Annotated in this window: 219 protein-coding genes, 16 tRNA genes, 5 pseudogenes and 1 riboswitch (1 of these 241 running past the window's edge); of the genes and pseudogenes, 183 read left to right on the top strand and 57 right to left on the bottom strand. The window is 41.8% G+C overall.

What is annotated here, in order from left to right:
• The first annotated feature begins 7 nt into the window (after window positions 1-7).
• The 25 genes from AC6CIB_RS17725 to AC6CIB_RS17605 all read left to right on the top strand — a co-directional run bounded on the left by AC6CIB_RS17725 (window position 8) and on the right by AC6CIB_RS17605 (window position 12,868).
• A tRNA-Asn gene (locus tag AC6CIB_RS17725) sits at window positions 8-82 on the top strand.
• Window positions 83-88: 6 nt separating this feature from the next.
• Window positions 89-180: transfer RNA gene (locus AC6CIB_RS17720), tRNA-Ser, on the top strand.
• 19 nt (window positions 181-199) lie between these two features.
• Window positions 200-274: transfer RNA gene (locus AC6CIB_RS17715), tRNA-Glu, on the top strand.
• A 42-nt stretch (window positions 275-316) separates the two neighbouring features.
• Window positions 317-392: transfer RNA gene (locus AC6CIB_RS17710), tRNA-Val, on the top strand.
• A gap of 68 nt (window positions 393-460) precedes the next feature.
• Window positions 461-534, top strand: a tRNA-Met gene (locus AC6CIB_RS17705).
• A gap of 134 nt (window positions 535-668) precedes the next feature.
• A tRNA-Asp gene (locus tag AC6CIB_RS17700) sits at window positions 669-745 on the top strand.
• 17 nt (window positions 746-762) lie between these two features.
• Window positions 763-838: transfer RNA gene (locus AC6CIB_RS17695), tRNA-Phe, on the top strand.
• A 19-nt stretch (window positions 839-857) separates the two neighbouring features.
• Window positions 858-933 (top strand) — tRNA-Thr (locus AC6CIB_RS17690).
• 16 nt (window positions 934-949) lie between these two features.
• Window positions 950-1,033: transfer RNA gene (locus AC6CIB_RS17685), tRNA-Tyr, on the top strand.
• Between the two features lie 62 nt (window positions 1,034-1,095).
• A tRNA-Trp gene (locus AC6CIB_RS17680) sits at window positions 1,096-1,169 on the top strand.
• Window positions 1,170-1,180: 11 nt separating this feature from the next.
• Window positions 1,181-1,256, top strand: a tRNA-His gene (locus AC6CIB_RS17675).
• A 39-nt stretch (window positions 1,257-1,295) separates the two neighbouring features.
• Window positions 1,296-1,367 (top strand) — tRNA-Gln (locus AC6CIB_RS17670).
• A gap of 4 nt (window positions 1,368-1,371) precedes the next feature.
• A tRNA-Gly gene (locus AC6CIB_RS17665) sits at window positions 1,372-1,446 on the top strand.
• Window positions 1,447-1,453: 7 nt separating this feature from the next.
• Window positions 1,454-1,527, top strand: a tRNA-Cys gene (locus AC6CIB_RS17660).
• Between the two features lie 8 nt (window positions 1,528-1,535).
• Window positions 1,536-1,619: transfer RNA gene (locus AC6CIB_RS17655), tRNA-Leu, on the top strand.
• Window positions 1,620-1,622: 3 nt separating this feature from the next.
• Window positions 1,623-1,696, top strand: a tRNA-Gly gene (locus AC6CIB_RS17650).
• Window positions 1,697-2,401: 705 nt separating this feature from the next.
• On the top strand, window positions 2,402-3,343 hold the full coding sequence (locus AC6CIB_RS17645; protein ID WP_498282861.1) for a carbohydrate ABC transporter permease: 942 nt from the start codon (window positions 2,402-2,404) through the stop codon (window positions 3,341-3,343).
• Window positions 3,343-4,170: a carbohydrate ABC transporter permease gene (locus AC6CIB_RS17640; protein ID WP_148968227.1), complete on the top strand. Its 828-nt coding sequence runs from the start codon at window positions 3,343-3,345 to the stop codon at window positions 4,168-4,170. The genes AC6CIB_RS17645 and AC6CIB_RS17640 overlap by 1 nt, the downstream gene beginning before the upstream one ends.
• Before the next feature lie 82 nt (window positions 4,171-4,252).
• Window positions 4,253-5,530 (top strand): ABC transporter substrate-binding protein, encoded by a 1,278-nt coding sequence (locus tag AC6CIB_RS17635; protein WP_498282859.1) that lies wholly within the window; start codon window positions 4,253-4,255, stop codon window positions 5,528-5,530.
• 142 nt (window positions 5,531-5,672) lie between these two features.
• Window positions 5,673-7,484 (top strand): sensor histidine kinase, encoded by a 1,812-nt coding sequence (locus AC6CIB_RS17630; protein WP_498282857.1) that lies wholly within the window; start codon window positions 5,673-5,675, stop codon window positions 7,482-7,484.
• Window positions 7,465-9,039 carry a response regulator transcription factor gene (locus tag AC6CIB_RS17625; RefSeq protein WP_498282855.1) on the top strand — a complete coding sequence of 525 codons (1,575 nt, stop codon included), beginning with the start codon at window positions 7,465-7,467 and terminating at the stop codon, window positions 9,037-9,039. Before AC6CIB_RS17630 ends, AC6CIB_RS17625 begins: the two co-directional genes overlap by 20 nt.
• A 15-nt stretch (window positions 9,040-9,054) precedes the next feature.
• Window positions 9,055-9,780, top strand: coding sequence for a ThuA domain-containing protein (locus AC6CIB_RS17620; protein ID WP_498282853.1), 726 nt, complete (start codon window positions 9,055-9,057; stop codon window positions 9,778-9,780).
• 22 nt (window positions 9,781-9,802) lie between these two features.
• The gene (locus AC6CIB_RS17615; RefSeq protein WP_498282851.1) at window positions 9,803-10,828 is read left to right on the top strand and encodes a Gfo/Idh/MocA family protein; all 1,026 of its coding nucleotides are present in this window, start codon (window positions 9,803-9,805) and stop codon (window positions 10,826-10,828) included.
• An 18-nt stretch (window positions 10,829-10,846) separates the two neighbouring features.
• Window positions 10,847-11,887, top strand: coding sequence for a Gfo/Idh/MocA family protein (locus tag AC6CIB_RS17610; protein ID WP_498282849.1), 1,041 nt, complete (start codon window positions 10,847-10,849; stop codon window positions 11,885-11,887).
• Window positions 11,888-11,899: 12 nt separating this feature from the next.
• Window positions 11,900-12,868: a sugar phosphate isomerase/epimerase family protein gene (locus AC6CIB_RS17605; protein ID WP_498282847.1), complete on the top strand. Its 969-nt coding sequence runs from the start codon at window positions 11,900-11,902 to the stop codon at window positions 12,866-12,868.
• Window positions 12,869-12,967: 99 nt separating this feature from the next.
• Here the strand turns inward: AC6CIB_RS17605 and AC6CIB_RS17600 are convergent, their stop codons facing one another.
• Window positions 12,968-13,639, bottom strand: a complete 672-nt coding sequence (locus AC6CIB_RS17600; RefSeq protein WP_498282845.1) for a B3/B4 domain-containing protein — start codon at window positions 13,637-13,639, stop codon at window positions 12,968-12,970.
• A gap of 112 nt (window positions 13,640-13,751) precedes the next feature.
• Here AC6CIB_RS17600 and queG point away from each other — a divergent pair, with 112 nt between their 5' ends.
• The 4 genes from queG (at window position 13,752) to nfsA (ending at window position 17,235) form a co-directional block, all read left to right on the top strand.
• Window positions 13,752-14,885 carry a tRNA epoxyqueuosine(34) reductase QueG gene (gene queG, locus AC6CIB_RS17595; protein ID WP_498282843.1) on the top strand — a complete coding sequence of 378 codons (1,134 nt, stop codon included), beginning with the start codon at window positions 13,752-13,754 and terminating at the stop codon, window positions 14,883-14,885.
• A gap of 94 nt (window positions 14,886-14,979) precedes the next feature.
• The gene (locus AC6CIB_RS17590) at window positions 14,980-15,858 is read left to right on the top strand and encodes an amidase domain-containing protein (protein ID WP_498282841.1); all 879 of its coding nucleotides are present in this window, start codon (window positions 14,980-14,982) and stop codon (window positions 15,856-15,858) included.
• A 66-nt stretch (window positions 15,859-15,924) separates the two neighbouring features.
• Window positions 15,925-16,398, top strand: coding sequence for a tRNA (uridine(34)/cytosine(34)/5-carboxymethylaminomethyluridine(34)-2'-O)-methyltransferase TrmL (gene trmL / locus AC6CIB_RS17585; RefSeq protein WP_113971500.1), 474 nt, complete (start codon window positions 15,925-15,927; stop codon window positions 16,396-16,398).
• Between the two features lie 87 nt (window positions 16,399-16,485).
• A complete protein-coding gene (gene nfsA / locus AC6CIB_RS17580) occupies window positions 16,486-17,235 on the top strand; it encodes an oxygen-insensitive NADPH nitroreductase (RefSeq protein ID WP_498282839.1) in 750 nt (249 codons plus the stop codon).
• A gap of 67 nt (window positions 17,236-17,302) precedes the next feature.
• Here nfsA and AC6CIB_RS17575 read toward each other — a convergent pair whose 3' ends face one another.
• On the bottom strand, window positions 17,303-18,199 hold the full coding sequence (locus AC6CIB_RS17575) for a LysR family transcriptional regulator (RefSeq protein ID WP_498282837.1): 897 nt from the start codon (window positions 18,197-18,199) through the stop codon (window positions 17,303-17,305).
• Between the two features lie 105 nt (window positions 18,200-18,304).
• On the opposite strand from AC6CIB_RS17575, the gene AC6CIB_RS17570 reads away from it, so the two are divergent.
• The 13 genes from AC6CIB_RS17570 (at window position 18,305) to proC (ending at window position 28,946) form a co-directional block, all read left to right on the top strand.
• A complete protein-coding gene (locus AC6CIB_RS17570) occupies window positions 18,305-18,976 on the top strand; it encodes an ankyrin repeat domain-containing protein (RefSeq protein ID WP_498282835.1) in 672 nt (223 codons plus the stop codon).
• Entirely contained in the window at window positions 18,973-20,262 is a 1,290-nt protein-coding gene (locus AC6CIB_RS17565) for a purine/pyrimidine permease (protein WP_498282833.1), read from the top strand. Before AC6CIB_RS17570 ends, AC6CIB_RS17565 begins: the two co-directional genes overlap by 4 nt.
• A 400-nt stretch (window positions 20,263-20,662) precedes the next feature.
• Window positions 20,663-22,558 carry a PrkA family serine protein kinase gene (locus AC6CIB_RS17560; RefSeq protein ID WP_044337899.1) on the top strand — a complete coding sequence of 632 codons (1,896 nt, stop codon included), beginning with the start codon at window positions 20,663-20,665 and terminating at the stop codon, window positions 22,556-22,558.
• A gap of 99 nt (window positions 22,559-22,657) precedes the next feature.
• Window positions 22,658-22,840, top strand: coding sequence for a hypothetical protein (locus tag AC6CIB_RS17555; protein WP_498282831.1), 183 nt, complete (start codon window positions 22,658-22,660; stop codon window positions 22,838-22,840).
• A gap of 78 nt (window positions 22,841-22,918) precedes the next feature.
• Complete coding sequence (locus AC6CIB_RS17550) at window positions 22,919-23,092, top strand: hypothetical protein (protein WP_149154994.1); 174 nt, start codon at window positions 22,919-22,921, stop codon at window positions 23,090-23,092.
• A gap of 495 nt (window positions 23,093-23,587) precedes the next feature.
• Window positions 23,588-24,748 carry a sporulation protein YhbH gene (gene yhbH, locus AC6CIB_RS17545; protein WP_498282901.1) on the top strand — a complete coding sequence of 387 codons (1,161 nt, stop codon included), beginning with the start codon at window positions 23,588-23,590 and terminating at the stop codon, window positions 24,746-24,748.
• Window positions 24,749-24,888: 140 nt separating this feature from the next.
• Window positions 24,889-25,104 (top strand): hypothetical protein, encoded by a 216-nt coding sequence (locus tag AC6CIB_RS17540; protein WP_498282829.1) that lies wholly within the window; start codon window positions 24,889-24,891, stop codon window positions 25,102-25,104.
• Window positions 25,061-25,381, top strand: a complete 321-nt coding sequence (locus tag AC6CIB_RS17535) for an STAS domain-containing protein (RefSeq protein ID WP_498282827.1) — start codon at window positions 25,061-25,063, stop codon at window positions 25,379-25,381. Before AC6CIB_RS17540 ends, AC6CIB_RS17535 begins: the two co-directional genes overlap by 44 nt.
• Window positions 25,382-25,493: 112 nt before the next feature.
• Window positions 25,494-26,210, top strand: a complete 717-nt coding sequence (locus AC6CIB_RS17530) for a DUF421 domain-containing protein (protein ID WP_498282825.1) — start codon at window positions 25,494-25,496, stop codon at window positions 26,208-26,210.
• Between the two features lie 331 nt (window positions 26,211-26,541).
• On the top strand, window positions 26,542-26,769 hold the full coding sequence (locus AC6CIB_RS17525; protein WP_498282823.1) for a YciI family protein: 228 nt from the start codon (window positions 26,542-26,544) through the stop codon (window positions 26,767-26,769).
• A gap of 35 nt (window positions 26,770-26,804) precedes the next feature.
• The gene (locus tag AC6CIB_RS17520; protein ID WP_498282821.1) at window positions 26,805-27,821 is read left to right on the top strand and encodes a phosphotransferase enzyme family protein; all 1,017 of its coding nucleotides are present in this window, start codon (window positions 26,805-26,807) and stop codon (window positions 27,819-27,821) included.
• On the top strand, window positions 27,818-28,021 hold the full coding sequence (locus AC6CIB_RS17515) for a hypothetical protein (RefSeq protein WP_498282819.1): 204 nt from the start codon (window positions 27,818-27,820) through the stop codon (window positions 28,019-28,021). The genes AC6CIB_RS17520 and AC6CIB_RS17515 overlap by 4 nt, the downstream gene beginning before the upstream one ends.
• Window positions 28,022-28,139: 118 nt before the next feature.
• A complete protein-coding gene (gene proC, locus AC6CIB_RS17510) occupies window positions 28,140-28,946 on the top strand; it encodes a pyrroline-5-carboxylate reductase (protein ID WP_498282817.1) in 807 nt (268 codons plus the stop codon).
• Window positions 28,947-29,424: 478 nt separating this feature from the next.
• Here the strand turns inward: proC and AC6CIB_RS17505 are convergent, their stop codons facing one another.
• The 3 genes from AC6CIB_RS17505 to AC6CIB_RS17495 all read right to left on the bottom strand — a co-directional run bounded on the left by AC6CIB_RS17505 (window position 29,425) and on the right by AC6CIB_RS17495 (window position 31,572).
• Window positions 29,425-30,078 (bottom strand): SIMPL domain-containing protein, encoded by a 654-nt coding sequence (locus tag AC6CIB_RS17505; protein ID WP_498282815.1) that lies wholly within the window; start codon window positions 30,076-30,078, stop codon window positions 29,425-29,427.
• 8 nt (window positions 30,079-30,086) lie between these two features.
• Complete coding sequence (locus AC6CIB_RS17500; RefSeq protein WP_498282813.1) at window positions 30,087-30,533, bottom strand: hypothetical protein; 447 nt, start codon at window positions 30,531-30,533, stop codon at window positions 30,087-30,089.
• Window positions 30,534-30,621: 88 nt separating this feature from the next.
• Complete coding sequence (locus tag AC6CIB_RS17495) at window positions 30,622-31,572, bottom strand: L-lactate dehydrogenase (RefSeq protein ID WP_498282811.1); 951 nt, start codon at window positions 31,570-31,572, stop codon at window positions 30,622-30,624.
• Window positions 31,573-31,884: 312 nt separating this feature from the next.
• On the opposite strand from AC6CIB_RS17495, the gene AC6CIB_RS17490 reads away from it, so the two are divergent.
• The 3 genes from AC6CIB_RS17490 (at window position 31,885) to AC6CIB_RS17480 (ending at window position 33,581) form a co-directional block, all read left to right on the top strand.
• Window positions 31,885-32,421, top strand: coding sequence for a GNAT family N-acetyltransferase (locus AC6CIB_RS17490; protein ID WP_498282809.1), 537 nt, complete (start codon window positions 31,885-31,887; stop codon window positions 32,419-32,421).
• 15 nt (window positions 32,422-32,436) lie between these two features.
• Window positions 32,437-32,922: a tetratricopeptide repeat protein gene (locus tag AC6CIB_RS17485; protein WP_498282807.1), complete on the top strand. Its 486-nt coding sequence runs from the start codon at window positions 32,437-32,439 to the stop codon at window positions 32,920-32,922.
• A gap of 68 nt (window positions 32,923-32,990) precedes the next feature.
• A complete protein-coding gene (locus AC6CIB_RS17480; RefSeq protein ID WP_498282899.1) occupies window positions 32,991-33,581 on the top strand; it encodes a histidine phosphatase family protein in 591 nt (196 codons plus the stop codon).
• 26 nt (window positions 33,582-33,607) lie between these two features.
• Here the strand turns inward: AC6CIB_RS17480 and AC6CIB_RS17475 are convergent, their stop codons facing one another.
• Window positions 33,608-34,909: an NCS2 family permease gene (locus AC6CIB_RS17475; protein WP_498282805.1), complete on the bottom strand. Its 1,302-nt coding sequence runs from the start codon at window positions 34,907-34,909 to the stop codon at window positions 33,608-33,610.
• A gap of 243 nt (window positions 34,910-35,152) precedes the next feature.
• Here AC6CIB_RS17475 and AC6CIB_RS17470 point away from each other — a divergent pair, with 243 nt between their 5' ends.
• The 3 genes from AC6CIB_RS17470 to cydC all read left to right on the top strand — a co-directional run bounded on the left by AC6CIB_RS17470 (window position 35,153) and on the right by cydC (window position 40,458).
• Window positions 35,153-36,796 carry a M20/M25/M40 family metallo-hydrolase gene (locus AC6CIB_RS17470; protein ID WP_498282803.1) on the top strand — a complete coding sequence of 548 codons (1,644 nt, stop codon included), beginning with the start codon at window positions 35,153-35,155 and terminating at the stop codon, window positions 36,794-36,796.
• 213 nt (window positions 36,797-37,009) lie between these two features.
• Window positions 37,010-38,740 carry a thiol reductant ABC exporter subunit CydD gene (cydD, locus tag AC6CIB_RS17465; protein WP_498282801.1) on the top strand — a complete coding sequence of 577 codons (1,731 nt, stop codon included), beginning with the start codon at window positions 37,010-37,012 and terminating at the stop codon, window positions 38,738-38,740.
• The gene (gene cydC, locus AC6CIB_RS17460) at window positions 38,740-40,458 is read left to right on the top strand and encodes a thiol reductant ABC exporter subunit CydC (protein WP_498282897.1); all 1,719 of its coding nucleotides are present in this window, start codon (window positions 38,740-38,742) and stop codon (window positions 40,456-40,458) included. The genes cydD and cydC overlap by 1 nt, the downstream gene beginning before the upstream one ends.
• Before the next feature lie 47 nt (window positions 40,459-40,505).
• Here the strand turns inward: cydC and AC6CIB_RS17455 are convergent, their stop codons facing one another.
• Window positions 40,506-41,117: a nitroreductase family protein gene (locus AC6CIB_RS17455; protein ID WP_498282799.1), complete on the bottom strand. Its 612-nt coding sequence runs from the start codon at window positions 41,115-41,117 to the stop codon at window positions 40,506-40,508.
• A gap of 149 nt (window positions 41,118-41,266) precedes the next feature.
• Here AC6CIB_RS17455 and AC6CIB_RS17450 point away from each other — a divergent pair, with 149 nt between their 5' ends.
• Window positions 41,267-41,575 carry a winged helix-turn-helix transcriptional regulator gene (locus tag AC6CIB_RS17450; protein ID WP_498282797.1) on the top strand — a complete coding sequence of 103 codons (309 nt, stop codon included), beginning with the start codon at window positions 41,267-41,269 and terminating at the stop codon, window positions 41,573-41,575.
• A gap of 31 nt (window positions 41,576-41,606) precedes the next feature.
• Here AC6CIB_RS17450 and AC6CIB_RS17445 read toward each other — a convergent pair whose 3' ends face one another.
• Window positions 41,607-41,747: a hypothetical protein gene (locus AC6CIB_RS17445; protein ID WP_498282795.1), complete on the bottom strand. Its 141-nt coding sequence runs from the start codon at window positions 41,745-41,747 to the stop codon at window positions 41,607-41,609.
• A 162-nt stretch (window positions 41,748-41,909) separates the two neighbouring features.
• Here AC6CIB_RS17445 and AC6CIB_RS17440 point away from each other — a divergent pair, with 162 nt between their 5' ends.
• The 8 genes and pseudogenes from AC6CIB_RS17440 (at window position 41,910) to wrbA (ending at window position 51,127) form a co-directional block, all read left to right on the top strand.
• On the top strand, window positions 41,910-42,872 hold the full coding sequence (locus AC6CIB_RS17440; RefSeq protein ID WP_498282793.1) for a LacI family DNA-binding transcriptional regulator: 963 nt from the start codon (window positions 41,910-41,912) through the stop codon (window positions 42,870-42,872).
• 223 nt (window positions 42,873-43,095) lie between these two features.
• Window positions 43,096-43,536 (top strand): annotated as a pseudogene (mscL, locus tag AC6CIB_RS17435) (large conductance mechanosensitive channel protein MscL); the annotation flags it as partial.
• A gap of 98 nt (window positions 43,537-43,634) precedes the next feature.
• Entirely contained in the window at window positions 43,635-44,567 is a 933-nt protein-coding gene (locus AC6CIB_RS17430; RefSeq protein ID WP_498282791.1) for an ATP-grasp domain-containing protein, read from the top strand.
• Window positions 44,568-44,707: 140 nt separating this feature from the next.
• Window positions 44,708-45,976 carry an ATP-binding protein gene (locus tag AC6CIB_RS17425; protein ID WP_498282895.1) on the top strand — a complete coding sequence of 423 codons (1,269 nt, stop codon included), beginning with the start codon at window positions 44,708-44,710 and terminating at the stop codon, window positions 45,974-45,976.
• A 494-nt stretch (window positions 45,977-46,470) separates the two neighbouring features.
• Window positions 46,471-48,738, top strand: coding sequence for an RNA polymerase recycling motor HelD (helD, locus tag AC6CIB_RS17420; RefSeq protein WP_498282789.1), 2,268 nt, complete (start codon window positions 46,471-46,473; stop codon window positions 48,736-48,738).
• A gap of 130 nt (window positions 48,739-48,868) precedes the next feature.
• The gene (locus tag AC6CIB_RS17415; protein WP_498282787.1) at window positions 48,869-49,699 is read left to right on the top strand and encodes an aldo/keto reductase; all 831 of its coding nucleotides are present in this window, start codon (window positions 48,869-48,871) and stop codon (window positions 49,697-49,699) included.
• A 281-nt stretch (window positions 49,700-49,980) separates the two neighbouring features.
• On the top strand, window positions 49,981-50,388 hold the full coding sequence (locus AC6CIB_RS17410; protein ID WP_498282785.1) for a DoxX family protein: 408 nt from the start codon (window positions 49,981-49,983) through the stop codon (window positions 50,386-50,388).
• Between the two features lie 124 nt (window positions 50,389-50,512).
• Window positions 50,513-51,127, top strand: coding sequence for an NAD(P)H:quinone oxidoreductase (gene wrbA, locus AC6CIB_RS17405; protein ID WP_498282783.1), 615 nt, complete (start codon window positions 50,513-50,515; stop codon window positions 51,125-51,127).
• 58 nt (window positions 51,128-51,185) lie between these two features.
• Here wrbA and AC6CIB_RS17400 read toward each other — a convergent pair whose 3' ends face one another.
• Window positions 51,186-52,070, bottom strand: a complete 885-nt coding sequence (locus tag AC6CIB_RS17400) for an RluA family pseudouridine synthase (protein ID WP_498282781.1) — start codon at window positions 52,068-52,070, stop codon at window positions 51,186-51,188.
• Between the two features lie 177 nt (window positions 52,071-52,247).
• On the opposite strand from AC6CIB_RS17400, the gene AC6CIB_RS17395 reads away from it, so the two are divergent.
• The gene (locus tag AC6CIB_RS17395) at window positions 52,248-52,643 is read left to right on the top strand and encodes a YhcU family protein (RefSeq protein ID WP_498282779.1); all 396 of its coding nucleotides are present in this window, start codon (window positions 52,248-52,250) and stop codon (window positions 52,641-52,643) included.
• Window positions 52,644-52,829: 186 nt separating this feature from the next.
• Here AC6CIB_RS17395 and AC6CIB_RS17390 read toward each other — a convergent pair whose 3' ends face one another.
• Window positions 52,830-53,303, bottom strand: a complete 474-nt coding sequence (locus AC6CIB_RS17390; RefSeq protein ID WP_498282777.1) for a thioredoxin family protein — start codon at window positions 53,301-53,303, stop codon at window positions 52,830-52,832.
• 1 nt (window position 53,304) lies between these two features.
• Complete coding sequence (locus AC6CIB_RS17385; protein WP_498282775.1) at window positions 53,305-53,730, bottom strand: disulfide oxidoreductase; 426 nt, start codon at window positions 53,728-53,730, stop codon at window positions 53,305-53,307.
• Between the two features lie 166 nt (window positions 53,731-53,896).
• Between AC6CIB_RS17385 and AC6CIB_RS17380 the strand changes: the two genes are divergently transcribed.
• From AC6CIB_RS17380 to AC6CIB_RS17350, 7 genes are all read left to right on the top strand, one after another.
• Window positions 53,897-55,570 carry a glycoside hydrolase family 13 protein gene (locus AC6CIB_RS17380; RefSeq protein WP_498282773.1) on the top strand — a complete coding sequence of 558 codons (1,674 nt, stop codon included), beginning with the start codon at window positions 53,897-53,899 and terminating at the stop codon, window positions 55,568-55,570.
• Window positions 55,571-55,931: 361 nt separating this feature from the next.
• Window positions 55,932-57,473: a GNAT family N-acetyltransferase gene (locus tag AC6CIB_RS17375; protein ID WP_498282771.1), complete on the top strand. Its 1,542-nt coding sequence runs from the start codon at window positions 55,932-55,934 to the stop codon at window positions 57,471-57,473.
• A 186-nt stretch (window positions 57,474-57,659) separates the two neighbouring features.
• On the top strand, window positions 57,660-59,411 hold the full coding sequence (locus tag AC6CIB_RS17370; RefSeq protein ID WP_498282769.1) for a phospho-sugar mutase: 1,752 nt from the start codon (window positions 57,660-57,662) through the stop codon (window positions 59,409-59,411).
• 68 nt (window positions 59,412-59,479) lie between these two features.
• Complete coding sequence (locus tag AC6CIB_RS17365; RefSeq protein WP_498282767.1) at window positions 59,480-60,202, top strand: SDR family oxidoreductase; 723 nt, start codon at window positions 59,480-59,482, stop codon at window positions 60,200-60,202.
• 163 nt (window positions 60,203-60,365) lie between these two features.
• A complete protein-coding gene (locus tag AC6CIB_RS17360) occupies window positions 60,366-61,481 on the top strand; it encodes a GAF domain-containing sensor histidine kinase (RefSeq protein ID WP_498282893.1) in 1,116 nt (371 codons plus the stop codon).
• A gap of 12 nt (window positions 61,482-61,493) precedes the next feature.
• Complete coding sequence (locus AC6CIB_RS17355; protein ID WP_498282765.1) at window positions 61,494-62,129, top strand: response regulator; 636 nt, start codon at window positions 61,494-61,496, stop codon at window positions 62,127-62,129.
• A gap of 21 nt (window positions 62,130-62,150) precedes the next feature.
• On the top strand, window positions 62,151-62,690 hold the full coding sequence (locus AC6CIB_RS17350; protein WP_498282763.1) for an NADPH-dependent FMN reductase: 540 nt from the start codon (window positions 62,151-62,153) through the stop codon (window positions 62,688-62,690).
• A gap of 232 nt (window positions 62,691-62,922) precedes the next feature.
• On the opposite strand, the gene AC6CIB_RS17345 is transcribed toward AC6CIB_RS17350, so the two are convergent.
• Entirely contained in the window at window positions 62,923-63,177 is a 255-nt protein-coding gene (locus AC6CIB_RS17345) for a YhdB family protein (protein ID WP_044337863.1), read from the bottom strand.
• 160 nt (window positions 63,178-63,337) lie between these two features.
• Between AC6CIB_RS17345 and AC6CIB_RS17340 the strand changes: the two genes are divergently transcribed.
• The 4 genes from AC6CIB_RS17340 to AC6CIB_RS17325 all read left to right on the top strand — a co-directional run bounded on the left by AC6CIB_RS17340 (window position 63,338) and on the right by AC6CIB_RS17325 (window position 67,440).
• Window positions 63,338-63,646, top strand: coding sequence for a DUF3889 domain-containing protein (locus AC6CIB_RS17340; RefSeq protein WP_498282761.1), 309 nt, complete (start codon window positions 63,338-63,340; stop codon window positions 63,644-63,646).
• Between the two features lie 429 nt (window positions 63,647-64,075).
• Window positions 64,076-65,266 carry an MFS transporter gene (locus tag AC6CIB_RS17335; RefSeq protein ID WP_498282759.1) on the top strand — a complete coding sequence of 397 codons (1,191 nt, stop codon included), beginning with the start codon at window positions 64,076-64,078 and terminating at the stop codon, window positions 65,264-65,266.
• Window positions 65,267-65,553: 287 nt separating this feature from the next.
• On the top strand, window positions 65,554-66,966 hold the full coding sequence (locus AC6CIB_RS17330; RefSeq protein WP_498282757.1) for a SpoVR family protein: 1,413 nt from the start codon (window positions 65,554-65,556) through the stop codon (window positions 66,964-66,966).
• Between the two features lie 129 nt (window positions 66,967-67,095).
• A complete protein-coding gene (locus AC6CIB_RS17325) occupies window positions 67,096-67,440 on the top strand; it encodes a hypothetical protein (protein WP_498282755.1) in 345 nt (114 codons plus the stop codon).
• A 40-nt stretch (window positions 67,441-67,480) separates the two neighbouring features.
• Here the strand turns inward: AC6CIB_RS17325 and AC6CIB_RS17320 are convergent, their stop codons facing one another.
• The 3 genes from AC6CIB_RS17320 to AC6CIB_RS17310 form a co-directional block, all read right to left on the bottom strand.
• On the bottom strand, window positions 67,481-68,110 hold the full coding sequence (locus AC6CIB_RS17320; RefSeq protein WP_498282753.1) for a YczE/YyaS/YitT family protein: 630 nt from the start codon (window positions 68,108-68,110) through the stop codon (window positions 67,481-67,483).
• A 172-nt stretch (window positions 68,111-68,282) separates the two neighbouring features.
• Window positions 68,283-68,534, bottom strand: a complete 252-nt coding sequence (locus AC6CIB_RS17315) for a hypothetical protein (protein ID WP_498282751.1) — start codon at window positions 68,532-68,534, stop codon at window positions 68,283-68,285.
• Window positions 68,535-68,668: 134 nt separating this feature from the next.
• The gene (locus AC6CIB_RS17310) at window positions 68,669-69,994 is read right to left on the bottom strand and encodes a hemolysin family protein (RefSeq protein ID WP_498282749.1); all 1,326 of its coding nucleotides are present in this window, start codon (window positions 69,992-69,994) and stop codon (window positions 68,669-68,671) included.
• A 306-nt stretch (window positions 69,995-70,300) separates the two neighbouring features.
• On the opposite strand from AC6CIB_RS17310, the gene AC6CIB_RS17305 reads away from it, so the two are divergent.
• The 5 genes from AC6CIB_RS17305 to AC6CIB_RS17285 all read left to right on the top strand — a co-directional run bounded on the left by AC6CIB_RS17305 (window position 70,301) and on the right by AC6CIB_RS17285 (window position 74,504).
• Window positions 70,301-70,630: a hypothetical protein gene (locus AC6CIB_RS17305; protein WP_498282747.1), complete on the top strand. Its 330-nt coding sequence runs from the start codon at window positions 70,301-70,303 to the stop codon at window positions 70,628-70,630.
• Window positions 70,631-70,804: 174 nt separating this feature from the next.
• Entirely contained in the window at window positions 70,805-71,176 is a 372-nt protein-coding gene (locus tag AC6CIB_RS17300) for an ArsR/SmtB family transcription factor (RefSeq protein WP_498282745.1), read from the top strand.
• Window positions 71,166-73,277 (top strand): heavy metal translocating P-type ATPase, encoded by a 2,112-nt coding sequence (locus tag AC6CIB_RS17295; RefSeq protein WP_498282743.1) that lies wholly within the window; start codon window positions 71,166-71,168, stop codon window positions 73,275-73,277. The genes AC6CIB_RS17300 and AC6CIB_RS17295 overlap by 11 nt, the downstream gene beginning before the upstream one ends.
• A gap of 10 nt (window positions 73,278-73,287) precedes the next feature.
• Window positions 73,288-74,181 (top strand): cation diffusion facilitator family transporter, encoded by an 894-nt coding sequence (locus AC6CIB_RS17290; protein WP_498282741.1) that lies wholly within the window; start codon window positions 73,288-73,290, stop codon window positions 74,179-74,181.
• Between the two features lie 137 nt (window positions 74,182-74,318).
• Window positions 74,319-74,504 carry a Fur-regulated basic protein FbpA gene (locus AC6CIB_RS17285; protein WP_181778105.1) on the top strand — a complete coding sequence of 62 codons (186 nt, stop codon included), beginning with the start codon at window positions 74,319-74,321 and terminating at the stop codon, window positions 74,502-74,504.
• Window positions 74,505-74,560: 56 nt separating this feature from the next.
• Here the strand turns inward: AC6CIB_RS17285 and AC6CIB_RS17280 are convergent, their stop codons facing one another.
• The gene (locus AC6CIB_RS17280) at window positions 74,561-75,463 is read right to left on the bottom strand and encodes an aldo/keto reductase (RefSeq protein ID WP_498282739.1); all 903 of its coding nucleotides are present in this window, start codon (window positions 75,461-75,463) and stop codon (window positions 74,561-74,563) included.
• A gap of 86 nt (window positions 75,464-75,549) precedes the next feature.
• Here AC6CIB_RS17280 and AC6CIB_RS17275 point away from each other — a divergent pair, with 86 nt between their 5' ends.
• The 8 genes from AC6CIB_RS17275 to splB all read left to right on the top strand — a co-directional run bounded on the left by AC6CIB_RS17275 (window position 75,550) and on the right by splB (window position 81,772).
• Complete coding sequence (locus AC6CIB_RS17275) at window positions 75,550-76,455, top strand: phosphotransferase enzyme family protein (RefSeq protein ID WP_498282737.1); 906 nt, start codon at window positions 75,550-75,552, stop codon at window positions 76,453-76,455.
• 77 nt (window positions 76,456-76,532) lie between these two features.
• Window positions 76,533-76,643: riboswitch (TPP riboswitch) on the top strand.
• A gap of 160 nt (window positions 76,644-76,803) precedes the next feature.
• Entirely contained in the window at window positions 76,804-77,787 is a 984-nt protein-coding gene (locus tag AC6CIB_RS17270; protein WP_498282735.1) for an ABC transporter substrate-binding protein, read from the top strand.
• Between the two features lie 12 nt (window positions 77,788-77,799).
• Window positions 77,800-78,093, top strand: a complete 294-nt coding sequence (locus tag AC6CIB_RS17265; RefSeq protein WP_498282733.1) for an MTH1187 family thiamine-binding protein — start codon at window positions 77,800-77,802, stop codon at window positions 78,091-78,093.
• A complete protein-coding gene (locus tag AC6CIB_RS17260; protein ID WP_498282731.1) occupies window positions 78,090-78,851 on the top strand; it encodes an ABC transporter permease in 762 nt (253 codons plus the stop codon). The genes AC6CIB_RS17265 and AC6CIB_RS17260 overlap by 4 nt, the downstream gene beginning before the upstream one ends.
• A 1-nt stretch (window position 78,852) precedes the next feature.
• Window positions 78,853-79,590, top strand: coding sequence for an ABC transporter ATP-binding protein (locus tag AC6CIB_RS17255; RefSeq protein ID WP_498282729.1), 738 nt, complete (start codon window positions 78,853-78,855; stop codon window positions 79,588-79,590).
• Window positions 79,583-80,365, top strand: a complete 783-nt coding sequence (locus AC6CIB_RS17250) for a TatD family hydrolase (RefSeq protein ID WP_498282727.1) — start codon at window positions 79,583-79,585, stop codon at window positions 80,363-80,365. The genes AC6CIB_RS17255 and AC6CIB_RS17250 overlap by 8 nt, the downstream gene beginning before the upstream one ends.
• Before the next feature lie 121 nt (window positions 80,366-80,486).
• Complete coding sequence (locus AC6CIB_RS17245; protein ID WP_498282891.1) at window positions 80,487-80,732, top strand: transcriptional regulator SplA domain-containing protein; 246 nt, start codon at window positions 80,487-80,489, stop codon at window positions 80,730-80,732.
• Window positions 80,733-80,743: 11 nt separating this feature from the next.
• Window positions 80,744-81,772, top strand: a complete 1,029-nt coding sequence (splB, locus tag AC6CIB_RS17240) for a spore photoproduct lyase (RefSeq protein ID WP_498282725.1) — start codon at window positions 80,744-80,746, stop codon at window positions 81,770-81,772.
• Window positions 81,773-81,818: 46 nt separating this feature from the next.
• Here the strand turns inward: splB and AC6CIB_RS17235 are convergent, their stop codons facing one another.
• Window positions 81,819-82,247: a low molecular weight phosphatase family protein gene (locus AC6CIB_RS17235; protein ID WP_498282723.1), complete on the bottom strand. Its 429-nt coding sequence runs from the start codon at window positions 82,245-82,247 to the stop codon at window positions 81,819-81,821.
• A 381-nt stretch (window positions 82,248-82,628) separates the two neighbouring features.
• Here AC6CIB_RS17235 and AC6CIB_RS17230 point away from each other — a divergent pair, with 381 nt between their 5' ends.
• Complete coding sequence (locus AC6CIB_RS17230) at window positions 82,629-83,873, top strand: dicarboxylate/amino acid:cation symporter (RefSeq protein WP_498282721.1); 1,245 nt, start codon at window positions 82,629-82,631, stop codon at window positions 83,871-83,873.
• 83 nt (window positions 83,874-83,956) lie between these two features.
• Here the strand turns inward: AC6CIB_RS17230 and AC6CIB_RS17225 are convergent.
• Window positions 83,957-84,223, bottom strand: a pseudogene (locus AC6CIB_RS17225) (FAD-binding domain-containing protein); the annotation flags it as partial.
• A 206-nt stretch (window positions 84,224-84,429) separates the two neighbouring features.
• Here AC6CIB_RS17225 and AC6CIB_RS17220 point away from each other — a divergent pair.
• Window positions 84,430-84,882: a helix-turn-helix transcriptional regulator gene (locus tag AC6CIB_RS17220; protein ID WP_498282719.1), complete on the top strand. Its 453-nt coding sequence runs from the start codon at window positions 84,430-84,432 to the stop codon at window positions 84,880-84,882.
• Window positions 84,883-84,939: 57 nt separating this feature from the next.
• On the opposite strand, the gene AC6CIB_RS17215 is transcribed toward AC6CIB_RS17220, so the two are convergent.
• Window positions 84,940-85,464, bottom strand: coding sequence for a universal stress protein (locus tag AC6CIB_RS17215; RefSeq protein WP_498282717.1), 525 nt, complete (start codon window positions 85,462-85,464; stop codon window positions 84,940-84,942).
• A 1,163-nt stretch (window positions 85,465-86,627) separates the two neighbouring features.
• Here AC6CIB_RS17215 and AC6CIB_RS17210 point away from each other — a divergent pair.
• From AC6CIB_RS17210 to AC6CIB_RS17160, 11 genes are all read left to right on the top strand, one after another.
• Window positions 86,628-87,899, top strand: coding sequence for an MFS transporter (locus tag AC6CIB_RS17210; protein ID WP_498282715.1), 1,272 nt, complete (start codon window positions 86,628-86,630; stop codon window positions 87,897-87,899).
• A 149-nt stretch (window positions 87,900-88,048) separates the two neighbouring features.
• Window positions 88,049-88,588: an RNA polymerase sigma factor SigY gene (gene sigY, locus AC6CIB_RS17205; RefSeq protein ID WP_498282713.1), complete on the top strand. Its 540-nt coding sequence runs from the start codon at window positions 88,049-88,051 to the stop codon at window positions 88,586-88,588.
• Window positions 88,566-88,886: a YxlC family protein gene (locus tag AC6CIB_RS17200; protein WP_498282711.1), complete on the top strand. Its 321-nt coding sequence runs from the start codon at window positions 88,566-88,568 to the stop codon at window positions 88,884-88,886. Before sigY ends, AC6CIB_RS17200 begins: the two co-directional genes overlap by 23 nt.
• On the top strand, window positions 88,883-89,095 hold the full coding sequence (locus AC6CIB_RS17195; protein ID WP_498282709.1) for a sigmaY antisigma factor component: 213 nt from the start codon (window positions 88,883-88,885) through the stop codon (window positions 89,093-89,095). The genes AC6CIB_RS17200 and AC6CIB_RS17195 overlap by 4 nt, the downstream gene beginning before the upstream one ends.
• On the top strand, window positions 89,092-89,406 hold the full coding sequence (locus AC6CIB_RS17190; RefSeq protein ID WP_498282707.1) for a YbjQ family protein: 315 nt from the start codon (window positions 89,092-89,094) through the stop codon (window positions 89,404-89,406). The genes AC6CIB_RS17195 and AC6CIB_RS17190 overlap by 4 nt, the downstream gene beginning before the upstream one ends.
• Window positions 89,407-89,953: 547 nt before the next feature.
• Window positions 89,954-91,711 carry an ABC transporter ATP-binding protein gene (locus AC6CIB_RS17185; protein ID WP_498282705.1) on the top strand — a complete coding sequence of 586 codons (1,758 nt, stop codon included), beginning with the start codon at window positions 89,954-89,956 and terminating at the stop codon, window positions 91,709-91,711.
• Window positions 91,708-93,726 (top strand): ABC transporter ATP-binding protein, encoded by a 2,019-nt coding sequence (locus AC6CIB_RS17180; protein ID WP_498282703.1) that lies wholly within the window; start codon window positions 91,708-91,710, stop codon window positions 93,724-93,726. Before AC6CIB_RS17185 ends, AC6CIB_RS17180 begins: the two co-directional genes overlap by 4 nt.
• A 127-nt stretch (window positions 93,727-93,853) precedes the next feature.
• The gene (locus AC6CIB_RS17175) at window positions 93,854-94,756 is read left to right on the top strand and encodes an ABC transporter permease family protein (protein ID WP_498282701.1); all 903 of its coding nucleotides are present in this window, start codon (window positions 93,854-93,856) and stop codon (window positions 94,754-94,756) included.
• On the top strand, window positions 94,749-95,768 hold the full coding sequence (locus AC6CIB_RS17170; RefSeq protein WP_498282699.1) for an ABC transporter permease subunit: 1,020 nt from the start codon (window positions 94,749-94,751) through the stop codon (window positions 95,766-95,768). Before AC6CIB_RS17175 ends, AC6CIB_RS17170 begins: the two co-directional genes overlap by 8 nt.
• Before the next feature lie 159 nt (window positions 95,769-95,927).
• Window positions 95,928-96,305 carry a hypothetical protein gene (locus AC6CIB_RS17165; protein ID WP_498282697.1) on the top strand — a complete coding sequence of 126 codons (378 nt, stop codon included), beginning with the start codon at window positions 95,928-95,930 and terminating at the stop codon, window positions 96,303-96,305.
• Window positions 96,302-96,796, top strand: a complete 495-nt coding sequence (locus AC6CIB_RS17160) for a hypothetical protein (protein ID WP_498282695.1) — start codon at window positions 96,302-96,304, stop codon at window positions 96,794-96,796. The genes AC6CIB_RS17165 and AC6CIB_RS17160 overlap by 4 nt, the downstream gene beginning before the upstream one ends.
• Before the next feature lie 157 nt (window positions 96,797-96,953).
• On the opposite strand, the gene AC6CIB_RS17155 is transcribed toward AC6CIB_RS17160, so the two are convergent.
• The 3 genes from AC6CIB_RS17155 to AC6CIB_RS17145 form a co-directional block, all read right to left on the bottom strand.
• Window positions 96,954-97,334, bottom strand: a complete 381-nt coding sequence (locus AC6CIB_RS17155) for a hypothetical protein (protein WP_498282693.1) — start codon at window positions 97,332-97,334, stop codon at window positions 96,954-96,956.
• 108 nt (window positions 97,335-97,442) lie between these two features.
• Window positions 97,443-97,574 (bottom strand): hypothetical protein, encoded by a 132-nt coding sequence (locus tag AC6CIB_RS17150; protein WP_498282691.1) that lies wholly within the window; start codon window positions 97,572-97,574, stop codon window positions 97,443-97,445.
• Between the two features lie 499 nt (window positions 97,575-98,073).
• Window positions 98,074-98,682, bottom strand: coding sequence for an NAD(P)-dependent oxidoreductase (locus tag AC6CIB_RS17145; RefSeq protein ID WP_498282689.1), 609 nt, complete (start codon window positions 98,680-98,682; stop codon window positions 98,074-98,076).
• A 207-nt stretch (window positions 98,683-98,889) separates the two neighbouring features.
• On the opposite strand from AC6CIB_RS17145, the gene AC6CIB_RS17140 reads away from it, so the two are divergent.
• The 4 genes from AC6CIB_RS17140 to fumC all read left to right on the top strand — a co-directional run bounded on the left by AC6CIB_RS17140 (window position 98,890) and on the right by fumC (window position 102,688).
• On the top strand, window positions 98,890-99,714 hold the full coding sequence (locus AC6CIB_RS17140; protein ID WP_498282687.1) for an amino acid ABC transporter substrate-binding protein: 825 nt from the start codon (window positions 98,890-98,892) through the stop codon (window positions 99,712-99,714).
• Window positions 99,698-100,393 carry an amino acid ABC transporter permease gene (locus tag AC6CIB_RS17135; RefSeq protein ID WP_113971234.1) on the top strand — a complete coding sequence of 232 codons (696 nt, stop codon included), beginning with the start codon at window positions 99,698-99,700 and terminating at the stop codon, window positions 100,391-100,393. The genes AC6CIB_RS17140 and AC6CIB_RS17135 overlap by 17 nt, the downstream gene beginning before the upstream one ends.
• A gap of 18 nt (window positions 100,394-100,411) precedes the next feature.
• Complete coding sequence (locus AC6CIB_RS17130; protein ID WP_498282685.1) at window positions 100,412-101,146, top strand: amino acid ABC transporter ATP-binding protein; 735 nt, start codon at window positions 100,412-100,414, stop codon at window positions 101,144-101,146.
• 156 nt (window positions 101,147-101,302) lie between these two features.
• Window positions 101,303-102,688, top strand: a complete 1,386-nt coding sequence (fumC, locus tag AC6CIB_RS17125; RefSeq protein ID WP_498282683.1) for a class II fumarate hydratase — start codon at window positions 101,303-101,305, stop codon at window positions 102,686-102,688.
• Between the two features lie 112 nt (window positions 102,689-102,800).
• Here fumC and AC6CIB_RS17120 read toward each other — a convergent pair whose 3' ends face one another.
• Window positions 102,801-103,019, bottom strand: coding sequence for an alpha/beta-type small acid-soluble spore protein (locus AC6CIB_RS17120; RefSeq protein ID WP_498282681.1), 219 nt, complete (start codon window positions 103,017-103,019; stop codon window positions 102,801-102,803).
• 294 nt (window positions 103,020-103,313) lie between these two features.
• On the opposite strand from AC6CIB_RS17120, the gene AC6CIB_RS17115 reads away from it, so the two are divergent.
• On the top strand, window positions 103,314-103,565 hold the full coding sequence (locus AC6CIB_RS17115; RefSeq protein WP_498282679.1) for a hypothetical protein: 252 nt from the start codon (window positions 103,314-103,316) through the stop codon (window positions 103,563-103,565).
• Between the two features lie 673 nt (window positions 103,566-104,238).
• Here AC6CIB_RS17115 and AC6CIB_RS17110 read toward each other — a convergent pair.
• Window positions 104,239-105,336 carry an ABC transporter ATP-binding protein gene (locus AC6CIB_RS17110; protein ID WP_498282677.1) on the bottom strand — a complete coding sequence of 366 codons (1,098 nt, stop codon included), beginning with the start codon at window positions 105,334-105,336 and terminating at the stop codon, window positions 104,239-104,241.
• A 97-nt stretch (window positions 105,337-105,433) separates the two neighbouring features.
• Window positions 105,434-106,351 (bottom strand): PucR family transcriptional regulator, encoded by a 918-nt coding sequence (locus AC6CIB_RS17105; RefSeq protein ID WP_498282675.1) that lies wholly within the window; start codon window positions 106,349-106,351, stop codon window positions 105,434-105,436.
• A 149-nt stretch (window positions 106,352-106,500) separates the two neighbouring features.
• Here AC6CIB_RS17105 and AC6CIB_RS17100 point away from each other — a divergent pair, with 149 nt between their 5' ends.
• The gene (locus AC6CIB_RS17100; RefSeq protein WP_498282673.1) at window positions 106,501-106,761 is read left to right on the top strand and encodes a metal-sensitive transcriptional regulator; all 261 of its coding nucleotides are present in this window, start codon (window positions 106,501-106,503) and stop codon (window positions 106,759-106,761) included.
• 424 nt (window positions 106,762-107,185) lie between these two features.
• Here the strand turns inward: AC6CIB_RS17100 and AC6CIB_RS17095 are convergent, their stop codons facing one another.
• Together AC6CIB_RS17095 and AC6CIB_RS17090 are read right to left on the bottom strand one after the other, a co-directional pair.
• Complete coding sequence (locus AC6CIB_RS17095) at window positions 107,186-107,365, bottom strand: hypothetical protein (RefSeq protein WP_498282671.1); 180 nt, start codon at window positions 107,363-107,365, stop codon at window positions 107,186-107,188.
• A 97-nt stretch (window positions 107,366-107,462) separates the two neighbouring features.
• The gene (locus AC6CIB_RS17090; protein WP_427600093.1) at window positions 107,463-107,672 is read right to left on the bottom strand and encodes a YheE family protein; all 210 of its coding nucleotides are present in this window, start codon (window positions 107,670-107,672) and stop codon (window positions 107,463-107,465) included.
• 125 nt (window positions 107,673-107,797) lie between these two features.
• Here AC6CIB_RS17090 and AC6CIB_RS17085 point away from each other — a divergent pair, with 125 nt between their 5' ends.
• Complete coding sequence (locus AC6CIB_RS17085) at window positions 107,798-108,199, top strand: ferritin-like domain-containing protein (protein ID WP_498282669.1); 402 nt, start codon at window positions 107,798-107,800, stop codon at window positions 108,197-108,199.
• Window positions 108,200-108,224: 25 nt separating this feature from the next.
• Here the strand turns inward: AC6CIB_RS17085 and AC6CIB_RS17080 are convergent, their stop codons facing one another.
• Genes AC6CIB_RS17080 through AC6CIB_RS17065 form a run of 4 tightly spaced genes read right to left on the bottom strand, consistent with a single transcriptional unit; the run spans window position 108,225 to window position 113,218 of the window.
• Window positions 108,225-109,418: a YheC/YheD family endospore coat-associated protein gene (locus AC6CIB_RS17080; RefSeq protein ID WP_498282667.1), complete on the bottom strand. Its 1,194-nt coding sequence runs from the start codon at window positions 109,416-109,418 to the stop codon at window positions 108,225-108,227.
• On the bottom strand, window positions 109,415-110,788 hold the full coding sequence (locus tag AC6CIB_RS17075) for a YheC/YheD family endospore coat-associated protein (protein ID WP_498282665.1): 1,374 nt from the start codon (window positions 110,786-110,788) through the stop codon (window positions 109,415-109,417). Before AC6CIB_RS17075 ends, AC6CIB_RS17080 begins: the two co-directional genes overlap by 4 nt.
• A complete protein-coding gene (locus AC6CIB_RS17070; RefSeq protein WP_498282663.1) occupies window positions 110,788-111,876 on the bottom strand; it encodes a YheC/YheD family endospore coat-associated protein in 1,089 nt (362 codons plus the stop codon). The genes AC6CIB_RS17075 and AC6CIB_RS17070 overlap by 1 nt, the downstream gene beginning before the upstream one ends.
• A gap of 4 nt (window positions 111,877-111,880) precedes the next feature.
• Window positions 111,881-113,218: a YheC/YheD family endospore coat-associated protein gene (locus tag AC6CIB_RS17065; protein ID WP_498282661.1), complete on the bottom strand. Its 1,338-nt coding sequence runs from the start codon at window positions 113,216-113,218 to the stop codon at window positions 111,881-111,883.
• 131 nt (window positions 113,219-113,349) lie between these two features.
• Between AC6CIB_RS17065 and AC6CIB_RS17060 the strand changes: the two genes are divergently transcribed.
• From AC6CIB_RS17060 to AC6CIB_RS17035, 6 genes are all read left to right on the top strand, one after another.
• Window positions 113,350-114,489: a DUF445 domain-containing protein gene (locus AC6CIB_RS17060; protein ID WP_498282659.1), complete on the top strand. Its 1,140-nt coding sequence runs from the start codon at window positions 113,350-113,352 to the stop codon at window positions 114,487-114,489.
• A 95-nt stretch (window positions 114,490-114,584) separates the two neighbouring features.
• Window positions 114,585-114,938 carry a YlbF/YmcA family competence regulator gene (locus AC6CIB_RS17055; protein ID WP_034763247.1) on the top strand — a complete coding sequence of 118 codons (354 nt, stop codon included), beginning with the start codon at window positions 114,585-114,587 and terminating at the stop codon, window positions 114,936-114,938.
• A 475-nt stretch (window positions 114,939-115,413) separates the two neighbouring features.
• Window positions 115,414-116,286 (top strand): HAD-IIB family hydrolase, encoded by an 873-nt coding sequence (locus AC6CIB_RS17050; RefSeq protein WP_498282657.1) that lies wholly within the window; start codon window positions 115,414-115,416, stop codon window positions 116,284-116,286.
• A gap of 137 nt (window positions 116,287-116,423) precedes the next feature.
• Window positions 116,424-117,920: a coproporphyrinogen III oxidase gene (locus AC6CIB_RS17045; RefSeq protein WP_498282655.1), complete on the top strand. Its 1,497-nt coding sequence runs from the start codon at window positions 116,424-116,426 to the stop codon at window positions 117,918-117,920.
• Window positions 117,921-118,115: 195 nt separating this feature from the next.
• Window positions 118,116-119,729 (top strand): long-chain fatty acid--CoA ligase, encoded by a 1,614-nt coding sequence (locus AC6CIB_RS17040; RefSeq protein ID WP_498282653.1) that lies wholly within the window; start codon window positions 118,116-118,118, stop codon window positions 119,727-119,729.
• Between the two features lie 116 nt (window positions 119,730-119,845).
• Window positions 119,846-120,640: an enoyl-CoA hydratase gene (locus AC6CIB_RS17035; RefSeq protein WP_498282651.1), complete on the top strand. Its 795-nt coding sequence runs from the start codon at window positions 119,846-119,848 to the stop codon at window positions 120,638-120,640.
• Between the two features lie 114 nt (window positions 120,641-120,754).
• Here the strand turns inward: AC6CIB_RS17035 and AC6CIB_RS17030 are convergent, their stop codons facing one another.
• On the bottom strand, window positions 120,755-120,940 hold the full coding sequence (locus tag AC6CIB_RS17030) for a YhzD family protein (protein ID WP_498282649.1): 186 nt from the start codon (window positions 120,938-120,940) through the stop codon (window positions 120,755-120,757).
• Between the two features lie 185 nt (window positions 120,941-121,125).
• On the opposite strand from AC6CIB_RS17030, the gene AC6CIB_RS17025 reads away from it, so the two are divergent.
• The 7 genes and pseudogenes from AC6CIB_RS17025 to AC6CIB_RS16995 all read left to right on the top strand — a co-directional run bounded on the left by AC6CIB_RS17025 (window position 121,126) and on the right by AC6CIB_RS16995 (window position 130,382).
• Window positions 121,126-122,025 carry an ABC transporter ATP-binding protein gene (locus AC6CIB_RS17025; protein WP_498282647.1) on the top strand — a complete coding sequence of 300 codons (900 nt, stop codon included), beginning with the start codon at window positions 121,126-121,128 and terminating at the stop codon, window positions 122,023-122,025.
• Entirely contained in the window at window positions 122,018-123,268 is a 1,251-nt protein-coding gene (locus AC6CIB_RS17020; protein WP_498282645.1) for an ABC transporter permease, read from the top strand. Before AC6CIB_RS17025 ends, AC6CIB_RS17020 begins: the two co-directional genes overlap by 8 nt.
• A gap of 147 nt (window positions 123,269-123,415) precedes the next feature.
• Window positions 123,416-124,624, top strand: a complete 1,209-nt coding sequence (locus AC6CIB_RS17015; RefSeq protein WP_498282643.1) for a metallophosphoesterase family protein — start codon at window positions 123,416-123,418, stop codon at window positions 124,622-124,624.
• A 17-nt stretch (window positions 124,625-124,641) separates the two neighbouring features.
• Entirely contained in the window at window positions 124,642-127,617 is a 2,976-nt protein-coding gene (locus AC6CIB_RS17010; RefSeq protein ID WP_498282641.1) for an AAA family ATPase, read from the top strand.
• 120 nt (window positions 127,618-127,737) lie between these two features.
• Window positions 127,738-128,946, top strand: a pseudogene (locus AC6CIB_RS17005) (MFS transporter); the annotation flags it as partial.
• A gap of 183 nt (window positions 128,947-129,129) precedes the next feature.
• Complete coding sequence (yhaM, locus tag AC6CIB_RS17000; RefSeq protein ID WP_498282639.1) at window positions 129,130-130,071, top strand: 3'-5' exoribonuclease YhaM; 942 nt, start codon at window positions 129,130-129,132, stop codon at window positions 130,069-130,071.
• A 131-nt stretch (window positions 130,072-130,202) separates the two neighbouring features.
• Window positions 130,203-130,382: a sporulation YhaL family protein gene (locus tag AC6CIB_RS16995; RefSeq protein ID WP_498282637.1), complete on the top strand. Its 180-nt coding sequence runs from the start codon at window positions 130,203-130,205 to the stop codon at window positions 130,380-130,382.
• Between the two features lie 51 nt (window positions 130,383-130,433).
• Here the strand turns inward: AC6CIB_RS16995 and AC6CIB_RS16990 are convergent, their stop codons facing one another.
• The gene (locus AC6CIB_RS16990; protein WP_498282635.1) at window positions 130,434-131,390 is read right to left on the bottom strand and encodes a peptidylprolyl isomerase; all 957 of its coding nucleotides are present in this window, start codon (window positions 131,388-131,390) and stop codon (window positions 130,434-130,436) included.
• 187 nt (window positions 131,391-131,577) lie between these two features.
• On the opposite strand from AC6CIB_RS16990, the gene AC6CIB_RS16985 reads away from it, so the two are divergent.
• The 3 genes from AC6CIB_RS16985 (at window position 131,578) to AC6CIB_RS16975 (ending at window position 132,046) form a co-directional block, all read left to right on the top strand.
• Window positions 131,578-131,664, top strand: a complete 87-nt coding sequence (locus AC6CIB_RS16985) for a YjcZ family sporulation protein (protein WP_498282889.1) — start codon at window positions 131,578-131,580, stop codon at window positions 131,662-131,664.
• A gap of 86 nt (window positions 131,665-131,750) precedes the next feature.
• Window positions 131,751-131,834: a YjcZ family sporulation protein gene (locus AC6CIB_RS16980; protein ID WP_498282887.1), complete on the top strand. Its 84-nt coding sequence runs from the start codon at window positions 131,751-131,753 to the stop codon at window positions 131,832-131,834.
• A gap of 125 nt (window positions 131,835-131,959) precedes the next feature.
• Window positions 131,960-132,046, top strand: a complete 87-nt coding sequence (locus AC6CIB_RS16975; RefSeq protein ID WP_113971259.1) for a YjcZ family sporulation protein — start codon at window positions 131,960-131,962, stop codon at window positions 132,044-132,046.
• A 448-nt stretch (window positions 132,047-132,494) separates the two neighbouring features.
• Here AC6CIB_RS16975 and AC6CIB_RS16970 read toward each other — a convergent pair whose 3' ends face one another.
• Both AC6CIB_RS16970 and AC6CIB_RS16965 read right to left on the bottom strand, forming a co-directional pair.
• The gene (locus tag AC6CIB_RS16970; protein ID WP_498282633.1) at window positions 132,495-132,674 is read right to left on the bottom strand and encodes a hypothetical protein; all 180 of its coding nucleotides are present in this window, start codon (window positions 132,672-132,674) and stop codon (window positions 132,495-132,497) included.
• A gap of 241 nt (window positions 132,675-132,915) precedes the next feature.
• Window positions 132,916-133,452, bottom strand: coding sequence for a DUF3267 domain-containing protein (locus AC6CIB_RS16965; RefSeq protein ID WP_397553277.1), 537 nt, complete (start codon window positions 133,450-133,452; stop codon window positions 132,916-132,918).
• A gap of 194 nt (window positions 133,453-133,646) precedes the next feature.
• Between AC6CIB_RS16965 and AC6CIB_RS16960 the strand changes: the two genes are divergently transcribed.
• Window positions 133,647-133,976 carry a DUF1878 family protein gene (locus AC6CIB_RS16960; protein ID WP_498282631.1) on the top strand — a complete coding sequence of 110 codons (330 nt, stop codon included), beginning with the start codon at window positions 133,647-133,649 and terminating at the stop codon, window positions 133,974-133,976.
• A gap of 1 nt (window position 133,977) precedes the next feature.
• On the opposite strand, the gene AC6CIB_RS16955 is transcribed toward AC6CIB_RS16960, so the two are convergent.
• A complete protein-coding gene (locus tag AC6CIB_RS16955) occupies window positions 133,978-134,553 on the bottom strand; it encodes an HTH-type transcriptional regulator Hpr (RefSeq protein ID WP_113971262.1) in 576 nt (191 codons plus the stop codon).
• Window positions 134,554-134,932: 379 nt separating this feature from the next.
• Window positions 134,933-135,304, bottom strand: a complete 372-nt coding sequence (locus AC6CIB_RS16950) for a YtxH domain-containing protein (protein WP_498282629.1) — start codon at window positions 135,302-135,304, stop codon at window positions 134,933-134,935.
• 163 nt (window positions 135,305-135,467) lie between these two features.
• On the opposite strand from AC6CIB_RS16950, the gene yhzF reads away from it, so the two are divergent.
• Window positions 135,468-135,662 (top strand): membrane protein YhzF, encoded by a 195-nt coding sequence (yhzF, locus tag AC6CIB_RS16945; RefSeq protein ID WP_498282627.1) that lies wholly within the window; start codon window positions 135,468-135,470, stop codon window positions 135,660-135,662.
• A gap of 67 nt (window positions 135,663-135,729) precedes the next feature.
• Here the strand turns inward: yhzF and AC6CIB_RS16940 are convergent, their stop codons facing one another.
• Together AC6CIB_RS16940 and AC6CIB_RS16935 are read right to left on the bottom strand one after the other, a co-directional pair.
• Window positions 135,730-136,266: a tryptophan transporter gene (locus AC6CIB_RS16940; protein ID WP_498282625.1), complete on the bottom strand. Its 537-nt coding sequence runs from the start codon at window positions 136,264-136,266 to the stop codon at window positions 135,730-135,732.
• A gap of 164 nt (window positions 136,267-136,430) precedes the next feature.
• Window positions 136,431-136,853: an HIT family protein gene (locus AC6CIB_RS16935; RefSeq protein WP_498282623.1), complete on the bottom strand. Its 423-nt coding sequence runs from the start codon at window positions 136,851-136,853 to the stop codon at window positions 136,431-136,433.
• 709 nt (window positions 136,854-137,562) lie between these two features.
• On the opposite strand from AC6CIB_RS16935, the gene AC6CIB_RS16930 reads away from it, so the two are divergent.
• The 4 genes from AC6CIB_RS16930 to AC6CIB_RS16915 all read left to right on the top strand — a co-directional run bounded on the left by AC6CIB_RS16930 (window position 137,563) and on the right by AC6CIB_RS16915 (window position 140,862).
• On the top strand, window positions 137,563-138,306 hold the full coding sequence (locus AC6CIB_RS16930) for an ABC transporter ATP-binding protein (protein ID WP_113971550.1): 744 nt from the start codon (window positions 137,563-137,565) through the stop codon (window positions 138,304-138,306).
• Window positions 138,296-139,525 (top strand): ABC transporter permease, encoded by a 1,230-nt coding sequence (locus AC6CIB_RS16925; protein WP_498282621.1) that lies wholly within the window; start codon window positions 138,296-138,298, stop codon window positions 139,523-139,525. The genes AC6CIB_RS16930 and AC6CIB_RS16925 overlap by 11 nt, the downstream gene beginning before the upstream one ends.
• 65 nt (window positions 139,526-139,590) lie before the next feature.
• Window positions 139,591-140,295, top strand: a complete 705-nt coding sequence (locus AC6CIB_RS16920; protein WP_498282619.1) for an EcsC family protein — start codon at window positions 139,591-139,593, stop codon at window positions 140,293-140,295.
• Between the two features lie 159 nt (window positions 140,296-140,454).
• The gene (locus AC6CIB_RS16915) at window positions 140,455-140,862 is read left to right on the top strand and encodes a DoxX family protein (RefSeq protein WP_498282617.1); all 408 of its coding nucleotides are present in this window, start codon (window positions 140,455-140,457) and stop codon (window positions 140,860-140,862) included.
• Between the two features lie 45 nt (window positions 140,863-140,907).
• Here AC6CIB_RS16915 and AC6CIB_RS16910 read toward each other — a convergent pair whose 3' ends face one another.
• Window positions 140,908-142,110: a M20 family metallopeptidase gene (locus AC6CIB_RS16910; RefSeq protein ID WP_498282615.1), complete on the bottom strand. Its 1,203-nt coding sequence runs from the start codon at window positions 142,108-142,110 to the stop codon at window positions 140,908-140,910.
• A gap of 99 nt (window positions 142,111-142,209) precedes the next feature.
• On the opposite strand from AC6CIB_RS16910, the gene AC6CIB_RS16905 reads away from it, so the two are divergent.
• Window positions 142,210-142,809 carry a phosphatase PAP2 family protein gene (locus tag AC6CIB_RS16905; RefSeq protein ID WP_498282613.1) on the top strand — a complete coding sequence of 200 codons (600 nt, stop codon included), beginning with the start codon at window positions 142,210-142,212 and terminating at the stop codon, window positions 142,807-142,809.
• Between the two features lie 38 nt (window positions 142,810-142,847).
• Here the strand turns inward: AC6CIB_RS16905 and AC6CIB_RS16900 are convergent, their stop codons facing one another.
• Complete coding sequence (locus AC6CIB_RS16900; protein WP_498282611.1) at window positions 142,848-144,245, bottom strand: hypothetical protein; 1,398 nt, start codon at window positions 144,243-144,245, stop codon at window positions 142,848-142,850.
• Between the two features lie 243 nt (window positions 144,246-144,488).
• Here AC6CIB_RS16900 and liaF point away from each other — a divergent pair, with 243 nt between their 5' ends.
• Genes liaF through AC6CIB_RS16885 form a run of 3 tightly spaced genes read left to right on the top strand, consistent with a single transcriptional unit; the run spans window position 144,489 to window position 147,019 of the window.
• Window positions 144,489-145,295, top strand: a complete 807-nt coding sequence (gene liaF / locus AC6CIB_RS16895; RefSeq protein ID WP_498282609.1) for a cell wall-active antibiotics response protein LiaF — start codon at window positions 144,489-144,491, stop codon at window positions 145,293-145,295.
• A gap of 23 nt (window positions 145,296-145,318) precedes the next feature.
• Window positions 145,319-146,347: a sensor histidine kinase gene (locus AC6CIB_RS16890; RefSeq protein WP_498282607.1), complete on the top strand. Its 1,029-nt coding sequence runs from the start codon at window positions 145,319-145,321 to the stop codon at window positions 146,345-146,347.
• An 18-nt stretch (window positions 146,348-146,365) separates the two neighbouring features.
• Window positions 146,366-147,019, top strand: a complete 654-nt coding sequence (locus tag AC6CIB_RS16885; RefSeq protein ID WP_498282605.1) for a response regulator transcription factor — start codon at window positions 146,366-146,368, stop codon at window positions 147,017-147,019.
• Between the two features lie 113 nt (window positions 147,020-147,132).
• Here the strand turns inward: AC6CIB_RS16885 and AC6CIB_RS16880 are convergent, their stop codons facing one another.
• Both AC6CIB_RS16880 and AC6CIB_RS16875 read right to left on the bottom strand, forming a co-directional pair.
• On the bottom strand, window positions 147,133-147,708 hold the full coding sequence (locus tag AC6CIB_RS16880; protein WP_498282603.1) for a cysteine hydrolase family protein: 576 nt from the start codon (window positions 147,706-147,708) through the stop codon (window positions 147,133-147,135).
• Between the two features lie 196 nt (window positions 147,709-147,904).
• Window positions 147,905-148,411 (bottom strand): antibiotic biosynthesis monooxygenase family protein, encoded by a 507-nt coding sequence (locus tag AC6CIB_RS16875; protein ID WP_498282601.1) that lies wholly within the window; start codon window positions 148,409-148,411, stop codon window positions 147,905-147,907.
• Between the two features lie 913 nt (window positions 148,412-149,324).
• Between AC6CIB_RS16875 and hemE the strand changes: the two genes are divergently transcribed.
• From hemE to hemY, 3 genes are all read left to right on the top strand, one after another.
• Window positions 149,325-150,356: a uroporphyrinogen decarboxylase gene (hemE, locus tag AC6CIB_RS16870; RefSeq protein WP_498282599.1), complete on the top strand. Its 1,032-nt coding sequence runs from the start codon at window positions 149,325-149,327 to the stop codon at window positions 150,354-150,356.
• 91 nt (window positions 150,357-150,447) lie between these two features.
• Complete coding sequence (gene hemH, locus AC6CIB_RS16865; RefSeq protein WP_498282597.1) at window positions 150,448-151,377, top strand: ferrochelatase; 930 nt, start codon at window positions 150,448-150,450, stop codon at window positions 151,375-151,377.
• A 115-nt stretch (window positions 151,378-151,492) separates the two neighbouring features.
• Window positions 151,493-152,890: a protoporphyrinogen oxidase gene (gene hemY, locus AC6CIB_RS16860; protein ID WP_498282885.1), complete on the top strand. Its 1,398-nt coding sequence runs from the start codon at window positions 151,493-151,495 to the stop codon at window positions 152,888-152,890.
• Window positions 152,891-153,012: 122 nt separating this feature from the next.
• Here hemY and AC6CIB_RS16855 read toward each other — a convergent pair whose 3' ends face one another.
• On the bottom strand, window positions 153,013-154,419 hold the full coding sequence (locus tag AC6CIB_RS16855; protein ID WP_498282595.1) for a LysM peptidoglycan-binding domain-containing protein: 1,407 nt from the start codon (window positions 154,417-154,419) through the stop codon (window positions 153,013-153,015).
• Window positions 154,420-154,606: 187 nt separating this feature from the next.
• Here AC6CIB_RS16855 and AC6CIB_RS16850 point away from each other — a divergent pair, with 187 nt between their 5' ends.
• The 3 genes from AC6CIB_RS16850 (at window position 154,607) to AC6CIB_RS16840 (ending at window position 158,401) form a co-directional block, all read left to right on the top strand.
• The gene (locus tag AC6CIB_RS16850; RefSeq protein ID WP_498282593.1) at window positions 154,607-155,182 is read left to right on the top strand and encodes a TetR/AcrR family transcriptional regulator; all 576 of its coding nucleotides are present in this window, start codon (window positions 154,607-154,609) and stop codon (window positions 155,180-155,182) included.
• Between the two features lie 120 nt (window positions 155,183-155,302).
• On the top strand, window positions 155,303-157,501 hold the full coding sequence (locus tag AC6CIB_RS16845; RefSeq protein WP_498282591.1) for a YhgE/Pip family protein: 2,199 nt from the start codon (window positions 155,303-155,305) through the stop codon (window positions 157,499-157,501).
• 150 nt (window positions 157,502-157,651) lie between these two features.
• Complete coding sequence (locus AC6CIB_RS16840; RefSeq protein WP_498282589.1) at window positions 157,652-158,401, top strand: FixH family protein; 750 nt, start codon at window positions 157,652-157,654, stop codon at window positions 158,399-158,401.
• A 61-nt stretch (window positions 158,402-158,462) separates the two neighbouring features.
• Here the strand turns inward: AC6CIB_RS16840 and yhfH are convergent, their stop codons facing one another.
• Entirely contained in the window at window positions 158,463-158,597 is a 135-nt protein-coding gene (gene yhfH, locus AC6CIB_RS16835; protein ID WP_079533738.1) for a protein YhfH, read from the bottom strand.
• A gap of 197 nt (window positions 158,598-158,794) precedes the next feature.
• Here yhfH and AC6CIB_RS16830 point away from each other — a divergent pair, with 197 nt between their 5' ends.
• From AC6CIB_RS16830 to AC6CIB_RS16690, 29 genes are all read left to right on the top strand, one after another.
• A complete protein-coding gene (locus tag AC6CIB_RS16830; protein WP_498282587.1) occupies window positions 158,795-159,529 on the top strand; it encodes an MBL fold metallo-hydrolase in 735 nt (244 codons plus the stop codon).
• An 11-nt stretch (window positions 159,530-159,540) separates the two neighbouring features.
• The gene (lplA, locus tag AC6CIB_RS16825; RefSeq protein WP_498282585.1) at window positions 159,541-160,527 is read left to right on the top strand and encodes a lipoate--protein ligase; all 987 of its coding nucleotides are present in this window, start codon (window positions 159,541-159,543) and stop codon (window positions 160,525-160,527) included.
• Window positions 160,528-160,703: 176 nt separating this feature from the next.
• Window positions 160,704-161,186 (top strand): flavin reductase family protein, encoded by a 483-nt coding sequence (locus AC6CIB_RS16820; RefSeq protein WP_498282583.1) that lies wholly within the window; start codon window positions 160,704-160,706, stop codon window positions 161,184-161,186.
• 20 nt (window positions 161,187-161,206) lie between these two features.
• Entirely contained in the window at window positions 161,207-162,685 is a 1,479-nt protein-coding gene (locus AC6CIB_RS16815; RefSeq protein ID WP_498282581.1) for a 4-hydroxyphenylacetate 3-hydroxylase family protein, read from the top strand.
• A gap of 106 nt (window positions 162,686-162,791) precedes the next feature.
• A complete protein-coding gene (locus tag AC6CIB_RS16810; protein WP_498282579.1) occupies window positions 162,792-163,544 on the top strand; it encodes an IclR family transcriptional regulator in 753 nt (250 codons plus the stop codon).
• Window positions 163,545-163,572: 28 nt separating this feature from the next.
• Window positions 163,573-164,124, top strand: a complete 552-nt coding sequence (nbaC, locus tag AC6CIB_RS16805) for a 3-hydroxyanthranilate 3,4-dioxygenase (protein ID WP_498282577.1) — start codon at window positions 163,573-163,575, stop codon at window positions 164,122-164,124.
• Window positions 164,115-165,173, top strand: coding sequence for an amidohydrolase family protein (locus AC6CIB_RS16800; protein WP_498282575.1), 1,059 nt, complete (start codon window positions 164,115-164,117; stop codon window positions 165,171-165,173). Before nbaC ends, AC6CIB_RS16800 begins: the two co-directional genes overlap by 10 nt.
• Window positions 165,121-165,591 (top strand): RidA family protein, encoded by a 471-nt coding sequence (locus tag AC6CIB_RS16795; protein WP_498282573.1) that lies wholly within the window; start codon window positions 165,121-165,123, stop codon window positions 165,589-165,591. Before AC6CIB_RS16800 ends, AC6CIB_RS16795 begins: the two co-directional genes overlap by 53 nt.
• 166 nt (window positions 165,592-165,757) lie before the next feature.
• The gene (locus AC6CIB_RS16790; RefSeq protein ID WP_498282883.1) at window positions 165,758-167,146 is read left to right on the top strand and encodes an aldehyde dehydrogenase; all 1,389 of its coding nucleotides are present in this window, start codon (window positions 165,758-165,760) and stop codon (window positions 167,144-167,146) included.
• A gap of 17 nt (window positions 167,147-167,163) precedes the next feature.
• Entirely contained in the window at window positions 167,164-167,961 is a 798-nt protein-coding gene (locus AC6CIB_RS16785) for a 2-keto-4-pentenoate hydratase (protein WP_498282571.1), read from the top strand.
• 12 nt (window positions 167,962-167,973) lie between these two features.
• On the top strand, window positions 167,974-168,849 hold the full coding sequence (locus AC6CIB_RS16780; protein WP_498282569.1) for an acetaldehyde dehydrogenase (acetylating): 876 nt from the start codon (window positions 167,974-167,976) through the stop codon (window positions 168,847-168,849).
• A gap of 38 nt (window positions 168,850-168,887) precedes the next feature.
• A complete protein-coding gene (gene dmpG / locus AC6CIB_RS16775) occupies window positions 168,888-169,901 on the top strand; it encodes a 4-hydroxy-2-oxovalerate aldolase (RefSeq protein WP_498282881.1) in 1,014 nt (337 codons plus the stop codon).
• 13 nt (window positions 169,902-169,914) lie between these two features.
• Entirely contained in the window at window positions 169,915-170,715 is an 801-nt protein-coding gene (locus AC6CIB_RS16770) for a 2-keto-4-pentenoate hydratase (RefSeq protein ID WP_498282567.1), read from the top strand.
• Between the two features lie 2 nt (window positions 170,716-170,717).
• The gene (locus AC6CIB_RS16765) at window positions 170,718-170,897 is read left to right on the top strand and encodes a tautomerase family protein (RefSeq protein WP_498282565.1); all 180 of its coding nucleotides are present in this window, start codon (window positions 170,718-170,720) and stop codon (window positions 170,895-170,897) included.
• A gap of 46 nt (window positions 170,898-170,943) precedes the next feature.
• Entirely contained in the window at window positions 170,944-171,480 is a 537-nt protein-coding gene (locus tag AC6CIB_RS16760) for an FAD synthetase (protein ID WP_498282563.1), read from the top strand.
• Between the two features lie 65 nt (window positions 171,481-171,545).
• A complete protein-coding gene (locus tag AC6CIB_RS16755) occupies window positions 171,546-172,571 on the top strand; it encodes a TRAP transporter substrate-binding protein (protein WP_498282561.1) in 1,026 nt (341 codons plus the stop codon).
• Between the two features lie 26 nt (window positions 172,572-172,597).
• The gene (locus AC6CIB_RS16750; RefSeq protein ID WP_498282559.1) at window positions 172,598-173,071 is read left to right on the top strand and encodes a TRAP transporter small permease; all 474 of its coding nucleotides are present in this window, start codon (window positions 172,598-172,600) and stop codon (window positions 173,069-173,071) included.
• Window positions 173,072-174,352, top strand: a complete 1,281-nt coding sequence (locus AC6CIB_RS16745; protein WP_498282557.1) for a TRAP transporter large permease — start codon at window positions 173,072-173,074, stop codon at window positions 174,350-174,352. It abuts the gene before it with no gap.
• 170 nt (window positions 174,353-174,522) lie between these two features.
• A complete protein-coding gene (locus AC6CIB_RS16740) occupies window positions 174,523-176,925 on the top strand; it encodes a M14 family zinc carboxypeptidase (protein ID WP_498282555.1) in 2,403 nt (800 codons plus the stop codon).
• Between the two features lie 150 nt (window positions 176,926-177,075).
• Window positions 177,076-178,632, top strand: coding sequence for a fatty acid--CoA ligase family protein (locus AC6CIB_RS16735; RefSeq protein ID WP_498282553.1), 1,557 nt, complete (start codon window positions 177,076-177,078; stop codon window positions 178,630-178,632).
• 213 nt (window positions 178,633-178,845) lie between these two features.
• On the top strand, window positions 178,846-179,622 hold the full coding sequence (locus tag AC6CIB_RS16730; RefSeq protein WP_498282551.1) for an enoyl-CoA hydratase-related protein: 777 nt from the start codon (window positions 178,846-178,848) through the stop codon (window positions 179,620-179,622).
• 378 nt (window positions 179,623-180,000) lie between these two features.
• The gene (locus AC6CIB_RS16725) at window positions 180,001-181,431 is read left to right on the top strand and encodes a serine hydrolase domain-containing protein (RefSeq protein WP_498282549.1); all 1,431 of its coding nucleotides are present in this window, start codon (window positions 180,001-180,003) and stop codon (window positions 181,429-181,431) included.
• 452 nt (window positions 181,432-181,883) lie between these two features.
• On the top strand, window positions 181,884-182,588 hold the full coding sequence (locus tag AC6CIB_RS16720; RefSeq protein ID WP_498282547.1) for a hypothetical protein: 705 nt from the start codon (window positions 181,884-181,886) through the stop codon (window positions 182,586-182,588).
• Between the two features lie 185 nt (window positions 182,589-182,773).
• A complete protein-coding gene (gene dcuS, locus AC6CIB_RS16715; RefSeq protein WP_498282545.1) occupies window positions 182,774-184,375 on the top strand; it encodes a DcuS/MalK family sensor histidine kinase in 1,602 nt (533 codons plus the stop codon).
• Complete coding sequence (locus tag AC6CIB_RS16710) at window positions 184,368-185,078, top strand: response regulator (protein WP_498282543.1); 711 nt, start codon at window positions 184,368-184,370, stop codon at window positions 185,076-185,078. The genes dcuS and AC6CIB_RS16710 overlap by 8 nt, the downstream gene beginning before the upstream one ends.
• Before the next feature lie 123 nt (window positions 185,079-185,201).
• Window positions 185,202-186,392 carry an NAD(P)-dependent malic enzyme gene (locus AC6CIB_RS16705; RefSeq protein WP_498282541.1) on the top strand — a complete coding sequence of 397 codons (1,191 nt, stop codon included), beginning with the start codon at window positions 185,202-185,204 and terminating at the stop codon, window positions 186,390-186,392.
• A gap of 29 nt (window positions 186,393-186,421) precedes the next feature.
• The gene (locus AC6CIB_RS16700) at window positions 186,422-187,744 is read left to right on the top strand and encodes a 2-hydroxycarboxylate transporter family protein (RefSeq protein ID WP_498282538.1); all 1,323 of its coding nucleotides are present in this window, start codon (window positions 186,422-186,424) and stop codon (window positions 187,742-187,744) included.
• Between the two features lie 70 nt (window positions 187,745-187,814).
• On the top strand, window positions 187,815-188,720 hold the full coding sequence (locus AC6CIB_RS16695; protein WP_498282536.1) for an AEC family transporter: 906 nt from the start codon (window positions 187,815-187,817) through the stop codon (window positions 188,718-188,720).
• 143 nt (window positions 188,721-188,863) lie between these two features.
• Complete coding sequence (locus AC6CIB_RS16690) at window positions 188,864-190,114, top strand: YeeE/YedE family protein (RefSeq protein ID WP_498282534.1); 1,251 nt, start codon at window positions 188,864-188,866, stop codon at window positions 190,112-190,114.
• A gap of 52 nt (window positions 190,115-190,166) precedes the next feature.
• Here AC6CIB_RS16690 and AC6CIB_RS16685 read toward each other — a convergent pair whose 3' ends face one another.
• Window positions 190,167-190,724, bottom strand: a complete 558-nt coding sequence (locus tag AC6CIB_RS16685) for a helix-turn-helix domain-containing protein (RefSeq protein ID WP_498282532.1) — start codon at window positions 190,722-190,724, stop codon at window positions 190,167-190,169.
• 102 nt (window positions 190,725-190,826) lie between these two features.
• Here AC6CIB_RS16685 and AC6CIB_RS16680 point away from each other — a divergent pair, with 102 nt between their 5' ends.
• From AC6CIB_RS16680 to AC6CIB_RS16670, 3 genes are all read left to right on the top strand, one after another.
• Window positions 190,827-191,549, top strand: a complete 723-nt coding sequence (locus AC6CIB_RS16680; protein ID WP_498282530.1) for an AzlC family ABC transporter permease — start codon at window positions 190,827-190,829, stop codon at window positions 191,547-191,549.
• Window positions 191,542-191,853, top strand: coding sequence for an AzlD domain-containing protein (locus AC6CIB_RS16675; RefSeq protein ID WP_299740078.1), 312 nt, complete (start codon window positions 191,542-191,544; stop codon window positions 191,851-191,853). The genes AC6CIB_RS16680 and AC6CIB_RS16675 overlap by 8 nt, the downstream gene beginning before the upstream one ends.
• A 295-nt stretch (window positions 191,854-192,148) precedes the next feature.
• Window positions 192,149-193,420 carry a M48 family metallopeptidase gene (locus AC6CIB_RS16670; protein ID WP_498282528.1) on the top strand — a complete coding sequence of 424 codons (1,272 nt, stop codon included), beginning with the start codon at window positions 192,149-192,151 and terminating at the stop codon, window positions 193,418-193,420.
• Between the two features lie 24 nt (window positions 193,421-193,444).
• Here AC6CIB_RS16670 and AC6CIB_RS16665 read toward each other — a convergent pair whose 3' ends face one another.
• Both AC6CIB_RS16665 and AC6CIB_RS16660 read right to left on the bottom strand, forming a co-directional pair.
• Window positions 193,445-194,110: a DUF421 domain-containing protein gene (locus AC6CIB_RS16665; RefSeq protein WP_498282526.1), complete on the bottom strand. Its 666-nt coding sequence runs from the start codon at window positions 194,108-194,110 to the stop codon at window positions 193,445-193,447.
• Between the two features lie 136 nt (window positions 194,111-194,246).
• Window positions 194,247-194,483: an IDEAL domain-containing protein gene (locus AC6CIB_RS16660; RefSeq protein WP_498282524.1), complete on the bottom strand. Its 237-nt coding sequence runs from the start codon at window positions 194,481-194,483 to the stop codon at window positions 194,247-194,249.
• A 197-nt stretch (window positions 194,484-194,680) separates the two neighbouring features.
• On the opposite strand from AC6CIB_RS16660, the gene AC6CIB_RS16655 reads away from it, so the two are divergent.
• Entirely contained in the window at window positions 194,681-195,250 is a 570-nt protein-coding gene (locus AC6CIB_RS16655; protein ID WP_475141756.1) for a competence protein ComK, read from the top strand.
• A gap of 6 nt (window positions 195,251-195,256) precedes the next feature.
• On the opposite strand, the gene AC6CIB_RS16650 is transcribed toward AC6CIB_RS16655, so the two are convergent.
• Complete coding sequence (locus tag AC6CIB_RS16650) at window positions 195,257-195,646, bottom strand: YhjD family protein (protein ID WP_148968399.1); 390 nt, start codon at window positions 195,644-195,646, stop codon at window positions 195,257-195,259.
• 205 nt (window positions 195,647-195,851) lie between these two features.
• On the opposite strand from AC6CIB_RS16650, the gene AC6CIB_RS16645 reads away from it, so the two are divergent.
• The 11 genes and pseudogenes from AC6CIB_RS16645 to AC6CIB_RS16595 all read left to right on the top strand — a co-directional run bounded on the left by AC6CIB_RS16645 (window position 195,852) and on the right by AC6CIB_RS16595 (window position 204,446).
• Window positions 195,852-197,822 carry a S9 family peptidase gene (locus tag AC6CIB_RS16645; protein WP_498282522.1) on the top strand — a complete coding sequence of 657 codons (1,971 nt, stop codon included), beginning with the start codon at window positions 195,852-195,854 and terminating at the stop codon, window positions 197,820-197,822.
• 450 nt (window positions 197,823-198,272) lie between these two features.
• Window positions 198,273-198,914 (top strand): TVP38/TMEM64 family protein, encoded by a 642-nt coding sequence (locus tag AC6CIB_RS16640; RefSeq protein WP_498282520.1) that lies wholly within the window; start codon window positions 198,273-198,275, stop codon window positions 198,912-198,914.
• Entirely contained in the window at window positions 198,911-199,471 is a 561-nt protein-coding gene (gene lepB, locus AC6CIB_RS16635) for a signal peptidase I (RefSeq protein WP_148968402.1), read from the top strand. Before AC6CIB_RS16640 ends, lepB begins: the two co-directional genes overlap by 4 nt.
• Window positions 199,472-199,743: 272 nt before the next feature.
• A pseudogene (locus AC6CIB_RS16630) lies at window positions 199,744-200,211 on the top strand (thiolase family protein); the annotation flags it as partial.
• 285 nt (window positions 200,212-200,496) lie between these two features.
• Window positions 200,497-201,582 (top strand): endonuclease, encoded by a 1,086-nt coding sequence (locus AC6CIB_RS16625; RefSeq protein WP_498282879.1) that lies wholly within the window; start codon window positions 200,497-200,499, stop codon window positions 201,580-201,582.
• Between the two features lie 123 nt (window positions 201,583-201,705).
• Window positions 201,706-202,239, top strand: coding sequence for an AMP-binding protein (locus tag AC6CIB_RS16620; RefSeq protein WP_498282518.1), 534 nt, complete (start codon window positions 201,706-201,708; stop codon window positions 202,237-202,239).
• The gene (locus AC6CIB_RS16615) at window positions 202,166-202,375 is read left to right on the top strand and encodes an AMP-binding protein (protein WP_498282516.1); all 210 of its coding nucleotides are present in this window, start codon (window positions 202,166-202,168) and stop codon (window positions 202,373-202,375) included. Before AC6CIB_RS16620 ends, AC6CIB_RS16615 begins: the two co-directional genes overlap by 74 nt.
• Window positions 202,365-202,526, top strand: coding sequence for a hypothetical protein (locus tag AC6CIB_RS16610; RefSeq protein ID WP_498282514.1), 162 nt, complete (start codon window positions 202,365-202,367; stop codon window positions 202,524-202,526). The genes AC6CIB_RS16615 and AC6CIB_RS16610 overlap by 11 nt, the downstream gene beginning before the upstream one ends.
• Before the next feature lie 45 nt (window positions 202,527-202,571).
• Window positions 202,572-203,192 carry a class I adenylate-forming enzyme family protein gene (locus tag AC6CIB_RS16605; RefSeq protein WP_498282877.1) on the top strand — a complete coding sequence of 207 codons (621 nt, stop codon included), beginning with the start codon at window positions 202,572-202,574 and terminating at the stop codon, window positions 203,190-203,192.
• Window positions 203,193-203,242: 50 nt separating this feature from the next.
• Window positions 203,243-203,791, top strand: a complete 549-nt coding sequence (locus AC6CIB_RS16600) for a GNAT family N-acetyltransferase (protein ID WP_498282512.1) — start codon at window positions 203,243-203,245, stop codon at window positions 203,789-203,791.
• 268 nt (window positions 203,792-204,059) lie between these two features.
• The gene (locus tag AC6CIB_RS16595) at window positions 204,060-204,446 is read left to right on the top strand and encodes a VOC family protein (protein ID WP_498282510.1); all 387 of its coding nucleotides are present in this window, start codon (window positions 204,060-204,062) and stop codon (window positions 204,444-204,446) included.
• Here AC6CIB_RS16595 and AC6CIB_RS16590 read toward each other — a convergent pair.
• The gene (locus AC6CIB_RS16590; RefSeq protein WP_498282875.1) at window positions 204,367-205,179 is read right to left on the bottom strand and encodes an MFS transporter; all 813 of its coding nucleotides are present in this window, start codon (window positions 205,177-205,179) and stop codon (window positions 204,367-204,369) included. The genes AC6CIB_RS16595 and AC6CIB_RS16590 overlap by 80 nt on opposite strands.
• Complete coding sequence (locus AC6CIB_RS16585) at window positions 205,071-205,604, bottom strand: MFS transporter (protein ID WP_498282508.1); 534 nt, start codon at window positions 205,602-205,604, stop codon at window positions 205,071-205,073. Before AC6CIB_RS16585 ends, AC6CIB_RS16590 begins: the two co-directional genes overlap by 109 nt.
• A 161-nt stretch (window positions 205,605-205,765) precedes the next feature.
• Here AC6CIB_RS16585 and addB point away from each other — a divergent pair, with 161 nt between their 5' ends.
• The 3 genes and pseudogenes from addB to hlpB all read left to right on the top strand — a co-directional run bounded on the left by addB (window position 205,766) and on the right by hlpB (window position 213,408).
• On the top strand, window positions 205,766-209,251 hold the full coding sequence (gene addB / locus AC6CIB_RS16580; protein ID WP_498282506.1) for a helicase-exonuclease AddAB subunit AddB: 3,486 nt from the start codon (window positions 205,766-205,768) through the stop codon (window positions 209,249-209,251).
• Window positions 209,244-213,011, top strand: coding sequence for a helicase-exonuclease AddAB subunit AddA (addA, locus tag AC6CIB_RS16575; RefSeq protein ID WP_498282504.1), 3,768 nt, complete (start codon window positions 209,244-209,246; stop codon window positions 213,009-213,011). Before addB ends, addA begins: the two co-directional genes overlap by 8 nt.
• Before the next feature lie 113 nt (window positions 213,012-213,124).
• Window positions 213,125-213,408: pseudogene (gene hlpB / locus AC6CIB_RS16570) on the top strand (HNH nuclease-like protein HlpB).
• Window positions 213,409-213,451: 43 nt separating this feature from the next.
• Here the strand turns inward: hlpB and AC6CIB_RS16565 are convergent.
• The 6 genes from AC6CIB_RS16565 to AC6CIB_RS16540 all read right to left on the bottom strand — a co-directional run bounded on the left by AC6CIB_RS16565 (window position 213,452) and on the right by AC6CIB_RS16540 (window position 215,456).
• Window positions 213,452-213,670 (bottom strand): spore germination protein, encoded by a 219-nt coding sequence (locus AC6CIB_RS16565; protein WP_498282502.1) that lies wholly within the window; start codon window positions 213,668-213,670, stop codon window positions 213,452-213,454.
• A 97-nt stretch (window positions 213,671-213,767) separates the two neighbouring features.
• Window positions 213,768-214,175: a spore germination protein GerPE gene (locus tag AC6CIB_RS16560; protein ID WP_498282500.1), complete on the bottom strand. Its 408-nt coding sequence runs from the start codon at window positions 214,173-214,175 to the stop codon at window positions 213,768-213,770.
• A 3-nt stretch (window positions 214,176-214,178) separates the two neighbouring features.
• Window positions 214,179-214,358 carry a spore germination protein GerPD gene (locus AC6CIB_RS16555; RefSeq protein ID WP_149155155.1) on the bottom strand — a complete coding sequence of 60 codons (180 nt, stop codon included), beginning with the start codon at window positions 214,356-214,358 and terminating at the stop codon, window positions 214,179-214,181.
• Window positions 214,333-214,962, bottom strand: a complete 630-nt coding sequence (gene gerPC, locus AC6CIB_RS16550; RefSeq protein WP_498282498.1) for a spore germination protein GerPC — start codon at window positions 214,960-214,962, stop codon at window positions 214,333-214,335. Before gerPC ends, AC6CIB_RS16555 begins: the two co-directional genes overlap by 26 nt.
• A 32-nt stretch (window positions 214,963-214,994) precedes the next feature.
• A complete protein-coding gene (locus AC6CIB_RS16545) occupies window positions 214,995-215,222 on the bottom strand; it encodes a spore germination protein GerPB (RefSeq protein WP_498282496.1) in 228 nt (75 codons plus the stop codon).
• A 12-nt stretch (window positions 215,223-215,234) separates the two neighbouring features.
• Entirely contained in the window at window positions 215,235-215,456 is a 222-nt protein-coding gene (locus AC6CIB_RS16540; protein ID WP_498282494.1) for a spore germination protein, read from the bottom strand.
• 130 nt (window positions 215,457-215,586) lie between these two features.
• Between AC6CIB_RS16540 and AC6CIB_RS16535 the strand changes: the two genes are divergently transcribed.
• Together AC6CIB_RS16535 and AC6CIB_RS16530 are read left to right on the top strand one after the other, a co-directional pair.
• Window positions 215,587-216,774, top strand: coding sequence for a DUF418 domain-containing protein (locus AC6CIB_RS16535; protein ID WP_498282492.1), 1,188 nt, complete (start codon window positions 215,587-215,589; stop codon window positions 216,772-216,774).
• A gap of 32 nt (window positions 216,775-216,806) precedes the next feature.
• Window positions 216,807-217,345: the 5' portion of a fumarylacetoacetate hydrolase family protein gene (locus tag AC6CIB_RS16530; protein WP_498282490.1), read on the top strand. The gene runs 331 nt beyond the window's last position; only the first 539 of its 870 coding nucleotides appear in the window; the start codon lies at window positions 216,807-216,809; the stop codon falls past the right edge of the window.

The following is a 217,345-nucleotide window of genomic DNA, read 5'->3' as shown; positions in this document are numbered from 1 at the left end:
ATATCGTTCCGCAGTAGCTCAGTGGTAGAGCTATCGGCTGTTAACCGATCGGTCGCAAGTTCGAATCTTGCCTGCGGAGCCATCATATGGAGAGCTGTCCGAGTGGCCGAAGGAGCACGATTGGAAATCGTGTAGGCGGTTAATGCTGTCTCAAGGGTTCAAATCCCTTGCTCTCCGCCATAACATTTCTTCTTATTTAGGCCCATTGGTCAAGCGGTTAAGACACCGCCCTTTCACGGCGGTAACACGGGTTCGAATCCCGTATGGGTCACCAACACTTTTTATTCGAAAGTGAAAACAAATCAATTATTATATTGGAGGATTAGCTCAGCTGGGAGAGCATCTGCCTTACAAGCAGAGGGTCGGCGGTTCGATCCCGTCATCCTCCACCAAGTTTTTTTGCGAAAGCAAAATAAACCTACAAAATTTTCTCTCAGAGAAAATTAACATATTATATCGTCGCGGGGTGGAGCAGTTCGGTAGCTCGTCGGGCTCATAACCCGAAGGTCGCAGGTTCAAATCCTGTCCCCGCAATACCATTTTTGACTTAGGGATGCATAATCCTTAATGAGTCACGCTTGGATAGTTATTTTCGCTGTCGTGAGGTAATGAACATTATTTTGCTGGCACAATTCAAGGTAAAATATTCTGCTATCGTAAAAACTTTTGGTCCGGTAGTTCAGTTGGTTAGAATGCCTGCCTGTCACGCAGGAGGTCGCGGGTTCGAGTCCCGTCCGGACCGCCACTTTTATTATACATAGTGGCTCAGTAGCTCAGTTGGTAGAGCAATGGACTGAAAATCCATGTGTCGGCGGTTCGATTCCGTCCTGAGCCACCATTTATCACTATTACTTGATGCCGGTGTAGCTCAACTGGTAGAGCAACTGACTTGTAATCAGTAGGTTGGGGGTTCAAGTCCTCTTGCCGGCACCATCCGAGTGATTTATATGGAGGGGTAGCGAAGTGGCTAAACGCGGCGGACTGTAAATCCGCTCCTTCGGGTTCGGCAGTTCGAATCTGCCCCCCTCCACCAAAGATTTTTGCGTAAGCAAAATATCTATCATTACTTTGCGTAAGCAAAATAAGACTCAATATAGGGGTATAGTTTAAAGGTAGAACGAAGGTCTCCAAAACCTTTGGTGTGGGTTCGATTCCTACTACCCCTGCCAATTTCATTATGGCGATTGTGGCGAAGTGGTTAACGCACCTGATTGTGGTTCAGGCATTCGTGGGTTCGATTCCCATCAGTCGCCCCATAAAAGTCACATTTTCATTTCCGTGACATATACTATCAGTGGGCTATAGCCAAGCGGTAAGGCATCGCACTTTGACTGCGACATGCGTTGGTTCGAATCCAGCTAGCCCAGTAGTGCGGAAGTAGTTCAGTGGTAGAACACCACCTTGCCAAGGTGGGGGTCGCGGGTTCGAATCCCGTCTTCCGCTCCAATATTAAGGCGGCATAGCCAAGTGGTAAGGCATAGGTCTGCAAAACCTTGATCACCGGTTCAAATCCGGTTGCCGCCTCCAAATGAAATGCCGGTGTGGCGGAATTGGCAGACGCGCACGACTCAAAATCGTGTTCCTCTGGAGTGCCGGTTCGATCCCGGCCACCGGTACCATATGCGGGTGTAGTTTAGTGGTAAAACCTCAGCCTTCCAAGCTGATGATGAGGGTTCGATTCCCTTCACCCGCTCCAACTTACATACGATAGACTTTCTCATTAGAGGAAGTCTTTTTTGTTGTTTAGAAGCTCAAAAATAATATGTGGGTAGTGAGGAGTGTAAGGGTTGATGGGTTTGGGTATAAATCGGTGAGCAAGCTGCTTTATTTTAAGAAGAATCAGATGATATTGGAAGGTTTCTTAATTTTATAGATAGTATTAGGTAGCTTTTTATACAGGAATTGAGTTAAAACATGACTAGTATAGAAATAAAATGAGGTTTTTAGGGAAGTATGGAAGTGAAATTGGTTAAATTGACATGAAAAAGCAACTGTCTAATGCTGTAAAGGCTAGATTTTATCAGGTTTTGATAATTAATTTCGAGTTTGGTAGATATATTATCAACTTTGCTATATTTATTATCGACTTTGCTACATTTATTATCAATTTTCCTATTTTATTTTCAAATTCCCCATATTTATTTTCAAATTCACACCATCCCTCCCAACTAGTCCTCCTCACTCAAATTCCAACTACACATGAATTGATCCCCACACTCACCACACCACAATCCACCACGACACAATAACCCCCAACCTTTTCATTTACCCACACCACACTCAAACCAACCCCATCTAGTCAAAATTTTGCACCTTCTTTGTCAATTGAGTTCCCCTTTTTAAGAAAGCGCTACCATTATAATGTAAGAAAGCGATTACATAATTAGGGGTGGTGATACGGGTGGAACCAAAGATTCAGACTGGGCCAGTAAGCCCAGACGTACAAATGAAAGCAGTGACGAAGAAGAAGTTTAAGTATAAGAGCTTGCTGACGTATGCTGCCTTTGTTGGACCGGCACTTTTATTTTTCTTAGTGATTCAGATTCTTCCGTTCTTGATGGGTGTGTATTATTCGTTTACTTCATGGAATGGTGTCAGCTCGGTTGTTGAGTGGGTTGGGTTTGAGAATTATAAGAAAATCTTTACGGATGATAAGACGTTCTTTAATTCCTTTATGTTTACGACGAAGTTTATGTTTGCGGCTGTGATTATTAGTAACTTAATAGGTTTTGGATTTGCGTTACTGTTAAATGCGGCATTGAAAACCCGTAATATTTTGCGGACAGTGTTTTTTATTCCGAACGTGATCGGTGGATTGCTACTCGGGTTCATCTGGCAGTTCATTTTTGTTAAAGGATTTTCATCACTTGGGAATATGACGGGGATTGGATTCTTTAAAATGCCTTGGCTTGGTGATGAGACGACGGCATTCTGGGGGATTGTCATCGTGTTTGCATGGCAGATCAGTGGTTATATGATGGTCATCTATGTCGCGGCATTGCAAGGGGTGGACAATTCACTTTTGGAAGCAGCGAGGATAGATGGAGCATCAAACTGGACGTTGTTGACGAAAATAATCATTCCATTGATTTTACCGGCGTTCACGATTTGTTTCTTCTTGACGATTTCAATGGCCTTTAAGATATTCGACTTGAACATCTCCTTAACAGGTGGGGGACCATTCAATTCTACACAATCTGTGGCGATCAATATTTATCAAGAAGCGTTCCAAAACAACCGTTATGGCCTTGGAACAGCGAAATCGATCCTGTTCTTTGTGGTAGTGGCAGTGTTTACGACGATTCAGGTGATGGTGACGAAGAAGAAGGAGGTTCAGGCGTAATGGGCAATCGCTATACGAAAAGAACGTTTGTATTAGAGATTATCGGTATTGTCATAGGGCTCATTTTCCTTATTCCTTTCTACTTCGTACTAATTAACTCAGTGAAGCCATTTGCTGCGATCTTGATCGATGCGGCGGCGTGGCCTAAGGAATTTGTTTTCTCTAACTATGCGAAGGTGTGGGAGATCATCAATTTCCCCCGTGCTTTCTGGAACTCCTTGGTCATCACCGTTTTCAGTAATATTGGATTAGTGATCATCAGCTCCATGGCGGCGTGGAAAATGGTTCGTACGCCAGGGAAGTTCAGCAAAATCTTATTTGTCATCTTTGTTTCAGCCATGGTCATTCCGTTCCAGACGGTGATGATTCCTCTTATGAAGGTCGGGGGGACGTTAGGACTTACGAATAGCATTCCAGGATTGATCATCATGTACTTCGGATTTGGGGTACCACTTTCTCTGTTCTTGTATCATGGATTTGTGAAAACCGTTCCGATTGAGATTGAAGAATCCGCGATGATTGATGGCTGCAGTCAGTTTGGTGTGTTCTGGAGAATCGTATTCCCATTACTTAAGCCAATAACAGTGACCGTGATCATTCTGAACACCTTATGGATTTGGAATGACTATCTGCTTCCACTTCTTGTATTACAGGATGCAGAACTGCGTACGATTCCACTCGCAGCAAGTTCGTTTTTCGCTCAGTATACGAAGCAATGGGATATGGGTCTTGCAGCGTTAGTGCTTGGCATTACACCGATCATCATTTTCTTCTTATTTTTACAGAAGCATATCATCAAAGGTATTGCTTCAGGGTCAATCAAGTAGATATAAAATTTCTGTCGCGATGGTCTATCATTGATACAGAAATTTATATAAAATAATTTATATCAGGGAGGTCAATCCATTTATGAAACGTATAATTTTACTTTGTATGTCTTTGGTTTTAGTATTTGGAATTATTGCCGGCTGTTCTTCTAAAGACACTTCAAGCAAATCAGGTGGGGAGTCTGGATCAGGTGACGATGTAGTAACCCTTAATTTCTTCCAGTTCAAGGTTGAAATTGCTGATCAGCTTCAAGAAATGATTAATGAGTTCGAAGCTGAGCATCCAAACATTAAGATTAAGCTTGAAACAGTTGGTGGAGGTGCCGATTACGGTGCAGCTTTGAAAGCGAAATTTGCTTCTGGTGAAGAGCCGGACATTTTCAACAACGGTGGTTTTAAAGAGTTAGAGCTTTGGAAAGAGAAGTTAGCGGATCTTTCTGGTGAGCCATGGGTTGATCATGTTCTTCCGATCGGTAAAGTTCCGATGACGGATGAAGACGGCAAGCTTTATGGTATGCCGGTTAACCTTGAAGGCTACGGATTTGTATATAATAAAGATTTATTTGAAGAAGCGGGGATCACTGAGCCGCCTGCAACGATTGATGAGTTAAAAGACGCTGCGAAAAAGCTGGAAGCGAAGAAAATCACACCTTTCTCTGCTGGTTACGGCGAGTGGTGGGTAATTGGTCAACATTTACTTAACATTCCTTTTGCTCAGCAGGAGGATCCGGATGCGTTCATCGCCGGACTTTATGACGGTTCTGAGAAAATTGTAGGAAACGAAAAGTTCAAGCAATTCAAAGAAGTTTTAGATGCTGAGCTTAAATATGCAAATGATAATCCATTAACGACGGATTACAATACACAAGTAACGCTATTTGCTTCTGGTGAAACTGCGATGCTTCAACAAGGAAACTGGACTGAGAACATGATCACTGAGATCAATCCTGAAATCAATATGGGCTTCCTTCCAATTTCTATCAGCAATGATGATAGTGCTGATCGCCTTCCAGTAGGTGTACCGAATAACTGGGTATTAAACAAGAACTCTGAGCATCTTGAAGAAGCGAAAACATTCTTGGAGTGGATGGTTTCATCTGAAACTGGTAAGCGTTATATCACGGAAGAGTTTGCATTCATCCCAGCATTCGATAACATCGAGCCAAATGGTCTTGGTGATTTAGGACAGTCCATCCTTGACTACTCTAAAGAAGAGAAGACGATTCCTTGGACTTGGTTCAAATGGCCGGATGGAGCGAATAAGGAATTCGCTGCAACGATCCAGGAATATGCCGCAGGGAAAATTGATTACGATACTGTACTTGAGCGATTCCAACAAACATGGGATAACTTGAAGTAAATCGAATAATAGAAAGCATGTCTATTTAGGGCATGCTTTCTATTTTATAAGTTTAATGGGAATATTTCGAAAAAATACTTCCAAGAGCAGGGAAAAACATTTTATACTAGTGTATAAGTGAGACCTGGGAGGTCCGTCCCTCATGTTAAAGACCAGCATTCGGAATAAGTTGATTGTGTTGTTGATGATTACGACGATTGTGCCGTTTGGCAGTTCGATTATTATTACATATTTGTATACGAAGGATTCCATAGAGGAGCAGGTGGTGGAGGAGAGCAGCAATCTTCTTTATCAGGGAAAGGTGAATCTGGAGAGCTATATTAATGAGCTCAACGGATTAACTTTATCACTCTATAATCATCCTGATTTTATTAACTTCATGAGATCACCCAGTCAAGAGAATAATTACTTAACGATCGGCATTGTAAAGAATGTTGTGCAAACGATTCTCTACACGGGTGATACAATTAACGGGGTACGTATTTCCTTCGCCGATGGTGACCGCGTCATCTCGGCAACAAAGCGCTCTACCGTTGTATTTTCCAATAAGGTAAGAGATTCACAATGGGAATCCTTCAGAAATGCAGAGCGCAGCCCTTATAACATGTATATTGAACCAACCCATAGTCAGGAAGAAAAGAATATTAACCGGTCGAAGGATATTGTCACGATTCACCGGGCATTCCGAAACGTTCCCGGTGATGAGGTGCTTGCGTATATTTCATTGGAGGTTTCTCCTGACAAGATTATCGATTTGAGTAGAAACTTATATAATGCTAAGTCAGAGGAATTTTATCTTCTTTCTTCCGAAGGGGAAATGATTTATAGCTCGGACCGGGATGTGTCGGATGATGTAAACAATCAGAAGTGGATCAAGCGGATTGTGAAATCAAAGGATGTATCAGGGACGCTCGAGTGGAAAGAGGATTCCTTTAACGGGGTGATGATGTACGATCAGCTTCCTGCTTCAGCCGGCGGTTGGTTGTTAGTGAAACGGGTTCCTTACGTAAATCTTTATGAAAGCGCATTTAGTGTGGCAAAGATTAATATTTTATTCGGAGTACTTGGATTATCCCTAGTGGTCCTTGCGACGCTCTTTGTATCTTTTAAGATTACATCACCAATAAGGATTCTGCTTCAAAATATCCAGCAGGTTGAAAAAGGGAATATGAAGGTACAGTCTGAATCGTTCGGTTCCGATGAAATCGGGATCCTCGGCTTCCGGTTTCAGCAGATGATCGAACGGATCAATCATCTGATCAACCGTGAGTACAAGTTGGAGCTCGAGAACAAGACGAATCAATTAAAGGTTCTCCAATCTCAAATCAATCCGCATTTTCTCTATAATGCCCTGCAATCCATTGGAACGATTGCTTTGAAGAACAAGGTGCCGCAAATCTATTCCCTGATCACCCACCTTTCCAAAATAATGAGGTACGGGATGAATATGGAGGAGGATGTAGTTCCATTAAGCAAGGAAATCAATTACACAAACGCCTATCTTCTTTTACAAAAAGAGCGTTTCGGAGAGCACCTGGAATATAGTGTAGAGGTAGAAGAAGAGGTGAAGGAGATCCCAGTACCGAAGATGATCCTTCAGCCTCTCATTGAAAACTACTTCAAACACGGCTTCGATATCCGGGACGGGGTAGGACGTATATGGTTATCCTGCTTTCAGGATGAGGGGGAACTGGTGATGATTGTCCGTGATAATGGAGTCGGCGTAACCGAAAGCAGACTTCGGGAAATCGGGGATCATTTTAAAGCAGATGCATGGAATAAAACGGGGGATGAGACCAATATCGGACTGAAGAATGTGTATGTTCGCTTAAAGCTCTACTATGACCACCAGGCCACTTTACAGCTTGAAAATCATGATGAGGGAGGCTTTATGGTCACCATGAGGCTGCCAATAAGAATGGAAGGTGAAGCAAATGAAAGCAATCATCATTGACGACGAAAAGCATGTGCGTGAGGGGTTACTTTTATTAGCGGAATGGGACAAGCATGGGATCCACACTATTCTGGAGGCGGAAGATGGAGACCAAGCCATCGAATTGATCACAGAGCACCGGCCGGAAATCATTTTCACTGATATGAGGATGCCGAAACAGGATGGCATCACCCTTTTAAAATGGCTTCATGCCTCTGACCTTAAAAGCAAAACCATCGTTGTAAGCGGGTATGATGATTTCGAGTATATGAGAAACGCGATCTTTTATAGAAGCTTTGATTATATTCTGAAGCCGATTGAACCGGATGTGTTAAATGAAACACTGGATAAAGCGGTAAAAGAATGGAATGAACAGGCTCAATCAAGAAAATCTCAAGTAGAGGAAAATCGAGTGATGAATGAGGTAAAGCCCCTTTATTGGGATCGGTTATTCTCAAGTCTCTGTGCGAAGGAGAGCATTACCACAGAGATGGTTGAAAAGGTCGAAAATGAATTTGGGATTGCCATTACAAAGCTTTCAAAGACCGTTGCCCTCATCCCCATCAAACCGATCGTGATGAAATCCTTTCAAGGAGACCGGGACCTGGCCTTTTTTACCCTTATCAATATTTGCAATGAATTGCTGCGAAAGCAAAATGATGGGGTTTGCTTCCGGAATGGGAACAAAGAAGAAGAGCTTGTGATTCTCTTCTGGAATGATAGAAATGTAACGTATCTATTAGAGGAAATCTACTCATTGATCTATCAATATAGCAAACTCTTTACGATCATTGCTCTTGGGCAGAAGTCTAAGAAAATAAACGAAGCGTATGAATCTGCTTTACAAGTTTATCTTAAGCATACCCTGCTTGATCAAAAGAAAATCGTCACCCATAAAGATGTGAAAAGACAGTCCCTGCTGCATTTATTGGATCACTCCAATGAATTAAAATGGGCAATCCGTTCGGGAAGCGGGGATCAAGTTCAGTCCCACTTGAATGGAATATTTTCACAGATGGAAACGGGGCATGCCCTCTCACTGGAACAGCTCCAGGTTTGGGAAAATCAATTTGAGTTATTACGGAATAATTGGTTGAAAGAATACGAAATTCAGCATCAAGAACCATTTTACAGGGGGCTGGATTATTGGAATGAAGATGGCTCGTTTTCGTTCAGGAAATTTAAAGAGGAAAAGGCGAAAGAGTTCAGTGAATTAATTCAAACCCTTTCAAAGGCAAAGTATCAGCGGGAAAAGAACAATATGCAGCAGATTGAAGAATATCTTCAGCAGCATTATCAAGAGGATATCAATCTTCAGGACATTGCCGGTCGCTTTTACTTAAGCAGGGAATACATTTCACGTAAGTTCAAACAGGATCATGGATCTACCATCACGGATTACGTCACGAATATCCGGATGGAAAAAGCGAAGAAACTGCTAGAAAATCCTTATTTGAAAATTTATGAAGTCGCCTATGGTGTAGGGTATGGGAATGAAAAGTATTTCAGTAAAGTATTTAAAAAGCACGTCGGTATGACACCAAATGAATACCGGCATTTACAATTAAACACTTAACTTGGAGGTATTACAATGTTGAACGTTACGGTATGGAATGAAAATCGTCATGAACAGAAGAATCCGAAAGTGAGAGAGGTGTACCCTGAAGGAATTCATGGTGCCATTGCCTCCTTCCTGGGAGAAGCATCATTCAATGTGAAAACGGCCACATTAGATGAGGGTGAGCACGGACTAACAGAGGAAGTTTTAGATGGTACAGACGTATTGGTATGGTGGGGACATATCGCCCATGATGAAGTGAAAGATGAAGTAGTTGAAAGAGTGAAACAGCGTGTCCTTGATGGAATGGGGTTAATCGTACTTCATTCAGGTCATTTCTCTAAAATCTTCAAAACATTGATGGGTACTTCTTGTGACTTGAAATGGCGGGAAGCTGATGAGAAAGAACGTATCTGGATTGTCGATCCAAGTCATCCGATTACAGCGGGGCTAGGGGAATACATCGAGCTTGAGAAGGAAGAAATGTATGGAGAGCATTTTGACATTCCGACTCCTGATCAGCTTGTGATGGTGAGCTGGTTCGAAGGTGGGGAAGTGTTTAGAAGCGGGTGTACGTATCAGCGTGGTAACGGAAAAGTATTTTACTTCCGTCCAGGACATGAAACGTATCCAACCTATTACAATGAAGACGTTCAGAAGGTCATCGTCAATGCAGTGAAATGGGCATTCCCTGTAGATCATGCAAGACCGGTATACGGAAACGCAAAGCCGTTAGAAGAAATCAAAGGATCAAATTAAAGAACAAGAGGAGGAAAAAATCATGAGTAAATTAAAGATCGGGGTTATCGGGTGTGGAAGCATCGCACAGTATCGTCATCTGCCGGAATATGCAAACAATGAAAACGTAGAAGTGGTAGTGGTGTGTGACACCGTGGAAGAACGGGCATGGAAAATGGCCGATGCCGTCGGAGCGAAAGCGTATACCAATTATAAAGAACTACTGGCAAACGCTGAAGTGGAAGCTGTGAGTGTGTGTACACCCAACTACCTGCATGCACCGATTTCCATCGATGCCCTAAACGCTGGAAAGCATGTATTATGTGAAAAGCCTATGGCCACTTCAAGTGAAGAAGCACAGTCCATGATTGATGCCGCTGCTAAAAACGGTAAAAAATTGATGATCGCTCATAACCAGCGTTTTGTCCCTTCTCACCAAAAAGCGAAGCAGCTGATTGAAAGTGGTGAAGTTGGTAAAATCTACAGTTTCCGTTCTGCATTTGGTCACGGTGGTCCTGAAGGCTGGAGTGCTGACGGGAAGGATAGCTGGTTCTTTAAAAAGGATGAAGCGTTCATTGGTGCCATGGGTGACCTAGGTGTTCACAAAACCGATCTCCTTCGTTACATCCTAGGCGAAGAATTTGCAGAGGTCGGTGCCTTTGTTGAAACAAGCGCAAAGGAAAATGCAGATGTGGATGATACGGCTGTCTGTGTATTGAAAACAGAAAGCGGTACAGTAGGTACCCTGGCTGCAAGCTGGTCCTATGTGTCGAAAGAGGATAACTCTACAATCATATATGGGGAGAAAGCGATTCTCCGTTTAGAGGATGATCCGGTGAACTCTCTTATCGTTCAATACGTAACGGGAGAAGTAGTGAAGTATGAGCTTGGCGGCATTCAAACAAATGACGAGGGCGGCCAGGCGAATTCCCGTGTGATCGATCAATTTGTTCACAGCATCCTTCATAATGCAGAGCCTCCTGTTACGGGTGAAGAAGGAAAGAAATCGTTAGAGGTGGTTTTATCAGCTCTGGAATCAAGTGAAACAAAACGAATCGTAAAACTGTAATAGAGGTGAATACGAGCAATGACCAAACTTCGGATGGGAGTGATCGGCGTTGGGGGCATTGCCCAAACGCGTCACATTCCTACTTTTATAAAACTATCAGACTCTGTATCCATTGAAGCGATCAATGATATCAATCCTGTCACTGCTCAAACCGTGGCAGAAACCTTTAACATTCCTAACGTGTTCAGTGATTATCGGGACATGTTCGAGCATGTGGATGCTGTGACGATCTGTACTCCGAATAAATTTCATGCGGAAATTACGATTGCAGCGCTCAAAGCGGGTCTGCATGTGTTTTGTGAGAAACCGATGGCCATGACTCCTGAAGAATGCGAAATGATGATCGAAGCTGCCGAAGAGTCAGGGAAGGTTCTAGCTATCGCTTATCATTATCGTTTTATGAAGGACTCACGTGCTGCGAAGCGAGTGATTAGGGAAGATGAAATTGGCGAACCAATGGTGGCAAGGGCAAGAGCAATCCGTCGCCGCAAAGTCCCTGGCTGGGGAGTGTTTACCAACAAGGAGCTACAAGGCGGTGGCAGCTTAATCGACTACGGATGTCACTTTCTGGATTTATCCCTATGGCTTCTTGGGAACCCGGCACCTGTTGAGGTAACAGGGACGACCTATAACAAGCTTAGTAGAATGCCAGATCAAGTGAATCAGTGGGGAGACTTTGATAAAGAGAAATTTGAAGTCGATGACCATGTAACGGCTTATATCAAGTTCGATAACGGTGCATCCATGCTCTTCGAAACGTCTTGGTCTGCAAACGTCAATAGCGATGAAGAAAGCATGAGCATTTCAGGGCAAACCGGAGGAATCGATTTATTCCCGTTCCAAATGAACCAAATGAAACACGGCATGCTTCTGAATAGTGAAGCGGATTGGGTTCCCGGTGAAGATGATCCAAGTCTTCCACAAGCCCAGAACTTTATCAATAGCTGTCTCGGTTTAGAGGCGCTGGTTGTGAAGCCCCAGGAATCTAAGCAAGTGTCTCAAATAATTGATGCCATCTATAAAAGCAGTGAAACCGGACAAAGTATCCGATTGAAATAGGAGGAAGCACAAATGAAATTAGGCGTATTTACTGTATTATTTTCACAAAAAAATCTTGATGAAATGCTTGATTATGTAAAAGAAGCCGGGCTTCACGCAGTCGAAATCGGCACGGGAGGATATCCTGGAAATGCTCACTGTGACCTGGACGCCCTTTTAGAAAGCGAAGAAAAGAGAAATGAATACTTAGAGAAAGTAACATCAAGAGGATTGGAAATCAGTGCCTTCAGCTGTCACGGAAATCCGATCTCGCCTGATGCAGCATTTGCGGAAGAATCCCATGTGGCACTTCAGAAAACGATAAAGCTCGCAAGCTTGATGAATGTACCGGTTGTTAACTGTTTTTCTGGAACAGCAGGCGACCATGAAGGGGCAAAGCATCCGAACTGGCCTGTCTCCCCTTGGCCGAATGAATATGGGGATATTCTCAAATGGCAATGGGAAGAAAAGTTGATTCCTTATTGGAAAGAGATAGGGAAGCTTGCAGAGGATCATAACGTGAAAATCGGTCTTGAGCTGCACGGAGGTTTCCTTGTACATACTCCGTATACGTTATTGAAGCTTCGTGAAGAAACATGTGATGCAATCGGTGCAAACCTTGATCCCAGTCACCTGTGGTGGCAAGGAATCGATCCGGTTGCTGCGATTAAAATCCTGGGTAAAGAAAATGCGATTCACCATTTCCACGCGAAAGATACGTATATCGATCAAGACAACGTCAACATGTACGGTCTGACAGATATGCAGCCATACGGAAACATCCAAACAAGAGCGTGGTCCTTCCGTTCAGTAGGCTGTGGACATGGCTTACAGGAGTGGTCAGATATGATGAGTGCACTGCGCACATTCGGATATGATTATGTTGTAAGCATCGAGCACGAGGATCCGATCATGTCGATTGAAGAAGGCTTCGGGCGTGCCGTGAAGAATTTAAAGTCGATCTTGATTGAAGAGCAGCCATCGGATATGTGGTGGGTGTAGGTTTTATAAGGAGGGAGTCCATTGGGCTCTCTTTTTTTGTGAGTAGTGGCGTGACAAATTAAAACAGGATCCCACCAACCAGGGATCCTGCAGAAACAACTATCCACCCACCACTTCAAATGAACCTTCCCCACCATGAATCCCGATAAACATATCCATTAACGATTTCGTGAGTTTCCCGCTTTCTTCTATAGAAAGGGAAGGCTTAAGAAAGATGATTTGAATGGCATTTTTGGTTTCTTCGCCGACGGGTGCACGGTCTGAGTCAACGAATGGACTTCCGAAAGGTCCGTCCCCGTCACAGGCGACGATCAGGTTTTCCAGTGAGTTTTCCCGGCCGTTTAGCCCTATGTAGGTTTGACCCGTTTCCCCCACTTTTAACTCGATGCTATCCCCCTTGAACCCTGCACAGTCGTAGATTCCGATGGGTACTTCGTATTGAAGGGAGAAGAAGTTGTTGAGATCGATGGCTGAGTTAATGGTGCTCAGGTAGTTCTGTTTTTTAACCCGGCGAAAAAGGGCTTCGGCAGAATGACGGTAGCGATTCGGGTCCTTTCCTGTTTTCTTGAAGATGTCCCGCCACGCGGCAATTCCTTCTACTTCCGTCACATTTTTATCGTGAAGATCAAAGAAGATGGATTCCTGGAACAGCTGAAGTCTTCCTTTCAACATTTGAGGAGAAGCGCCGACTTCGATATGATGGTATTGAATGAACCCCACTTTAAAATCAGGGATTTTGGACGTTATGGATGAATCGATCGTGATTTCCACTTATTTTCCCTCCACATTTGTTTTAAAATAGTTTATCATAATACACGTTGCCATTTCACGTAAGCTGATAAGCTTGTAAATATATCTTATAGTTAGAAAGGAGGAAAGGGCAATGGATATGGATCAGTTGAAACAGGATATCATCGATTATAGTAAGGAAATCGGGATTGATAAAATTGGCTTTACGACTGCAGGTGCATTTTCAGAAATGAAGAACCGGCTTCTTCGTCAGGAAATGCTTGGGTATCAATCCGGTTTTGAAGAGAAAGACATTGAGAAGCGGATCGATCCTTCATTAATCTTCGAGAGTCCCAAATCGATTATTGCCATTGCCCTTGCCTATCCTTCAAAGATGAAGAGCGCTCCACAAAGCAAACGGGGAGAGAGACGGGGGATCTTTTGCCGGGCATCATGGGGGACGGATTATCACCATGTGCTTCGGGATCGTCTTTCAAAGTTGGAAGAATATATCGTATCAAGAGTTCCACAAGCACGTTTCAAATCAATGGTGGATACTGGTGAACTTGTGGATCGTGCGGTGGCAGAGCGGGCAGGCATTGGCTGGAGCGGAAAGAACTGCTCAATTATCACGCCTGAGTTCGGATCCTATGTGTATCTCGGGGAAACGGTGACAAACCTTCCGTTTGCCCCTGATTCACCGATGGAGGACCAATGTGGTACATGCAATAAATGCGTGGATGTCTGTCCAACGGGAGCACTTATAGAAGGTGGACAGCTGGATGCTCAGAAATGCATTGCCTTTTTGACGCAGACAAAGGGCTTTCTTGCGGATGAGTACCGGGTAAAGCTTGGGAACCGTCTTTATGGATGTGACACCTGCCAAACTGTATGTCCTGAAAATAAGGGCATGAACTTTCATTTTCACGAAGAGATGGAGCCAGATCCAGAAATCGCAAAGCCACTATTAAAGCCGCTTTTAACGATCAGTAACCGTGAGTTTAAAGAAAAGTACGGTCATGTATCCGGTTCATGGAGAGGTAAGAAGCCGATTCAGCGAAACGCGATCATCGCACTCGCCCATTATAAGGATATAACAGCCATTGACGATCTGATTGATGTGATGAAAAAAGATGTGCGGCCCGTCATTCGAGGGACATCCGCCTGGGCCTTGGGCAAAATCGGCGGAGAACAAGCACAACAGGCATTACTGAGACAGCAGAAAGTAGAAACAGATGACGATGTACTAAGCGAAATTCAAAACGGCCTTAACCTGATAACCAAATAGTTCAAAAGGATAAACTCACAAATTCACCTGAGTTTATCCTTTTTTGTTTTGAACAGTCCCTTCCCCGCATAACAATTAGGGAGGAGGGAAGACAATGATCAGAAAGCTGTTAATGGAAAAGGTCCAACATGTGATTGATGAATATACCTCTCGTAGTCAGTCAGACTATCACAGTGACAAAGTGAGAAGAAAGAAGGAATCTTGTCTTCAGCGAAATGCAGAAATTGTAAAGGTGGATGCAGCAGGGAAAATCCAAAGCGTGACACCTCAGCTAAATGAAACGCAAATCATTTTATATGATGTTCACTATAAATATCTTATTAAGCAGGGCGATCTTCTTTATTTAGAAGAAGAAGTAGAGAATCGGCATGCAGCCTTTTATAAGGATAAAATCTATGAAGACGGCGAGATTCCGATTCAATATGGAGAGAATGTCGTACATGAAGAGACTTCTACCTCTAACGAGAAAGAGGTTAGAGTGGTGTATCAATATGATCGTCTGAGTGCGGTGCAGTATGCTGAACGGTGGTGGAACAGCTATAACCCAGCATTTAAGAAATTTGAGAATGATTGCACGAATTATATTTCACAGTGCCTCTATGCAGGGGATGCTCCTATGCGTGGATATCCGGCGAAGGGGAAGGGCTGGTGGATGAGAAATCAGAACTGGAGCTATAGCTGGACGGTGGCAAATTCAATGAGATGGTACATCCCGAACTCGACGGTCGGGTTAAGGGGAAGACAGGTGAATGACGCTAAAGAGTTAATCCTTGGGGACGTCATTTGCTATGACTTCGAAGGGGATGGGCGTTTTGACCATACAACAATCGTGACTGGTAAAGATGCTGCAGGAGAGCCTCTCGTGAATGCCCATACGTTCAACAGCAGAATGCGATATTGGAAGTATGAGGACTCGACTGCTTATACACCCAATATCAAATATAGATTTTTTACAATAGTAGATGACGGCTAAGTCTTGTTCTATGGGGAGGAAATGGTATAATGTCACTTAGAGTTTTATGAATGAGGTGACATTAACATGGGAGTACATGTTGTATTATATCAACCAGAAATCCCTGCTAATACAGGGAATATTGCGAGAACCTGTGCAGCAACAGATACAACTCTGCACTTGATTCGTCCACTCGGGTTCTCAACAGATGATAAAATGTTAAAGCGGGCTGGCCTTGATTATTGGCAGTTTGTAAACATTGTATACTATGATTCAATTGAAGAGTTCTTCGAGAAAAATGACGGCGGTGAATTTTTCTACTTAACAAAATACGGAAAGATCCCTCACACTGACTTTGATTACAGTGTGGAAGAGAAGGATTACTTCTTTATTTTTGGCAGGGAAACATCCGGACTGCCGGATGACATCATCCAAAATAACTTAGATCGTGCCCTGCGCATTCCGATGAACGAAAACGTCCGTTCATTGAACCTTTCCAATACAGCGGCGATTCTGATTTATGAAGCATTAAGACAAAGAAATTATCCGGGTCTTTTATAAAAAACGAGGAATGGGAATCATATGATTTTCATTCCTTTTTTTATTTGGATTATACTAAGGGAAAGAATGTGAAGGAGAGAGTACATAATGAACGAAACCATTGAAACGATTCTTAAGCATCGATCCATTCGTCATTTCAAGAATGAGCCATTAACAGAGGAGCAGGTCCGGACAATTGTCTCGAGTGCTCAGGCTGCCAGTACGTCCAGTTATATTCAAGCATATACAATCATTGGGGTGAAGGATCCTGCTAAAAAGAAGAAGTTGGCAGAGCTTGCAGGTCCACAATCATATGTAGAAGAAAATGGTCATTTCTTTGTATTCTGTGCCGATTTGTATCGCCACGAGAAAATCGGTGAGTGGGAAAATGCAGATGTCATTCCTTCACTGGAAAGTACGGAGAAATTCATGGTGGCTTTGATTGATGCTTCACTAGCGGCCCAAAATGCGTCCATTGCCGCAGAATCGATGGGAATGGGCATTTGCTATATTGGAGGAATCCGAAATGATCTGGAATCAGTGAGTGAACTGCTGGAGCTTCCTGATCGGGTCATTCCTTTATTCGGTCTGGCAGTCGGCTTCCCTGAAGGAAATTCTGATGTAAAGCCCAGGCTACCTATGGAAGCCATCTACCATGAGGATTCCTACCAAAGTGATGAAGGATTCATGAAAAGGGAACTCGATCGTTATGACGAAACCATTTCTTCCTATTATCATGCACGAACGGCTGGTAGACGATCAGATCGCTGGACCGAGCAAATGGCCAACATGCTTTCAGGAAAGAAGCGTATGTATATGAAGGAATTTATAGAGAAGAAAGGATTTAATAAAAGGTAGATCCCTGCGTCCAGATAAAGAATCTTAGAAAAAGCCCGAAAGGATCAAATCCTTTTCGGGCTTTTTCCTAATCCATCTCCGGGAGCTCGACTTGAAAATGTTTTGTGACTAACCGGATAAACTCCCTCGTTGTTTTAGGCAAATAGAAGTCTTTTTTCCACACGATACCGTAGCTTGCGTTGTTCATGTTCTCGATTTCCAACAGTTGAACATCTTTATACTTAAATACCTGCAGAGCACTATGGGGAACGATAGAGGAAGCGAATCCTTGTTCCACAAGATTGGCAAGGAGGACAGTATCCGAGCATTCTGCTTTTACATTTGGCGTCAACCCCATTGAAATAAATGACTGAACAATCATTTCGTACAATCCCAAACTTTGTGTACTTGGAAGGATTAATGGGTGGTGAACAATATCCTCTAATGTAATCGTGTCATGGCTCGAAGTCGGAACACTCGTAATGTAATAAAAGGGCTCATTTTGGAGGACCACCTTCGCCATATTGTCTGCAGAAAATGGCAGTCGAATCAGAGCAGCATCAATCTCCCGTAATTCTAAAAGATGAATGAGCTGTGAAGATTCGTTTTGATGAATATTATAGGTGATGTTCGGGAAGTTCTTTTCATACTCTGTTAAAATATTTGGTAAATCAATGTCAGATAATGTATTTACACCAATCCTCAGCTTGCCTTTTTCTCCGGAACCAATTTCTTTCACTTCAGCTTCTGCAGCCTCCAGCAGCTTGATCATCTGATAAGCATGCTGATAAAGGGCTCTACCTGCCTCTGTAATCAACAGTTTCCTCCCCCTCCGGTAAAACAAGCTCACACCGAGATCCTCTTCCATCGTGCGCAGTTGCTGACTTAGGGGAGGCTGAGACATATGTAGTCGCTTTGCTGCAGCCAGTATTGTTTTTTCTTCCACAATCGCCATGAAGTAGCGCAGTTGTTTAATGTCCAGCATGGTAATCACCTCTCTTATACGATTAATATATAATAATACAATTTAATAGATATTATCCATATATATCAAGCCATGTTACCCTAAAAGTTGTTAGGGGGAGTGAAAATGAAGAAGATGCTCATTGCTATCTTTATCAGTACTCTAGCGGGATGTTCGTTTAATGCTCAAGAGGAGGAAAAAGAAGTGATTTTCACCTATATAAAAGAAGGATATATTGAAGAGGTAGAAACGTTAATTGATGAAGGTGCCGATATTAATCAACAGGATGCCCTCGGTAGAACGCCTGTAATGCTTGCGACGTATCAAAATAATCCAGATATGGTTCGTTTGCTTATTGATAAGGGAGCTAATATTCATTTAAAGGATGAATTAAAAAACAATCCCTTCCTGTACGCTGGTGCAGAAGGAATGAATGACATTCTTCTTCTCACGATCGAAGCAGGAGCAGATCCTGCTTTAGTAAATCGATATGGCGGAACCGCGCTAATTCCAGCTGCGGAAAAAGGCCACGGTGAGACCGTCAAACTTCTACTGAAAAAAACAAACGTCGATATCAATCATGTAAATGATCTTGGCTGGACGGCCTTGATGGAAGCCATTGTATTGAGTGATGGAGGAAAGGTGCATCAAGAGATTATTGCCACATTAATCGAGTATGGTGCCGATGTAACGATTCCTGATCAGGAAGGAAAATCACCAATTGAGCATGCCAGGGAAAGAGGATTTGATAAAATTGGGGAGATGCTGCTTAAAGCCGGAGCAGGCAAAGTATCATGAAATACAAAGGGCAGTCCGTAAGAATAGCCCTGCAAAGTTTTCAATGGCTCATGTTTTTGATTGGAACGTCCATTGCTCTTCCGATTGTGATTGGTAGTGTGTTTGGATTAAGTGAAATAGAGATATCAGGGTTAATGCAAAGAACGCTTTTCCTGGTTGCTCTCGGCTCCATTCTTCAGATAGTAATTGGACATTCCCTTCCGATTATTGAAGGACCAGCTGGATCCTGGGTAAGTGTGTTTGTTATTTTGGCAGCCTTTTCTAAGCAAATTGGTCTTTCAGTTGAAGAATCACTATCCCTTGGCATGGGATCACTTGCTTTAGCAGGATGTATTCTGATCCTTATGGGATTAGTGAAAAACAAATCATTTTACCAAAGAGTATTTCCACCTTTAGTTTCAGGTGTTTTTTTGTTTCTTCTTGCGATTCAGCTTAGTGGCATCTTTTTTAAGGGGATGATCGTTCAAGAAGAAGGGAACGTTGATTGGAAACTGACGATGCTTGCCATTTTCGTTTTTATCTTTATTGTGGTTCTGTCAATTAAAGCAAAAGGATGGGGAAAGCAGTTTTCACTCTTGATCGGCATCATTGTTGGCTGGGTTGTGTTCGCCATGTTCGGTGGGGCTTCTAACCCTATTGGACAGAGGGATCTTAATAGTGTAGATTTACCAGCACTATTTTCATGGGGACCACCTGCAATCAATGGTAGCATCATCACTGCGACTATTCTGTTTTCTTTTACCCTGATTCTAAACAATATTGCAGCCATTGATTCGATGTATGAGGTATATGATGGAGAGAAGATCAATAAACAAGACAGTATAAGAAGAGGGTTTGTCGTTGGAGGAATCAATCATTGGTTATCGTCCATTTTTTCTGCTCTTGCCATTGTGCCCTTGCCGGTTACATCCGGTTTCGTACAAACGACTAAACAAAGAAGTGGTCTGCCATTTCTTATAGCAGCAGGCAGTTTATTACTCATATCCTTTATGCCACAAGTGGTGCATGTAGTGTCCACTTTGCCTGTAGCCGTCGCAAGTGCAGCGCTGCTTTCAACAATTGTGAATATGTTTATCATTTCGTTAAAGAAGATTACTTCGATGGAGTTGAAGCAAAGGGAGTTATCGATCATTGGTATTTCACTTTTGGGTGGCACGAGTCTATTTTTTCAATCTCCGGATCTTTTCAGAGATCTTCAGAGTTCGCTACAAATTGTAATGAGTAATGGTTTGATTGTCGGGACGGTTGTGGTGATTGGTCTTAATTTAATATGGCGTAATAACTAAAAAAACTGGCCTTGGCCAGTTTTTTTAGTTTATGAATTAGTTGGAGCCGGGTTTATCATTATATCCAGCAGTGAAAATCGCTACTAAGAACGCTAAAGATACACCTATAATCATTATAGTACCCATGTTTGGTAACCTCCCAGTTTCACTTATTCCACAGTCTGTCTTTAGTATAGCCTATTTTTTATTTGATGTGAATGAAATCGGTTATTTTTTTACTGAATCTGTGGCATCTTGATGAATTGAAAATGAAACCCTTTTATTCCACAGGGCAGGTCCTGCTGTTTCCCGTGAATACTGAACCTTTGTCTGTAATAAATATATCTTGTTAACATGTTCAGGTGAACAAGCGCATACAGTATATTAATCGTCTCTCATTAAGCGACAGGGGGAGGTCCTTATGGATATTTTAAAAAAAATCGAACATTACCGAGAAGAAGAAGAGAAACTGAAATGGGAAGGGACGTTTGCTCAGTATTTAGACCTGCTGAAAGAGAAGCCTTGGGTTGGGCAATCCGCTCATTCAAGAGTCTTTAATATGATTAAGGATGCCGGAGTTGAAGAGGTCGAGGGGAAAAGAAAGTATAAATTCTTCAGCAATCAATTATTTGGCTTAGAAGAGGCGCTGGAAAGACTCGTTGAAGAATACTTTCATCCTGCTGCGAAACGATTAGATGTAAGGAAGAGAATTTTGTTACTGATGGGGCCAGTCAGTGGAGGGAAATCAACCCTTGTTTCCATGCTGAAACGCGGGCTGGAGCAATATTCCCGGACTGAAAGAGGAGGCGTCTTTTCAATCAAAGGCTGCCCGATGCACGAAGATCCATTGCATCTGATTCCTCAACATTTACGTGAAGATTTTTACAACGAATATGGCATTCGCATTGAAGGAAATCTCTCTCCGTTAAATACTATGCGCTTGGAGAAAGAATATCATGGCCGCATTGAAGACGTTCAAGTCGAAAGAGTCTTTTTCTCTGAAGATAAACGTGTCGGAATTGGTACTTTCAGTCCATCCGATCCAAAGTCACAGGATATTGCCGATTTAACAGGAAGTATCGACTTCTCCACGATTGCCGAATTTGGTTCTGAATCCGATCCGAGGGCTTACCGATTTGATGGGGAATTAAATAAAGCAAACCGTGGATTGATGGAATTCCAGGAAATGCTGAAGTGTGATGAAAAGTTCTTATGGCACTTATTATCCCTTACTCAGGAAGGAAACTTCAAGGCAGGGCGGTTTGCATTGATTTCGGCGGATGAGCTGATTGTGGCCCATACAAATGAAACCGAGTATCGATCCTTCATTTCAAATAAAAAGAATGAAGCCTTACACTCACGTATCATCGTTATGCCGGTTCCTTATAACCTGAAGGTCACCCAAGAAGAGAAAATATATGAAAAAATGATCAATGAAAGTGATGTGTCCAATGTTCACGTGGCTCCCCATACGTTACGGGTAGCGGCGATGTTCACCATTTTGACCAGATTGAAAGAACCAAAGCGCGGGGATATTGATTTGATCAAGAAAATGCGCTTGTACGACGGTGAAAATGTCGAAGGCTTTAACTCCGCAGATGTGGATGAAATGAAGAAGGAATACCAGGATGAAGGAATGAGCGGAATCGATCCGCGCTATGTCATTAACCGAATCTCGTCTACAATCATTCGAAAAGAGATACCGACCATTAACGCGTTAGACGTTCTTCGGGCATTGAAAGAAGGACTGGATCAACATCCATCGATTACGAATGAACTTCGTGATAAGTACTTGAACTTTATCTCCCTTGCTCGTAAGGAATACGATGATATCGCCAAGAAAGAAGTTCAAAAAGCCTTCGTGTACTCATATGAAGAGTCTGCGAAAACGCTTATGGATAACTATCTTGATAACGTTGAAGCTTACTGCAATAAGGCAAAGCTTCATGATCCATTAACCGGTGAAGAAATCAATCCGGATGAAAAGCTGATGCGTTCCATTGAAGAGCAAATCGGCATTTCTGAAAATGCGAAGAAGGCATTCCGTGAAGAGATTTTGATCCGTATCTCTGCCTATGCCCGTAAAGGGAAGCGTTTCGACTACAATTCACATGATCGCTTGAGAGAAGCCATTCAGAAGAAGCTATTCGCTGACTTGAAGGACGTTGTGAAAATCACGACATCATCGAAAACGCCAGACGAACAGCAGCTGAAGAAAGTCAACGAAGTGGTTGCCCGCCTCATCGATGAACACGGCTACAACTCAACATCCGCCAACGAATTATTGCGCTATGTGGGCAGCCTGTTGAACCGTTAATAGAAGTGAAATCGGGAGGTGCCAAACACACCTCCCGATTTTTCTATGTGGTTTATTTTTTCTGGTAAAGGGGAAAGTAGTAGCCAAGAGGTGAAAGAAATGAGCAAAAACGAATATGAACTAGATAAAAACTATGAACCTGAAAATGGCTCCATGGCATCTGATATGGAAGAGATGGAACAGCTGGGAAAACAAGTGGACAAGCTAAGAACGAATGAAGAGCTGAAAGAGGACAAAAAGCAGCCGGATCCTGTTCAATATAAAGAAAAAGACAAGGAATAGTTGACGGAAAACTCTGAATGTAATAGTCTATAGATAGAGAGCTGGGCCCATTATCTTAAATGAAAGTGGGTGAAGAGGATGTCTTCTAAACCTCATCGTCGAGAAGAAGCAGAACCTCTTAACGGAAGCATGGCCTCCAATATGGAGGAAGTCATTAAGCTAGGGAAGCAGATGGAAAAATTACGTTCCAGTGGCGAATTAAAGATACACAATCGAGTATCAGACCCGGCTCAATATGAAGAAGAAGCTTAATCAGGTGAATCTGCCTGGTTATTTTTTTGGCTGATATCGTAATATGCTAAGAACGTTGTATTTAATTATAACAATTATTGACGTTCACAATATGCCGCAAGACACCCCGAAAGCGCCGCAATAAACCCCTAACATAGGTCAACATCTCCTATAACCGCCTCAACTAAGCGAAAATAAAAGACTAACACAGGTGAATTCGTCGGGAGAATGGTGGACTTGAAGAAATTTAGCTTTCTTCCTGAAAAATGACCAATTTTCAATAACCATCTTACATTCATGAACTTCCAAACAACCTGTCAGAAAAATAGGCTCGTCCAACCTTAAAAGAACGTTCAATTGTCGAAATTATTTGTAAATTTATCGATACTTCTGCATAGGATAGAGTAATCCCCGATTCACTTCATGGGATATATGCAGTTTAGACAGTCAACATAGTGTATGCAGGAGAATGAAAAAATGTGAAAAAACTTTAAGGAGGGGAATAATTTGAGTCAAATGGATAATCATCAGTTTGTCATTTCCAAGGAAGATTGGGCCCTCCACCGCAAAGGTCACGATGATCAACAGAGACATCAAGAGAAAGTACAGGATGCGATTCGAAACAACTTACCTGATTTGATTACGGAAGAAAACATTGTCATGTCCAATGGTCGAGACGTCGTCAAGATCCCGATTCGTTCTTTAGATGAATATAAAATTCGTTACAACTATGATAAGAATAAACATGTTGGGCAAGGTGACGGCGAGAGTCAGGTAGGAGATGTCATTGCAAGAGACGGCTCACCACAGCAGCAGGGTCCTGGAAAAGGTCGAGGGGCCGGAGATAAAGCCGGTGAAGATTACTATGAAGCAGAAGTATCGATGCTTGAGCTTGAAGAAGCCTTATTTAGCCAATTGGAACTTCCGAACCTAAAGAAGAAGGAGCAAGATGTTCAAACTGTCGAGCACATTGAATTCAACGATATCCGTAAAACAGGCCTAATGGGGAATATAGATAAAAAGAAGACAATGATGTCTGCCTTTAAGAGGAATGCCATGAAAGGAGCACCAAGCTTTCATCCGATATATACTGAAGACTTGAAGTTCAGAACATGGAATGAAGTATTAAAGCCTGAATCCAAAGCAGTCGTTTTGGCTATGATGGATACAAGTGGATCCATGGGAGTATGGGAGAAATATATGGCAAGAAGCTTTTTCTTCTGGATGACACGTTTTTTAAGAACAAAATATGAAACCGTAGAAATTGAATTCATCGCACATCATACAGAGGCAAAAGTGGTATCAGAAGAACACTTCTTCTCGAAAGGAGAAAGCGGAGGAACCATCTGTTCATCTGCTTATCGCAAAGCGTTAGAGCTCATCGATGGAAAGTACGCTCCAAGCCGCTATAATATTTATCCGTTCCATTTCTCTGATGGAGATAACCTGACGTCTGATAACGTCCGATGCGTCAAGCTTGTAGAAGAATTAATGAAAGTATCCAGCATGTTCGGATACGGGGAAGTGAACCAGTATAACCGTCACTCCACCTTGATGTCAGCCTACAAGAATATTAAAAACGACGATTTCCGTTACTACATTCTCAAACAAAAAGCCGATGTATTCCATGCCATGAAAAGTTTCTTTCACAAGGAGCAGGAAAAAGCTTTCGCTTGAGAAAAACCAGCCGATAAGGCTGGTTTTTCACTGTCATCCACTTATCTACTTACATATGAAAATATAGGTTATTCTGCATTCATAGTGCTAGAATAGAGAGAGGTACTATTAAAAACATTCTATAAGCGGTGAGGTTTATCATGACGGATGAAAATCAAGAAATTCAACAACTAAAAAATGAAATTAAAGAATTAAAAGAACAGCTGGTTCAATCAGAACAGCTGATCATGGATATCTCAGCACCTATTATCCCATCCATCGTCCCGGAAACCATCTTGATTCCCATTACTGGCAGACTTAGTCCGGAACGTTTTGAAAAGATCATTTCCAAGAATATTAGACGTCTCGTACGGTGAGGACATCAACACAATCATTGTTGACTTCTCAGCCATATCAGAAAAAGAAATCGGGGAAATGGACATCTTCGGCACATATATCCATAACATGGTCAAGGCAATTGGATTAATGGGAATCGAAACCCTCTTCGTCGGATTTACCCCTGCTCTTACTCAAGTGATGATTAATTCAGGAGTGAGAGAGCTTCATGGAATCAAAAGCTTCCTAACATTCCGGACAGCTTTGCAGTATTTGATGAGGGAAAAGGACATTACATTCCAGAAGATAAATGAGTAAAAGAACCAGCCTATTCGGTTGGTTCTTTTAATTTATATGCAAACAACCTTCATGTTTGTTCTGTGATAGGGGAAACTATCCCTATCAGAATCAAAAAGGATTTGAATAGCTCATGGTTGATTTTAAAGACTTAGGTATCGTGGTTTTAAGAATCTTTACGATACTTCCATTTATGATTTTTGTCACATTATATATGGGGAAACGTTCCATTGGGGAGTTGCCGGTATTTGATTTTTTAGTGGTCCTCGTGTTTGGTTCCGTTGTAGGTGCGGATATTGCGGATCCTGATATCAAACATATCCATACCATCGTCGCAATGATTCTAATCGGCATATTACAAAAGATCTTGACCAAAATGAAAGTCTCCTCAAGAAAAGTAGGCAAACTGCTTTCCTTTGAGCCTACTGTCGTGATTGAAAACGGTCAGGTTCTAAAACAAGACTTAAAGAAAACCGGTTATACGATTGATAATATCCTGATGCTTCTTCGGGAGAAAGAAGTCTTCTCATTGCAAGATGTGGAGATTGGAATCATTGAATCGAATGGAAGTTTATCGATTCATAAGATTCCCCCGAAACAAACGGTTACAGTGGAGGATGCGGGAGTGATGAAGCGGACGAGCCTTGCATTTCCTCTTATTGTAGATGGCGTATTGCATACGGGTGTATTAGATAAATTAAACGTGGAGGAAAAATGGGTTCGGGATGAAATGCGAAAAGTGGGATTCACGGCAATCAATGAGGTATTCTATGCTTCCATCAATGTAAGAAAGGAAATTCATATCGTGAAAACATCTGATATTCATACATATCCTCATTTTTTTAATTAAACAGAATTTTCTCCCTTGATTTGGAAGATGAAATCATAAGGTCAATGGCAGTTAATAAAAGAGTCATTGTTCATTATCAATATATTCTCAGAAAGCTGTTGAGTAGAATTCAATAGCTTTTTCAAGTTTTAACCAATAGGGGCCATGTGGAAGCAAAAAAGTTGATCGGGGCGGAAATCAGCCACTTCTTACGAAACAGTCTTAATTATGAAGGAATCCCGGTAAGAGAAGTCGTATTTATAGTGAGAAGGAGATTCAAAAAAGATGGAATTTATCTATGTATGAAAGCTTATCCCGCGTTTACATAAAGAAGACAATTGGACAACCGAGGATGAAGACATCGTTCCACATCACTTCCAGAGTGAAAGAATTCACGGAATCCGGAGTGGTGATCCTTGCCGGAAGAACATTAAACGAAGAAGAAAATGCTGTTGGAATGGTTGTCTATGAAGCGGAGGATGAAGAGAAGGCACAAACTTTTATGAATGAGGATCCTGCGGTGAAAGAAGGAATCATGACAGCAGAGCTGTTTCCCTACCAAGTGGCCCTTTTGAGATAAGAAATCAATTCTGAAATAGAGTAGGAGAAGGTACGATGGAAAAGTGGATAGAAGAACTTTTTACAGAGAAACTATTGGTTGAAGCTGCCTCAAGATATGGCTGTAATACTGCTCAAGCGAAGAAGCTAGGAGACTTTGAAAATTATGTGTATGAGGTTCATAAGGGAGGCGTCCCTTACATTCTCCGCCTCACTCACAGTTCTCATCGATCACAAAGTGAAGTGGAAGCTGAGCTGAAATGGATGAACTACTTACATGAAAATGAAGTGAATGTCTCGTTAGTCAATCTTTCTAATAAAGGGAAGCTTGTGGAAGTTATTCAAGCAGGAGACACATATTTCTATGTGTGTTTGTTTGATAAAGCTCCAGGCAATCCCGTAAAAGTAACGGATCCGTTGTTCGATGGTGAACTGTTTTATAAATGGGGGCAATTGACAGGGCGTATGCACCAGGTAACAAAGGGATACGGACTGGATGGCAACCGCCATCGCTGGGATCAGGACGATGTACTGGAATATAAGAAATATTTACCTGTGGAAGACAGGTACATACTTGAAGTTGCTCAAAAAAACATGGAGACGATTAGAAGCTTTGTGGAAAGCAAAGATACTTTTGGCCTGATTCACTCAGACATCCATCCAGGGAATTTTTTTTACCATGAGGGTGATCTTCATGTGTTTGACTTTGACGATAGTACACAGTTCTTTTTTATAAGTGACGTGGCCATTCCTCTTTACTATTCCGTATGGTGGAAGCTTCGTAATGAGAACTTAGATATCCGCAGTCAATTTGGCGGAAGGTTTCTCGTCTCATTTTTAAAAGGATATTTGACGGAGTGTGATTTAGAGGAAGAGTGGGTGGTCGAAATCCCCCATTTCCTACTGCTCAGGGATTTAACACTGTATTCTGTTTTTCATAAAAAATGGGATATTGAGAATTTATCTGTGGTCGAGGAGTCGCTTCTTTCTCAGATCAGGGACAGATTGATTCATGATGAACCAATCGTCGATCTAGACTACGGTGAAATTTTTGAAAAAGCGGGAGCAAAATGATTTGGGCACTCCTTATTACAGGTGTGATCATCGGATTATTAGTCCGTCTTATGAGGACGACCTTTAAGAGCGGGTATGGGATGTCTGAGGATTTATTTGATCAGCCTGAGTACGTGAAGACATGCAATCATTGTCACAAAAAGATCTCAAACGATTATCAAAAATCTCTTTGTCCCCATTGCGGGAAGCTGGTGGAATGATGGAAAGGTTTGAAGGAGTTCTCCTTTGAGCCTTTTTTAATGACGTATATTTTATAAGTGGAGATAAATTTGGTATGATGCTAAAGACTGTTTACATACAAACTGACGAGGTGAAGAAATGGATAAAACCATTGGATTTATAGGATGCGGAAATATGGCCCAAGCGATTATGGGAGGGATATTGAAATCCGGTTTGGTGGATGATCATTTGGTTAAAGCCAGCGCCAGAACTCAGTATACGCTGGATAAAGTAGCAGGGGAATTTGGAGTGGGGGTTACCAGTGATAATATAAGTGTAGCAGCCTTTTCGGATATTGTGTTTTTATCAGTGAAACCTGACCAATATCGGAACATTATCGAATCGATAAAGGATTCCCTGAAAGAGGATGCCATCATCATTACCATTGCAGCGGGCATCACCATAGATTGGATGGAGAGTCAGCTTTCTGAATCGATGAAAATCGTCCGGACCATGCCTAATACCCCGTCTCTTGTAGGAGAAGGTATGACAGCCTATTGTGTAAATAATGAAGTAACCGAAGAAGATCTTGCAGATGTTCAAGCCATTTTAGAAAGCTTCGGAAAGGCTGAAATGGTAGAGGAAAGCTTGATGGATGCTATTCCGGCAGTGAGCGGATCTTCTCCCGCGTATGTGTTTATGTTCATAGAAGCACTGGCTGATGGAGCGGTTCTGCAAGGCATTCCCCGCAAGCAGGCCTATCAGTTCGCCTCACAGGCTGTACTTGGAGCAGCCAAAATGGTCCTTGAAACGGGCACTCATCCAGGAGAACTGAAGGATGCCGTTTGCTCACCCGGAGGAGCAACGATTGAAGCTGTGTCAGCTCTGGAGAAAAATAATTTTAAAGGAGCCATTTTAACGGCTATGGAAGCATGCAGCCGTAAATCGAAGTCTCTGGGTGAGTAGAGTGGAAAGCATGGACCTCAAGACTGATGGATAAGGAAGAGCTCATTCGTTTTGGGGATGGGCTCATTCGTTTGCAGATATGTTGGTAGTGGCAGGAATCGGGGATGGTTGAATTAACTTGTAAAAAGACGCAATAAAGGTTTAAAACGACGCAATAAATTTAAAAATGACGCAATAAGGTTGGAATATGACGCAATTAGTCTGAATCGACCCTTAAAGGGGAGATGCCAGTTCCGGCTAGACCTTACCATGAAGTGGAAAATGGAAGAAATAGATTGAAAACAGCAATATTTCTATCAAATTCGATCAATGACCATTGAAATTCAACCCAGTGTAACATTTCTTGATAGATTATCCATTTTCAGTTCAATCTGACACCGTAATCCCTTACAAACAATCAATAACCTGAATCAGAGGTCCGTCCCTCTCAACTTTATTCAAACTGCCAAAGTACTGATCTGCTTTGGCAGTTTGTTGTTTATCGGGTTTGATATTCTACTGTCAAGATGGCTGTGACGTCGATTTGTCCTGGTTGGACGGCTGTACTTTCTTCAGCGGCTTTCACAAATCCAGTTGTTACAAAGGGGGTGACCATTGGGCTTGATTGCTCTGTAATGGATTTTGGCTGGGGATTGAGCTGCTGCCCCGATTGGCTCGATAATGTGAGTGCTTTTTGGTATGCCTTTTGATATGCGGAAGTAAGGGCTAACTGATAGGGTTCGTTAGGATTTGAATTGACAAATTGAATGTTTTCTACCCGGTTCGCTCCACTCTTAATGGCATCATCCATAATCGTACCCACTTTTTCAATGTCCTGAATGGTAACGCGAAATACTTGACGAACCTCATATCCTGTGAAAATTTGTTTCCCGTCCTCATAGTTGTATTGCGGGAATACTTGATAGGTGGAGGTTTGGATATCTTTTTGTAACACACCGTTATTTAATAGTGATTGTACGACTTGACTGGACTGTTGTTGGTTCTGGTTTTGTGCCGCTTCAAGTTCTTCATCTTTAGTGACAACACCGATAGAGACAATGGCTTGATCGGGATCCACATAAAGTGTATGCTCACCAGTTACAGTAATCGTCCCATTAGTGTTACCGGTTCTAAAGTAAGGATATGAATACATGAGCAAACCTACACGCACGTAAAGGATTCAATTTTATCTAAATCGATGCCGAAGTATACCCATGTGAATCCGATCCATCTCCACCCGGCAATGGAACGGCGCCCAACAAAGACAGGATAAAACCAAAAAGCATCTCTTCTTAACCAAATATACGTGTAGCGGAATAAACATCTTCTGATGGCACCCGGGTCTACTGCAAAGACACTTGGTCCACCTTGTGTTCCTTGCATTACCGTTTTTTGTGGTTGGAAGTTCGGTGGTGGTCCGGGTGGTGGTTGATTTTGTCCGCCTTGCCCGCCTGTAGGTGGTGGTGAGCTGGGTGTGCCTTGTCCTCCACCAGGAAAGCCTGGAATGCCTGGAAAGCCACCGCCAGATCCTTGACCTCCACCAGGAAAGCCGGGGAACCCGCTACCTCCCCCAGGAAAACCAGGGAATAGTTGTCTGTGATCGTACATAGAAGAACCTCCTCATAAAGAATTCTCTTTATCATATGAGGAGGTCCAATGGGCGTGCGTGTCTATTCATTTTAACGAAGGGAGTAAATCAAGAATCCATCGCTTTTTTCATCACATTTTTCAGCATCTCTGCAGAGTGAGCGAATTGGGTTCTTTCTTTATCATTTAAGGGAAGCTCGACGACTTTTCTGATACCCTCGCCATTAATAATGGCAGGGACACCGATGTATATGTCTTCCTGATCATATTCTCCATCAAGGAGAGCAGAAACGGTTAAAATGCTATTTTCATTGTTAAAGATAGCTTTGGTAATCCTGGCAAGACCCATGGCTATGCCGTAATAGGTTGCGCCTTTCCGTTCAATGATGTGATAGGCTGCATCTCTTACATTGACGAATATATCATCGAGCTGTTTCTGCACGTCATCCTGGTGGAGATCAATCAACTCACTTAAATGACTTGCGCCTACAGTCGTGTGGCTCCAAACAGGAAACTCAGTATCTCCGTGTTCTCCCATAATATAGGCGTGAATATTCCGTGTATCAATATCAAAATGCTCTCCGACTAAGTAACGAAGTCTTGCTGTATCGAGGATCGTTCCTGATCCGATGACTCTTTCTTTCGGCAGACCGGAAAACTTCCACGTTGAATACGTTAAGATGTCGACAGGGTTCGTCGCCACAAGGAAAATGCCGTTGAATCCACTATTCATGACAGAGTCTACAATGTTTTTAAAGATTTTCACATTCTTTTCCACCAGGTCCAGACGGGTTTCACCCGGCTGCTGGTTCGCTCCTGCCGTAATCACGACCAAGTCAGCATCTTTACAATCACTGTAATCTCCTGCAGATATTTTCATAGGGGAAGCGAAAGCAAGACCATGATTTAAATCACGTGCGTCTCCGTCAGCTTTCTCCTTATTCAAATCAATCATCACAAGTTCATGTGCGATTCCTTGATTCAAGAGAGCAAAGGCATAACTTGAACCTACAAATCCTGTACCGATTAAAGCTACTTTGTTAGTGCATTTGATTGTCATACGTCATCACCTATTCACTAATTATTTGTAAATAAATTGGTCCATGAATCTAACAATGGCCAGATTAAAAGAAAGTAATAAAGCTTTAAGAATATGAGTGGAGATATTGTGAAGAAATTCACAATCAAATGATAACACGAAATACATTGTTATTCTAGTCTGAAATATAACCTAACATATATTAATGTGAATAAATTCACAAACTTGTCATACAGAGGAATGGACCCAGGTCCGTCCTTCAAATAAAAAAAGGGTTTTTTTTGATATGTGATGAATGTATAGAGGAAGAGGAGAGTTATGGGAGGTGTGTGTATGAATGTCAGGAGTGGGGATTTATATATCCGTCGGTTAGAGGAGGGGGATAAATACACGTTGGCAAGGTGGTTGCAGGATCCAGTGGTACTGGAGTTTTATGAAGGGAGGGACCGCCCCTTCACTCTTCAGATGGTGGAGGAGAGATTCCTGGCAGAGAGGGACGTCTTAGGTTGTCTGGTTGAGTATGAGGGGAATGAAATCGGTTATCTCCAGTATTATCAGCTTGATGAAGAAACAATGATACGATATGGTTACACGAATTTAGATGAAGTGATTTACGGTACGGATCAATTCATCGGAGAAGCGACATATTGGAACAGGGGAGTAGGGACGAAACTCATTCGAGCTGTAGTAGAGTACTTGCTCAAGAAAGAGGGGGTCCACCGCCTCGTGGTGGATCCCATGACTTGGAACACCAGAGCGATCCGTTGCTATGAGAAATGTGGATATAGTAAAGCGAGAATACTACGGGAGCATGAACTTCATGAAGGCGAACACCATGATTCCTGGTTGATGGAGTTCATTCCCGAATAAATGGGTGACTTTCAAATGAATAGAAAAATAGAAGAAGCCATTGCATTGAGAGAGTCGGGAGAATACACAGCTTCCATTGAAAGGTGGAAGCGATTGATTGGGGAAGAACCAGATAATGGTTTTCTCCATTACCAATGTGCATGGAGCCATGACGCAATGGGACTCGAAAGCGAAGCCGTTCCTTATTACGAGAATTCGATTCAATTGGGACTGGATGATAAAGATTTACAAGGCGCCTATCTTGGATTAGGGAGTACATATCGGACATTGGGAGAGTATGAAAAAAGCAAATCGGTGTTCGAGAAAGGAATCGGACGATTTCCTGAAAATAAAGTGTTGACGGTCTTTTATTCTATGACCCTCTATAATTTGAACGAACACAGTCAAGCAATGGAGCTGCTCCTGACATGTATTGGAGAATCATCACAAGACTCCACCATCGAACCTTATAAAAAGGCGATAACATTTTATGCTGGTCAATTGGACGTGGTGTGGAAATAAGGGTGGCTGTTCTGCATGACGGCTCATTTTTATGGCTGGAAAGTAAAAAGGAGTGAAAGAAGTTGGCAATTACACAACTGTATCTAGTGAGGCATGCTCACTCGGAATACACCCCCGAGGAGTTAACCAGACCCTTATCAGGCAAAGGTAAAGTGGATGCTGAGCATGTAACGGAATTATTAAAGAATGAAGAGATTGATGCAGTATGTTCCAGTCCGTATAAAAGGGCGGTGGAAACCGTTGAAGGGACAGCCCGCCATATTGGTGAGGGAATCAATTTGTATGAAGAAATGAGAGAACGAACACTCTCTGGAAAACCAGTTCAAAACTTTGAGGAGGCAATCTCATCGGTGTGGGAGGATCCTGCTTTTTCCTTAGAAGGTGGAGAGTCGAATCTCATCGCTCAAAAAAGGGGCGTACAAGGGATATTTAAGATCATTGAAGAATATAATGGGAAAAACGTTGCGATTGGAACACACGGTAATATCATGGTTCTGATCATGAGTTACTTTGATCCTCAATATGATATCAGGTTTTGGAGAAAGCTTGAAATGCCGGATATATATTGTTTAACTTTTGATGACAAAAATCTAAAAAGCGTCAAGAGAATATGGACACAACCAGCTGAATTTGCACCACAAAAAGACCGTTCATTATGAACGGTCTTTCGAGTATCTATATCGAGTTAATGAGGAAGGAATGCCAGCTGATAGAAGAACAGGACGGCAAAGATATACACGAGTGGGTGTACCTGCTTCCATTGCCCTTTTACTACTTTTAATAATGGATAAGATATGAATCCGAGAGCTATCCCGGTTGCGATGCTTGATGTTAACGGCATGCTAAGAATGATTAGAAATGCAGGGAAGGCTTCATCTAACTGATCCCATTTAATATGAGAAATGCTCCCCATCATTAAGCTTCCTACGATGATAAGGGCAGGAGCTGTAATGGCTGAAATTCCTGATACGGCACTTACAAGAGGACCGAAGAATGCAGCAGCGATGAACAGAATAGAAACCGTTAATGTTGTTAATCCTGTTCTTCCTCCAGCGGAAACACCGGCTGAAGATTCAATATAAGCGGACGTAGGACTTGTCCCAAACATCGCCCCTACAGTTGTTGCAATGGAATCCGCCAGTAGTGCTTCACGTGCTCTTGGCATCGTGTTGCCTTTCATAAGACCTGCTTGTTGAGCCACTCCGATCATCGTTCCTGTTGTGTCAAAGATAGTTACAAGTAAGAATGAGAACACAACTGCATATAACCCGTATTGAAAGACATCGGCAAATGCTGTAAGAGGATTTGATACGATCAGTCCTTCTGGAAGATGTGGAAAAGCCACAAACCCTTCTTTAAATGATAATTCTCCTGTGAAGAAGGCAACGAGACCAGTGACAATCATTCCGATAAACAATGCACCATGGACACGTAAGACCATGAGGATAAGGGTAACAGCCAATCCGATTAAAGCTAATATTGCTGAAGATGAATGAAGATCCCCCAGCTGTACTAAATTCGTTGGGTGAGCTTGGATAAGTCCTGTCAGTCGTAATCCGATAAAAGCAATGAACAACCCGATTCCTGCGGTGATGCCGTGCTTTAGATTTTGTGGAATGGCTTCGATCAATTTTTTTCTGAATGGTGTTAATGAAAGAATGATAAAGATGATACCTGCTACAAAAACGGCAGAAAATGCAACGATATAAGAAATGTCATCATTTGCACCTACTACAGAGTACGTAAAGTAAGCATTCAATCCCATACCTGGTGCGATGGCAATTGGATAATTTGCGAACAAGGCCATCCATAACGTGCCGGCTACGGCTGAAATAATGGTTGCTAAGAATACTTGATCAAATGGCACACCTGCGTCGGCTAATATAATGGGATTGACAACGACAATGTAAACCATTGTTAGAAATGTTGTAATCCCTGCCAGTATTTCAGTTTTAGGATTAGTGCCGTGTTCCTTTAATTTAAACATCGTAATACCTCCAATAAAACGAACATTAAAAACGCGCAACTTCTATAATATTCGGTATTAGATCGGATTTCAATAGAAAGGTATGAAATTTTTTTAAGAAAGAATCCTGAAATCCCTTCCAAACCCATATCATTTTCGATAAGATGTTATCAATTATAGAAGAATCAGTCTCTATAATGCCCAGTAAGTAAACGATTAACCACGCATAAGCTGACATTTCTTAAGGAAAGGAGCGGTACTAACGTGTATACACAATTAATAAACAAATCAATCTCCGAGCAGATTGAACTCATCACACGATCTTTAGTCGCTCTGAAAAGCTATAATGGAACAATTGGCGAAAGTGAAAAAGCCCAGTATATATATGAAATGATTTCTTCATTTCCTTATTTTCAGGAGCATCCTGATCGAGTCTGGCTCCAAGAAGTTCCGAACGATCCTACAGGAAGGAAAAACGTGATTGCTCTCGTGAAAGGAACGTCTTCGAAAACTGTATTATTCCATGCCCATTATGATACGGTGGGGACGGATGATTATGGGGCACTTCAAGATATGGCTCATGATCCCGACTTTCTTCAAAAGTTCTTTATGGACTATGAAGGAGAGGAAAAGGTAAGAGAAGATGCCCTCTCTGGAAACTGGCTGTTTGGAAGAGGGGCATTGGATATGCAGAGCGGAATTGCCGTACACATAGCGAATCTCTTGTACTATACGGGACAGGAAACGCCAGATGGACATTTACTTTTCCTATTTAATGGTGATGAAGAAAGTGAACATGCCGGAATGATTGCAGCATTAAGTGATCTCTATCGTTTGAAAAAAGAGGGCTTTGACTATTTGGCAGCGATCAATACCGATTTCATTTCTCCGATCTATGATGGGGACTGTATACGATATATTTACACGGGTGCTGCAGGAAAGCTCCTGCCAAGCTTTTATATATATGGAAGAGAAGCACATGTAGGGGATGTGCTGACATCCATCGATCCTACTGTGATTGCTTCCAAAATCAATCTTGAAATCAATCAGAACCTGGATTATCTGGAGGATATACCAGGTGAATTCACCCTGCCGCCATCTTGCCTGTATTTCAAAGATGATAAGCATACGTATAATGTTCAAACCCCTCTTAGCGCTTCTCTTTACTTCAACTATTTTGTATACGAGAAAACCGCCAGAGAAGTGCTCTACGATATGAAGAAGGCAGCAATAAAGGCAGTGAGTGAACTGGAAGAACGCAGTAAAAGACAGTTTGAGCAATACCGGAGCTATCATGGTTTCCCGGAAAGGGAGTTTTCATGGGAAGTGGAAGTGCTGACGTTACGGGAGTATATCTTCTGGCTGAAGGAAAGAGGAATTGATCCGGATCCTGTCATGAAAAAGGTCTTTTATGATATGGAGGGAGAAGACAGAAGAACGATTGCGTATGCCATGGTGGAAGCACTGCAGCATCTGGATCCCGATCGAACGCCAAGAGTGATCATTTTCTTCGCACCGCCATTTTTACCTCATAACTTTGTGAATGAAGAAAATGAATATGGCAAGAGGGTGAGAGAAGCGTTAGGGAAATGCTTAAATGATATAGCAAAAGAAACCGGCGAAGAATTTGTCATTAAACGGTTTTTCCCTTATCTCGCAGATGGCAGTTTTCTCTCTCTTCATGAAGAAGACGAGGATATTGATGTATTCAAAAAGAATCTTCCATTGATCGATCAGTTGTACCCTATTCCAATCGACATGATCAGAAAGCTGAACATCCCTTCTATTAATATCGGAGTTTACGGAAAAGATGGCCATCAGTGGACAGAGAGAGTGTATAAACCTTACACCTTCTCATTGCTTCCGGAGATTATCCAGCGTGTGACGAAGGATTTATTGAAGATATGATGTGCTCATGAAAAAATAAACTTTTCAGACAGAGAGGTCATTCGCTTAGCGGTGTACCTCTCTATTTTTATTGATTGGAACTGGATACGAAACTGGAATTGTCACAAAAAGGTCAATCCTAAAAGATGCATAAAGAGAACAAGTTTACTATAATAGAGTTATTGATTTGTGAAATGTTTCACTAACTTTTAACTTTTGGAGTTGAGAGAAATTATGAAAGAACTGAATCGAATGGCTAAGCAGCAGAAATCATCCATGATGACACTTTACGGAACATCCCTATTAATGGGGGGAGTCGTAATTGGACAAGCTTACTTGCTGGTTAGCATTGTAGATAAAATGTTTATAGAGGGAGAGGAATTTCAAGACATTCTCCCAATTCTGGGTGCATTGCTGCTTATTTTAGTGGGGAGAGCAGCCCTCACGTATGTGAATGGACGAACCGGAATCAGGATGGCTTCGAAGGTAAAGAGCGACTTGAGAAAGCGGCTCTTGAATAAGTGGGCAAGAAATCCACTGCAAGCATCCCTTCTAGGACAGTCTGGACAAAAGGTCAGTACGATGATGGATGCTGTCGATGGGCTGGATGGGTATTACAGTCAGTACGTACCCCAAAGAATTCAAACGACTATCGTCCCGTTGATACTGTTAATCACTATTTTTACTGAGCATATTTATACCGGTCTGATTATGGTCATAACGGCCCCATTCATTCCTTTGTTTATGGCGATTATCGGAGTGATGACAAAAAACAAATCCGAGAAGCAAATGGATAAGCTGACGGCTTTTTCTGGACGATTTCTCGATACACTGCAAGGATTGACTACCTTGAAGCTCCTTGGAAGAGGGGAGCAACAGAAAGAAGGGATCCGTTCTGCCAGTCTTGACTTTCGTGAAGCCACGATGGAAGTGTTAAAGACTGCCTTCTTATCTTCCTTGATGCTAGAGTTTATTTCCATGTTAAGTATTGGACTGATTGCTCTTGAAGTAGGGCTCAGATTAGTCGTCTTTGAAAGCATTTCATTCTTCACCGCTTTCTTCGTTCTTGTGCTAGCCCCGGAATTCTATTTATCACTAAAAGAACTTGGGCAAGCCTTTCATACTGGCCGAGGAAGTATGGGGGCCGGAAAGAAAGTCATGGAGGAGCTTAAAGAAAAAGATCGATCTGTGCATTGGGGAGAGAAGGAACTCGAATCAATTGGGACTCCTGCCACAATTGAATTGCGTAATGTCGGGTTTTCCTACGGGGAAAAGGGATTTGTTCTTCAATCCATTTCGGCAGTCTTCCCTCCCGGCAGTCAAGTGGCGATCGTCGGTCACAGCGGAGCAGGGAAAACAACCCTTCTTCATCTTTTAGCAGGACTTCTTGATCCCTCTGAAGGAGACATCGTGATTGATGGACATTCGAGAAGTGAATATAGGGAAAGCGACTGGTTTGATCAACTGAGTTATATTTCACAGAATCCGTATTTATTCTCAGGCACAATCTCAGAGAATATTGCGGTTGGAGGAAGAGAAGGAGTTACCCGGGAAGAGATTGAATACGCTGCTGAAAAAGCAGGAATCTCACACATGATTGCAGGTCTCGATAGAGGGTATGACACACTAATCGGTGAAGCGGGGAGAGGGCTGTCAGGAGGAGAAAAGCAGCGTATTGCCTTAGCCAGGGCTTTTCTCAAAAAACCTTCTCTTATTCTCTTCGACGAACCGACAACAGGATTGGATCTTAAAACCGAGGGAATCCTTCAAACCTCCATACAGGAATTATCCAAGTATTCAACGGTGATTACAGTGGCTCACCGCCTGCATACAATTCGTGAAGCGGATCAAATTCTGTTCATGGAAAATGGGGAATTAGCGGGCATAGGAAATCATGAGAAGTTAATAATGTCCTCTTCTCGCTATCAGGAGATGGTGACAGCACAGCAAGGGGTGAATACATGATGAAAGAGTTAGGATTTGTCTTAAGGCTGATGATGAAGGAAAAGAAGGATATAGTGTATTCTATTCTTTTTGGCTTCCTGGCTGGAATGACCTCTGTCGGATTATTTGCTTCCAGTGGTTATTTAATTTCTAAAGCAGCTTTGGAAGTACCACTTTACGCACTGACGGTGATGATTGCGCTATTGAAGCTATTCGGTTTTACAAAGGCGCTAAGCCGGTACGCTGAACGTTATTTTTCCCATCGTGCTACATTCACGATTCTGGCTAATTTACGAGTCTCGATTTATGAAGCAATCGAACCGTTAGCGCCGGGGATTTTCGGTCGATACAGAAGTGGAGATCTTCTCTCAAGAATTGTCGGGGACGTAGAGAGCCTCCAGAATTTCTTTCTTAGGGTCTTTTATCCGCCGATCATTCTGGTGTTGGTGTTCTTAAGTACGATTTTGTTTACGATGTTTTATTCTGTATCTGTTGCATTGATTCTTCTCGTGGGCCTTCTGCTGACGGGATTCATCGTCCCTGCCTATTTTGCTCTTAAACAGAGAAAGATTGAAATAACATTAAGAGAAAGAAGAGGGGACTTGTCTACTGAGGTAACGGAATTTCTTCATGGATTCAGAGACCTGAAAATCTATCAGAGACTGGAGGATAAAGAGAGAAGTCTTGTTCATGCATCAACAGGCTATGTGAGTGAACAGGAACGTGAGGGTATCCATTCCCTCTTTAGTCATTCAACCAATATCCTGGTTTCGCTTCTTATTTCATGGATCGTTTTAGCTGTAGGAGCATATTCGGTAGGATCAGGTCAACTGGATGGAATATACCTTGCTATGCTTGTCATGATCTCATTAACCGTATTCGAAAACGCCACCCCCATGGCAATCCTTCCTACACACTATGAAGATTCCCGCAGAGCGGCGTCCAGGCTCTCTTCTGTCATTCCCGAAGAGAGCATTGAGAGGGACGGACCTTCATTTGGCGGGAAACTTGGCGGGGAATCTCCGTCCTTTCATTTGAAGAATGTAAGCTTTTCCTTTGAGGGAGAGGAAAGAAAGGCTTTGGATGATGTGGATCTTAAGTTGCCTGCAGGTTCGAAAACAGCGATTGTAGGACCTTCGGGATCAGGGAAATCAACATTGCTTCAACTGTTATTGAATTTTTACTCAGTGGATCACGGATCTATTTTCGTAAACGATACTTCCATGAAAGATTTGGATAAAGAGTCGTTGTGGGAGCATGCCAATGTGGTTCTTCAAGAAAATCATTTCTTTTACGGTACTATAAAGGATAATCTTATGTTGGTGCGTGATGGACTGACAGACGGGGAAATGGAATCGGCATTAGAAAAAGTGAAGCTGCGCAACTTTTCGTTAGAGGACACTGTACTGGAAAAAGGAGAGAATCTTTCTGGAGGAGAAAAGCAGCGATTGGCGATTGCAAGGACATTGTTGAAGGGGTCACCCTTATGGATGCTGGATGAACCGACGTCTTCGGTTGATGCGTTGACGGAGAAAGAGATCTTTGACCATCTTTATACAGTGGCCGGTGGAGACACGTTGATTCTGATCTGTCATCGTTTAACTGGTCTTGAAAACATGGATCAAATCGTTGTCATGGATCAGGGAGAGGTTGTAGAAGCAGGAAGTTTTGATGAGCTCATGAGGAAAAAAGGCTACTTCTATGAAATGAAACAGATTGAAAAGAGCGTACTCTTTTAACAGACTGAAAAAGCCGCATCCCCTAAGGATGCGGCTTTTTCATAGGCTTATTCCGCCCAATCAATTAAGTTGCGGATATCTAAACGATCTGATTTTCGTGCTACTTGAAGTGGTTTTCCGATTGTAATCAGCATAATCGGGATATAGCGCTCCGACACATTGAATTCGGATACGAGAGCTGCCGGATTGAAACCGCCGATCGGGCAAGTATCCCAGCCCTTCGCTTTTGCAGCAAGCATGAATTGCATAGCAGCTAAGGAAGCATTACTGAAAGCGGCATCTCTCGGATATTCGTCACGGCTGTATGCACCGTCTATTTGTTTCTTCAGTACCTCTTTGATTTCAGCTGTCATTTCACCTTTTTCAATGGCAGGATCAAAGACAGGATCGACATTCTTATTGGCTTCCAGGTCACCAAGTATAGCAACAACTGCAGAAGCATCATGAACCTGTTGTTGATGATAAGCAATCGGAAGTAAGCTTTCTTGAACTTCTTTACGATCGAATACCAGGAACTTCCACTGTTGAAGATTCCAGGCAGATGGTGCTTTTCCTGCTGTTTCGAGCAGGCTGACTAATTCCTCACGAGGGATCTCCACTTGAGGGTCGTATACTTTCGTTGAGCGTCGTTCATCGACGACTTGAAAGAAGTTATCCATGATAAAGCCTCCTTGATGTTTAAAAAGTGTTATAATATGGTATATAATTGTATGTTACTTACTTTTTGTAAGTGTATAAGTAATATGAACAATATAACCGACGTTTTAGTATGCGTCAAGGGATAACAATTTAGGATGTGTTAACTGAAATGGAAACAAAACTTTGCCCTAAATATGCCGCTGCCTTTGAACTATTAGGCAAACGCTGGATCGGGATCATCATAAAGGTATTGTTGGAAGGAACGTGCCGTTTTAAAGATTTAAATGCAGAAATACCGAATATCAGTCAAAAGGTGTTGACCGACAGATTAAAGGAACTGGAGGAAAACGGAATCGTTTATCGGGAAGTTCTCGACGAAAAGCCGGTCAAAGTCCTTTATAGCCTGACGAAAAAGGGAAGAGAACTGGAGCCCGTGGTGGAGGCCGTCCAGGGGTGGGCAGTGAAGTGGGTAAAATAAAAGCCTGCTTCGTTGAAGGCAGGCAATTGAACTAGTTGAGTTTATTGTTGTATATGTGCTCAAATGGATCCTGTTGATCGTGGGGAGTATAGAAATGGATGGGCTTTAATGCGGCGTAGCTTCCTCCGATGATGATGATACACAGTACGGGTAAGAATAAAATACCAAACATAGTATAGCCTCCTTATCATGTTTTAGGGGTAGGAAATCCAATGTGACCCTTTGCATGATTAACTTTAAAGTGTGAAACGCGTTTCAGAGCAAGCGTTTTATTTAAGTTTTTGCGTAATATGGACAGGTGGGCCATTCAGAATATTTAATGAGGTGTATGGGTATGACAAATATTCGCAGTATCGCGAAGCTTGCGGGAGTATCTGTTTCAACGGTTTCAAGGGTATTGAATGAACACCCTTATGTGAAAGAAGAAAAACGTCAGAAGGTTCTCGAGGCTGTCGAGCAATTAAATTATATAAAAAACGCAAACGCTGTCCATTTATCAAAAGGCAAGACCTATAGCATAGGAGTTGTTTTGCCGTATTTGAATCTTCCTTACTTCGGAGAAATTCTTCAAGGTATTGCAGGGGAAGCATTAAAGCATGGATATCATCTTCAACTTTTTCAAACGAATTATGACAAGGGAGCCGAACTTGATGCCTTTCATCGTCTGCAAATGAAGGAAGTAGACGGATTGATCTTAACGTCACGTTCAAATTCACTGGATGTTCTCACTCCGTTCATGGAAAATGCCAATGTTGTTTTTTGTGAAAATGTGTACGGTCACTCGTGTAAAAAAATATATATCGATCACTATCAAGGGGTTAGGAATGGTCTCGAATATCTTTATTCAAAGGGTCACTCCCGCATAGGTCTATGCCTGCATCGAATGTTTGGGACGAATAGTGAAGAGAGAATCCGGGGGTATTACGATAGCTCAGAAGCTGCCGGCCATCCTGTGCGTGATGAGTGGATCTTCAATGACTGCTATCACCTGCATGATGGAAGAGACGTGGTGAAGACCTGGGAACAGCTGAAAGAAAAGCCATCAGCCCTTATCGTAACGAGTGATCAGGTTTCAGCCGGTATGGTGACAGAGGCAGGGAAAAGAGGGGTCAGGATACCCGATGATTTGGCTATCTTAAGCTTTGACAATCATCCCATTGCCAATGCCCTGGACATTACATCCTTTGAGGTACCGATACGAAAAGTGGGAGAAGAATCGTTTAAACTATTTCTTGAAAATAAGGACCCTCGCCCCGTGATACTGGAAACGAAATTATTTGAAAGAGGGACCGTATAAGTTCCTTAAGAAATAGAGGAGGCGAAAAGAATGTTAGGGAATAAAGAAGAAAAAATGTTAATCATCCTAATGGGCGTAGTCGCTTTTATTGTGTTGCTTGCCATTGTAGGGAAATATCTTATGTAGCTTTTTTGCCTTTGTCTTCATAACTCACTCGTTTCTGCCATATGTTAAGAGTAATGAAGCGGTAGGTGAATTCATCATGTGATCTGAATTTAAACAATTCATTTCAAGGGGGAATGTAATTGATTTAGCGATTGCAGTCATCATTGGTTCAGCGTTTGGCAAGATTGTGGAGTCTCTCGTTCAAGACATGATGATGCCGGCAATCGGAATTTTATTTGGCGGCATTAACTTAGAAGGCCTGCACCTTCGAATTGGAGCAGAGGTGATTGAATTGGGAAAGTTCCTACAAGCACTTGTAGACTTTCTTTTCGTGGCCATGAGCATTTTTCTGATGATAAAGGTGGTCAATCGCTTGAAAGGCGGGGAGCAGCAATACAAAGTGAAGCAAACGACGAACCTTGAAGTCTTACAGGAAATCAGGGATATCTTGAAGGACGATCATAGCCTTTCCCATAGCCATGATTTCCCGAAAACAAACGCTCAGCTAACAAAAAGTGGTATGAAAATTCAGATGAGAACCGACAGAAAGCCCAGATAAATTCATGATCATTGACCTAAATCCTACTTTTATAGTAGGATTACTTTGTGTTGTACGACTATTTTTAAAAAATCATACGAATAAATGGGGTAATGATCGTGAAAAAAATACATATTATTCATGAAAATAGTGATTGGACCAATCATTTAACGACTCGTCTCGACGAGCTTCAATTGCCTTATGAGGAATGGTTTCTGGATCAAGGACTCGTCGATTTATCATCAGAGCCGCCAGAAGGTGTTTTCTATAATCGAATCAGTGCATCTTCCCATACACGAAACCATCGTTTTGCACCTGAGTTAACGGAAAGCGTTCTTTCCTGGTTAGAGAGGTATGATAGAAAGGTACTGAACGGAAGCCGTGCACTCCGGTTGGAAGTCAGTAAAGTAAATCAGTATATGGCCTTGAATGCTGCCGGCATCAAGACACCGAAAACCATTGCAGCCGTTGGAAAAGAACAAATAATTGAAGCGGCTGAAAAGCTAAATAAACCATCCTTTATCACCAAGCATAATCGTGCGGGAAAAGGATTGGGTGTACAGTTGTTTCATTCAGTGGACGCACTGAAAAGCTATGTGTACAGTGATGCATTTGAAGAACCCCTAGATGGCACGACGCTAATCCAGGAATACATTGAAGCACCAGACGCTTCGATCACACGCTGTGAATTCATTGGCGGCAAATTCATCTATGCTGTGAAGGTGGATACGTCAAAAGGATTTGAACTGTGTCCGGCCGATGTCTGCCAGGTCGATGATCTATTCTGTCCAGTGGGAGAGCAAGAGGAGAGCCCTAAATTCCAAATCAGGGAAAACTTTTCCCATGGCATCCTCTCATCTTACGAAGCATTCTTAAAAGAAAACCGGATTGATGTAGCAGGGATTGAATTCATTCAAGACAAAGAAGGCACCATCTACACGTATGATGTGAACACCAATACAAATTACAACAAGGATGCCGAGGCGAAGTACGGACAATACGGGATGCTTGAGTTGGCAAAATATCTTGGTGAACAATTGAAAACTGTGTAAGTTGATGACTCTCCTGTACATGTACAGGAGAGTTCTCTTATTTAAATGTACGATTACATATATAATTGTAACGATTTGTTTAGTAGTATGGTAGAATTTCTATAAAGTAGACAATATCTGTGAAAGGTCAAAGGGTAAGTATGATTATCTTTAATCAGGATGTTATTAATAATTTCTTTTATATCATTTTGAGCATTTTTTTAATTTTTTTCCTTATTGAAAGAAAGGTGATAAATGGTTGGTATACAAGGTTAGCAACCCTTGTTTCTTTGAGTATTGCCATTATCCTGTGCATGCTTTCCCCAATCTATCATAATCCATACTGTGTACATGATTTACGGATGATTCCTTTCGTACTCGGAATTATGTATGGAGGACCATACACAGGGCTCGCACTTTTAGTTGTTTTATTGGTATCCAGGACAATGATATATAGTTGGGGTTTAGTAGCGTTTGTTATTTATGTGGTGATCTACCTCTTGACGGTTATCGGGATGAAATGGTTTGATTTCAACCGGTTATCGAGCCGTAAGAAGATCATATTCTCAGTGATTCTCTTTACCATTCATTCCATCGTAGCAGCCCTTATTGCTAAGGCCATGACCGTGTTTGTGATTGATGAAAGCTATCTCATTAATTTCATCTTACTCCCTTCAGTGGGAATGCTCATCTTGACATACATATGTGAAACATTGCTTAAACAGATTCAAATCAAACAAGCACTCGTGAAGATAGAGAAAATGGAAGTACTCGCTCAACTGGCAGCCAGCATTTCACACGAAGTGAAGAATCCGTTAACGGTTATTAAAGGATTTCTAAGATTGCTCAATCAAGAAAATCTTCCAGTCGGAAAAAAAGAGCAGTACTTATCCATCGCATCATCAGAACTGAACCGGGCAGAAGATATCATCAATGACTATCTTACATTCGCCAAGCCTGACCCTGATCATGTGGAGAACATCTCCATTTCTGAACAACTCAATAAGCTGATTGATATGGTAGAGCCCCTGAGCAACCAGCAATCGGTGGACGTACATAAAAGCATCATGGACGCCACCATCGTCGGCAATACACGAAGCTTTCAGCAAGCATTTCTAAACATCATCAAAAATGCGATTGAATCCATGCCAAAAGGAGGTACTCTGACGATACTTTCGAAGGTTCAAAAGGAGAACGTCAGCATCACCATCACTGACACTGGAGTCGGGATGACCTCTGAACAACACGCCAGACTGGGAGAACCTTATTTTTCTACGAAGGAAAAAGGGACTGGTCTTGGACTTATGGTTTCCTATCGGATCATTGAAGCGATGAGTGGCGTCATTACTGTTGAAAGTCGAGTTGGTAAGGGGACGAGTTTTCAAATTGTGTTTCCCGTGGATTGTATGAAAGACCCTTCATCTGTATAGGTGGAGGTTTTTTTGATTTTGATCACTTTATTGGTTCAGGGTACTGGGGTGTCGAGTTGTCCAGCTCCAGGGCTTAGAGGCTCGAGGTCATAAGACAGGCATGCCAAAAAGGCAAAAGGCGCCTTTCCGGCATGCCCGCCTTATGCTTGTCGCCTCTGGGCAAAGTCCTTACGCTTTTCTCTATTGATATTATCCTAATTATCTGATAATATATATTCCTGCTCCCAAACGCCTACATAATTTATACAGATTTCGTTAAGTCTTTTTCGAGATGTCAAAGCTCCGGCGGCTAGTCCCTCGAGGTCATAAGTCAAGCATGCCAAAAAGGCAAAGAACGCCTTTTCGGCATGCTCGTCTTATGCTTGTCGGGCCTGACCAAGCCGCCTCCGCTTTTCGGTATGATCGTGTTCATCCACTGAGAGTCGTTACCTTAGTGGTATTGATGAGACGTTTTTTTCTCCATTGCGGCTACTAACATTTGGAAGGAGAAATGTATGACGAAGGAATCAACTATTCATCCCGATTTTTCAACTGAATCAGAACGCCTGGAGTTTACGAAGCGCTACATTGATGTAGTCATCAGCACATCCCAGACGAGTAAGGAAAAGTATAAGGAAAACATGGAAAAAGCTTTTGGAGATATTGATTGGGGCGAATCCAGTGCGGCCTACATTGATATATTGACCAACTCAAGCTTTTTTGAGATGTCGAAGGAAGAATTGGAATCCCTTCTTAAAGCGAAGAACAAGCCTTACTTTGCTCGAATTGATTTTCAACATAAGGGTTCTGACAAAGTAGAGAAGCATTATATCGGCAAGACCTCTTTGTATCAGCGCGAAAATCAAGAACAAATCATTGTGGACTGGCGTTCTCCCATAGCGAACCTTTACTACGAAGGAAGAATCGGTGACGTTTCGTATGAAGCGGAAGACGAGACGTACGAAGGAGATCTTTCTTTAAAGCGTCAGTACATGATTGAGGATGGTTTGTTAGAAGAAATTAGGGATATTGACTTAACAACCACAGATGAACTGCTTCAGGATTCATTAGCCAAAAGCTCCAGCAATCGTTTAACCGAGATCATTTCCACCATTCAAGAAGAACAAAACCGGATCATCCGGGCAGATTTAAACAAGCCAATCATTGTTCAAGGAGCGGCGGGCAGCGGGAAAACAACGATCGCCCTTCACCGGATTTCATATTTTATTTACAATTACAAACAACATTTTGATCCCAGACAACTAATGATCCTAGCGCCCAGTAATTTATTCATTGACTATATTTCAGAGGCATTGCCGGAACTTGGGGTAGAACGTGTAAGACAAACGACGTTCAAGGATTATGTCATGACCTGCCTTGAAAAGAAGCTGAAACTAGTAGAAGATAACAAGCTCATTCAGTTAATCGAAACCCATGATGAAGGCGTAGAGACTGCCTCGTGGATATCAGGATTCAAAGGCTCCAAAGCATTCAGGAGAATACTTGATGATTATATAGAAGAAATTGAACAGCGATTTTATACGTCGAAGGACTTCTATGTGGATAAATACAAGCTCTACACCGCCAAAAAGTTCACTCATCTGTTTAAAAATGAATATACGTATATGCCCATCTATCGCCGAATGGAAAAGCTGAAGACTCTCTTACAGAGTTATGTTCGGACGAACAAGAAGCAAATGGTGGAGAAGGTAGAGAAGTTTTTCGATGAACGGATCGAAACAGCTCTCTTTCAACGGACACAGGCCGCGAACCGGAAGGACTATGTGTCAAAAGCCTTGGACAAAAAAAGTGAGCGTATAGAGGAAATTAAGAAAGCCATTCGTACAAGCGTTAATGGGTACATGAAACAGTTTGAAAAGAAGAATCTGGATCAATATTTCATCGAATTATTTTCTGATCCAGAGCGTCTTGTTTCATACTCAAAAGGCGAGATAAGCATGGAACAAGCCGAACAGCTTTGTCACTATACGCTTTTATACGCGAAGAAAAAGCAGTATGAAGTAGAAGATTTAGCGATTCTTCTATACTTGCAATCACACTTGTTCGGAATAGACAAATTTTACAAAGCAAAAAACATCGTGATTGATGAAGCCCAGGATTATAGTTATCTGCAGCTTTATTCGTTGAAGAGGGCACTTGAAACCGATATGTTCACTCTGGTCGGGGATCTTGCTCAAGGAATCCATTCTTACCGGGGTCTTCAGTCGTGGGAACCGGTGTACCGTGACGTGTTCCCAAGGGCAACGTATACCGAACTTCAAAAAAGTTACCGTACCACGATTGAAATCATGGAGGAAGCGAATAAACTGCTGAATCTACTACCCTATGATTTCCCGAAAGTGAATCCTGTGGTGAGACACGGGAAATCTCCAAGCTTTGATGAGTATGTGGAAGTCGGAACATTAGCTTCCATTATCGAGGAAAAGGTGGCAGAAGGAAGGAGAGAAGGATTCCAGACATTCGCTGTTATCGGAAAAAGCATGAAAGACTGTATGAAAATCAGCGAGATCCTTCAAAAACGGCAACCTGGAAAAGTGAAACTGTTGGAAGAGCAGGAATCAATCCCGAAAGATCAAATCGTCGTCGTGCCATCCTACCTGTCAAAAGGACTTGAATTTGATGTCGTCATTATCGCAGCGGTGGATGAAGCATTCAACCCGGATAGCGAACTCGACATCAAGCTCCAATACGTGGCCATGACCCGTCCCCTTCATAAGCTGGCGTTTATCGGAAAGAGAAGAGAGCAATTTATCGGTCGATAGATGCTCTAAATAGGTCCGTCCCTAATGGAAAGGGACGGACCTTAATTTAGTGTAAAAACGTATTTTTCAATCATAACATTAGCAAAAAGCTGAGTGAATTTGTAAAATAATAAATCAGGAGGGATGCAATATGTTAAAAAACTTACAGAGCACGAAGACACTACATAACGGAATCGAAATTCCTTATGTTGGTTTAGGAGTTTACCAAATGAAAGATCCGTCTGAAACGGTACAAGCCGTTCGCACAGCGATTGAGTCAGGGTACCGTTCCATCGATACAGCGGCGATCTACGATAATGAAGAAAGTGTAGGTCAAGGTGTGAAAGAAGGTGGAGTAGTCAGAGAGGAACTGTTCATTACATCAAAAGTGTGGAATAGTGATCAAGGCTACGATACGACATTGAAAGCATTCGAAAACAGCCTGAAAAAGCTTGATATGGACTACTTGGATCTTTATTTAATCCACTGGCCGGTAGAAGGAAAGTACAACGATACATGGAGAGCTCTTGAAAGACTCTATAGCGAAGGGTTAGTGAAATCCATCGGTGTAAGTAACTTCCATCAGCATCACCTTGAAGATTTGATGAAGAACAGCAATGAGAAGCCTGTACTAAATCAAATCGAGCTGCATCCTCGACTGAATCAGGAAAAAACAAGAGAATTCTGTGCATCACACAATATTGCAGTGGAAGCATGGTCCCCAATCGCTCAAGGGCGTGTGCTGGATGAACCAACACTCAATCATATTGCTGAAAAGCATGAGAAATCCGCTGCTCAAGTGATTCTGCGCTGGCACCTGCAGAATGATGTCATCATCATTCCTAAATCTGTTCATGATAACCGCATCAAAGAAAACGCAGACCTGTTCAACTTTGAACTATCACTGGAAGAAATGAACCAAATCAACGGATTGAATCTCGACGAACGCTTCGGGCCAGATCCAGACAACTTCGATTTCTAATTGAAATATGAAAGAGGTCCGTCCCTCCGGATGAGGGACGGACCTCTTATTTTTGCCCTCTTGCCTCCAGACCCCCATTTAAATATAATTTGTAAAATAGTTATTGACAGAGACGAGAAGAGTAGTATACAATTATCTCGAAATCAAAATAAATATATTCGAGATAACATGTACTCTTTTTTTATGTATATATCTCAAAATCAAGATAAATGATTTGAGAATAATTTAATTTGAAATGTTTGAAGATAAATCTCAAAGGGAATCATAAAGGAGGAAGTAAGATGACAGCATTAGCTGCGTTCGGTTTATTGGTTATTCGTTTAGTAGTGGGGTTAACATTCGCTGCTCACGGAGCACAGAAATTATTTGGTTGGTTTGGTGGACACGGACTACAAGGAACAGGTGGTTTCTTTGAGTCCATTGGGATCAAGCCGGGAAAAACAATGGCATTACTTGCAGGACTTTCTGAAGTTGCAGGGGGATTACTATTCGCAGCAGGTTTCCTGACGCCATTAGCAGCGTTAATTATCATTGGCACGATGATTGTAGCAATCGTAAAAGTTCACGGGCCAAATGGTTATTGGGTAACACAAAATGGTACAGAATATAATGTGATGCTCATTGTTGTGGCTCTTGGAGTAGCACTGGTAGGGGCAGGAACATTCTCTATAGACGCACTATTATTCTAAAATTTAAAAGTGTTACGTTACGATCATAGCTTTGCAGGTTTTTCTGATTGATTTACCTGCATCCTGATTCTGTGTTTCATCCATTTACTATATACAAATCATATTTAAAGGAGAGATTTTGATTATGTCTAACGTAAAATTGGCAATCATGTATTACAGTTCAACAGGAACAAACTATCAAATGGCGAAATGGGCAGAAGAGGCTGCAAAAGAAGCTGGAGCTGAAGTGAAGGTACTCCGTTTTGAAGAAACAGCACCTGAAGCAGCAATTGCTTCAAACCCTGCATGGGAAAAGCATTATAATGAAACAAAAGATAGTGTACCTGTTGCGACACTTGACGATCTTGAATGGGCAGACGCTTACCTTTTCAATGTTCCAACCCGATTCGGAAACGTTCCTTCTCAAGTCAAAGCCTTCCTGGATACTACAGGAGGTCTTTGGTTCAACGGAAAACTGGCAAACAAAGTAGTGAGCGCCACATCCTCAGCAAGTAACTCACACGGTGGACAGGAGCAGACGGTTCTGGCTCTATACACAACCATGATGCACTGGGGTGCCATCATCGCAGCTCCTGGATACACAGACCAATCAAGCTTTACTACAGGAGGAAACCCATACGGAACGAGCGTAACGGTCGATCAAGAGGGCAATATGGTTGAATCCGTAGAGCCTGCAGTGAAACACCAAGCTCGCCGTACGATCCAAATCGCTGAAGCGGTGAAAAACGGATTGAAATAATCAACATATAAAAAAACGAGTCACTCGCGAATGAGAGTGGCTCGTTTTTTTTTTGTTCTCAAAGCCCAACATCATCCACACACTCAGCCTCACATTCGATCCACTCGTCCGTCAGGGGATGTGGAAATGAAATCCGTGCTGCATGCAACGATTGCCTTTTGAAAATCGGCTTTCCTCCATATAATATGTCTCCCACTAAAGGATGACCGATGTGACTCATATGGACGCGAATCTGGTGGGTGCGTCCCGTATCAAGCTGGACCTCTACTATTGTATAAGAATTTTTATACTCCAGCACCTTGTAGTGGGTGACTGCATCCTGACCAGAAGGTGAAACTCTTCTTCTGGTATTGTGATGGCGGTCCCTGCCAATCGGTTCAGAGATGGTGCCTTTTTTCTGTTTCAATCGACCATGAACGAGAGCATGGTATGTACGCTTTATCTGTCTCTCAATGAGAAGGCGGTCGAGAATCGCTTTACTTAACGGGTGCTTGGCGAAGATGATCGCTCCCGATGTATCATGATCCAAACGATGAATATGCATAACTCGGCAACTCTCTCCCTTCGCCTGGTGATGAAAGGCTACCAGATTTGCAAGGGTATCCGTTTCTTCAGGGTGGTTTGGGTGAGTATCGAGCCCGGCAGGTTTATTTACGACAATCAGATGGTCATCTTCAAATAAAACATCGATTTCTCCGTAGGTCGGAGGGACATCGAATTCTACTTCTTTAAATAAATGAAGCTGAAGCGTATCTCCCGGCGAAAGGGGCTGGGTCCAGGAAATCGCTTCCCCGTTCACTTTGATATCCTTTTCCATCCTCATGGAATGAATTAGTTTCTTAGGAGCTTGCCAGTGATTTCTAATAATTGTTTCAATCGTTACATTTTTCCAATCATCTGGAATAACTAGTTCAAAACGTTCTCCTTTTTTCTGTGTTTTCATCAAAAAACTCCTTTAAATGACAGAAATCTTAATCTAATATGGGTGTTTAATCCTAGATTAACTCCTGTTCAATCCAATTCATGGGTATAATTACCACGCAGTGGGTTCTACATCTATGTTATCCTTAATATATCTATTACAGAGAGATGACAACCATTACAAAGGTGGGTTATGACGGTGAAAGTTTTACTTGCATCAACACATGAACAGGAAGATAAAATTCAAGAGCTCATACAGTACATGTATTGTACTATTTTCCCTGATTATTTCACAGATGATGAAATTGAACAATTTGACGATATGCAAGTATTACATACGACGACGAGAAACTTTGAATATTTTGGAACCCTTAAGGAAGCGTTTCAGGTGATTTCAAGCTTACAAACATTGATTTCCATTGTCGAGAGCGGAACAAAGAAAGATGTGTATGAAGAAATGTTTTACCACAACGCTCATATTCTACAGGGCTTTGGTGTGTTTTTTCCATTGTCATATGATCAATTCAGTGAAGAATCGGATTGTAAACATAGTTTAAGTATTTATTCGAGAGCGGATAATCAGCTGCTTGTTTAAAAAATCACGTCGGGAAAAGTTAGATGCTTTAGAAAATTCGAATAAAACGTTTAGAAGATCGTTTAGAGGGGAAGATAACTTGTAATAAGTTAATCCTGAAGATACTCGAGTATCTTCATCTTGAAATTCCTCCTCACTTGAAAGGGGCTGACTTTTGGAAAAGTCAGCCCCTCTTTTTTTGTTTAATTATTCTTCCGTACCGTTCTCTTCAAAAAACTTCTTAAATTCTTCTTCAGGCTGTTCTCCTACGATTCTCGCCACTTCTTTTCCATTTTCGAAATGTACCAGTGTTGGAGTGGATTCGATTCGGTATTCATCCCATCCTTGTTCAAATTCAAGTAGATTGTACTGAACCATATCGACTCCCATGTCTTCGGCAAGTGGAGCAAGTATAGGAGTAGTCCTCTTACAATGAATACACGATGAGCTGTAGAAATACACAGTTACATCTTCGTTATTCTTTAATTTTTCTTCCAGCTCTTCGGGAAGGATTACATTTTGATAGTTAGGGTCGTCCAGGAGTTCGACGGTGGCCGGGTTAAGATTCGCTTTTTTGAACTTATTTCCCTCTGCCTTTTGACTGTTTTGCATGCTTGTGATGAGCGCGATGGCAGCGAATAATGCGACGATCGCTACTAGAAATATAATGATTTTCTTCAATCTATTTGTCCTCCTTTAATGCTTTTAATACCATTACACTTGCGATAAAGATGATGATGAAACCGGTCAATGCCAAGAATGGGATGGTGATAAAGCCTAACAGGTTAATGTATTCGCCTGTACATGGGACACGTCCGCAGGCAGGTGCACTCTCTGATAGGAATGAAACTTTTTGAAGAGAGTAGTGATACAAGGAAACGAGAAGGCCGATTCCGGATAAGATAGTAGAATATAATGCCGCTTGAAAATCTTTGCGCACGTATGCCACACCTAATAGAATGACCATCGGATACATTAAAATACGCTGATACCAGCATAATTCACATGGTTCATATTTCATGATTTCAGAGAAATATAAACTCCCCAGAGATGCCACAAGAGAGGAAGCCCATGCCAGGAATAACAGAGAATCTGCTTTTTTATTCATATAGAATTCCTTTCTAAGTATATTCTATCAAATTATAGTATGGTATTATTATAAATGTAAAATGAGAAATCTTTATGAAGAAATATGATATTTTTTTAACGATTTGTGCAAGCGTTTGCAGTTAACGTTCTATTTTATGTATTGATCTAACAGGAGGAAAACACACATGACAAAACAATGGTGGAAAGAATCGGTCGTCTATCAAATTTACCCTCGCAGCTTCATGGATTCAAACGGAGATGGCGTCGGTGATATCAGAGGAATTATTTCTAAATTGGATTATCTGAAAGAACTGGGCATTGATGTAGTCTGGTTATCTCCTGTGTATGAATCTCCGAATGATGACAATGGGTATGATATAAGCAATTATAAAAAGATTATGGACGAGTTCGGCACAATGGCTGATTGGGAAGAAATGCTTGAGGAAATGCATAAGCGTGAGATGAAACTTGTGATGGATCTAGTAGTGAATCACTCTTCTGATGAGCACGGCTGGTTTATTGAATCAAGAAAATCGAAGAATAATCCATACCGTGATTATTATATTTGGCGTGAAGGAAAAGACGGAAAAGAGCCGAATAACTGGGAGTCTGTATTTAGCGGTTCTGCTTGGGAATATGATGAAACGACAGAGGAATATTTTCTGCATCTCTTCTCGAAAAAGCAGCCGGATCTAAACTGGGAGAGCCCGAAGCTACGTCAGGAAATCTATGACATGATGAAATTCTGGCTGGATAAAGGAATCGATGGTTTTCGTATGGATGTCATCAACTTCATTTCAAAAGTTCCGGGCTTACCTGATGCGCCGAATCCTGAAGGGAAAACGTATGCTTCCGGTCATGAGTACTTTATGAACGGTCCTCGCATTCATGAATTTCTCCAGGAAATGAATCAAGAGGTTATCTCTCATTATGATGCGATGACGGTTGGTGAAATGCCAGGTGTGACACCGGATGAAGCCGTACTTTACACAGGTGAAGACCGCAATGAAGTCAATATGGTATTTCAGTTTGAGCATATGGATGTGGACTCAGGGCCAGGAGGGAAATGGGACGTCATTCCATTCGACCTAGTAAAGTTGAAAACCATTTTAACGAAGTGGCAGACAGAACTTCACGGGAAGGGCTGGAACAGTTTGTACTGGAACAATCACGACCAGCCAAGGATTGTGTCACGACTTGGTCACGATGGTGAGTACCGCGTGAAATCTGCGAAAATGCTGGCAACACTTCTTCATCTGATGCAGGGGACGCCTTACATTTATCAAGGAGAAGAAATCGGAATGACGAATGTCCGATTCTCTTCCATTGATGAGTACAAGGATATTGAAACCCTCAACATGTACCGTGAAAAAGTAGCAAAAGGCAAGGATCTGGAAGAAATCATGAAGTCCATTTATGTAAAGGGAAGAGACAACGCAAGAACCCCTATGCAATGGAACAGCCAAGACAATGGCGGGTTCACAGAAGGCAATCCATGGATTGCCATTAACCCGAACTACAAAGAAATCAATGCTGAAGAAGCGTTAAAAGATTCAGAATCAATTTTTTACTACTACCAAAAATTGATCGCTCTTCGTAAAGACTATGAAATTATTCCATATGGATCATTCGAGCTTCACTATGCAGATCATCCTCATGTGTATGCTTATACGAGAACGCATGGAAGTGAGAAAATCCTGGTTCTTTGCAATGTATCTGGAGAAAAGCAAGTCATCGATAATGTCGCTTCTTTTGATATCAATCAGGCGGAAGTCCTGATAACAAACGAAGAAAACCTTAAACAAGATGCATTTACATTAAATCCTTGGGAAGCAACGGCTTTCTACTTTAAAGGATAAATGAAAGGAAGCACCCATCAAAGCGGGTGCTTCTATTTTTGAGCTTTTTTCTTAAGATCAAATTTTTGAAAAAAATGATAACGAAGTTGATTGTAGCGGAAGGTGCTCAACTCCTGCGGGAAAGGTGAGACCCCACAGGCGAAGCCGAGGAGGCTCACCGCCCGCCCCGCGAAAAGCGGGGACCTGGAGCGGAAATCAACCATTACTGGCTGTTTAAAGAATATTTATAGCCAAATCAAATTTCTTCAAATCACACACCCCCCTTTGCTAAAATAAAAGAGATGGACTGTCATGAACTTCGTTTCAACAGTGCACTATAAGGGTATATAATTCAGGTATTTTATGAAGGAGTAGATCATAGATGGCAGAAAAACTAGACTTATCACAGTTCGAAAAGAAAATGATCATTCGTCCCATGGAACATAAGGACATTCAAGATATAATCAACATGCAGTCTGTCTGTTTTCCAGGGATGGATCCTTGGAATGTGGAGCATCTGGAAAGTCATTTGGACGTGTTTCCGGAAGGTCAGCTTGTCGCCGAATTAGAAGGGGAAATTATTGCATCATGCTCGAGTTTGATCATTAACTTTGACGAGTATGACGACCGCCACACATGGGATGATGTAACGGATAATGGATACATAACGAATCACAATCCCGATGGCTATAACCTGTACGGAATTGAAGTCATGGTGCACCCTGGATACCGACGCATGAAGGTAGGACACCGTTTATATGAAGCAAGGAAGGATCTAGCCCGACAGTGGAATTTAAAGAGTATCATCATCGGGGGACGCATCCCGAACTACCATAAACACTCAGAGGAGATGTCTCCTAGAGAATACGTGGATTCAGTTGGGCGTCATAAGATTTATGACCCTGTACTATCATTCCAGTTATTAAACGGCTTCACCCTGATGCGGATCAATCCGAACTATTTACCTGATGACAAGCGATCACATAAATACGCCACGCTGATGGAATGGAATAACGTCGATTACCGTCCATCCAGCAAGCGGCATTTTAAAACAAGTTATCCTGTCAGAATCTGTGTTGTTCAATACATGATGCGTAAAATTAATTCCTTCGAGGAGTTCGCGAATCAGGTTGAATACTTCACAGATGTAGCCTCAGATGCAAAATCTGATTTCGTCGTGTTCCCTGAAATCTTCACCACACAGCTCATGTCATTCTTGAACATCCAGTCACCGAGCTTAGCAGTGAGAAAGCTGACGGATTTTACTGAGGAATACATCGAATTATTCACGGATTTAGCGGTTCGTTACAACGTCAATATCATTGGGGGTTCTCACTTCGTTAAGGAAGAAGACGATGAAATCTACAACATCGCATACTTGTTCCGTCGTGATGGAACGATCGAGAAACAGTACAAGGTTCATATCACACCAAATGAACGAAAATGGTGGGGAATCAGTCCAGGAGATTCAGTAAGGGTATTCGACACGGATTGCGGGAAGATCGCGATTCAAATCTGCTATGATATCGAATTCCCTGAGCTTGCCCGTATTGCAACTGACAAAGGGGCGAAAATCATCTTTACTCCATTCTGTACAGAAGATCGCCAAGGGTATCTCCGTGTCAGATACTGTGCACAAGCCCGTGCTGTTGAGAACCAGATCTATACGGTCATTTCCGGTACAGTTGGGAATCTTCCACAAACAGAAAATATGGACATTCAATACGCTCAATCAGGTATCTTTGCTCCGTCTGACTTTGAATTTGCCCGTGACGGAATCGTCGGTGAAACCAATCCGAACATTGAAATGGTCATGATCGGAGACGTCGATCTCGAAGTCCTGCGACGCCAGCGTCAATCGGGAACGGTCCGCCAGCTGAAAGATCGCCGCCATGATGTGTATGGAGTTAATTATAAGAAGTAATCCAGTAAAAGCCTCGCTGATTTGTTCAGTGAGGCTTTTTTGAGAAAAAAAGACAAATTCTTTTTAGAAAAATTATGCTAAAATAAGGGCTAAACGAATCTTGTCGACATGTGACGGATTGTTTTAGAAGGATTTCTACAATATGTGATAGAATTTATTATTATACAGCATTAGGAGGGGATCGTTTTGAGTTGGAAAACATCATGGGAAAAATGGAGCGACTACTTGCATCTGGATGAAGAGATCAACGAGCTTTTAGGAGCAATGAAAGACGACGAGAAAACCTTAGAAGACGCATTTTACAAAAACCTGGAATTCGGTACTGGTGGAATGAGGGGAGAAATTGGTCCCGGAACCAATCGAATGAACATTTATACAGTTAGAAAGGCCTCTGAAGGATTAGCACGATACATAGAAGAACAAGGTGAAGAGGCTAAAAAGCGCGGAGTTGTAATAGCTTACGATTCCCGTTATAAATCACCTGAATTTGCCATGGAATCAGCTAAGACATTGGCTACACATGGTATTCAAACATATGTGTTCGACGAACTCAAGCCAACTCCAGAGCTTTCATTTGCCCTTAGACAATTAAAGGCGTTCTCTGGAATCGTGGTCACGGCAAGCCATAATCCACCTGAATATAATGGGTACAAAGTATACGGTGAGGATGGAGCCCAGCTGCCTCCACACGTAGCCGATGCCGTTATCGATAAAGTGAATGAAGTGGAAAATGAGCTGGAAATTGAAGTTAAATCCGAAGAAGAATTGAAATCATCCGGCCTGATTAAAATGATTGGCGAAGAGATCGATCAATCTTACCTGGAGCATCTGATTTCGATTTCTGAAAAACCGCAAATCGCCAAGGAAGTCGATCTGAAAATCGTGTTTTCTCCATTACATGGAACAGCCTTAAAGATGGCTGAAAAGGGTCTGAAAGCTTTAGGATATGAGTCTGTTCACATTGTAAAGGAACAGGCGATTCCAGATCCTGAGTTTACGACTGTGAAATCCCCGAACCCGGAAGATAAAGCAGCCTTTGAATATGCCATCCGTGACGGGAAGGAAATCGACGCAGATATCCTGATTGCGACAGATCCCGATGCAGACCGATTAGGTGTAGCCGTTAAAGGTGAATCAGGCGAGTATATCCTTCTCACAGGAAACCAAACAGGTGCGATTCTGCTAGATTATATTCTGGCACGTAAACAGGAAAAAAATATGATTCCTGAGAATGGACGTGTATTTAAAACGATCGTTACATCTGAACTTGGCCGGAAAGTGGCAGAACATTACGGAGCTTCAGTGGAAGATGTGCTGACAGGCTTCAAATTTATCGGTGAGAAAATCAAGAAGTATGAAGAAACAGGCGAATACTCCTTCTTATTTGGTTATGAAGAAAGCTATGGGTACTTAATTGGCGACTTTGCCCGCGATAAAGATGCCATTCAAGCCGTGCTGATGGCAGCAGAAGCGGCAGCTTACTATAAGAAGCAGGGCAAAACCCTATACAATGTACTGAATGATTTATTCGAGCAGCATGGCTTCTATCAAGAAGGGCTTAAGAGCTTAACTCTTAAAGGAAAAGAAGGCGCTGAACAAATTCAGGGGATTCTGAAGGACTTCAGAAACGAGCCTTTTAAAGAAGTGGCAGGTATGCAGGTCGTTTCATCGGAAGATTATAAAGTAAGTAAGAAAGTCGATTTACAATCAGGTGAAGAATCGTCCATTCACCTTCCATCTTCCAATGTTTTAAAATACTATCTTGAAGACGGATCATGGATTTGCTTACGCCCATCTGGAACCGAGCCGAAAATCAAGTTCTACTTCAGCGTGATTGGTGAGACACAAAGCGATAGCGATAGTAAATTACTTGCTCTGCAAAATGCCATCATGGCGAAAGTGGAAACGATGGTAAGTTCATCTGTAGGAGAGGCGTAAAGCCTTTCCTTTTTTTCTCGGTATGGGGCATGCTAAAGGGAAAAAACAGTAAGAAAAGGAGAATCACAATGTTAAAAGATCAAGTGGCAATCGTAACAGGCGCATCAAGAGGAATCGGGAAAGAAATTGCTCAGCAATTTGCAAAAGAAAATGTAAAACTTACCTTAGTAGGAAGCTCTGACAGCATACATAAAGCAGTTGAAGAGTTAAAAGCATCCGGAATTAAGGATGTGATCGCTGTCCAGGGAGACGTATCCAAGGAAGCAGACGTACAGCGCATGATTGCTGAAACCATTTCGGCATACGGAAGAATCGATATTCTGGTTAACAATGCCGGTGTAGGCTTTTTTAAACCAACGGAAGAAGTAACGGCTGATGAATGGAAAAACATATTCGATGTAAATGTTCAAGGTGTGTTCTTATGTTCTAAAGCCGTATTACCTCATATGAAGGAACAGAAATTCGGCACGATCATTACGATTTCATCTGATGTAGCTCGGTATACGATTCCGAATGGCTCTGCCTATGTAGCAACGAAATACGCGGTGCAAGGTTTCTGTGGTTCACTGGCACAGGAAGTAAGAGAATACGGAATCCGTGTCGGAACGATCAACCCGGGTATGGTTGACACATACTTCGCCGATTCCACACAGGGACTTCCGGAAAAGGAAGACTGGCTGAAAGTGGAAGACATTGCAAAGTCAGTCATCTACATGGCGTCAGCACCCAAGCATTTGCTCATCGATGAAATCAAAATTCACCCATTTGCCCAGCAATATCCGATTGCGTAGGAATGAAACAAGAGATGTGTGTTGGCGCATCTCTTGTTTTTTTGTCTGGGATTGGAACATATGTTTTCAGTCAAAGGTCGTAGAACGTTTCATTCTTTTTGAGAATACCGGTTTTGTGTAAAATCTATATAATAGTAGTGTAGGATCGGAGAGGACGATGAAGATGAATCAAGAATCCCTTTCAAATATCGAACTTTTGAAAGAGATAGCCGAATTGCTGAACAATGAAACAGAGCTTTCTTCCATGCTTTCAGGTGCAGTGAAGAAGTTGATCAGAGGAACAAGCTTCACGACGGGTTGGATTTTCTTTATTGAAAAGGATGGCAGGCACGAGCTTGTCTCCTATGAGAATCTCCCGGAATCACTATCTGACCGAAAATGTGAGCTGATGAAAAAGGGCGGCTGCTGGTGTGTCAATCGCTTTCGAAATGGAAAGCTGACGAAAGCATCCAATATCATCGAATGTCAGCGGATTGAGCAGGCCATAGAAGAAAACAGAGGGGATACGGATGAAATAACGTATCATGCAACCGTCCCTCTTCAGTCCGGAAATGAATCCTTTGGGTTATTGAATGTCGCAGCTCCGAATAAGACCCACTTTTCAACGGATGAACTGGCTCTTCTGGAATCGGTTGCCTTTCAAATTGGCTCGGCCATTAAGCGGATTATGCTGACTAAGAAGGAGCAGGAAGTTGCTCTTATTGGCGAAAGGAACCGACTGGCAAGAGATCTTCATGACTCTGTGAACCAACTGTTGTTTTCGCTTACGTTAACGGCAAGAGGAGGAGCGGAGATGACCAGGGAAGAGGAAGTAAAGGATACCTTCAAGACCATACAAAATCTTGCCCAGGAAGCGCTATCGGAAATGCGTGCCCTCATCTGGCAATTAAGACCCCATGGTTTGGAAAATGGAGTGGTGGAAGCGGCTAAAGGATACGCAGACATGCTCGGTTTAGCCCTTGAAATGAAAGTAGAGGGAGTTCTATCCCTAAGCTCTAAAATTGAAGAAGTATTGTGGCGTGTCAGTCAGGAAGCATTGAATAATTGTAAAAAACATTCGGGTGAAAAGAACATATTCTATACATTAAAAAGTGAAGCACAATCGATTCGATTAACGATAGAAGATAAAGGATACGGATTTCAATATGACAGGAAACAGTCCTTACCGTCAGTAGGAATCCAAGGTATGAAAGAGCGTGTGAAAAGCATTGGTGGAGAACTGACGATAAACAGTCAACTTGGAAAAGGAACGAGTATTTCAGTTCAAATACCCTATTAGGAGGTGCCATGCATGATCAGAGTGTTAATAGCGGATGACCATCATGTTGTACGGAGAGGCCTCGTATTTTTTTTGAAAACACAAAAGGACCTGGACATCGTGGGTGAAGCGAAGAATGGTGCAGAAGCCGTTCAATTAGCTCAAATATTGGAACCGGATATCATCTTGATGGATTTAATGATGCCCGTCATGGACGGGGTTCAAGCAACAAAGGAAATTAAAAAGAATCAACCCGCTATTCAAATACTGATGCTCACCAGCTTTTCCGATCAGAATCACGTGATTCCGGCCATAGAAGCAGGAGCAGCAGGGTACCAATTAAAGGATATTGAACCCGATGAATTAGTGAATAGCATCCGAAAGCTTTTATCCGGGGAAAACTCTCTTCATCCTAAGGCAACCAACCATTTACTTACCCGGATCTCCAGAAAAGAGCCGCCACACAAAATCCATGAGCTCACCAAACGGGAGAAGGATGTTTTGATTGAGCTCACGAAAGGGAAGAGTAATAAAGAGATCGCTTCGAGCCTCTTTATAACGGAAAAAACCGTCAAGACTCATATCTCAAACATTTTTTCCAAGCTGGAAGTATCCGATCGAACCCAAGCGGCTTTGTATGCCGTTAAACATCAATTGACATCAAACTAAACCGGAAAGGATTTTTCTAACATGAGTATTGTAATTATTAACGGAAGTCCAAGAAAACGAGGGCGTACTGGAATTGCATCACGATTCATTGCCCGGATGTATGACTTTGACCTTATTGACTTAAGTGATGGATCACTGCCATTGTACACCGGAGAACAGGATCAATCAGAGCTTGAAACTGTTCAATCACTTAAACAAAAAGTGAAGGAAGCAGACGCCGTCATTTTAGCTTCCCCGGAATATCACAGCGGTATGAGCGGGACATTGAAAAATGCACTCGATTTCTTAAGCAGCGAGCAATTTGCCCACAAGCCAGTGGCACTTCTTGCATGTGCCGGTGGAGGAAAAGGCGGGATCAACTGCTTAAACAACCTTCGCATCGTCGGCCGTGGAGTGTATGCAAACGTCATTCCGAAACAGCTCATCCTTGATCCACACTGCTTTGATTATGAAGGGGACGGACTTTTAGAAGAACCTGCTAAATTAGTCGATGATCTGATAAGGGAACTGAAGGTGTATGTGAAAGCGGCTGAGCTAGTGAAAAGTGAAATTTCGTCTTAATGGGGGAAACTGGCATTGTGTCGGTTTTTTTTTCTTTGTGGATGAATGGAGAGTGTACCAGGTGAAGAACGCTGAAAATGTACCAGGTACAAAACCACTAAATTGTACCAGGTACAATCCGCGACAAATGTACCTGGTACAAACAACCGTGGCTCTATACATACTAAAATAATAAAAGCTGATCCAATAGCGCATACTAATTGGATCAGCCGTAGGTGGAATTCTCTTTTTGTTACATCTCTGCAAAGGTTTCCTCAAGTGGTTGCTCGACACTATAGGTGAAGTTTGCATGTTCAATATATCGTAAAAGCGTATATAGGTTACGTTCTACAACCGTGTAATCATTTGAAAAATGATACGCATGTAAGAAGTGTTCAATTCTTTTTGAAAGAAGGTCATCCTTCGTTCTCACCATGAGGATCAACAGGTTATCCCATTCTGATCGATGAGTGTAATACAAGGCCCGATCGTAATCGACTTTGTTCACTTGGTTTCCCTCCTTTTGAAGGGGTAATCATATTGTATGGAAAAACCCGCTTTTATTTCTCTGTAAAAGTTGGTTATGTTGCATTTGTTGGTTTTCCTACTATTGGGTGAATAAATAAGTGAATTTAATTCATCCTATTAATGAAACGTAAACAGAGGTGATGATAATAAAGAAAGCAATAGTGATCGCATCAACCGTATTTTTTCTTTTATTTTCAAGTCATGCATATGCTCAACCAACGGATTATGAAAAATTTGGCCGGATTGCCACAGCCATCATTAAAGAGGATTATCCTGGTCAGCCTGTAAAGGATTATCAGTACCAGGGCCGAAAAAAAATGACCGAAAACAAAGTGGCTGATTCATTCGAATTTACCGTTCAAGAGAACAGTGCAGAGAAGAAGGTACGTGTAGTCGTAGTACACGATCTTGATAATGAAAAAGTACTGAACATTACGGTGCAGGAATAGGCGCAACAGATAAAGTCTTCTTAAAGGGAGGCTTTTTTTGTTCGGATTGTGAGCGTGCAGTCTAAAGCAGGGTATTTAAACATTAACACGAGACATTGTTCACCATTTAAACAAGTTTCCCCGAAAGTGGCACAACAAACGGCCAAAGTGGCACAACAAAGCGTGAAAGTGGCACAACAAACCAGGATTTTAGCACAATAAACCAAGCTATAGAGTAAATATACTTTATGAGGTATGTTAAATTCGCCACAATTTAACACCCCAACAGCGTATTGATTATAAAATAAAGTATTCTCTGCAAAAATTGAAACTATTTGCTAAAATAAACCTATACATAAATCGTTTTTTATTTTTGAAAGGGGTTCTTTGTTCCAATGTGATGCATTCTTTTCTCACCTAAATAAAAACTGAATAGAGGGAGGAAAAGATATGCATTCCAATGCATTTAGAAATCTGTGGTTCGGTCAGGCTTTGGCGAATATGGGGGATGTGTTGTATATCATAGGATTAATCTCCCTTGTTTACAATTTAACAGGATCAGCTATTTACATGACGGCCGTTCCTTTGGTGATTACGTTTTCGAGGTTCATAAGCAGTATGGCGGCACCTCTTCTGCTGAATCGCATGCAAATGAGGAGTTTAATTGCCTATTCTCAAATGGGGAAAACACTCTTTCTATGCTTCTTTTTGTTGTTAATGGTACTTAATATTGAAAATGTGTGGTTCTTTTTAGGGTGTGCGAGTATCATTTCATTCTTAGATGGATGGGCATTGCCTGCCAGGAATTCGTATGTGCCTTTTCTTGTGAAACGGGAAGAGTTGATGGGAGCGAACGGGTTTTTATCAACCGTCGATCAGACGATCCAATTTTCAAGCTGGGCATTAGGAGGAATTCTATTATCACTTATTCATGAAACGAATCTTTTTATCTTCATCATCGTCTTGTTTCTCGCCAGTACGTTGTTTATGATGAAGTTGCCTGTTATCCCAAGTACCAGCTTAGAAGTGAGAAAAGTTTGGTGGCAGCAGCTTGGAGAAGGATGGTCAGAAGTTAGAAAGAGAAAGGGATTAGTTCCCGTGTTTTGGATCTATGGGTTAGAGTCGATTTCAGGCACCGTTTGGATTGCGGCTGTTTTGTATTTGTATGTTGATCTGCAGTTGCTACGAGGAGAAGAATGGTGGGGGTTCATCAACTCCAGCTTCTTTATCGGCTTGGTTCTTGCTTCGTATTTGATTTTTAAGCTCCACGGCTTGTTTTCAAAGCACAGGCATAGATGGCTTCCGATTTGCATGGTCTTTACGTCCAGTGTGACACTCGTCTTTGCCTGGAATAAGGTTGCGCTCCTTGCACTCGTTTTATCCTTTGGGTTCGGTTTGTTTGATCAAATAAAAAATGTCGTTCTTCAAACGTATTTGCAGGAAAGTGCACCACCTGAAGAGCTTGGGAAAATCTATGCTGCCCAAGGAGCTTTAACAACTTTATTGTTCGGTCTTTCTTCGGTGGGGGTAGGGCTGCTTCTTGAAGTACTTAGTATTTCAATGATTTTCTCCCTATCAGCAATCTTACTGACAGGTAATCTTATTCCAGTTATGCTGCTTCAAAAGAATTTCCGGACATAACATTGATAAAAAAGCTGTTCCCATCTCGTGATAGGGATCAGCTTTTTTTTGTCGACCTCCCCTTATGCTTGTCGCCTCTACCAAAGCCCTTCCGCTTTTCTTTTTGTCCAGCTCCGCCGGGTAGTCCCTCGAGTCATAAGTCTAGGTCGCCAAAAAGGCAAAAAGCCGCCTTTTCAGCGACCTAGACTTATGCTTGTCGGGCCTGACCAACCCGGCTCCGCTTTTCTTCTCATCAAATCCCTCTTCTCTTCATACATTTAGATAAGAGTATAAAGAGGGGGATGACGATGAATTTAGAGGAACAAAGGCAGTTACAAAATGCGATAGGGGAAATTACTGAGATTGCAGCCGGGTTTGGTCTTGATTTTTATCCGATGCGTTATGAGGTTTGTCCTGCTGAAATTATTTATACATTCGGTGCTTATGGGATGCCGACCCGCTTTTCTCATTGGAGTTTTGGAAAACAATTTCATAAGATGAAGCTTCAATATGATTTGGGTTTAAGTAAAATTTACGAGCTCGTGATTAACTCGGATCCTTGTTATGCTTTTTTATTGGATTCGAATTCGCTTATTCAGAATAAGTTGATTGTTGCCCATGTGTTGGCCCATTGTGATTTCTTTAAGAATAATGTGCGATTCCAGAATACCAAGCGGGATATGGTTGAAAGTATGGCGGCTACGGCAGAGCGGGTGCGAAAATATGAGGTCGAGCATGGGAAGCAGGAGGTTGAAAACTTCCTCGATGCCGTGCTTGCCGTGGATGAGCATATTGATCCGTCATTGATGCGTCCGAAGCTGTCGTGGACGATGGAGGATGTGGAATGGGTAGAGGAAGAAGTAAGTCATGCGACTCCTTATGATGATCTGTGGTCGTTGGATGAAAAACCGAAGAGCAGAGAGAAGAAAAAGGTGAAGAAGAAGTTTCCTCCACAGCCTGAAAAAGATGTTCTTCTCTTTATTGAGCAGTACAGCAGGGAGTTGTCTGACTGGCAGCGTGATATATTGACGATGATGAGGGAAGAGATGCTGTATTTCTGGCCGCAGCTTGAAACGAAAATCATGAATGAAGGATGGGCTTCATATTGGCATCAGCGAATCATCCGTGAAATGGATTTGACGAGTGGTGAGTCCATTGAGTTTGCCAAACTGAATGCAGGTGTTGTACAGCCTTCCCGTACGCAGATTAATCCGTATTATTTAGGATTGAAGATTTTTGAGGATATTGAAGATAGTTTCGACAACCCTACGGATGAGATGAAGAAGCGTGGGGTGAAACCAAATTCAGGCCGTGAAAAAATGTTTGAGGTTCGTGAGATTGAATCTGACATTTCCTTCTTACGGAACTATTTAACGAAAGATCTTGTTATGAGAGAAGATATGTATTTGTTCCAGAAGCAAGGAAAGGACTATAAAATCGTCGATAAGGAATGGACTCATGTACGGGATCAACTGGTAGGCATGAGGGTGAATGGGGGGTTCCCTTACATTACTGTGAATGATGGGGATTATATGAAGAGCGGCGAGCTTTATCTTAAGCACTGGTTCGAAGACGTTGAGCTCGATATTAAGTATTTAGAAAAGGTTTTACCTTATCTGCATCAGCTTTGGGGAAGACCGGTCCATATCGAAACGCATGTGGAGAACCGAGATATGTTATTTACGTATGATGGGCGAAGCGTGCAACGTAAATACTTGTAAATGGGGAGAGCAGTTCCAGGTGAAATCCCGGGACTGCTGTTTTCTTTTTAAACTAAAGGGGTTCTAAATAGATGGACTGGCTTATACCATAATAAGAGAGGTTATTTTAAACTTTAGGAGGAGAAGGGAATGGCAGATGTTGAAGTCTTTATCGGTGATTTAACGGACCAGACATTTCACTATGAAGGGGGAGACTGGAATCATAATTACCCGAAAAGGATAAGTCCATTTTTTCCTAGAGGGTATGATCTCTTCTTCTCCCTGTTGGATGGCATTTACTATAAAAAAATAGAAGGCAGGCAAACGGACTGGGGAAGTCATACCTGTTTGATGTACCCTGATGAGATGCTGACGGTCTTGGAAGATTACTATAAGCGGGATATGGATAATGAACAGGTGCAGCAATTATTTCAGTTCATCAAGCAGCTCGACCCCTATCGACAATATGGTTTAGTCGCATGCGAGATGTCATGAAATAGAAAAGGACAAACTGCCTTTTGGCAATTTGTCCTTCTTACATACTTAAATGATTTTCATTTGAAAAACGGGTATTGAGTCTTTTGGTAAAGAACAGGAATGCCTTTTGGAAAATGGGACTTTGAATAAAAGTATAAATAATTGTGAAAACAAAGACAGGTCCGCCAAGGAGGAGTCCTATAAGTAAAACTCCACATTCACATATGATACGCACCCTGCTGATGGATAAATTGGTCAAATCTGAAATGGTCAGCATAAACCCATCACGTGGACCCGTACCCAGGTGAGCAGCTGAGTACAATCCTCCGCCTATCCCCATTAAAATAATCGCCGATAATAGAATCAGGATATCCGCCACTACGTTCGTTTGTGGTGGCAGCAGATCGAAATACAGAAAAAAATCCACCAACATGCCAACCATTACTCCGTTAAGAATTGTCCCGATTCGAACATATTTCCCTTTCAAAACCAGGGTGCCTGCAATCAGGGTGGCACCGACAATTATATTCCACGTTCCAATCGTTAAGCCGAACTTCTCAAAAAGTGCAATGTTTAACACATCCCATGGATGGATTCCTAAGTATTGCACTTTGATGGACATACTGATCCCATAGCTGAAAATAAGTAACCCTATTACAAAATAGCTTATTTGCCAATAGATTTTCATAGTGTCTCCTTTGAAATAACAGTCATCACTCTATAACAATATTTTACAACGAAAAGGTTTATGAAGATATGGTTTGTTTTTCGTTTAGTAGAGAGAGGGCTAAGGTCCTGAAGAAAATGTACGTACTTTAAAGGAGAAAATATATGGAGAGTAGGAATAAAGGTGTGAATACTCAGATATTTATATTATCTGGGAGGGTTATAATTGACAGCGCTTTCGATGGTCGATAGAGTTTTAGTAAGATTGAAATGATTTCTGCAATCGTAGGAATAAGCAGCCCGACAACAGCTACATCCAAATACGAATCTTTATGGGTTAGCCCTGTTAAGGCAAATAAGGTCAGGAGTGCACCGTTATGATGCAGAATCGATGCTCCTGATGAAATGGAAGCAGTTCTATGGAATATACCACTCGTTTGAGTCAACTCATAAAATTTATCTCCCAAAGACTCTAGGGCAATCCCATTCCTCCTAAAGCAGATCCAGTAATAGCTGCAAGCGTTGAACAGCTATGGCTTCAGAAATGACGGGGGTTCATTAAGAAAAAAAGAACGAGCCGTTAATCGGACTCGTTCTTTTCATTATGACTGCCATCCATTTTGGTAACTTCTAAATATTGAATATGATGACCATCGATTTCTTTGACCCTGAAGCAATATCCTTGTTCCTGGATCCTGTCATTCATCTTCACTTCGTACTTCTGAGTCAAGAACCAGCCTCCGATCGTGTCGACCTCATCTTCTTCAATGGAGATGCCAAGAAGGTCATTTACATCTTCAATGAGCATCACGGCGTCAAAGATATAATGATCTTCTTTCACCTTCTGCACTTCAGGAATTTCATCGATATCAAACTCGTCCCGTATCTCTCCGACAATTTCTTCAATGATGTCCTCAACCGTGACAAGACCAGCAGTTCCACCGTATTCATCCAGGAGTACCGCCATTGGCGACCGTTCTTTCTGAAGTTTGACGAGTAAGGCTTGAATAGGGATGGTTTCGATGACGCGAATCACAGGCTTGATAAAGGAAGTTAAGTCTTCATGTTCCTCTTTGTGGGTCACGAGTGTTGTCAGCACTTCCTTCACATTCACAATGCCGAGAATATTATCTTTATCACCTTCCACGACAGGATATCTCGTATAGCGTTCCTCTTTAATGATGGAGAGGACTTCATCAATGATGGAATCTGAGGATAGAGTCACGATATTCGTTCTCGGAACCATGATTTCTTTTGCGATTCGTTCGTCGAATTCAAAAATTTTGTTTACGTACTTGAATTCGGATGAATTGATTTCCCCACTCTTGTAGCTGTCGGAAAGAATGATCCTAAGTTCTTCCTCAGAATGGGCAATTTCATGTTCAGAAGCGGGTTTTAAACCGAATAACCCCGTGAACACTCTAGCAGAGCCGTTTAATGTCCAAATGAATGGATAAGCGAGTCGATAAAACCATATCAATGGTCGTGCAAATAATAGAGTGACTTTCTCTGCTTTTTGAATGGCAAAGGTTTTCGGTGCCAATTCTCCAACCACCACATGCAAAAAGGTAATGAGTGAAAATGCGAGTCCGAATGAAATGATGCTTGTAATGGAAGTATTTAAATCAAGTTTCTCAAACACGGGATGAAGTAATGTTTCAATAGTCGGCTCACCTAACCACCCAAGTCCGAGGGCTGTGATGGTTATGCCTAACTGACAAGCGGAAAGGTATTCATCTAAATGGGAAATGACCCTTTTAGCAGCAATGGCCTTTTGATTTCCTGTAGATACCAGCTGATCGATACGAGAGCTTCTTACCTTGACAATGGCAAACTCTGATGCAACGAAGAAAGCAGTCAGAGCAATTAAAATAGCAACGAGAAATAAATTAAGTAGAATGTCCAATGAGCAGAAGCTGTAGAAAGGGAGTGAATCGCAGGACCCTTCTCAGCTTCAAACACCTCCTGAATAGAAAAGTCATGGTTCCGTAAAAAATGAAGCAAGATAGCACTTGAAATCCGGGTGCAATGAGTATATCCTTTTAAAAGTATCACATTCTTATTCGTATCCAAAGTTCGTTGCAATGTGTAGGTCGTTCGGTTATTGTTAGAAATAACAATTTTTCCAAAATGATGGATGTTTTCATCATAAAGAATAGAATTAGACAATACAAGGATACGAATCAATGGATAGTTGGAAAGGAGAACGATTATGGCAGACGTGTTTAACCAAGGATTTGTTGTAGCCCTTATCATTGCCTTTTCGGTTTATGTCATCTTAAGAGGAATAGCTATTTTCTTTGGCAAAGCAGGAAAAGGCTATCTGGAAAATATTCAATCCCAAACAGGACGTTTATATCTGCAATTAATTGGTGGCTACTATATATTATCAGGCGTACTTGGCCTGCTTATTCCACGATTAGACTGGAAAACAGAAGACATATACTTTGCAATTGCAATTTTTGCGATTTCATCTGTTGTTTTCTGGGTAACACTGGATCTCTTTATGAAACGTGATCGGAAAAAGCTTCAACAAAATTAATATGTAGTTTTCATTAGCTCTGGTTATAGGCCAGGGCTTTTTTTAGTGCCCGGAATTCATCCAACGAGTGAATTCATACCTGAAATTTCTTCTCATTCAAAAGAATGTTTGAACATTATTAGCGTTTCTTATACTATATTCAAAAGAGTATTTGAATGTTAGAGGGGTGACGAGATGAAAGAGACGGATGTATGTGAAGTAGCGTGTGTAGAAGATGAAAAGGTCAATCGCTTAAAATCAATAATTTTATCACAAAATACCTCTAAGGTAGCTGAAATCTTTAAAGCACTTTCTGATCAAACAAGAGCGAAAATTGCGTATGCACTTACCATCGAAGAAGAACTATGTGTATGCGATGTGGCAAATATTGTGGATGCTTCAACAGCGACTGCATCCCATCATTTGCGTTTATTAAAAAAGCAGGGGTTGGCCAAATTCAGAAAAAAAGGCAAGCTCGTTTATTATTCCTTAGACGATCATCATGTGAAACAGTTAATTGAAATTGCGTTGACTCATCAAGTGGAGGTGGAGGAACGTGACCAGTAAACCAGCCCATAAACAAACCTACCGGGTCGAAGGGTTTACGTGTGCGGGTTGCGCGGCGAAGTTCGAGAAGAACGTTCAGCATCTCGACGGAGTGGTGGATGCAAAAGTGAACTTTGGAGCAGCCAAGATTACAGTATACGGAGAAACCACGAAGGAATCGGTGGAAAAAGCAGGAGCATTTGAAGGACTTCGCTTAACAGAAGACGGATTGAGAAAACAAGAGCAAGGAAAAGAACCTACTTACAAGAAATATAAGCATTTACTTTTTTCAGTTTTCTTTATCCTACTTGCTTATTCTTTTTCATTTACAGAAATCGATAACAATCAAATCCTCTCTACTCTTTCATTTGCAACAGCCATTGTTGTAGGGGGATTTCGGTTATTTCAAACAGGATTCAAAAACTTACTCAAATTAGAGTTCGATATGAGGACCTTAATGACGATTGCCATTATTGGGGCAGCGTTTATCGGGGAATGGGGTGAGGGAGCCATTGTCGTTCTCCTATTCGCCATCAGTGAAGTGCTGGAGTCGTACTCCATGGATAAGGCCCGTGAATCGATTCGTTCACTCATGGATATTGCGCCACCACAAGCCCTCATCATTCGGAATGGAACCGAGCTGCTTGTTGATGCAGAGGATATTGAGGTCGGTGACATGATGATCGTGAAGCCCGGTCAGAAGATTGCCATGGATGGTGATATTGTTGAGGGATCTTCTTTTGTCAATCAGGCAGCGATCACAGGAGAATCTGTCCCTGTGGAAAAGCTTCATGGTGATGCTGTATTTGCAGGCACGTTAAACGAAGAAGGGTACTTAAAGGTTAAGGTAACGAAGCGAATTGAAGACACGACTCTCGCCAAGATTATCCATTTAGTGGAGGAAGCACAGGGAGAGAGGGCACCTTCCCAAGCGTTTGTGGATGTATTCGCTAAATATTATACACCGATTATTATGGCCATCGCTTTACTTGTGGCTATCATTCCACCACTGCTCTTTGCAGGGGAATGGTCGACATGGGTCTATCAGGGACTATCCGTCTTAGTGGTGGGTTGTCCATGTGCCCTGGTCATTTCAACTCCGGTGGCGATCGTAACCGCTATAGGAAATGCTGCGAAAAATGGCATTCTTATAAAAGGCGGGGTGCATTTAGAGGAGTTAGGAAGATTAAAGGCCATCGCCTTTGACAAAACTGGTACTCTCACAAAAGGAACACCCGAAGTGACTGATGTCATCCTACTAGGTGATGCAGAGGAAGAAGAGTTGTGGATGAAGATGGCTGCATTGGAATTCCACTCCCAGCATCCACTTGCTCACGCTTTTCTGAAAAAGGCGAAAGAGCTGAACATTGAGTATGGGGATTGTGAAGTGGTTGAATTCCAATCCCATACAGGAAAAGGAATCAGTGGCCGAATCGGTGAGGATAGATACTTCATTGGAGCGGAGAGCCTTTTTGCTAATACCCCTTCTACAGAAGTGGTAAGCCTTCAGAGTGAAGGGAAAACGGTCATGGTATTCGGAATCAATGATACTCCATTAGCTCTTGTTGCCGTGGCAGATGAAGTGCGGGAAACAAGTCGCGAAATCATCGACAGCCTTCATCATTTGGGTATTGAGCAAACGGTGATGCTGACTGGAGATCATGAAAATACGGCCAGGTCGATCGGAAGAAGAATAGGGGTCAAAGAAATCAAAGCAGGCCTGCTGCCACAAGATAAATTAGACTTTGTCAAACGTTATATGAACACGTATGGAAAAGTCGCAATGGTAGGGGATGGTATTAATGACGCCCCTGCACTGGCAACCTCAAATGTAGGAATTGCCATGGGTGGAGCAGGGACAGATACAGCTCTGGAAACGGCAGATATCGCGTTAATGAACGATGACCTTAAAAAACTGCCATATATCATCCGCTTAAGTCGAAAAACGCTTACCATCATCAAACAGAATATCTCGTTTGCGATTGGGATCAAGCTTCTTGCTTTATTACTTGTCATCCCAGGTTGGCTTACGTTATGGATCGCGATTTTTGCCGATATGGGAGCAACATTACTCGTAACATTGAATGGTCTCAGGTTATTAAGAGTCAGAGAACGAAAGTGAGGGATGTGATGTGGGTCACCACCATAGTCATGGACACAATCAGAATAAGAAAGTGTTACTTATCAGTTTTCTATTTATCTTTACCTTTATGATCGTGGAAGTCATAGGTGGAATCTTCACGAATAGTCTTGCTCTTCTTTCTGATGCAGGACACATGCTTAGTGATGCAGCCGCTTTAGGTCTTAGTTTGGCAGCCTTTTACATTGGTGAGAAGTCGTCGGATAAAGGGAAGACATATGGGTACAAGCGATTTGAAATACTAGCGGCGTTTATTAATGGAATCACGCTGATTCTCGTTTCCCTTTATATTTTCTGGGAGGCTTACCGTCGATTTGTTGATACACCTGTGGTTTCTCCAAGTATGATGATCATTGCCATTATTGGTTTGGTGGTAAATTTGATCGTCGCATGGATTTTAATGAGAGGGGATACGGAGCATAATTTGAATGTCCGCAGTGCGTTTCTGCATGTGCTCGGTGATATGCTGGGGTCTGTAGGTGCCATCATAGCCGGACTCTTGATCTATTTCTTTAATTGGAACCTTGCAGATCCGATTGCATCTGTTATTGTGGCGATTCTTATCGTGATATCCGGATGGAGGGTCACGAAGGATTCTATACACATCTTGATGGAAGGCTCACCAGCGAACATGGATACCGACAAAGTGAAAAAAGGTATGGCCGATGTCACGGGAGTCATTGAAGTTCATGATCTTCATGTGTGGTGTATCACTTCGGAATTCACAGCCCTGAGCTGTCATGTGGTGGTGGGAAAAGAAGTGGATCGAGATGCGATTTTATTAAAGTTATCCGAAATTCTTGAAGAGGAATTTGATATTCATCATTCTACCATTCAAGTGGAGGGGAGAAGTGTCACTGAGGGTCATCATCACGTTTGTACGTGACAGCTGTCATTTAGAATGAGAACGAAGTCTGTATCATTGTAATGATGTACATTTTCTACCTCCTATTCTTTCCAATGTGTAAGAGGATGTTTAGTCCACTCTTTAATTGGGGTATATCCACAACTGGAGGGATGAACATGTTACATCAAGAAAATAAATCACAGCAACAAAAGACACCCGAATTTAAAAAAGACTTCTATATTCAACAATTATTAAGGATTGGCGTATATAAATATTTTGGGAAGCAGCTATATGAGCTCTCAATGAATGAATTACAAGATGTTTATCTGGAATATTATGTTGGTGGAGATATAGCTCAATAAAAAAAGACGATCCTTTACATGAATAGGATCGTCTTTTTTGGTTGTAAACCTTACACTTAAGGAACATCACGCCCCATAGAAGTTTGCAGGATTTCAAACCATTGATCGTGATTTAATGTAATGGAAAGAGAGTTGATTGCATGTTGAATGCGTTCTTTTTTACCTGAACCGACGATAGGCATAATGTTTACGGGGTGATTAAGAAGCCATGCATATAGAACTTCATCAATTCCCTTTGCGCCTGTTTCTTCTTGGACCTTCTTCAATATATGTTGAAGACGAACGGCTTTCTCATCTTCTCCTCTGAAAATCGCCCCGCCTGCGAGTGGCGACCAGGCCATCGGCGCGACACGCTTCTCCTGGCAAAGGTTTAACGTACCGTCTTCAAAATTTTCTAAGTTGTATGCAGATAATTCGATTTGATTTGTGATCAATGGAAACGGTAAGTAGGATTGAAGCATATTCCATTGATGAACTTTAAAGTTGGATACCCCGAAATGCCGGACCTTTCCTTCCTCTTTCAATTGAGTGAAGGCTTCTGCCACTTCTTCTCCATTCATAAATGGATCTGGTCTGTGAATCAATAATAAATCGATGTAATCCGTTTTCAGGTTCTGCAGGGAGTTATCAACTGATGCTAAAATATGCTTTTTACTAGTGTTGTAATGATGTGTTTTATGTTCAGGACGATTGTCAGAAGGCAGGACAATACCGCATTTTGTCACAATCTCCATTTTCTCACGTAAGGATGGCTGAAGGATGAGAGCCTCACCAAATAACGTTTCACATGTATACGAGCCATAAATATCTGCATGATCAAAAGTCGTGATTCCGTTTTCAATATTGTGCTGGATTAAAGAAAGAGTGTCTTCCTTTGATTGATTCCAGTCTGCAAGTCTCCATAACCCATGAATGATTCTTGAGAATGATAAGTCTTCCGTCATTTGTATTCTTTGCATCTATGCAACCTCTTTTCATATGGTATGTAGACATTCTTTCATAGTCATACTAAACGTATATTACTATGTTTGGAAAGGAATTAAAAATGATTGAACCTCTTCATGATCTATTATTGAACTGGAAGGTTTCGCCTTCCTGCATAGAGACCGTGGGCAATCATCCGAATGTTTATAAGGTGAAGAGTCGGGAGAAAACATATTATCTAAAAAAGAGATTGAACTCTTCAGTGGAGAAGCGAATAGAAGAGCAGCTCTTAACTTCTTTTTTACTGGAAAACGGGCTTCCTGTTGAAAAGCCACTGTTAACATTCTCGCATCAGCCATATGTACAACAACATCAAGTTTTCTACTCCCTGTATCAAGCTCTGGAAGGAAAACCAGTACAAGTCTATTCCTTAACTTCTTTGAAAAAGGTGGGAACATACCTCTCTCAACTCCATGGCAGACTAGACCAATACGTCTGTAAATACGAGGTAGAGGAATGGAAAGTTGAAACACATTTGAGAGAGTGGATAGGCGGACAGGATTCTACAATGATAGAAAGGTGGGGAAAAGGGTTTCTAGGCAGACTAAATGAATGGTCTTTCTCCTATAGCAAATTGACCCATCAACTCGTACATAGCGACTGTCACCCGCGTAATATCCTTATGAATGAAGAAAGGGTGACAGGAGTCATAGATTTCGAGAGGATACGAAAAGCACCCCGCATAGCAGATGTCTGTTACTTTCTTGCAGGGATGCTCAAAGATCAGGTCAAGCAGGGGGAGGATGAGCAATTTGAATGTATCCATGCCTTTATGGGGGGCTATCAGTCCGATGGTACTTTAACTCAGGAAGAAAAGGAACTGATGCCATTCTTAGTTATTATCTTTCTTCTTCAATACACCTTTTTTTACAATCAAAAAGGATATTCACACGTTGTATCTACATACATTCCGTTCATTAACAGATTGGTAAATTCCGGTGTTTATGAGCAGGCCTTTCAAATGTAAATCTATTTAAGAGGAAATGCTTGAATATCCACCTTTTCTGTGGCAAAGTAGGGAAGAAGATAACGTTTAATTTCATAGTACAAGTGTAGGGGGACCGGTGTGGCCGGTTGAGATTGTATCCTGACAGATACTGACCCTTTGAACCTGAACTGGCTGATACCAGCGTAGGAAACATTCTCTTAAACATTACATAATCATGTTTAACGATGCGTCCCTCGCTGAAGCTAGGGACGCTTTTTTGTTGTTATGTCCTAATGTTCTAAGGTGTTATACATTCATTCTCTCTACTAAGTGAAGAATAGAGAATAAACGTTACAACTACATACAAGGATTTGAGGAGGAATCATGATGAAAAAATGGATTTATATCATCTGTTCTGTATTTCTTTTAACTGCTTGCAGTGGTGGAGGAAATACATCGGAACAGAAAGATGGTCTTAAAAAGGTTACGGTTGTACTGGACTGGACACCGAATACCAATCACACTGGTTTATACGTTGCGAAAGAAAAAGGATACTTTAAAGAGCAGGGGCTGGATGTTGATATCATCTTACCTGGTGAGGCTGGTGCAGATCAACTCGTTGCCTCGGGTAAAGCTGAGTTCGGAGTAGGATACCAGGAAAGTGTAACACAAGCAAGGGTACAGGACGTACCACTCGTATCTATCGCTGCGGTCATACAGCATAATACATCCGGGTTTGCCTCACCTAAGGATAAGGGTATAACGACTCCAAAGGATTTTGAAGGGAAAAGTTATGGAGGATGGGGGTCACCTGTAGAACAAGCCGTCATGACGTCGATTATGAAACAAGAAAACGCAGATGTAGAGAAAGTGAATTTTGTAAACATGGGAGATACAGATTTCTTTACTGCCGTGAAACGGGATGTTGACTTTGCGTGGATCTACTATGGATGGACAGGTATTGAAGCAGAGCTTCGCGGTGAGGATTTGAATATGATGTACGTAAAGGATTACTCTGAGAAACTGGATTATTACACTCCTGTCTTGACGACGAATGAAAAGATGATTGAAAAAGACCCTGAAACGGTTAAAGCATTTTTAACTGCTTCTTCAAAAGGCTATCAGTTTGCAATCGATAATCCGGAAGAGGCCGGTGAAATCCTTTTAGATGCAGCTCCGGATCTTGATAAAGAATTAGTCATGAAGAGTCAGGAATGGCTGGCTCCTAAATACAAAGATGACGCTGACAGATGGGGAGAGCAGAAGCTGGAGGTTTGGGAAAACTATGCTTCCTGGATGTACGATAACGACTTATTAGATAAAGAACTGGACAGTAAAAAAGCATTCACAAACGAATTCTTACCAAAATAAGAGGTGAACAAAATGGGGAACGCACTCGTGAGCATACAAATTATTCCAAAGACAAAAAATGGTGAAAGTGTTATACCATACGTGGATGAAGCCATCCGGATCATTGATAAATCAGGTGTCCGTTATGAAGTCCATCCATTAGAAACGACAATGGAAGGAAATCTATCTGACTTATTTAAGGTGATTGAACAAATGAATGAACGAATGATTGAAATGGGCAGCTCAAATGTCATTTCTCAAATCAAGGTATTATATCAGCCTGTCGGGATTGAAATGAATCAATTAACGGAGAAGTATAAAGGATGAAAGCATGGATATCGAAAGGATGGAGACCCTTCTTGGTCCTCATCCTTTTATTCATCATTTGGGAATTCACCATTAGAGTATTTGAGGTGCCGGCATGGCTAATGCCTTCACCTTCAGAAATATGGGCGGAAGGAGTCGCCTCATGGACCACGTTTACAGGACATCTTGCTTCGACAACTCTCCTCACGATCGGAGGATTTGTAATTGGATGTACGATTGGAATCGTGACAGCAGTAGGTCTGCACCTTCTTCCTAAAGTAAGAGAAGCGATATATCCACTTATGATTTTGTCTCAAAATATTCCGATTATCGTCTTGGCTCCTTTACTTGTTATCTGGTTTGGATTTGGACTATTGCCGAAAATCATTGTCATTACCTTGATCTGCTTTTTTCCGGTAGCGGTCTCGGCATTGGATGGATTCAGGCAGACGAACGCTGAGTACATCCTTTACATGAAAATGTCGGGAGCCACAAAAGGTCAAATTTTTCGAAAAGTTGAATGGCCGCATGCACTTCCTTCCATCTTCTCAGGGTTGAAAATTTCAGCTACCTATAGTGTGATGGGTGCGGTGATTTCAGAATGGTTAGGTGCCCAGAAAGGGATCGGTGTCTATATGACACTTGCCTCGTCTTCCTTCAGGACAGACAGGGTATTTGTAGCCATCTTTATGATTATGCTGCTCAGCCTGGTTTTCTTTGGCCTCATTTTGTTATTAGAAAAAATCATGATTAAGTGGAACCGAAAGGAGGACAGGTAGCATGACGACTTTATCCATACAAAATATGTCTAAATACTTTGATGGGGAGCTGATCCTAGATGAGCTTTCCATTCATGTTGAAGAAGGCGAGTTTGTGTCGATACTTGGTCCTTCCGGAAGCGGGAAAAGCACGCTATTTCATGTGATCGGTGGATTATTCACACCCGATTCAGGAGATATACGATTAGATGGAAAATCGATAAATGGTCAAAGAGGGACCATCAGTTATATGCCGCAAAGTCCGTCCCTCCTGCCATGGAGAACCGTGATTGAGAATGTGATGCTGGGCCAGGAGTTACATGGGAAGAGGGATAGGGATAAAGCATTGAGCATGATTGAACGGGCGGGCTTAAAGGGGTATGAGAATGCGTATCCAGATGATTTATCGGGAGGGATGAAGCAGCGGGTGGCGTTTATTCGTGCCCTTGTCAGTCCTCAATCTTTTTTATGTCTGGATGAGCCCTTTTCTGCCCTGGATGAATTCACACGATTGGACATGCAGAAATGGCTCCTTTCTATTTGGGAGGAGGATTTGAGTTCCGTTCTATTTGTGACTCATAATATCGACGAAGCCCTGTTCCTGTCAGACCGCATCATTGTATTATCGACTCGGCCTGCCAGGGTGCAGAAGGAGTTCAAAGTACCATTTCCCCGTCCCCGCGACAAAGAGATTCTCTTAACGGAGGAGTTTCTGAAATGGAAAACGAGCATTTTTGAGGAGCTTTCTCAATATGTGTAAACCATCCTTGGTTGATGCACATATTCACTTGGATTTATACGAAGGATATGAGCGTGATAAGATTCTGCAGGAACTTGAACTGTATTCTGTAGAAGCGCTCATATCTGTATCGTTCCACCTTCAATCGTCCAGGACAAATATAGAACTCTCAAGAAGAGATGCAAGGATCAAACCGGCTGCAGGATTCCATCCGGAGCAGGAACTGCCTCCAGAAAGAGAAGTTGAGGAGCTTCTATCATTAATTGAGCTGCATCAACAGGAAATAGTGGCGATTGGAGAAGTAGGATTGCCTTATTATAAAATGAAAGAACATCCTGTAATTGAAGTGGAGCCTTATATCGATCTCTTGGAACGGTTTATGATCGAATCAAAAAGGATTAACAAACCGATTATCCTTCATGCGGTGTATGAGCATGCACCCATCGTTTGTGACCTGTTAGAAAAGCACTCCATAGCAAAAGCACACTTTCATTGGTTTAAAGGAGATGTAGAGACCATTGAAAGAATGAAGGAAAATGGCTATTCCATCTCCATTACTCCTGATGTTCTTTATGAGAAGGAAATACAAGAGCTTGTTAAGAAGTACCCAATCGAGAGACTTATGGTGGAAACAGATGGTCCTTGGCGTTTTGAAGGCTTCTTCCAGGGAAGGATGACCCATCCAGGAATCATGCATCGGTCCATTGAAAAAATCGCCGAAATAAAACGCATCAAAGAAGCAGAAGTATATAAACAACTGTTTAAGAATACAACTGAATTTTATGGGATTTCCTAAATCAGGCTTCTCTTGCATCAATTGTGCAGGAGAAGTTTTTTATAAACATCTTTTACCATCATATTTATCAGGAAGATAACAAAAAATGATAGTACTGACGTTTAGGAAAAAGGTGAAAAGAATGGAACTGAATGATCAATATATGCCCTATCAAGCCGGCGATGTCGTATATGTGATTTATCGAAATCCACATACACAAAGTGTAGCCAACGTGCAGGAGGCAGCCGTAGTACATGATCCGGAAAATCCGAACGAACTGGCATTATTTTTATATGAAACCCATTATCCGTTAACACATGAAATAGCGGTTTATTCTTCAGAAGCTGAAGCAGAGCAAGCCTATACTCAATCATTTGGAGACCTGTAGGAGGATGAATCATGGTTAAACCGTTCATGCCGCAATTGGTCTACTTTGAACCGAATGCATTGGAATATCCGTTGGGAAAAGAGCTCAAAGAAAAGTTTGAAAAAATGGATGTGGAAATCCGGTATACAACATCACATAACCAGGTTCGTAATTTGCCAGGGGACAACCATTTCCAGAAATACCGGATTGCGAAATCCACATTAGTAGTCGGAGTGAGAAAAACGTTGAAGTTTGATACATCCAAACCGTCTGCTGAATATGCCATCCCATTTGCAACAGGGTGCATGGGGCACTGTCACTATTGCTATCTGCAAACAACGATGGGGAGTAAACCGTATATACGAACGTATGTCAATGTGAATGAAATATTTGAGTCGGCAGACAAGTATATTGCACAAAGAGCTCCTGAATTCACGCGCTTTGAAGCTGCTTGTACGTCGGATATCGTAGGGATTGATCATCTCACCCATACCTTAAAACGAGCCATCGAGCATTTTGGCGAATCCGAGTATGGCAAGCTTCGTTTTGTGACGAAATTCCATCACGTCGACCATCTGCTTGATGCAAAGCATAATGGGAAAACGAGGTTCCGATTCAGCATCAATGCCGATTATGTGATTAAGAATTTTGAGCCTGGTACGTCTCCTTTAGATAAGCGCCTCGAGGCAGCGGAGAAGGTAGCGAGAGCAGGATATCCATTAGGATTCATTGTGGCACCTATCTATATCCATGAAGGATGGCAGGAAGGGTATAAGCAAATGTTTGAACACTTGGAAGCTCACCTGCCGGAAGAAGCGAAAAAGGATTTAACCTTTGAATTCATTCAACATCGTTTCACAAAACCGGCTAAAAGAGTCATTGAGAAAAATTATCCGATGACAAAGCTTGAACTTAATGAGGAAGAACGGCGATATAAATGGGGTAAATACGGGATTGGCAAGTATATCTATCAGAAGGATGAAGAGCAGGAAATGAAAGATCATCTGTATGCCTACATGGAAAAACATTTTCCAAAAGCGAAGCTGGAGTATTTCACATAGAAAAAAGGGACTGATTACAATACAATGTTAGTTGTAATCAGTCTTCTTAGTGTAGGTGTGGTAGAAGATTTTCCAAATCTTTCACTCGCATGGCAATTTCATCACAAATTTCTTGATAGTGTACCCATTCTTCAATAAGTGTCGTAGAACGCTTCCTTGGATTAGGCAAATTCCAATAGATGACTTTATCTTCTAATTCAGATGGAATCTCTATCTTATCATCATATTCTGTATCCTGAATCGCAACAATAACCGAAGCATTACCAAGTTCATTCATCTCAATGCTTGTTAGTGGGAATGTACTAATATCAATACATAACTCTTTCATTGCTAAAACGCTGAATTCAGCACGACTCTCTGCAACCCATCCGGCACTTTTGAATGACCAATCTGACACATCGAGCTTCTCGGCCCACCCTTCAGCTATCAAGCTGCGCTGTTGACTACTTGAAAGAAAATAGACTGTTTTATTCATTTTAGGTATGTTCCTTTCTATTTTCATGATGTTATTACTATTTACCCAATCACGTAATATTTAATCATTAAATGTAAAAAAGAAAAGTTTGGAAGTTGATCTGTAGTCATATAGAATCATTCAACTCCCACATATTGTGTAGGGTGTGAGGTGAAACATAGTAAAAATGTTTTAATTCACCCTTAATCTTCTTCAATTATTAAAAAAATCAGTATAATAGGAAAAGGAGAATGAAGAAGCAGCAAAAAAAATGATGGAAAGGCAGTTCAGGAAGAGATAGTAGTATAATGACAGAAAAATTTAAAAAATAATAGTTTTGCTAAAAGTAATTAAGGGTAAACATCTTTTAATTATTTTGTATTCAATAGGGGAGGTACATCTATGAAATTTAATTTAACAACTAAGATTATTATTGCCTTAATACTAGGGGCGATTGTGGGATTACTGCTTAATATTTTTGCTAAAGATATATTTGATATATTAGATCCTTATCTTTTTACTCCGTTAGGGAAAATATTCCTTAACCTCATCAGCATGCTGGTTGTACCAATTGTGTTTCTATCCATCGTTCTTGGATCTGCAGGTCTGGGTGACCCTAAGAAACTGGGGAGAATTGGGTTGAAGACTATTGTATTCTTCTTAATGACTACCTGTATTGCCATCGTTATTGGTTTATCTCTGGCTTATGTCATTGATCCCGGTTTGGTAGAGGGAATCGACAAAACACAGTCAGAAGGTTTTGAAACGAAAGATGCTCCTCCTGTGGGAGAGACCCTCATGAACATTATTCCCAAAAATCCACTTACGGCGATGACAGAGGGAAATATGCTCCAAATCATTGCATTTGCCATCTTTATTGGATTTGGATTAACAGCTTTAGGGGATAAAACAAAAGGAATATTAAAGCTTGTTGAACAAGGAAATGATCTTATGATGTACCTTGTGACACTCGTGATGAAATTCGCTCCATACGGAACATTCGGATTAATCGCTTCAGCAATAGGAAGCCAGGGTTTCAGTGCATTGAAGGCGATGTGGCTTTATTTTGTAGTTGTTCTTGCAGCATTGATCATTCACGCGCTCGTTACCTATGGTGGAACGATCCTCCTTCTGGCAAAGAAGAATCCGCTTTGGTTCTTCAAGAATTTCAGTCCTGCGATGAGCGTAGGATTCAGTACATCGAGCAGTAACGCGACGCTTCCCATCTCAATGGATGTTGCCCAAAAACGTTTAGGCGTATCGAAATCAGTAAGCTCCTTCGTTCAACCATTAGGAGCTACCATCAACATGGATGGTACTGCTATCATGCAGGGGGTTGCAACCGTCTTTATCGCTCAGGTATATAGTGTTGATTTATCATTGGAACAACTGATTACGGTTGTACTAACGGCTGTATTAGCCAGTATTGGTACAGCAGGGGTTCCTGGAGTCGGATTGATCCTTCTTGCGATGGTATTAAGCAGTGTAAACCTGCCGGTAGAAGGAATTGGATTAATTCTGGGGATCGACCGTTTACTTGATATGGCCAGAACCTCCATCAACATCTCCGGAGATGCAGCATGTGCGTTGTTTGTATCTGAATCTGAGAAGAAGCGTACGATTAAGGAACAAAGAGGAGAAGCATAATCTCTTCTGTAAAAAGAGTCCTTTACCCTTTCCATTAAATCGAGTCTATGGCCTTTATGGGTCGTAGACTCGATTTTTTATATTTATTTTATTTCATCATAGCGCTCTAAAGCCCTTTTTTTAACTGCTTTATGATCGACGATCGGATAGGGATAATGTTCTCCCAGGATGCCCTCCGCTTCTTCCAGAATATCCACGGGAGCTTCTGAAGGTTTGTGGATATGTTTGTTGGGAACATCTTTTAATTCAGGAACCCACATCCGGAAAGTGCCTTCTTTATCGAATTTTTCACTTTGAAGGGTTGGATTGAAAATACGGAAGTTGGGGGCTGAATCAAATCCGGAGCCTGCAGGTCCTCCCTAATAAGGACAATGATGCGTTTTGTCATGATTATCCCTCCGTTTTAGTCGAATACGACAATCCTTTACCAAAAGTATAGTAAAATAAACAGGGTGATACAAAAATCGATGGGCTTGATCGAAACGTTTAAATATTCTTGAAAATGGAAATGAAATTGGTGTAATATTACACTATGAAGAGAGTGAGGTGTGAATCGATGACAAAAGAAGAGATCGTTCTAATCATTTCAGATAAATTAAGGCTAATACGAACAGAGGCAGGTTATACACAGGATAAGATGGCGAACATTATCGGATTATCCAAAAAAACCCTTGTTCAAATTGAAAAAGGCAGAGTCATGGCCAGCTGGACCGCGGTTATTGCCATCTGTGCATTGTTTAAAGATAGTGAAACCTTAACCACGAGTCTTGGGGGGGAACCCCTTGAAATCATAGAGACCATTTCTCGGGAAGGTATTGATTATCGGAAGGAAAAAACGTTAGGCGGGAAGGTCTGGTGGAAAGATGTAAAGAAGAATGATGAATACATCCTTCAGCAAAACCTTTTCAGTCAGCACTTCAGAATTTTGGACTTTGAGGACTATCGGATATACAGCAGCTTTGACGAGAAGAACGCCCATAAACGTTTTGATGAGTTAACTGGTAAGTAATACATATTTAAATGGAGGGACGGACCTTTTAAAGGTCAGTCCCTCCATTTGTTCCATTTATTTTACGACCAGGACGCTGGTTTCGCAGTTTTGAGTAACTTTTTCACTGACGCTTCCGAGCACCCATTTTTTCATGCCGGATTTACGGCTGCTCCCGACTACTACCAGGTCTGCCTGGATTTCTTTGGCATATTCACATATGCGTTTTGCTTCTGAACCGGATAGGTGAATATAGTTTGCTTCAATCCCGTAAGGAGAAAGTTTTTCTTTAGCATTTTTCAAAAAGTGATGTGTAGAGGAGGGAGTCTTAATTTCATGACGTTCTTCCTCCGTAGTATGAACCTTGTTGTCGGGTGAAACCGACAGATTTCCCATATAATTGTTATCAAAACCAGGTGACGTATCCGCTAATGCATGGGTAGGGGTATAGTTGTCATGACTTACATTTGCTACCTTTTCATCTGATATATGGAGTACGGTTAATTGTGTATCTATAGAACTTTTTATTAATTTTTGTACTTCATCTAAAGCTTTCTTGCTTCCATCGGTTTCATCGTAGGCTAACAAAATATGTTTATACATTAAAATCACCTCATCAATAGGATATCTATTATTTACCCAATATTAAGTTTTTTAATCTTTTTCAGGAAAACGGTGAATGGAATGCAGAATATATAGAAGCAGATTCAACATTGGCTTAATAACGAAAAGAAAGAGCAGAACGGGGGAAGATCCGTTCTGCTCTTTCTATTTGATAAAAATTTATATAATAGCAGGAATAATGTTCAGTTTGAATGGTTTTGATTACAGCATGCTGATAATCCAACCAATGACAACAATTGCTCCAACGACCATTAAGATTGTACGTATCATTATAATCACCTCGACTTATAGTATCAATGAAATATGTTTTGTCTTTCTAACCGGTTAATGTAAAGTTACCCTGTCAATCCATAGTTAAAACCTTCTCCGTATTATTATTTAACCAGGCCAATCCTTCGGGCGTTATTTCTGTTCCAATTCTCCCTCTTTGGATCAATACATACCCAAGATCCTGGAGTTCGTTTAGTCTTGTCCTGATTTGTTGAACGGATAGAGGAGTGGAGCCTTGTAGCAGGGAAGAATAAATCTTTTATCTGCTGGCTCGTTTTCCTTCTTCGAAAAATTCAACTAAAGCGATAAGGATATTCACATACTCCCCGGTTTTAGTCATTGAGATAGCAGGAGGGGAAAAGGTACCCTTAGTATGCTCCTTTTCGGTGAAATTATAATCATTTTTTGGTAATTGATGAACCGTTAACCGATTTTGTCCTACAACGGTGATCATGTAAAGAAGTGTATTCTTAAGTTATTCCACTCCAAGGTGCTTTCTTCAATGCATCTAATACAGCAACGTCGATTGTATTGATTTTGCTTTGTTCCATACGAAGGAAATTCGCGATGAGAAGGGGGATATCTTCAGAACCTAGGGGCTTTGGGTTTTTTCTAAGAATTAGAAAGGGATAAAGATGGTCTGAACGGATAACTGCGATATTTACATTTTAACGGCAAAAGTTTGGATATAACGGCGAAATTATAAATATATCGGCGAAACGGCTTCTCCTGACCTTTTGCTATCAGGGAGAGACTAACTCCCAACCCTATCCGACCACAGACGGAGGAAAAAACCACCAATAGACCCTTAGGTTCACATGGTTTTCCCTTTAAGATAAAGATAGTTAATCATTGATGGGAGACGGTTATTCATGAAAAAAATGATTGAAATCTTTAAGAATCCAATTTTTCTAAAGTTGTTCTTTGCTAATTTCACTTCGCATATGGGAAGTGTAATTGGTTTGACAGCTTTTATGTTTTATCTTCTGGACCGGTTTTCAGAACAGCCCATGTTTGCGTCGATTACGGAAATGATGTACTCACTTCCTACTCTTCTCGTATTCTTCCTGGTGGGGGTTTTAGCTGATAGAATGGACCGGCAAAAAATTGCCTACCACTGCGATACGATCAGTGCGTTCCTTACACTTTTATTGTTCGGGGCCATCTACATTGGCTGGCTACCCCTCATATTTGCCATCTTGTTTCTAAGAAGCGGCGTCCAGAAGTTCTTCTTTCCTGCTGAACAAGGGATACTGCAAGGAGTGCTTTCAAAAGGTGATTATTCAACGGCCGCCGGCTTGAATCAAATGGTAATGAGCTTGTTTATGTTACTTGGAAATGCTGTTGCCATCTTTGTATATTGGACGGCGGGGATCTACGGTGCGATTGCAGTCGATTTTGTTACATTTGTTATTTCTGCCATCTTAATCAGGAAATGTATCATTCCTGAAGAGGTTCGTCTTCCAAACGGCCAGCATACATGGAAAGACTTGAACATTCAGTCTGTGACGAAAGATTTTACAGCGGGGATGAACTATATCCTGAATCATAAGCTGCTATTATCCTTAATTGGAGGGTTTGTCGTATTTGGAATTGTGAACGGAGGATTCTCGGTCATTCCTATTTTTATATTGAAATATAAATTAGCCCCAGAGTCTTATGAAGAATATTCGATTCTATTAGGTGTCGCATTCGGGGCCGGTATATTGATTGGCAGTATCTTCTCTTCAATGCTTTCTCAGAAGTTTAAGTTTCATGTGTTGATTGTTGCAGGGCTGGCTATTTCCGGAACGTTTATCATCGCAGCATCTTTTGCGTCTGCGACTTGGATCTTCCTCACGATCATCTTTTTCGCTGCATTGGGGTTACCTCTTGTGAATATTGCAATCGGGGGATGGATGCCGAGCATAATTGACCCGAAAATGATGGGCAGGGTGCAAGGATGGATCAATCCTCTTATGATGCTGTCACAATCGATTACCCTGGGAGTGATTGCTTTGACATTCCCTACCGTCGTAACCGTTGAAATGCTCTACTGGCTCGTTGGAGGATGTCTAATCATAGTAGGGATCTTCTACACCATCATTCTTCCTAAATATGTAAAGGAGGAAAAAAAAGCTCAGCCTGCTGCTCTGAATAGCTAAGTGAGATTCCCTCGATGAATAGGAAAGAACTATTCATCGAGGGGTATTTTTATTTCAAAAAAAGTATAATGATTTTATGAACGATTTTTCCCGTTGTGCGTCTTATGAATGAACTCGCAGGCTGGGGCGAAAAGAAAGGACAGTAAAGGATGGAAGAGAGAGATCTGATCAAACGGGCGAAAAAAGGGAATCACGAAGCCTTTGCTATTCTTTTTCGAGAACATTATCCTTTTCTAGTGAAATACTTAATGAAAGTGACAATGAATCGCGATCAAGCAGAGGAGCTTGCACAGGATACGATGGCAAAATGTGTAGAGAAGATTCATCAATACAACGGGAAATCAAAATTCTCATCATGGCTGATTTCCATCGCAACCAATCGTTATATTGATCTGCAGCGTAAAAAGAAAAGAGAACAGAACTGGCAGAATGAAGAAGTGAACGTTAGAAAATTAAAATGGGAGATGGAGTCAAGGAATGAAGAATGGAATGATGTGCTGACAGCCTTATCCACACTTTCAGAAGATATCAGGCTCCCTATCATTCTGAAACATTACTACGGTTATTCCTATGAAGAGATTGGTCAAATGACAGAAGTGCCACCTGGGACAGTGAAATCACGGGTTCATCATGGGATCATCCGGTTGAGGAAGGAGTTGAAAATAGATGAACAACCATCAGGAACATAACGATGAATTAAAGAAATTACTGGAGGACGGATTCCAGTCAATTGATGAAGACATTGACGAAAGCACCCCGTCTCTGCAGTGGTTTGAGCAATTAGTAGAGAATCAGCAAGTGGAGATTAAAGCCAGGTTTAAACGAGATCTCACCATATTTCTTCTTCTTGCCTGTTTTATCTTGACTGTGTTTTCCCTTACGTTATTTCAAATGCCAATTCTATTTCTTCTCCTTCAAGTTGCCATCTTTGTGGGAGCCTCGATTTTTACTGGCATAACATATACGAAAAAGGTGAAAAGGATATGACAAAAGAAGAGCTCTATATCTTACCCCTTGTCATTCCGATCCTTCTGACTCAAAGTATTTACCTGTTTATCGATGCCCGGAAGAACGGACATAATTATTGGTTCTGGGGGATCTGGGGATTGATTCAGTGCCCATTTCCACTCATCTTTTATTTCATATTTGTAAAGAAGATTTGGAGAAAATTTAAGGCAGGGGAGAGGGAATCATGATTATTGTGACAACCGATTTTGTACCAGGTAAGGATGTAAAAGAATTAAGAGGATTTGTAAGGGGAAGTACCGTCCAAGCGAAGCATATTGGCAAAGACATCATTGCCGGTCTTAAAACCATTATTGGCGGAGAAATAAGCGAATACAGTGAGTTGATGGAGGAAGCAAGAAATCAAGCGATTGATCGTATGATGGAAGAAGCTTCTCAAAAAGGTGCAAATGCCGTTATTGCCGTTCGTTTAGAAACCTCAGCGGTCATGCAAAACGCTTCTGAAATTATTGCTTACGGAACGGCTGTGGTCGTGGAATAATTCTGCATTTGTGGTTCACTAATATTGTGGAAAAACATATAGTATATAGAAAATTATCAATAAAAATAATATTGACACAATTCGTGGCGTATAGTATGGTTATTAATGGAATAAATAATAAAAATGAATGGAGGGTTTGTGATGATGAAAGTGTATACAATTCATGGAGTACCAGCAGTGTTCAATACCAATTTCATATCATCACATAACCAGTAACTCCTTAATCATTCTGTCATATGAATATTAATGGCACAGGTTATGCAAATAATCTGTGCTTTTCTATGTCCAAAAACAAAGACGGACGTTTTTAAGGCGCAACAGATTGGTAGGGATCCAGAAGGAATCCCTACGGATCTAGTGAAAAAAGCCTTAAGCGTCTGTCTTTTTTTTCGTTTAGGTGTACCCAAGGACCAGCCTTGATCACATATAAAACCTAATTTCAGAAGGAGGAAATGATTATGTTAATCGTTCAAATGAAGAAGATGATGTCTGCTGTGGAGACAGAAGGCGGATAGTGAAGAAAGTCAACAAGAGGAGGTAATGTGGAATGTTTAGTATTTTTAAGAAATTATCGTGGTTTTTTATTGAAAATTGGAAGAGATATACGGTGGCGATCGTTCTATTGACGATTGTCGGAATCCTTGATGTGATTCCTCCAAAGCTTGTAGGGAATGCCATTGATGACATTCACCTGGGTGCGATGACGTGGGAAGTCGTAGGGAATTATCTTTGGCTGATCGCCGGTATCGCACTCATTTCGTACGCAATGACGTATGTGTGGATGTATCAATTATTTGGAGGTGCCTTTCTCGTTGAACGTAAGCTTCGCGGTAAATTTATGGGACATTTGTTAAAGATGACTCCGACTTTTTTTGAAAAGAATCGTACGGGAGATTTAATGGCAAGGGCAACGAATGATCTGAAGGCCATCTCGGTTACAGCCGGTTTCGGAGTATTGACACTAATCGATTCCAGTGTCTTTATGTTAACGATCCTTTTTACAATGGGGTTTCTTGTCAGCTGGAAATTGACTATCGCGGCGATATTGCCGCTTCCGATCATGGCTATGTTGATGAAGGTATACGGTGCGAGGATTCATAAGCGATTCACGGAAGCCCAGGATTCATTCGGTGACTTGAATGATAAAGTGCTTGAGTCGATTGCAGGTGTCCGTGTCATTCGTGCGTATGTACAGGAAAGAGCGGATGAGAAGCGTTTCGCTGATATGACTGAAGACGTCTATAACAAGAATATTGGTGTGGCAAAGATTGATTCCCTCTTTGAACCAACAATCAAAGTCCTTGTCGGGTTGAGCTATTTGATCGGACTTGGTTATGGAGCATATCTCGTGTTTCATCAATCGATCACATTGGGAGAGCTTGTTTCCTTTAACGTGTACCTCGGGATGCTGATTTGGCCGATGTTTGCCATTGGGGAGTTGATCAATATCATGCAGCGCGGGAATGCCTCACTTGACCGGGTTCAAGAGACCCTTGATTATGTGCAGGACGTCCAGGATTCTGAGAACCCTCAATGGATAGATTCTCCTGATCATATAGGATTTAAGGATGTGGACTTTCAATATCCGTCCTCACAGGTGTTGAATCTGTCCAATATCAATCTTAATATCCATCAGGGAGGCACTCTTGGAATCGTAGGAAAAACAGGAAGCGGAAAAACGACCTTTATCAAGCAGCTCCTCCGTGAATATCCTGCCGGAAAAGGTTCTTTATCCATAAGAGGGGTCCCGATCAGTGACTTGACCATTCAGCAGGTAAGGGATTGGATCGGTTACGTGCCCCAGGATCATATCCTTTTTTCAAGGACCGTTAGAGAAAACATTCTGTTCGGCAGACATGATGCGACTGAGCAAGACCTGGAACAAGCCATTGAACTGGCTGATTTCAAAAAAGATCTTGAAATGCTTCCGGACGGATTGACCACCCTTGTAGGAGAAAAGGGTGTGGCCCTTTCAGGTGGTCAGAAGCAGCGGATTTCGATTGCCCGGGCACTGATCAAAAATCCGGAAATCCTGATTCTGGATGACTCGCTATCGGCTGTTGATGCGAAAACAGAAGCGAAGATCATTGACAATATACGAAAAGAACGTGAAGGAAAAACAACGATTATTACGACTCATCGTCTCTCCGCCGTTCAGCATGCAGACTGGATTATCGTGTTTGAAGATGGGAAAGTGATAGAAGAAGGGGTACATGAACGACTCCTTGAAAACGGTGGTTGGTATAAAGAACAATTCGATCGCCAACAAGTTGAAGATTCCTCACACGAGGAGGTGGGCGCATGAACGTCGGAAGAAGACTAACCGAATATGCCCTTATTTATAAAAAAATCATTATTGCAGCCCTCTTGATGCTGAGTGTGTCAGTAGCGGCTGAACTTGCAGGCCCTTTTATTGCGAAGAAACTGATTGATGATCATATACTTGGAATCGAATCCACTTGGTATGAAACGGTGGAGGGGAAAGAAGCTGTATCCTATAAGGAGAAATGGTATAAACGTGATCAATATTTTTCAGAAGGGGAGACGAGAAAAGAAGATATACGTATCTTACAGGTCGGGAGAGAGTTTTATTTCGTTCCTTCCACCGTCTCCTTCGACGGAGAAAGGTCGGTCAAGTCAGGTGAAATGACGATTACGAAAGGGGATGAGTCGGCAACTTATCCCGCCGAGAAGTTGACCGGAGATGAGCTGCTGCGTTTTTATAATCCTGAAATCCCGAAGATCATTAAATTGATTGCCTTCTATTTTGGGCTGCTTGTAGTCGCAGCTTTTTTCCAATACGGTCAGCGATACTATTTACAAAAGGCAGCAAACCGGGTCATTCAGAAAATGCGTAATGATGTGTTCCGGCATATCCAGAATCTCCCAATAAGCTATTTTGATAATCTGCCGGCAGGAAAGGTCGTAGCGAGGATCACAAACGACACCGAAGCGATCCGGGATCTGTATGTAACAGTCTTATCAACTTTTTTCTCCAGTACGATTTACATTATTGGAATATACATCGCACTCTTTATACTTGATGCAAAATTAGCAGCCATTTGCTTGATCCTGATTCCGATTCTGGTTTTATGGACGTACCTGTATCGTATCTATGCATCTAAATACAATCATATCATCAGATCGAAAGTGAGTGATATCAATGCCATGATCAATGAGTCGATCCAGGGCATGAACATCATTCAGGCTTTCAGCAGAGAAAAGAAAACGAACGAAGAATTCGAAGAGTTGAACGAAACGCATTTCAAGTATCAAAATAAACTCTTGAGCTTGAATTCGATGACATCCCACAACCTGGTCGGGGTGTTGAGAAACATCACCTTTGTCGCATTCATATGGTATTTCGGAGGCGCTTCTATGGGAGTGGGATCGGTTGTCACATTGGGAGTGCTCTATGCCTTTGTCGATTACATCAACCGGTTGTTCCAGCCAGTGACAGGAATCGTCAATCAGCTGGCAAACCTTGAACAGGCACTTGTGGCAGGGGAGCGGGTTTTTCGCCTGTTGGAAGAGACCGGAACCCCGGTTGAAGATGAGAAAATGAGCAGGTATGACGGAAATGTCAGCTTTGAACATGTCTTCTTTGGATACAAGGAAAATGAATACGTGCTGAAGGATATCACGTTTACCGCAAGCAAAGGCGAAACCGTTGCCCTAGTGGGTCACACAGGTTCAGGGAAAAGCTCGATCATGAATCTATTGTTCCGTTTTTACGATAGCAATGAAGGGAAAATCCGGATTGACGGAAAAGACATTGTAGATATTCCCTATCAAACGATTCGTGAGCATATGGGAATTGTCTTGCAGGATCCTTATTTGTTTACGGGAACCATCGCATCCAATGTAAGCTTGGATGACCCCAGAATTTCAAGAGAACAGGTGGAAGCGGCGCTCAAAGCCGTCGGTGCTGAAAAAGTGTTCAAAAACCTTGAGAACGGCTATGACGAACCGGTGATCGAGAAAGGAAGCACCCTTTCTTCAGGGCAACGTCAACTGATTTCCTTTGCAAGGGCCCTTGCCTTTAATCCAGCAATCCTGATTTTGGATGAAGCGACGTCGAGCATTGACACAGAGACGGAAGCAGTCATTCAGGAAGCGATGGAAGTCTTGAAAAAAGGCAGAACGACCTTCATCATCGCACATCGACTATCTACGATTAAGAATGCCGATCAAATAATTGTAATGGATCGTGGAGAAATCGTGGAGAGGGGCAATCATGACGTACTGATGAAGCGGAAGGGCCGTTACTATCAAATGTATCAGCTTCAGCAGGGATCGAAAGGTGAAATGGCAGGATAAAGAATGAAGGCATCTGACGATTGTAGTCAATGCCTTTTCTTTTTAAAATATTTTTATCCAGAAAAAGGATTTTTGTAACCAGGACAAGAAAAGTAAAAAGATGCACAGATATGAGAAGGGGGAAATCATGAAGGCGCTCCGTCAATTACTGCTGATTATTATAGGGTTCATCTTGATTAGCGTGCTGCCCGTTTTGTTTTATGGAGGTGGAAGCGCTGAATTATATTATTTGATGATGAAGGATGAAGGAAATTCATTTGGCTTTTATCCGAAAGAGTATTTCCTAGGAATTTATCACGTATTTACGCGGATCTTTCAACAGGATCAGTGGATTTTGTTTGTGTTGAATAAGGAATATCCACTTCAAGATGTTCTCGCTGAACGTTATTTCTACTCCATGAAGGTATTCATATTTTCACTGGGATTGGCTGTGGGAATTTCATTCGTAGTGAGTTTATTCATATCCCTTTCTTCCAAATGGATGCAACATGCATTCTTAAGTCTGGTAAATATCCTTGAATCGTTTCCGGATGTGTTCATCATCATCGGTATCCAACTGGCTGTAGTGATGTATTTCCGTAACACGGGTGTGTTAATAGGAGATATTGCGATGACGGATGAAAAATTATACCTGTTGCCCGTCACCTGCTTAACGATTGTGCCGACCGTATTCCTAATTAAAACCATCGTCCTCCTTTTGAAAGAGGAAGACCAGAAACCGTACATAGAGCTTGCCAGGGGGAAAGGACTCAATGCGATTCAAGTGTTAGTGACCCATGGTTTCAGGAACGTGATTTACAGCTTATTCTATCGGTCCAAAATTATCTTCTCCTTTATGTTATCCAATCTGTTTATTTTAGAAAGGTTGTTCAATATGAGGGGGATCATGGATTTATTGATTTGGTCGAGTGGATTCACATTCGTGATTATTTCCACGGTCATTTTTCTGCCCTTCTTTCTAATCTTTACCCTAATCGAGATCCGAATGAAGAAGAACATCGGATTAAAGGAGGACGGGACCTATGCTTAAAGATCTCTGGAGGCAGCCTCAGTTTCTCATTGGGTTTATATTCATAACGGGACTTTTAACGCTGAGTTTTTTGTACGAACCATTTATAGAAGGAAAGGTAAAGATGTATAGTTTCTTTGAATATAACGGCGAAACTGTGGGACCTCCGTTCACACCGGCTGAGTTGCCGCCGTTCGGTTCCGATCGATTAGGTCTTCCACTATGGTCATATGTCATTCAGGGGGCGAAGTTTACCATCGTCATAGGATTGATCATAAGCCTTTTTCAAGTCATACTGGCTTTTTCATTGTCAGTGCTCTTTATAAACTTCTTTCAAAAAGTGCAACAGGCATTTGAAGAGTTGGTAGAGTCCATGGTCTATATTCCTATGGCTGTCATTGCCTTCATGCTCCTGTCTCCAATCAGTTTCGTCATCGATGAGCCAGAGAAAGCGTTTGTGAAAGTGTTAAGTATTCAAATCTTCATCCTGACGCTGATCGGTATCCCGCCATTGATTGTAGTCCTGTCTAAGGAAATCAAGAAAGTGCTACAGGAAGAGTTCGTGCTGAGTGCTAGAACGTTGGGGGCAAGTGGCTTATCTTTGTATCGGAGGCATGTCCTGAGAAATCTATTCCCGCGTCTGATCCTGTTGTTTTTTCAGCGGAATGTGGCGGTACTGATATTGTTCGCCCATCTTGGCTTCCTTGAGATTTTCCTTGGAGGTGCGGTAGAGAGGGAAATCATGATGGGAGTAACCCGATTATTTTCTCTTTCCAATGAATGGGCCGGAAATATCGGGAAAGCCTACTTTGAACTGATGGTGGCTCCATGGATCCTGTTTGTCCCCCTCATTGCCCTATCATTCACCGTGCTTTCCTATAATCTCATGGCAACCTCTCTTCAACGGGTCCTGTTGGGAGACAGGGGGAGGGTGAAAAGAAGCAGGAAAGCAGATGAAACACAGAAGGTATCCGTGGAGGGTGTGGAGAAAGAAATGTTTGTGGTAGAGTCTCAGGAGACATATAAGGGGTAGTAGGAGCAATCGGATAGACCCATCATTTAAACATAAATACAATTTTCTGCTAAGAAAACAGGACTTTTGTGGGATTTTGTCGTTTTAAATCGAAATTCTCTCTATATCAATGTATAATTTAATTGATAAAAAAGTTTCATAATAAGGGAGGATCCTATGATGGGATGGGTAATAGCCATTATGTTTGGTACAGCAGTTGTGCTGCTCATTTTATCGTTTATTAAAACGACACAATCCAACTCACAACTTGAGCAACAAATAGAACATGTTTCAATTTCAGTATTGAATGAAGTACATGAACTGGAGAAGCAGTTACGGAATATTCAATTAGACGCTGAAATTACAGCACAACAGTCTGGGGCAGCACCAGCGGAATCGGATGAAAGATTTATGCTGCGTGAGATACTTGACTTACATAAAAGAGGGTATTCTTTTGAAAGCATTGCATCAAAAAAACAGCTCACACCGAATGAGGTAGAGCGCATGCTTGCTCCTTACATGACAAGGAAGACTGAAAGGAGCTTAGTAGCACAATGAGAGTGACGCCTAATTCATTGCGCAGTTTTGCTGCAGGTCTCTTAATTGCAACGACGTCAATCGGTGCCGTTTATATGTTTGGTCCTTCGGAAGCCAAGAGTACAGAGAAAGTGGAAACCGTTAAAACGGAGAAGCTTACAGAGGAAGAAATGGTGAAACAGCTGACCTCCAACGGCTTTGTTATACATACAGAAGCAGAGTGGAACAAGCAGCTTTCAGCCATGACCGAGAAACAGGAAGAGAAAGCGGAAGATAAGAAAGAGGAAAAGACAGACGATAAGGTCGTTTACCGGACCATATTGACTGTTTCTACAGGTATGACAAGTATTGATGTCGGAAATGCCCTGGAAAACGCAAACATCATCAAAAGCGGCCTCGACTTTTACAAAGAAGTTGAAAAGCGCGGACTTGAAAATGATTTGCGCCCAGGTACTTTCGAAGTCGAGAGCGGAATGACAACAGACGAAATCATTTCAACGATTTTTCATTAACCTGAAACTGAAAAACTAAGCTACAACTAGAAAAACTTTTTGTATAGAAAACAAAAAACCTTCTTATTTGGATGATTAGAGCTGCAAAGAGCTGGTTACCAAATTAGGAGGCTTTTTGTTTTATACATATTCATGGAATCAGTTTTTCCTCTGTTGATTATTCTGTATTAGCCTTTAAAAGGCGGAGGATTTTTGTGTTCTGTTTTTTTAGCTCATCTAATTTCTGTTGAGTATTTACAAGTTCACTTTCTAGGGAACCGATTGATTTTAATAGGCTGGATGTTCCTATGCTGGCTTGATGTACATCGGAAAGCTTGCTTATGTTTGAAAGGAAAGAAAGGGATGTGGGGTTGACCAGATTTTTTGACAATTTGATCAGAGAAGAAAGATTTTCATCCTTCATCAGCTTACTCCCTTCAATTTCATTTGAATTTCCTTTCGTTTGATTCATCTCTTTTTCATTTAGCATCGTCTCAGCAAGGTTCATGATGTTGCTGATATCTAAGTTTTCCAATTGTTTTTTTAAATCATCATTCACTGACATCTTATCCTCAAAACCTTTCTATTAATATTTGTACTCCCCGTCAGACCGGTCTGACAGGGGAGTGAGAGTGTAAGGCATTCGATGTTGAATTACAGGAGACCATTAAGCCCTTCCTGCACTAATAACTTCACCGATGCAGCTATAAAGGACATCAGCAAGAGCTTCCTGCCCTAATAAAATAGCCACAAAAAGAGCAAGTGCGAGTAATAGCACAACTAGTGCTGTAATAATCATTCCCTCACCCCCTTTCTACATGGAAGTCAGGTAAAATTCGAATCTTACACAAGCATCTTATGCGAAGTGGCAGGACAAGCTTCAGCTATTCCCCTATATAAAGAAATTATGGGCAGCCCTTTTGTATTGGTATAGTGAAAATGTGTAGAAGAAAAAATTTAATAGGTCACTGAACGAAAGTAGAGATCATATTTAGCAGTCACGCTAGTGAAATTAGCCAACTAGAATAATGCGTGGATAAATCTACTGAAAAAGTGATGCAATTTTAAAGTAAGGCTTAATTAGAGTAAACTGCTAGATAGAAAGAATAGGTAGATGAAATGACATGAGTAGGTCATCCCAGGGGGGTGACGGGGCTAAAGATAACGTTTTTCAGTAGAAAATAGTAAGAGGATAGCACGCGTGCTATCCTCAAATTATTTAACTAAACGGATTTATGGATAAAAATACTCTTAAAGGAGAGCTTTTGCCAATGAGGCGGCAAGTATCCCCATTTATTTTAGTAACAAATCCCCACACGTCTCCTGATGTAGCGATCATCTTGCAGTTGTTGAAAGATAAAATCCCCAGTATCATACATGGAGATGCTTTTTCCTTCTTCAGGAAGGACATCCTTCTCTGTCCGGTATTCTCCAAGTCGCTCTCCATCAGGTAAATAGGTAGGACAAACAATCGTCCAATCCATTCCTGAAGCTTGTAAGATTAAATAGGCCCTTAAATGGTCCTCGGCAGCAGTCGTGCTTCTTCGTTTAGATTCACTAGACTGAAATCGATATAGACCCGAATCCTTTTGGGCTTGAAGGATTCCTGCTGTACCACAGGTAATGATTCGTTTCACACCATGATGCCTCATTGCTTTTAAGAGGATGGGCATGCTCCATGTGAGTACGTCATTTTTATCCGTATTCAAGCAGCTGATCACCGCATCGGAGCCCTCAATGGTTTTCATTACATCTACTTCATTCAATACATCACCAACAATATCCATACCAGATGCTTGCCCATCCATTTCTTTTCGAACCAAGCGAATCACTTCATGTGTGGAGTTTGCTTGTTGATAGACAACAGAACCGACTCGCCCCGTACTACCAAATAAAGCGATTTTCATCATTATGACCTCCCGTTTCCCAATAGAAATAGTTTATCGCAAAATCGTTATTCTTTACATGATTGAGCCTATCAGAATACATACTAATAAATGTGAAGAATGAAAAAGTCTCGAATTGAAAACTTTTGTATTGACTTATTCCTCGTATCGTTTTATGATGACAATCATAATAGTTTTAAATCCGATAAGAATAGTGGGGGTTTTACAATGGGAAAATGGAAATTATCCATCATCATGCTAATTGCTTTATCCATGGTATTAGCTTCGTGTGGCAAATCTAATGATAAAGAAGAATCCAGTGGTGATTCCAAAGAAGGTTCTGAAACATCACTTTACGATCAAGTGTTAGAAGAAGGAGAATTACTGGTTGGAACGGAAGGTACATATCCTCCTTTCACATTCCACGACGAATCCGGGGAACTGACTGGGTTTGACGTAGAGATTGCCCGTGAAGTAGCAAAGCGCCTGGGCGTTGAAGCTAAATTCCAAGAAACTCAATGGGATGCTATGTTTGAAGGTTTAAATTCTAAGCGTTTTGACGTAATTGCAAACCAAGTGGGAATTCGTGAAGATCGCCAGGAGAAATATGATTTCTCAACACCTTATATTGAATCAAGTGCAGTAGTGGTTGTATCGAAAGACAATAAGGATGTTACATCATTTGAAGACATCAAGGGATTAACTTCTGCTCAATCACTGACAAGTAACTACCGCGAGATCGCAGAAAAAAATGGTGCAGAAATCCAAGGTGTAGAGGGACTGTCACAATCCATCCAACTCCTTGAACAAGGCAGAGTGGACGTGACAGTGAACGATAAAATCTCTATCCTGGATTATTTAAAGAAACAGCCGAATGCCAATGTCAAAATAGCGGCTGAAGCTGAAGATGCCGGTCAAAGTGGTCTCATGTTCCGTAAAGGTAACGACAAGTTAGTGGAAGAAGTAAACAAAGCGTTAGAGGAAATGAAGGAAGACGGAACGTACAAAGAGATTTCTGAGAAATGGTTCGGAGAAGATGTATCTCCTAAGTAGTATCTACCAGGATCCTGAAGCAATGATTGATATTTTACAAAGCTCCCTGCTTCCAATGCTAGAGGGAGCTTTGTATTATTCTATCCCTCTGACGCTGATTTCTTTTGCTTTAGGAATGATCCTGGCCGTCCTTACAGCCCTTGCCCGATTGTCCAATGTATCGATTCTAAGAGGAATTGCACGATTCTATGTATCGGCCATTAGGGGAACACCTTTACTCGTTCAATTGTTCATTATTTTCTACGGCTTACCGACACTTGGAATAAAGTTTGATCCGTTCCCGTCTGCCATCATTGCTTTCTCATTAAATAAAGGTGCCTACTCCTCTGAAATCGTCCGTGCAGCGATTCAATCAATTCCTAAGGGCCAATGGGAAGCGGGATATTCAATTGGTATGACGTATTCACAGGCCCTAAAGAGAATTATTTTGCCGCAGGCAACCAGAGTATCCATCCCACCGCTATCGAACTCTTTCATTAGTTTGGTGAAGGATACCTCGCTTGCTTCATTAATTCTCGTAACGGAAATGTTCAGAAAAGCACAGGAAATCGCTGCCACAAACTATGAGTTCCTGCTCATGTACATGGAAGCTGCCTTGTTGTACTGGATCATTTGCTTTATTCTATCCATCATTCAAGGGCGTATTGAGACAAGACTGGACCGATATATTGCCAAGTAATATTAAAGGAGATTGAATATGATTTCCATCAAAGGATTAACCAAACGATTTGATCAATTAGAAGTTTTAAAAGGAATGAATGTAGAAGTCAATAAAGGACAGGTGATCGTCCTGATCGGCCCATCGGGTTCAGGAAAGACAACCTTCCTGCGTTGTTTAAATGCACTGGAAATACCGAATGACGGAACTGTTTCAATAGGCGGGACTTCCGTTGATTTCAATAACAAGGTTTCCAAGCAAGAGCTTATTAAACTTAGACGGAAAACAGGCATGGTGTTCCAAAACTATAATCTGTTTCCCCACATGACCGCACTGGAGAACGTAATGGAAGGGCCAACAGTCGTCCAAAAACGCAACAAGTCCGAAACAAAGCAAAAAGCGATCAGACTGCTTGAAAAAGTAGGACTCGGTGACAAAGTGAACTACTATCCATTCCAGCTCTCAGGAGGACAACAGCAACGGGTTGGAATCGCAAGAGCATTAGCGATCGAACCGGAAGTGATGCTCTTCGATGAACCAACTTCAGCACTCGATCCTGAATTGGTAGGGGAGGTTTTAAAGGTAATGAAGGACCTTGCTGAAGAAGGAATGACCATGGTTGTCGTGACTCATGAAATGAGATTTGCCAAAGAAGCAGCTGATAAAGTCATCTTCATGGATGGCGGATATATCGTTGAAGAAGGCTCTCCTCAAGAAGTGTTTGAACACCCTAAGAACGAACGTACGAAACAATTTCTGAACTTAATACAATAAATTGTACAAGATGAATGAGACTCATGCTCATTCATCTTTTTTTTAGGGTTTTGGTCATAATGTTAGGTGAGACTAATAAACTTTTCAGAAAAAGGTTAGTTCAACAGGATTAGTGGAAATATGGTAATAGAAGAGTCATTTAAGGGAGGAACAAGTATGGAATATCGTTTAGAACATGACACAATCGGAGAAATGAAGGTACCCAAGGAAAAATATTGGGGAGCACAGACGCAGCGAAGTAAAGAAAACTTCCAAATCGGTACAGAGAAAATGCCCATTGAGGTTACATATGCCTTCGCACAGTTAAAGAAAGCAGCCGCAGTCGTCAACCACTCACTTGGTAAGCTTTCAGATGACAAGAAGAAGGCAATTGGACAGGCATGTGATGAGATCCTGGAAGGAAAGTGGGATGCCCATTTTCCCCTTGTAGTATGGCAAACAGGAAGCGGTACACAATCTAACATGAACATAAATGAAGTCGTTTCTTATCGAGCGAATGAAATTCTCAAAGATAAAGGATCGGATGAAAAAGTCCATCCGAATGATGATGTGAACATGTCCCAAAGCTCCAATGATACATTCCCTACAGCCATGCATATCGCAGCGTATCAAGAGATCGAATCAAAGCTGTTTCCTGTCATTCAGGAATTCACAGCGACACTAAGAGAAAAAGAAGACCAATTCAGTGACATTATTAAAATTGGCCGTACCCATCTTCAGGATGCAACACCCTTGACGCTCGGTCAGGAAATCAGCGGATGGCGTGCCATGATGGAGAGATCCTATAGTATGCTGAGAGAAAGCGTTCATCAATTAGTCAATCTGGCTATCGGCGGGACGGCTGTCGGTACGGGGATCAACGCCGATCCAGAATTCGGTGACAAAGTGGCAAGACAATTAGAAGCTCAAACAGGCATCAAGTTTGCCTCATCTGATAATAAGTTTCATGCCTTAACGTCCCACGATGAAATCGTGTACGTACACGGAGCTGTAAAAGCACTGGCAGCAGATCTGATGAAAATAGCCAACGATGTAAGGTGGTTAGCGAGCGGTCCCCGTAGTGGGATTGGCGAGATAACGATACCTGCCAATGAACCAGGAAGTTCGATCATGCCGGGTAAAGTGAATCCGACCCAAAGTGAAGCAGTGACGATGGTAGTGACACAAGTATTTGGGAACGACGCGGCCATCGGATTTGCCGCCAGCCAAGGAAACTTCGAACTTAATGTATTTAAACCAGTCATCATCTATAACATGCTGCAATCCATACGACTGCTTACAGATGGAATAAAGTCCTTTAACGATAAGTGTGTAAAAGGACTGGAAGCGAACGTAGAGGTAATAGAAGACTTTGTTCAAAGGTCCCTTATGCTCGTAACGGCATTAAATCCTCATATCGGGTATGAAAAAGCGGCTGAAATAGCCAAGAAAGCTCACAACAATGGCTCTACATTAAAAGAAGCAGCCATCGAATCAGGATACCTGACAGAAGAGGAATATGATCAGTGGATCGATCCGGCAAGCATGGTTCATAATAAATAATAGGAAGAGCTGGCTCCTGCTAGGGTCAGTTCGTTTTAAATATGAGAGACAGCCAAAATGAAAGCCCCCGGCCAATGACCGGGGGCTTTATCCATTCATATGAAATTGCTGATTATTTTTGGAACCCGCCACCGATTTGTTGTTCAGCCATTTGAACCAGGCGTTTAGTGATCTCTCCACCTACAGAACCGTTAGCACGAGATGTAGCATCTGGTCCTAATTGTACGCCAAATTCAGAAGCGATTTCGTACTTCATTTGGTCGATTGCTTGTTGAGCTCCTGGAGCTACTAGTTGGTTAGATGAATTGCTGCGAGATTGTTGCTGTTGCATAATCTGTCATCTCCTTAAAATGTATAAGATTTTTTGGTTGGGTTAGCTGGAATTGCACCAGCCCGCTATTCCATGAGCGACCATCTTAGTATGGTGTAACCCATCGAGTGGGGTGAGAGAATGCTTGTTGCTGCCTTGTTACTAGGTATTATGGTTTTTTTGGGGCAATATATTCAACGTGGTGACAGGGAATTTATTCCTACTAAAAACCTATAAGTTTTCTACATAAATCATCGTGATTGTAAAAAAGATACCACTATACAATGAATTAGATTGAAAGTATGGTGACACAGCATGAAAGCTTGCGCATTATGTAATGGAATCGTTGAATACAGGGGACTTTGCCAGAAGTGCGGGGACACTACAACAGATCAGGGAAGATATTATGATTTTTATGATGAGTACAGTGCGTATATGGATATACAGCATGTACAATTAGCCGATGGCATTCCGAATAGCAGCTGCTCTGATACTTGCCTTCATCTTTTCACATGCATTCGGTGTGGGGAAGAAGAGGGGAAAAGCATAGATTTGACAGAGTTTTAAACGATAAAAAAGGCTCTTTTCGTAAAGATTAGAGAAGAAAGTAGTAGTTGATTTCCGATGCAGGATGCTCGCTTTCCGTGGGGCGGGCGGTGAGCCTCCTCGGCTGCGTCTGTGGGGATCTCACCTGTCTTGCTCCGACGGCTAGCCCCTCGAGGTCATAAGTTAAATGGGCCAAGAAGGCAAAAAGGCGCCTTCCCTGCCCATTCACCTTATGCTTGTCGGGGCTGAACAAGCACCCTTCACTTTTCGGACTGTCCCGCTTCTCCCGGAGGAGTCGAGCACCTGCAGCGAGAATTAACTTTCTCAGCGTGAGTTTTTTAATAAAATCTAAAATGAATATAATAAACTTTTTTGAAAACAACTTTTTTTAAAGTGAGCAGTGGCAGATTTCTGCTTGCGTACTAGAAATTCTGTTTGAGTAGATTGTTTTTGGTCACTATTAAGCTCTGTCTGTCACAAACTTTCTTATAGATGGTGAGGGAAACTGCGCAGACTCCGCTAGCTGCAAGCGGAGTCTGCGCAGTTCCCCTCATCTTCTAGCACACACTGTTGACAGAGCCCCTGGCTGACCTTATGTTACAAAACAACAATCTTTGTGAGAAGAGCTATATAAAAATGCCGCACTCCTGAATGAGTGGGGCATTTTTTAAATTAAGAAATAAAAGCTTTTATTTTACCGAATTCTGGATTCAGATTCTGAATCAAAGAAGTGAGCTTTGTTCATATCAAAGGCAAGTTCAATTGTTTGACCGGCAGCGATATCGGTACGAGAGTCAACGCGGGCTACAAACTCCTGTCCTTCTAATTGAGAGTAAAGCATTGTTTCAGCACCTGTTAATTCAGATACTTCAATTTTCGCAGTGATTTTCGCTCCTTGTGCAGTATCTAAGAATAGTGGCTCATCATGAATATCTTCAGGACGCACTCCCAGAGTGATGCTCTTGCCTACATGACCTTGTTCGCGAAGCACTTTCATTTTCCCTTCTGGTACAGTAACTTTGGTATTTCCAATTACGAATTTACCATCTTCAAGGGAGCCGTGGAAGAAGTTCATAGCAGGTGATCCAATGAATCCGCCTACGAAAACATTTTCAGGCTTGTCGTATACTTCTTTAGGAGAACCAACTTGTTGGATGACTCCATCCTTCATGACAACAATACGTGTTGCCATTGTCATTGCTTCTGTTTGGTCATGTGTTACGTAAATCGTTGTAGTTTGTAAACGTTGGTGAAGCTTGGCGATTTCTGCACGCATTTGAACACGAAGCTTAGCATCAAGGTTGGATAATGGTTCATCCATTAAGAACACTTTCGCATCACGAACGATGGCACGGCCAAGTGCTACACGTTGACGCTGACCACCTGATAATGCTTTTGGTTTACGATCAAGCAGTGCTTCAAGACCAAGGATCTTAGCCGCTTCTTGAACACGTCGGTCAATTTCTTGTTTATCGAACTTACGTAATTTAAGACCAAAGGCCATATTATCATATACGCTCATGTGTGGGTATAGTGCATAGTTCTGGAAAACCATGGCGATGTCACGGTCTTTTGGTGCCACATCGTTTACACGCTTTCCATCGATAGAGAAATCTCCTTTAGAGATTTCTTCTAGTCCAGCAATCATACGCAGAGTCGTTGACTTCCCGCAACCTGAAGGTCCTACAAATACGATAAACTCTTTATCTTGAATATGAAGATTAAAGTCATTTACTGCCGTTACTTTACCATCATAAATTTTGTGGATATTTTCTAATTTTAATTCAGCCATTTTCCCTTCTCCTCCTTGAAATGCAATCGTTTTCATCTATAACTCTATTGTAGAGAAAGCGGATTCAAAATGATATGGTCAACCTGCACAAAGTTCCTTAGTCCTTTTTATGCAGGTTGTCAGATTGAAAGTTCAAGCATGCAAAATAGGCTAAAATTCCACCTTGAAACGTTTTAATATCAATATTGGTTTTTTCAATGAACTTATCAATTCGATATTGAACGCTGTTCCGATGCATAAATAGTTTCTTGGCAGTCTGACTGATATTTGATTGATGTTCGAGAAAAGCCTTTACAGTGTGAATCAATTCAGGATCTTCCTGAAAGGTGTCAGACACCTTTGTGAAAATTTGTTTTTTCCATTCCTGCGGTAAATGATGCAGAGTAAATTCAGGCAGGACCGTCACCACGGATTGAATAAATGCCTGCTTCTGCACCGTTCTGGAGAATGAAAACAATTCCCGCTCATATTGAAAGGTGAGAGGGAATTGTGGATCAACCTCATGAAATTGTCCTATGAAATAAGAAAGACTGACGAAAAAGTCCGACTCAATAACATGGGTAATCGATAATAATTGCTCTTCATCCAAATTCCATTCATTTTTCTCTTCAATGAGCAACCCCATATTGTCATCTTGCAATACAAGAATTGTGTTGAGGGGTAAAAGATGTTGAAACGCCTCTTTTAATAGAAGCTGGTCTAAACTCTCCTTCATCGAAAATTGAATGATACGGAATTCACCGGCTATATTTGAAGGAGTTGGTCCATTCTTATATAAATAGGTGAACCATTCCATTGAGTAGGGAGAATCATTGACTGATCCCGATGGATGTTTAAACTCTTTGAACAAGCAATGCAATAACTCCATTTCCACTTGAGTGATCTCACTTCTATCAATGCCTATGTATTCATCATTTGCTTCATTTGCAAACCAAATCTTGGTAGCCTCAAGACTGGTTGGATAATGGTTTTGGATTATGGCAGTAGGAAATTTTTTACGTAAAGATGTAAACATGTCATCCCTCTTTGTTCATTATTATAGTAAAAAAGGTTATAATGTCTATTGTACTGAAATAGCTGGATTAATCAAAGTGTGCATGATTGCAAATAAACGCTAATTTTAATACTATGGAAGAATGAATAAATCATTGCGGGGTGTCCTAAATGGAATATACTAAAGAAGTTACGAATCGAATGAAACGTCTTGAAGGACAAGTGCGCGGCGTGTTGAAAATGATGGAAGAGGAAAAGCACTGTAAGGATGTTGTGACGCAATTATCTGCCGTACGTACTGCAGTTGATCGTACATTAGGTCTCATCGTTGCGAAAAACCTGGAAGCCTGCATACGTGAATCGGAAGAAGAGGGCAGCAATGCAGAAGAAGCTATTCAAGAAGCCGTCAATATGCTTGTCAGAAGTCGATAAATGGTAAAAGCTGCCGAAGGATCATGATCCTTTTGGGCAGCTTTTTTGTTTGTTGTCCAGCTCCGGTGGCTAGAGGCTCGAGGTCATAAGACGAGAATGCCAAAAAGGCAAAGAGCGCCTTTCCGGCACTCTCGTCTAATGCTTGTCGCCTCTGGGCAAGCCCCCTCCGCTTTTCTATTTGTCCAGCTCCGGTGGCTAGAGGCTCGAGGTCATAAGACGAGAATGCCAAAAAGGCAAAGAGCGCCTTTCCGGCACTCTCGTCTAATGTTTGTCGCCTCTGGGCAAGCCCCTCCGCTTTTCTATTGTCTAGCTCCAGCGCCTAGCCCCTCGAGGTCATAAGTCAGTCGTGCTAAAAAGGCAAAAAGCGCCTTTCCAGCAAGCCCGCCTTATGCTTGTCGGGGCTGAACAAGGCGCTTCCGCTTTTCTATTTTGGCGGTTCTTCATGTTCTGTGATTTCGATTGCTTCTTCGATGTTGGTCGTGTTTTCCCTCATGTGGACGGAACCCCCGGACATGCCTTCGTTGATAAAACGGTCCACATCGAGAAATACTTTTTCTTTTCCTTCGTAATTGGTATCTTGAAGGAATTGATCATCTTTTTTCATGCTCATCAGCCTCCTTACTTTAGTTTTGGAAAGGAAGCTGAAGTTATGCATGAGGGCTCATTAATTTCTCTTTTTCAGGTGAATGATGTACGTTCCATCAATCATAAACATGGAATAGCATCAGTTCATGAAGCTGCTTCTTAAGGGTGTCTTCCTTATCAGCTGGTGGAGTGGCTCCGGTCCATTCAATTTTACCGTCTTTATGGTAATTACCTTGATATTTTGTCCCGCTGAAGTAAAAGGAAAACATCCAGCCGGGGAGCTGTTTATTTTCGAACATGCTTTTATATTGAAAATGTTGAATCATTTTTCATCACCTCCATTATTATTGTAAACGTTTGAATACAAGCTGTGTAGGTTTGGGAGTTAAATGTATCATAAATGGTATTCTCCTCTAATAGAATTTACTGAAGAGATAGAGGAGGGACGAGAATGAATTCGTTTATTCGTGATTTGCAAAAGGCGATCAGTGATGAATGGACAGCCTATTATTTCTATAAAGAATTAAAAGGGCGGACGAATAATCCATTATATGTAGAGTTTATCGAACATGCCCGGAAGGATGAAAAAGAGCATTATGAAATGTTCCAATACCTCCATTATTTACTAACGGGTGAGTATTACGATCATAAGAAAGAGAAGGTAGGGTTTACAACTTTTAAAGAAGGAGTCCTGCGGGCACTGAAGGATGAGCTTGAGGCTGCAGAACTATACAGGGACATGCTGATGGAGATTCCGAATCAACAAGCCTATAAGCCCCTTTTCATTGCCATGACTGATGAAATGGAACATGCTACGCGATTTTCTACTATCTATAATTCATTAAGGCAATGAATGAAAAAGGTTGAACCGTCTGGATTCAACCTTCGTTATTTTTAGAACTGAGTGTGAGGAATGTGCGGACAAGCTGTTTTCGCCGTTTGTTTTCAATTTCTTCTTCATCAAAGCTCATGGGCTTTGAATTGATTTCAAATAATACAAACCCTCCTTGTTCCCGGGGAGCTAAGTCGATGGAGAACTCTCCAACATACCCAAAGGATTTAGCAAGCTCTTCCCCACAGGTTTGAACGATCCGTGAGATTTCCTTTTTGGTATGAGCATCTGAGACTTCTTTAAGCGAAATAATCTTCCCCCCGGTAGGTACATGAGTAGTGACTTCCTGTCGCTGTGACATGCGGACGCCAATGCCTATTAAACGAAAATCTTCTCCTGTGTGAAGGACTAAAATTCGAAAGTCATAACGATGATCATGCAATGTTTTACAGGAAACGGCTTCCTGCATGATCCACTGATTACTATTAAACCATTCGCTGTAAGATTGAAACAGGCGGGATACGTTTAAAAACCTCTCCATTTTTTTGATGCTTTTGCAGAGAATACGTCCATTGTCATCGATCTCGATGAGTCTGATTCCTTTTCCTTGCGAAGCGAGAGAGTGTTTCACATACATTTTTTTGTGTGTTGTGAGAAAGTTGGTGAAGGACTCTTCATTTGTGACAAGTTCAGTTTGAGGCAAGTATGGATCGAGTTCACGGCTTTTGGACAGAAGCTCATATATTTTCCATTTGTTAAAGAAATGGGGGTTGAAGAAAGGGATATTATGTTCCTTGATAAAATGGAGGAGCTTCTCATAGGTATGATTTTGCTCAGCATGCCTCGAGGGAACGCGATTGTATATGACGTTTGGAACAGGAAAGAGGCATTTCACCCATTTGTTTAATGGCTGATTGTACATGATCCCAGAAATGGAATCACCGAAAACATCTTGTGGAGAGAAGACAAAACAGATTCCACCTGCCTGTTCAACGTCCAGTTGAATCGATCGAAACAATTCAAAATTCCCCATGTATTTATTCCTTTTTTCCTTACTTGCGACGATTCCGATCAGGGGGACCGCCGGAATGTTCTTCTGATGGGGTGAGATGGTGAATTGATAGCAATCTTTTGATTCCTTAGAAGAAAGCAGAAATGAATTCTTCGCAAACCCATATGTCGTTATAGATTCTTCCACATGAAAAAAGGTTTTCTTCACCCGATCATAAAGGATGTTCATGGAATCATTTCCTCAGGATGGTTCAAGCTTTGTTGAGTGAGAAAGATCCCGAATGATAAGGCAAGTTTTCTTGTTAATAAATCAAAGCTCTTCAAATGGGGGTGGGAAAAAATAGACCTTCCCGGCTTAGAGTTTGCTTCGAACATCCAAATTCGGTGATTTTCGTCCACTCCGAAGTCAAAGCCGATTTCTCCAATATATCCTTCCAAATTTCGTTCAATGGCATGTGATAGTGTTAACGCTGCGTCCTTTAGTGCACCCTCAATAACTTCTCGAGCTGCTTCGTCTGGAAAAAGCTCGGATAAAATTTTCACTTCTCCACCGTTATTCGCATGGGTGGTCACACTTCCTGATCCTGCCACTTTACCAGCTATTGCACTTACTTGCCAGACTCCATCCTCACCTTTATTCGTATGAATCCGGAAGTCGATTGGCCGATTATTTTCCTGCAACAGGGAAATTCCCTGCTGGACAATAAAAGTGTCAAGATTTTGATTCTTAAAGACCATATTGACAAGTTGCTCCAAGGACTTAAATTTCAGTAAGCGATTTTTACGTTCTGCATCCCTGAACCGGCAATAATATTCTTCGGAAGAGCGGTTATACGTAATCTTATGGATCCCGTTCCCGAGACTGCCGTTTTTCGGTTTAAGATAAATATGATGGTAGGAGGAAAGCATTCGTTCCATCTCATCAAATGATTGAAATGAATGTGTTTCCGGCAGCAGGTGCTGGACTGAAGAATCGTTTTCCAGTCGTTCAAACAAATCAAGCTTATTAAAAAAACCTGGATTGTACCAGGGAATACCGTATTCCCTCTGTAGTCTTTCTTTGATGTCCTGGTACGTTTTCCGCTTTTCACTGCGGCGGTTCGGTAGTCTGTCATAGATAACATTGGGAAAAGGAATTTCCTCGATTTCCCATCCTTCTCCAAAGTGAAAATATCCCTTTATCAGTCCGTTCTCCCAATTAATATGACGCTCTCCAAACACAAAGGGAATGACTCCAAGGGATGATTGAACAGATAAGAGCTTTTTGAAGAAATAGGAGCGCTCACCAATCGGGCTTAAGCTAAAGCTTGTGAACCCTGAGGTGAATATGCCAATGAGCACCCCTACATATAAACAATCCTCTTTACAAAAGAGAGAAAGGGAATTTACTTTAGAAGGAAGATGTAACTTCCCGGCTAAACCAGAGCTAATGCCTATCACGTTACGTCCATTCGGATGTCGCTTGCATTCCGCGGATTGCCGTGCAGTTCCAAGGATTACTGTATGAGGGAACGTTTTTTCCTCCATCTTAAAACCAGAGGGGAGATAGATTCGGCTTTCTTCCTCTTGGAATTGTTCTATTTTGTACGTTTTAAGCATTAGAAATCACCTCGTCTTAAGGATGTTAGTGATTGTGATGCCAAGAACTCACAATAATCCAATGGAGCTTTGTATAAGGATGGCAGTTTCTCATGTCCTAATGCATCTACTACCTTATGTCCTGGCTTGGAGTTCACATCCAGAATCCACATTGATTGATCTTTAGCAATCATAATATCAACTCCAATTTCAAACAGGGTTGAAAAATGTTCTTCAAGTAATAAAGGCATTTCTTCCATAATGTCAGTGAGTTCTTCTTCAATATAGTCCCAAGAAGAATCATGAAGTGTCTTCCAATCACTGTATGATTTATATGAAGCCCCTCGACTGATATTGGTCAGAATTGCCTGCTGTTCCCCTACGCGGATCGCCCGCTGAAATTCTCTCCATTCTCCATAAGCGTTTTTATTCAAAAGAATGCGCAAATCAAAAGGAGCATCCTCTTTCGTCAGATTGAGAATCCGCTTTTGACAAATGAATGTATGCTGCAGGAGGATTCGGTTAACCCACTTGATAAAGTTCTCTTTACTGGGGAAGGATTGTTCCAAGATCCCTTCCTTTTTCGTTGTTCGAACGACTATGCCCCCCTGGCTTTCCACAAGATGATAAATGGCAAATCCATGAGCACCATCGATTGGTTTGATGATTATATCTTTATGTTCAGTAAGTAGATTTAATAAATGATTTCCATCGGTCACAAGATACGTTTCGGGAATATAAGGGGAGATGGACGTCTTTTTAAGTTTTTCGTAAAGATGCCATTTGTTTGGTAAGCCATAGCCGAGAAATCGAATGTGTCTTTGGTTTTTTAACCACTGAACGACGGCCTTTGCCTGTTGGGACTGTATATCCTTTTGGTAATACGTACGGTCGTAGATATATTCTGGAATCTCAAAGGCTTCATTTTCCCATGATTGTGACTCTTTATTGAAATAGAATCCATCCACCGTTTCGTTTAAAGGAGAGATTCCTTTGGGGGAGAACAGATAAAGATCAATAGGATAAGAGAGGGATTGTTTCGCTATTCCAAGAAAGTAGCTGTTCGTTACTTGCGGAGTAAGGGTCATAATGCCCAATGATTGGTTCATCGTTTTAATCCTCCTTGTTCATCCATTTTGTGAAACTATATTCATAGAGTGCTTTAACCGACGGACGAATCCGGTCGTTTTCCAAGTATGTTCGTTTAGAAGGTTTGGAATTGACTTCGATCAGCCATGGCTTCCCGCTTTCACCGATGCCAACATCAATGCCAAGCTCGGCGAAATGCCCTTCTACCGCCTCAGAAAGGAGTCTGGCAGAAGACGTACATAACTCCTTCATGTCATTTAGAATTCCGACACTTTTCTTAGGTGAAAAAAGAGATTGAAGGATTGGAAGAGGTTTTTCGATTCGTCCTCCCTGATCGACATTTGCCACGAATTGATCATGAGAAGCAATCCGGGCAACAGAAGAAACGATTTCCCAGTTTCCCTTTCCATTCAAGTGACAAAGAAATCGAAAATCTAATGGTTGCTCTTCCACTGTAAGAAACGGAATGGTTTCCTGAACCAAATAAGAAGAAGGGTTGCACCAGGATCGTATTTGTTTATAAAGTGCAGAGTAGGTTGAGAAAGAAAGTGTACTCTGTGATGTGAAAGAATTTTGGTACATGATAAACTCGTTCTCTCTTTTTTGAATACGCATGATGTAACGACCCTTGCTTCCATTAATCCCTTTAACGAAAACATCCTTATACAAGGAAAGCATTTCTTGCAATGAATCGAATCCCTGCACGGTTTTAGGCAAGTGGTGGGCTAAGGATGGGCTATCTTTCAACGCAATGTAAACCTCATCCTTTGATAGAAATCCAGAATTGAAAACATGAATGTCCCGTTCTTCAGATTGAGTAAGCGATTTTTCAAAGGAAGGGGTTCTTTCTACCTTTCTTGAATGACATCGATTGTAAATGATGTGAGGAGCGGGAAGGGTTTTAAGCTCCCAGTCTTGATCAAGAAATACAACCCCTTCAGGGAGGTCTCCAACAAAAGAAGAGAGCGGAATAAGATAAAAGAACCCACCTTTTCGTTGAAACCAGCTCTGACACTCTGTAAAATAATCTTTTAAAGAGTGAGAATGTAATGTATTGAGATCGAATTGGTTAATTAATAGGGCCACAACCGGTCCCATATGAATGATGCTATGCCTTGAATCGATGGATATCCATATTTTTTCCAAATTCGGTATGGAGGAGAATAATGAATCGCTTGTTTCTAACATAATCTGTAAAGAATCAGATGAAGCCTCCCTACATGTGACGTTAAGAGAAGAGTTTCCACATTTCAGCGTCATGTTCCGTTTAAAAGGATATTGATTCATCATCTGCTTCGGTATATACAAGTGATGATGATCATGATGATGTTTATGCGAACTAAATGAACATTTTATCTTCATCAGGCATTCCCCGTTTGCATAACCCGTAAGAATGATTCTATAATGATTTATTGGGCTAATGTTGATATAGCATTCTATGTAAACCCAGGCAAAATGTTCAAACAAGAGAGGTAGAAAAGGAAGGTGCAATCATGCTGGATGCTTTCATCCTAATACTGTTCATGGTTTTGATTGGAGCCCTCATTGGAGGAGTCACCAATTCATTAGCCATAAAAATGTTATTCAGACCTTATAGGGCTTACTATATCGGGAAATTTAAAGTACCATTCACACCCGGGTTGATCCCAAAACGCCGGAGTGAATTGGCGGAACAACTCGGAAAAATGGTGGTCGATCATTTAATCACGCCTGAAAGTCTTCAGAAGAAAATGATTAACGATGATTTTCAAAGGGATGTAACCCACTGGCTAGCGGAAGAATTACAGCCTTTCTTCTCATCGGACAGAACGGTGAATGAGTGGCTGGATATCCTGCAAATCCCTGTATCCTCCGATCGTCTTAATGATTGGCTTGAAGAGTGGGTAGCTGTAAAAATGAAAGATACGAAAGCAGCTTACACCTCTAAAAAGCTGGAAGAGGCTCTTCCTGAAAAGTGGCAGGAAAGAGTCGAAGAAAGTATTCCGAAGCTTGTTGACTTTATCGCAAACCGTGCGGAAACCTATTTCACAAGCCCTGAAGGAAAAACGAAAGTGAAGATCATGATCGACGATTTTCTGAAAGAACGGGGCATGCTCGGAAACATGCTTGGAATGTTCCTCGGCAACACGTCTGTTGCGGATAAAGTACAGCCTGAAATCGTAAAGTTCATTAAGCATGAAGGAACCCAGGAAATCCTGTTCAATCTGCTGACAAAAGAATGGTCCAAACTGAAAGAAATGAAGCTTGATGAGTTCATCGATAGATTACCGGAAGAAGACTTGATTCAAACCGTCCAGGCATCTCTGGTCAAACTCGTCAACATCGAAGGGCACCTATCCAAGCCGCTAAGCCACTGGCTTGAGCCTCACAAAGATCCCTTCTTCAATAACCAGCTTCCGAAATGGGTGGATAGAGGGACGGACCTCTTAGCGATGAAGATTCCGAACCTGATGGAAAAGATGCACCTGCAGCAAATTGTGCAGGAGCAGGTTGAATCTTTTTCAGTTGGAAGATTGGAAGAATTGGTTCTCGGTATTTCCCGTCGTGAATTCAAGATGATTACTTACTTAGGGGCATTACTTGGAGGAGTGATCGGAATCGTTCAAGGGATCATAGCCCTCTTTATCTCTTAATTCAACAGGGCCTAAGGGTCCTTCCTAGAATTTCACTCTATAGTTTGTTATAGTGGTGTAGGAAACATAGAGTGAAATTACAGGAGGTACGTATTTTGGCTATTAACTTATACGATCAAGCGAACGAATTGGAAAGTGCTTTACGTCAAAGCGATGAATTTCTACAACTGAAGAAGATGTATGACGAAGTAAACAATGACGAATCTGCTAACAAGATGTTTGAAAACTTCAGAAACATCCAAATGACACTTCAACAAAAACAAATGAGCGGTGAAGAAATCTCTCAAGAAGAAGTAGAGCAAGCTCAAAAGACAGCTCAACTTGTTCAACAACACGAAAAAATCGCAAAGCTTATGGAAGCTGAGCAACGCATGAGCATGGTCATCAATGACTTGAACAAAGTCATCATGAAGCCACTTGAAGAACTTTACGGTTCAATGCAGAAATAATATGGGTACGAAAAGGACTGACTTCCGGATCGGGGGTTAGTCCTTTTTTTGTGGATATAGTAGGGCAACAGATAAGACAGGATTTTGACTTTTGGTGCCTGTTTAGAGTGTTGGCTTTGTTAATGAGTGCTGATTTTTCGTATTTTACCAAACGACGTATAAACTCGTCAAAAAGACGCAAAAAATAATAAAAAGACGCAATAACCATCAAAAACGACGCATAAATTTGAGGCGGGAATTATTGAAAGTTAATTATGGATGAAATGAAATGAGTAGGCACTTTTTCATAAATCCGCTAAAATAAGAACACTTTTCAGTTCTAAGCGATACTCCAGTAAGAACTTCTCATCTAGTTGAATAAGTTCTACCAGCTACTCCAAATAATTTGCGAATTGCTCCCACCCCTTGTCATATTTGTATCCCCTCTTTCATAAAAGTAAAGAAAGGGAGTAGACAACATATAGGGGGGACACCAATGATGATCTATAGAATGTTAGCGTTAAATATTGATGGAACGATTGTAAATGAAAACGGAAAAATTGCAAAGGAAACAAAGGATGCAATTGAGTACGTTCAAGATAAAGGTGTACCGGTCACATTGGTTACAAGCAGAAGCTTTGCTTCAGCAAAGAAAGTAGCCAAAGCCCTTAAGCTCAAAAACCCGCTAGTCACACATAGTGGGGCCTACATTGCTGGAGAGCTTGAAAAACCGATGTATGTAAAAAAGATTGCCGAGGACATTACGTATGAAATTGCTCAATTCCTTGAAGGTTTCTCAAGCCAAGTAGCTCTATCCCATGAGAAGCGGTCCATCATTGGCAAAGCCAATTCCCAGGCAAGGGATATGGCCAAAGTCTCTTGGCAAAGGGAGTCAAAATTACTTTATAGTAAGCAGTTTGTGGATCGTGTGAGTGATCATCTCTTGGAGAATCCAATGTCGGTTCCGAAGATATCGGTTGTCATGGAGCATCGTGAAGATGTGTGGGACGTTGTCGCTTCTCTAAAAGGGATGTATGAAGAAGTGGACGCCATTCCGACATCCGATTATAAACTGGATATCGTGCCAAAGGGCGTATCGAAGCTTCGAGGGTTGATGTATCTGTCTGAACACCTCGGAGTGAAAAAGGATCAAATCGTGATGGTCGGATCGGGGCTGGATGACATCGACTCCTTGGAATGTTGTGGTCTTGGGGTTGCTATGGGAGATGCCCCAAGACCGGTGAGAGATGCAGCGAACTGGATTACACGGAGCCAAAGCGAAAAAGGCATCCCATACTTTGTAACAGAGCTATTCCGCAAGCAGCACCCCATTCCATTCCTGAAGAAAATGAACATCATTAAATCATAAACCGGATACACCCCGCGTTTCTATTGGAAAAGCGGGGTGTTGTATTTATTTTAGTCAGCCTCCCTGCCATTGACCATTCCCACCCCATTCTGTACACTTATAAAAGCTTATTAGATTTGGTGAAAGGTGATTAGAACGTGAATGTTTTAATAAAAGGAATCGAGGATGAGCGTTTTGAGCGCCCCCTGCGATTGATTGCGAATTTATTTTTTGAAGAATCCGTGATTCACTTTGGCCGTTGTGATGACATGGATCTTCAAGTCAAAATAGAACTTTCAATAGAAGAAAAGATAGAAGCGAAAGCCGTGTTGACAAAACCGTCTTCTGATGAATCATACACTGCGACCTATGAACGTGGCTGGACATCATATGAAAATGAAAAAGAACGCTTCAAACAGCTAAAAAAAGCAGTATCTCATGTGTATCTGAATGTTCTTCAAGACCTGACGGGAATCAGGCAAAAGTGGGGGATCTTAACGGGGATCCGTCCTACCAAGCTTTTACATAAGCAAACTCAGCTTGGGATCCCCCAGGAGGAAATTCAAGCGAAATTGAAGGAAGAATACCTCATTACCGACGAAAAAATTCAGCTGATGCAAAACATCGTGGACCGTCAGTTGTCGGTTGTACCGGATCTCTATGATCTCCAGAATGAAGTGAGCATCTATATCGGAATCCCGTTTTGCCCTACCAAATGTGCGTATTGTACATTTCCTGCATACGCGATTCTCGGTAAACAAGGGAGGGTCGATTCGTTCCTGGCCGGGCTTCACTACGAAATCCAGGAAATGGGACGCTGGCTCAAAGAGAATAACGTTAAGATTACGACGATTTACTATGGTGGAGGGACACCTACGTCCATCACGGCAGAAGAAATGGATGCCCTATATGAAGAAATGTATCGATCATTTCCGGATGTGGACGCGGTAAGGGAAGTGACGGTAGAAGCAGGGAGACCGGATACGATTTCTCCAGATAAACTAGAGGTACTAAAGAAATGGAATATCGACCGCATTTCCATCAACCCTCAGTCGTATACACAAGAAACATTAAAAGCGATCGGCCGCCATCACACCGTGGAAGAGACCATCGATAAATTTCATTTATCCCGCAACATGGGAATGAACAACATCAACATGGATCTCATTATCGGACTTCCAGGTGAAGAGCTTCCAGAACTTCAGCATTCTTTGGATGAAACCGAAAAGCTCATGCCGGAATCGTTGACGGTCCACACTTTGTCCTTCAAGCGGGCGTCTGAAATGACGAAGAATAAAGATAAGTATAAAGTGGCAGACCGGGTGGAAATCGAGAAGATGATGGGTCTTGCTGAGGAATGGACAAAGGCTCAAGGCTATGAGCCCTATTACTTATATCGTCAGAAAAACATTCTGGGTAACCTCGAGAATGTCGGGTATGCTCTCCCCGGACAGGATAGCCTCTATAACATCATGATCATGGAAGAAGTCCAAACCATCATTGGCATCGGCTGCGGGGCTGCGAGTAAATTCATCGATCCGAAGACCGGAAAGATCACTCATTTTGCCAATCCGAAAGAGCCAAACGCCTACAACCTGGGATTCAAAGAATATACCGATAAGAAGATTAAGATCCTTAATGACTTATTTTCATAAAAACAAGCTGTTCAGAAAACTTCTGGACGGCTTCTTATTTATATCTAAGAAACGTGTTGGTATATGTATAATTAACGGAATTTTTCAGCAATACATAAAGGATTACTTCTGAAAAGGTCGAATTAGTAAGGTAGACATAGAAATTTAGACAATATTTTTGTAAACGCTTACTAAAATTGAGGGGAGAGATCGAATATGATGCAAACACCTCTGCTTTTGACACAAATGATTGAACGAGCCGAAAAGTATTTTCCTAACAAAGAAATTGTTTCACGTACTGAGTCCGCAATAAGCCGCTTCACGTATAAACAGTGGGGAGAAAGAACACGAAGACTTGCAAGCAGCCTATCAAAACTTGGGGTTGAAGAAGGGGATAAGGTCGGGACACTTGCCTGGAACCATCATCGACATCTTGAATCCTATTTTGCGATTCCGTGTAGTGGGGCCGTCCTACATACGATTAATATTCGCTTATCACCTCAGCACATCGTATATATTATCAATCACGCCAAGGACCAGGTATTGCTCATCGATTCAGACATCGTACCACTTATCGAAAAAATCAAAGACCAGATACCGACGGTCAAAGCCTTCATTGTAATGACCGATGGAGACTTGCCGGAAACCACTTTGGAGCCGGTTTATCATTATGAGAGATTGCTGGAGGAAGGCGATCCTTCTTTCCAATTCCGGACAGACATTGATGAAAATGCCCCTGCCGGTATGTGTTACACTTCAGCCACAACCGGAAATCCTAAAGGGGTCATTTATTCTCATCGTGGAATCGTCCTGCATGCCATGGCGCTAGGGCTTGCTGATACCACTGGTGTCTGTGAAAGAGACGTGGCCCTGCCGGTCGTACCGATGTTTCATGTAAACGCATGGGGACTACCATTTGCCTCGGTGTGGTTCGGGACGAAGCAGGTTCTGCCTGGGCCATATTTCACTCCTGGATTGCTGGCTCAGTTAATGCAGGATGAGAAGGTTACCATCTCTGCAGGGGTCCCGACCATTTGGCTTGGCTTGCTTCATGAATTAGAGAAAAATGAATATGATCTCTCCAGCCTTCGTTCCGTTCTTTGTGGAGGTTCGGCTGCTCCTAAAGGAATGATTAGAACCTTTGAAGAGAAATTCGGTATTCCGTTCATGCATGCATATGGAATGACGGAAACAAGTCCCCTTGCCGTGATTGCTGCTTCGAAAAGCTATCATGATGATCTTTCCGCTGAAGAAAAGCTTGAATTGAAAGCAAAACAAGGGATCCTCGTCCCTGGATTAGACATGAAAATCGTCGGGAAAGACGGAGAAGTGGCTTGGGATGGAAAGGAAATGGGAGAGCTTGCCCTGAGAGGCCCATGGGTTGCTTCTGAATACTATGAAGATGACAGAACACAGGAAGCATTCCGTGATGGCTGGTTGTATACAGGTGATGTGGTCACCATCGACGAAGAGGGCTACATTAAAATCGTTGACCGCACAAAGGACTTAATCAAATCAGGTGGAGAATGGATTTCTTCTGTAGACATTGAAAATGCACTCATGGCACATGAACATATCTTCGAAGCAGCGGTAGTTGCAGTTCCCCATGAGGAATGGCAGGAACGCCCGATCGCTTGTGTGGTGTTAAGAGACTCGGGAAAAGGAAAGGTATCCAAAGAAGAAATCATGGACTTTTTGAAACCACAGTTTGCCAAATGGTGGCTGCCGGATGAAATCCTGTTCCTTGATGAGATTCCAAAAACGTCAGTAGGGAAATTTTTGAAAAGAGCCTTGCGGGATCAAGTGCAGGATAAAATGAAACAAATATAAATCGTATGAGAGGTCGGTCAGAAGTCGACCTTTCTTTTGAATTATTATACTATTCGAAATAATGATTCCTAAAAATAGGTTATTACGCTATGCTAGAAGAAAGGGGAGGGATTTTTTTGACAGTGTCAAATCAATACGAAACAGTAAAATTACATAAAGAAGGTAAGGTGGCAAGGCTTCAACTGAATCGGCCTCAATCACTGAATGCGTTGGATGCAGGGCTTATGGGAGAGCTCTTGGCTGCATTAAAAGAAGTGAAAAATGACCCATCGATTTCTTTATTGGTCCTGACAGGGGAAGGAAAGGGGTTTTCTTCTGGAGGAGATATTAAATCCATGCTTTCATTAAGCGGAGAAGAACAGTTCTCAAGTATTATGGATACCATCAGTGAACTGGTGATGACGCTGTACACCATGCCGAAAATTGTTCTAACAGGTATACATGGTGCTGCTGCAGGTCTTGGTTTCAGCCTGGCACTTTGCTCTGACTATATTTTGTGTGAAGAAGACAGCAAGCTAGCCATGAACTTTATCGGCATCGCACTGATTCCGGATGGAGGAAGTCATTTTCTTCTGCAGGAGCGCCTGGGAACACATAAAGCCAAACGATTGATTTGGAACGGTAAAGTATTGGAAGGGCAAGAGGCCCTTATGAAGGGACTGGTTGACGAAGCGATTCCTTCCGGAAAATTGGAAGAAGGTATCGAACGCTATACAAAACAAGTATTAAGTGCACCGACGAAAGCGATGCTGAAAACGAAAGAAGTATATGTCACATTAAACAAAGACAGACTTCAGCGTGCACTTGAGCTGGAAAAACAAGGGCAATGGCTCATGCGTCAAACCTCGGATCACCAGGAAGGCATTCGTGCATTTGTTGAGAAAAGACGACCTGAATTTAAGGGAGAATAATAGTTGAAGAGAACTAACCCGATGGGGTTGGTTCTTTTTTTCGTAATACATTCCTTTTAATAAAAAAATGCATTACAAGCCACTGGATGTGACCCGCAATGCAGAATGCAAGTCTTACACATGAAACAACAATAGTTTCCCCAGAGGAGAAGTGCAGCGATGAGTATGATCGAAATAGCCCTTTTCTTCTAACATGGATTCTCCCATTTTCTTTGCATCGCTGTCGGATGAAGCTTCGAATGATTCATCCAGAATCTTTTTTCCGTCTTTTTCAAAAACCGTTAATTTGTATACTTTCATTGTGATATACCCCTTTGTATAGAATTCATGTACTCTTTTATTTTTTCATATTATCATTTTTTTGGAAAGTCTAAATAGTTTGATAAAGAAAAAAGGATGGAAAATGAAACCTTTTTTGGATAAGATCGTAGAGTACTAGAGAGAAAAAGGATACTCGTTTATGGGTATAGGAGGGAAATGCTGAAATGAGTTTGAGTATACAACAGGTAACCAAACGGTTTGGACAATTTACAGCAGTTGATCAGCTGTCACTGGATATCCCACCGGGTGAAATGTTTGGGTTCCTGGGCGCGAATGGGGCCGGGAAGACGACGACATTTCGAATGGTGTTAGGGTTGTTAGATGCAACGGAAGGGCAGATTACGTGGAAAGGGAAACGGGTCGATTATTCCACAAGTCCAGAAATTGGGTATCTGCCTGAAGAAAGAGGACTATATCCGAAAATGAAGGTGAGCGATCAGATCGTCTATCTGGCACGTCTTCGTGGGATGGAGAAAAAGACCATTCTGAAAGAACTGGATTACTGGTTGGAACGATTCAATGTTCCTCAAAACGTCAACAAGAAAGTAGAAGAACTTTCAAAAGGAAATCAGCAAAAAATTCAGTTTATCGCATCGGTTATCCATAAGCCCAGTTTACTGATTCTCGACGAACCGTTCAGCGGTCTCGATCCGGTTAATGTTGAACTGTTAAAGGATGCGGTCCGGGAAATTAAGAAAAATGGAACCACAATCGTGTTCTCCAGTCACCGCATGGAGCATGTGGAGGAGCTCTGTGAAAGCCTATGCATCATGCATAAAGGGCGTCCCGTGGTGCATGGTGGCTTGAAGGAGATCAAGCGTTCCTTTGGTAAGAAGAATGTGGTGATTCACTCCGATTTTGATCTTCTATATTTAAAGGAAATGAAAGGCGTGACGAAGCTGAAAGAAACAACGGAAGGAGTTCTTCTGCAAGTCGAGTCTGAGGCTGCTGCCCAAGGTGTATTCCATGATGTTGTTCAAAAGGGATTCCTTCGAAAGTTCGAATTGGAAGAACCTTCCCTGAACGATATCTTCATAGAAAAGGTGGGAACTTCTTATGAATAATTTCTTCTTGATCCTTAGTCACTCCTATTTATCAAAGCTTAAGGCAAGATCTTTTATCATATCCACCGTCGTCATTGCCGCTGCCCTTGTATTACTGGCCAATTTTGACAGTATCATTTCGAACTTTAGTGATGATGACACGAGTAAAATAGCGATTCAGGACGAAACGGGCAAGCTGTATGATCCGCTTGTGCAGCAGCTGGAGATCATGAATAGCGAGATTGAGCTGGAATCGACAACTCAATCGATAGAAGAAATCGAAAAGAAAATAGAATCTGAAGAATTAAAGGGACTACTCATTTTGAGTGAAAGCGCTGAAGGTCTTCCGCAAGCTCTGTATAAATCCAATTCATTATCAGAGTCCAATGTGACAGGGGAATTACAAGTCGCCCTGCAAAATGTAAAGTCCTCACTGGCTGCAAGTATTCTGGAGCTTTCAGGGGAAGAACTTGCACTGCTAAGCGGCCCTGTTTCCTTTGAGAAGGAAGCCCTTGTTGAAGGAGCCAAGTCTGAAGAAGAACTAAGTCAGGCAAGGGGTATTGTATATGTTCTATTATTCTTTATTTATTTCTCTGTCATTGCTTACGCCAACATGACGGCCATGGAAGTCGCGACAGAAAAAAGCTCCCGGGTCATGGAAATCCTCATATCGAGTGTATCCCCAGTGAAACAAATGTTTGCCAAAATTATTGGAATCGGACTCGCAGGGTTAACACAGTTAGCTGTAATCCTGGCAGTAGGCTATTTTACAATGATTCAAAAGAAAGATGAACTGGTCGGGGGGTTCTTTGAAGGATTCGGATTTGAATCTCTATCTGTAGGTGTCATAATCTATGCGGTCATTTTCTTTTTATTAGGGTATTTCCTGTATGCTACCCTGGCTGCATTATTGGGATCTCTTGTCAGTAGAATCGAAGATGTACAGCAGATGATCATGCCGATGACCTTCCTGATCATGATTGGATTCTTCATCTCCATGTTCGGTCTTGGGAATCCGGAATCCAGTTTTGTGACGATTACTTCGTACATCCCGTTTTTTACACCGATGGTTATGTTCCTTCGTGTAGGGATGCTGGATCTTCCAGTGTATGAACCAATCATAGGAATTGTGGTCCTTCTTGCGACAATTATTATTCTTGGAGTATTTGGAGCAAGAGTGTATCGCGGAGGAGTGCTCCTATACGGAAAATCTAATTCATATAAAGATATTAAAAAAGCAATCGATATTACATCGAAAAAATGATTTGTAAGAGCAGGCTGTCTCCGTCGTCAGGGGCAGCCTTTCTCTATGAATCGCGTAAAATGTTAATACATACTGAAATTATCTCCGGTTTTAGGATATAATGAAAGAATATAAGAACGTATATTCGTAGTGCAGGGAGGGAACTTCATGGGGAAGATTCGGTTTTTTCATGTAGCAGATCTACATCTGGATAGTCCTTTTATCGGACTAAAACATTTACCGAAAGAAGTGTTCGAAAGAATATATAATAGTACCTTTGCCTCTTTCGAAAAAGTGGTAAGGGAAGCGATTCAAAGAGAAATTGACTTCATGATCATCAGCGGGGATCTATTTGACGAAGAAGATCGCAGTATTCGGGCGCAGGCTAAATTATTGAAGCAATTCAATCTGTTACATTCAAACAACATTCCTGTATACGTCGTTCATGGGAATCATGATCATCTTGGAAGCTATCGATTAGAGCTCGATATGCCGGATAATATACATATCTTCAGCGCAGAAACAGAAGTGAAACAGCTTACTGTAAAGAATGGGACAACAGTAGATATAGTCGGATTCAGCTATGGTACAAGACATATCCAGGAAAGAAGGATTGCTGATTATCCTAAACGTTCCGATGACCTCTATACGATAGGCATCCTCCATGGAAGCGAAGGAAGTGTGCATTCTTCACATGAAACGTACGCGCCTTTTGCGATAAGGGAACTATTGGAGAAGAATTATCACTACTGGGCTTTGGGACATATCCATGAGCGGCAGATTCTGCACGAAGAGCCTTACATAGTGTATCCAGGTAATATCCAGGGAAGACATCGGAAAGAAACAGGTGAAAAAGGATGTTATGAAGTGGTGCTTGATCATCACCATACAGAATTAACATTTATCCCGACTCACGACTTGATGTGGAAGACATGCACCGTATCCCTTCAAGGTGTTCAGCGCTTTGGGGAGATTTTCCAACGTATCCAGCAAGCTCTGGAATCTCTTGAAGAAGGGGATGTGTTGATGGAGGTTATCTTGACGGATGATGAATCACTCCCTCAAGACATGGCGGGTAAAATAGAAAATGGTGATCTACTGGAAGCATTGCAATCAGAATACGAGAGTCACCAGGGTTTGAAGTGGATTCATTCCATACGATGGAAGCATACCCAGGCGAGTCGGGGCATTGAACAGGATCCGTTCAAACAGGAAGTAATGGAGACCCTGGAAAGCATGGGTGAAGAAGAGTGGAAGGGTGCCCTGGCAGAACTGTATGAGCACCCTTCTATTTACCGCTTTCTGGATCCCCTAAAGGAAGAAGAGAAGAAATCTTTAATAGAAGATACAGAGCACTTGTTACAAAATAAAGGCTGAACGTGGAGGTGAATGGGGTGAAACTGCTCGAACTTCATATTTATGGATACGGAAAAATAGAAAACAAGCACTATACGATTGGTGACCTTCAAATATTCTATGGGGAAAATGAAGCTGGTAAATCAACGATTATGTCGTTCATACATAGCATTTTGTTCGGGTTTCCGACGAAGCAGCAATCCCTGCTCAGGTATGAACCGAAATCTTCTACAGAGTATGGCGGGAGAATCTTTTGCCGGATGGAAGAACAAGGAATCCTCAGTATCGAGCGGGTTAAAGGGAAGGCCACAGGGGACGTGACCGTTCAATTCGAGGACGGAAGAACCGAAGGAGAAGAAACCCTTCAACAACTGCTCGGAAATATGGACAGGACAACTTACCAAAACATATTCTCATTCAATCTGGAAGGGCTGCAAAACATTCAGCGCCTCAAAAAAGAAGAACTGAACCGCTACCTATTCTCTGCAGGCTCTACAGGGACGGACCTCTTGTTACAGATGGAACAGAATTGGCAGAAAGAAAGGGAGCAGCTGTTTAAGAAATCGGGAAGAAAGCCGATGGTCAACGCAGTGCTGACACAATTAAAAGTCCTTGAAAAACAAGTAAAGGAAGGAAAAGAAAAAAATGATCAATACCGTCCTCTCATAGCAAAGCAAAAATCGTTAGAAACCCGGATTTCATCCATGGAGACAGAAAAGGCATCTCTTGCTGAAAAGAAAGAGAACCTGATTTCAGTTAATGAAAACTGGGATACACTCACTAGCTTCAAAAGAGTGAAGGAGCGCCTTTTCCAACAGGAAATTATTGAGTTTCCTGCAAAAGGATTAGAGCGTTTAAACGAGCTTAAAACTGAAGAAAGACAAGTGTCGGCATATCTTGAAACCTTGGTGACGAAACAAGAAAAGCTCCACAACAAATTAGAATCAGAAGTGATTGATCCTTCCTTAAGTGAAGACATACCTTTTATTGAAAAGATATTGTCTCAACAATCCTTTTTTCTGAAATGGAAAGAAGAAAGCAGTGAACGGAGCAGAGAACTAAAAACGGTGCGTAGTAAGATCAATGATACGATCCGTGAATTGGGATTAACAATAGAGATCGAGGCCATCCCTGCAATGGATACAAGCTTAATGATGTCTGACCGTATTCAGCAGGCACTGGATCAGCAATCAAGGCTCCTTCATGAACGGGAAAGCTTCCAGAAGCATTACGAAGAGGAGGAAGAAGAACTTCACAACATCGAAAGGAAGTGTGATAGCTTAGAGGATCGGCTGATGGAAGAAGATGAGTATCAAGAATTACAAAGAACAGTGAAAATTGAATCTTCCCGGAGGGCTTCACGGGACCAGGCACATTGGATCAACCTACAAGTGAAAGAGGCAGAAGAACGTTTCAGCAGAAAAAAGTCCTCCTTCTCTCGGCAGTTTCTCTTAATAGGTGCAGCACTCCTTCTTTTATTCGGGATTGGGTCATGGGCAATCGTGACCGGTAATGGGCTCTTTGTCGGGATCTGCTTGCTTCTTCTCATAGTATTGGGTGCAATGGGAATGCAGGCGAGGGGGAGTCTGCAAGAAGAATCCAGCACCCTTCAACAAACAAAAGCAAGAGCAAAAGAGTTTCAGGCTGAAGGTCAAATGGAATTTCACTCTTTGGATAAGGCTGAGCAAAGCTTAAAGCAGCAAATGGAATTGAGAAACGAGTGGAAGCAGCGAATTATTTCATTAGAAGAGCAACAGACAAAACTTCAGAAGCTCCATGAAAAACAGAAGGAAGTAGAGAAAGAAATTGTTTTAGGAGAACAAAGGTTATCCGGTCTAAAATCAGAGCTCTGTTTACCTTCTGATTTTCACTGGAAATGGCTGCGTGATGCGTTTGTCAAAATGAAAGAGACCGTCTCGAATTATGAGGCTTATATCCAACTTAAAGAAGAAGAAGACCATGTGGTCCGAAAATTAAATGAGTTTAGGGATCTTTGTCAGGAATGGTTCCACCGCCACTCTCTCACGTTTACCACAGTGGAAGAGGCCATGATTAAACTGAAGGGGATCATGCAGGATATTGAAAAGAAAAGCCTTATAATCAATAGCATCAAAACGGAGCTCGAGCCTCTTTCATTTGAGATAGAGAAGCTAAGAATTGAAGGTGGAAAGATCCGTGAAGAGGTTGGAACCCTTCTTCAATCTGCAGGATGCATGGAAGAAATAGAATTTCGTGAAAAGGCACTTCACGCCGAAGAGAGAACTGAACTTTCGGCTCGATATAATGGAATGAAAACGAGGCTGACCGAACGAACACTCAACACGTTTCTTCAGTTTGATTCTAAGGAAGATAGCAAAAAGGAATTAAATTGGGTATCGAAAAGAGTCGAAGAGCTTTCAACTGAGCTCTCTGCTTATCAAAAAGAGCTCGCTTCTATTTCGTATGAAATAAAAGTGCTGGAGGAAGGAAAGAGCTACTCCACAATCCTTCAGGAGTTTCAAAGCAAAAAGGCTGAGCTTCAAGAACTGGCGTATGACTGGTCCAAATATACGTTAGCAAAAGTGTCCTTAAGAAAAACAATGGATCTTTACCAAAAATCGAAGATGCCTAAAGTGATGGAGCTTGCAGAAGAGAACTTTAGAGAGCTGACGGAAGGGCACTATCTACGTATTTTCTTACAAGTTGATGAGATGATCAGGGTAGAGAGGAAAGACGGTGCAGTCTTCCATGCAGTCGAGCTCAGTCAAGGAACGAAAGAACAGTTATACATCTCCATTCGCTTTGCCCTCATTCAATCTTTCCGGGACAAGTACCCATTGCCGGTACTGATCGACGATGGAGTAGTCAATTTTGATCGAGAAAGAACGAACGCATTTTTAAAGCTGTTGAGGAAAATGGCAACGAACCATCAGACTATCTTCTTTACCTGTCATCCTCATATAAGAAATGAGTTTACAGAGGATGAAATGATCGTGTTAAAGCGAATGGAAAAGGAATCGATTCGGAATGCATGATTCTTTAAAGAATTTGAATTGGCAATAATTTCTCAGATTCGTTACAATACTACAAGGAGTTTGTTTGCACGAAAAAAAGTAGCATGGGAATGAAATGAGAGTGAGAAAGAAGGAACACATAGTATGACAAAAACAAAAGGGTCCAAACGAAATCGGGGACCACTGGCACTACTAAGCTTCAACTTATTTATCGTCATGGTTGGAATCGGGCTGGTCATCCCCATTCTTCCTTTCTACGTAGAAAAATTCAACGCCAATGCTCAAACGCTTGGAGCGTTGGTGGCTGTATTTGCCTTTATGCAGTTTTTATTTGCTCCTATTTGGGGACGGTTATCCGATCGAATAGGGAGAAAGCCATTAATCACCATCGGCTTGGTTGGCTTTGCCATAGCTGAATTCATTTTTGCCTTCGCTGTAGGATTATGGATGCTATTTCTGTCCAGGATCCTCGCAGGCATTTTCGGCTCAGCACTAATGCCGACTGCAATGGCCTATGTATCAGATGTAACGGATGAGGATAATCGGGGTCAAGGGATGGGGATCCTGGGTGCAGCCATGGGTCTTGGTATCGTCATAGGGCCAGGAATCGGAGGATGGCTGGCAGAAATCAATCTCTCCTATCCGTTTATCTTTGCCGGGATCGCCGCTTCCATTGCTGCCATTGTCTCGGTCATCATATTACCGGAATCCTATCCAAAGGAAAGAAGAACCTTTGACCCGAACGAGAAACGTGAAAACCGCTTCGTGGTCATGAAGAATGCGGTGATGAGTCCGGTCGGGTTTCTGTTGGTACTCGTATTCATCATGAGCTTTGGATTGGCGAATTTCCAATCAATCTTCAGCTACTATGCACTCGAACGATATGGATATGGTCCACAGGAAGTCGGGATCATCATTTTGATTATTGGTATCATCGGTACCGTTGTTCAAGGAGTGGGTGTGGGAAGGGCGACGAAGATCTTCGGTGAGGAAAAAGTCGTAACCGGCTCATTGCTCCTCAGTGCACTGGGATTTGTCATCATGACATTTGCCACCAACTTTGTAGGGATCCTGATTACAACCGCTGTTTTCTTTGTTGGAAACTCGATGCTCCGTCCATCGTTGAATTCCCTTATTTCAAAACTGGCAGGAGAACGACAAGGGACCGTCATGGGGCTGAACAACTCGTTTCTCAGTCTTGGTAACGTCGCTGGACCATTACTTGCCGGCACACTGTTTGAGTGGAATATACATATTCCCTACTTCTTCGGAGCATTCATTATGCTCGTTGGGCTGGTAGCGACGAAAGTTTGGATTAGCAAGAAACAAAAAAGAGCATTGGTGAATTAGGATGGAACCGTCTCCACGTGGGGGCGGTTTTTTGTTGTGAGAAGCGAGAGGGACGGACCTCTGGAATTTGATCATAGTTTAGCACAATCCTCGCCCACATCTCGCTCCAACCCTTTCCACCCCTGTACTCTATCGAAATATGATATACTGAAACTACTAATATAGTTGGACGGAGGAGAAGAGATGTCTGGGATTACACATTTTAATGTCGGAGAAACTATCGAATTACCCCTTTTAATTAAACAAATGACCAAAGGCACGACAAATACAGGTAAGCCGTTTTTAACGCTGATTCTGCAGGATAAGAGTGGAAATATGGAAGCTAAGCTTTGGGATGCTTCTGAGCAGGATGAGAAGGCATATCAACCTGAAACGATCGTGCAGGTTGTTGGAGACATACATAGTTACCGTGGAAAGAGTCAGCTCAAGATCAAGCAGATTCGCCCGGCTTCCCCGGCAGATGGTTATGCCATTTCAGACTTCCTGGAAACGGCGCCAGTAAGCATTGATGAAATGACGAGTAAGATCACTCAGTATATTTTTGAAATGAGAAATCCAAATATTCAACGCATCACAAGACACTTGATAAAAAAATATCAGAAGCCTTTCCTGGAATATCCGGCGGCTACTAAGAACCATCATGAATTTGTGTCAGGCCTTGCGTATCATGTTGTATCGATGCTGGACCTCTCGAAAGCCATTGCAGGACTATACCCATCCCTGGATTCAGATCTATTGTACGCTGGGGTCATTCTTCATGATTTAGGCAAAGTCATTGAGCTTTCAGGCCCAACCTCTACTACGTATACGATTGAAGGGAATCTGATCGGTCATATTTCGATCATGGTGAACGAGATTGGAAAAGCTGCAGATGAGCTTGGAATTGAAGGGGAAGAAGTGATGATCCTTCAACATCTCGTATTGAGTCATCACGGAAAAGCGGAATGGGGAAGTCCTAAGCCGCCGCTCATTCGTGAAGCTGAAATCCTTCATTATATCGATAACGTGGATGCAAAGATGAATATGCTGGATCGTGCATTGGAACGGGTGAAACCAGGGGAGTATACAGAAAGAGTGTTTGCCCTTGATAATCGTTCATTCTATAAACCGACTTTTCATAAATAGGTAACCTCTTAGACCCCGGATAATGGAACGGGGTCTTTTTAGTAGAAAAAAAGGTTAAATCTAGTTATGTTTTATCTCTTCATTACATATAGTGTTAATAAAGAGGATAAACCTATAAGGAGATGAAGCAAATGACACTACCTATTTGGATGTACTTGGTTGTAGCAGGGATTTTCGGGAGTGCCTTTATGACGATTAAATCAGCTAAGGAAGAAAAGAGTATGGAAGATGAGTGGATAGAGAAAGAAGGAGAAGTCTACATTCATCGTATGGAAGAGGAGAAGGAGAGGAGACGTCAACTAACGTCTTGATCATAGAGAATAAAAAGGACTGACGGAATGGATCCGTCAGTCCTTTTTGGTCTACTCTTGAGCAGGTGCTGGAGCTTCTTCTCCTTCGGGTACAGCAGGGGCTTCTCCGCCTTCAGGTGCAGCCGCAGGGTTCAGCACTTGATCAAATGCTTTTTTAAGATCTTCATCTTTAATGTTTAAGTCAGCTTTTTCAATTTCAGCTTTCATCGCTTCCTGGATTTTTTGAGGATCCACTTTTGAAAGCTTCAGTTCTTTTTCGATTTCCTTTTTCATCTCGTCAAAGGATTTCTTTTCTTTTTTATCTGTCACTTCAATGATGTGGTAGCCATATTCTGTTTTGATAGGCTCACTCACTTTGCCTTTTTCTAAAGTGTCCAGAGCTTTAGAGAATTCTGGTACGAAGTTTTGACGACCAGCATTGTCTACCCAGCCTAAGCTTCCGCCATTTTCAGCAGAACCAGGATCTTTAGAATATTCTTTTGCAAGTTCTTCAAACTTTCCACCATCAGCTAATTTTTGTTTCACTTCTTTAGCTGTTTTTTCATCATCGACAAGAATGTGACGAACTTGAATGTCAGGCTTCCATGTCTCGTAGTATTCCTTTACTTCTTTTTCAGTGACTTTCACGTCAGAAATCGCTGCTTTTTCTTGAAGTAATTGAAGCTTTAGGTATTCTTTAAACGATTTTTCATCAAGATTATATTGTTGTAAGAACATTTCAAATTGAGGTCCCAATTGATCTTTCGCTTCATTCAGCTTTTCGTCAACTTCCTCTTTCGACACGTCATACTTTTCTTCAAGTACTTTCGTGTAAACCAATTCTTGAAGGGCTTGTTCCATTTGTGGAGTGAATTTTTGCTTCATTGATTTGTAAAGTTCATCTTTTGTTACGTCTCCAGCTTTTGTTGTTGCAACAACGTCACTGTTTCCTTCAGCACCGTCTCCGCTGCATCCTGCAAGTCCTACGACTCCCGCAGCCAATGATACTGAAATGATCCATTTTTTCATGGTGACCAACTCCTACAATATATTCGTTTGGTGGCTTGTCAAATTTCTACAAAACATACTATAACACACTTTTTCCATGAAAAAAAATATTTTCCATATTAATCTTCAGAAAAATGGGCATTTTACACACCCATTTCCTAGGTTCCTTCATATGATAAGAGCGAAGAGAGAAAAGGAGGTAATAAATATGAGCTGTGAACACAATTCCGGATTCGCGTTAATCGTAGTGCTGTTCATCTTATTAATCATCGTTGGTGCCGCATTTATTTGCTAAAAAAATTAAATTTATGACATTAGCCTAAACCAAATGGCAGCTAACTTGAATAAGATAAATTAGCGCTTCAAAGGAGGTGGAAAGTTATGGGTCACGGACACGGCGGAGGTTTCGCGTTAATCGTAGTACTGTTCATCCTGTTAATTATTGTAGGTGCAGCATGGCTATAATTTAGCCTCAGGGTTTAAAGTTATCTGATAAAGACTGTAGAGGGGGCAATACCTTAAGAAAGGCGGCCCCTTTTGCTATATTCATATTTAGGTGGCTTTTTCATACATGAAAGGAGGAAGCGCAGATGTCAGGTGCTTACGGCGGAGGATTTGCGTTAATCGTTGTACTATTCATTTTGTTAATCATCATTGGTGCAGCATACGTTTATTAATTAAACGGTGACTTATAGAAAAACAAAGCAGATCCGGATTTTCCGGATCTGCTTTGTTAATTATTCTTTTCTAATTGTCCAGCTCCGACGGCTAGAGGCTCGAGGTCATAAGTTAAACCTACCAAAAAGGCAAAGAGCGCCTTTCCGGTAGGTTCACCTTATGCTTGTCGCCTCTAAACGAGCCGCCTCCGCTTTCTAATTGTCCAGCTCCGACGGCTAGAGGCTCGAGGTCATAAGCTAAACCTACCAAAAAGGCAAAGAGCGCCTTTCCGGTAGGTTCACCTTATGCTTGTCGCCTCTAAACGAGCCGCCTCCGCTTTTCTAATTGTCCAGCTCCGACGGCTAGAGGCTCGAGGTCATAACAGGGAAATCCCCAAAGGCAAAGAGCGCCTTCAGGGATTTCCCTGTTATGCTTGTCGTGGCTAACCAAGCCGCCTCCGCTTTTCTTCTATGTAAACAATATTTCTATATAAGAAGAGACCAGTAGTATGGTGATTAGGATATTGATGGTTCTAAACACCTTTGGTTGGCGTTCTTCAGGTATTTCTTTTTGTAAACATAATGCGTTTGTCATTTTATTTATATAGAATAAGATGAAAATAGCAAACACTAAAAACATGGAGATCATCCAAACCCCTCCCCGTTATCTCCTTTAAGCTATACATTACCAAATAATTTCTCTAATTGGTAGCGAGAGTATTGCATTAATCATGCAAATAAGGCTTTTTGCATTCTTTTTTACATTACATCCAAGTGCAAGCAGGAATTTTCGATCAGTAAATGAAAAAAGAATCTTCGTGAAAACACCTAAAAAAACAGAAGGATGATTTCTTCCATCGAGTGTATGTTTCAATGGCCATCCATCATCCTTACTGATAAATCAATATTTCGTATCCATCATCATTCTCTTCAATTAATGCATTCTTTGGTGAGTCCATTAGTTGCTTTGCATATATAAAGTCAATGGCGCAGATCCCTGAATGAAAAGCAAGCAGCATTGTAAAGTAATGAGAATAGTGCGGGAAGTGGATGCATCCGTATAGCAAAATCCCGTTCAGTACAAAGAATGGTGCCACCAGGGCAAGCATGTAACGGTATTTTGAGATAGGCTGATCCACTCGCAAAGAAACGATCGGTAAAAAAAATAGTTTCCGATTGCATCTACACTTCATTTTTTTCACAAAAGGTAGTATAGGTACAATGTGAAAAAACTTATGCAACGGATAGATACTCAACATTCCTATAAAGAACACAAGGAAGTGGTTATCATAGAAAGCACTTGGAAATAGTAAGTTAATTGGTACGTATATTAATGAGAATACCATCATCATGATGATAGATGAAAGTAAAAAGACTCGGTAAAATCCGAATTGTTTTTCCAGATTGATTGTTTTCCAGCAATGCATAAAAAAATCGCCTCCATTAGACGAATAGATCATAGTTAAGTGCCTAACATACTTTATTACGATTGCCGGAAAAAATCAATACATTTCAGGCTGATTTTTTCATATTTTTTAGAAGAACTTTTTGGGAAAGGTATGTTATAGTTTTGTACAAAGAGAGTATGAGAATTTTTTGCAATGATTGAAGGGTGATTAAGATGAATGATTTAGTGAAACGTATAGAGAAACTCGAGTATTATCAACGGTTAATGGCGGAGATGATGCCCGAAAATGGTTTTCCTTTTCATCGAATGATTATTCGTAAGGGTTTGTCGGAAAGGGAAGTGAAGGAGTTGTTTATCACTTGTGATAGGTTGAGCATGAAACTCCAAAAGCAAAAAGCGGAAGGATTCGTGTACAATATTCCGCTTTTCAATGAGTTTGAAGAAGAGCTTCATTCAAAGCTGAAGGTTCATGAAGTGGTTGATAGCTGTTTAGCTCAAGACATTTATCCAGCTTTGATGAAACAGTTAAAGAAGAGCTTGTAGATTAAGCCAGTTCTTCTTCATCTTGAAATAATTCTCCCAGTTTTCCGTTATCATCAGAAAAATCATTTTCAATGTTATGAAACGATTTTTCGAATATCTCCATAAAATCATTTCCATATATATTTCGCACGACGGTCATCATTTCAATCATTTCAGGGAACTTTCCATATAATTCCCGTAATGGGGAAACTCCCTGGAAGATTGAGTGACTCTCAGGCTTATAGTTCTTCATTAACTCAAGAAGTATATTTTCCCCTTTAGCCGTCAATTGAATATAGGTGTTCCGTTTATCGTTCTCCCGTTTAGAAAACTGTAGTAATTCCCGTTCTTCTAATTTCTTGGAGAAGTTAAATGCAGTTGAAACATGCATAACACCAAACTTGGCTACGTCTGAAATGGAAGCACCCTTTAAATGATACGCAATCCAGAGAATATGATGTTCGTTGATATTTAAGTCGTATGGCTTGATCCATTGCTGCCAGTCCTTTTCTATGGCCTTCCACAGAGCTTTACTAAGCTGAGCCATCCTTTGACTGAAGAGCATAGCCTCTTTCAAAGTAAATTCTCTTTCCTTCATCTCATTCACCCACTTTGCTAGAAAATCTTTTTAAATCTAAGTAGTACCAAAATGACTTACTAAAACAACTATCACAAAAAAGAAAGCGCTTATATTTTATTATGCCAATAAAGTAATAATTAATAAAGGTTAAATTGACAAAATTTTTCGAAGTATATAATTTTTGATTGGGACATACTGTGAAAAACAAAGGTTGATGGGCAGATGGATACTGTAATGACGGGATTTACACATGTAATTATTATATTGAAAGAAAAGAAGGGGGATCATACTTTTTTTTCAAAACATGTTTCTACAGAATCGATATAATCCCTTTTCCAACCAAAAAGCCCCACAGTCTTCCATCACCATTAGTGAAAAAAGGGCTGTGGGGATCTGGTTATTGATTCGGTGTATTTGCTGAGTTAATCGATTTTTCCAAGTCTTCAATGGTTCTTTGGATGGATTGGATTTCTTCCTGAAGTCGTCGATTATTTGGCTCTGTCGAAGCCTGCCAATGTTTGAAAGAAGCTTGAAGATCTTTCGAAAGTTGCATGACCGTTTCTTTTCCTTCCTGAGACAGGGTGCCGATGGATTCTTTCAATTCACCAATATTCACCTTCATCTCGTCAATTACTCCAGTCCAGTCATCTTTCTTGTCCTTGATTTGTGCCCGGATTTCTTTCCCTGATGAAGGAGACGTGAGAAGGGATGCTAATCCTCCAACCACTCCACCGATAAATAGCCCGTAAGCTAGGGATTTTTTGTTCACTATGATCACCTCGTTCTTCTATTTCTATAATACTCTATTTCTACAATCAACATGTATTCTCCTTTTCCCTTTTATAACAGATTAAAACAAGTCAATTCATAACTTTCTTACTTGCAGCATAAAAATAAAGGTAAGAGGTGGAGTAAAGGAGGGATTCTAATCAATGGACGGGATAATCTTTGGTTTCTTTGCTCTCTGTACAGTACTATTTCTAAGTATGGTGTATAATTTCATTTCCATTCAAAGGCCGGGTATGTATCCTCCTAAGAATATATTAAAAAAGCGTGCTGCCATAATGGGGTCCGGTGGGGTGATTACCTTTTTGATTGGAGTACTCTTATGGGTTGCAGTCAAGTAAGATATAGAAAAAGCCCTCCATTCAGCTGGCGATAGCACAATGAATGGAGGGCTTTACTATGATTAAATTAGGATAGCTGTTCTGTTGTGACAGCTTCTCGAATGGTTGAACGTTTTAAAATCCCGTTAATGATTGGATACACCACAAACATTGCCCCGGCGTTAACAAGTGTAGCTGGAAGTACGACTGCTGCAAATAGAGCAAAGAAAGCTCCAGGCAGACCGACAATCACATAAGCAGAAAATAAGAATATACTTCCTGATACGAGTGTACCAATAGCTGTTAGAACAGAAGCTCCTACAAGTGAACGAGTGATTTTTTTAGTAGCCAGGAAAAGGCCGTAAAAAACGAATGCCGTGATCGGTTTATCGATCAGGTTAGGTAAGAATCCTCCAGGGAACTGTGTTGTCAGACCTGAAATGACTCCAGTTAATAAACCTAAAAGTAATACGTTTTTCTTAGCTGGAAATAATATAATGCCTAGAAACATCATCGTCAGCATCATGTCCGGCTTCATTCCTAAGAAAATTCCCGGGATCACTGTGTGCAGGACGGCTCCGATCCCTACTATTAATGACAGGGATACAAGTGTTTTTGTATTCATTTCTCATCTCTCCTCAACTAAACTATACTATTTGCTTCTCCTAATGTGCACTGTTGCCATTAGCGAAAAGATAGGTACATTATAACATACCGAGTATTGTTGTCAAAGATTAATTATTCTGAAAAAGCCTGATCCCCATTACCTTCAGGGATCAGGCTCGATTTTTATGAAAGATGCTGTGCAATGGATTCAGCTATTCCTTTCAGGTCTTCTTGAGTGTAGTCATCATTATGTGTCTTCCAAACGGCTCCAAAGCCATCTCCCTGGCCATAGCGGGGAATGAAGTGCATGTGGAAATGGAAGACGGATTGTCCTGCTTCTTCACCTGCGTTGCTTAACAAGTTCATTCCAATAGGATTAAACTCGGCCTTTATACTGTCAGCAATCTTAGGTGCAACGGAGAAGAGGTGGCTTGCCATATCGGGAGTCAGCTCATAGATGTTTTCTTTATGTACCTTGGGAATAAGTAATGTATGGCCTTTCGTCACTTGGCTAATATCAAGGAAAGCAAGGACATGCTCATCTTCGTACACTTTCATAGCAGGGATTTCACCGTCTATAATCTTGCAAAAAATACAGTCGCTCAACTTTTACTCCACCTTTCAGTAATGGCATTTTTATGTATTTTATCATGAATGAGAAAATAAATGAAGAAGAGACAGGAACGATTTTCCTGCCTCTCTTCTTGAAGGGGTAATACTATAAAGGTTTATATGTCAGGCTTCATTCTCCTTGATAAACACCTCATTCGCTAGTAGCTTTTGTAGTGATACATTCTTACGTTAGAATGAAAATTGTTCAATGCGACCATCCCCTTATCTTTTCGCTATTTAAGCAATTCAGACAATAGAAACTGTTAGCCGTCTTGGACAAACACCTCATTTGCTATAAGGATGATATGTGTAAACCATTAGAAACATGAATGACTTTGTGCAATGTGACCATCCCCTTATCTCCTAAGCTTGATAAGCTAATAAAGTAAGTTGATTCAGTCAAAATGTGCTTTAACAAACACCTCATTTATCAATTTTTTGAACAAATGAATATGGTGTGTGTGTCATTCACTATAGAAGACGACAATCCTTACAGCCGCAAACAATAGTGAAATCGGTTAGCTGGTCTTTAACAACCATCCCCTTTTTCTTATTGCTGGCCCCTTCAAATATTATGATGTTCAGATTCCGTATTGTTATGAATGCTAAAATATGGAATGGAAAGTTTGTTTAACCATGCCTTTACCATGAAATTTTGATAAAATAGAGAAAAACATGTAGAAGAGAAAGGACGTTGCTGCTCGTGTCATTATTAGAAATCAAACACCTGGTTGGTGGGTATACCCGAAAACCGGTCTTAAAGGATATAACATTCTCCATACATTCAAATGAGATTGTCGGATTAATCGGCCTGAACGGAGCAGGGAAAAGCACGACTATCAAGCATATAATTGGTCTCATGGAAGCAAAGCAAGGAGAAGTGTCCATTAACGGTCATACCTTGAAGAGTGATGCCGATCAGTATCGAAAGCAGTTTTCATACATACCGGAAACACCGATTCTTTATGATGAGCTTACCCTTGAAGAGCATTTAAAACTTACGGCCATGGCTTATGGATTATCAGAGTCTGAGTATAAAGGAAGAATTGATAAACTATTGAAGGCCTTTCGTATGGAGAAGAAGATGAGCTGGTTTCCTGCTCACTTTTCAAAAGGAATGAAGCAAAAGGTAATGATCATGTGCGCCTTTCTTATTCAGCCCAGTCTCTATATCATTGACGAACCGTTTGTTGGATTAGACCCACTAGGTATTCAGTCGCTGCTGGATTGGATGCAGGAGATGAAGCAAAACGGTGCTGGAATTCTGATGTCGACGCATATTTTAGCAACGGCAGAAAGATATTGTGACTCATTCATCATCCTTCATGAAGGGAAAATTCGTGCAAAAGGAACGCTTCAGGAGCTACGTAAGGAATTCTCCATGCCGGGTGCAACGTTAGATGATATTTATATCCAGCTGACAAAGGAAGAATCCCATGATGAATAAGGTGGAAAGCATTTGGAAGAAACGAATCGTAGAGTATAATCTCGAGCTTCAAAAGTACTTAAAATACATGTTTAACGATCATTTATTATTCGTCCTGATTTTTGCATTGGGAGGAGCAGCTTATACGTATAATCAGTGGGTGAAAAGCCTGGATCCGGCTTTTCCTGCACCTCTCATCATGGCGGTGATCCTGGGCCTCCTATTGGCATGGAGTCCCGTTTATACGTTTCTGAGAGAAGCGGATGCCGTGTTTCTTTTGCCGTTAGAGGGCCGCTTATCAAGTTATTTCACCAAATGCATCTTGATTAGCTTCATGTTTCAATCGTACATTCAACTGCTCGTACTGGCTGCACTGATGCCAATGTATGTATCGGTATCCGGGAGCAGCTTTGGAAGCTTCTTTCCGTTACTTGGCTTTGTATTAGCCTTAAAGGTATGGAATTTATATGTACGCTGGTTTATGCTGCGCTTTCAGGAAAAGGAAGCTCATTGGACGGACAGCTTTTTGCGCTTTTTATTAAACGGTGCTCTCGTGTTCTTAGTATTATCAGGGGCTGCTATCTGGATGGTCATCGTCGTTGTCTTCATCATGCTCGGATATGCGCTCTACTTTTATCAGGCAACAAAGGGAAAGAATCTTAAATGGGATTTATTAATCACTTTAGAGCAGCAGCGAATGCTGATCTTTTATCGGATCGCCAATATGTTCACGGATGTACCTAAGCTGAAAGGGAAGGTGCACCGGAGAAAATGGCTTGATGGACTTGTGCGGACACCTTTCTCTCAAGCATCGACGTATCGGTATTTGTATCTTCGGTCGATGGTGAGAACAAGTGAATATTCGGGTCTTTACATTCGGTTAACCTTGATCGGTGTGCTGTTAATTTATTCGAATTCTTCTTTTATCTTCAGTATTCTGACGGCATTAGTGTTCCTTTATTTAACAGCTTTTCAGCTGATCCCTTTGTTTAAACGGTTTGATTATAAAATCTGGGTACTCATTTATCCCGTATCACGGGAATTAAAGAAATCCTCTTTTCAAAAAATCATGAATCAGTCCATGATGATCCAAGCGGTTGTGTTTTCCCTTCCTCTATTCTTAAAGGGGGCATGGATAGAAGGGCTGATCACGCTACTGGTCGGGTTGTCATTTTCAATTCTATTTAGTCAGTTTTACTTAGTACAGCGATTGAAGAAGATGGAAGAAACATTATTTTAGTGAAACAATCCGGCAGGAAAAAACGTATAGAAGAGTAAACAGATAAAAAAGGATGGTGGTTCAGTGTGAACCATGAAAGAGAAGAGCTCGATTCCTGGAAACGTAAGTTCAGTAGAAAATCTTCCATCTTCCAACGTTTTTCTAAGCAAGCTCAAACAAAAGTGAATCAATGGATCCCTGAGAAAGCACATAAAGTTGTAACGGAAAGTATCAAGAAGATGGTAGAAGTAACGTTAAAAGGCAGCGAGTGGGTACCCCTTCAGCAGGTCTCTGTGACGTCTTCACTGAAGGAAAGAGAAGGGCTTATGAAGGAACGAATGGAATTTCACCGGAAAGCTGCTACGATTGAAGGAGCAGGTACAGGTGCAGGCGGAATCTTTCTCGGCCTGGCAGATTTTCCGTTACTTTTATCAATCAAAATGAAATTTCTGAGCGAATGCTCTGCCATTCATGGCTATGATACAAAACAATATGAGGAACGCCTGTTTCTACTTTATGTCTTTCAGCTTGCATTCTCCAGTGATTCTCATAAAAAACATGTCCTCGACATCATCGAAAACTGGGATGTGGAAAAAGAAAAACTGATGGAATTGGACTGGCGAACTTTCCAGCAGGAGTATCGGGATTACATTGATTTCGTGAAATTGTTTCAACTCATTCCCGGGGTAGGGGCTGTGGTGGGAGCCTATGCAAACTATCAACTTCTTGATCAATTGGGGGAAGTGGCAAAATATGCTTATCGGATTCGGTACTTTCATGATTTAGAATAGTAGTGATAGTAGTGAGGGAAGGTCGACGTGATAGTCGATCTTTTTTTTGTGAGGGATATTGGTAGGGAAACGGAATACAAACGCATCTTTTTATTTCCTCTGAATATTCAGGTATAGTTAGAAAGTGCATTATCATTATTGTAGTGAGGTGTGAAATAGATGAACAAACGCAAGAAAGGATTGAAAGTGTTAGGTCTTATTCTATTCTCATTCTTCTTCTTTTTAGCAGGGGTGTTTCACTTTATTGAAGCTCAAGGATTCGCCAAAATGATCCCTGAATTCATTCCACTAAGGGAAGAAATCGTGTATATTACGGGAATGATCGAGTTTATATTGGCTGTACTCCTGCTCATTCCAAAGACTCGTGAAAAAGCGGGGATTATCACAGCGATTTATTTAGTTCTCATTTTACCCGCAAATATTTATGCGGCCATTAAAGAAATTCCTGCTCCAGGGAAAGAAGAAGCAAATGTTGTGCTGCTTTGGGTGAGGTTATTATTTCAACCGCTCTTGATCTGGTGGGTCTTGGTGGTAAGTAAGATTGAAAAAAATCATCGTTTTTATTAAGAGTAAAGGATCAGGCCATTATGGCAGCTGATCCTTTTTTATGATTTACTTTGTAAGCGTCTCTGTGACAGAATGCCTTTCTTGATATTGAATGGTAGCAGACGCCAGTGATTTAGCGGCAATCAGAAGAGCCTTTTCGTTAATATCAAACTTGGGATGATGGTGGGGGAAGGCAACTTCAACATTTTCCGGCTTGGCTCCCGTAAAAAAGAAGGTACCCTTTACATGTTCTAAGTAATGGGAGAAATCTTCCCCGCCCATTTGCATTTCAATTTCTTCCACTCTATGAACTTCATCGACTGTATCCACACTTTGAATCAACAGCTCCGTTTCCTCTGCGTGATTCACGACAGCAGGATATCCGCGTTCATACACATATTCATACTCACAACGGGCTGAAAGACATGCCCCTTTCAGGATCTGTTCGATTTCATCTTCGATAAAGTCTCTGACCTCAGGATTGAATGTACGGACTGTTCCAATGAGTTTAGCGGAATCAGCAATCACGTTAAATGCGTTATCTGCCATGAACGAACCGATTGTCACGACGGCAGGGTCAATCGGATTCACTCTTCTGCTGACAATTTGTTGAAGCTCGGAAACAACTTGAGCTCCAATCACGATGGAATCCTTTGTTTTATGAGGTTGTGCCCCGTGACCACCGGAGCCCTTGATGACGATTTCAAATCTATCAGCAGCAGCCATTATTGGACCTGGTCGATATAGAATTTTTCCGAGAGGTTCACTTGACCATAAATGAGTTCCGAAAATAACATCCACTCCATCCAGGCAGCCCGCTTCAATCATGGGTTTCGCTCCGCCTGGTGCATATTCTTCCGCATGCTGATGAATCAGCACTATAGTGCCGGATAGCTTATCGCGCATTTCATGCATGATTTTACCCAATACTAATAGAGTTGCTGTATGACCGTCATGGCCACATGCATGCATGACGCCTGGAACGGTGGAGCGATATTTCACATCCTTTTCATCCTGGATGGGGAGGGCGTCAAAGTCTGCCCGAAGAGCCACCGTTTTTCCCGGGAGAGCTCCCTCGATTCTTGCTACTACCCCATTGCCACCGACTTGTTCCTGGATGGGAACCCCGATTTTATTGTAGTAATCAGCAATGTATGCAGCTGTATTTTTCTCTTGGAAGGATAATTCAGGATGTTGATGGAGAAACCTTCTGATCTCAACCATTTCTATCCAACGTTCTTCTAATTTCTGATATAATTCATTCAGCAAGTGCACAACCTCCTAATATTTGATGAATATTACGAATATTATAACACTAAATAGGAAGAGGGAAGTGGGTAATTAGAGTGAAATTCAAGGAGGATCAAGATGAAGAAGTTTCAATACATAACGGCCATCATTTCATTTGTACTGTTTATGACCATCGTACATTTTGTTTTTTATGAGATGGAGATTTTAGGTGAGGATTATCTCTTGTCGAACATGAGCAACCTTCACTTTATTGAATTGTTTTCCGTAATTGGTACCGAATTAGTGATTGGGATCGCATCCATCGCCCTTATTTTATATCTTTGGTGGGCCAAGAAGGACTTTGTTGGAATCATTACCGTTGTTGTGCTGGTAGCGGGAAGTAACGTGCTGAATAAAGCAATCAAAGGTTTGATGGAAAGAGAAAGACCTCCATTTCCACACGGGGAAGAAGGGTTCAGCTTTCCCAGCGGCCATGCCATGGTGGGGCTGGTCTTCTTACTCGTCATTGCATACTTCATTAGTAGAGAGATTTCTTCTACTGGAATGAAAGTGACCCTCTTTATCCTTGCCATCATCCTTTCCCTGCTGACAGGACTCAGCAGAATAGTGGAACAGGCTCACTATCCATCAGACGTCGCAGCTGGATACCTACTGGGTTACTCTTTTTTTGTACTGTGTATCTTTCTTTATGAGAAGCGGCCGAAACAGGAAAAATAGAGGGACAGACCTCAAATAAGGTCCGTCACTCACTATATTCAAATCAACAACATCGCTACAATCGTGGTTGCCACTAATCCGATGACGACAGGAAGCATGTTACGTCTTGCGAGTTCGAATGGATCGACACCGCAGATGGCGGCAGCCGGGATGAGGGCCCATGGAACGAGTGTTCCACCGCCGACCCAGATGGCTGCGACTTGCCCTAGGGCAGTAAGGGTGGCAACACCTGACCCAATGCTATCTGCGAATAGATTGGCTACGGAACCGGCTAGGGAGATTCCGGAAAAGCCGGATCCGTCAAGTCCTGTAATCGCTCCAACGGTCGTAAGGGTGATCGCCCCGACTGTTGTAGAGAGGGGAACGATGGCAGCAAGAGATGCCCCGAGGTCATTGACGATTCCTTGTGACGTTGAAGGAAGGAAGTCGCCGATAATCGTTTGAAAACCTGAATCTCCCAAGTAGAAGAAAGCAGCGATTGGAATCACGGGACCAAACACTTTAAATCCAAACTGAAACCCGTCAATCATGAAGCTCGTCGTTTTCTCCAATCCCTTTCCTTTATAGGCAGCCAATGAAATCAAGAGAAGAATGATGATGGATGTTCCACCAATCAGTGCGGTAGCATCTCCTCCTTGAAGATCAAATAGAACCATGGCGGTAATATCCAGGGCAAATAAGATAGGGATAAGAATGGCAATCGCTTGTTTCCATCGTGTAGATAACAGGTTAGGTGACTCCTCCTGATCCTGTCCGATGGACGCAAGGGAGCTCGAATCCACCGAGAGGATTCCTTTCTTCATATCTCTTTTAAGGAAAAGGAATGCAGTAACGGTTGTGACGACACCCATCACGATAATAAGGGGGATACTTGCAGAAATAACATCTGATACAGGTATACCTGCTGCGTCGGCCGTTAACTTCGGAGCTGCCTGAATGACAAAGTCACCGGAAAGGGCGATACCGTGACCGAATAAGTTCATGGCCATGGCAATTCCAAGAGCGGGTAATCCGACTCGCAAGGCAACGGGTACTAACACGGCACCCAGGAGAGCTACTGCAGGCGACGGCCAGAAGAACCAAGATATAAACATCATGACAAGACCGATTGTCCAATAGGCAAGGGCCGGTGTCCTGATGAACTTCGTAAACGGGCGAATCATGACATCGTTAATACCGGTAGTAGTCAGTCCTTTACTCATTGCTACGATTATGGAAATCACGAGAATGGTAGATAGCAGTTCGGTGATGGCGAATATAAAGCTATTAAATATACTACTAATCGATCCGCTTAACGATCCTGTTGCCACCAGGGCAATACTGAAGATTCCCAGGATACATACGATCGTTGTATCTTTACGGAAAATCATAAATAGGATGATGAATCCTATGAAAGCTAAATAAATCCAATGAAGAGCTGTTAAATCAATCCCCATTAGAAAAAACCTCCTCTAAATCGTTCCTCAAACTTTAGGCATTTGCCCTGATCTGTACTATAGATTATGAAAATAGTGAAAAGGTGTGATACAGGGTAGGAACATTTTTTTCCGTCTCGAGACCGAGGCAGAATCATACCGATGCTCCTCATTACACGAGAGAAAGCAATCTATAATGAAAGTAGTAACAGGAATTTATTCATTAATAGCGAAACTAATAGTAGATGTGAAGGTGGTGCTGGCATGAGGTATAAGGGAAGAAAACAATGGTTTTTCTCGTTCCTGTTGATGGCGATAGGACTGTTGTTATTACTATTGAATATTGGTGTCATTTCCTTGGAAATAACGCAGATATTTGTCAATATTATTCCTATAATGTTATTACTCTTCGGCTTGAAGTGGACAATAGACAGCTTTTTAAAGAAGAGTTTCGGGAAGTTACTGTTTGGATTGTTCAGTATGGTGTTGGGAACGCTGATCATTCTTGATGGATACGATGTAGTGGATTTCGAATATGCAAGCTGGTGGAAACTGTGGCCGCTCTTTATTATCGCAATCGCCATTCATCGTGTTATCAGAAATAAACCAATCAGAGTAAGTATAAGCAACGAATATCCATTTGAGAAAACATCCCAAATTGGTTTTGAGAATGAGAGAGATAAAACCACTCCCAAGAAGAATAAGATGAACAGAGGTTTTATCGTCGGAGATATTCGATTTTCCGAGCCAAACTGGCCCCTTGAAAATATGAAGCTTTACAATGCCATTGGAGATTACTATTTTGACTTCAGTAAAGCCTTTATTCCTGAAGGCGAAACGCCTATTGAAATCAAAGGCTGGATCGGCGATGTGAAAATGATCATACCGGAAAACGTACCTGTGGAAATCACCTTGAAGGTACAAGTCGGGGATATTAAATTATTTGACCAAAAGTCGGCAGATATTCGTTCTGAGCTTTATTACCGTTCACCGGAATACGAACAGGCAAGTAAGAAAATCAAGCTGGCTGTTGACGTGAAAATCGGTTCGATTCGAATAAACCGAGTGTAACGTAAGTAAAAGGAGGGGAGAATTTGAACAATTCCTCGAACATTCGCAATTGGATCTTTAAAAGCTTTTTTATGATGTCTGTCATGGCTATCTTGCTTTTCTTTATATCTCTGCAGGTCTATTTGTACTTCTCTGAAGGTACAAGTATTTCTCTTGAACTATCGATTTATTTGACTATATGGTTAGCCATCATCCTTCTATTATTAAGTATTTATTTCGGATTTCGTACGGGGTATATATTCAAAGGGAGAATCGATGATATTTCTACATTCGTGACCCTGTTAAGAAGCGGGAAGTTTTCTGCAAGGGTGGATCGCTTTGAACATGATGAGCTTGGAATATTATCTGATGAATTAAATCAACTTGCTGTGTTCATTCAAGAACAGGTGAAATCATTGCAGAGGTTGGCCGATGAAAAATCTGAGCTTGCCGATCAAGCTCACCAGGCAGCTGTCATGGAAGAACGGCAAAGACTGGCGCGGGATCTGCATGATTCAGTCAGTCAGCAATTATTCGCGTTAAACATGCTATCTTCTGCCGCGCAAAAAAGTATCGGGACAGACTCAAAGAAGGTTGAAATGATCGTTAAACAAGTAGCAGACATTGCGGGAAAAGCACAAGGGGAGATGAGGGCTCTTCTTCTTCATTTACGACCGATTGATTTAAAAGGGGAAAGTCTTTGTGAAGCATTAACCATTTTAATTAGAGAATTAAAAGAAAAAACACAAATCGAGATCGAAGCAAGTCTCGATGGGATTGAGAATCTTTCAAAGGGAACCGAAACCCACATGTTCAGGATTATTCAGGAGAGCCTTTCCAATATCCTTCGTCACTCTGAGGCAACGAAAATAAAAATTGTAACGGAGAAAAAGGAGGGATATGTCACTTTGTACATTAGTGACAATGGAAAAGGTTTTAACCCGAGAGAAAACAAGATGACATCTTACGGACTTCAGACAATGAGAGAGCGTGCCGAGGAAATCGGGGGATTGTTTCAAATTCGTTCTAAAGAGAAAGAAGGAACGTATATTGACCTGCGGATTCCAGTCTAAACCAAAGGGGGAAAACAGGTGGATAAGGTAAAGGTGATGATTGTAGATGATCACGAAATGGTTCGATTAGGAATGAAAACCTATTTGCTGACAGAGGATCGAATTGAATTTCTTGGGGAAGCAAAAAGCGGAAATGAAGCGGCTCAGCTTGCGAAGCTATATAAGCCTGATGTGATTCTGATGGATTTATTAATGGAGAACGGGAATGGTATCGAAGCCACAAAGAAGATCTTAACCTTTCATCCACACTGTAAAATCATCATACTTACAAGCTATTATGATGATGAAAAAGTGTTTCCTGCCATTGAAGCAGGAGCTCATAGTTATTTGTTGAAAACGGCAAGTGCCGAAGAAGTGACATCGGCTGTTTATAAAGCAATGAAGGGGGAGTCCGTCATTGCCTCCAAAGTAGCGGATAAAATGATGAACCGATTCCGCCCTCAGGTAAGAAAGCCTCATGAAGAGCTGACGTCGAGAGAAATGGATGTATTGAAATGCCTGGGAGAAGGAATGACAAACCAAGAAATTTCAGAAGAGCTTTTCATTGGGATTAAGACCGTCAAAACTCATGTAAGTAATATCCTGAGCAAACTTGCAGTGACCGATCGAACACAGGCAGCGATTTATGCGAATCGGAATGGGATATTGTACCGGGGGAATAATAAAAAGTAGGTAAGCTTTACGATAAGGACTGGGGAATTTTAAAACACGCAAGAGGGGCTTAGTCAAAGGGAATGGAATCACTCCCCTTGACTAAGCCCCTCTTGCGAGAACAGAAAAGTTACTTAGAAAATAACAGGTTTACTAAATTTGAATCGTGAAGATAGTATGGATTCTGTTGAAGAGATGGTGGCGAATTCATGATGAAGATTAGCCAGTGACAGCCCGTGAACAATTTCAGCTGAAAATAAAGAACCATCATACGAATACGTTTCAAAGCATGCTGTGGCATCAAAAGGAACAGTCACATCATAACCTAAGTTCCCAGCCATGCGAACCGTAGTGGATACACAGTGATTCGTCGTGAAGCCCATCACTACAAGGGATGTGAACTTTTCCCTTTTTAAATATAAATCCAGGTCCGTATCGATAAATGCGCTGTTGACGTGCTTAATGATTTGCTTTTCGTTTCTTAAAGGACGGAATTCGTCTATAAAATCGAAACCTGCTGAGCTGGAATGCAGTTGTGAATCCATATCATTGGAAGAATGCTGTACATGAACGACAGGGCATGCCTTTTCTCTCCAGGCGCGAAGAAGCTGATAGGCGTTTTCTTCCATACCAGGATTATTCCGCTTTCCCCATGAAGGATGACTAAATGCCTTTTGAAAGTCAATCAGAAGCAAACACGTTTGACTCATCGGTACTCAACTCCTTTCACATAGGGTGTGTTGTAAATAAATGCAAAGAAAATATCTATGACCAATACGATAAAGTATACTGTTAATAATTTGTAATTATGTATGTACACTTTAACTGTAATTGTTAAGTTTGAGGGACCGGTGAGTGGCTGCCATTCTAAATAAAAAGCTGCCTGAAAATCCGGCAGCTCATGTGTTACTCTTCACCTGTTACATGGTATTCACTTGCATAGGAAGCGCGAGGGAAGATATCTTTTTTATTATCAATTCCTTCTTCCGTTCCACGCTTTTCATGTGCTTTCTGGTATTGCTTGGATTCCTGCCACCCTATGAAGCTTTTCTCATCTTCCCATAAAGTCATAATCACATATGTATCTGTATCTAAAGGACGAAGAACCCTGATAGCCGTAAAGCCTGGAACTTCTTCAATCAATCCTGCACGATTTTTAAAACGGTATTCAAATAGTGGGCGACCTTCATCTGTAACAGGAATGTTATTGAAAACTACATATCCTTTATTTTTAAGCTCACCTGATTGATCGACAATTTCATATTTGCGGGGGGATTCAAAGACACTCTTACCATTTGTCTCGTGAAGCAGCATGGCATCTTTCCCTTGCATTAAGATCATTTTTTCATCTGAATGCCGATCCATTAATTTTTGTAGAAATTCATGGGTTCCCGTTGTTATATACACCTTCATCCATATCACCTCAATTAATTAGTTACCTCTATTATACTCTTCCCTAATCCTTTGCTCATGTAACATGATTTCTGGATATTTTTTCATCTAACTTGAAAATCGGCAAATTTATGACATTTTCCCTTGATAACTATACAATTCTCTTTAAAACGTCTATAGTTTAAAAGGGCTACAAAACGTACGGTCATATTTAAGGTTCTATTCGTAAAGGATCTGTCTTAGGCTCTGTCAATCAATGTGTGCTGGATGGTGAGGGGAACTGCTCCGCTTGCTATCGTTCGGCCGAGCCTCCTCAGCTTAGCCGAACGGGGTATCGGCACGCCCAAAATCCGCCGGAGTCTACGCAGTTCCCCTCACAATCTATAAGAGACTTTTCGTGACAGAGCTAAAAGGTGACAAAAACAATCTAATAGAAACTAGAACTTCTTGTTCTCAAAAGGAAATGAACCACTGCTCTCTTTAAAAGAGATTGTTTTCTAAAAAGTTAGTGTTTTTATTTAGATTTTATTAAAAAACTCATAATGAGAAAGTTGATTGGAGCGGAAGGTGCTCGACTCCTGCGGGAGAAGTGGGACAGTACGAAAAGCGGAAAGGGCTTTGCCCAGGGGCGACAAGCATAAGACGGGTCTGCTGGAAAGGCGCTATTGCCATTTTGGCAGACTTGGCTTAGGACCTCGAGCCCCTAAGCCCTGTAGCTAGACAGGTGAGACCCCGCAGGCGAAGCCGAGGAGGCTCACCGCCCGCCCCGCGGAAAGCGAGCATCCTGCAGCGGAAATCAACTACTACTATCTTCTTGAAAATAGCAACAAACTTTACGAAAGAACCTATTAAAAATAGGACAATTTCAGAATCTACTCTAATTAGTATACAATGGGAATAATGGAGTTACATAGAAAGGTGGACGAAAAAAGGTATGAAGCAAATGAATGATACATTTTTACGAGCAGCAAGGGGAGAAAAGACGGACTATACTCCGGTTTGGTATATGAGACAAGCTGGGCGTTCACAACCTGAATACCGCAAAATCAAAGAGAAGTATTCTCTGTTTGAAATTACACACCAACCTGAGCTTTGCGCCTATGTGACAAGGCTGCCGGTGGAACAATATGATGTGGATGCAGCGATCCTTTATAAAGACATTATGTCACCACTTCCTTCTATTGGAGTGGACGTTGAAATCAAATCAGGAATTGGCCCTGTAATCGATAACCCGATTCGTACGACAGCAGATGTTGAGAAGTTGGGAGAAATCGACCCTGAAAATGATGTTCCTTATGTATTAGATACCATTAAATTATTGACGCAGGAGCAACTGTCCGTGCCGTTGATCGGTTTTGCCGGTGCACCTTTTACAATGGCAAGCTACATGATTGAAGGCGGTCCATCGAAAAACTATAATAAAACAAAAGCGTTCATGTATGCAGAACCACAAGCCTGGTTTGCTTTAATGGATAAACTGGCAACTATGACAGTAACGTATGCGAAAGCTCAAATCAAAGCAGGAGCGTCTGCTTTCCAAATATTCGACTCTTGGGTCGGGGCATTGAATGTACAAGATTATCGTACATTTATTAAGCCGGTCATGGAGAAGATCTTTACAGAATTGGAGGCAGAGAACGTACCATTGATCATGTTTGGTGTTGGTGCAAGTCACTTGGCGAATGAATGGCATGACCTTCCTCTTGATGTAGTTGGATTAGACTGGCGCCTGCCGATTAAAGAAGCAAGAGATAGAGGCATTTCCAAAACGGTAATGGGAAATCTGGATCCTGCGATTCTGTTAGCTCCTTGGGAAGTGATCGAAGAAAGAGCCAAAGAGATCCTTGATCAAGGAATGGAGCTTCCTGGCCACATCTTTAACTTAGGACACGGGGTATTCCCGCAAGTTAATCCGGACACATTAAAGCGTCTAGCAGCTTTCGTACATGAATACAGTGCCAGGTAGAGGACATTCATACGTGTGTAACCATGGATTCATATGAAGAAAACATGGCACAATAATGGAATGTATGATACTGATAATGAGGTGAAATGGTATGACAAAGAAAAAAATGGGTCTATTGGTGATGGCCTATGGAACTCCCTATAAAGAAGAAGATTTGGAACGTTACTATACACATATCCGACATGGAAGAGCTCCTTCAGCTGAACTGCTGGAAGACCTCCGTGGACGTTATGAAGCGATTGGTGGGATTTCTCCACTGGCAAAAATCACCCTGGATCAAGCGAAGAGTCTTGAAGAACATTTAAACAGCATTCAAGATGACATTGAGTTTAAAATGTATCTTGGTCTGAAACATATCGAACCTTTCGTGGAAGACGCTGTTGAACAAATGCATAAAGACGGTATGGAAGAAGCTGTTTCGATTGTACTTGCCCCTCATTTTTCAACGTTCAGTGTTAAATCCTACAATGGACGTGCGAAGGAAACGGCAGAAAAGCTTGGTGGACCACACATTACATTCGTGGAGAGCTGGTATGATGAACCTAAATTCATTCAGTATTGGGTGGATAGAGTAAAAGGAACCTATGCAAGCATGTCAGATGAGGAACGCAGCCATGCTGTCCTGATCGTATCCGCTCATAGCCTGCCGGAACGTATCCTGCAGTCAGGTGATCCGTATCCAATGCAATTAGAGGAAACAGCGAAGATGATTGCAGAGGGCGCAGGTGTGGAGGAATATGCAGTAGGCTGGCAAAGTGAAGGAAACACTCCTGATCCCTGGTTAGGTCCTGACGTTCAGGATTTAACCCGTGACCTATTTAAAGAAAAGGGGTACAAGACATTCGTCTACACACCGGTAGGTTTCGTATCCGATCATCTAGAAGTGCTATATGACAATGATTATGAATGTAGAGTGGTAACAGATGATATTGGAGCTTCGTACTATCGTCCGGAAATGCCGAATGCCAAACCTGAATTCATCGATGCAATGGCAGATGTCGTGTTAAAACACCTTAAATAATTTCTCGTTTTTGGCTGAAACAAAGGAAGGACTGAGGCACATGAGTTTAAACTCACCGCTTTAGTCCTTCTCTATTTTTCAATAAGATATATTGTTAAAGAAGGCGATGAACGTGTTGGAACAACAAAATAAAAGAGTCACAATCATAGGTGGAGGGATCACCGGATTAACGACGGCGTACTACCTACAACAGGAAATAAAAGATAAAAACCTTCCCATCGAAGTGAAGCTTGTGGAAGCTACCCATCGACTCGGAGGAAAAGTGCAAACCTTGAAAAGGGACGGGTATGTTATCGAAAAGGGACCGGATTCATGTTTAGCCAGCAAACCAGAAGTCTCCCGCTTAGCGGAACGACTGGGAATCGAGGATACGCTCATTCGTAACCGTAAAGGCACATCCTATGTGATAGCGGGCGGTGAGCTTTACCCGATACCCGGGGGATCCATCGTAGGTATTCCAACCCAAATCGCTCCTTTCATTACGACCAGTCTGTTTTCGTTGACAGGAAAGATGAGGGCTGCTGCTGATTTCGTTCTTCCCCGATCACAGGAAACGGAAGATCAGTCACTGGGCAAATTCTTTCGAAGAAGAATGGGGGATGAAGTTGTTGACCATTTAATTGAACCCCTCTTAACAGGTATCTTTGCCGGGGATATCGATCAATTAAGCTTAATGTCAACCTTCCCGCAACTCTATGAATTAGAACAAAAACATCGTAGTTTAATAGCAGGTATCAAAAAGAGCGGTCAATCGGCAAACTCGAATGAAGAAGGGAACTTCCTGACATTTACAGGAGGGCTTCAATCTCTCATCGATGCCATGGAAGCAGGACTGAACCCGAATACGGTATACAAGAGCATGAAAGTAACCAACATAGAAAAAGAAGACAGTAATGTTTACACGATTACCTTCACAAACGGTGAGCAGTTGGAAGCCGACAGCGTAATCGTCACCACACCTCATCATGTAGTTCAATCCATGCTTCCCTCGTCTCCTTTTTTAACCTTTTTAAAAGAAATGCCGGCTACATCCGTGGCAACCGTAGCAATGGGATTCTCACAAGATGCTATCAAAAAAGACATCGCCGGAACGGAATTCCTTGTATCAAGAAACAGTGACTATTCCTTGACGGCGGGAACCTGGACCCATAAAAAATGGCCACACACTGCCCCGGAAGGAAAGGCACTATTGCGATGCTACGTGGGGAAATCCGGTGATGAAACCATCGTCGATTTATCTGATGATGAAATAGAGCAGATTGTCCTTGAAGATCTGAGCAAGGTCATGGATATAGAGGGTACTCCTGAGTTTACAATCGTGTCCCGATATAAGAACTCCATGCCTCAATATACAGTAGGCCACAGGGAACGGATCCAGGACATGTATGAACAGGCTGAAGCAAGCCTGCCTGGATTATTTATCGCCGGGAGCTCTTATGAAGGAGTAAGTATTCCTGACTGTATCGTACAGGGGGAAAAGACTGTATCGAAAGTAATGGAGTATCTGAAATAGGATTATGGAGGCCGCCAGGATTGGCGGTCTTTTTTGAATCTAATAGGAAGGTATTCAGGCGAATTTTCTTCAAGCTGAACAAAAAGAAAAACACCTCCTGCAGACAACAGGAGGTGCACTACTCACTTCACAACCCGATACCGGGAATGCTGCAGCATCCAATTCTGTGGAAAGGCAGAACCGAGTACCCAGTAGCTTAAGCCTTTGAGCTTATAGTCATCTACCGTCTTTTGTTTAGCTAGCATGCTTCGTGCGTCTTCAAACCAGACTTCATGCTTTTGGCCGGTTTCATCCCAATAGGTGAAATAAGGGGATTGATATACGTCGTTGTATTGAATCCTTACACCATATTTGCTTGCGAGATCAAGTGCTCCTTGAGGGGAGACCGTTTTGGCGAAGGTTCCATCGACCCATGGAACTTTCCAATCGCGCCCGTAGAGGGGTGCTCCCATCATGATTTTGTTTCTCGGGATGACGGTAACGGCATAATCAAGTACTTTCTTCACTTCATTAATCGGGGCAATCGCCCATGGTTTGCCGCCTGCCCATCCCCATTCGTATGTCATGATGACAACAAAGTCGACAATTTCTCCGTGAGCTTTATAGTCATGGGCTTCATATAATAGTCCTTTTTGATCAGCTTTAATTTTAGGTGCAAGGGCCGTCGACACAGAGTATCCTTTAGGTTTTAGTGCTGCAACGGTTCTTCTTAAGAAAGTATTATAATTTTCCCGGTCTTCAGGATATACATATTCGAAATCAAAATTTAATCCTTTATAGCCCTTCATCTCCATTTTCTTTACGATAGATGAGATTAAGGTGTTTTGCAGAGATTCACTTCTTAGGATGGTGGCAACAAGATCAGAATCGAATTTTCCACCTGTGAAATTCGTGAGAACCAGTAAAGGGTCGACGTTTTGGTTGTATGAGGCTGAAATAAGCGCACTATCATTTAACTCAGTGACCGAGCCGTCTTTTGTAATGGAATACGTAAAGGGGGTCAGGTAGGTGAAATAGCTGCCCAAACCGTTCACTTCCGCTACACCTTCACTATCTGTCCGGGTAATGTAGGCATTTACTTCCGTCGTGAGTTTTGTGTTTGGAATCCTGAATTGCTGGTTTGGATAAATGAGAGAAGGATTCGCAATAGAATTGGCATTTAATATTTCCTGTAGCGAGACTTTATAGTTATAGGAAATGGTATAGAGAGATTCACCTGACTTTACTCTATGAATAAAGGAAGGCATAACGATCAATTGACCGACGAAAAGCATGGTAGGATCAGAAATCTGATTGAAATCGATCAGTTCTTTTAAACTTATAGTGTACTTTTGGCTAATGCCATACAAAGTGTCTCCTGGTTGCACGATGTATTCTTTTAAAGGTTCCGGAATGAGAAGACTTTGTCCAATCACGAGAATATTGGGGTTTTTCAATTGATTTCCGTATGAAATTTGATTAACGTCGACACCATATCTTTGTGCGATCGACCAAAGAGAATCCCCGCTTTTGACAACATAAATATTCATAAGACACCTCCAAACAAACCTAATCTCTATAGCCTATTCAGAAGGGCTTATTCTATATGAAGGATGAATGGTATACTATAAGAAAAAAATCACTTGTGTTTTGGCAAGAGATGTGATAAATTTATCAATGTTAATGAAGTGACTAAATTACAAATTTGGTCAACTGGTCATATTAAGGGGTGAGGTCATGGCGATTGATCGAAAGAAACAGGTTCTGGAGGCTGCGACGAATTCGTTTTCACTGTTTGGCTATAAAGCAACGACGATGGATCAAGTGGCAAAATTAGCGAACGTGGGAAAAGGAACGATTTATACGTTTTTTAAAAATAAGGAAGAATTGTTTGATGAAATTGTATCATCGTTAATCAATGAAATGAAACGGGAAGCCGAAGAAGTGATTGATCCGCAGGAAACCTTCACGGAAAATGTTCATCGTGCATTGTTCCGCATGCTTGAATTCAGGAAAGAGCATAAGCTGACCATCAAGCTTTATCAAGAAGCCCGGGAAATGGGAACTCCTGCTGTATCAGAAGTCATTGATCGCATGGAGAAAGTGGTCATTGAATTCTTGAGTCAACGAATTGAAAAAGCGATTGCCTCAGAAGCGATTAAGCCATGTAATCCTGAAATGACCGCCTTTGTTATGTTGAAGATGTACGTTTCACTTATTTTCGATTGGGAACGAGCACATGGTCCCCTTGATAAAGATGAAATTGCCAATCTCTTTGAACTATATTTAATTAAAGGGTTATCGAATCGATAGTCCTTCATTTTTGGTAATGAATGACTAAATGAATGAAATGGTCATTTATTTTTCACTAAAATGACTAGTCGAACTAATTGGTCAATAATTCAGATTCAGAAAAATAATAGGAGGAAAAACATGAAGAATTCATTTATTGGTTCAGAATTCAAAGCGATTTTCAAAAATAAGAAACTTCTCATCCCGATTCTAGCCGTTCTTTTCATCCCTGTTTTGTACAGTGGTATGTTCTTATGGGCATTTTGGGATCCATATGAACAGTTGTCAGACTTACCTGTGGCGGTTGTAAACAGCGACCAGGGAGCAGAGTTTGACGGAAAAGAATTGCATATTGGAGATGAACTTGTTGATAAACTGAAGGAGAGCGATCAATTCGACTTTCATTTTATCGATAAAGAAGAAGGCTACAAAAATTTAGAGAAGCAGGATTATTACATGCTTGTTGAGATCCCGGAGGATTTCTCTGAAAATGGAACAACATTATTAGAAGATAATCCTAAAAAACTTTCTCTGAAATATGTGCCGAACGAAAGCTTTAACTTCCTCTCGGCTCAAATCGGTGATACAGCGATGAAAGAGATCAAAGCAAGCCTTTCGAAGTCTGTTTCTGAAACATACGCTGAGACCATGTTTGATAAAATTAAAGAAATGGGAGATGGCTACCAGACGGCCAGTGATAAAGCTGGAGAAATCAATAATGGTGCGATCGATTTATCTCAAGGTGCCAATAAGTTAAAGGATAATTTAGCCGTCTTAGCCGAAAAGAATATTGAGATGAATGACGGTGTGGCGAAAACGCGTGCAGGTGCCGGTGAACTTGCCAAGGGTTCTAAAGAATTATCGGACGGTGTAGGTGTCATGAAGGATAAATCCCTACAATTGTATGAAGGCACAAAAGATGTCCAATCAGGGATTGATGCCCTTGCAGCAGGAATTGATAAAAGTAAGGCTGGTTTAGAGCAGGTGGATGCAGGTCTAAATAGCGCCGTGGACAATACAGCCAAACTGCACGCAGGATCTCAAAACCTGGCAGAAAAAATCGGTGCTCTCCAGGGTGGAGCCGATAGTGCGAAAGCAGGCGCTCAAGCCATTGGAGCAGGGGCTACAAAGCTTGAAGAACAACTGGCACCATTTATGGGAAGCCTTCCAGAAGAAAAAAAGGCAGAGTTACAGGCTGCAATCGATCAGATTAAGCAGGGGGCAACCGGTCTTCAAACGGGTACCGGGGCTCTAAGTACGGGTGCATCCGAGCTTCAAAAAGGAGCGAATTCTCTGGCTGGAGGAATCGGGGCATTAAATGAAGGCCAAAAGGAACTTCAAGGGGGAGTAGGACAATTAGTAGCCGGCTCTGCTCAATTGGATCAAGGATCCAACCAGCTTCAAGCAGGTCAGGGTGAAGTTGTGAAAAATTTTGGCTTATTAAACGATAAGCTTGGTGAAGTGTATCAAGGAACGGTAAGTGTTGCTTCAGGAGCAAATGAATTAAGCACAGGTCTTAACAGAGTATACAATGGTTCCACTCAATTAACGGAAGGATCTAAAAAACTTGCTGATGGTTCAACAGAGTTAGCAGAAGGTTCAACGAAACTATCAGATGGAACGACAGAATACGAAACGAAATTAAAAGACGCGGCCAAAGAAGCCAACAGCGTAAAAGCCAATGGCGATACGTACGACATGATGGCTGCCCCGGTAGATGTGAAAAATGAGAAAATCAATCATGTGCCAAACTACGGAACTGGTTTTGCTCCTTATTTCTTATCTCTCGGATTATTTGTCGGAGCACTATTAATTTCGATTGTGTATCCATTGAAAGAACCAGCAAATCGTCCATCAAGCGGGATCAGTTGGTTCCTGGGTAAATTCACTGTTCTTACAGTAGTTGGGATCATTCAATCATTGATTGCAGCAGGTATATTGCTGTTGGGATTAGGTCTTGAAGTGGAAAGTGTACCATTATTCTTACTTTCTACGATTATTACGAGTCTTACATTCCTGGCCCTCATTCAAATGCTTGTAACGATATTAGGTGATCCGGGACGCTTTGTAGCGATTATCATATTAATCCTTCAATTAACTACAAGTGCAGGGACATTCCCATTAGAATTAATCCCAACTGCATTACAGCCAATCAGTGCATTGTTACCAATGACATACTCAGTGGCAGCATTTAAAGCGGTCATTTCAAGCGGGGACTTTGCATTCATGTGGCAGAACCTCTTCATCCTGCTGGGATACTTCATTGTATGTGTCGCAATGACGTCTTTATTCTTTGTAGGACTATTCAAGAAACAATATACGAACACAGTAGAAGCATAAGGAAAAAAACGGGAGATGTCACACAAATCTCCCGTTTTTTCTTCATAAAATGGACAAACCATCCGTAAGCATGAGAGTGTATACTAATTGGTGAGAAGTACATAATGGTGAGACACTTAAAAAAGAAGAATGTTTAAAGGAGAGTTTGGGATGAAGAAGGTAAGCTTGTTTGTACTGGTAGGCTTTCTCGCATTGTTTATCGCTGCCTGCGGGAATTCAAATGAAGATAACGGAGCAAAAGAAGATGAAAAATTGGAAGCTATTGAGGCAAAGTTAGACGTGCCTGAAAAAGGAGAAAAGGGAGAAACCGTTTCTCTTTCCACTAAAGTCACACAAGGTGTTGAGAATGTAGAGGAAGCCGGTGAAGTCAAATACGAGATTTGGAAGAATGACCATAAAAAAGAAAGTGAAATGATCGAAGCAAAGCATGATAAAGACGGTGTATACAAAGCTGAAAAGACATTTGAAGAAGACGGCGTGTATACAGTGCAGGTCCATGTAACAGCCCGTGATATGCATACCATGCCGAAAGCTGAAATTGCGATTGGTGAAGTGGAGGCAGGGGAACATGGAGAGGAAAGCGAAGACGGTCACCATGACCATCACGAAAGTACAGTATCCATCCATCTTATGAAGCATGATACGATTAAGATGAATGACGAAGCAGAAATGAACGTTCATGTGGAAAATGAAGAAAAAGCATTAGAAGAAGCAGAAGTGCGTTTGGAAATTTACAAAGAGGGTCAAGAAAAACACGAATGGGTGGATTTAACAGAGGGTGAAGCTGGCAAGTATAACGGTTCGTATGCTTTCCCGGAAACGGGTACGTATAATGTACAGGTTCACGTGACCAAAGAAGAAATTCACGAACACACTATGCAAACAGTTGAAGTACAATAAACATAAAAAGGATGCTCTCACATGAAGAGCATCCTTTTTATTACCCCTTGATTCCTAATTTTTAATACTCGTAATCAGTCGTACATTTTTCGCAATAAATGCCGTAGCATTCATGCTGTTCTTCAATTGTATCTCCACATTGTGCACAAGACTTAGGCGGCAAATTTCGAAAGAACTCCACAATATTTTTTACCATGTTAATCACCCTCCGTAAATTTGTTTTCACCCATCAATTGTTCGTGTTATATAACTGATGTGTTAATTTATTTTATTGTATTATAACAGTATGAACTTCGTCAACAATTAATTCAAAAATAGGCGAAAAAAATGAAAAAATAGGCACAATGAAGTATAGTAGGGTTACATACTAAAGTGAGGGGCGAGGTTCAAAAGATGAAGCTAACCGTTATTGGCCAATGGGGCGGCTATCCGAAGGCAGGAGAAGCGAGCACCGGGTATTTACTTGAGCATAATGGCTTTAAACTGCTTATTGACTGTGGCAGTGGTGTACTATCCCATCTGCAATATCACATAGAGGCAACAGATTTAGATGCGGTCCTTCTGTCCCACTATCATCCAGATCATGTAGCAGATATAGGTGTACTACAACACGCTTTATTGATTCAATACTTCTTGGGGAAAAATAAAGGTACATTACCTGTATATGCCCATAGAGAAGATCAACGGGGCTACGATACGCTTACATATAAAGATTTAATGAAGGCCAATGAATATAAGGAAAATACATCATTATCGATTGGCCCTTTCACGGTAACATTTGTGAAGGCCAAGCATCCCGTACCATGCTACGGAATGAGAATCGAAGCAGACGGCAAATCGCTGTTCTATACAGCAGACTCGGCTTTCATAGAGTCATTTGTTCCATTTGGGAAAGACGCAGATGTACTGCTCTGTGAATGCAATTTCTATGGAGGGATGAATGCCTCGAACGCTGGTCACATGACGAGTCTCGACGCCGGGAATCTTGCTCAAAAAACCAATGCCGGAAAGCTCATTCTCACGCATTTACCTCATTTCGGCGAACTGGAGCAATTGGTAACGGAAGCGAAAACCATCTATAACGGCGAGGTATTATTAGCGAAAAAAGATATGGAAGTAGACATTTAGGAGGAAGAATGATGTTATTTATTGATAATAAAGGGATCACGGATCCAAGAATCAATCTTGCTATTGAAGAATATGCACTGAAGAACTTAGAAATTAATGAGAGTTATTTATTGTTTTATATTAATGAACCTTCCATCATTATCGGGAAAAACCAAAATACGATCGAAGAGATTAATACAGACTACGTGGAGAAGCAAGGCCTTCATGTCGTTCGCCGCCTTTCCGGTGGGGGAGCGGTGTATCACGATTTAGGAAACCTGAACTTCAGCTTTATCACGAAAGATGACGGAGAGAGCTTCCACAACTTCAAAAAATTCACAGAGCCTGTTGTAACAGCCCTTCATAGGCTAGGGGTGAAGGCGGAGCTTAGTGGACGTAACGATATTATCGCAGAAGGCAGAAAGATCTCCGGTAACGCCCAGTTCTCCACTAAGGGCCGGATGTTCAGCCACGGAACGCTGTTGTTCGATTCCGAAATGGAAAACGTCGTGTCAGCTCTACGGGTGAAAAAGGACAAGATTGAATCAAAAGGGATTAAATCGATCCGAAGCCGTGTGGCCAACATTTCTGAATTCCTGTCAGAAAAAATGACCATCGAACAATTCCGTTCAACTCTTCTGGATTATATATTTGACGGCAGCGACGTAGAAGAATACGTCCTGACGGAAGAAGACTGGAAGAACATCCATGAGCTTTCAAAAGAACGCTATCAGAACTGGGATTGGAACTACGGTAAATCACCGAAATTCAATCTTCAGCATTCTCACCGCTTCCCGGTCGGATCCATCGACGTTCGTCTGAAAGTGAACAAAGGAAAAATCGAAAACTGTAAAATCTATGGTGATTTCTTCGGAGTCGGGAATGTTGATGACATCGAAGAAAAACTAATAGGCACCCGCTACGAAAGAATAGACATTGCCGGGGCTATGGAAGGTGTGGATATTCAACACTATTTCGGGAATGTGACGAAGGATGAATTTGTGGATTTGGTGTATTAAAGATTAATGACCCTCCTTTTTATGGAGGGTTTTTTTTATTTTAAAAAAATTATAAAAAATATCAGATTTTTTAAAAAATTCTATGAATATTTCACATTATGAAATTATCATAAGTTTTATCTTTTAAAAAGCTATAGTATGGAGTCAGATTAAGAAATGAGGAGGTGGCATGTAAAATGGATATTCGCGATTTAAGAAATTGTTTTGGTAAGTTTGCCACGGGAGTAACGGTTGTTACTTGGAAAGGCGATAACAATCAGAATCATGGTATTACGGTAAATTCGTTTACGTCTGTTTCTTTGGATCCTCCATTAGTATTGGTATCTATTGATAAAAGAGCCAAAGCCTACGAAAGAATGAAAGAAAAGTCATTTGTTATTAATATATTGGCAGCTGGTCAGGAAGCGGTGGCTTGGCAATTTGCCGGAAAAGAACAACAAGGATTGCAAATCGAATGGGAAGATACCGAATGTGGTCCACTTATCAAAGGTTCATTAGCTACAATTGAATGCAATCCCTGGAAGGAATATGAAGGCGGAGACCATGTACTATTTGTGGGCGAAGTTCAAAATTACCATTACGAAGAAGGGAATAGTTTAGTGTTTTTCCAAGGTAAATTCTTAGAAACAAATTCAATCGATCACTACGTAAAAAAATAGTAGTAAAGGGGGATGTATAAATGACAATTCGTACTGGTGCCCAGTATATAGAAGGTTTGAAATCTCGACAACCAGAAGTTTGGCTAGGAGGAAAGAAAGTAGAGAACGTTTATGAGGAAGAAGTATTCCGTCAGCCAATCCATGAAATTGCAAATCTCTACGATATTCAAAATGACCCAAAATACAAAGAGGAAATCACCTACATATGTGAAGAAACAGGTGAGCGATATTCCCAGGCATTTAAAGTACCTAAATCGTATGAAGAGTTAAAAGCAAGAAGCAAGCTTTTTGAAGTTTGGGCTAAAGCAACCTTTGGGCTTATGGGAAGAACACCGGACTTTCTTAATGTAACGATCACTGCAATGGCCAGCAATAAGTGGTTTCTAGAACAATACAATCCGGAATGGGCAAAGAATATGGTGAACTACTACGAATATATTCGGGCCAACGACTTATTCTTGACTCATGCCATCATTAATCCTCAAAATGACCGCAGTAAAGCCTCTCATGAACAGGAAAAAGAATATACACATCTAGGGGTTGTAGAAGAAAGACCTGATGGTTTTATTGTAAGAGGAGCCAAGATGTTAGCCACACTAGCTCCAATAACAGATGAAGTGATCATTTATTCATTTCCAGGGTTTCAGCCGGGCGATGAAAAGCATGCCATTGCATTTGCTTTGCCTATAGACACACCGGGGCTGCGAATTATTTGTAGAGAGCCGATGCAAGATGGAAAACGATCTGTATTAGACCATCCACTCGCTTCCAGATATGAAGAAATGGATGCATTACTTGTCTTTAATGACGTATTTGTTCCAAGTGACCGTATTTTTATCAATCAGAATATTGAAGCTGCTAATCAATTATATCCAAAGACTGGAATTGGACAGCAACCTGCTCATCAATCAGGGGTAAGAGGATTAGTAAAACTGCAATTTGCTTCTGAAGTAGCAGCAAGAGTGGCAGATTCCATTGGTGTGGATGGATATTTAAACGTTCAAACACAATTAGGGGAGCTTATGCAGTCTGTTGAAGCAGTACGGGCATTATTAAGAGTGGCTGAATACGAATATGAAACGACGTCAATCGGTGAAGTGAGACCAGCTGGTACACCTCTTGAGACCGTTCGTGGGATGTTGCCTAAGCTTTATCCTCGTGCCATTGAAGTGATGCAAACTGTTGGTGCTGGTGGATTATTGATGTCACCTACATTCGCTGATTTTGAACAGCCTGAACTTCGGGAAGATGCTCAGAAATATTATGTAGGACGTGAAGGGGTAACATCAGAAGAACGGGTTCAATTATTTAAACTTGCATGGGATTTATGTGGTGAAGCATTTGGACAAAGGCTACTGCAATATGAGCGTTATTATTCAGGAGATCCTCTAAGAAGACTGGGTCGTTTCTATGCAGGATTTAAACGGAACCACTCTTTTGAAATGGTTGATGAGGCATTAAAAGGGTCCAAGGACCTTCAAGGACAACCGACCCCATAAATGTAAGCGCTTTATTTTGTTTGGTTGGAAGCAGGTAATTCAACAAGATTTGTCAAAGTTCTTAAATTGGTGCTCTTGGCCAATAGTAGGATGAGGGGGATAATAAGTGATTTCTTCTGTGAAAAAGATTTCCAAAATTCTGAATTGTTTTACCAATGACGAACCGGCATTAGGCAATAATGAAATTGCCGAAAGACTAGGAATGAATCCAAGTACTGTCCATCATTTAGTGCGAACCCTATGTGAAGAGGGAATGCTGATTCAAGATAGCCGAAAAAAATACCGATTAGGCTGGAAGCTATTAGAATGGAGCAATCACGTAATGTATCAGCAGGATATTTATAGTGAGGCAACTCCATTTTGTGAGAGTCTAATACGAAAGTTTCACGGTACTGCCCATATTGGTATGTTCGATTCAGGAGAAGTTCGATTCGTTTTAAAGGTGAAATCCAAAACTTCACTTCCAGTACCAACATATGTCGGGGCAACGAAACCGGCTTATTGTACGAGTACGGGAAAGATTTTGTTAGCTTATAACCCTTCGTTAATTAAACCTACCATTGCCAAGGGTCTATTACAACGTGCACCTAATACAATTACCTGTATTTCAAAATTAAAAGAAGAATTAAAGCAAATAAAAGCCCAGGGGTTTGCGATTAGCAATAATGAGAATGAACTAGGGCTATATGGTATAGCGGCACCTATTCGATCATATACGGGTCAAACGATCGCTGCGCTTAATATGGTTGGACCGATCACATATATGAATGGCAGCAATCGTAATGAAATGATTAGAAGTGTGGTAAATACAGCTGAAAAAATTTCAAAAGATATCGGCTATATAAGCAGTGTATTGTAACAACTACAATCATTCAGGAGGTTATGAAATGACTACTCAATCAAAATCATTTTTAAAAACAAGGGTTCTGGATTTATTGAAAACAATTGAAGATAGCAAAGATTTATTGAAGCCACCAGTGAACAATAAAGTGCTTTGGGAAGACTCTGAATTTATTGCCATGTTGCTTGGAGGACCTAATAAACGTCGTGATTTCCATGTGGATCCATCTGATGAATTCTTCTATCAAATTAAAGGCAATGCATACGTAGAATGCATTAATGATGAAGGAAAACGTGAAGTGGTAACTGTAGCCGAAGGTGAGATATTTATGCTGCCGGCTAATATACCCCACTCTCCTCATAGAGTAGCAGATTCCTATGGAATTGTTTTAGAAAGAAAAAGGGACCAAGGAGAACTTGAAAGCTTTGTATGGTTTTGTGATAAATGTGACCATGAAATGCACCGTGCGACTGTTCAACTGACAAATATTGAAACACAGGTGAAAGAAGCGATAGAACATTTTAATTCAAGTGAAGATCTGCGTATTTGTGAAAATTGTGCGTATAAAATGCCCCCTGAAGCTGAGGAATGGAAATGAGAGTAGATTTTCATACACATATCATTCCAAAAGACCTCCCTGATTTTGCTGAAAAATATGGAGGGAAATGGCCGGTTCTTCATCAAACATGTGCGTGTGGAGCAAGTATTTTAGTAGAAGGAAAGATATTTAGAGAAGTGACTGATCAAGTGTGGAGTCCTGAAAAGAGAATACAGGATATGAATAGAGAAGGTGTAGACATTCAGGTGCTTTCTCCCATTCCCGTCACGTTCTCATACTGGGCAAATAAGAATGCAGCACTTGAAATGGCACGGATTCAAAATGACTTTATTTCAAAAACCGTTCAAGAGCATCCCTCCCGTTTTGTAGGATTAGGGACTGTTCCCATGCAGGATGCAGCAACAGCAGTAGCTGAAATGGATCGTTGCATAAATGAATTAAATTTATACGGAATTGAGATAGGTACAAATGTAAATGGCGAAAATTTAGATGCTCCTGAATTCCTTGAATTTTTTGAGATGGCTGAGAAATGGAATGTACCTTTATTTATTCATCCGTGGGAGACGATGGCTAAGGATCGAACACCACGACATAACTTTATGTATACCATCGGAATGCCGAGTGAGACAGCTCTTGCCGCTGCCAGTCTTGTTTGGAGCGGTGTGATAGAGAAATTTCCTAATTTAAAAATTTGTTTTGCCCATGGTGGAGGGTCGTTCCCATACATTTTACCAAGACTGGATCAAGGGTGGAAAGTGTGGCCGCAATTACGATTAACAACGCATCCACCAAGTCATTATGTGAAGAATTTCTATTTTGACTCCTTAAACTATGATTCTTTAAATGTGAACTATCTAATTGATCGATTTGGTCATGAGAAAGTAATGATGGGGTCAGATTATCCATTTTTATTAAGAGAGATTCCACCAGGAAGAGTAATAGATGGGATGAACGAATTAACAGACGTTCAAAGACGAATGATCTTAGGTGAAAATGCGTTGAGATTCTTAAATATAAAGGAGTTAAAATCTGACTATGGAACAAAAACTAATGACACCAGAGGAGAAACTTCAAAGTCTGGGACTTAAGCTTTCTCCTGTACGTCCTGTTGTGGGGAATTATGTTAGTAGAGTTCGTATTGGCAACCTGATTTTCACTTCTGGTCAAGGGGTCGATGAGTATCGTGGAAAGATTGGCAGTGACTTTGATGTACAGGAGGGTTATCTGGCTGCCCGTCAATCCATGATGAATCTATTAAACGTATTGAAGGATGAACTAGGAGAACTTTCTAGAGTTAAGAGAATCGTGAAAATATTAGGATTTGTCAATTGTACAGAGAATTTTATGGATCAGCCAAAAGTAATGAATGGTGCGTCTGATTTATTAGTAGAGGTTTTTGGTGAAAAAGGTAAGCACGCCAGATCAGCTGTGGGGATGGCCCAATTACCTGGAGGAACAGCCATTGAAATTGAAATGATTGTAGAAATTGAAGACCCATTAACTTAAATGAAATGAAAAAAGGTGACAAACATGTCACCTTTTTTCAAAAATAATAACGTGTTAATAGTAGCAGGGGGGACTTTCAGTGCATTTAAAAGAAAAATCTAATCAGAAAGTTAGACCAATAGATTGCAGACATTTCATTAATGGTGAATATAGAGATTCATTTGATATGAAAACATTTGAAAATATTAATCCAGCTACAGAGGAAATAATTGGAAGTGTATCGGAAGGCGGGAAGAAGGAAGTAGATGAAGCTGTAAAAGCAGCCAAAACGGCTTTACAGGGACCTTGGAAAACCTTCTCTTCAAGTCAACGTTCTGCCGTTTTAAGACGTATTGGCGACCTGATTCTTGATCGGAAAGAAGAATTAGCTGCACTTGAATCCATGGATACCGGAAAACCTTATCAAATGGCACTTGAAATCGATATTCCAAGAGCTGCCTATAACTTCCATTTCTTTGCAGACTACTTGACCTCTATGGGAACAGAGGCATATCAGCAAGATCAACAAGCCCTTCATTACTCCATTCGCCGGCCAGTTGGTGTAGTGGGTATGATTAATCCTTGGAATCTGCCATTATTACTTCTTACATGGAAGATGGCACCTTGCCTTGCAGCTGGAAATACAGCAGTTATGAAGCCTGCTGAGTGGACTCCCATGACAGCTACGGTACTGGCAGAAATATGTAAAGAAGCTGGAGTACCAGACGGGGTAGTGAATCTTGTTCATGGTTTTGGACCTGGCTCAGCAGGGGCTGCCATTACCGAACATCCTGACGTTGATGCTGTTACGTTCACAGGGGAAACCAAGACAGGAACCGCTATCATGAAAGCCGCTGCACCTTCATTAAAGAAACTTTCATACGAACTTGGTGGGAAAAATCCTAACATCATTTTTGCAGATTCCGACTTGGATGAAGTGATTGAGACAACACTTAAATCAAGTTTTATGAATCAAGGGGAAGTATGTCTGTGTGGTTCCAGAATTTATGTTGAAAGTTCGGTATATGAATCCTTTTTAGAGAAGTTTGTTGCCAAAACAAAAGAGCTAACTGTAGGTAATCCATTCCGTGATGAAACCAAAGTTGGCGCAGTAATAAGTAAAGAACACTATGAGCGAGTGTTGGGCTACATACAATCAGCCAGAGATGAAGGAGGAACCATCCTTGTAGGGGGAGGTCGTCTTCAGGAAGAAGACAAAGGGTATTTTATCATGCCGACGATCATTGTTGGCCTTGATAAAGATGCAACTTGTGTTCGTGAAGAAATATTTGGACCGGTGGTGACTGTACTTCCTTTTGAAACGGAAGAAGAAGTCATTGAACAAGCAAACGATACTCATTATGGACTAGGGACGACGATTTGGACAAACGACTTAAGAAGAGCCCATCGAGTAGCTCACCAAATAGAAGCAGGAATTATTTGGGTGAACACCTGGTATTTGCGAGATCTGCGCACTCCATTTGGAGGAATGAAACAAAGCGGTATAGGCAGAGAGGGAGGCATGCATAGTTTCGAGTTTTATAGCGAGCTTTCCAATATCACGATTAAATTATAGAAAAAGGTGGGCTGTCCATGTTTGAGCAAACAATTAGCGAAGAAATCAAGAGATTTTCAAATCATCTTATAGAAGCTGAGAGAAATAGAGAGGGGAGTAAACCTTTAACAGAATTAAAACCATCCATCACGATTCAAGAAGCCTACCACATCCAACTAAAAACGATCGCTAGGAAAGTCGAAACGGGTGCGACCATAGTGGGCAAAAAAATTGGTCTCACTTCCATCGCCATGCAGGAACTACTTGGTGTCAATGAACCAGATTATGGACACCTTCTTGATGAAATGGCCATTGAGAACAATGGAACTGTGTTGAAGCCTCAAGTTCTTCAACCTAGAGTGGAGGGGGAAATCGCTTTTGTCCTTAAAGAAGAGTTACGAGGTCCTAACGTAACTGCAGAAGGTGTATTGAAGGCTACGGATTATATATTACCTGCATTAGAAGTTGTTGATAGCAGAATTACAGATTGGAAGATTAAATTACAAGATACGATTGCCGATAATGCTTCATCAGGATTATTTGTATTAGGGAGTAGACCAGTTTCCATAGAGGACGTCAATTTAAAAGAAGTAGGGATGAACTTCTATCGTAATGGTGAACTGATGAATACGGGGAAGGGTTCAGCAGCACTAGGAGATCCAGCATATTGTGTAGCGTGGCTTGCCAATAAACTTCATGAGTTTAATTTGACACTGGAACCTGGGGAGTTGATCTTATCAGGAGCTTTATCAGCAGCTGTATACGCACATCCCGGTGATGATTTCTCTGCCGTGTTTGATGGTCTAGGAAAGGTTTCATGTACGTTTGAAAGGTAAGGAGGAAAAGAAATGAAAACGAAAGTTGCCATAATCGGGTCTGGGAATATAGGTACAGATTTAATGAAGAAATTGCTTCGTTCAGATGTATTGGAATTAACGGCAATGATTGGTATTGACTCAAATTCAGAAGGATTAAGAATGGCACAGGAACATGGTCTTTCAACATTTTCGAATGGGTTAGATGGATTTGTGGAAAGACATGAAATCGCAGAAATATTATTTGATGCGACTTCTGCAAAAGCGCATTACAATCATGCAGAAGTATTGAAAAAACTTGGTAAGAAAGTGATTGATCTTACACCTGCTGCCATCGGTCCCTTTGTTGTTCCACCTGTAAACCTACACGAGCATTTACATGAACAAAATGTAAATATGATCACTTGTGGAGGGCAAGCGACCATTCCCATCGTGCACAGTATAAATTCAGTGACTGAAGTGGAGTATGCAGAAATTGTTGCTACAATTTCCAGTAGAAGTGCTGGTCCGGGCACAAGAGCTAATATTGATGAATTCACAGTAACAACAGCTAAAGGTCTTGAAGTGATTGGAGGAGCTGAAAATGGAAAAGCGATTATCATTCTTAATCCAGCTGAACCTCCAATCTTAATGAGGGACACGGTTTATTGTTTAGTAAAAGGAAATGTAAACCAAAAAGAGATTACTCAATCAATCAAAAATATGGTACAGAGAGTGAGTGAATATGTTCCTGGATACCGCCTTCGAACCGATCCTATTTTTGAAGACAATAAAGTAACGGTTTTCCTTGAAGTGGAGGGTTCTGGTGACTACTTACCGAGTTATGCCGGAAACTTAGATATCATGACTTCGTCTGCAGTGAAAGTAGGGGAAGAACTAGCTAAATTTGTAATGACTCAGCAGGCATAAAATTCACCTCGAGTAAATGAGAAAGGAGAATGAGTGTGATGAATCGGGATATTACTGTGACAGAGGTAGCTTTAAGAGACGGAAGTCATGCTATCGGTCACAGCTATACAGTCGATCAAGTAATAAATGTAGCCAAAGCCTTAGATGAAGCGAACGTTCCTTATATTGAAGTCTCACATGGAGATGGTTTAGGGGGTTCCTCCCTGCAATACGGGCTTTCAAAAACAAATGAATTCGATTTGATATCAGCTGCTGTTTCGGTATGCAGACAAGCAAAGATAGGGGTTTTGCTCTTACCGGGAATAGGAACGGTTAAAGAATTGATTACGGCAGAGCAAGCAGGTGCAAGGCTCGCTCGTATTGCTACCCATGTGACAGAAGCTGATGTATCAAAGCAACATATCCAAACAGCAAAAGAATTGGGTATGGAAACGGTCGGTTTCTTGATGATGGCTCACATGGCACCTATAGACAAATTGATACAGCAGGCGAAATTAATGGAAAGCTATGGAGCGGATACCATTTATATTGTAGATTCTGCAGGGACCATGCTTCCTCATGAAGTAAGGGAAAGAGTGAAAGCATTAAAGCAAAGCCTCCATTCAAATATTGGATTTCATGCCCATAATAATCTTTCATTGGCGATGGCCAATACTCTTGTAGCAATAGAAGAAGGAGCAACCTGGGTAGATGGGAGTGTCCGGTGTTTAGGTGCGGGTGCTGGAAACACCCAAACAGAGGTTCTGATCTCGATACTGGATCGCATGAACATTGAGACTGGAATCGATCATTATAAAATGATGGATTTGGCAGAGGATATTATAGCTCCCATTCTAGAAAAACCACAAGAAATTACAAAAGGGAGTTTAATTCTGGGTTATGCAGGTGTCTATTCGAGTTTCTTACTTCATGCACAAAAAGCGGCTAGGAAATTCAATGTAGATCCAAGAGACATTTTAGTGGAATTAGGTAGAATGGGTGTCGTAGGAGGACAAGAAGATATGATTGTCGACGTCGCCAGCGAGTTATCAAAGAAAGCTACTGTAAGGTAGAAAGGAGCCGAAAATGGAGACTAAAACGCAGAACTTAAAAGAATTAGCGGAATACATTGATTTTCATCAAGTGAAAGGAATTGAGATGGATAAGATTACACTGGCTTATCCCAACTTAACAGTTGAAGAATCTTATGAAATTCAGAAATTATGGGAACAATGTGCCCTTCAAAGGGGAGATCATAAAATTGGATGGAAAATGGGTTTAACGAGTGTAGCAAAACAAAAATCGGTTGGTGTGAATGAACCAATTTATGGGAGACTAACTCAATCAATGGAGATCAATCAAGAGTCTCTCTCTCTTCAAGGATTGATTCATCCCAGAGTTGAACCGGAAATTGCATTTGTAATGAAGAAAGCTTTAAAGGGGAGCAACTTAACACCTCGGGATGTTTGGAGTGCTACAGAATTTATCATGCCTTCAGTTGAGGTTATTGATAGCCGATATAAAAATTTCTCTTTCACGTTAGTGGATGTAGTGGCAGATAATGCCTCCTCTTCTCGTTTTTTACTGAGTGATCAAGCATATTCTCCTTTGAACTATTCCCTTGAAAATCTGGAAGTTTCCATGTTTAGAAATGGAGAAAAAGTTCAATCTGGTCTAGGTTCCGCTGTTTTAGGGCACCCTGTCAAATCCATTATTGAATTAGCCAAAATGTTGGATCGAGTTGGTCTGGGAATTGAAGCAGGGATGGTTATTTTAACGGGAGGAATAACCGAAGCGATCAATATTTATGATGGTGACTCTTTGAAGGTTGATTTTGGTCTCCTTGGATCCATTGCTTTTAATGTGTGTAATGGGAAGGATGAATAAGGGTGCCGATTGCTCATCTTCATATTCTCGAAGGCAGGAGTCCCGAAGTGAAAGAAGAACTTGTAAAATCTCTGACTCTTTCAATTTGTGAATGTTTAGAAACAAAGCCTGAACAAGTTAGAATTTTAATAAATGAAGTTCCAAAGGGGAATTGGGCAGTTGGTGGTACGTTGAAAGGATAATTAAGCTTTGTACGTAAGGGACTTTATTTTTTTGGAGGTGCTACTGGTGCAAATTCTTCATGTGAAGTCATTGACATTGCCTAGATCGGTTATGACAATAGGGGCATTTGACGGTGTACACAAAGGACATCAATCCGTGATTACTCATGTCGTACATGAAAGCGGAAAAAGAAGTATTCCAAGCGTGGTGTATACTTTTGATCCACCTCCTCGTGCTTATTTCAAGGGTGCTAAAATGCTTACCACCTTAGATGAGAAGTTGGAACGTATAGAGTCTCTGGGTGTTGATTATGCCGTTATAGCCAGTTTCAATAAAGAGTATCTAAAACAATCTTCTTCCCGATTTATAAACACTCTTATGAGTTTCCACCCGGAAGAAATATTTGTTGGGAACGATTTTAGATTTGGAAATGGCAGAGAAGGCAATGTGGAAACGCTCAGGCAATCTTTTAAAGTAAGCACAATGAATCCTGTTTGTTGCGAGCAAGGAACAGTAATTTCCTCAACAAGAATCAGAAAGCTTATCGAGCAAGGGAAAGATTTCGAAGCTAGTAATCTGTTAGGGTTACATCTGCAACTTTAGAGAATGCATTCATTGGATTTTCAATAATTGAAAACGCTTTAATAATGAATGAGGGGGAAATGAAAGTGAAAAGTTTGAAAAAATGGGGATTAAACTTGTTGGGTCTTCTTCTTGTATTAGGTGTATTGGGTGCCTGCGGTTCCGGAGAATCAGAAAAAAGCAGTGGATCTGAAGATAATAAGGACAAAACTTATAGCTTTAAATTAGCTCATATTACACCACCGAGTCATATGTGGCATAAAGGGGCGGAAAAATTTAAAGAAGAGCTCGAAAAGAGATCAGAAGGTCGAATGAAAGTAGAAATTTATCCATCAAGTCAGTTAGGAACAGAAGCAGATATGGTAGAACAAATCGCTGCCGGATCAGTTGATTTTGGTCTGATAACAGCTGCATATATGAGCTCAAGGGAACCTTCATTTGCTGCGTGGTTTACTCCTTATGCGTTTGAAGATTTAAATGCGGCAAATGAAGCAAGAGATTCAGAGGTAGCAAAGAGTATTCTCAATACGATAGATAAGCAAGGTTTAGTGGGCCTGGACTATTTATTCGCCGGCCAACGAGTGATGTTGTTTAAAGATAAAGAAGTAAAGAACCCTTCAGATATGGAGGGGTTAAAACTGCGTGTTACACCTAGTCCACCAATGCAGGATTTCTATCAATTCTCTGGAGCTTCTACCGAGGGGCTTCCATTACCGGAAGTATATTCTGCCGTTCAAACAGGCGTGATTGATGGAATGGACATGGACTTGGATGCAGCCATCACCAATAAATATCATGAAGTAGTTAAATATGGAGCGGTGACTAATCACATGGTTTGGCCTGCAGTGGCGATGATGAATAAAGGAACATTCGAAGGACTGTCTGAGGAAGACCAACAAATTGTCCGTGAATCCATGGCGGCAGCGGCAGATTTCGCAGCAACTACAAGAGCTGGACAAGAAGAAGAATTTAAACAAACTCTAAAAGATGAAGGTATGAAAATCTACGAACTTGATTCTGAAGCATTTAAAGAACAGATGAAGCAGTTTGATGAGAAATATGGTCCGACAGATCCACTTATTCAAGAGTTTATTGATACCTTCCGTAAATAATAGATTAGCAATAGGGGGTCAAAATCATGAAAGCGATAAGTAACGGCATTTCTTCTATAGAAAAGATACTGTCAATGATCCTGATGTTTTCGATGGCCGTTATCGTAACGTTAGCAGTCGGTTTTCGTTATATCCTTAATTCCCCATTATCATGGGCAGGAGAAGTGTCTATATTTCTCCTGATTTGGATTAGTTTTATAGGAGGGAGCTTGGGGCTGAAGTATAAGTCCCAGGCCTCCGTCACAATCGTATTAGAATATGTCTCTTCAAAAGTTAAAAGGATCATACTTATGTTAGGGCATATGATTATGCTCGTTTTTCTCGTTCTCTTAATCTATTACAGCATTACTTGGATTTTATCACCTAGTGTTGCCTATCAAAAATCCACAGCCATGTTAATACCAATGTGGATTCCTTATTCAGCAGTACCATTGGGTCTTTCATTTGCAGGTATCCATGTATTATCAAACCTCTTTGATTTGGTAAAGGAGGGGCAGTAATTGACAATATTAGTGGTCTTTTGTTTCTTTATTCTCCTCTTTATGTCTGTACCTATCTCCCTTGTACTGGGGATCACAACCGTACTCTATTTTCTAGTAGTAGGAAACGTAACACTTTTGTCCTCTACACCCATGAGACTATACTCAGGGTTGGATAATTTTGGTTTATTGGCCATTCCTTTGTTTATGCTGGCTGGAGAGTTAATGAATGGTGGTGGTATCACCACAAGGTTAGTAAAGTTTGCAAGAGTCTTAATAGGTCATGTTAGAGGCGGACTCGCGTATGTCACGATTATTGCTAACATGTTCTTAGCTTCCATACTAGGATCAGCTAATGCTCAGGCGGCCATGATGAGTAAAGTCATGGTTCCCGAAATGGAAAAAGAAGGTTACGATAGAGAGTTCTCGTCAGCATTAACATTAGCTTCTTCTATAGTAGCTCCAATCATTCCGCCCAGCATGATCTTTATCATCTATGGAACTCTATCTGGTACTTCCATTGGTGGTTTGTTCATGGCTGGAATCATTCCAGGTATCATGTATGGAATCGGTTTTATCAGCTTAATTGCCTTCCTTGGATATAAATATAATTTTAAGAAGACGACAAGAGCTTCTGCTAAAGAAATTATGAAGAGTTCATTAAGTGTTCTCCCGGCATTACTTGTTCCATTCATTATTATATTTGGAATACTGAGTGGGGCATTTACAGCTACGGAGTCTGCTGCTATCGCCTCACTAGTAGCCTTTATTGTAGGAAAGTTATTCTACAGGGAACTAAAGTGGAGAAAAATCCCTGGTATTTTAGTGAATACCGTGACGGCAACAGCGACGGTTACTTTTTTAATTGCAATGGCCAATATCTTTGGCTGGATGATAGCATTTGAACAAATCCCACAAGCGATCGTAACGCAAATGACATCCTTATCAGATAACCCATTTGTGTTCCTGTTATTGGTGAATATACTCCTGCTATTACTAGGTGCGGTACTGGATGGAATAGCGGCCTTAATCATATTAGTACCTGTTTTTATGCCTCTGATCACGGCATTTGAAATCGATCCGATTCATTTTGGCGTCATCATTTGTATTAATCTCACCATAGGTCTTCTCACACCTCCTGTAGGGACAGGTTTATTCATTGTTTCCTCAATTGCAGATGTGAAATTTGAAAGGCTGGTAAAGGCAACCATGCCATTTCTCATGATGGGGATATTCATCTTATTTATCATTACCTATTGGGAAGGGGCAGTGATGTGGATCCCGAATATGCTTGGACTATAAATGCCATGTCAAGAATTTTAATCAGAGGGCAGTTTTCTAAAAGAGAGAGCTGCTCTCTTTTTTTTAGTCTATAGGAAAATCCCCCCATTAAAATATAGGTCTAAATATTTATGTGAAATAGTGAATATTTATTCTATTATTATACTATTACATAATTTGGAGGTACATAAATGAAGCAAAAGATTATTGCAGGAATTGCCAGTTTTACTCTACTATCCACCACACCATTCAACGTTTTAGCAGAATCTCCTCAAACGACGATTCAAAACACTCAACTCGATGAGAAAGAGAAAAGCTTGTTTAATAGCGAGCACTATGACTTTGTGAAGTACTCTGAGATTGAAGGAAAGCTTGAAGCGATCGCACAGGAAAGCAATCGTGTGACGGTCGAGAAGAGCGAAACAAAATCAGCAGCCGGTCATGATATGTTTGTAGTGACCGTTTCGGATGCGAAAGCGAAAGGGAAGTATGGTCATTATAAAGGTCTGCGTAAGAAAATGATCCAGTCGCCTGATAAAGCACAGGACTTTATCGATAAGCACCCTGATCTAAAGGTTCCGGTGATGATCAATGCATCCATCCATGGAACAGAGTTTGTTGGAACCGATGCAGCTCTGCAATTAATCGAGCGCTTTGCGACGGAAGATGATGAGGAGACAAAAGGAATTCTCGAAGATCATATCCTAATCTTCAATGTGGTAGCGAACCCGGATGGGCGTATTGATGCTACACGTTTCAATGGGAATGGAATTGACCTCAACCGTGATTTCATCACTCAATCCCAGCCTGAAACAGAGCATATGGTAGACCTGATCACCGAATGGAATCCAATGGTATTCCTTGATCTGCACGGATATGTGAGAGGGTATGGCGGCCCGACAAAGCCAGGTTTGATAGAGCCTTGTACGCCGCCTCATAATCCAAACTATGAATATGATTTGTATTCCAAATGGGCATTGAATCAAGCGGAAGCGATGGAATCCAATATCGTTTCGAATAAAGAAAACTATGAAAATACTCATACGGAATCATCAAACGTAGATTATCAAGATATGGAAGGGACTTATATCCCGCAACGTGATGATGCTGCCGGATGGGATGATTATCCGCCGATCTTCACACCAATGTATGCCATGTATCACGGGGCATATGGGTATACCCTTGAAGCGCCGACCAATGATTGGGACGGGGTTCAATGGACATATGATGCCGTGATGGGTGCACTGGGTTATGCGAGTGAAAACAAAGTGGATATGGTAAAAGATCAGATCGAAGTCTTTAAACGTGGTGTCCAGTTCGACCACCCGTTCCATACTGAAGGCCATTTTCCATCTGCTTATATTCTGCCAAGTGATGAACAGGATCAAACGGCTACTTTGAAAGCCGTTGAGCATCTTCAAGATAATGATATTGTCGTAGAAGAAGCTCAGAAGGATTTTACGTTTGATGGAGTGACGTATCCTAAAGGGACGTATATCGTACCGATGGATCAAGCAAAAGCCGGCCTTGCAAACACGATGCTTTGGGACGGGGAAGACATCACTGAAGACACACCGAGTATGTACGATATCTCTGCCTGGAATCTGCCTGAATTATGGGGCTTCGATGCAGTGGAAGTAAGCAGTGACACTGAACTGAATGTAAAATCGAAACAAGTAAGAGCACTGAATGAAAGTGGAGATGTCATTGGGGACGGACCTTATGCGATCCCGAATACCTCCGCCAGATCGATTGCGATTGCCAATCAATTATTAAATAGCGGGCACACTCTTCACCGAGGTGAAGATGGAACATTGTATGCAGGTGCCGAAGCCAAAGCTGAACTGGCCGACCTCGTGAAAAATACTGCTGTCACGATTCCTTCCCAATCCGTACCGGAAGGAGCGAAAGAAATTACGTCCCAGCATGTGACCCTCTTAAAAGATGGAGGAATGAACAAAGCTCAATCCCACTCTGGAACGAAGCTGGCACTTGAACGTCTTGGCTTCACAGTGGAAGAAAAGACTCCCGAACAGGTAGCAGAAGAGGGTCTTGGTTCAACGGATGTGTTTATTTATAACGGCAGATCGAATCTCATTTCCTATCAAAATAGTGTGGCCAATTCGGAATTCGGATTGAAGGATGCAGCGCAATATGAAGCATTTAAAGCGAATGTGGAAGGTTTTGTAGCGGATGGCGGGCAATATCTTGCCATCGGTGCCGGTGCATCCCTGGCCACGACAAAGCTTGGATTAAGTGATGTGAAAGTGGAAACAGGCGGCTCCAACAGCAACGGTATCGTTCAATTATCTCATACGGATTCTACTTACACAGCTGGTTACGAGACAGAAGACCTTGGATTTGTTTATCAACCAACATGGTACACAAACACAGGAAGTGCAGCCATTCTATCAAGCTATCAAAATAGCAGTGATTTCTTCCTGGCCGGTCACTGGGAAGACAGTGAAGCGGCTCAAGGGAAGCCAGTTATCGTGAAGGATGAAAATGTATTGTTAATCGGACTCGAACCAACTTTCCGTGATCATACGGATTATCTGTTCAGACTTGTTTCCAATGCTATTTTTGCACAATAAGAAAATGGAAAAGCCGTCCAAATTGGGCGGCTTTTTTTCTACAAGATACTTGTATTAATACTATTCTTTATATAGAATATATTTTGAATACTTTTAATAGTTTGATGAATGACCATTCATTCAGTTTATCTGAAAAGGGGAGGGATACAATTGAATATCGCAACACGGTTAGACCAAATCGCTCAAGAGAAAGCAGATAAAACAGCCTATCATTTCTTAAATACCTCCAGTACATATGGGGAATTAAATGCAGCTGTATCAAAATTTGCAAGCGGCTTAGAGCAATTGGGTCTGAAAAAAGGGGATCACATCGCGCTTGTATTAGGGAATTCACCACATTTCGTCATTGGATTGTATGGGGCACTACGAATGGGGTTAAAGGTGATACCAATCAATCCGATTTACACACCGGACGAAATTGGCTACATCCTGAAAAATGGTGACGTGAAAACCATCGTCACTCTTGATTTGCTATTCCCATTAATTGAAAAGATGCAGCATCTATTATCCGGTGTCGAGCATTTCATCCTGTGTGAATCAGGGGATGAACGGGCGAAGGATATTGATTTAGAAAAAATCTCGCTCGCTTATCCTAAAATGAAATCGTTTACAGGTGTTCTTGGAAAAGGCGATCCTGCGTTTAAGGGGGAGGATGTGGATGAAAATGAAGTTGCCATCATCCTTTACACCTCAGGAACGACGGGGAAACCGAAAGGCGCCATGCTGACGCACAAAAATATTTATTCCAATGCAACCGATGTCGGCAGCTATTTACGAATGAATGAAGACGATCGCGTCATAACAGCCCTGCCAATGTTCCATGTATTCTGTTTGACAGTGGTACTGAATGCGCCATTGATGACAGGGGCAACCCTTTTAATCGTTCCGCGCTTTAGTCCAAAAGCCATTTTCGACCTGTCGAAGACCTATGAGCCAACCTTATTTGCCGGCGTACCAACCATGTACAACTTCCTGTTCCAGTATCCTGAAGGAAATCCTGAAGATTTATCATCTCTCCGTCTCTGTATTTCAGGTGGCGCTTCCTTACCAGTTGCACTCTTGAATAACTTTGAAAAGAAATTCAACGTCATGATTTCTGAAGGCTACGGCTTATCCGAAGCGTCGCCCGTGACATGCTTCAACCCGCTGGATCGACCAAGAAAGCCGGGTTCAATCGGAACATCGATCATGAACCTGAAGAATAAAGTCGTCGATGAACTTGGAGAAGAAGTTCCAGTCGGACAAGTCGGCGAACTGATTGTCAAAGGCCCGAATGTCATGAAGGGCTATTACAAAATGGAAGAAGAAACAGCGGCAACGATCCGAGACGGCTGGTTACACACAGGTGACCTTGCCCGGATGGATGAAGAAGGCTACTTCTATATTGTGGACCGTAAGAAAGAACTGATCATCGTCGGGGGGTACAATGTCTACCCGCGCGAGGTCGAAGAAGTGCTATACAATCACCCTGGAATCGTTGAAGCAGCGGTCATCGGTGTCCCTCATCCGGAACTGGGTGAAGCCGTCAGCAGCTATGTTGTCAAAAGTGATTCATCCTTAACGGAAAAGGACGTGCTTGAGTATTGTAAAGAGCATCTTGCCAAATACAAACTGCCAGCATCGATCGAGTTCATTGATGAGTTGCCGAAGAATACAACAGGGAAAATTTTAAGAAGAGCACTGAAAGAACAAGTGCTCCAGTCATAAAAAAAGAGGATGCTCAGTTGTTTACTGAGCATCTTTTTGTATTTAATTCATCTTTTTACCATCTCACAAACCCATCTCCAATATGGGTAGCGGTCACGTTCAGTTTATGCACACACCAGAGAGGTGTTTAGGCTAAAAAAAATGAAAGGGTTTTCTCGGTTTGTGTCGAATCATACATTAGGAGGAAACACTTAAAAAAAGGGGAGAACAAACATGGAATCGATCTTACTCGAACAAAAAGGCAACGTCGCCACCGTCACCATCAACCGACCGGAGGCAATGAACGCCTTTAACTACGATACACTGAACGAACTCCAGCAGGTAGTCGAAGCACTCCGCATCAATCCGGACGTCAGAGTCGTCATCTTCACAGGAAGCGGAGAAAAAGCCTTCTCGGTTGGAGCCGATCTCAAAGAACGTAAAACCCTGACCGAACAACAAGTCATCCGCAACGTCTACAAAATCGGTGAAGTCTTTCAATCCGTCGCCACCCTTCCACAACCGACCATCGCCGCCATGAACGGCTACGCATTCGGCGGTGGAATGGAACTGGCACTGGCCTGTGACTTCCGAATCGCAGTAGCAGGCACCACAATGGGACTGACCGAAACGAGCCTGGCCATCATCCCGGGAGCAGGCGGAACCCAGCGTCTCCCACGATTAGTAGGAGAATCCAAAGCACTGGAACTTATTCTGACGGCTAAGCGATTAACTTCAGAAGAAGCGTTGGAAATCGAACTCGTTACAAGAGTAGTAGAAAAAGAGAATTTCTTAGGTGAAGTTCATGCATTTGTGGAACCTATGTTAGCTAATGGCCCGATTGCCCTGCAGCAAGCAAAGTTTGCCGTGAAGAATGGTATGAACGTAGACCTGCAGACCGGATTGCAGATTGAGAGAAAAGCGTATGAGATTACAATTCCTACTGAAGATCGTGTGGAAGCATTGTTGGCGTTTAGTCAAAAGCGGAAGCCGGAGTTTAAGGGGAAGTAAGAAGATTGGTTAAAAAGAACTCCTTTATGGGGGTTCTTTTTGTTTGGGGGTAACTTTCTGTTAAATGGCCAATGGGAAAACATTGTATTAAGATATTAAGCAATAAAGGCAATTACTGTTCTATTTAGTTACTCCTGAATAGGGCTGTAGTGTTGAATAACTTATAAATAATGGGGTGCTATGTTCATATGGCCAAATTTCTCAAGTATACCACTGAGAAATTTGGTCTTTTTATATTCACAAGTTGGATAAATGATTACACCTCAAGTCTTACCTTAAGGTAGTCCCTAAGCCGTTAGAGAGAATATTCATTTAATGGTAAATTTATGTAAATAACATATGGAATCTGAAGACGGATTTAAAAGGGGGATTAAGGATTTGAGAAAAGTACTTATAGCTTTATGCTTGTTTTGCCACATCATTTTTTCTTTTCAATTCCATGCAAGGGCAGAGAGTGATAATCAAATAGAACTCTTAGAAAGATTTATGAATGAATCGATGGAGGAGTATGGAATTCCAGGGGCTTCTTTAGCGATTATTCAAGAGGGAAAGCTCATGTTTCAACAGAGTTGGGGGGAACAAAGTAAAGGAGCTCCTGTCACGAAGGATACGCTGTTTACGATCGGTTCTGTCAGCAAGCCTTTAACCAGCCTTGCTATCATGAGGTTAGTCGATGATAAGAAGATTGAACTTGATCAGGAGATTGATCATTATTTGCATGCCTTTCATTATAATAGAAATCGATTTGATAAGAAAATCACCATTAGGCACCTATTAACACATTCAAGTGGAATCACCTCTTATGATGGGTTGGAAATTGCAGATCGTAATTTGCGAGGGAAGAATGCAATAGATGTAGCGGTTCAAAAGCTGAATAATGTTAATTTGAGTTATGAGCCAGGAGAAGTACACCAATACAGTGCTGCGAATTATTTACTTTTAGGAAAAATCATAGAGAATATCACAAAACAAACATTTTCTGAATATATGGATGATGAGATATTCAGTGTGATTGGGATGGATCGGACCGTATCGAATTTCGAAGCGGCTAAAGTATTGGGATATCAGCCCGGCTATCAATCATGGTTTGGAAAGCCCATGAAAAGTAGAGGTTTTTTTGATGATAGTGGGGCCCCATATGGTTACATGGTTTCTACAACGGGTGATATGTCAAAGTTTATTAAATTTCTCTTGGAAGGTGGTGGTGACATTCTATCTAAGGATTCATTCGATACTTATACTTCACCTCATTATCATAGAAAAGAAGATATGTATTATGGACTGGGCTGGAGAATCTCTACAGAGGTTGATAATTCTTATTATTTTCACGGCGGAGAAACACCTGATTCCCGGGCTGAATTATTCATAAACCCCCAACAAGACTATGGATTTATCCTACTCACAAACAAAAACAACTTCTCTGAAGTCCTTTCAACCGTTTGGATGAGGGATGGAATCAAAATGATTGTGGAGGAGGGGAAGTCCCCGGAAGTGCAGCAATTGAATCACCACATGCAATGGAACACTTTAATAGTAGTCCTTTTTCTTCTACTCTTGTCATCCTGGAACTTATATCGACTAATAAAGAAACCCAAAATGAAGTCGAAGGTATGGAAATTCATTGGAGTGCTATCTATACTGTTATCAATTATTATGGTTCCACTAATAATCTATCTGTTCAGTTCACCCTGGAATACAATCAATCTATATGCACCTGCTACCGCTATTCTCATCAAGGTTTTAGTTGGTATACTGGCAACGAATGGAGTTCTTTTGTTATTGGTTATGTATTTCAAAAAGACACATTAAAGCTCTGTCATGAAAAATTCTTATAGATGGTGAGGGGAACTGCGTAGACTCCGGCGGATTTTGGGCGTGCCGAGACCCGTTCGGCTAAGCTGAGGAGGCTCGGCCGTACGCTAGCTGCAATCGGAGCGGTTCCCCTCACCATCTAACACACACTGGTTGACAGAGCCGCTGGTAGCTCTCATGTTATAAAACATTTCAAAAGAAATTAAGATAATTATTGAAGACATTTTCTTTAGGAGCTTATCAGAAAAAGATAAGTTTTCTTTTCACTGCAAATAATCGTTGAGTTAATTGTATTGATTTGAAATAATTGGAATAGGATATGTGATTTTAATTAAGTGTAAAGAAAAAGATTGCTATTCTAACATCATATCGAGGTGATCAAATGTATACCCATAAAGAAAGAGAGTTAGCCTTTAGTAGTACAATCGAAAAGTTAAAAGTCTTCAGATTTGATAGAAGGAATCGTTCAGTTGGGATCAGGGGTGATGGGATACAAGGATGATCTTTCAGACATAGACCTGATGCTATCCACTCCAACAGTAGATGATGTAGAAAAAGCAAGGGGATTTATCCGTCAATGCTTTTCTTCACTCCAATCAATTTATATCAAGGAAATACAACTAAGAGAAAATATATATCTAGCAATAGTCTTTATGGAGAATGGATTGGAATTCAATGTGTCCATCCTGCCAACGGAGCTATTAAATGTAAAATCTCCATTGTGGAAAGTAGTCGTTGATAAGTCAGGGAAAGTTTCTGGGAAAATGCAGATTGAAAACGAACGCTTTACTACTAATCTTAATAATAGTTATGTTGGCTATGATATTCCATTTGAATTTTTTTATAGCATGAGAAAATTACTTACGGAATTAAAGCGTAATAACGTCATCTATGCGCTCAAGATGCTTGAGACGATGAGGGATGATACTTTACATATTCAAGCCATGAATGAGAATAAAAAACTTCACCAATTTAAGACATATGAAACATTGAGTCCTCAGTTCATTATAAGGTTCCTTGAAACGTATCCAAGTGAATTTACTAATGAAGGGGTATTAATGGCATCGGATAAATTGAAAGAACTATTTATTGAAACAATTAAACAAAATAGTGTTATTTCATTTGATGAAGAAATGCTTCAAATTCTGAGGTGATTGAAGGATAATACGAGAAAGCAGAACATATCACGCAACTAGAAAAAATGATATAACAAAAAATGAAAATCTTCATTTAAACTAGGAGGTTCCAACTTGGAGCCTCTTTTTCACATTGCCCTTTTTAAACACCAAAAATCATGTAAAATAAAGAATCATACTAAAAAAACACTGGAGTGACTCCTGTGAAAAAGAAACAGCTTAAACTAAGTACCATCATCATTCTCTTCGTGTGCATCGTTGTCCTGGTATCACTTGTGATAACCGACTTGCTTATTTCCAGGACGATTAATGACAACATAGAGTCTAATATTGAAGAAAAGGCGAAAATCGTTTCCCGGACGGTCGCTCATTCCACGATTGTGAAGAGCGGTTTAGAAGGGGAAGGGAATGCAGATCGAATTCAGGAATACACCCTTGATATCCAGAAATCAGCAGAGGTTCTGTTTGTAGTGGTCATGGATATGGAAGGGATACGTAAATCTCACCCTGATCCTGACCGTATCGGCAAGCATTTTGTCGGCGGGGATGAGAAAGATGTGCTCCAAGGGAAGGAAACATTGTCTATTTCAGAGGGGACTTTGGGCAAATCCGTCAGGGCATTTTCTCCTGTCTTTAACGATGAAAATCAACAGATAGGGGCTGTCGCAGTAGGGATTTCCCTGGGTAGCGTGGAGGAAGCATTGGATCAGAGTCACCTGAATATTTTAGTGGGATCCATGATCGGGATTATTGTTGGAATCATTGGGGCGATTATTATAGCCAGATACATAAAGAAAATTTTATTTGGGTTGGAGCCGATTACGATTGCGAAAATATTGGAAGAGCGGAATACGATGCTCCAGTCGGTACATGAGGGGGTGGTGGCTGTCAATAAAGATACAACCATCTCATTAGTGAATAAATCTGCCCTCAAAATATTTAACAAAGCGGGACTAAGCTCGGATCCGATCGGAATGCCCATCAAAGAATACATGCCACACACCAGGTTGGAAAGAGTCATCGCAACGGGGAATCCTGAGCTTGACGAGGAGCAAACCATCAATGGGGTATCTATTCTGGTAAACCGTGTTCCGTTAATCGTCAATGGTGAAGTAGTCGGTGCAATCTCTACCTTCCGTGATAAAACGGAAGTGAATCAATTAGCAGAGCAGTTAACGGGTGTAAAATCGTATGCGGAAGCGCTTCGTGCCCAGTCGCATGAATTTATGAATAAGATGCATGTGATTCTGGGATTGGTGAAGATGAAGGATTACAATCATTTAAATCGTTACGTGAAAGAGCTTGTTTCCTTACGAGTCGATGAAGTGAGCGCGGTGACGTCGAAAGTGAAGGATCCTGCTTTGGCTGGTTTTATCATGGGGAAACTGAGCTATGCGAGGGAAAAGAACGTTGCATTGACCATTGAATGTCACGACTTTATCCCGGAACCCAAAGATCCTACTGTTACACATGAACTGATTACCGTGATCGGAAACCTCTTGGATAATAGTATTGAAGCCACGATGGATGGTGACGTAAAGGAAGTGCTGATGGAGTTATTTTATCAGGACGAGCAATTTGAAATGGTCGTGACGGATACAGGAGAAGGAATGCCGGATGAAATGGTAGAGGATATCTTCATCAAAGGATACTCTTCTAAAGGGGAAGGAAGAGGATACGGTCTCTTCTTAGTGAAAGAAAGTCTCTGTAAACTGAATGGAACCCTGCATGTTGAATCAAAGGTAGGCTCGGGAACGACGATGATTGTTCAAGCTTCATATAAGGAGGGGATGAAGAGTGATTAATGTATTGATTGTGGAAGATGATCCGATGGTGGCCCAGTTTAATCAAAGGTATCTGGAAGAGATCAAAGGGTTTCATTTAATCGGGATTTCGAATTCGATTGACGATGCCATGGTGAAAGTAAATGAGTATAAGATTGACCTGATTTTATTGGATGTTTATATGCCTGGGAAACAAACGGGGATGGACTTATTAGAGCAAATACGGAAGGATCAGCGGGAGACAGATGTCATCCTCATCACAGCGGCATCAGAAGTCGATAATATCCAGAGTGCCCTTCGCATGGGGGTAGTGGACTATTTGATCAAGCCTTTTGAATTTGAACGGTTTAAAAAAGCATTGACGACTTATCGGGAGGGTAATCGTATGCTTCAAAAGCAATCTACCATCGATCAGAGTGAATTGGATTTACTTTTACTTAGGGATGTACAAGAAGCCGGGGAGAAGGCACCCCTTCCTAAAGGATTGACGAGCAGTACATTATCGTCTATCTACGACGAGATTGTGAGTTTAGAAGGAGAGCCGTTTTCAACAGATGATATCGCAGACGTTACATCCATTTCACGGGTGTCAATCAGAAAGTACCTCAGGTTTCTGAAAGATATCGGGGTGGTGGATGAAACCCTGATCTATGGTATCGGAAGACCTGTCTATCAATATACATGGAACAAACTGAATAGCTCACGAATTCAAAGCTATTTGTAAGCAGCCCATCCGGCTGCTTTTTTTAATTTCAAAAGTCAAACAATAGTTTCATAATCTATGAAACGATAAAGCGTTTTCATATGATGGATATACATTGTAAGCGATTACGTTAGGAGCGATTGGATGACTCGAAAGAATTTAAAGGAAGAAGCCTTAGCCATACATGAATCTCATGCAGGGAAAATTGAAGTGGTGAGTAAGATTGATATTTTATCTGAAGAAGATCTTAGTCTTGTCTATACACCGGGTGTCGCCGATGTATGTAAGACGATAGCCGAAGATCCTGAACAGGCCAATACGCTGACATCGAAAGGAAACATGGTGGCCATCGTCACAGACGGTACAGCTGTATTGGGTCTTGGTGATATCGGTCCGGAAGCAGCGATCCCGGTCATGGAAGGGAAAAGCATGCTGTTTAAGAAGTTCGCCGATATAGATGCCTTCCCCCTTAGTTTGGATACGAAGGATGTAGATGAAATCGTCACGATCATTAAAGCCTTGTCTCCTTCTTTTGGAGGGATCAATCTGGAGGACATTTCAGCACCGCGCTGCTTTGAAATTGAAAAACGGTTAAAGAAAGAGTTGGATATTCCGGTTTTCCATGATGATCAGCATGGTACAGCCATCGTCGTCCTAGGTGCATTAGTCAATGCGCTGAAGGTCGTAAACAAATTATATAAGAAAGTGAAAATTGTCATCAATGGGGCGGGGGCAGCTGGAATCGCGATTGCGGAACTCCTATTATTCGCAGGTTATGAAGATATTACTCTCGTAAGTTTAGAAGGTGTCTTGTGCAAGGGGGAGAAATGGATGAATGCTACCCAAGAGGATATTTCTTCACGCACGAACCTGCTAGGGGTACGAGGTGAATTATCGGATGCGATTAAAGGGGCCGATGTATTTATTGGTGTTTCGGGACCCGGAGCCCTCAAGAAAGAGTTTATTAAAACGATGAATGAGCAGCCGATTGTGTTTGCCATGGCCAATCCGATTCCTGAAATTTATCCGGAGGAAGCATTAGAAGCAGGCGCAGCGGTAGTGGGGACGGGGAGGTCAGATTATCCGAACCAGGTCAATAATCTTCTCGCTTTCCCTGGGATATTCAGAGGAGCGCTGGATGCGAAAGCAAAGGACATTACGATGGAAATGAAAGTGGCCGCTTCCTATGCCATAGCCGATGTGATCAGCTCTTCTGAATTGAGCCCTCAATATATTATTCCGAAGGCGCTTGATTCCCGTGTGGCAGAAAAAGTCGGGGAGTCTGTGCGAGAGATTGCATGTAAGAAAAGCAAAGCAAACAGTTCAGTTTCGTAATTATTAAAACGACAAAGGGGATGAACAAGATGGGACAAGTAGCATCAACACTTTCATATAAGAATGAGAAAACAAAAGAGAATGTACCGCTTACGAAAGATCGATCGCTTCAGATTTTCAATATGCCGATCCTTTGGTTCCTGGTCTTTACGGGTATCACGCTTACAAGCTTGTATACGGGGAACCTTCCAGGAGGCATGATTGGAAGTCTTCTCGTCATGATGGTCCTTGGGGAATTATTTGGATGGATAGGAGATCGTACGCCAATCGTGAAAACGTTCCTCGGCGGAGGAGCTATCATTGCGATCTTTGGATCTGCTTTTATGGTTTACGCAGGTTTACTTCCGGAGGCCGCCGTCACGTCCATGACCGACTTCATGAAATCAGGCGGATTTTTGAATTTCTATATTGCTGCATTAATCACGGGAAGTATCTTAGGAATGAATTCGAAAGTATTAATTAAGGTGGGGCTGCGCTACTTCCTGCCGATTTTCGGGGCGGTAGCAGGAGCTGTGATTGTTGCAGGGATTTTTGGATCCCTTGTTGGTTTTACGCTGCAAGAGGCTGTGCTTGTTATTACCATGCCGATCATGGGTGGTGGAATGGGGGCAGGGGCCGTTCCCATGAGTCAAATCTATTCTGAGATGATGGGGAATGATCCGAGCTATTATATTTCAATGCTCGTGCCGGCACTGGCATTAGGGAATGTATTTGCAATCATTTTAGCATCGGTTCTTGATATCATCGGAAAAAAAGTACCTTCACTAAGTGGAAATGGTCAACTTATGAAAGGTTTTACCTACGAAAAAACAAAGCAGAAGTATAACATTGAAAAGATGGGAGTTGGCTTACTCGCTGCCCTGACATTCTTCACGGTTGGAACATTGCTGGGGTCCGTTCTTCCCCTTCATCCATATGCCATCATGATCATTCTTGTGGCTGCAGCGAAGATTTCAAACATGATCCCTCAAAATGTCGTAGAGGGAGCCAGTCAGTGGTATCAATTTGTAGCAAGTAACTGGACGTTCGCTTTATTATTTGGGATCGGTGTCGCGTACACAGACTTAGATACCGTTCTTGCAGCGTTGACGCTTCAATATATCTTGACTGTATTCGGAGTCGTTTTAGGAGCGATCATCGGTGCGGCGATCCTTGGGAAAGTCGTTGGCTTTTACCCGATTGAAGCAGCGATCACTGCGGGATTATGCATGGCGAATATGGGAGGAACAGGGGATGTTGCCGTGTTGTCAGCATCGAAACGAATGGAACTTATGCCATTCGCTCAAATCTCTTCTCGATTAGGCGGAGCATTGATCCTGCTGTTAGCCGGATTAATAATCCCGCTGTTGTAAATATGGTACACTTAGGCTTGACTCTAGTAGTCAAGCCTATCTTTCATTTTAATAGATTGTGGTGACGTAAATGGACGTAATATTGATTGTACTGCCAGCATTACTGGTCTTTGCTGTTGGATATATCGGCCAAAAGAAACTTGGTTTCGAGATCAATTCGATTTCGAAGATGGCCATTTACTTAATGTATCCATTTTTGGCATTTAAGACATTTTATGAGAATGAAATGAATATGGATTATCTTTACATCTTTCTCTTTTGTATCGCGCTTTGTGTGATTTTGATTGTTTCTATTAAAATAGTGGCTAAGTTTAGAAACTATTCAAAATCGAAAGTGTCGGCCATGATTCTATCCGGGGTATTCATGAACAGCGGCAACTATGGAGTACCGATCATCCTCTTTGCTTTCGGTGAGCTCGGTTTTCGCTATGCGGTCATTATGATGGTGATCCAGTCATTTCTGATGAATACAATAGGCCTCTATTATGCTGTCAGTGGCAGCGATAAAAAGAGGGAAACGAGCGAAACCTGGATGAAGATCGTCAAGATGCCGATTCTGCATGGTGCTTTTCTTGGATTGAGCTTTCAATTGTTGCATCTTGATGTGCCGGTGTTTATGAGTCAGACCATTGATCTAATTTCACAGGCAACGATTCCTACGATTATGGTGGTGTTAGGGATGCAATTAGCGACATTGGGAGGGAAGAAAGTGGAAAGAAGCGCCCTTTCCTTTATTGTGATCATGAGAATGGTAGCGTCACCCATCATAGCACTGGTCGTCGTTTCCTTCCTTCCTATTTCTACCATGCTGGGATCGATTCTCATTATTTTGGCAAGCATGCCGACAGCTGCGAATACTACGATGTTTTCATTGCAGTTCAACACAGAACCTGATTTAGTGTCGACAAGTACACTTGTCACTACACTTATGAGCATTGTGACGATCCCGATCATGTTGGCTCTTGTATCCTTATAGAAACGAAGCTATTGAGATTCCTCAATAGCTTTTTTAGATGGAGGGAGTGAGGGGGGGAGCTATCTTTTTGACAACTGTCGTCGAATCTATTACTATTGTAAAATAAATTCCAACCAATTCAATCAGATTAAGGAGGATTATTCATGGCTGGCTATGTGCAACCGATTAATGAACAAAAGGGCCCAGAGAAAGCGAGTATGCAATTGAACCCACCACAGACATCTTTAGTGGCTGGCGGTTTAATCGTTACAGCGATTCTTGGCCTATATTTACTCTTTACACAAGACATTGGCCAAACCGTGTTACTTGTTCTAGGGCTGCTGTTAGGATATACATTATTTCATGCACGATTTGGATTCACTTCTGCTTTCCGCAGAGTGATGTCTGTAGGGAATGGGCAGGCACTGCGGGCACATATGGTGATGCTTGCCGTTGCCGTAACGTTATTTGCTCCGATCCTTGCGACAGGGTACACATTCTTTGGAGGTGAAGCGGCAGGTTATGTATCGCCCGTAGGTGTAAGTTTACTAGTAGGTGCCTTCCTGTTTGGGATTGGCATGCAGCTTGGAGGAGGCTGTGCTTCAGGTACCCTTTATGCAATCGGCGGCGGCCGCTCCGTTATGTTTATCACCTTGCTATTCTTTATTGTCGGTGCCACAGTCGGAGCCTATCATTTTCCATTTTGGACAGAGGCAATGCCGTCCTTTAAACCTATTTCATTAGCAACCTCTACCGGATTAGGTTATTTTGGGGCATGGGTCGTTTCGATTTTATTCTTTGGCTTCATTGCGTGGATTACACTGCGGGTGGAGAAGAAGAAAAACCCGCCCCGCATGGCGGCGCTTCCAACGGCAAAAGGATGGAAACGGATTTTACGTGGATCTTGGCCCCTTATAGCAGCAGCGATTGTTTTGGCTGTGTTAAATGCTCTTACTCTAATGACACGAGGGAATCCTTGGGGAATCACTTCTGCCTTTGCTCTATGGGGATCAAAGGTTGCCGGAATGTTTGGAGTCGACGTGGCAAGCTGGGGATACTGGACAGGAGCCAATGCAGAAGCTCTTCAAGCATCGATCTTTGCCGATTCCACAACGGTATTAAACTTTGGTGTCATCCTTGGAGCATTTCTTGCATCTGCTGCAGGAGGCCTGTTCCGTTTTAATAAAGTTACTGGGAAAAATGCCATGGCGTCCGTCATTGGTGGACTGCTGATGGGATACGGTGCCCGTTTGGCATTCGGATGTAACATTGGTGCTTACTTCGGAGGGATTGCTTCCTTCAGCCTTCACGGGTATATTTGGGGAATTCTTGCCCTTGGAGGTACGTTCCTTGCACTTTATCTTCGTCCGATGTTCGGATTGTCGGTGCCGAAACCGAAGGATACATTTTGCTAGCTAGATAGTTTAAAAAATCCTGCATGTAGTTTCACATGCAGGATTTTTTACATTATTCCCCGCCATAATAAATAACCATCTGACACACTGCCTCATCACCTGAAGCATTCACATATTCATGTCCGGAGTCGGCGGCAAATCTGATCGAGCTGCCTTCCGATAATTCATATGTTTCTTCAGCAATCCTTAGGGCAATCTCTCCTGACAGTACGGTAATGTATTCCTCTACTCCCTTCGTATGCCCTTCATTCCGATACGAGCAGCCAGGCTTCATTTCAACCCGGTAGCTTTCCCATTTTTTCAGGGGATCGAAAGGGAAGATGGGATAAACGATGTAATTTCCGTTATCTTCAAAAACAGGCTGAACGTCTTGATAATGAATGATGGATACTTGATTGCTTGGCTTTTCAATCAGTGAAGAGAAGGATACCTTCAAGCCATTGGCGATCTTCCATAGAATCGCGACTGTCGGGTTCGAATCACCACGTTCAATCTGACCGATCATCGCCTTGCTTACATTGGTGCGCTCTGCCATCTGCTCAAGACTGAAGCCGCGCTCTCTGCGGATCTTCCGTATATTATCACCAATTTGAATCGGGAAATTTTCCATGCCAAAACTCCTCTTGTATACTATAGTGTCTATATGTATAATATAATAAATTATCAAAAAATTAAATTAGTAAATTACTTCTATTATAAAGGATGTGAGAGGATGGAGGCACTGCTTTCTACGAAAAAAGTGAGTGATTTTCGCCTGGGGTTACAGGGAGGGCTCAGCATTGCCATCGGATATATGCCTGTAGCATTAACCTTTGGGTTGTTGGCACGGACAACCGGCCTCACGGTCACGGAAACGGTACTGATGAGCATGCTCGTGTTTGCAGGGGCTGCTCAATACATATCGCTGAGTCTGATTGCGGTTGGTACTGGTATCATTGAAATTATTCTTACCACGTTCATCGTAAACATCCGTCACTTCCTGATGTCGGCTTCTTTAAGTGAAAAGCTCGAGGAAGACCGTCTATTTAAAAAGCTTTTTTATGCGTTTGGGATTACGGATGAAACCTTCACGGTCATCAGTGTCAAAGATGGCAAGGTAAGAACCGGTTTTGCCGTCGGGGTTATGCTCATTTCATACGGGAGCTGGGTCGTGAATTCAGGAGTGGGGTACTTTATTGGGGAAATCCTCCCCGAATTTCTACAAGCGAGCATGACGATTGCTCTTTATGCCATGTTTGTGGGACTCCTCGTTCCTTCTATGAAAAAAAGTGTGAAGGTCACGTTTTTAGCTGTAGTGGCTGGTGCGTTGAATAGCATACTTCTTTTCACGACGAATCTTTCAAACGGCTGGTCAATTGTACTTGCTACGCTCGTTTCGGCCGTGATTGTGGAATTGGTGGTCATGATGAAGGGGGGAGCGAGATCGAATGAATAGCGCGATTGTTTTGATGATCATCGGTATGGCGATTGTCACGTATATTCCCAGAATGCTTCCTTTCCTCGTATTTAAAGGGAAAGAACTGCCTCCATTTCTTCAAGGGGTATTAAAGAATGTTCCCTTCGCCGTATTGGGCGCTTTAATTTTTCCAAGTATCCTGTTGATTCAAGAGGGGAACCTTATGTTTGGAGCCGTCGGGACGGCAGCCGCATTTGTCATTGCCTTTCTGGGTGCCAACGTCATCCTTGTGGTGATTGGGGCGATTTCTGTCCTGTCTTTGTATTCGGTATTCTTGATGTAAGCCACGATTTGGGTCGTGGCTTTTTTTGTTAGATGGAAAGGTGCGGAGTGGTTCTGAGGTATGCCGAATGTTGAAGAATGGCAGATAAATCTTTGAAATGGCAGATAAAATTTTATTTTGGCAGATATAATGATAATACGGCAAATAAATTTATAATATGGCACGTAAATCCCCAGAAGGGCAAATAAACGATTTTCCACATCAAGCCCGTCACTTTCACTGACATGGGTTTAGGTTCTAAATCTTTGGACAGGGTATTACATATAGTAATGAAGACGAGAAGGGAGGAAGTATGTTGGTTAGAAAATGGGCGTTCAGGTCGATTTTGGCTTATTTGCTATTAGGCTTGTTTCTATATGTGTATTTATTTTTCATGGCGGATTCTACTTTACCTGACATGTACAAAGGAAGCAGTGCTGATCCAGCCACCTTTATGAATGATAAAGAAATTATGCTGAGTGAGGATTTCTCGAAAGTCAAGAACCTCTTGTTTTTCTTATCCACTCCTTATGAATGGTTGTTTTATTTCCTGATCCTAATTCTCGGGGTCTCGCGTGTGTTCGAGAAGTGGGCGAGGGGAACGGTGAAAAATGGTTTCCTGCAAACGGCCATTTATTTGTTCTGGTTATCGATTGCTTCGTTCCTGGCCATTTTTCCACTGCAGTACATTTCGTATAGTATTTCGAAGAGCTACAATATTTCCACCCAGACGTTCTCCATGTGGATGAAGGATGAGATCACAGATTTCTGGGTGAATTACCTCCTCATGTTCATCATAGTATCGGTATTATATGGATTGATGAAACGATTCAAGCAGCGCTGGTGGTTAGCTGCCTGGGCATTGTCTGTACCCTTTACGATTTTCATGATGTTCGTGCAGCCGGTTTTGATCGACCCGCTATATAATGACTTCTATCCACTGAAGGATAAAGCGTTAGAGGAACAAATCCTGAATCTTGCCGACAAGGCAAACATTCCAACGGACCACGTATTTGAAGTCGACATGTCGGAGAAAACGAATTCACTCAACGCTTATGTAACCGGAGTCGGATCCAATTCCCGGATCGTTCTTTGGGATACCACCCTCGAAAAATTAACGGACAAGGAAATCCTATTTGTGATGGCCCATGAAATGGCTCACTATGTGGAGAAACACATCTATATCGGCATTGGCATCTACCTGATCCTATCCTTCTTCGGGTTACTCCTGACGGCTAAGTTGATGAGAGGGATCGTCGCCAATCATAAGGATGACATGAAAGTATCGAGCGTGTCGAACTTGAGCTCTTTACCTCTTTTCTTAATGATCACTTCCATGCTTCTGTTCACTGTCAGTCCCCTTAGCAATTGGATCTCCCGCTACCAGGAAACGAGGGCTGACCGGTATGCAATAGAAATGACGGGCGACAAAGAAGCCGCTATCTCATCTTTCCAAAAGTTATCGAAGGTGGGGCTATCTCAGGTCAAACCGCCTCTACTTGTGAAGGTTTTCCGTTACGGTCATCCGACCATGCTTGAACGACTTTCCATGTTGGAACAGTACGAAGCGGAGAAAAAAGAAGAATAAAGAGAAAAGCCTGGTCCCGTGGGATTAGGCTTTTTCTCTTTTACTGATAATCAGGTTCTTGGCTTTCTCTGTCATATAAGCAAAAATCACATCTTTATGATGCAGGTTCGAGTTGGTTAATTGAGTTTCCAGCCATTTTGTCGATTTTCCAAGAAGCTTAAGGTTCCGCGTTTGGATTTTACCATCCACAATCACTGAAATCGGCAATCCCTCGTCATCAATTTTAAGGTTGAGATGCTGGACGGTAACAGGGGTGTTTTCCACCCTCGGAATGATACTCACTTCACCGATCGGCTCGAGCATGGCGTAGTCCACATCTGATATCTTCGGGTAACCTTGAGAGCGTAGAATAGAGGTTAATTGAATAAGCGAGATTTTGGATTTCTCCAGATTATCCTCTAATATCTCCCCATTTTTAATTAGTAAGGTGGGTTCTCCCAAGAAGAAGCGATTTCCCCATTGACTTAGGGTCAGGTATGAGAACAGTACATGAAGCCCCACTAAAATGACGAGAGCCGCGATGGTTGGCCAGAATTCCGTGGAGATCAGTGGCTCAGAGGCAATGGTACCAACGATAATAATCGCCACAAGATCATAGGGAGTCATTTGTACAATTGTGGATTTTCCCATCAGTCGCATAGCGGCAATGGTAATTAAGTAGAGGACAAGTACTTTTATTAGCAGGATCATCATATTCGCTCCAAAGTGTATAAGTTAGCTATAGGGTTTGCTATTTGAATGGAAGTCATGCATGAAATGCAGGGACCAATGGCCCGTCCATTAAAAAAGGAATAGCTGACTCATGTATAGAGTCAGCTATTATTTATCATCCGTAGCTTAGGTTCAGTTCGTTTAATTCCTTTGATAATTTCATGAACAGAGGTTTATTTTTCTGATCCAGGGCGGCGTCAATGTCTGTCAGGAGTTTTGTCTTGCGCGTCGTTAGAAGGCTTTCATGCAGCACCATGTCGATATAGATCTCCATCACACTTCTCTCAGCGGCTTTCTTACGGGTCATGGCAGAAGCTTTCATTATTTCGGTATAGGACTTTTTGTTTTCCATATACGGTCACCCCTGAATTCTTTTTATTAGTATATGGGGTAAGTAGTGAAAATTCAACCAAAAAATTAAATATTCTGATAATTTTTTATCCGTAATAGAGTGGCGTATAGTTAATTTCAGAATTTTTAAAAATATACAAGACAACCCTCGAAATTTATGGTATTATTTTGGTGAAAAATGTAAACGGAGGCGATGAAATGAGAGAAAAATCTCGAATTATAGAAGAATATGAAGTGAATCCCCATACGATGATCCTGCAGCCAATTGAGTACGGTGCCAGGACATTTACCAAAATCATAGAGGTAGATGACGTGCTAATCTCCCCATTTAAACCGTTTGATATTTTAAAGAAGAGCTGTGAATTCTTTGGTTCCTCCTATGAAGGAAGAAAAGAAGGCACCAAAAGACTTACGGGTATCATCTACAAAGCTCCCATCATGGTGAATCCTCAAATGTCCATTTATCTATTTCCGACATCTTCTCCTGTCAAGCAAGAATGCGCCTGGATTTCCCATTCACATGTTCGCGGGTATGAACGATCGACAAATGGATCAACACGGGTCTTTCTTCAAAACAATGAGTCCTGCATGGTTCCCATTTCATACAGTTCCTTTGAAAATCAAATGCTTCGTACTTCTGACTTGCGTATCGCCTACACACAGCGTGTCGCAGAAATGGAAAGTAAATATAATACGAAGGTTCAAACCGAAATGAGTACTATCAAAACGTTTTACCTAAATCGAAATATCAAAAAAAACGATGCGTGAGATGAATCACGCTTCTTTTGTTGTATCTGTTTTCGATTCCAGGAATCGGCGATACAAATAATGTCTCATTAAATCCTCCACACGGTTTCGAAGGCGCGGATTAAAGTAATTATGGTGCTCCTCATAACCCTTATACAGAAACATATACATCGTGAAGGCATCGTCTGATTGAATTCGCTCAACCTTCATCTTATTGGTCCTCATGTACTTTTTGACATGAGCGAGTTCTCCTTGGATGACCTTCATCGTCTCCTCAATCATTTCTAAATACGGTCGTTTTAATTTAAACGGGCTGCTGTCTACGATTTGCAGATCGCGATTCAAAATCGTCAGCACCATCGGTAAATATATCGCCTGTTCTAATATGTTCCTGTCGTTCTCGGGGATCCTTGTCATATGAAAAGACTCCTTTTCACTTTAATACAGAACAAATGTTCGTATTTTTATTTTACGTGGAATTTGATTTACTTTCAATAGGGAAAGTTGGGTAATTTGAATTTGTTTCTATTATGAAGGACAGATCGGATTTTTATCCATAAAGGGAAAAGTATTTCTAACGTCGAAATAACAAAGAGAATAAAAGAAAGGAAGGTGCCAGAACATGAATAAAGGAATCAAAATTCAGGATCTCTACGAGTTAAAGGCCGTATCCGATCCAAGATTATCTCCAAGTGGAGAAGAAGCCGTTTATGTCAAAACCATCATGTGTGAAGAAAAAAATGAATATTTCTCGACCTTACATAGCATTTGTCTGCAAGATAAGATCACTCGCCAATGGACTTTCGGAGAACAAAAGATTTCAACTCCTAGATGGTCACCTGATGGTAGAAAGATCGTCTTTGTCTCGAATCGCTGCGGTGTGAATCAACTATACCTCATCCACAGGGATGGAGGGGAAGCAGAGCAGCTGACGGATTATCAAAAAGGCGTTTCGAATCCTGTTTGGTCTCCTTGTGGTGAAAAAATCGCTTTCTCGATGCGGTTGGAAAAAGGGGAGACGTTTGAAAGGAAGGAAAGCGAAGAAGAGAAATTAAAGCCATTCGTTGCGACAAGCATGAAATATAAAAGTGATGACCGAGGTTTCAATGACAACTGCTACTCGCAGATAGTAGTGGTGGACGTGGCGTCGAAGGAAGTAAGAAGAGTCACGGATGATGTCCATGATTACACTCTTCACTCCTGGTGTCCCGACGGTAAGCACATTGCGTTTTCAGTGGACAGAACAGAGGACAAAGATTTCTCCTTCCAGTCTGATTTATTTATTTTTCACCTTGAAACGAACGAATATAAGAAGATTAATGGAGAATCGGGGTACTACGGAGAAGCAAGCTGGTCTCCCGATGGAAAGCATCTAGCCTATTTAGGACATAGACGTGATTATGAAAATGCGACACACAATAAGGTATGGTTGCATCACCTTGAAACCGGTCAATCCGTTTGCCTGACAGAAAGCATGGATGTACCTGTAGGAGACTATCTCAATAGCGACAGCATCCAAGGCTCATCTCAAGCAGGAATCCTGTGGTCGCAGGACAATGAAAGTTTCTATTTCCTGGCGTCTGATTCAGGAAACACGGTTCTTTACTACGCACACATTGAAGGGGCCATCTACCCCGCATTGCTGCAGGAGGAGCAGCATGTATACGGATTCGACTTCGATTCAACTCGACAAGTGATGCTGATTGCCATGAGCAAACCGACAGAACCCGGTGAATTATATACTCTTCATGTTCCTAGTGGTGAGCTGACGGAAATAACCAGCCTGAACGGGGACCTGCTGGGGAATCGTGAATTGTCCTCTCCCCAATCGTTTATGTACAAGGGTGCGAAAGACTGGCCCGTTCAAGGCTGGATCATGAAACCACTTGGGTATGAGGAAGGAAAGAAATATCCCCTCATCGTTGAAATACATGGCGGTCCCCACACCATGTATGGGAACACTTTCTTTCATGAATTTCAAGTGCTTGCAAGTAAAGGCTACGCAGTTTTATATGTAAATCCAAGAGGAAGCCACGGCTATGGCCAAGAGTTCGTCGATGCCGTAAGAGGCGATTACGGCGGCGGGGATTATAAAGACATTATGGCAGCTGTCGACTATGCACTGGAGGAATTTTCGTTTATTGATGAAACCCGCCTGGGAGTGACCGGTGGAAGCTACGGAGGATTCATGACCAACTGGATCATCGGTCACAGCGACAAGTTTAAAGCAGCCGCCACCCAGCGCTCCATCAGCAATTGGATTAGTTTTTACGGAGTGAGTGATATCGGCTACTATTTTTCAGAATGGCAAATCCAAAGCGATCTTGGCGACATCGAAACCCTTTGGAAGCATTCACCCCTTGCGTATGTGAAAAATATGAACACCCCCCTATTGATTCTTCACAGCGAGAAGGACTATCGCTGTCCGATAGAGCAAGCCGAACAACTATTTATCGCATTGAAACGTGAGAAGAAAGATGTGAGATTCGTGCGTTTTCCAGAATCCAATCATAATCTGTCCAGGACTGGAAAGCCTTCTTTGAGGGAAGCGAGATTACAAGAAATTGTGGATTGGTTCGGAGAGTATCTATAGAAGAGAAGGCTGTCATTTCCAGATGGGGATGGCAGTTTTTTGTTAGGGAGAAATGGGGAATGAAGTCTGAGATTTGAAAAAGAAATGGGGACGAGGGTGGAGCGCCTATTTTGAAAGTCGATAATATATGGGGGGAAGTCGATAATATCGACCGAACGGAGCCGGGGAACCCTGGACTGGATTGTCCTTGAGAAGGGATTTATCTGACCTTGTGCAAAATCCGACAAATTTCGCGAACGAACGTACGAATTCTAATCCAGAACCCATCCCCCAAAAAATACCCACCCGAAACGTTTACATCCCCCCACATTAGGCAAGGTTATAATAATAAAGCCAACAAGAAACAACAATGTGGAAATCCTGATTCGGTGTGATATGATGAAAATAGTTAGTAACGATATAACGAAATGAGTTTATTTGTTCATGGTCGTTTAAGGGGAAACATATAATATGGATATAAATAAGATAAAAGACTGGTTTACACTTGAAAATATGATGGACCTGATTCAGCAGTATCGTTCATTTGGACCGATTCCAGGGATCCTGCTGCCGCTGTTGGAAGCATTTCTCCCGTTCCTGCCCCTGGTTGTGTTTGTGACGGCCAATGCGAATGCATTCGGGTTATGGTGGGGATTCCTGTTTTCATGGATTGGCGCTACGCTTGGTGCACTTATTGTGTTTCTATTGGTACGAAGATATGGGGAAACACGATTCTTCCGCATTCTGAGAAAGAACCGCCAAGTGAAGCGATTGACGAAATGGGTAGACAAGCATGGGTTTGGCCCGTTGTTCATTCTTTTATGCTTCCCATTTACGCCGTCTGCCGTGGTGAATGTGGTGGCGGGATTGTCGTCGATCAGCATCGCTCAATACATGCTCGCTGTGGTTACGGGGAAAATGGTGATGATTTTCACCATAAGCTTTATAGGATATGATATTATATCATTAGTAAGACAACCAATACGTACTGTAATCGTTGCAGCCATTATTTTTGTGCTATGGTTTGTAGGGAAACGAATTGAGATACATCTGAATAAGAAAATGGAAATAGACCAACGAATTGAACGGAAAAAGCAGGAGGAATCAAATTGAGAGAAGAGGTAAAAAGAGAAGGACTCGAATGGATTAAAGCCTTGGGGATTGGACTAATCATCTTTATTATCATTCGAACCTTTCTCTTCTCCAACTATGTAGTCGAAGGTGAATCGATGATGCCAACACTACAGGATGGAAATAAACTTGTTGTGAATAAAATCGGTTATCATATTGGAGACTTGGATCGCTTTGATGTTGTTGTCTTTCATGCGAATGAGAACGAGGATTATGTGAAACGAATCATTGGACTGCCCGGTGATAAGGTTGTTTATAAAGATGATAAGTTATATGTTAACGGAGAGTACTATCCTGAACCTTACTTAGAAAAATTCAAGCAGGAGTACATCGGCAACAAGCTGACGGGAGACTTTACCCTTGAAGAAATCACGGATGAGCAAACGGTTCCCAAAGGAAAAGTATTCGTTCTTGGAGACAATCGTCGGGGAAGCATGGATAGTCGCTACTTCGGGTTTATAGACCGGGAACAGATTGTCGGAAAAGTGGACCTTCGTTATTGGCCTATCAACGAATGGGATATACAATTCAGGAACTAAAGATATGGGAATGCTGTTCGATACATGAACAGCATTCTTTTTTTTTGCGAAAGATTCTCCATTATGTACTAGTTGTCCTCCTGTGATCCATATAAATATGGTGGAATAGTAGGAAAATTCGTTCATTTTGAGGGTGGTAGTGTGAAAATAGAAATACCCAATCATTGAAACTAAGTTTGTGCCGCCTGTTGTCAAGGATTCATATATTAGGCGTCCAAGCTTAATGAAAAAAATGAGAATGGTTACAAATTATAAGCTGGTGATCGGAAGGCGGCACGGTGACTGCAGGGAGTTCTTCAAGCCTGAATGATGGAGGGGTGGCACTGATTCTCATGAGTGAAGAAGAAGCTGAACGAAGAGGACTTCAGCCTTTAGGAAGAATCGTTGGATATTCCGTAGCAGGCGTCGATCCAAAAGTGATGGGGATAGGACCCGTGCCCGCTATTCAAAAAGGTTTACATACAAGAGAAAATTGGTCTTTGGATGATATTGATCTATTTGAAATCAACGAAGCTTTCGCAGCCCAGTATTTAGCTGTTGAAAAAGAGCTGGGCCTGGACCGTGAGAATATGAATGTCAATGGCAGCGGAATCAGTATCGGTCACCCAGTCGGCTGCACCGGTGCACGACTCGTTGTGTCTTTACTGTATGAGTTGAATCGCCGTGAATTAAAAAAAGGAATTGCCTCATTATGTGTAGGCGGTGGCATGGGCGCTTCGGTATTGGTTGAAGGGATGTAAGAAGAGGAAGGGCTAGCTCTGGATGGGGCTAGTGCTTTTTTTTGTGGGATTTTAAAAGAACGTCTCTCCCCCAGCAACACCCATCACAAACCCTATGAAATTAGACTCATTTTCACGCATTTACACAAAATTTACCCTATTTTGATAATATGTGATGTACGCTAAATGTATAGTCATATTAAGAGGGGGCGAAGCGATTTGAAGGTTGTAAACAAAAAGTTCATCAGCATTTTTTCTATTTTAATTATTTTTATGATTGCGTGTGGTCAAGTATCTCCAAGTCAAATGAGTGCAGCGGGAAATGGGACGTGGAGTTCGCCATTTACTGTTGATCAGGCATTATCCAATCAGAATGGTTCCACTCAGTCAGTGGAAGGGTATGTGGTCGGGCAGCCAACCTCTACGTCATCCGTTGTCTCGAGTAACTTTCCAAACGATTATGCACTTGCCTTAGCGGATTCCCCGTCTGAATCCAATACGGATAAGATGGTCTATGTTCAAATTCCATCTTCTTACCGTTCAAACTTTGGATTGCAAAGTAACCCAGGCCTAATGGGTGAAAAAATCAAAGTGACGGGCAGTTTAACGGCATATTTCTCTCATTCGGGAGTGAAGTCGTCGTCAGCATTTGAATCCGTGGAAGATGGCGGCACTGATCCGACTGATCCTCCAACCGATCCGCCAGGCTATGAAGAATACTACAACACCGCTGAAGGAAAAACGGGATCATCTTTAAAAACAGCACTACATAACATCATTGATGATCATCAAACTCTTTCCTACAGCGATGTATGGGGAGCATTACGTAACACGGATGAAGATCCGAACAACCCCAATAATGTGATACTCCTGTACTCAGGCCGCTCCCAATCGAAAACGACAAACGGCGGTGGAGTAGACGACTGGAACCGTGAGCACGTGTGGGCGAAATCCCACGGTGACTTCGGAACAGCGCAAGGGCCAGGGACGGACCTTCATCACTTGAGACCGACAGATGTAACGGTCAATTCTACAAGAAGTAATCTTGACTTCGATAATGGTGGGACTCACCATGGTGAAGCACCTGGCAACTATTATGATGGGGACTCCTGGGAGCCCCGAGATGAAGTGAAAGGTGACGTCGCCCGTATGATTTTCTACATGGCGGTCCGCTATGAAGGGGACAGCGGGGAACTGGATTTAGAGATCAATAACAACGTCAACAATGGAAGTGCCCCTTATCACGGGAAAATGTCCGTTCTCCTTCAATGGAATGAACAGGACCCTGTCGATGGAAGGGAAATCAGACGCAACGATATCATTTTTGAACAATATCAAGGAAACCGAAATCCATTCATTGACCACCCTGAGTGGGCGGAAATGATCTGGTAAGCAGCACGGGGCCTGGAATCTTCCAGGCTCTTTTTTTATGTGGAAGGTTGGTTACTCTACTGTAACTCATTTGTAACCTCCACCATCTATCATAAAAGCAACCATCCAAAGGAGGAGATGAATATGGAAAGAGTCACAGATTGGTTGCAGAAGCGATCAATGATCGCTCCTGAACACGTTGCATTAATCAATGCTCCTACCAATGAAACGATCGACTACCGCACTTTAGATGAGTGGGCGTCTAAGTGGGCTCAATATATGCAGGACTCAGGAATAACAAAAGGGGACCGGGTGGCATTCATTTCCACGAATCATACGGTCTGCTTCGAGCTCTTGTTTGCCTGCGGAAAAATCGGGGCTATATTTGTACCTCTTAATTGGCGATTATCCGCTTCTGAAATTGGGTCGATCATAGCGAATTGTACACCCGGCCTCATTTTATATAATAAAGACTTTCAATCTCTTGTTTCGGACCTTCCAAACACAGCCGAACGAGACTGTATTGATAAAGTCACAGCCTTTGTTTACTCTCAAAAACAGGGTATAACCTCAATCTGCTGCTCTGTCAGCCTCGGACCCTTGGGTGATAATCTATACGGGTGGAACGACGGGATGTCCCAAAGGAGTGGTTCTTTCTCATCAATCGATCACTGCTAATGCCCTGAACACTGTGATGAGCTGGAACTTGACAGAGGAGGACTCCACGTTGACGTATTTGCCTACCTTTCACACGGGAGGGCTAAATGCCTTGTCGATCCCTCTTTTGATGGTGGGGGGAAGTCGTGATTGCTGAAAGGTTTGACCCCGATCAAGCGATACATGTCCTGAACGAATACGGATGCAGCATCGTTCTCCTTGTCCCGACAATGTATCACTTGCTTATGGAAAATGAGGATTTTAAACATACTCCATTTCCGAAAATGAAAGTGTTTCTTTCAGGATGAGCCCCGTGCCCCGGAAAAGTATATGATTTCTTTAAGGAAAAGAAGATTCCGTTTAAAGAAGGCTATGGTTTAACCGAAGCGGGACCTAATAATTTTTATATCGATCCTTCCCGGATGAAAAAGGGTTCGGTGGGTAAAGCGATGATGTTGAATCGGGTAAAGGTGATTGATGAAACCGGAAATCCTGTCGGTCAGGGAGAAGTGGGAGAGTTGTTATTAGGAGGAGACCATTTATTTAAGGAGTACTGGAAGAATCCAAAGGAGACGGAAGAAGTTCTCAAAAACGGGTGGTTACATACCGGGGACCTGGCGAAGTATGATGAGGATGAAGATTACTATATTGTTGGGCGAAAAAAAGACATGATCATTTCCGGGGGAGAAAACATTTATCCTCAAGAGATCGAGCATTGGTTATGGGAGCATCCAGCCATACTTGAGTGTGCGGTCATGGGACTGCCTCATGAAAAGTGGGGAGAGGTGGTCACGGCCTTCCTCTCGATTCGAAACGGCGCAAGCATGTCGGCGGAGGAGGTGAGAACGTATTGCTTACAGAAGTTTGGTAAGCTTAAGATCCCTAAGGACTATCATTTCATCGAAGACCTTTCGAAAACCGATGTGGGAAAAGTGAATAAAAAGGCACTCACGAAACTTTTTCAAGGGCAATAAAGGAATCGGAGAGAAACGCCTCGAAATACATACGTCGAGGTGAAAAAGACATGAAACGGTTATTAACGGGTAAAAGAATTTATCTTTCCGGTTTTCAGGAAGAAGATGTTACGGCCATAAGGGAATGGAGTCAAAATGAAGAAGTTCAGAGATTACTGGATGCTCTCCCCCACAAGCCGAAAGCACAGGAAGATATTAAAAAATGGATGGGGGATCCGGGAGACAACGCCTATCGTTTTGCTATTCGTTTAAAAGACGATGGAAGAATCATAGGCTTTGTTGAATTGGACGGGATCCTATGGACGCATCGTGTCGGATGGGTCTCCATCTCAATTGGTGACGAACAGTCCTGGGGCAATGGATATGGCAAGGAAGCCATGAAGTGTTTGCTGGCGTACGCTTTCCATGAGTTGAATTTATACCGACTCCAACTAACGGTATTTTCGTATAATGAGAGGGCGATCCGTTTGTATGAATCACTCGGATTTACGAAAGAAGGAAGCTACCGTCAATTTTTACAAAGGGACGGAGATCGATATGACATGGTTTTATATGGGATATTAGCAGATGAATGGAAAGGTATTGTGAAAGAAGGATAATGATGTCCTTCTTTTTTTGACGTGTTAGATGTAGAGGGAGAACGAGCGTTCAATCAATTTCCTTTATTTGTGAAACGACGCATAAACAAAGGAAAACGACGCAAAAAACGAAAAAATGACGCAATAACCGTTCAAAACGACGCATAAACTTCGAAAATGACGCATAAAGCCAATACCATGTAGTCTTGGGGTTTGTGTGATGAGGAAAAACTATCAGGTTGACTGGATTTTTCTGAGCAAACAACGAAAAACGGCAGGAGGAATGTACATGAACAACTCAGGCTTTAATCACCTGACGATTGACACGGCTAGTTTGGAAGACGCCCTCCTCTTTTATATCAACATTCTTGGGGCAAAGCTAATACATAAGGGGCGGAGGGATGCTTATCTGGAATGGGGTCCCATATGGATCTGTCTCCAGGAAAAAGACAGCCTCGAGACGTCCAGGGGATATGGGATCCATCACATCGCATTTTCAATCGATGAAAAAGGATTTCTTGAAGCAGTTCAACGATTGAAGGAAAAGGAAGTGCATATTGTAAGGGGACCTTTAAAAAGAGGGAAAGGGTGGAGTGTCAATTTCCTTGCCCCGGACAATGTCCAATTCCAGCTACACACCTCGAATCTGCAGGAAAGAATGGAGGTCTGGCGCTAATCCCCAGCTTCCATCTCCTCCGCTCAACATACAACAAGCCTCCCATCCAGGCATGAAACAAAAAGCATCCCAGTAACAGAAACAACGATTGTACGTAAGTAAGCTGCATGATGACTAGGGGTGCTATGCTTGTTCCACCTAATAAAATAAAGGAGTACAGGCTGAGTGCCTGGCTGCGGTCATCTCCACTCATATCTCCGATTAGGGTAATGACGGTCGGGATCAACAATGAGATCGCAGAAACAAACAGGACTGAAGAAAGAACGATGATGAAGGGTTCACTCATGTGTACATAAAGAAAAGCAATCAATACACTCGCAATAGAGATTGTTACCCCAATAAAAAGAGTTTTATAGACTCCGATTGCTTCAAGAAGGCGACCGGTAAAGAGTGATAAGCTGACACCAATCAATCCGACTGCCCGGAGTAGAAAAAGTAGATTGGAATCACCCAATAAGTACCGTGTTAAGCTGTCATAATAAGCAACAAAGGAGGCGAGAAGGGTGAACACGATGCCGTAGCAGTAAAGGAGTTCCTTTCTCAAAAGGAGTTTATAAATCGTGACGATCTGGTATGTGACAGAAACGGATCGAGTGGATGTAGCGGGTAGCGTTTGTTTTCCTATTAAAAATAAGGAGACGTACACCATTGCGAAAAAGAAGAATACAATCGTCCAGTTGCTGTAGCGGGTGATTCCTTCACTGAGTAATTGACCGAGGATGCCGGAGAACAGAAAACCGGAATTGATAAAAGCGAGAAGCAGCGTTCTCTTTCTTCCAGAAAAGAAAACAAATCATACGTATAAGCAAAGGCGACGGGGGCAAAACTCCCCAAACAAAAGCCTTGAATTCCCCGTATGAAAAATAAACTCCAGAAATCACCTGCAAGCCCCACCAAACCTGTTGAAACAGCAGAGGCAAGCATTCCCCAAACGAGAATCTCTTTTTTTCCAAAACGATCTGCGCTATTGGCAAAGGTTAGAAGTCCACAGGCGTAGAAAAAGATAAATGAGCTTCCTGCAATAACGACTTCACTTTGTGCTATGGAGAGGGAGGAAGCGATATTCCCGTAAATGGGAATAAACGTGTAAATATTACAGGCTACCATAATCGCCATCACAACAAGAACAGAAGCGACTCTGTTAAAATATTGATTCATCAGCAATCACCTACCTCTTTTTACTGTATGCAGGTGTTCCAAATATTTTCAATAAAGATTGAGACGGGAAAGATTTGTTCCTGTGTACTATAATGAACCTATACAAAAATTCAACCTGCCTCATGGTTACAATAGATTAGTATTAGAAAGGGAGTGAGAGGATGGCTGTACGTTTTATTCTCGGGCGCTCTGGTACGGGGAAAACCCATCGCATATTAGATGAGATGAAACAGAGCTTATTGGAAGCGCCGAATGGGGATCCCATCATCTATATCGTACCGGATCAGATGTCATTTATATCGGAATACGAGCTTGTCAACACACCTGGATTAAACGGGATGATTCGTGGACAAGTGTTCAGTTTCACCCGGCTCGCGTGGAAGATTCTGCAGGAAACGGGCGGAATGAGCCGCTACCATTTATCAGATGTCGGCTTAAATATGATGATTCGGAAGATTATCGACGAAAACAAAGACCGTCTCCATGTTTTCTCGAAGGCCGCGGATAAGCCGGGTTTCATTCATCATGTAGAATCCATGTTGACTGAATTCAAGCGCTATTGTATTTCGCCTCAGGATCTCCAACAACTTGATGGAGAAGACAAGCGGGATTCGAAGGTGTTGAAGGATAAGCTTCATGATCTTGAACTGATTTATGAGAAATTCGAGGAGAAGCTCCTCGGAAAATACATTGATTCAGAAGATTATTTTCAGCTGTTGGCTGATAATGTGAAAAACTCTGAGCTTCTTAGAGATGCAGAGATTTACATAGACGGCTTCCATAGCTTCACGCCCCAGGAATATCTGATAATTGAACAGCTCATTCAGCACAGTAAGACAGTGACGGTTGCCCTGACAACCGATCCGGAGCAGCAAATGGGAGCGATGAACGAGTTAAGCTTATATCGGATGACGAACGAAACGTACCATACTCTTCAGGATATATGCTATGGAGCGGGGAAGTCCATAGAAGAAGATGTGTTAGTGAAGCCGATTCGCTATCATAATGACACGATGCTACATCTCGAACGTCATTTTGAGGACCGGCCAACTGTTCCATACGAAGAAGCAAAAGGCTCTATTGAGTTTCTGGAAGCCTCTAATCGTCGGGCAGAGGTCGAAGGGATAGCAAGGGAAATACGGAAGCTTGCCCGGGAAAAGGGATATCGCTACAAGGATATAGCGGTACTGGTTCGAAACAGCCAGGATTACCGTGATAAGGTCGAAACGATTTTTCAAGATTATAGTATTCCATTTTTCCTTGATCAGAAGCGGACAATGTTAAATCACCCATTAATTGAGTTGATCCGTTCCACTCTGGAAATTATGAACACGAACTGGAGATATGAGCCTGTCTTCCGGGCGGTGAAAACAGACCTGTTGTTTCCTTATCAAAAAAATCCAACCGATTTGCGGGAAAAAATGGACCGTTTGGAGAACTATGTGTTGGCTTACGGAATCAAAGGCGATCGCTGGACGAAGAAAGATCGCTGGAAATACCGTCGCTTCCGTGGTCTTGAGCATGTGGACGCACCACAAACCGACCGTGAAAAGGAACTCGAGCATGAGATCAATGAGCTTCGTTTATTTATTTCTGCGCCGATCATCCGTCTCGGAAAACGATTGAAAAAGCAATCCACGGGACGGGAATTCTGTGAAACTCTCTATCTGTATCTGGAAGAGTTGGATATTCCGGCTAAGCTTGAACGCATGCGTATTGAAGCAGAAGAAAAAGGCGACTTGATTGCGGCAAGAGAGCATGATCAAGCGTGGTCAGCCGTAATGGACTTACTTGATCAATATGTAGAAATGCTTGGTGATGAGGAAGCGACAATGAAGAAATTCTCGTCGATCCTGGATGCAGGTATGGAAACGATGCAGTTCTCGTTAGTTCCCCCTGCCATTGATCAGGTCATTATAGCTGATCTGGAGAAATCAAGGCTTGGTGACATTAAAGCAGCCTTTATCATCGGAGTGAATGATGGGGTTCTTCCGGCGAAAATGAATGAAGACGGAGTCCTGTCTGATGAAGACCGTGAATCGTTGATCAATTGGGGCTTCAAGATAGCTCCCAGTAACAGGACGAAGCTGTTGGACGAGGAGTTTGTGGCGTATAAAGCCTTTACGACCCCGAGTGAGCGTTTATTCATCAGCTATCCGATTGCCAATGAAGAAGGAAAAGCGTTATTACCATCCTCTTTCATAAAAAGGCTGAATGAAATGTTCCCGGATGCAAATACGAAACTTCTTATTAATGAACCATCCGAGCTTTCTGAAGAAGAGCAGCTACACTATGTTTGCCACCCTAATGTAACAATTTCTCATTTAACGTCGCAATTACAGTTAAAGAAGCGCGAATATCCGATCTGTGACTTCTGGTGGGATGTGTATAACTTCTATGCAACGTCAAACGATTGGAAATGGCATTCACAGCATATTTTATCCAGTCTCTTCTACCAGAATCGGGCGAATCAGCTTTCAGAGGATACGAGCAGGGATCTGTATGGTGATCATATTTTAGCCAGCGTATCCCGAATGGAGCTGTTCCATAGTTGTCCGTTTTCTCATTTTGCCAGTCATGGGTTGAAACTTAGAGAGCGGGATTTCTTTAAACTGGAGGCACCGGATATCGGGGAAATGTTCCATTCCGCTCTTAAATGGATATCGGAAGAAGTGGAACGTCATGGCCTGACCTGGGCATCATTATCAAAAGCCCAGTGTCTCAAGCTCGCTAAAGAAGCCGTCATGATGCTCGCCCCGAAGCTTCAGCACCAGATTCTATTAAGTTCAAACCGCCATTATTATATCGCTCAGAAGCTGGAGCAAATCATAAGCCGGACGAGTCTGATTCTCAGTGAGCATGCCAAGGCGAGTGGATTTGTGCCTGTCGGGGTGGAGCTTGGATTTGGACCGCATGCGACCCTGCCTCCGTTTCAGTTCCAGCTGAGGAATGGAACGAAAATGGAGCTTCAGGGAAGGATCGACCGGGTTGACAAAGCGGAAGATGCAAGTGGAGTATACCTAAGAATCGTTGATTACAAATCGAGCGCGAGAGATTTGGATATGACGGAAGTGTACTACGGATTGGCTCTTCAGATGCTGACGTATTTAGATATTGTGTTAACGAACTCTAAGCAATTTGTCGGGAAGGAAGCGAAGCCTGCAGGCGTACTCTATTTCCACGTTCATAATCCTATGATCAATAGTAAGAAAATCTTGACGATGGATCAGATTGAAAAGGAAATCTTTAAGAGCTTTAAAATGAAGGGACTCGTTCTGGGAGACTCGGACATCGTTCGGTTAATGGATCAAACATTGGATACGGGGAGCTCAGATATCATCTCGGCCGGGATCAAGAAGGATGGATTATTATCCTCCCGGTCAAAAGCTGCTTCACAGGAAGACTTTCACTTTATGCGTCAGCATGTGAGAAAGCTATATGAAGCGTCAGGAAACCGAATCGTTTCAGGTGAGACCCATATTACTCCTTACAAGCTGAAGGACCGTACACCATGTCAGTTCTGTTCGTTCCGTTCTGTTTGTCAATTCGACCAATCCCTTGAAGAAAACGAGTACAGAGTGCTCCCGACGGCAAAACCGGAAGATCTATTAAGGAAAGTGAGAGAGGAGGTAGAGTCCAATGAGTAATGGTACGATTCCAGCAAAGCCTGATCATGTTACATGGACAGATGATCAGTGGAAGGCGATTTGGGCAAAAGGTCAGGACATTCTCGTAGCAGCTGCTGCAGGATCAGGGAAGACCGCAGTTCTTGTAGAGAGGATCATTCAGAAAATCCTATCTGAAGAAGACAGAATGGATGTGGACGAACTATTGGTTGTAACCTTTACCAATGCATCGGCCGCTGAGATGAGACATCGGATTGGGCAGGCATTGGAAAAGGCGATTGATGAGGATCCCCATTCCCATCATTTAAGAAAGCAGCTGAGCTTACTGAACCGTGCTTCCATTTCGACTCTTCACTCGTTTTGCCTTGAAGTGATTCGTAAATATTATTATCTCATCGACATTGACCCGGGTTTTCGGATTGCCGATGAAACAGAAGGGGATCTGATCAGGGATGAAGTGCTTGATGAGCTGTTTGAAGAGGAATACGGAAAAGAAGGCAATCATGATTTCTTTACACTGGTAGATACATTTACCAATGATAGAAGTGACGGGGCCCTTCAGGATATGATCCGTAAGCTGTATGACTTTTCACGTTCCCATCCGAACCCGGACGAATGGCTGAGAGGGCTGGAAGAGATGTATGACATCCAAGAAGGTGTAGAGATCGATCAGCTTTCCTTTATTCAGCCGCTCCTGACCGATATTCGCTTACAGCTTTATGGGGCGAAAAGCTTGTTTCAGCGTGCATTGGATTTGACACGGGTTCCTGGAGGTCCGGCTCCGAGAGCTGAAAACTTTCTAAGCGATATAGAGATTGTCGAGAGCCTTGAAGAAAGCCAGCACATTTCATGGAATGCTTTATATGAAAGAATTCAAACCTTACCCTTTACAAAGTTAAAAGCTTGTCGAGGGGATGACTATAACAAGGATATAGTAGATGAAGCGAAAAAGCTTCGGGATCAAGGGAAGAAAACGTTAGAAAAACTTCAGGAAGATTTTTTCTCAAGAAGACCGGAGTCATTCCTTGAGGATATGAAGAAGATGAGAGACGTGATTCACACCCTGGCAGAAGTGGTGGTGGAATTCGGCAAACGTTTCCGACAAGTGAAAGAAGAAAAGGGACTTGTTGACTTTGCCGATTTAGAGCATTTTTGTCTCGATATTTTAAGAGACCCTGCATCAGATGCTTTACTCCCTTCAGAAGCTGCAAAGCAGTATAAAAATAAATTCAAAGAAGTACTGGTCGATGAATATCAGGATACGAATATGGTTCAGGAGTCGATTCTTCTTCTTATTACTGAAGAACGAGAAGAAGTAGGGAACCGTTTTATGGTAGGAGATGTAAAGCAGTCCATCTATCGCTTCCGATTGGCAGAACCGAATTTATTTTTAGGAAAGTATACCCGCTTTCTTCCTGTAAGCGGAGAATCGGGATTGAAGATCGATCTATCTCAAAACTTCAGAAGCCGGAAAGAGGTATTAGAGGGAACCAACTTTTTATTTAAGCAAATTATGGGGTCCTCGGTTGGTGAGATGGAATATAACCGGGAAGCAGAACTGGTGAAGGGTGCTCCTTATCCTGAAGAGAAAGAGTATCCGATCGAAGTAGCGATTATTAATCAGGAATCAGAGGAAACTTCATCGGGTGGTGATGAAGAGGAATTGTCCATTTTTGACGAGGGTGATATTGAGAAATCCGTGCTTGAAGCCCGCTACATGGCAAATAAAGTGAAGGCAATGATTGAAGAGCGAACACCGATCTATGATGCCAAAACGAAAACAGAGCGTCCGATTCAGTACAAGGATATTGTGATTCTGCTTCGTTCCATGCCTTGGGCGGCAGAAATTATGGAAGAATTCAAACGGCAAGGAATTCCGATTTATGCAAATCTATCCACTGGTTATTTTGAAGCAACCGAGATCGCGATTATGCTTTCACTGCTGAAAGTGATTGACAACCCGTATCAGGATATCCCCCTGGCATCGGTTCTTCGTTCACCGATTGTTGGACTGGACGAGCAAGGTCTTGCAAGCATTCGGATTCATTCGAGAGCGGGAACGTATTACGAAGCCTTGAAGAAATTTGCAAGTGAAAAACCAAGTAACGCACGTGAAGAAGAAACATTTGAAAAGGTCAAAGTGTTTCTGTATCACCTGCAAAACTGGCGGACAAAGGCTAGACAAGGATCGGTTGCAGAGTTGATTTGGCAATTGTACCGGGACACCCGATTCTATGATTATGTTGGAGGAATGGCCGGCGGGAAACAGCGTCAGGCAAATCTTCGGGCACTATACGACCGTGCCCGCCAATATGAATCAACATCCTTCAGAGGGTTATTCCGCTTCCTGCGATTCATTGATCGGATGAGGGAAAGAGGCGATGACCTCGGGGTAGCAAGAGCACTCAGTGAACAGGAGGATGTGGTCCGCTTAATGACGATTCACTCCAGTAAAGGTCTTGAGTTCCCGGTTGTCTTTGTCGCTGGCACGACGAAGCAATTCAATCTCATGGACTTGAACGCCTCCTATTTATTAGATAAAGATCTGGGTTTGGCTACAAAGTATACAGACCCAGGGAAGCGAATCAGTTATCCATCCCTTCCCCAGCTGGCATTTAAGCGGAAGAAGCGCATGGAGGCCATCTCAGAGGAAATGCGGGTGCTCTATGTGGCGTTAACCCGTGCAAAAGAGAAGCTATTTTTAGTGGGAACCGTCAAAAGCTTAGAGAAGTCACTTAAGAAATGGCGGGGGGCTTTAGGTCAGACAGAATGGTTGTTATCTGACTATGACCGGGCCGGGGCCAGTTCCTATCTTGATTGGATAGGTCCGTCCCTCATGCGACACCCCCATTGTGGAGAGCTTGGGGGAGAAGTGGCTCTGGAGGGAAGTGCGATCAATGACGAGATTCTAAAGCATCCTTCTTGTTGGAATATCACGACGATTCATAAGTCGGAACTTGTTGCAGAAGAGGAAGAGGAATTGAGTGAAGAGGGTAATTGGAAGGAGAAGGTGAAAAGGGGGGAAGAGGTGGAGATACATTCCTCTCATAAAGAAGAGGTATTACACCGCTTATCATGGCAATATCCACATCTAAGTGCTACAAACCTTCGCTCGAAGCAATCGGTTTCTGAGCTGAAGCGAATGGTGGAACTAAGGGATGAAGCATCAAGTATCGATATTCTTCGTCGCCATCAAAAGCCAGTGTATAACCGGCCACAATTCATGCAGTCCAAAGAACTGTCACCTGCTGAAAGAGGAACAGCCATGCATACAGTCATGCAGCATATTTCGTTTGCGGATGGTGTACCTGCAGAAGAAGATGTAAAAGAGTTGTTATCGACGTTAGTGCATAAAGAAATCCTGACGGAAGAACAGGAAAGGGCAATCTCGTTAGACAACATCGTTGGATTCTTCCAAAGCGACCTTGGGAAGCGTTTGGTTCAGGCAGCGAATATCCAACGGGAAATTCCATTCAGCATGAGTGTTCCTCTGAGTGAAATATCGGAAACAGGTGAGGGTGCCCCGGAAGAAACGATCCTCGTTCAAGGGGTCATTGACTGTGTATTCCGGGATGAATTGGGAATTGTGTTGTTGGATTACAAAACGGATGGCATACATGATCGATATAAGGATGGTTTTGCAGAAGCAAGACCGATACTTGAAGAGCGTTATAGGGTGCAAATTGAATTATATACCCGTGCATTGGAATCGATTTGGAAAGAAACAGTGTCTGAAAAGTATCTTTACTTTTTCGATGGAGGGCATGTCTTGGAACTATAAAGAAGAACCACTTTGAAGCACTTGCCTTCAAAGTGGTTTTTTTAAAGTGATAAAAATAGGGAATATCTATACTAAACACATATAGGAAGTGCTTGAGATGAGTAAAAAAACGATTGCTATGTGGATTATGCTCTCGTCAGAATGTAGAAACCACGATTCATCACCTGACACCTAAAGAGGTGGGGGAACATTCCTTCCCGCAGCACAACTTTGTATTCCGTGTCATGAGCAAATTCATTCCCTCTATACGAAGGATGAATTGGGCGTAAGATTGAACACCATCGAAGACTTGAGGGGGGATGAAAAGATTCATAAGTTCATTAAGTGGATCCGAAAGCAGCCCTCCACTAAATTGGTGAAAACGAGGAAAAGTATCGAGCGTCAAAAGAGACGATAAGGAAATCAAAAAAACAAAAAGCCGCATAAGGGCTTTTTGTTTTTTAATTATTTCCGGTGATTGGTTGATCCACGACATTGCAATCAAACGTGGTACTTACGCTGAAGACATTATAGCTTAACTGAAATGGACCAGTATTAAAGCCGCCGGCACCACCGAATGTCTTGGTTGCTGACTTAGGTGAAATAATGGCCGTATCTCCAAACTGAACATTTCCTCCACCAACGTTAAGAATAGCGACAGGACCTACTAAAGCGGGCATAATCAACATCCTCTTTTTATTTGTCTATATGGTTAGCCTATGTGAACTTGCAGGGAAGGTTCTTCGGTCAGCCTTGAACAGAAAAAAACACCGCGCATCAATTTGATTCATCGATCGTTTCAAATGTTTGAGGAGTCTCGTCTTCTTTATTTTCCAACTGCCGGATATTTTTCACCCTTGCTTCCATATACACATTGCAGGTATTCCCTACATGAATAATGGAAGAAGAGGAGGTCGCTCGGATATTCATGTTTTCGACCTTGATGGGACAAAGGTTGAGGCGGCTTACTCGGATGTCGGGATTGATAGTAGGCAGGTCGATCGGATTGTGGAAAACTTCTGAATCGAAGCTTCCCTCACTCGTCAGGAAAAATTCTTTTTCACGTTGTACTGCAAAAGCCATTGAGCGAGCGCAAATATTTTGGGAATCGCCAATTTGATAAACCGAACTAAAGGCCAGAGTGATACCATCAAGCTTGTTTACGATGGAATATCGTTTCATCATGATTTATCCTTCAGGGGACAGAGGGACAAATGGGCCGATGATCAGGGACTCAGGGGGGGTATCGAATGCAGATGCCAATTGAATGATATCAGCATCTCCAACAAGCACGAGGGAAGAACTCGCCACCCCTGCAATATCAATATTTCCAACCGATAGTTCACGATTGATGACCTGGAGGTTCATTGTTCTTCATTCCTTCCATATTATTTGGGATTTGTGACATAAAGGAGAAGAGGGCCGTTTCGATATCCTTTTTGATTTTGCTGATGATTTTCCGTTCCCATTCTCCTTCTTGGTGTTTTGATTCAATATAGGGGATGTTCTGTAAATAGAAATCGATTCTTTGTGGCATCTGGTTCAATAAATCCTGCTGGATCATTTCGTAGTAAGATGGATCCAGTGACCGCTGAAATTGCATTTCATTATCCTGAATAAGGCTTGGTAATTCTGAATCGATATACGCTTTAATTTCTGCAGTAATCCTTTCTTTATAGGGCTTGATGTCCTTTATTGAATTTACATCCACATTTTGCTCGACGGCCAGATCCTCTATGGTTTCTTTTAAGTTATTTGGATTCAATCCAATATTCAAGGTGCCATCAAGAGATTCTACTTTGAGCTGATCAAATTTGTATTCGATTCTTTCAACATTGATTTTCGGAGCATCCCTTAGAGTTATTACCTCTTGTGACAGCTCATTCACTTTTTTTTCCAACGCGACAATTTTCGTGTTCAACATCTCGATATACTGATAAAGTTGTTGTGGGGTCATATAGTAATTGTTCATACTGTCACCTCTTTCTTTTGTCGCGATTAAGGCTAACTTGGCGATTGCAGGGGAACGAGGGGGGTTACAGAGGGAGGTGGTTCTCCATTACCGTTTTTCTCCGCTTCTGGAGCAGGCTCCGTGAAGCCCCCTGTATTATAAAGAAAGTTATTTGTTGTGATTTGACCGCATGTTCCAATCTGAAGGATGGAAGAATTGGACATCCCCCCGATTTTAATAAATTGAATCTGTATGGATTGTTGAATATAATAATTCGTCATTCGGCATCACACTCATAGGTTAAAGTTTATTCCTTGATCCGATCCATCATCGTCCACGGTATAGGTCAAGGAGCTTTCATTGTAGACTGAAATCCCCTTTCCTGTTATGAACGAACCAGCCCCTGCGAAAGTCTTGGCTGTGGAAATTGGACTAATGTTAAATACATCTCCAATATGGAAGACCGCACTTGAACCGACGCTTACGACTTGAGCAATTCCTACGATTGCGGGCATATCAACTCACACCTTTAAGACAAAGTTAATTATTGTTATTCTATGTGAGAGGAACGAATAGGTGATAATCGCCTAAATTCATATTTAGAGTTAAAATGGAACAGAGAATATTTTTTCGGAGGAACTGTACATGAACACGTTATCGCCAATTGAGCATTCAGAACGTATTGTAAGTCTTGATGTGATCCGGGGTTTTTCATTGCTTGGGATCTTTATCATCAACATGATTTCCTTTCATTCCCCATTTCTGTATCTTGATCCGTATTCCTGGTGGAAAACACCTGAAGATGTCGCCTTGTATCCATGGATTGATGTATTGGTTCAAGCAAGCTTCTATCCTCTGTTCGCCATGATGTTTGGGTACGGGTTAGGTATTCAGCAGCAAAGGGCAACTGCTAAAGGAACGTCTTTCTATCTCTTTGGAATCAGAAGGCTTCTTATCTTATTAGTGATTGGCTGCATTCATGCTTTCCTTATTTGGTCGGGAGATATCTTAATTAATTATGCCGTATTCGGGCTGCTGCTGCTCGTATTTATGAGGCTGTCAGGAAAGGGATTATTGTGGTTAGGGGGATTATTATTTCTGCTGCCTCAATTATTTTTCAGTATTCTGCTCGTATTAATGACATTCGCAGATCCGACTGGTGTAACTCAGTTCACTGATATCCAGTCGCTTCAGGATTCTGTCGCTGCATATGGATCCGGAAGCTTCAACAGTATTATGGAGCAGCGCTTTCAGGACTGGTATGCTGTGAATTCACCAGGCAACCTCATATTCTTATTACTTTCTATCTTACCAATGATGATGATGGGGGCAGGGGCTAGTAAACTGCAACTATTGGAAAAGATAAGAGATTATAAGAAGACATGGATTGTGATAGGAAGCAGTACTTTAGTGATTGGAATTTTCATTAAATCTCTCCCATTATTCATCCATTCTAATTTTGCTTATGCGTATATTCAAGACTTTTTGGGAGGTCCGTTCTTATCAGTATCTTATGCAATAATCCTTTCATTATTATTGTTGAATGAAAAAATCATGAAAGGGAGCAAGCCTTTAGCCTCAGTCGGGAAAATGTCCTTGACGAACTATCTCATGCAATCGATTATCGGCACCCTGATTTTCTATTCGTATGGATTTGGATTGTATGGAGAAGTGACGTTAATGACGGGGACTTTACTGGCGATTGGCATATATGCTATCCAAGTAATCCTTTCAGAAATCTGGTTATCCAAGTTTAAATACGGTCCTGTTGAGAAGTTGTGGCGTGTATTAAGCTATGGAAAAAGCACTGTTGTTAAAAAGGGAGAGTTATAGTTTCTCAATCAAACGAAGGGGATGAGTAAGGGATGAAATTTGTTAGCTTTCAGGTTGGGGATAGACAGACGTATGGCGTGGAACGAGATGCCAGAATTGTAGAGTTAGCAGGTGTGCACGGCTTACCTCAGGATTTACTTGGCGGGATAGAACGGGGGGAAGGCTTTCTTCAAAAAGTAAAAAGCATCCTTCAGGACGTTTCCGTAGATATCCCGTCTTATTCACATGATGAGGTTAAGTGGCTTTCACCGCTTCCAAAAGTGAAGAGGAATATTATGTGTGTAGGAAAAAATTATCGTGATCATGCCATTGAAATGGGTGGGGAGCAGGATATCCCGAAAGACATCATGATTTTCACAAAAGCGACCAATACCGTAGTCGGTCATGAAGAAACGGTGCTGCATCATGATGAAATAACGGAGCAGCTTGATTATGAAGGGGAGCTTGCTGTCGTAATTGGCAAGACAGGGAGAGGGATTTCTCCGAAAGACGCCTTAGAGTACGTATATGGATATACGATACTCAATGATATAACCGCCAGGGATCTGCAGAAAAAGCATGGCCAATTTTT

It is taken from the genome of Rossellomorea sp. GQ25, from assembly GCF_059758515.1.
The sequence above is the reverse complement of the archived record's forward strand: the minus strand, read 5'-3'. Positions and strand labels throughout refer to the sequence as shown.

Coding starts and splice junctions, on each gene's coding strand:
- AC6CIB_RS17640 (WP_148968227.1), top strand. CDS start 3,343: ATGGGCAATCGCTATACGAAAAGAACGTTTGTATTAGAGATTATCGGT.
- AC6CIB_RS17635 (WP_498282859.1), top strand. CDS start 4,253: ATGAAACGTATAATTTTACTTTGTATGTCTTTGGTTTTAGTATTTGGA.
- AC6CIB_RS17630 (WP_498282857.1), top strand. CDS start 5,673: ATGTTAAAGACCAGCATTCGGAATAAGTTGATTGTGTTGTTGATGATT.
- AC6CIB_RS17625 (WP_498282855.1), top strand. CDS start 7,465: ATGAAAGCAATCATCATTGACGACGAAAAGCATGTGCGTGAGGGGTTA.
- AC6CIB_RS17620 (WP_498282853.1), top strand. CDS start 9,055: ATGTTGAACGTTACGGTATGGAATGAAAATCGTCATGAACAGAAGAAT.
- AC6CIB_RS17615 (WP_498282851.1), top strand. CDS start 9,803: ATGAGTAAATTAAAGATCGGGGTTATCGGGTGTGGAAGCATCGCACAG.
- AC6CIB_RS17610 (WP_498282849.1), top strand. CDS start 10,847: ATGACCAAACTTCGGATGGGAGTGATCGGCGTTGGGGGCATTGCCCAA.
- AC6CIB_RS17605 (WP_498282847.1), top strand. CDS start 11,900: ATGAAATTAGGCGTATTTACTGTATTATTTTCACAAAAAAATCTTGAT.
- queG (WP_498282843.1), top strand. CDS start 13,752: ATGGATATGGATCAGTTGAAACAGGATATCATCGATTATAGTAAGGAA.
- AC6CIB_RS17590 (WP_498282841.1), top strand. CDS start 14,980: ATGATCAGAAAGCTGTTAATGGAAAAGGTCCAACATGTGATTGATGAA.
- trmL (WP_113971500.1), top strand. CDS start 15,925: ATGGGAGTACATGTTGTATTATATCAACCAGAAATCCCTGCTAATACA.
- nfsA (WP_498282839.1), top strand. CDS start 16,486: ATGAACGAAACCATTGAAACGATTCTTAAGCATCGATCCATTCGTCAT.
- AC6CIB_RS17575 (WP_498282837.1), bottom strand. CDS start 18,199: ATGCTGGACATTAAACAACTGCGCTACTTCATGGCGATTGTGGAAGAA.
- AC6CIB_RS17570 (WP_498282835.1), top strand. CDS start 18,305: ATGAAGAAGATGCTCATTGCTATCTTTATCAGTACTCTAGCGGGATGT.
- AC6CIB_RS17565 (WP_498282833.1), top strand. CDS start 18,973: ATGAAATACAAAGGGCAGTCCGTAAGAATAGCCCTGCAAAGTTTTCAA.
- AC6CIB_RS17560 (WP_044337899.1), top strand. CDS start 20,663: ATGGATATTTTAAAAAAAATCGAACATTACCGAGAAGAAGAAGAGAAA.
- AC6CIB_RS17555 (WP_498282831.1), top strand. CDS start 22,658: ATGAGCAAAAACGAATATGAACTAGATAAAAACTATGAACCTGAAAAT.
- AC6CIB_RS17550 (WP_149154994.1), top strand. CDS start 22,919: ATGTCTTCTAAACCTCATCGTCGAGAAGAAGCAGAACCTCTTAACGGA.
- yhbH (WP_498282901.1), top strand. CDS start 23,588: ATGGATAATCATCAGTTTGTCATTTCCAAGGAAGATTGGGCCCTCCAC.
- AC6CIB_RS17540 (WP_498282829.1), top strand. CDS start 24,889: ATGACGGATGAAAATCAAGAAATTCAACAACTAAAAAATGAAATTAAA.
- AC6CIB_RS17530 (WP_498282825.1), top strand. CDS start 25,494: ATGGTTGATTTTAAAGACTTAGGTATCGTGGTTTTAAGAATCTTTACG.
- AC6CIB_RS17525 (WP_498282823.1), top strand. CDS start 26,542: ATGAAGACATCGTTCCACATCACTTCCAGAGTGAAAGAATTCACGGAA.
- AC6CIB_RS17520 (WP_498282821.1), top strand. CDS start 26,805: ATGGAAAAGTGGATAGAAGAACTTTTTACAGAGAAACTATTGGTTGAA.
- AC6CIB_RS17515 (WP_498282819.1), top strand. CDS start 27,818: ATGATTTGGGCACTCCTTATTACAGGTGTGATCATCGGATTATTAGTC.
- proC (WP_498282817.1), top strand. CDS start 28,140: ATGGATAAAACCATTGGATTTATAGGATGCGGAAATATGGCCCAAGCG.
- AC6CIB_RS17505 (WP_498282815.1), bottom strand. CDS start 30,078: ATGTATTCATATCCTTACTTTAGAACCGGTAACACTAATGGGACGATT.
- AC6CIB_RS17500 (WP_498282813.1), bottom strand. CDS start 30,533: ATGTACGATCACAGACAACTATTCCCTGGTTTTCCTGGGGGAGGTAGC.
- AC6CIB_RS17495 (WP_498282811.1), bottom strand. CDS start 31,572: ATGACAATCAAATGCACTAACAAAGTAGCTTTAATCGGTACAGGATTT.
- AC6CIB_RS17490 (WP_498282809.1), top strand. CDS start 31,885: ATGAATGTCAGGAGTGGGGATTTATATATCCGTCGGTTAGAGGAGGGG.
- AC6CIB_RS17485 (WP_498282807.1), top strand. CDS start 32,437: ATGAATAGAAAAATAGAAGAAGCCATTGCATTGAGAGAGTCGGGAGAA.
- AC6CIB_RS17475 (WP_498282805.1), bottom strand. CDS start 34,909: ATGTTTAAATTAAAGGAACACGGCACTAATCCTAAAACTGAAATACTG.
- cydD (WP_498282801.1), top strand. CDS start 37,010: ATGAAAGAACTGAATCGAATGGCTAAGCAGCAGAAATCATCCATGATG.
- cydC (WP_498282897.1), top strand. CDS start 38,740: ATGAAAGAGTTAGGATTTGTCTTAAGGCTGATGATGAAGGAAAAGAAG.
- AC6CIB_RS17455 (WP_498282799.1), bottom strand. CDS start 41,117: ATGGATAACTTCTTTCAAGTCGTCGATGAACGACGCTCAACGAAAGTA.
- AC6CIB_RS17450 (WP_498282797.1), top strand. CDS start 41,267: ATGGAAACAAAACTTTGCCCTAAATATGCCGCTGCCTTTGAACTATTA.
- AC6CIB_RS17445 (WP_498282795.1), bottom strand. CDS start 41,747: ATGTTTGGTATTTTATTCTTACCCGTACTGTGTATCATCATCATCGGA.
- AC6CIB_RS17440 (WP_498282793.1), top strand. CDS start 41,910: ATGACAAATATTCGCAGTATCGCGAAGCTTGCGGGAGTATCTGTTTCA.
- AC6CIB_RS17425 (WP_498282895.1), top strand. CDS start 44,708: ATGATTATCTTTAATCAGGATGTTATTAATAATTTCTTTTATATCATT.
- helD (WP_498282789.1), top strand. CDS start 46,471: ATGACGAAGGAATCAACTATTCATCCCGATTTTTCAACTGAATCAGAA.
- AC6CIB_RS17415 (WP_498282787.1), top strand. CDS start 48,869: ATGTTAAAAAACTTACAGAGCACGAAGACACTACATAACGGAATCGAA.
- AC6CIB_RS17410 (WP_498282785.1), top strand. CDS start 49,981: ATGACAGCATTAGCTGCGTTCGGTTTATTGGTTATTCGTTTAGTAGTG.
- wrbA (WP_498282783.1), top strand. CDS start 50,513: ATGTCTAACGTAAAATTGGCAATCATGTATTACAGTTCAACAGGAACA.
- AC6CIB_RS17400 (WP_498282781.1), bottom strand. CDS start 52,070: ATGAAAACACAGAAAAAAGGAGAACGTTTTGAACTAGTTATTCCAGAT.
- AC6CIB_RS17385 (WP_498282775.1), bottom strand. CDS start 53,730: ATGAATAAAAAAGCAGATTCTCTGTTATTCCTGGCATGGGCTTCCTCT.
- AC6CIB_RS17380 (WP_498282773.1), top strand. CDS start 53,897: ATGACAAAACAATGGTGGAAAGAATCGGTCGTCTATCAAATTTACCCT.
- AC6CIB_RS17375 (WP_498282771.1), top strand. CDS start 55,932: ATGGCAGAAAAACTAGACTTATCACAGTTCGAAAAGAAAATGATCATT.
- AC6CIB_RS17365 (WP_498282767.1), top strand. CDS start 59,480: ATGTTAAAAGATCAAGTGGCAATCGTAACAGGCGCATCAAGAGGAATC.
- AC6CIB_RS17360 (WP_498282893.1), top strand. CDS start 60,366: ATGAATCAAGAATCCCTTTCAAATATCGAACTTTTGAAAGAGATAGCC.
- AC6CIB_RS17355 (WP_498282765.1), top strand. CDS start 61,494: ATGATCAGAGTGTTAATAGCGGATGACCATCATGTTGTACGGAGAGGC.
- AC6CIB_RS17350 (WP_498282763.1), top strand. CDS start 62,151: ATGAGTATTGTAATTATTAACGGAAGTCCAAGAAAACGAGGGCGTACT.
- AC6CIB_RS17340 (WP_498282761.1), top strand. CDS start 63,338: ATGATAATAAAGAAAGCAATAGTGATCGCATCAACCGTATTTTTTCTT.
- AC6CIB_RS17335 (WP_498282759.1), top strand. CDS start 64,076: ATGCATTCCAATGCATTTAGAAATCTGTGGTTCGGTCAGGCTTTGGCG.
- AC6CIB_RS17330 (WP_498282757.1), top strand. CDS start 65,554: ATGAATTTAGAGGAACAAAGGCAGTTACAAAATGCGATAGGGGAAATT.
- AC6CIB_RS17325 (WP_498282755.1), top strand. CDS start 67,096: ATGGCAGATGTTGAAGTCTTTATCGGTGATTTAACGGACCAGACATTT.
- AC6CIB_RS17320 (WP_498282753.1), bottom strand. CDS start 68,110: ATGAAAATCTATTGGCAAATAAGCTATTTTGTAATAGGGTTACTTATT.
- AC6CIB_RS17305 (WP_498282747.1), top strand. CDS start 70,301: ATGGCAGACGTGTTTAACCAAGGATTTGTTGTAGCCCTTATCATTGCC.
- AC6CIB_RS17300 (WP_498282745.1), top strand. CDS start 70,805: ATGAAAGAGACGGATGTATGTGAAGTAGCGTGTGTAGAAGATGAAAAG.
- AC6CIB_RS17285 (WP_181778105.1), top strand. CDS start 74,319: ATGTTACATCAAGAAAATAAATCACAGCAACAAAAGACACCCGAATTT.
- AC6CIB_RS17280 (WP_498282739.1), bottom strand. CDS start 75,463: ATGCAAAGAATACAAATGACGGAAGACTTATCATTCTCAAGAATCATT.
- AC6CIB_RS17275 (WP_498282737.1), top strand. CDS start 75,550: ATGATTGAACCTCTTCATGATCTATTATTGAACTGGAAGGTTTCGCCT.
- AC6CIB_RS17270 (WP_498282735.1), top strand. CDS start 76,804: ATGAAAAAATGGATTTATATCATCTGTTCTGTATTTCTTTTAACTGCT.
- AC6CIB_RS17265 (WP_498282733.1), top strand. CDS start 77,800: ATGGGGAACGCACTCGTGAGCATACAAATTATTCCAAAGACAAAAAAT.
- AC6CIB_RS17260 (WP_498282731.1), top strand. CDS start 78,090: ATGAAAGCATGGATATCGAAAGGATGGAGACCCTTCTTGGTCCTCATC.
- AC6CIB_RS17255 (WP_498282729.1), top strand. CDS start 78,853: ATGACGACTTTATCCATACAAAATATGTCTAAATACTTTGATGGGGAG.
- AC6CIB_RS17250 (WP_498282727.1), top strand. CDS start 79,583: ATGTGTAAACCATCCTTGGTTGATGCACATATTCACTTGGATTTATAC.
- AC6CIB_RS17245 (WP_498282891.1), top strand. CDS start 80,487: ATGGAACTGAATGATCAATATATGCCCTATCAAGCCGGCGATGTCGTA.
- splB (WP_498282725.1), top strand. CDS start 80,744: ATGGTTAAACCGTTCATGCCGCAATTGGTCTACTTTGAACCGAATGCA.
- AC6CIB_RS17235 (WP_498282723.1), bottom strand. CDS start 82,247: ATGAATAAAACAGTCTATTTTCTTTCAAGTAGTCAACAGCGCAGCTTG.
- AC6CIB_RS17230 (WP_498282721.1), top strand. CDS start 82,629: ATGAAATTTAATTTAACAACTAAGATTATTATTGCCTTAATACTAGGG.
- AC6CIB_RS17220 (WP_498282719.1), top strand. CDS start 84,430: ATGACAAAAGAAGAGATCGTTCTAATCATTTCAGATAAATTAAGGCTA.
- AC6CIB_RS17215 (WP_498282717.1), bottom strand. CDS start 85,464: ATGTATAAACATATTTTGTTAGCCTACGATGAAACCGATGGAAGCAAG.
- AC6CIB_RS17210 (WP_498282715.1), top strand. CDS start 86,628: ATGAAAAAAATGATTGAAATCTTTAAGAATCCAATTTTTCTAAAGTTG.
- sigY (WP_498282713.1), top strand. CDS start 88,049: ATGGAAGAGAGAGATCTGATCAAACGGGCGAAAAAAGGGAATCACGAA.
- AC6CIB_RS17200 (WP_498282711.1), top strand. CDS start 88,566: ATGAACAACCATCAGGAACATAACGATGAATTAAAGAAATTACTGGAG.
- AC6CIB_RS17195 (WP_498282709.1), top strand. CDS start 88,883: ATGACAAAAGAAGAGCTCTATATCTTACCCCTTGTCATTCCGATCCTT.
- AC6CIB_RS17190 (WP_498282707.1), top strand. CDS start 89,092: ATGATTATTGTGACAACCGATTTTGTACCAGGTAAGGATGTAAAAGAA.
- AC6CIB_RS17185 (WP_498282705.1), top strand. CDS start 89,954: ATGTTTAGTATTTTTAAGAAATTATCGTGGTTTTTTATTGAAAATTGG.
- AC6CIB_RS17180 (WP_498282703.1), top strand. CDS start 91,708: ATGAACGTCGGAAGAAGACTAACCGAATATGCCCTTATTTATAAAAAA.
- AC6CIB_RS17175 (WP_498282701.1), top strand. CDS start 93,854: ATGAAGGCGCTCCGTCAATTACTGCTGATTATTATAGGGTTCATCTTG.
- AC6CIB_RS17170 (WP_498282699.1), top strand. CDS start 94,749: ATGCTTAAAGATCTCTGGAGGCAGCCTCAGTTTCTCATTGGGTTTATA.
- AC6CIB_RS17165 (WP_498282697.1), top strand. CDS start 95,928: ATGGGATGGGTAATAGCCATTATGTTTGGTACAGCAGTTGTGCTGCTC.
- AC6CIB_RS17160 (WP_498282695.1), top strand. CDS start 96,302: ATGAGAGTGACGCCTAATTCATTGCGCAGTTTTGCTGCAGGTCTCTTA.
- AC6CIB_RS17150 (WP_498282691.1), bottom strand. CDS start 97,574: ATGATTATTACAGCACTAGTTGTGCTATTACTCGCACTTGCTCTTTTT.
- AC6CIB_RS17145 (WP_498282689.1), bottom strand. CDS start 98,682: ATGAAAATCGCTTTATTTGGTAGTACGGGGCGAGTCGGTTCTGTTGTC.
- AC6CIB_RS17140 (WP_498282687.1), top strand. CDS start 98,890: ATGGGAAAATGGAAATTATCCATCATCATGCTAATTGCTTTATCCATG.
- AC6CIB_RS17135 (WP_113971234.1), top strand. CDS start 99,698: ATGTATCTCCTAAGTAGTATCTACCAGGATCCTGAAGCAATGATTGAT.
- AC6CIB_RS17130 (WP_498282685.1), top strand. CDS start 100,412: ATGATTTCCATCAAAGGATTAACCAAACGATTTGATCAATTAGAAGTT.
- fumC (WP_498282683.1), top strand. CDS start 101,303: ATGGAATATCGTTTAGAACATGACACAATCGGAGAAATGAAGGTACCC.
- AC6CIB_RS17120 (WP_498282681.1), bottom strand. CDS start 103,019: ATGCAACAGCAACAATCTCGCAGCAATTCATCTAACCAACTAGTAGCT.
- AC6CIB_RS17115 (WP_498282679.1), top strand. CDS start 103,314: ATGAAAGCTTGCGCATTATGTAATGGAATCGTTGAATACAGGGGACTT.
- AC6CIB_RS17110 (WP_498282677.1), bottom strand. CDS start 105,336: ATGGCTGAATTAAAATTAGAAAATATCCACAAAATTTATGATGGTAAA.
- AC6CIB_RS17105 (WP_498282675.1), bottom strand. CDS start 106,351: ATGTTTACATCTTTACGTAAAAAATTTCCTACTGCCATAATCCAAAAC.
- AC6CIB_RS17100 (WP_498282673.1), top strand. CDS start 106,501: ATGGAATATACTAAAGAAGTTACGAATCGAATGAAACGTCTTGAAGGA.
- AC6CIB_RS17095 (WP_498282671.1), bottom strand. CDS start 107,365: ATGAAAAAAGATGATCAATTCCTTCAAGATACCAATTACGAAGGAAAA.
- AC6CIB_RS17090 (WP_427600093.1), bottom strand. CDS start 107,672: ATGATTCAACATTTTCAATATAAAAGCATGTTCGAAAATAAACAGCTC.
- AC6CIB_RS17085 (WP_498282669.1), top strand. CDS start 107,798: ATGAATTCGTTTATTCGTGATTTGCAAAAGGCGATCAGTGATGAATGG.
- AC6CIB_RS17080 (WP_498282667.1), bottom strand. CDS start 109,418: ATGAACATCCTTTATGATCGGGTGAAGAAAACCTTTTTTCATGTGGAA.
- AC6CIB_RS17075 (WP_498282665.1), bottom strand. CDS start 110,788: ATGCTTAAAACGTACAAAATAGAACAATTCCAAGAGGAAGAAAGCCGA.
- AC6CIB_RS17070 (WP_498282663.1), bottom strand. CDS start 111,876: ATGAACCAATCATTGGGCATTATGACCCTTACTCCGCAAGTAACGAAC.
- AC6CIB_RS17065 (WP_498282661.1), bottom strand. CDS start 113,218: ATGAAGATAAAATGTTCATTTAGTTCGCATAAACATCATCATGATCAT.
- AC6CIB_RS17060 (WP_498282659.1), top strand. CDS start 113,350: ATGCTGGATGCTTTCATCCTAATACTGTTCATGGTTTTGATTGGAGCC.
- AC6CIB_RS17050 (WP_498282657.1), top strand. CDS start 115,414: ATGATGATCTATAGAATGTTAGCGTTAAATATTGATGGAACGATTGTA.
- AC6CIB_RS17040 (WP_498282653.1), top strand. CDS start 118,116: ATGATGCAAACACCTCTGCTTTTGACACAAATGATTGAACGAGCCGAA.
- AC6CIB_RS17030 (WP_498282649.1), bottom strand. CDS start 120,940: ATGAAAGTATACAAATTAACGGTTTTTGAAAAAGACGGAAAAAAGATT.
- AC6CIB_RS17025 (WP_498282647.1), top strand. CDS start 121,126: ATGAGTTTGAGTATACAACAGGTAACCAAACGGTTTGGACAATTTACA.
- AC6CIB_RS17020 (WP_498282645.1), top strand. CDS start 122,018: ATGAATAATTTCTTCTTGATCCTTAGTCACTCCTATTTATCAAAGCTT.
- AC6CIB_RS17015 (WP_498282643.1), top strand. CDS start 123,416: ATGGGGAAGATTCGGTTTTTTCATGTAGCAGATCTACATCTGGATAGT.
- yhaM (WP_498282639.1), top strand. CDS start 129,130: ATGTCTGGGATTACACATTTTAATGTCGGAGAAACTATCGAATTACCC.
- AC6CIB_RS16995 (WP_498282637.1), top strand. CDS start 130,203: ATGACACTACCTATTTGGATGTACTTGGTTGTAGCAGGGATTTTCGGG.
- AC6CIB_RS16990 (WP_498282635.1), bottom strand. CDS start 131,390: ATGAAAAAATGGATCATTTCAGTATCATTGGCTGCGGGAGTCGTAGGA.
- AC6CIB_RS16985 (WP_498282889.1), top strand. CDS start 131,578: ATGAGCTGTGAACACAATTCCGGATTCGCGTTAATCGTAGTGCTGTTC.
- AC6CIB_RS16980 (WP_498282887.1), top strand. CDS start 131,751: ATGGGTCACGGACACGGCGGAGGTTTCGCGTTAATCGTAGTACTGTTC.
- AC6CIB_RS16975 (WP_113971259.1), top strand. CDS start 131,960: ATGTCAGGTGCTTACGGCGGAGGATTTGCGTTAATCGTTGTACTATTC.
- AC6CIB_RS16970 (WP_498282633.1), bottom strand. CDS start 132,674: ATGATCTCCATGTTTTTAGTGTTTGCTATTTTCATCTTATTCTATATA.
- AC6CIB_RS16965 (WP_397553277.1), bottom strand. CDS start 133,452: ATGCATTGCTGGAAAACAATCAATCTGGAAAAACAATTCGGATTTTAC.
- AC6CIB_RS16960 (WP_498282631.1), top strand. CDS start 133,647: ATGAATGATTTAGTGAAACGTATAGAGAAACTCGAGTATTATCAACGG.
- AC6CIB_RS16955 (WP_113971262.1), bottom strand. CDS start 134,553: ATGAAGGAAAGAGAATTTACTTTGAAAGAGGCTATGCTCTTCAGTCAA.
- yhzF (WP_498282627.1), top strand. CDS start 135,468: ATGGACGGGATAATCTTTGGTTTCTTTGCTCTCTGTACAGTACTATTT.
- AC6CIB_RS16940 (WP_498282625.1), bottom strand. CDS start 136,266: ATGAATACAAAAACACTTGTATCCCTGTCATTAATAGTAGGGATCGGA.
- AC6CIB_RS16925 (WP_498282621.1), top strand. CDS start 138,296: ATGATGAATAAGGTGGAAAGCATTTGGAAGAAACGAATCGTAGAGTAT.
- AC6CIB_RS16915 (WP_498282617.1), top strand. CDS start 140,455: ATGAACAAACGCAAGAAAGGATTGAAAGTGTTAGGTCTTATTCTATTC.
- AC6CIB_RS16905 (WP_498282613.1), top strand. CDS start 142,210: ATGAAGAAGTTTCAATACATAACGGCCATCATTTCATTTGTACTGTTT.
- AC6CIB_RS16900 (WP_498282611.1), bottom strand. CDS start 144,245: ATGGGGATTGATTTAACAGCTCTTCATTGGATTTATTTAGCTTTCATA.
- liaF (WP_498282609.1), top strand. CDS start 144,489: ATGAGGTATAAGGGAAGAAAACAATGGTTTTTCTCGTTCCTGTTGATG.
- AC6CIB_RS16880 (WP_498282603.1), bottom strand. CDS start 147,708: ATGAGTCAAACGTGTTTGCTTCTGATTGACTTTCAAAAGGCATTTAGT.
- AC6CIB_RS16875 (WP_498282601.1), bottom strand. CDS start 148,411: ATGAAGGTGTATATAACAACGGGAACCCATGAATTTCTACAAAAATTA.
- hemE (WP_498282599.1), top strand. CDS start 149,325: ATGAAGCAAATGAATGATACATTTTTACGAGCAGCAAGGGGAGAAAAG.
- hemH (WP_498282597.1), top strand. CDS start 150,448: ATGACAAAGAAAAAAATGGGTCTATTGGTGATGGCCTATGGAACTCCC.
- AC6CIB_RS16855 (WP_498282595.1), bottom strand. CDS start 154,419: ATGAATATTTATGTTGTCAAAAGCGGGGATTCTCTTTGGTCGATCGCA.
- AC6CIB_RS16850 (WP_498282593.1), top strand. CDS start 154,607: ATGGCGATTGATCGAAAGAAACAGGTTCTGGAGGCTGCGACGAATTCG.
- AC6CIB_RS16845 (WP_498282591.1), top strand. CDS start 155,303: ATGAAGAATTCATTTATTGGTTCAGAATTCAAAGCGATTTTCAAAAAT.
- AC6CIB_RS16840 (WP_498282589.1), top strand. CDS start 157,652: ATGAAGAAGGTAAGCTTGTTTGTACTGGTAGGCTTTCTCGCATTGTTT.
- yhfH (WP_079533738.1), bottom strand. CDS start 158,597: ATGGTAAAAAATATTGTGGAGTTCTTTCGAAATTTGCCGCCTAAGTCT.
- AC6CIB_RS16830 (WP_498282587.1), top strand. CDS start 158,795: ATGAAGCTAACCGTTATTGGCCAATGGGGCGGCTATCCGAAGGCAGGA.
- lplA (WP_498282585.1), top strand. CDS start 159,541: ATGTTATTTATTGATAATAAAGGGATCACGGATCCAAGAATCAATCTT.
- AC6CIB_RS16820 (WP_498282583.1), top strand. CDS start 160,704: ATGGATATTCGCGATTTAAGAAATTGTTTTGGTAAGTTTGCCACGGGA.
- AC6CIB_RS16815 (WP_498282581.1), top strand. CDS start 161,207: ATGACAATTCGTACTGGTGCCCAGTATATAGAAGGTTTGAAATCTCGA.
- nbaC (WP_498282577.1), top strand. CDS start 163,573: ATGACTACTCAATCAAAATCATTTTTAAAAACAAGGGTTCTGGATTTA.
- AC6CIB_RS16800 (WP_498282575.1), top strand. CDS start 164,115: ATGGAAATGAGAGTAGATTTTCATACACATATCATTCCAAAAGACCTC.
- AC6CIB_RS16795 (WP_498282573.1), top strand. CDS start 165,121: ATGGAACAAAAACTAATGACACCAGAGGAGAAACTTCAAAGTCTGGGA.
- AC6CIB_RS16790 (WP_498282883.1), top strand. CDS start 165,758: ATGAAAACATTTGAAAATATTAATCCAGCTACAGAGGAAATAATTGGA.
- AC6CIB_RS16785 (WP_498282571.1), top strand. CDS start 167,164: ATGTTTGAGCAAACAATTAGCGAAGAAATCAAGAGATTTTCAAATCAT.
- AC6CIB_RS16780 (WP_498282569.1), top strand. CDS start 167,974: ATGAAAACGAAAGTTGCCATAATCGGGTCTGGGAATATAGGTACAGAT.
- dmpG (WP_498282881.1), top strand. CDS start 168,888: ATGAATCGGGATATTACTGTGACAGAGGTAGCTTTAAGAGACGGAAGT.
- AC6CIB_RS16770 (WP_498282567.1), top strand. CDS start 169,915: ATGGAGACTAAAACGCAGAACTTAAAAGAATTAGCGGAATACATTGAT.
- AC6CIB_RS16750 (WP_498282559.1), top strand. CDS start 172,598: ATGAAAGCGATAAGTAACGGCATTTCTTCTATAGAAAAGATACTGTCA.
- AC6CIB_RS16740 (WP_498282555.1), top strand. CDS start 174,523: ATGAAGCAAAAGATTATTGCAGGAATTGCCAGTTTTACTCTACTATCC.
- AC6CIB_RS16730 (WP_498282551.1), top strand. CDS start 178,846: ATGGAATCGATCTTACTCGAACAAAAAGGCAACGTCGCCACCGTCACC.
- AC6CIB_RS16705 (WP_498282541.1), top strand. CDS start 185,202: ATGACTCGAAAGAATTTAAAGGAAGAAGCCTTAGCCATACATGAATCT.
- AC6CIB_RS16700 (WP_498282538.1), top strand. CDS start 186,422: ATGGGACAAGTAGCATCAACACTTTCATATAAGAATGAGAAAACAAAA.
- AC6CIB_RS16695 (WP_498282536.1), top strand. CDS start 187,815: ATGGACGTAATATTGATTGTACTGCCAGCATTACTGGTCTTTGCTGTT.
- AC6CIB_RS16690 (WP_498282534.1), top strand. CDS start 188,864: ATGGCTGGCTATGTGCAACCGATTAATGAACAAAAGGGCCCAGAGAAA.
- AC6CIB_RS16685 (WP_498282532.1), bottom strand. CDS start 190,724: ATGGAAAATTTCCCGATTCAAATTGGTGATAATATACGGAAGATCCGC.
- AC6CIB_RS16680 (WP_498282530.1), top strand. CDS start 190,827: ATGGAGGCACTGCTTTCTACGAAAAAAGTGAGTGATTTTCGCCTGGGG.
- AC6CIB_RS16675 (WP_299740078.1), top strand. CDS start 191,542: ATGAATAGCGCGATTGTTTTGATGATCATCGGTATGGCGATTGTCACG.
- AC6CIB_RS16665 (WP_498282526.1), bottom strand. CDS start 194,110: ATGATCCTGCTAATAAAAGTACTTGTCCTCTACTTAATTACCATTGCC.
- AC6CIB_RS16660 (WP_498282524.1), bottom strand. CDS start 194,483: ATGGAAAACAAAAAGTCCTATACCGAAATAATGAAAGCTTCTGCCATG.
- AC6CIB_RS16655 (WP_475141756.1), top strand. CDS start 194,681: ATGAGAGAAAAATCTCGAATTATAGAAGAATATGAAGTGAATCCCCAT.
- AC6CIB_RS16650 (WP_148968399.1), bottom strand. CDS start 195,646: ATGACAAGGATCCCCGAGAACGACAGGAACATATTAGAACAGGCGATA.
- AC6CIB_RS16645 (WP_498282522.1), top strand. CDS start 195,852: ATGAATAAAGGAATCAAAATTCAGGATCTCTACGAGTTAAAGGCCGTA.
- AC6CIB_RS16640 (WP_498282520.1), top strand. CDS start 198,273: ATGGATATAAATAAGATAAAAGACTGGTTTACACTTGAAAATATGATG.
- AC6CIB_RS16625 (WP_498282879.1), top strand. CDS start 200,497: ATGAGTGCAGCGGGAAATGGGACGTGGAGTTCGCCATTTACTGTTGAT.
- AC6CIB_RS16620 (WP_498282518.1), top strand. CDS start 201,706: ATGGAAAGAGTCACAGATTGGTTGCAGAAGCGATCAATGATCGCTCCT.
- AC6CIB_RS16600 (WP_498282512.1), top strand. CDS start 203,243: ATGAAACGGTTATTAACGGGTAAAAGAATTTATCTTTCCGGTTTTCAG.
- AC6CIB_RS16595 (WP_498282510.1), top strand. CDS start 204,060: ATGAACAACTCAGGCTTTAATCACCTGACGATTGACACGGCTAGTTTG.
- AC6CIB_RS16585 (WP_498282508.1), bottom strand. CDS start 205,604: ATGAATCAATATTTTAACAGAGTCGCTTCTGTTCTTGTTGTGATGGCG.
- addB (WP_498282506.1), top strand. CDS start 205,766: ATGGCTGTACGTTTTATTCTCGGGCGCTCTGGTACGGGGAAAACCCAT.
- addA (WP_498282504.1), top strand. CDS start 209,244: ATGAGTAATGGTACGATTCCAGCAAAGCCTGATCATGTTACATGGACA.
- AC6CIB_RS16565 (WP_498282502.1), bottom strand. CDS start 213,670: ATGCCCGCTTTAGTAGGTCCTGTCGCTATTCTTAACGTTGGTGGAGGA.
- AC6CIB_RS16560 (WP_498282500.1), bottom strand. CDS start 214,175: ATGATGAAACGATATTCCATCGTAAACAAGCTTGATGGTATCACTCTG.
- AC6CIB_RS16555 (WP_149155155.1), bottom strand. CDS start 214,358: ATGAACCTCCAGGTCATCAATCGTGAACTATCGGTTGGAAATATTGAT.
- gerPC (WP_498282498.1), bottom strand. CDS start 214,962: ATGAACAATTACTATATGACCCCACAACAACTTTATCAGTATATCGAG.
- AC6CIB_RS16545 (WP_498282496.1), bottom strand. CDS start 215,222: ATGACGAATTATTATATTCAACAATCCATACAGATTCAATTTATTAAA.
- AC6CIB_RS16540 (WP_498282494.1), bottom strand. CDS start 215,456: ATGCCCGCAATCGTAGGAATTGCTCAAGTCGTAAGCGTCGGTTCAAGT.
- AC6CIB_RS16535 (WP_498282492.1), top strand. CDS start 215,587: ATGAACACGTTATCGCCAATTGAGCATTCAGAACGTATTGTAAGTCTT.